Genomic DNA, 230,686 nt, shown 5'->3' with positions numbered 1-230,686 from the left:
CCGAACTGCTGACGCAGCGCCTGCGTCAGGCTCTCCGCCAGCTCCTTCGAGCTCACCCGCTTCGCGGCGAGCCCCTTGGCGGCCCACTGCTCCGGCATCGCCGCGCCGCCGTGGTCCGCGGACAGCGCGATGACCAGGTTGCCGCGTCCACCCGCCGCGCGCTCGGCCGCGGCGATGAGGTTGCCCATCGCCTTGTCCAGCCGCAGCAGCGTGTCCTGCATCTCCCACGAGTAGGGCCCGTACTCATGGAACACCAGGTCCGTGCCGCTGAAGCTCACGGCCAGCAGATCGGGCACGTCGTCCTGGCCCAGTCTCTCGCCGGCGATGGCCGCCTTGGCCGCCTCCACCAGCAGGTCATGCGAGTCTGGTGAGAGGGCGAACGCCTGGTAGAAGGTAGGGCCCGGCGACGGCAGCCCGCCGTCCAGCGGGTGGGGGAAGGTGCGGCCCAGGCCGTAGACGTCCGCCTCGGCGAGGCCTTCGTCCTCGCCCACGTACTCAGCGGCAGGCCGCATCAGCTCCCACTTCTTGCCGAAGGACGCCTCCGGCAGCTTCCGCGCGTTCAGCGCCTTCAGCCACGCCGGGAACTCCTTCGTGTACCAGGTGCCGGTGACGAACTTCCCCTCGCCCTTGTCGAACCACCACGCCTGTCCCGCACGCCCGGCCAGGGCGATGGACGCGTGGGGTTTGATGGACAACGCCACCGCCTTGCCGCGCTCCTGCGTCGTCACGCGCAGCCGGTCCGCCAGCGTCTCCACCATGAGGTGGGCGGGGCCGGAGTCCTGGCCCGGCTTCAGCGGCACCTCCAGCACCGGGTGGGCCGCGTCCGCGAAGGCCATCACGCGCTTCATCGTCGAGCGGTCCACCCACCGGTTGTCCACGATGCCGTGCCGCCAGGGGTTGGCGCCCGTGGAGAGGGTGGCGTGGCCGGGCGCGGTGCGGCATTCGGCGTAGCCGTAGCGCGCATAAGGAAAGTACGCGCCCTGGTTGATCAGCTGGTGCAAGCCGCCCTTCAGGCGCGGACGGTTGCGTAGCAACACGTCGCTGCCGAGCGCGTCCACGCTGATGACGAGCGTCAGCCTGGGAGGTCGGGCAAAAGCGGGCAGGGTGGCCAGCGCCACGGCAAGGGAAAGTGCACGAATCATTGGGAGGAGAACCATCTCCGCCGGGATGGTGAGAAGCAACCAACAACGCGTGTCACTGCTTGGACGCCGCACATCGCGCTGTTAGGGTCGCTCGATTCATGGTCGAGGCCCGCCTTCGCGTCATCTACGGCGACACGGATCAGATGGGTGTCGTCTACTACGCGAATTACTTCCGCTATTTCGAGTTCGCGCGCAGTGAGTACTTCCGCGCCCGGGGTGGCAGCTACGCCGAGCTGGAGCGCTCTGGTGCCCTGCTACCGGTGGCCGAGGCGAGCTGTCAGTACAAGGCATCCGCGCGCTACGACGATCTGTTGGTCATCCAAACCACCGTGAGTGAGTTGCGCCGCGCGTCCATCGTGTTCACCTACGCGCTGTTTCGTGACGGTGCGCCACGCACGCTGCTCTGCACCGGCATGACCCGTCACGCCTGCGTGGGGCGGGACGGCAAGCCGACGCGGCTGCCGGACTCCCTCATCCGGCTGCTCGAAACGACCGAGCCTTCCCCGGGCTCTTCCCCTTCCACCTGAACCCTTCCGGGATACGCAAGGAGCACACACATGGATCGCAACCTGGCAATGGAGGTCGTGCGCGTCACCGAGATGGCGGCCATCGCCTCCGCACGACTGATGGGCCGCGGCAACAAGGACGAGTCGGATCAGGCGGCCGTCGACGCCATGCGCCGCGCCTTCGACGCGCTGCAGATTGATGGCACCGTCGTCATCGGCGAGGGCGAGCGCGACGAGGCGCCCATGCTCTACATCGGCGAGAAGGTGGGCAAGCGTGGCGAGGGGGCGCCCGAGGTGGACATCGCCCTGGACCCGCTGGAGGGCACCAACCTGTGCGCCTATGGCCGTCCGGGCTCCATCGCCGTGGTGGCCATGGCGGGCAAGGGCGGGCTGCTCAACGCCCCCGACACGTACATGGAGAAGATGGCCGTGGGCCCGCGCGCCCGGGGCGCCATCGACCTGCGCAAGACGCCCACGGAGAACCTCCGCTCCATCGCGGAGAAGATGAAGGTCTATGTGGAAGACCTCACGGTGGTGGTGCTGGACCGCGAGCGTCACACCGACCTCATCAAGGAAATTCGCGCGGCGGGCGCCCGCATCCGGCTCATCGAGGACGGTGACGTGGCCGGCGCCATCGCCACGTGTTTCGAGGACACGGGCGTGGAGGTGCTGATGGGCATCGGCGGCGCGCCCGAGGGCGTCATCGCCGCGGCGGCCATCCGCGCCACCGGCGGTGACATGCAGGGCCGGCTCGTTCCCCGCAACCAGGGCGAAATCGAACGCGCGAAGTCGATGGGCATCACCGACATCTCGAAGATCTACACCGCCGAGGAGCTGGCCAAGGGCGAGGTCATGTTCGCCGCCTCCGGCGTCACCACCGGCGACTTCCTCAAGGGCGTGCGCTTCTTCGGCGGCGGATGCGAGACGCACTCCGTCGTCATGCGCAGCAAGACGGGCACCGTCCGCTTCATCCAGTCGGTGCACAAGTTCGACAAGAAGCCGGGGTACGCTTTCTAGGCCGCAGCTCCCACCCTGACTCACGTCCCCTGGAGACACCCATGCCTGGCGCCTCGCGAACCATCATCGTCAACGCCCCCATCGAGAAGGTCTTCGACGTCATCACCCAGTACGAGCGGTACCCGGAGTTCCTTTCCGAAGTGAAGGGCATCCGGACCGAGAACCGCAAGGGCAACACGGTGGACGTCCACTACAAGGTGGATGTGGTGAAGACCATCAACTACTCCATCCACGTCACGGAGGAGCGGCCCACCCGCATGTCCTGGTCCTACATCAAGGGCGAGTTCATGAAGGACAACCAGGGCAGCTGGGTCCTGGAGCCCGAGGGCGAGGGCAGGACGAAGGCCACCTACACCGTGGAGATGGCCCTGGGCGCGCTGGTGCCCAAGAGCGTCGTCTCCGCGCTGGTGGAGACCTCGTTGCCGAAGATGCTGGACGCCTTCAAGCGCCGCTTCGAGGCGCCCTGAATCACACCTCCGGGCGGCTTCTTGGCGGGCGACTCCACCATCGCCCGCCGGCCGCCAGGAGTCTTCGGAGACCCGGATGATCCGCGCGCCGCAGCAGGCGGGCGGACGAGGCCGAATCGAAGGGGCTTGCGACGCCGGCTACGAGGAGTATGCCCATGGGACGGTCTGCTTGCGGGCCGCTTCGAGGGCATTAAAATGAACACCATCCCGACGGATTTTCGGCCTCCGCGACATTTCTGCCCTGGGTGCCCTGGCCCGGGTGTCGGGTGGCAGACGAGCAACCGTGCGAGATGGCTGCAACGTACCCAGCGCGGAACCGGGGTTCTTAATTTGCATCTGATATGGGTGGAAATGGTATTGGGGCGGGATGGGCGTACATCGGGGTACGTAGGCTGAGGGAGACGGAAGACCCATGCTCGACGCCTTCATCATCGAAGAAATCAAGCGCCGTGAGCGCCGCCGTGAGGAGCATGACAGGCCGGTGGTGGAGCTTCCGCTCCCCGTGCCGGATGACCGCCCGCGTCGCCGCACGGAGACCGAAGACGACAAGCCCCAGCGGGGCGTGGTGGTCATCGACCTGCTGTCCTGACCCTGGCGAGCGGCCTGACGGCCGCGCCAGTGTGTCCCCGAGCCCGCGGTGGCGGTCCTTCCCAGGACGGCCCCGCGGGCTTCGCGCATCCAGGAGCCCTCAGGCGTTGCTCAGGGCCAGCAGGTGCCGGGGGTGATAGACATCCCACAGCGGCCCCTTGACGGTGCTCAGGGCCTCCAGGACCTGCTTTCGCCACTCCTCGGGCAGGGCCTGCTCGCCATGGAAGGCGCCCACGAGCGCGCCGGTGATGGTGGCGTGGGCCTCCGTGTCGCCGCCCCGGTGGACGACGTCCAGGAGCGCGGCCTCGGCGCTGGGGGCGTGGAGCAGCTCCCAGAAGGCCAGCCGGAAGGCGACGCGCACCGCGTGCAGGGGGCGGTGGAGGTGCAGCTCCGGCCCGTACAGCATCGGGTCCTCTTGCTGGGCGATGGCCGGTCCTCGCGCAGGAGCGACGCGGCGAAGGACACCTCCTGCACGTAGTCACTGGCGGAACGCCCGAGCGCCGCGCCGGCCAGCAGCAGGCCCGACTCCGCGGCGGGGATGAGGTCGGCGGCCTTCAGGCCCGCGCCATGGGTGACGGCATGGCCAATGGCCGCGTTGAAGGCCGCGCAGGCGAGCTGGCAGCGCGGGTCGAAGTGGGTGAGGGCGGAGTCCTCCAGCGAGGCCTGGGTGAGCGCGTGGGCGTCACCCGCCGGTACACCCCCAGCGGCGCCGCGCGGGCCGGCTCCCCGGGTCCGCGGGCTTCCGGTACGCACGCAGCCACACGCGCCTGCCCGCGCCCAGGGGCGGGAATCCCGACGTCTGGCAGTCCTCGAAGACCTCCGTCATGGGCTCGCTGACGTCGAAGGCGTGCGGCTGCCAGGCGCGGTAACGACGCAGTGCGTCCGCGGCATCGTAACGCTTCATGGCCCGGAGGCTGTGGCTCAGGCAGGCCGCGAGCTGGACCTCTTCTGTCACCTGGCCGCGGCGCAGCTCATGCGGACCGCCGCCCATCAGCTTGATGTAGGGCCCCTCCGCCTGTTTGGGAAAGGGAACGGCCATGAAGGGCCGGTGCGCGGTGGGGACGGACAGGGCATTGCCCACGGCCATGCCGAGCAGCGCGCCGCGGCGCCGTTGAGCGAGCAATGGGTCAGGCCCCTTCAAGGCGGGGCGGCGTTGGGGCGGAGGCATTCGACGGGTGGACACTGTAGCAGCGCGGGCCGTGAGCACGCTTGCCCGACCCGGAGGGCTCTTCTAGAAACGGCAGCCTATGACCGAGATTTCTCAGATTCTGGCGCGCGAAGTGCTCGACTCCCGTGGCAATCCCACCGTGGAGGCGGAGGTCCAGCTTGCCGGAGGCGCTCGTGGCCGCGCCGCGGTGCCGTCCGGTGCGTCCACCGGTGAGCATGAGGCCATCGAGCTGCGCGACGGCGACAAGCATCGCTACCTGGGCAAGGGTGTGCAGAAGGCCGTGAAGAACGTGGTGGACGTGCTCGCGCCGGCGCTGGTGGGCATGGACGCGGCGGATCAGTTCGCGGTGGACCAGCGGATGCTGGAGCTGGACGGCACCGCCACCAAGGGCAAGCTGGGCGCCAACGCCATCCTCGCGGTGTCCATGGCGGCCGCTCGCGCCGCGGCGGACGCGCACGGGCTGCCGCTGTACCGCTACGTGGGCGGCGTGCAGGCGCGCACCCTGCCGGTGCCGCTGATGAACATCCTCAACGGCGGCGCGCACGCGGACACCCGCGTGGACGTGCAGGAGTTCATGGTGGTGCCCGCCGGTGCGTCCTCCTTCGCGGAGGGCCTGCGCTGGGGCGCCGAGGTGTTCCACGCGCTGAAGAAGATTCTCAAGGGCCGCAAGCTGGCCACGGGCGTGGGCGACGAGGGCGGCTACGCACCGGACCTGCCGGCGAACGAAGAGGCGCTGAAGCTCATCATGGAGGCCATCGACCAGGCGGGCTTCAAGGCCGGTGAGCAGCTCTTCCTGGCCCTGGACGTGGCGGCCAGCGAGTTCTTCGACAAGGGCAGCAAGAAGTACAAGCTGAAGGGCGAGGGCAAGGAGTACGACTCGACCGGCCTGCTCGAGTACTACCGGGGCCTCTCCGAGCGCTACCCCATCATCTCCATCGAAGACGGCATGGCGGAGGATGACTGGGAGGGCTGGAAGAAGCTCACCGACGCGCTGGGGTCGCGCATGCAGTTGGTGGGTGACGACCTCTTCGTCACCAACGTGGAGCGCCTGGGCCGCGGCATCGAGACGGGCACGGCCAACTCCATCCTGGTGAAGGTGAACCAGATTGGCACCCTGACGGAGACGTTCGACGCCGTGCGCATGGCGCACCGCGCCGGCTACACGTCCGTCATGAGCCACCGCTCCGGCGAGACGGAGGACACCACCATCGCCGACCTGGCCGTGGCGCTGGACTGCGGGCAGATCAAGACGGGCTCCGCGTCCCGCTCCGACCGCGTGGCCAAGTACAACCAGTTGCTGCGCATCGAAGGCGAGCTGGGGGCCGCGGCCCGCTACGCTGGCAAGTCGGTGTTCCGCACCTTGAACCAGAAGAAGTGAGCCCGTGAGCAACAAGCCCAAGCGCATCCTGGTTTCCAACGACGACGGCTATTTCTCAGAGGGGCTTCAGGCGCTGGTCGAGGCCGTGAGCCCCCTGGGGGAGGTGTGGGTGGTGGCTCCCGACCGGGAGCAGAGCGCCGCCTCCCACGCCATCTCCCTGCACCGGCCGCTGCGCATCAAGGAGGTGCGGGAGCGGTGGTTCGCCGTCGACGGAACCCCCGCGGACTGCGCTTATCTGGCGATCAACCATCTCCTGAAGGATGATCGCCCGGTACTCATGGTTTCCGGCATCAACCACGGCGCGAATCTGGCCGAAGACATCATGTACTCCGGCACGGTGGCCGCGGCGATGGAGGGTGCGCTCCTGGGCGTGCCCGCCATTGCCTTCAGCCTGGTGGCCCGGCGGAACTTCGACTTCGCGCCGGGGGCCCGGTTCGCCCGTTCGCTGGTGTCCAGCGCCCTGTCGCGTCCTCTCCCGCCGCGGATGCTCCTCAACGTGAACATCCCTGGGGGCGTGGAACCGGAGGGCTTCGTCGTCACCCGCCAGGGCCGTCACTCGTACGGCTTCGAGGTGGTGGAGAACGAAGACCCTCGTGGCCGGAAGTACTACTGGATTGGTGGCAACGACTACCAGCACGAGGACATCCCGGGCAGCGACTGCAATGCCGTGTTCCGGGACAAGCGCGTCTCCGTCACTCCGCTGCACTTCGAGCTGACGGACCATGGCCGGCTTCCGGACCTCTCCGGGTGGCAGGTCGATGGCTTCAACCGGCATGAACCGGACGGTGCCTAGCGTTGGCGCCGTGCGTGTCCAGCCGAGCGCGTGGGGCGCTCCGGGTGTTCCTCCTGGCCGTGCTGCTGAGCGGCTGCGTGGGCACCCGGGCATCCTCCGTTGCCGGGCCGGACACCGGGTTGGACGCCGTTTCGCGTGAGGACGCGACGGCGGAAGTCACCGACGCGGCGGAGCGGACCACGCCGCTGCCGTTCAATTTGCGGGGCGTCCACGCCGAACCGGAGTTGGTGGCCGTGCTCCACCGCGTGGCACCGGGCGAGACGATGTACCGCATCTCCCGCACCTACGGCCTCACGGTGGAGGAGCTGGGTGCGGCCAACGGCATCAAGGCGCCGTGGGCGTTGGCGGTGGGGCAGGAGCTCACCATCCCCGGCGTCGAGCGCAGCGTGCCCGTGCGGGCCCTGGCGGAGGCGGACCCGGAGCCGGTACGGACCTCTACGTCGGCTGGGGGCGGCGCAGCGTGCCGACCCTGGGGCGCCGTGAGGAGCCCCCGTCGCGCAGCCGGTCCCTGTCGCGTCCGGCGAGCGCCACGGGCCGGCCTCGTGTGGCCACGCAGGGGCAGCTCGACTGGCCTCTGAGGGGCGTCCTGTACGGCCGCTTCGGGAAGAAGGGGAAGGAGCCGCACGACGGCATCGACCTGGCTGCGCCCTCGGGGACGCCCGTGAAGACGGCGCAGGAAGGCACGGTGCTCTACGCGGGCGAGCAGCGTGGCTACGGCAACATCGTCATCGTCGAGCACACGAACAAGCTGATCACCCTGTACGCGCACAACCGCGACCTGCGCGTGCGCACCGGGCAGAAGGTGCGCCGCGAGCAGGTGATTGCCACCGTCGGCGAGTCGGGCCGGACGTCCGGGCCCCATCTGCACTTCGAGGTGCGCCTGGACGGCAAGCCGGTGGACCCGCTCGACTTTCTGGGGCCGATGCCCTCCTCGTAGGCGAGGCGGCGCGGGCCCGGCTGCCTTCCTGCTCCAGGCGGCGGGGCAGGGCGCTCCGTCGTGTGACGTCTGGGCCTCGGTGCCGGGCCCGGGTGAAGGTAGAGTGCCGGCCCGTGTCGCGCTTCGTGTCCTGGTGGCTCTCCTGTTTCGTCTTGCTGGCTTCGGCGGCGCATGCCCAGGCGCCAGCCCCTGTGTCACAGGCCGCCGCGGTCCAGGCGAGCACGACCGATGCGGCCGGGCCCGTCGTCGTGGCGGTGCTGATGCTGGAGGCCAACGAGGCGGGCCGCGACGCGGCGCCGGGCGTCACCTCGCTCATCACCTCGCGGCTGGCGGAGTCGCCGCGGCTGCGAGTCCTCTCGCAGTGGGACGTCGAGGCCGCCCTGGATGACGAGCGCCAGCTGCGACTCCAGGGCCTCAAGACGTGTGACCGGGGAGACTGCCTCCAGGAGCTCGTGGCCCTCACTGGCGCCCGTTACGTCGTGGCCGGCCGCCTGGACCGCTTCGGCGACCAGTACCTGCTCACCGCCAACCTGTTGGACGCCGCGGGCGGGCGGATCCTGGCCCGGCCTCGCGCGGAGGCTCCCGAAGCGGAGGACCTGCTGCGCACCGCGAAGGCCGTCTCCGACCAGCTCTTCGCCGCGCTCGCCCCGCCGGAGGAGTCCGTGGCGGCCCGTCCGCTGCTGGGGGCTCTTCGCGCACGGGGGGCGGCAGCCTGCTGCTGGGCTTGCGCGTCAACAACAACTTCATCGAGAAGCTCTCCAACGTGAACCCCGGTGGCGACATCGAGGTGGGCTACTGGTTCCACCCCGAATGGGTTGGCTTCCTCCAGGTGGGCTTCAGCTACGTGCGCTCCACGCAGGACGGCGTGCGCAGTGGCCTCAACGTGCTGCCCAGCGTCGTGGGCGCGCGCCACTACCACAACGTGGAGAAGTCCCTGCGGCCCTACTGGGGTTTCGGCCTGGGCGTGCAGCTGTCCTTCGGTGACTTCGGTATCTTCCAGTCCACCGGCCCGCTGCCCACCGTCGTGGGCTTCGCGGGCCTGGAGTACCTCATCGCCGGCTCGGTGGGCTTCCAGGTCGAGTTGGGCACCAACGTCGCGCAGGCGGTGCTGGGGCTGTCGGAATCGAAGCTGGGAGACGGCCTCAACCTGGACCTCAACGCAGGCATCGCGTACCACTTCTGAGCCTCGGAGCCCCTCATGTTCCCGCGACCGCGCGCCCTCTCCCTGATTGCCCTGCTCGCCCTGACGGGCTGTGACGACGAGACGCCTCGCGTCAAACCGAAGGACCACGCGGAGGGCCTCTACGTCAAAGGCACCGCCGAGTACCTCCAGGGCCACTTCGACGCCGCCCTGGCCTCCTTCGAGGCCATGAAGCAGATTGCCCCGGACGACCCGCGCCTGCCCGCCGCGCGCGGCGAGGTGTACCTCTCCATGGGCCGGCTGACGGACGCCGCCGCCGAGTTCGAGGCCGCCCTCAAGCTGGAGCCCAAGCGCTCCACCAACTGGAGCCGCCTGGGCTTCATCCAGACGCAGCTGGGCCAGGTGGTCGAAGCCCAGAGCTCGCTGCGCAAGGCCCTGGCCCTCTTCCCTCAGGACTTCAACGCCCTGGAGTCGCTGGGGGACCTGGACCTCAAGAAGGGCGACCACGACGCGGCCGTGCGGCACTTCACGCTCGCGTCCAACGCGGCGCCCTCCCCGGAGCAGAAGTCCGCGCTCATCATGCGCGCGCTGGACGTCCTGTCCTCGAAGCAGCGCTACCCGGAGCTGCTGGCCGCCGCCCAGAAGGCCGTGGATGACGGCATCCACACCGCGGACGTGCTCGCCACCCTGGGAGACGCACTGGTGCGCGCCGGCAACCTCACCGAGGCCGCCAACGCCTATCGCGACGCCGCCAGCCGCTCGCCTCGGGATCCCACGCTCTGGGAGCTCGTCGGCGAAATCCAGATGAAGCTGGACAAGCCCGGGGACGCCATCAGCGCGTACAAGGAGTCCCTGCGCGTGAAGGACCGCGCCATCGTCCATGTGGCGCTGGCCCGTATCCACCTGGGGAGGAAGGACGACGCGGCCGCGAAGGAGGAGCTGGCCGCGGCGCTGGAGTCCGTGTCCGGTCAGGACATCCGCGAGCTGCGGGAGCTGGCCAGCCTGCTGGCCACCATGGACCGCAAGCCGGACGCGCTGCGCATCCTCGCCAACCTCAGCGCAGAGCAGGACCACGCGAAGGACGCCGAGCTGCACGTCGCCACCGCCCAACTGGCGCGGGAACTCAAGGACACCGGCGTCCTGCAGGCCGCCTGCGCGCGGGCGACGGCGGCTGACGCCACCCTCAAGAAGTGTCCGTGAGCCACGCCCGGGCCAGGAGACGGCCCGGGACGGGTGGGGTGGACTACGGGGTGCGGCCGCCCTGGAGCTTGCGGTACACGCCCACCACCTGACCCAGAATCATCGTGGACCGGAACTCCGCGCGGCTCACGTAGATGGGCTGCATGGTGGCGTTGGCCGGCTGGAAGCGGATGCGGTCCCCTTCCGGGTAGTAGCGCTTCACCGTGGCCTCGTCCTCGATGAGGGCCACCACGATTTCACCCGGCTGGGCGGACGGCGTCTTCTTCACGAAGAGGTAGTCCCCGTCGTGGATGCCGTCGTCAATCATCGACTGCCCCTTCACGCGCAGGGCGAAGACCTCGCGGCCATTCACGCCTCCGAGCAGGAAGCTGTCGATCTTGACGGAGTCCTCCATGTTCTCCTGCGCCAGCAGCGGCGCGCCGGCGGCGACCTTGCCCAGCAGGGGAATCTCCACCATGCCCGAGTCCTTGCGAGCCCCCAGGCCGAGCAGCAGCCGCGCGCGCTTGGTGGGCACCAGGGAGCGGCTCTGCTGCTCGCCCCGGTTCAGGTAGCCCTTGCGCTCCAGCGCCTTCAGGTGGTCGTTGACGCCGTTCGTCGAGCGGATGTCCATGTGCTCCCCGATTTCGCGAATCGTCGGCGGGAAGCCCCGGGTCTCCGTCTCCTTGACGATGAAGCTGAGAATCTCGCGCTGGCGTTCCGTGAGCTCTTCCATGCGCTCCCTCACTCGTCTGCCGTCCTGCCGGGGAGTCGTTCCCCCCAGGCAACAGGCTTTCAGTGTCACTCTCCCTGAACAGACGTGTAGAGTCAACTCGTCCGGTGTCACCCTGCACACTCGCGGTGTGCCCCGTTCCGTCCTGTTTCTCACTTCTTGAGGTGGGGGGACGAACTCGACGTACACTTCGGCCGCTTTGTCCGAGCTCCGCCACACGCTGCTCTTCGTCGACGACGAGGCCGACGTCCTGGACATCCTCACGCGGATGTTCCAGCGCCGGTACCGCGTCCTCACGGCCCGAAGCGGTTCCGCCGCGCTGGAAGTCCTGAGAAAGGAGCCGGTGGACGTCCTCATCACCGACCAGCGGATGCCTGAGATGACGGGCATCGAACTGGTGGCCACCGCGCGCGCGGAGGGCTTCGACGTCACCGCGCTGCTGCTCACGGGGTACACCCACCCGGACGACATCATCGCGGCCATCAACCAGGGGCAGGTGTACCGGTACATCACCAAACCCTGGGATGTGAATGACCTGCTCATCACCGTGAAGAACGCGGTGGAGTACACGCAGCTGCGCAAGGACAAGGAGCGGCTGATCCGCCAGCTCCACCAGCGCGTGGAGGCGCTCTTCGTCCTGTACGAGGTCAGCCGCGCCAGCGCGAATGATCCGGCCAGCTACGACAACATCATCGACCGCGTGCTCATCGCCGTGGCGCGCGTGCTGCCGTACGACTGCGGCGCGGCGCTCATCGCGCCGGACGAGGCGCGCAGCGCGACGCTGCGGCTGCGCTGTCAGGGCATGGTGGGGGAGAAGGCGCTGCTGGGCGTGAAGGAGTCCATGCTCGGTGCGTACCGCAAGAGCAGCGGCCTCCTGCTGCCCGAGGACCGCGTCATCACCCGCGTGGCGGGCACCACCACCCAGGACGCGGCGGCGCCGTCGGTGTACCCCAGCCAGCTCACGGTGAACCTGGTCGCGGGCGGGCGCCCGGTGGGCATGCTGTCGCTGTTCAGCCAGAGGCCGGACGCCTTCTCCGAGGACGACGGCGTGTTGCTGGACGTGCTCGCCAACCAGACGGCGGACGCCATCCAGTCCCTGCGCTCGGCGGAGGAGGAAGCCCGCCACCGCATGGAGCGGATGGTGGAGTCCATGGCCGACGGCGTGGTCCTCACCGACGAGAAGAACGACATCGTGGTGATGAACCCGGCGGCGCGGCGGCTGCTGCACGCGGGGGAGAACCCCGAGGAGCAGACGACGCGGCTGATGGAGGAGCGCCTGGGCTTCCAGCCCTTCCACCTGGTGCGCGGCTGGGAGTACGGCGGCGGGCAGGTGCTGCGCGAGGAGGTGAAGCTCTTCGACCGGCACGTCCAGACGACGGTGACGCCGGTGACGGACGCGCGGAACACGCTGCGGGGCGTGTGCGTGGTGCTGCGCGACATCACCGAGCAGAAGCGGCTGGAGGAGCGCAAGGACGAGTTCGTCTCCATGGTGAGCCACGAGCTGCGCACGCCGCTGACGTCCATCTCCGGCGCGCTGGACCTGGTGCTCAACTTCATGGCCGGCGACATCAACGAGCGGCAGCGCCGCTACCTGTCGCTGGCGCGGGACTCCACGGAGAAGCTCAACGCCATCGTGGACGACCTGCTGGACCTGTCGAAGTTCGCCAAGGGCCGGCTGCGGATGAACTTCGAGGTGTCGTACCTCGACGAGCTCGTCCAGCGCGTGGTGGAGAAGTACGGCCCGGCCTTCGGCGAGAAGCGCGTGCTGGTGAAGCCCGTGCTGCCGCGCCATCCGCTGCGCGTCCTGGCGGATCCGAACCGCTTGGACCAGGTGCTCAACAACCTGCTCAACAACGCGGTGAAGTTCACCCCGGAGGGAGGGGAGGTGCGGGTGGAGATTCACGCCACCTCCAGCCTGCCGGGCTACGTGGTGGTGTCCTGCTGGAACAGCGGAGACCCCATCGCGGAGGAGAGCCTGGAGCGCATCTTCGACCGCTTCGAGCAGGCGCGCACCAAGGCCAACCGCACCGTGCGAGGCACCGGCCTGGGGCTGGCCATCTGCCGCAACATCGTGGAGGCCCACGGAGGCCGCATCTGGTGCGAGCCGTGTACGGACGGCGTGCGCTTCATGGTGGTGCTGCCCACCGAGCCGCCGCCGGAGCTGCGCCGCGGCGACGACGTGGCGGACGCCATCCAGCTCCCGCGCCGGCAGGAGAGCCGCGGCCGGGTGCTCATCATCGACGGCGAGCCCGAGGTGGCCTTCATCGCGAAGGCGCTGATGGCCGGGCGTGGCTACGACGTGCGGCTGGCCTTCGACGCGGAAGACGGCCTGGCCGCCGCGCGCCGGTATGCCCCCGACACGGTGATGGTGTCCGTGCGCCTGCCGGACGTGGACGGGCTGCGGCTGGCGGAAATCCTCCGGCACGACCCGGAGACGCGCCGCGCGCCGCTGCTGGTGTCCTCCGCCTTCGACGAGCGTCAGCGCGCCTTCCGCGCGGGCGCGGATGCCTTCCTGGTGCGCCCGTTGGCGCCGGACAAGCTGCTGGCCACGGTGGACTCGCTGGTGCGCGGCCGCCAGGGCCCGGCGCACGGCCGCGTGCTGGTGGTGGACGACGATGCGAAGATCGCCGCCATCTGCCGCGAGGTGCTGGAGAACATCGGCTTCGACGTGGCGCTGGCGGGCTCCATCGAGGAGGGACGCCGCTCCCTGCGCGAGCGCCGGCCGGACGTCGTGCTGCTGGACGTGACGCTGCCGGACGGCGATGGCTTCGTCTTCCTGGAGGAGATCAAGGCGGAGAGCGCCGGTGGCCACATCTCCGTCATCTTCATCTCCGCCCGCGCGGAGACGTCCTCCAAGGTGCGCGCGCTCAAGCTGGGCGGTGACGACTACCTCACCAAGCCCTTCGACGCGCTGGAGTTGGGGGCTCGCGTGGAGAGCGTGATGCGGCGCAAGGAGCAGGAGCTGTCGGCCTCTCCCACCACGCAACTGCCGGGCTCCACCGCCATCGAGCGTGAGGTGCAGCGGCGCCTCTCCGCGCGCCGCCCCTTCGCCTTCTGCTACCTGGACCTGGACAACCTCAAGGCCTACAACGACTACTACGGCTTCGCGAAGGCGGATGGCGTGGTGCGCCAGACGGGCGACCTGATGCGCGAGGTGTTCGCGCAGGACGGCGCGCCCGGTGACTTCCTGGGCCACGTGGCCGGTGACGACTTCGTCTTCATCACCTCGCCGGAGTCGGTGGACCGCATCTGCCAGAAGGCCATTGAGACGTTCGACCGCATCATCCCGCTCTATTACGACCGGCAGGACCGGGAGCGCGGCCACATCGAGGCGGAGGACCGCTACGGGGAGAAGCGGCAGTTCCCCATCATGAGCGTGTCCGTGGTGGCGGTGATGACGGACGGAACGCAGGACCATGCGGAGTTGGCGCGGCGCGCCGCGGACATGAAGAAGCGCGCCAAGGCGATTGCGGGCTCCGTCTTCCTGCGCAGTGACCAGGAGCGGGTGGTACGCTCCGTGGCCGGATGAGGCTCTACCAGCAACTCGTCCTGTTCATGCTCGCCGCGACGGTGCTTCCCCTGGCCGCGGTCGGCTTCCTGTTGCTTTCGCGCGCCGAGGCCGAACTGGCCGCCCGAATCGACGCGGAGCAGCGCGCGCAGGCCGTCGCCACCGCCGAGTCCGTGGGCGCCACCATGATGGAGGTGGTGGACGCGCTGGCCCGCTCGGCGGAGCTCATCGACTGGCAGGCCGCGAGCGACGCGGAGACGCAGGGCGCGCTGCGGCTGCTCTACGGCCAGTCGCCCGCGGTGAGCGCGGTGCTGAAGCTGGACGCGGAGGGCCGTCCCCTGGGCGCGCCCGTCTTCCGTGCGCAGGCCATCGACGGGCACCCGGCCTTCGCTCCGGAGTCCCTGGACCGGCTGGTGCGCTCCATCCCCGTGCAGACGCTGCGAGGCGGCGGCAAGGGCCAGGCGGCGCTGGGCAGCGCGTACGTGCACTCGGACGAGGGGCGCTCGGCGGTCGCCGTGGCGGTGAAGCTGGCGGAAGGCGAGGGCGCGCCCTTCGCCGTCGCCGAGGTCGTGCTCCATCCGCTGGAGGCGGTGCTGCGCAGGCGCCAGGGCGAAGGGCTGGGACGCATCCACCTGGTGGACGAGGAGCGGCGCGTGCTCGCCAGCACCGCGCCGGAGCGCCGGGGGCAGGCACTGGCGCCGGAGCTGAGCGCGCACCTGTTGGCCCCGGCGCTGCCGCTGACAGCGCTGGTGCGCAGCTTCCGCGTGGAGTCACCGGCCCGGCGGGTCAGCGTGGCGCGCGTGCCCCATGGCATGCGCTTCGACGTGCTGGTGGAAGTGGATGAGTCCACCGCGCTGGCGCCCGTGCACGGCATGCGGCGCACGGTGCTGCTGTCCATTGGCGCCACCTTCCTGGTGCTGCTCGGGCTGGGAGCCCTCTTCACGCGCCGCCTCAACGTGCGGCTGGCGGAGGTGGTGCGCGGCGCGGAGGCCTACGGGCGTGGCGAGCTGGACACGCGCTTGAAGGTCTCCGGCCAGGATGAACTGAGCGAGCTGGCCACCACCTTCAACCGCATGGGCGAGGAGCTGGAGGCGGCGCGTGCCCGGATGCTGCGCTGGAACGACGACTTGCGCGTCCGCGTGGAGGAGGCCACCGCGGACCTGAAGGCGGCCCAGGCGCAGTTGGTGGAGGCGCAGAAGCTGGCCGCGGTGGGGCAGCTCGGCGCGGGCGTGGCGCACGAAATCAACAACCCGCTGGCGGGCATCCTCGGCAACGTGCAGTTGCTGATGCTCGACCGAGGCGCCGCCGACCCGGATTTGGAGTCGCTGCGGAAAATCGAGCAGAGCGCCAAGCGCTGCAAGGAAATCACCCAGAACCTGCTGCGCTTCTCCCAGCAGCGCGAGCGCGCGGAGCTGCGGCCGGTGGACCTCAACGCGGTGGTGCGTGACGCGCTCAGCCTCACGGAGCACCAGCTTCGCGGCGACGGCGTGGTGCTCACCAGCGTGCTGGGAGACGGGCTCGCGCGAGTGCGCGCCGACCCGGGGCACTTGTCGCAGGTGGTGCTGGCGCTGGTGTCCAACGCGCGCACCGCGATGCTGAATTCACCCCAGAAGCGGCTCACCCTGCGCACGGGCGAAGTCGGCGGCTTCGGCTTCCTGGAGGTGGAGGACACGGGGAAGGGGATTGCCCCCAACGTCCGCTCCCGCATCTTCGAGCCCTTCTTCACGACGAAGGACGTGTGGTCCAACGTCGGGTTGGGGCTCAGCGTGGCTTGGCGGGTGGTGACGGAAGCGGGCGGGAGCATCGAGGTCCGCTCGGAAGTCGAGCAGGGCAGTTGCTTCACCGTGAAGCTGCCGAAGGCGTGAGGCCCCTTGGGGGGCCTGTGATAGCTAACGAGGCTGCCCATGGCTGATTCCCGCCCATCGCGCCGTCAGGCGCCTTTCTTCATTGGCCTCGTGCTGATTCTCGCGGCGTTGCCAGTGGGGTGGCTCGTCTTCCTGCGCCGGCCACCTCCGCCGCCACTTCCTCCCGCCGCGCCGCCCATCGTCGAGGTGCCCGTGGCGCAGAAGCCGCTGGTGCTGGAGCTCACGCAGGTGTCCGGCACGGTGGAGGTGCAGAACACGGACGGCTCATGGCGCGAGGCCACGGTGGGCATGGCGCTGCGCCGGGATGAGCGCGTGCGCACCGATGACGGTTCGTACGCCATGCTGATTGGCGGCGAGGCGGTGGAAGTGCACATGGACCCGGGCACGGAGATTTCCGTGGACGAGCTGACCGAGTCGCTGTCCCGCATCCTTCTCTCGCGCGGTATGGCCACTGCCGTCGTGCGGCCGGGGCAGCGCCACACCTTCGAGGTGAAGGCGGCGAACGCGGACGCCAAGGCCACGTTGCAGCAGGCCGGTGCCTTCACCATGAGCAACAACGGCGACGGCACGGTGGCGGTGGGGACGCGTGAAGGCGAGGTGACGCTGCTCGGTCAGGGCAAGGTCGTCATCGTCCGCGCGGGCCAGCAGGCCGTCGTCCGCCCGGGGCAGGCGCCGTCGGAGCCGTCACCCATCCCCACCAGTCTCCTGCTCAAGGTGGACTGGCCCACCGAGCGCACCCGCCGCGAGCGTGAGCTGGTCGTGCGTGGGCAGACGTCACCGGGCAGCCGCGTGGAGGTGGATGGCGTCACCGTCAAATCCGATGCGGAGGGAAACTTCCAGCGAAAGGTGGTTCTTCGCGAAGGCCGCAACACCGTCGATGTCCAGGCCTATGGCGTGGGGCGGACGCAACAGAAGGACAGCAAGGACGTCGTCGTCGACACCACGCCGCCGCCGCTCAAGACGGATACCGAGAACATCTGGAATCAGCCGCGCGACGACTGACCCAGCAGCCGTGGGTGCGAGCGGGTGTTCGCCTTGACCCACGGCAAGGGGCCTCCCTACACTTCGGGGAGGAGTCATTCCTGTTCAAGGGCAATCCCGGGCGAAAGCCCAGGTGCGCAAAGCCGCGGGGCCTGAAGTCCGGCCGGCCGTGACCGCCGTGGGAAGTCAGCACCGGACAGGTTCCGGGCCCACTGCGCCTTGGGCGGGGCATGGGTCTTCATTTCGGAACCCCCGGGAGGTCCTATCCGATGCTGCGGACACTGGCCCTGAGTTGCTGCCTGTCTTCCCCGCTCGCCTTCGCCTCCACACCGGAGCTCCGCACCCTGACGGGCACCCTGCACGTGGTGGCCGGCGGCCCGGGTGACCAGACGGACCCGCACGTCAGCGGACCGCTGGTGGCCTATACGAACGAGTCCCGCGGCACGAGCGAGATTCGCTACCACGACCTGCGGACCTCCGCGGATGCGGCCATCCCCAATGGGGGCGCGTTCGACTTCGTGTCGGACATCTCGGACGGCACCATCGTCTTCACGCGCGTGAGTACTTCGAGCGCCATCTACACGTTCGACGTGGCCGTGGACGCGGCGCCGCGGGAGCTGGCACCGGAGGCGGGCAGCAGCCGGCGCTCCGCGGTGATTGGCGGCCGCACGGTGGCGTGGCAGGACTTCGGCTACACCGGCGTGACATCGCAGCCGGAGATTGCCGTGTATGACCTGGACCAGGGCACGCTCACCCGGCTCACGGATGACACGTTCCAGGACCGCGCGCCCGCGGTGTCGCCGGATGGCTCGACGGTGGTCTGGGCCAAGTGCGACGAGCAGGGCCTGCGTTGCGACATCTGGCAGGCGCGGCGAAGCGCCTATGGATTCAGCTCACAGGCGCTGACGGGCAGTGAGGGCGAGGAGTCGCAGCCGGACACCAACGGGGACATCGCCGTCTACGCCAGCACGCGGACACTCGATGGCGTGACGGACCGGGACATCTACTGGAAGCCCCTGAACGGCGGCACGGAGCAGCGGCTGGCGCTGCCGGGCATGGACGCGAATCCTAGCATCAGCGGTTCGCTGATCGCCTTCGAACGCAGGGACCCGGTGAAGAACGACTTCGACATCGTGCTCTACGACTTGAGCACCGAGACGCTCTACGCCATCACCGAGACGCCGGAGAACGAGAGCCTCACCGACTTGAGCGTGGACGCGGACGGCACGGTGCGCGTGGTGTGGACCGTCTCGGAGAACGGCGACTTCAACGTCCATGCCTTCACCTTCAAGTTGGATGATGAGCCCGGGTGCAAGCTCGCGGCGGTGGACACGCCGTCCCCCGAGGCGGTCTGCGCGCGGCCCGGTACCTGGCCGTTGCTCGCGGCGCTGGAAGTGGCACGGACCAGTGGTCAGCCCAACGGCGTGGCGCTCGGGTTCGCGGGGACGGGTGAGGGCGTGTTGTGCGTGGACAACGGCTACAACGGCGAGGACTCCACCGCGGGCTGGGTGTGGATCAACGGCCGCGAGCTGGTGGACCCGTCTCGCTTCAAGCAGGGCGTTCCGCTGGTGGCCACGCGCGCGCCGCTGGATGGGCACAACTCGCTGGCGGCGCTCATCTCCGGCAAGCCCGGCAGCGCCTTCCGGCTGCGCGTCTATGCTCCCCCGCCGTGTGTCAGCCCGTGGCGGACGCCTCCACGGGCGCCCGCGTCATTCCGGGGCGTGCGCTGAAGGCGGTGTCATCTTCGTCCTCGGCGGTGTCGCCGGCGACCTTCGTGCCCGAAGGGCCGGTGCGTGACACCGCGCTTCGGGGCTGTAGCACGGGCGGCGGGCCGCTGACGCTTTCCGGGGTGATCCTGTTGCTGGCGTGCTGGCTGCGTCCGAGCGCGCGGATGCGGAAGGCGCTTCGGCACAGCCACCGCGCCCTGTAGACTGACGCGGCCCTGAACCGGTTTCTCCTCTTCGGATTGTTGCTGCTGTGTGCCCCGGCCTGGGCGGACACGCTCGAGATACTCGGGCCGTCGTCCGCCGTGGCGCCGGATGGATTCCCCGTGGCGCTCGTCCGCAAGGATTTGGCGGGCCGTCCGGTTCCGATGGGGAAGCCTTCGGTGCAGGCAGACGGCGCGGAGCTGCGAGAGGACACCGAGGAGCCGCCGCTGCGCACGTTCGTGGTGACGCCGCGTCCGGGCGCGCGTGACGTCGTGGTCCGCGCGAGCGTGGATGGACTGGCGGCCCAGGCGCGCTACGTGCTGGGGCCACCGGCCGCCGAGGTGCGGCTGGCGCTGGAGCCACCCGCACCCGTGAAGGGCAAGGACACGGAAGCGCGGCTCACCGTCCAGTTGGTCCGGCCGGATGGCACCGCGGATGACAGCGGCGCGCCTCCCGTGGTGCGGGTGAGCGTGGGCCGCGTGGAAGGGCTGGAGCGGACGGGGCCCGGCACGTATCGCGCGCGCTACGTCCTGCCGGACACGCGTTACCCCGAAGTGGCCATCCTGGTGGCCTTCTCCGCGTGGCCCAGTCCGCAGTCGGTGCATGGGGCCTACGGGCGCGTGCTCGTTCCGCTGGCCGCTTCCGTGAATCTGCCGGGAACGACGGAGCCCGACGCCGAAATTGCCATCGACATCGCGGGCCAGACGTTCGGTCCGGCGGTGGCGGGGCATGACGGCCGCTTCCGGGTGCCCATCATCGTCCCGCCCGGACATCGCATCGGGCAGGGGCGGGTGGTGGACAAGGTGGGCAACGTGCGGCGGATGCCCATTGACCTGAGGCTGCCGCCCACCGATGGCCTGGCCTGCGTGCTTCAGCCGCAGCGGCTCCCCTCGGACGGCGTGTCCCAGGCCCGGCTGGTCTGCGCGACCAGTGATGCCATGGGCCGGCCCGTGGGCGATGCGCGCGTCACGACGCAGGTCCGCCACGGCACCTTGCGCGGCCCCACGCGCGCGCCGGGAGGATTGCTGGAGTGGCGCTACACCGCGCCGCGGAAGTTGGTGAACGACGAGCGCATCGAGGTTGCGTGGCCTCAGCGAGGGCCCGGCTCGCGCGAGTCTCCGGCGCTGGAGTTGGTGCAGGGGCCCGTCGCGACGACCCGCCTCGAAGTGGGTGAGGCGCTGGTGCACCACGGGGCTCGCACGCGTGTGGAAGTGACGGCGCGGGATGCCTTCGACCGTCCCCGGCCGGGGGCGACGGTGGAGCTGAGCGCGCCAGTGGGGACCTTCGGTCCGGTGGAGGAGCGACAGCCGGGGAACTTCATCAGCGCCTGGGCTCCGCCGGCCACGGGGGCCGCGACGGACGTGGACCTGCGCGCCCGCGCGTGGGGTCCTTCGGGCCATGAACCGGCGCGCATCACCGTGTGGCGGGCCGCGGGCGAGCTGTACGCGGGCGTGTCCGACCTGGCGGGTCTGCCGGTGCCGGGACAGCCGCTGCGTGTGGATGGCCGCGAGGTGACGACGGGCACGGACGGCACGGTGCGCCTGGGGCCCGCGCGCCCGGGAACGCTGGAGATTTCGCACGGCGTGTGGACGGGCCTGACGCGGACGGTTCACGTGTTGGGCCCGGATGGGCCTGTGTTTCCGTTGGAGCGCCCGCTGGTGTCGTCCGCCGCGTCCCAACGCGTGCGACTGGCACCTGAGATTCCGGTGAACGTGCGGCTCACGGTGAGCGGGACGCGGGTGACGTACTGGGTGGAAGATGCAAACGGGCAGGTGCTGACGGGGCGCGAGGTGTTCGTCTCGCTGACGGGTGGTCAGCGAGCCGAAGAGCGGGTGGAGGAGGGGCGCACCTCCTTCACCGTGCGAGCGCCGGGACCGGTGAGTGTCTCTGTCGCGGATGTCGCCACGGGCGTCACGGCGTTGGCCGAGGTGCGCCCATGATGCGCATGCTGGCCTGCCTGTTCTCCGCCGCGATGTTGGTGCCGCTGAGCACCTGGGCGCAGGCGCTGTCGCAGGACACTCCGTCGCAGGCCTCCACCATCGCGGGCCGGGTGTGCCAGGACGTGGACGGTGATGGGCTGTGCGGCGCGGATGAGCCGGGCCTGCCCGACGTGCGGTTGGTGCTCACCACCGGCCGCGATGTCCGCACGGACGCGCGGGGCCGCTTCCACATCACCGGCGTCGATGCCCGCGTGCCGGATTCGGTGGGTGGGCTGCACCTGCGGCCAGGGCGTCAGCGGTTGAAGGTGGACACGCGCTCGTTGCCGGTCTCCAGCCGGGTCAGCCCGGAGGCGGCGACGGTCGAAGTCCCCTGGGGCGCCGTCGTCCTCCAGGACTTCGCCGTGCGCAGCGTCACGGTGGAAGCCGCGCCCGTGCGGCTCTCCTTCAGCAAGGCACCGCCCATGGCGGAAGTCGCGCCAGGGCAGGGCGTCGTGCACTTCCGTGTCGCAGGACAGGCCTCCGCGGGCGACGCCGTCACCGTGTCGGGGGTGGCAGCCCAGGTGGACGAGAAGGGCGCATGGCAGGCGCAGGTGCCGCTCGTCGAGGGAGAGAACCCGCTGTCCATCACCGCCACGGGGGCCCAGGGCATGGTGCGCCTGTACCGCCAGCGCGTGGACGTGGTGCCGCGTGACGGCGGCTGGTTGGTGGCCCCCAGGCCGATGCTGCCCCTCGCCACGCTCCAGTTGCCCGCGGGCAGTGACGCGCCCGCGGCCAGTGGCGCCTCCCGCGTGCAGGTCGAGGCGCCCGTGGGGACGCGCGTCCGCACGCCCGAGGGCGAAGTCGTGGTGGGGCCCGAAGGCCGTGTGGATGTCCCGGTGGTGTTGTCCCCGGGGCGCAACCAGTGCCCGTGCGGCTGTCGCCGCCGGATGCTCCGCCTCGTGACGAGACGCTGGAGATTGCCGCCGCGGTACGTCCCTTCGCCGTGGGCCTGCTGGACCTGGAGGCCACCTATGCGCCGCGAAATGGCGACGTGCAGCTGCGGGGACGCGGCTCTGCTCACGCGGAGCTCCGGCTGGGCGCGGTGGACCTGGTGGGCGAGCTGGACCTGCGCGACACGGATGGCCGCACGCTGAACGGTGCCAGCCTGCCGGACTGGCTCCGCCCGCGCATGCCGGAGCGCTTCGACCGCGCCGCCGACCCGGACCTCGCGCCCGCGGAGTGGGGTGACGACTCGGTGTCACTGACGCCCAATGCCTCGGAGGCACGTCTTCGGTTTGAGGCGCGCCATGCGGAGCACGGCCGCGCGGGCCTGGGCACCTACCGCGCGCAGCTTCACGACCGAGAAGTGGGCCGTTATCACCGTCCGCTTTTCGGCCCCTACGCGGAGGTTCATGCCGGCGAGGATGCGGCGCGCGTGGGCGTGAAGGCGTTTGGCGGGAGCCTGACGGACCCGGTGCGGCAGGTGTCCGCGGTGCCCGCGCACGAGGAGCTGCGCGCCACGGGCGGAAGCCTTTACTACCTGGGCGCGGCCTCGGTGGCGGAGGGCTCCGAGCTGGTGCGCGTGGAGCTGCGGGATGGCGTCACCGGCCTGCCGCTGGGCGAGCGGCACCTCATTCGCGGCATCGACTACGACATCGACTACTTCGCCGGCCGCATCCTCCTGGCGCGTCCGCTCTCCTTCCTCGCGGGCGAAGCCTGGCTGCGGACCAGCGCGCCCACGGAGTCACCTGAGCCGGTGCTGGTGGTGGACTACGCCGCGCTGCGCATCGCGGACGCGGGCGACACGGCGGGCGGTGAGGTGTGGGGCGAGTGGCGCGGCTCTCGGCTGGGACTGGGCGCGGTACGCGAGGGCCGGGAGGGACGGCCGTACACGCTCTACACGGGACGCGCGAGCACGGCGCTCGGTGGTTACCGCATGGCAGCGGAAGTCGCGTCCAGCCGTGGCACCGCCGTGGATGCTTCGTTCTTCGGCGTCTCGGATGACGGTGGCCTCAGCTTCATCCGTCCCCGGCGGGACGTGGGCACCGGCGCGGAGGCCGTGAGTCTCCAGCTGTCAGGTCCCGGGCTTCATGGCGAGGGCTCGGTGGACGCGGCGTTCCGCCTGCGCGGGCGCGGCTTCTCCGATGGCGCACACACCGACGCGGCGCGCTTCCGGCAGTCGTCCATCCGTGTGAGCCAGCCGCTGGGCAGGCTCCGGTTGACGTTGCTGGCGGACGAGCGGAGCTCGGCCGATCCGCGTGAGCCGTTCGTGGACAGCCCGTTCTCCGCTCGCGTCCTGGCCGCGGGTGTTGGTTGGGAAGAGGCACGGTGGGGCGTGCGTGCGGAGGTTCGTGACTCGCGGTTGAACGCGGCGCGAGCGGCGGGCGTGGGGCCCACGCTCTTCGGTGGTCGCACCTCCGCGGGCGTGGCGGGCTCACTGCGGGTGTTCGAGCGGCTTCAGCTTCGCGCAGCGCACCGTCAGGCCCTGGCCCTGCATGGCGAAGGGCCCGGACGCTTCGATGACACCTTCACGTCCGCGGGCGTGGATGTCGAGGTGGACCGGACCACGCGCGCTGGGGTGTTCGGAGGCTGGGGACCGGAGCTGGGCCCCCGGGCGTGGGCCAACGTCGAGTCGCGGCGGGGGCAGGACGTGTTCTACGGCGGTTACTCCGTCGACGTGGACGGCCCTGACTTCGGCGCGGGACGGACGCTGACGGGTGCCCGCACGGAGCTGCCGGAGAGTGGCACCGCGCTCTTCGTGGAGGATGTGGGCTCGCACGACGCGACGGCCGTGCGGCTGGCTCGCGCCGTGGGCTTCCAGCAGCAGGTGACGGGCGGTTTCAGCGTGGGCGCGCGCTACGAGCGCGGCGTGCGCAGCCTGTTGGACGTGGACAGCCCGCTGCGGCGCGAGGCGGGCGGTGTCTTCGGGCAGCTCGTCCTGGCGCGCTTTCGGCTGGATGGGCGTGTGGAGCTTCGCCGGGAGGAGGGCACACCGGAGCGAGGCGCGGCCACCGCGGTGGACCGTCTGCAAGCGGTGGTGGCCCTGGCCGCGCAGGCGCAGTTGCTGGAGGACGTGACGGCCTCCGGGCGGGTGGACTTCGCGCGCACCGTCAACGCGGACGTGCTGGAGACGCGGCTGGTGGAAGGCTACGCCGCGGTGGCGTGGCGTCCGGGGCCCTGGCTGGTGGTGGCGCGTTACGGCATCACCCGCGAGCTGTTGCCCGGCGTCCGGTCCGCCTTCGGAGACCGGGCCTTGCAGACGCTCTCCCTCTTGCCGGCGGTGCGCCTGGGCGACCGGCTCTCCGTGGCGGCGGGTCTGCATGCAGGGCACACCCGGGCGGAGGACTCGGGGCGTTGGGTGTGGACGGGCACCATCCGTCCCGCGGTGCGAATCGTGGGCGGTCTGGAGCTGGGCGCAGAGCTGGCACGGCGAACGGCGTCTCCCGAGGGCGAGCGGCTGACCGCGCTCCGTGCGGAAGTCGCCTATCGGGTCGATGAGCGGCTGCGCTTGGCCACCGGGTACACACTCCTGGGCTTCAGCGGCTTGGGTTTGTCCCCCGACTCGTCGGACAATCAGGACCGGCTCTACCTGCGAGCCGAAGTGGCCTACTAGGAGCAATCCGTGCGTCCCCTCGTCATCATCAGCCTCTGCCTGGGTGTTGCCACCGCGGCACGCGCCGACTGGGACGTGAATGAGGTGCCGGGCATCGCCCGCAGTGTGGACGTCTTCGCTCCGGGCAGCTACTCGGTGAGCACCTCGACGCAGACGGAGCTGTTCGAGAACGGCATCCAGTCCGCCGTCTTCCTGCACAGCGACGTCTTCGGCACGTTCCTGTCTCCGATGGGCTGCTTCGCCGTCGTCGTGCGCCCAGGTGATGTCATCAGTCACCAGAACTGCCGTGCGGCTGGAAACATCATCCCCCCGGACCCGGTGAACACCGTGGTGGGCATCCGGCGGGTGAAGCACACCCCGTCAGGTACGGGCTATGCCTCGGTGGCCCTCTCTGACGGTGGACTCTCACTGCTGACGGCATCAGCGGGGCTCGCAGGCCCCACGCCCTGGACGTTGCTGAGCGCCGGCGCGGGCCTCTTGTCCTCCACGGACGTGCTGGGCGTGGTGGAGACTTCGGATGGCGCGCCCCATGCGCTCTTCAGTGTCACCGGTGTCACCCGGACGGAGTTCCTCTGGTACACGCGGGACAGGCGTCAGGCGCAGATGGTCGTGCCGTCGCACCTGACCAGCAAATCCCCGCGCACGGTGGACCTCTTCGCTGGAAGCGGACCGCATCCCATCGCGTTGTTCGGCAATTCGGACGGCCTGTTCCGCGGACAGTTGGACCCGGCCGGGACGACCTTCTCCACCGTGATGTTGCCCGACGGCATGCGCGACGTCAGCATCACCTCGGTGGACGTGAACACGGGCAACGGCAGCGTCCATGGCGAAGGCTTCGGCCTCGCGGTGGGCGTGGATCCCAGCGGGGAGCCCGTGGTGCTGGGGGCCGTGCCCGCGAGCAGCGCGGACAACGCGGGGACTCAGTGGCGGGTCCACCCGGCCTTCGAGGGCTCGGCGCTTCCGGGCGCTTCGCAGGCGACGCCGCTCGAGGTGTCGTGCATCGGCTCCTCGTTCTGCCTGTTCATCCTGGACCAGCCGAGCTTCAACGTCGTGACGTACGTCAACGCCAATGCCCCCGTGCTGGACGTGGGGCCCTCGCCCATCGTGGTGAACGAAACGGGGACGGCGACGGCCCGGTTCGTCGCCACCGACATTGACTTAGATGCGGTGCGCGTGTCGGTGGATGCATCGTCAACGCCGGGCGCCGACCTGGTTGGCGTCAACATCGTGGAGCACCCCGACCAGCTCGACGTGACGCTCGTTCCGCAGCGGCCCGTCTGCAAGGACGAAGAGGGGCTCCTGCGGGTCTACGCCTCGGACGGGCTCGCGTCCCACGACGTGCAGGCCACGGTGGCCTACCGGGTGGTGAACACCCAAGGGCCTGCGCGGCCCACGGTGTTGCCCTCACGGGAGTCGACCACCGCGTCGGGCGCGTCGCGGGTGTTCACCGCGCAGCCGGCGAGCGAGGCCTGTCCGGCGGTGCGCTACGTCTGGTCTCCCGTCTCAGGACAGTCGGGCGCACCGCTGCTCTCCACCGATGGCGGCGCCCAGGCGACCTTCACGCCGCCGGAGGTGCTGTGCCAGGCGTCGGGTACCAGCTACGCGTACGAGGTCCGTGGCGTGGATGAAGGCGGCCTGACGTCCAGCGCCGCCGCCATCTTCACCGTGGACGTCGCGCCCTGGGGCCGGCCGCTGGTGCCCTTCGCCTCGGGCTGGGAGCGGACGCTCACGTCGGGCCCAGGGTCCAGCGTGGACGTGGTCCCCGATGCGCTGCACACCTGCGAGGGGACGCCCGAATTGCCGACCGTGGACACGGAGTGGCGGCTGAGCGCTTCCGGTTCGGGCATTCCCGACGGTGTCACCGTGAGGACCGCGGACGGAACGGCTGTCACGTTGCACTCGCCGGTGTCGAGCGAGCGCCTGCGCGTCGAGGCCGCGGAGTGCGCGTACGGGACGCTGGCCCTCACCGCCAGGAATCGCATTCCCGTCACCGGCGGTGGCACGCAGGACAGCGCTGACGCCGAGCTTCGCGTTCGGGTGGAGCCGTCCCTGGAGGACGTGGCCACGGGCAGCCTGGAGCTGGGCGTGGTGCCGTCGGGCGAAGGGGACGTGGACATCGCCCTGGACACGTCGCTGAACTGCGTGGACGCGCGCTCGCTGAAGGCGCGGATGTTCCTGGAGACCCTGGGCGGCGAGGCGCTGGACTCGGCGGTGGTGCCGGTACCCGGGACGTGGCGCCCCGCGCTCCCGCGCTCCTGCACCGTCGAGTCCTACCGCGTGCGCGGCGAGCTCTTCGATGACAGTGAGGGGCCGGTGCGAGAGGGCGGCCGTGCCCAGGCGGAGATTTCCAACCAGCCCCTGCCGGCGCGGCTGGGAGCGCTCGAAGCCGGGGGCTGGTGGCACGTTGTGGCGAAGGCGCGAGCGCCATGCTGACGCAGACGATTCCGGCCGATGCCTGCGGCGACGTGGCCATCTCCTGGTCCCAGGTGGCGGGGCCCGCGCTGTCAGAGGTCTCCCTGGCGGGCCCGCGCGTCACGGTGAGCACGCAAGAGACGGGGCTGGAGGCCCTGGTGGGCCAGTCCATCACCCTGCGCGTCCTCGCCGACGCGGGCGGCAGCAACACCGCGACCACGGATTACGTGCTGCCGATTACCTCCGAGCGCTTCGTGGACGTGCGTCACACGATGGAGTCGCCCACGGCGTCGGAGAAGGGGCTGGTGGGCGTGGTGGTGGAGCTGCGGAACACCTCCACGTGCGAGGTCGGCGGCCTCCACTACCTGGAGAACGTGGACGGGCTGGAGTGGGTGCCCGGCAGCGTGAAGCTGGACGGCGTCGCGGTGGAGGCGCGGGCGGTGGACGGTGGCTTCCGGGTGGAGGACATCCGGCTGCCTGCGCAGGGGACGCAGACGCTGACGTACGTGGGCCGCTCGCCGCTGCTGTCCACGCCGCGGCTGGGCGGGGAGATGACCCTCAACGGCGTGCCCGTTTCGGGGGATGCCGCGGTGCCGCCTCCGACGTCGGGATGCGGCTGCTCGGGAGGGGTTCGGGCGCGGCCGTCTTCGGGCTGGCGGCGCTGGCGCGGGTGCTGCGCCGCCGGAAGTAGGGCGGCGCTTACAGCCCGAAGCTGATGCGGTGACGGCGGCTCGGCGTGTCGGGCCGCTCCTCCAGTACCCCGAGGAGCTCCAGTCCCCGCAGCGTGGCCAGCGTCTGCCGCTCCGGCAGGTCGGTGAGGGCGAGCAGATCCTCCACCGTCTTGCTGCCGTCCGCATACGCCAGCACCAGGGCCTGAGCCCCTTCGAGCTTCAGCTCGTGCAGGCCATAGGGCGCATCGGCGGTGGGGAACAGCCGGCGCGAACGCGGCATGTGCCGACGCAGCGTCACCAGCGTCTCCGTCTTCGCCACGCCCTCCAGCACCAGGTCACCGGGGAAGACGGACAGCTTCACCAGGTCCGTGCGGCGGGGGCGCATGGCACTGAAGCCGTAGCCGCCTTCCTTCCACGTGAAGGTGGACCAGATGATCTCCTTCACCTGCTCCACCAGCAGCTGCTCTCGTTGGGCCGCGTCCATCAGGCCCATGCGCAGCATGGCCTCGCCGGTGCGCAGACCGTGCTCCTTCGCGAAGGCGGCGACCTCAGCGAGCCGGGCCTCGGGCAGCACGCCCTGGCGGATGCAGAAGCGGCCGAAGCGCTCGGCGGCGAGGTTGGACGCGGCGTACACGACGCGGCCGGACTCGAAGTAGACGACCTTGAGCACCTGGCCCTGCTGAAGCTTCAGCTCGCCGTGGTGGCGGGCCTCGTAATAGGCGTTGAGCAGCCGCGCGACGGTGGCGTCCTCCAGGACGCCTCCCAGGGACCAGTCGGGCAGCGCGCGCTTGGGCGGCGGCGGAGTCGAAGGCGCGGTGCTTTCGCTCCAGACCTGCTCGCGCCTGCCGAAGGGCAGGGGGAGGGCGTGCTCCGTGTCCGCGGGCTCTGGCAACGGGTCGGTACTGGGGACGACCTGCAGGGGCTCGGCGGCGTCGCTGGGCTCAGGGGGGAACTCTTCCAGCACGATGAGGTCCTCGGTATCGAGCAGCTCGTCCAGCAGCACGCTCTCCGCGATGGGCGGGGGAGCGCGGGGTTGAGGTGCAACGCCACCGGCCTGCTCCAGGGCCTCCATGACGGTGATGAGCTCGAACGGCTTCTCGAAGAAGGTCCGGGCGCCGTGGACCTGCACGGCCTCCTGCGCGAAACGGTCCCCTTTGTACACACCGCTGACGGCGATGGCGGGGATGCCATGGGCACGCAGCGCGGCCAGCACCTCGCTGCCCCGGATGTCCGGGAGCAGCAGGTCCACCAGGGCCGCGTCCCAGTGTTGTCCGGGGCCGAGCGCCTCCAGCGCGGCCTCGCCGGTGGCCGCGGCTTTCGCGTCGTGTCCCCGGCTTTGCGCCAGGGCGACGATGAGGGAGGCCAGCTCGTGGTTGTCTTCGACGATGAGCAGTCGCGCCATGGGCGCGCAGACCATAGCATCCGCGTCATGGACGTTCAGGGCTTCCACCACGTGGCCATCCAGGCGCGGGACATCGAGTGTGTCACCGGCTTCTACAGAGACCTGCTGGGCTTTCCGGAGTTGACCCGTCATCTCCGACAGGACGGCTCCCTGCGGAGCATCTGGGTGGGCGTGCCTGGGGGCGGCTTCCTGGCCATCGAGGCGGCGGGCGGCGAGCCCGTCTCCACGCCGTTCCGCCACGAGGCGCCGGGCCTCCTGATGCTGGCGTTCCGGATTCCGAAGGCCGCTCGGGCGGGCGTGGTCGACACCTTCACCCGCGCGGGGGTGCCGCTGGAGCATGAGACGCGGTGGTCGGTGTACGTCCGGGACCCCGAAGGCAACCGCGTGGCGCTCAGTCATCACCCGGAGGACTAGACGCACCGTCCCACGGGTGCGGGTGTGCTTGCGGAGCGGGACGGGGCACGGCTACAAGCGGCCCCATGCGCCTGGGTGAGCAGCTCCTGAAGGATGGTCTCGTCACCGCCGAGGGACTCGAAGAAGCGCTCGAGGCCCAGGTGGTGCATGGCGGGCGGCTGGGAACGAACCTGGTGGAGTTGGGCCTGCTGTCGGAGGTGGACCTGGCGAAGTCGCTGGGCAAGGTCCACAACAGCGCGTTCGCGTCCGGGGAGATGGTCCCGGACCCCAAGGCGATGGAGCTGGTCTCCTCGAACCATGCGGACGACAAGGAGTACCTGCCCATGCGGGTGGACGCGACGCGGCTGAGCATCGCCGTCGTGAACCCGCACGACTTCGCGACGCTGGACGCGATTGCCTTCAAGACGGGCAAGCGCGTGGTGCCGGTGGTCATCCCCGAGTTCCGGATGAACCAACTGCTGCGCCGCTACTGCAAGGCGTTCCGGCCGCTGCGCGCCATCGACATGAACGCGGTGCGGCCGCGTCCCTCGGCGGGCTCGCAGGCAGAGCTGGCCAAGGCCGCGGAGACGCCGCCAGATTTGATGAGCGAGGAGGAGTTCCAGTCCGTCTACGCCTCCGCCCTGCGCGGTGGCGCCGACTACGACGGGGACATGGGCGAGGAGGAGATCATCACCGGCGTGGAGGTGCTGGAGGCCGCGCCCGAGCCTCCGCCCGCGACTGTCCGGCCGCAGGTGCCCGTGGCTCCGCCGCCGCCACCTCAGGCCATCGTCGTCCCACCGCAGAGGGTTCAGCCGCCCGTGCCACCCCCGACGCCCGTGCTGGGCGGTACGCCACCGCCTGTGCAGGTGCCGCGCGCACCGGAGCCGCCGCCGACGCCGCTGACCTTCGCGGAAGCGCAGGCGGAGCTGGCGCGCAGCTCGGACCGCGAGGACGTGGCGCACACGGTGCTGCGCTTCGCGCTGGGCAAGTGGAAGCGGAACCTGCTGCTGTCGGTGCAGGGCAGCCTCGTGACGGGCTGGCACGGCATGGGGGTGGGGGTTCGCGACGCGGTGGTACGCCGCATCGGCGTACCGCTGCGGGAGCAGAGCACCTTCCGGCTCGTGCGGGACACGCGCTCGCACTACATCGGGCCCGTCCGCCGTGATGCGGCCATGGGCGTGTTCTACAAGCTGCTGGGGGACGGGTTCCCGAAGACGGCCGTCATCCTCCCGCTGCTGGTGCGCGGCAAGGTCGTGCACCTGCTCTATGTGGACAACGGCCCGGACGAGCTCACTCCGCCCGACGTAGGCGAGCTGCTCATCCTCTCGCAGAGCGTGGGCCGCTCGTACGAGGCGATGATGCGGCGCCGCAAGAGCGCGTAGGACGTCGCGCGCTCGCGGCGGAATGGCTCAGGTGGACAGCTCCTCCACCTGGAACGTCATGCCCGCGCGGCGCAGCCGCTCCACCAGTCGCATGCCCATGGCGGAGGCCGGCGTGAGCACGCCGCCCGTGGTCGGATTGTCGTCGAAGGCGAGGCACAGCGCGGACTCGGCGAGCATCCGCGACGTGGCCGCGTAGCCCGGGTCCCCCTGCGCCGCCACCTTGCCCTTTAGCCGCACCTGCTTGCCCGTGCGGGGGAGGTGCCTTCGCCGCGAAGCTGCGCGACGAAGAAGCCCTTCTCCCGGGCCTCCGGAGACGGGCCTTCACCCGGCGCGGGCAGGACCTTCTTCTCCAGCAGCGTGCGCAGGGGCTTCACCTGCATCGCGGCGACGACGCCTCCCAGGCCCACGGTGACGCCCGTGGCGCGAAGCAGGCCCTTGGGCCCGGCGCCGTAGCTGGCGACCTCCGCGTACCGGAAGTTCTCTCCCCACGGGTGACCGAGCAGCGCGTTGCTGCGCCGGACGACGCGCGTGTTCACGGCCGCCATGAAGAACGGGCCGGTCCACTGGCCCAGCTCCTGGCTGTAGTGGACGCCCAACTCGTCCTTGGATTCGGGCCGCCAGCGGCCTGGGGTGGGGTCCAGCGCATGCGGGTGGGCCATGAGCTTCCGAACCGAGCGGTCCGTTGAGGCTTCTTCCATCGCCTGCACCATGCTCGCGGCCGTGCCACCGCTGGCGCCTCCGCGCATGGGACCCATGTAGAGGCGGACGGCGTCCAGGTGGCCGCCGTGTTGCTCCCGCATGTGCTCCTGCATCATCAACACGCCCAGGTCCGACGGAATCGAGTCGAAGCCACAGGTGTGGACGATGCGTGCGCCGCTCTGCCGCGCCTGCTCGTGGTGGGCGTCAATCATCCGCCGCATCCACTGCACTTCACCCGTCAGGTCGCAGTAGCTGACGCCGGCCCGAACACACGCCGCGACGAGCTCGCTGCCGTAACGTGCGTAGGGGCCCACCGTGGTGCAGACCACGCGGGTGCGAGGGACCAGGGCATCCAGCGACGCGGCGTCGCGTGCATCCGCGACGAGCAGCGGTAGCTCCGCGAAGGAGGGCGCAATCGCCGCCAGCCCCTGCCGGACCTTCTCCAGCTTGCCGAGGTCGCGTCCCGCCAGGGCCCACCGTGCGCGGTGGCTGTCCTGGGTCCTGGCGAGGTATTCGGCGACCAGTCGCCCGGTGAAGCCAGTGGCGCCCCAGGCGATGATGTCGAACTCCGTGGCGGAGGTGTTCATGGGCGCGGGAGTCTGGTCGCGCCCCGAAGGCACCGCAACCGCGGCGTGAAACGAGTGTTCACGCCGCGGAGATTGCTACCCCGGTTACTCCTCTTCGGGCTTCTCGAAGTTGACGTCGAAGGTGACGCGCTGGCCCGGCTCCACCTTGAACGTCTTCTGCCACCGGGAGTTGTTCACGATGACCAGGAGCTGGTGCGTGCCTTCGTACAGGTCCAGTTCCTCGATGGGGGCGGCACCGACGAGCCGGCCATCCACCGTGACAATGGCGCCCTCCGGGGCGCGTACGTTCGCGAATCCCTTGTTGAGGAAGATCTGCTGCGACGAACGGCCACCCGCCGGCACGGTGATGACCCGCGTCGTCTGGATGCCGAGCACCGGGTTGCTGAGCGTCAGCACGTGACGGCCCGCGGGCACGGCCGCGGAGACCGGCGTGCGGCCCAGGTACTGGCCAGGAATCGAGACCTCCACGCGCGGGTCCACGGTGACGTCCAGCGTGCCCATGGGAATGCCGGCATCCACGGGGCCCGCATCCAACGTCACGCCGGCGTCGACGGGCAGGGCGTCGGTGACGCCCGCGTCCTCGATCTCGGACTCGATGTTGGACGGCAGCCGGCTGAGCACGACGGCCCCCGCGCCCACCGTGAGTGCCAGACCGACGCTCACGAAGGCCATCCAACTGCGCGACGGTTTCTGCGCGGCGGGAGGCGCCGTGGGGGCCGCGTGTGCGCCCGTGCTCGTCGGGCTGGTGGGCACAGCGGTTCCTGCTGATGCCCCCGTCCCCGTGGCGCCGGGATGCGCCTGAGTGCCTGCGCCCGGCTGATGCTGTGCGCCCGCGCCGGACTGCGCCTGTGCGCCTGCACCAGACTGCGCAGGAGCGCCCGCGCCGGACTGCGCAGGAGCGCCCGCGCCGGACTGCGCCTGTGCGCCCGCGCCGGACTGCGCCTGGGCGCTAGAGCCTGAATGGGCCTGAGTGCTTGCGCCGGACGGATGCTGTGCTCCCGCGCCGGAGTGGGCCTGTGCGCTTGCGCCCGCTTGTGACTGGCCACCTGCACTGGACTGAGTCTGTGCGCCCGCGCCGGACTGAGCCTGTGCACCGGCCTGCGCCTGGCCACCCGCACCGGACTGCGTCTGGGCCCCCGCCGAACCAGCGCCGGACTGCCCAGCGCTGCCCGCAGCCGATGCCGCCTGCGCGTTGCCACTGGCCGCCGAGCCACTCCCAGCCTGCGCACCCGAACCATCGGCCGAGCCCGAGGCATGCAACTGTCCCGGCAACTCCGGCCACTTCGCGGGCATCAAGCCCGGGGGCAGGGCGCCGCGCGCGAGGAACTCAGCCACGGCGGGCGGAGAGATGCCAGCCTTCTGCATCACCTCGGCGATGCCCGTTTCAATCACCCGCCGCCGCGTCGCGCGAGCCTCGCTCTCGGGCGGGAAGTACTTCGACAGGAACTCCGAGAACTCCGCATGCGTGGGCAGCGAGCCGACGGCCTCCACCACGGCCTCGCGGAACGCGAGCGCCGTCGGATACCGCTCCTTGGCCCGCTTCGCCGTTGCCCGGCGCAGCACCGCGTCCAACTTCAGCGGCACGTCCTGCGCCATGGGCGGCAGCGAGCGCGTGAGCACGGCCTTGTCCGGGTCCGCCGCATCCTTGAAGGGAATCTTCCCGGAGAGGCACTCGTGCAGCACGAGTCCCAGGAGGAACACGTCGGACTGGACGTTGACCGCCTCGCGTCCACCGAGGAGCTGCTCGGGCGCGCTGTACAATCGCCGGTTCTTCACGCGCTTGCCACCGCGCTCACGCGGAGCCACGCCGAGCGCGCCATAGCCCGTCACCTTCGTCAGACCGCCGAAGGAGATCATCAGCGTCTCGGGCCGGACGTCACCGTGCACGAAGGGCGTGCCGTCGTCATTGCCCGCGACGTGCGCGTAGTGCAGACCCACGGCGGCATCCGCCACGACGAGCGCCGCGAAGTGCGGCGGCAGGCGGGGTGGGCCTCCAGCAGGCGACGCAGGGGCTCGCCGTCAGCGAACTCGGTGACACGGGCCAGTCCGCCATCTTGCTCGGCCAGGGCGTGGACACGGAGGATGTGCGGATGCTCGAAGACGAGCGCGCGAGCCGTCTCGCGACGCAGGGTCGCCTTCAGCTCGGGGTTCTGCACGACATCTTGCGGTGCCCAGATGAGCACCACGGGACGGGGAGACGCGCCGTCCTCCAGGGCGAGTCCGAGGAAGGCACGTGAGCCTTCCCCGGCCAGCAGGGGACCAAGGGATTGGTAACGGACGGAACTCATGACACCGCATGTTAGTGCGAGTCACGCGGGTCCTGAAATACGGGGAGCCCGTTGCCCTTTCCCGGCAGCTACAGCCGGTAGCCTGCTTCCCGCTCGAAGGGCAGCGTCACGTGGTAGCCGTAGCGCCCCCGCCGCACGAGCAACAGCACGCTACGTCCCCGTCGCGCGGTGAGCAGGGCCTCCCGGAAGGCGTCGTTCGTCGTCACGGGCTGGTTGTTCACACGGAGGATGATGTCTCCGGGCTCCAGCCCGATGTCCGCCGCCGCCGAGCCCTGGCGCACGCCGGACACGGCCAGACCGCCGCGAATCTCCTTCACGCGGAGTCCCAGCCGCTCCCACGCCAGCCCCTCGACCATGCGAGCGGGGAACTCCACGGGCGTCACCTGGACGGTGCGCAGGCCGCCGTCGCGGAAGAGCACCACCGGGAAGGCGGAGCGGGCGGGGTAGCCGCGAACGCGGGTGTCGAAGTCCTCGGCGTCCTGGATGCGCGAGCCACCCAGCTCCGCCACCACGTCCCCGCGCTTCACGCCAGCCTCCGCGGCTGGACTCCCCGCCTCCACCGCCGTCACCAGCGCGCCATAGGCCCGGTCCCACCCGAGCTGCCGGGCGACGCGGACCGGCAGGTCGGCCGTATCGATGCCCACCCACGCCGGGCGCACCTTCCCGAAGCGGGTCAGCTCGTCGACGATGCGGCGCACCTTGTCGGCCGGAATCGCGAAGCCGATGCCCTGCGCGCCGCCGCCGAAGATGGCGGTGTTGATTCCGATGATTTCCCCATCCACGTTGAGCAGCGGGCCGCCCGAGTTGCCCGGGTTGATGGCGGCGTCCGTCTGCACGAAGTCGTTGTAGACGCGGTTGTCGGCGCGGAAGGTGCGGCCCACCGCGGAGACGACGCCCGCCGTCACCGTCTTGCTCAGGCCGAACGGGCTGCCGATGGCGACCACCGTCTCGCCAATCATCAGGTCGGAGCTGGTGCCCAGCTTGGCGATGGGCAGGGGCTCCTTCGCGTTGACCTTGAGCACCGCCAGGTCGTTCGCCGCGTCGCTGCCGATGACCTCCGCTTCGTACGAGCGGCCATCCGCCAGGATGACGTGGATGGCGGACGCGCCCCGGATGACGTGGTCATTGGTGACGATGATGCCGCTGGGGTCGATGATGGCGCCGCTGCCCAGGCCGGAGATTCTCTGACGCTCCGGCTCCGCGCCCATGCCACCGAAGAACTCCTCCAGGGGAGAACGGCGACCCCGGAAGCGCGACTCCACCTCCTGCTCGGTGCCGATGTAGACGACGGCGGGGGAGACCTTTTGCACGACCTCGACGATGGCGTCACGCCGCCGCGCGATGTCCGCGTTCGCCGTGCCCGAGGTCAGCAGGGCCACCACCAGCAGGCTCCACCTCATGACTGCGTGCTTCATTCCAACCCTCCGTGCACCGCCAGGGATTGTCGAGCGAAGGACATTCTGACTGTTGGGAAGGCCGCAGCCTCCCCGGGCTCCCTGGATGCGGTGTCTCGCTCTTCATAAACCACTCCGGTCATCCATGAACGAATGCATCTCTGGGATGCACGTCCTCTCGGGGTGTCGGTACACCGTGGGAGTGGATTGTTATCCTGGCGGCGCGCAAGCAGTCGCGGCGTGCCGAGGCGAGGGAGTGGAAGCATGAGTCTCGTCCTGGTCGCGGACGATGAGCCAGCGGTGTTGGAGGTCCTCAGTCAAGTCGTGGAGGACCTGGGCCACGACGTCTTGAGAGCGCGGGATGGCGAGGAGGCGCTCGGCCTGGCGCGTGCTCGGCACCCTCAACTGGTGGTGACGGACCACATGATGCCGCGGCTGAGCGGCGTGGAACTCTGCCGCCGGATGAAGCAGGAGGCACAGCTCAAGGACGTGCCCGTCATCCTCCTCAGCGCGGTGCTGCCCCAGGGCGCGCCGGAGGCGTTCGCCTTCCTCCACAAGCCCTTTGAAATCACCGACTTCGAATCGGTCATCCACAAATCGCTGGCCGCCTCGCCGGAGCCCCGGATGGAGGCGCACGCGGCGTCCCCCTTGGGCGCGCTGGGACAGTGGGTGGCGCAGACGCTCCAGGGCCCGCTCGAAACGGCCCGCGAGCAGCTTCGCCGGCTGGAATGCACGCCCTCCGTGGACCGCGCGGCGCTGGACACGCTGGCGGCGCAGCTCCAGTCCATCGAAACCGTGGGCCGTCACCTGCGCGAGCTGGCGTGGCTGTCCTCGGGCGAGGCGACGCTGAAGCGAATCGACACGGACGTGGGCCAGCACCTGCGCGACGCGGTGGCGGCACATGGCGCGCACGTCACGCTGGATGTACCCGAGGCGCCAGTCCACGCGCAGGTGGACCCGCCGCGCATCCGGCAGGTGTTCGACGTGCTGCTGGCGAACGCGGTCCGGCAGGGGGACGCGGAGGTGGCGCTCGAAGTCTCCCAGACGCAGCTCACGGTGCGCGTGAAGGACGCGGGGCCGGGGCTGGCCGCGGAGGCGCTGGCCCACCTCTTCACGCCCTTCCGGATGGATGCGAAGGGCGTCTGCGGACCGGAGCTGTATGTGGCCTCGGAGCTGGTGCGCCTGCAAGGGGGCGCGCTGTCCGTCCAGTCACGACCCGGCGAGGGCTCCACGTTCAGCCTGATGCTGCCCAGGAGCACCTGACGCGCGCGTCCCAGGCAGGTGCTGTTCGATGGCGTCCACCAGGGCCTGCTCATCCTCCGCCGCCTGGAAGCGCGCCTTCATGCACTCCAGCTCGCGCCGGTACGACGGTTGTTCGACGACCGCGTCGAGCAGCGGAACCAGGGTGTCGGGCGTCAGCGTGCGAAGGTCCGCGCGCTGCCCCAGCCCGTGGTGGACGACGCGAGCCGCGATGCCGGGCTGGTCGTATTGGACTGGCAGGACGACCATGGGCACGCCGAAGTAGATGCACTCCTTGACGCTGTTGAAGCCGCCATGGGTCACCATGGCGGACGCGCGGCGCAGCATCTGGAGTTGGGGGACGCGCGTCGCGGACACGAGATTGTTCGGGACGGGGTCAGGGCGCGTCTCCCGCCACGCATTGGTGGCCACCACGAACTGCCACGCGGGCCGCCGCCGGGCGGCCTCGGTGACGGCTTCGTGGAAACGCCGGGCCTGCCCGGGGGGCATGGCCATGGTGCCCAGCGAGCACAGGACCAGGGGGCGCTCCGGGCTCAGCCGCTCCCAAGGGAAGTCGGGCTCCTTGCGCTCCAGGTCGATGCAGGGCCCCGTGTAGTGGACGTCGATGGAGAGCCGCACGCCACTGAACTCCACGAACTCTCGGGGGCAGAGGACGAGCATGGGGTCGTGCTCGCCACTGAGGCGCCCCGCGAAGTCCAGATGCTCGGGCGGATAGCCGTACTTGCGCGCCAACGCGTGCCGGTAGCGGAGGTCCGCTGGCTCCAGTCCGACCCAGCTTCGCCAATCCTCCATCTTCGAAGCGAACAGGATGCGCCCCCAGTCGAGCGCGCCTCGGATGATGCCGGAGAGCTGGCCATCCGGGATGACGTCGGAGGTCGGCGGCGGCGTCATGAGCTCCCACCGCATGGGGATGCTCGTGTTCAACACCAGGGTGGGAACCTGGTGGCCGCGGAGGACGAGGAACGGCTCCGGGAGGAGGACATCCGTGAGACCCAGGTCCGGCCGCGTCCGGGTGATGATGGCGTCGAGCTCCCCTTGGAGTATCGACTCATACATCTGGTTCTGCTTGCGCAGCACCTGCAGCAGGTAGCGCACCCGCTTCAGGCCCTTCCACTGGCTCACCCGTTCCTTGACCTCATCCTGGAAGCCCAGGGGGAACAGGTGCTCGAAGAGGCACTCGAAGTCGAACCCCTCCGCGCGGATGAGCGCCTCGGTGTCCCGGATGCCGCAGAAGACAATCCGGTGGCCCCGCTTCTGGAGGGCCCGGGCGAGCTTGAGCGAGGGATTGATGTGCCCACGCTCGGGCAGTGGGCAAACGAGGAGGGTCGACATGGAGGCTCCTGGCGGTGTGGCCCGAAGCCTCCAGGGGCGCTTCGCGTGACGAGACGTCAGGCCTGCTGCGACTTCAGCATCCAGCCAATCATTTTGTACAGAAGCCGGGCGCCGACGTTGCCGTCCCACTCTCCGCCATCGGGGTCGGGGGCCACCTCGGTGAGGTCGAAGCCCACGATGGTGCGCCCGGAGCGGACCACGCCGGCGATGAGGGCCACGGCCTCGGCGAAGGACAGTCCGCCGGGCACCGGGGTGCCCGTGTGGGGGCAGAGCACGGGGTCCAGCCCGTCGATGTCGAAGGACAGGTAGATCTGCTTCGGGAGCAGGGCGACCATTTCATCCACCTGCCGGTTCCAGGGCACGCCGTCGAAGCGCTTGTTCTGGAGGGTGGCGTCGAAGAAGCCGTGCACGCGGCCGTTGGAGTCCGCGATGTACTGGTACTCCTCCGCGCTCATGTCGCGCAGGCCCACCTGGACCAGCGTCTTCACGCCGGGGATGCGCTCCGCGACGTTGTACATGATGGACGCGTGGGACCAGGTGAAGCCCTCGTAGGCCACGCGCAGGTCGGCGTGCGCGTCCAGGTGCAGCACGCCCATGCCGGGGTACTTCTCCGCGTGCGCGCGGATGATGCCGTAGGAGATGGAGTGGTCACCGCCCACCGCGGCCACGCGCTTGCCCTGGTCCAACCAGTGCTTGGTGGTGCGGTAGACGTGCTCGTTCATCTGGTCGCAGAGGACATTCACGTCCTGCGCAGCCTGAATCAGCGCGGCCTCGCCGGAGTGGATGCCACCGGCCTCGATGACGACCTGGGCGCGCTCCTTGGCGCGGGTGTTCCAGTCGCGCAGCTCCTGGGGCTCGGGGAGCATGGCGATGCCACGCTCGTAGGGACGACCCGTCTCCACGTCGAAGAGGTCGACCTGCCGGCTGGCTTCCAGGACGGCGGTCGGCCCCTCGGACGTGCCACCGCCGTAACTGGTGGTGGCCTCGAAGGGAACGGGGATGAGGACGACGTGCGCCTCTTCCGGGGAGTGGGGGAGGCCGAACACGCCGGAGTCCGGCTGGGCGGCGGCGCTGGGGTCGAAGTGGGTAGCCATGGCGGCGCAGGATAAAGGCCCGGTGTCGGGGCGCAATGGTCTGTTACTTCTCGATGCGTTCCTTGACGTCGAAACGTCCGGCCAGCACCTGATGTTTCTCAATCACCAGCCGGTCCGCCGTCAGCACGCCCCGGACGTCCAGGCTGTAGTCGTTGTAGAAGCAGCTGCTGCTCCGTCATCGAATCCGTTCCTTCAGTGCGCGATGCGGATCACGCCCACCGCACCACCAGCTTGCCCACCGAGTCATTGCCGGCCATGCGTTCCAGCGCCTGCCGGATGTCCGCGCGCGGCACCACCGCGTCTATCACGGGCCGCAGCGCCCCTGTGCGGAACAGCGGCAACAGATGCCGCTCCGCGCTCTGCGCCAGCGCGATCTTCTCTTCCAGCGGACGGCTGCGCAGCACGGTGCCGGTGATACGCAGCCGCTTCGTCAGCACCGTGCCCAGGTTCACCTCGGTGGCCGCGCCCGCCACCAGCCCCACCAGCATCAGCCGCCCCCGGGGCGCCAGGGCGTTCAGCGTCTCCGGCACGTAGCTGCCGCCCACCAGGTCCAGGCACAGGTCCGCGCCCCGGCCGCCTGTCTCCTCGCGCACCGCGTCCGCGAAGCGCGGCGGCTTGGCGTCACACAGCACCGTGCGAGCCACGCCCCAGTCGGCCGCGCGGGTCAGCTTCGCCGCGTTGCGGCCGGTGCCCACCACGCGCGCGCCCATGGCACGGCAGATGAGCGCCGCCGCCGAGCCCACGCCACTGGCCACCGCGTGGACGAGCACCGTCTCGCCGGGCTTGAGCTCGCCCTGGAGCACCAGCGCGTCGAACGCGGTGAGGTACGCCTCCGGAATGGCCGCCGCGTCGGTGAAGTCCATGCCGTCGGGAATGGGCATCGCCTCTCGCTCGTGGGTGACGAGCAGGTCCGACCACGCGCCTCCGCCCACCAGTCCCATGACGCGGTCGCCGGGCTGGAAGCGCCGTGCGCGCGGGCCCACGGCCACCACCTCGCCCGCGTACTCCAGGCCTGGAATGTCCGGTGCCACGTCCGGCGGGGCGGGGTAGTGACCACGAAGCTGCAGAAGGTCCGCCCGGTTGAGCGCGGACGCCCGCACCCGGACCAGAATCTCCCCTGGACCTGGGACGGGCTCGGGACGTTCTTCCTCGGCGAGGACCTCGGGGCCTCCAGGACGGGTGATGCGAAGGACCTTCATGGCAGGCGCCTCCCATGGAATGGCGGGCACGAAACATCCTGGCTCGCGAGAGCGTCAACGCTTATCTAGAACACCGTCCATCATGAGCACCCTGACGTGTCCCATCTGCCAGAAGCCCGTTCCCCCGCGCGGGGAGAACGCTGCCTTTCCCTTCTGTTCCAAGCGCTGTCGCGCCGTGGACCTCGGCCGGTGGCTCGGCGAGGAGTACCGCGTCCCCGACCGGCAGGCGGATGAGCAGGAAGACGAGCTGCCTGCCGACAGCCACCCGGCACGCCAGCACGGCGACGCATGAGCGGCTTCGTCGACCTGCACTGCCATTTGCTGCCCGGTGTGGATGATGGGGCACGCACGCTGGACGACGCGCTGGAGATGGCGCGCGCGCTGGTCGACCTTGGCTTCTCCACCGTCGCCCCCAGTCCACACGCGCGCCCCGAATACGCCCCCGTGGAGGTGGTGGACGTGCGCCGTGCGGAGCTGGCGGAGGCCCTGGAGCGCGAGCGCATCCCGCTGGCGTTGGGACGCAACGCGGAGAACGTGCTCGACGATGCCTTCCTGCGAGGCCTCAGCACGCCCCAGGCCCGAAAGTTGGGCCCGGGCCGCTACGTGCTCGTGGAGCTGCCCTACACCGCGCCCGTCCCCGCGCTGCCGGACATCCTCTTCCGCATCCGCACCAAGGGCGTGGTGCCGCTGCTGGCGCATCCCGAGCGCTGCCTGGAGTTCGAGCGGAAGGGTCGCGCCGCGGAGGCCGTGCGAGCTGGGGCATTGTTGCAACTGGACATCGGTGCGCTCATCGGCCGCTATGGCGGCACGGCTAAGAAGCTGTCGCGCGCCTTCCTGGACGACGGGCTCTATGCGGTGGGCGCCACGGACCTGCATGGGCCCGTGGGGGCCCGGGACTGGGTGGGCCGCTCGCTGGCGGAGCTGCGGAGCAGGGTAGGGGAGGCGAGCTTCGCCCGTCTCATGAGGGACAATCCCGCGATTTTGTTGGCCGGAGAGTCACTGGAGTCCGACCCGGACTGACGGTATACCCGGCCGCTGTGAAACGTGCCGTCAAACTCCTGGCCAGCCTCCTGGTCACCTTCCTCTTCATGTGGTGGGCCTTCCGGGACACGGACTGGGCGACGCAGCTGGCCAGCCTGAAGTCGGCCAACTACGCGTGGCTGGTGCCGTACTTCGGCTGCCTGTTGGCCATCCACGTCTTCCGCACCTTGCGCTGGGGCTGCCTTCTGTCGGGCCTGGAGGAGGTCCCGTTCCGAAAGCTGAATGAGGCGTCCGGCATCGGTTTCATGATGCTGCTGGTGCTGCCCTTCCGCTTGGGCGAGTTCGCGCGGCCCTTCCTCATCGCGCAGCGCAGTGGCATCCGCCGCAGCGCGGCCATGACGTCCGTGGTGCTGGAGCGCATCGTGGACGGCCTCTTCGTGGCGGCGATGTTGCGGGCGCTGCTCTTCTTCGTGCCCACGGAGACGCCGGAGATTCGCTACGTCAAGCTGGGCTCGTGGCTGATGTTCGCGGTGTTCGGCGGCGGTCTGGCGTTCCTCCTCTTCGGCCTCTGGCAGCAGCAGCGCACGGTGAATCTGGTGCGCGCCACGGTGGGTCGGCTGGCGCCGCAGGTGGCGGACAAGGTGGCGGACATCGTTGACACCTTCGTGGGCGCCATGCGGCAGTTGCCGAAGGGGCGGCAGGTCGCGCTCTTCTTCCTCTACACGGCGCTGTACTGGGGCGTGAATGGCGCGGGGATGTCCATGCTGGCCAACGCCTTCGACTGCTCGGGCGCGGCGCCCGGCACCGTCTGCGAGCCCATGGACCTGACGCTGTTCCAGGCCTACGTCGTGCTGGGCGTGCTGGTGGTGGGGCTGATGATTCCGGCGGCGCCGGGGATGATGGGCACCTTCCAGGCGGCCACGAAGGTGGGCCTGAGCCTCTTCCTTCCGGCCGCCGCGGTGAATGCCAGCGGGCTGGCCTACGCCAACGTCATGTGGCTGAGCCAGACGGTGCAGCAGGTGGGCCTGGGCCTCATCCTGCTGTCCATGGGGCACCTGTCGTTCAAGGACATTGCCGGCAAGCTGGACGACAAGGACGGCGAGGCGGCGGCACCTTCCGCCTGACGCGGGGGCCGCCTCCCGGCCCCGGGGGCCGTGTCGATGCGGCTTCCTACGGGGTGGGCGACGACGCCTGCCCCGTCTCCGCGGGAGCGGCTTCCGTCTTCGCGGGGGTGGTGTCACCGCTCTTGCCCGTCACCACGCCCTTCACCTTCTCCATGGCGGCCTTCGGGTCGATGTTGCCCTTGAGGGTGCCGAACGGCGTGTCGATGACCTGCTCCCGCTTCTCCGAGGAGGCGTAGCCCTCTGGCGCGCACAGGGCCTTCGCGCTGTCGCGCACGGAGACGACCGGGGTGGTGATGGTGGTGGAGTCCTCGGTCGTGGCCTTGGCGACGAGCTTGTCGTCGCGCATCAGCACGCAGCGGTCCTCGCCGTAGTACCAGGCGGTGGAGCTGTCCGGGAACTCCTGCGCGCGCGTGGGCCCTGAGCCCATGGCATCGACGACCTGATGGGACGACATGCCCGGGTAGAGCTTGTCGAAGCCGGAGGTGGCACAGCCGGCGGCGGCGAGCGCGAGTGCGGCGCTGACAATCGGGAGACGCATGGGGTGTGGGGCTCCTTCCGAAAAGGAATCGCGGAGCCTACCTCGGCGTCACGTCCGGCCTCCAGGTGGGGGCCGGACGCATCGTGTCAGAGTTCCTGATCCAACCAGCGGACGATGGCCTCGCGAATCGAGGCCGGCCGCTCGGAGTCCAGTCGGGTGCGAAGCAGTCGGGCCGCGTCGGCGTCGCGCAGCATTGAAGCGGGCATCAGCTCACGCGTGCGAGGAAGGGATGCGCGGGGCGCGACGGCGGCAGACCTCATGACTGGCCTTCCTCCTTGGGCGCGCCGCGGCCGTACTTGCCGAGCAGGTCTTCCACGGCCTCGCGCAGGTACTCGCTCTGGTGGATGCGGGTCCGCCGCGCCAGCTCGCGCAGCTTCTGGACCTGCTCCTCGGGGACCAGGACGTGGGTGGAGACGATGTCGGCATCCGGGCCTCGGACGTCGACAGACACTTCCGTGGCCGCCGGGGACGACGGAGCCTCGGGGCTCAGGGGACTGGCGCTTCCATCCTGCATCGGACTTCCTCCGGGCGTGGCTGCTACAGGCCGCTACCTGCCTGTCCGCGGCATTAGGCGGGCGGACGGGCACGCCGTCAAAAAATGCGCCGGGGGCCAGGGGCTCGAGCCGTGCCGCAGCTCGCGTTGACAGGGCGGTATCGCGCTGCTACTTCGCCGCTTGCCTTAGGGGAGTAGTTCACGCCAGCGGCGCTGGCGGCGGGAAGCTCGACACACTGGCTGGAAACGGCCCGGGCCCCCACCTCGTGATGTTCGCGAGACGAACGAGACCTTCGGACAGGGATTGTCGTTTCTTCCTGGCCGAGGTCCGTCGTGCGCGCGTGCTGCCCTGGCGTCTCCCACGAATCTGAACCCCGGCCCTGTGGTTGCGAGGGAGTCGTCATGTTGGAAGCGCTCGTGGGTTCGTTCGTGTTGGTGGCCGCCAGTGAGATGGGGGACAAGACGCAGTTGCTCGCGTTCTCCCTGGCCACGCGGTTTCGCAAGCCGTGGCATGTGCTGGCGGGCATCTTCGTCGCTACCGTCGCCAATCACGCGCTGGCGTCCAGCGTGGGCAGCTGGGTGTCCACGCACGTGCCGGCGAAGTGGATGGCGCTGCTCCTGGCGGTGCTCTTCATCGGCTTCGGTTTGTGGACGCTCAAGCCGGACACGCTGGATGAAGATGGCGGCAAGCCGCCGCGCTTCGGCGCCTTCCTCACCACGGTGGTGCTCTTCTTCCTCGCGGAGATGGGGGACAAGACGCAGCTGGCCACCATGGCCGTGGCCGCGCGTTATCAGGCGCCCATCACGGTGACGCTGGGCACCACGGCCGGGATGATGCTGTCGGACGGCCTGGCTGTGTTCCTGGGGGACCGGCTCGCCGGGCGGGTGCAGATGAACTGGGTGCGGTGGGCCGCCGCCAGCCTCTTCTTCATCTTCGGCGCCCTGTCGCTGTGGACGGCGCTCCGGATGTCCTGACGGCTGGGACGCGCAGTGCGAATGGGGCGATGTGACGGAGAAGTGTATTGCGCTTCATCACGGGAAAAGCTCCCATGTGAGAGGTCTGGGATGACCCGGACCTTTCTTCAGGAGCTGGAATGCGTTCCCCCATTCGTTTCTCCGCGATGATTCTGATGAGCGCCCTCATGGGCGCGGGTTGCAACGGTGCCCAGCCGCAGGACCCGCCGCCCGAGGCCGAGGTGGTTGCCGAGACGGCGGAAGTGAAGCAGGGCGCCGTGGGCGACGTGGTACTGCGCTGTGACGAGTTCCAGGGCGGCACGCACCTGGAGGTCGTCCAGACGGCGACCGGCTTCGAGGCCGCGTACGTCTCCGAGGAGTATGACCCCTGGGATTGTCGCTGCACGTACACGAAGCGCGAGATTCTGGGGCAGTACAACCAGTGCCGCCGGTCGACGGTGGACCCGCGCATCATGAACTGCTACCGCATCGAGCCGAGCGGCACCATTGGCAAGGTGGTGCTGTCCACCACGCGCGTGCAGAAGACGCAGATGGTCATCGGCAGCAGCACGACGGTGAACTACAGCGAGCTGAGCGTCGCGGCCATCAACCAGGACCCCGGCCAGACGCCGCGCCGTGACTACGTCTTCCCGCTGAGCGACTGCCAGTAAGTTGTTCCAGGGCCGGGGAGCCGTCGAGCCCCGGCCTTTTTTCGTGGGGGGAGGCGATGATTCCGGGGGCGGTGGGGCGTCTCACTCGCAGGAACCCATCCCTGGAGGTCATCGTGGCATCGCAAGCTTCTCCGAAGGATCCGGCACCGCGCGGTCCCCATGTCGTCGTGAGTCTGCCGACGCGGGACCTGAAGCGGGCCTTTCGTTTCTACCGAGAGGGACTCGGCTTCCGCCTCGTCGTCGAGACGGCGGAGGGCACGATGCCCGAGCCCGTCCACTTCACGCTCAACGCGGGCGTCAGCCTGATGCTCATCCCCACCGGCGGCTTCGGCTGGGTGGCGGGGGGCAACAAGGTCGCGGAGCAGGGCGTTTCGGAGTGCATCCTGAGCCTGTCTCTGGAGACGGAGGCCGAGGTCGAGGCGCTCATCGCCCGGGCGAGGGGGGCCGGGGCGGAGATCGCCGCCGAGCCGAGCCAGAAGCCCTGGGGCTACTCCGGGACGTTCAAGGACCCGGACGGCCACGTGTGGATGCTGCAGAAGGGGCCCTGAAAAGAAAAACCCCGGTGTCACCGTGAAGGTGACGCCGGGGTAGTGGCCAGGGTCAGACTTGAACTGACTACCTGCGGATTATGAGACCGCCGCTCTAGTCCCTGAAGAACGCCGCTCCAACATGGGTTCTAGAGGCATTCTGCTGTGGGTTGACCGCTTGTACCCACGTCATCCAGAATTCGTACCCACTTTGTACCCACTAGGCTGATGGGCAAGGGGGAGTGCGTGCCACGGTGGTCCGAGAAGAAGTGGAAGGGCGGTAGGACGTACCTGACCAAGGACGGCGAGACCGTCTACGTGCTCATCCGGCAGATGAAGGCACTCCGGGAGGCGGGGCTGCCGCCGAGGCCCGTCATCACACTCGGCGCGGTCAGCGAGCGCCAGGCCGAGGCTGAGCTGGCCCTGTACCTCCGTGACCCGGTGGCCTACGTCCGTGCTCGGGCGAAGCCCGGTGAGACGTCCCAGCCTGCCCAGGAGGACTCCGCCGTCTACCTGGACGAGGCCGCCGTCGCGAAGTTCCTCGCGTACCTCCGGAAAGAGGGCCGCACAGAGCGCTACATCCGGAACGTGGGCTTCTACCTTGCCGCATGGGCTGAGGACCTGGCTGGCAAGGACCTTCGCGACGTCCAACTCCAGGGGCTGCTCAAGATCCTCTCCAGCTATCCCCGGAAGTCCAAGGACCCCGATACTGGCAAGGAGGTCATTCAGAAGGCCGCCCGCAAGCACCGCATCACGGCCCTGAAGTCGTTCACGGCGTGGCTGCGGGAGGTGGAGGCGGTCCTTCCACAGTCTCAGGACCCGACGCTGGCCTTGAAGGTGCCTGCTGCACGACCGGAGAAGGCGCGTCGGGCTGCCATCGGGGGCAAGAAGGGCTACGAGATCCGCGACATCGAGCGGCTCTATGCGGCCATCAGCCCTTGGCGGTCGAAGAAGTTCGGCTGGACCGCGAAGGACGTTCCGGATGTGCAGTCAGTCCGGGATGTGCTCCTCATCCACTGCAAGACGGGGATGCATGCCACGGAGATCGAACGTCTCGCCAGGGGAGAGGGCAAGGTCAGGGTCGTCAAGGACCAAGGTGAAATCGCCGCAACCATCACCTTCATCCACAAGAGTGGCAGGGTTCACGTCCAGAGCATTGACATGCAGACCCTGGCGGCGGTTCGGCGGCTCGTCGTCAGGAAGGCCGCCCCGGTGGATAGCTACATCCGCAAGGTCGTGAAGAAGGCCGCCGACAGTCTCGACATGGACCCGATCCGCTTCGGGGAGCTGCGGCATTCCTTTGTGACCTGGGCGCGGGAGTGTGGAGAGGAGGTTCGACCCAAGAGCGGCGGTCTCTCCCTGGAGGCAGTCGCGGCTGCCATCGGGCACCAGTCCATCAGGACCACGGTCCGGCACTACGACAACACTCAGGTCCCTCCGATGGTGAAGATCCCCATCAAGTTGATGCACCCGCAGGATCCGGTTCCCCTCGGGGCTGCTGCGCCGGCTTCCGAATCAGCTTGAGAATGGCGGCTCGGGTAGCAGCCCCGGAGGGCCGCGGACTCCTGGCCTGACGGCGCGCGGGTTCACGCTCGGGGCCGCTGGCCAACAGGGCCTCGATGCTCTCGACGGTCACCATGGTTGCGCGACCCAACTTGGGGCCACGGCGGAGCTTCTTGGCGTTGAGCAGCTCGTAGACCCGGGAGCGACCGCAGCCAAGCCATGTGGCGGCCGTGTCAATGGGCACCGCTGGAGCCGGAGCTGCGTCTGCTCTGGAACGGATTGTCTGGAGGTCGGCGCGGAGCGCCTTGCTCTCGTTGCTCAGCGCCAGTACCGCCTGGCTCTGGACTTGAAGCTCGGCACGGAGCGCGCGCACCTCCGCCAGGACGAGATCCTGGAACGTGGTGTTGTCGTTCGCCGGGGCGACCAGCAAGGGGATGACCTTCACGTCGTTGCTCACGACGACCTGTAACGAATCTCCAGGTGGCGACCCGGGGGCCCCAAAGCCTGAGCCGCTCGCGGCCTCGCCCGAACAGCAGCCATCGTCGAGATGCGAGCGTCTCATTCACGTCGTCAGCGCGAGCCGACCTCTCGCTGAACGGAAGCAGAGCAGGGGCTCGTGCAGCCGATCCGCATGTCGGAGCCTGATAGGGCCGGGATCTACGCCCAACGGAGAGGGGCCGAGCAGTCGGGTAGCTCGGCTCCTCGTCTCTCACCTACGGCTGGCGCTGGAGTGGCGTTAGCAGGCCTGCTCGGTCGAGCAGACCGCGCACCGTCTCCGCGAGATCTACATGCTCCGCGTTGGTTACAGTGAATCGCTCGGGGGTCAGGACGATGAGGGTCCCCCTGTCCTCAACCGGCTCAATGCAAACGGGAGCGGGGAGGGGCGGCACTTCACCTCGATGATTCGCCAGGTACATCACCCATCCGACGCGAGGAGCCCCCCTGACGCTTCGTGTGTCGATCAAGTTGCCGTGCGCGTGAGATGCGGCAACGCCCCAGTCCGGCTCCCACGCGATAGCTGAAGCACGCAATAGCCCGGTAAGCACTGGGGCGGTCAGTACTCTCTCCGCAGAGGCCCCACGACTCGGTAGCGCGAACGCACACGCGTTGTTCACCCTTGCGGCATAGCTGCCGCATGTGATGCGGAAGCTGCTTGTCTCATGGTCGTCGTTCGCCCCATTCCAACCCTCGATGCGAAAACCTATCTCTTCTACGACGCGGTCCTTGCCTCGGAGGACGAGCTTCTCAAGCTCGGTGCGGACAGGAACGATGGGGCGCATTCGAGCGTCGCGGCGAGACTTGCCGGTCTGGAACCAGCGAGCGAATGAGGAATCAACTGCTCCCAAGGTGGTGAGAAGAACCTCCGTCCGCCGAGCACAGTCCTCAGGCAGCTCTCTTCTTGGCCCCCAATAGGTCCCTGCATAGTACGTCTCGGTCATGTTCCACCTTGCTCACATGAGTGGAGGAGTGAAGATAACTTCGATCCCCTCGACGCCGTTTGCCCTGAATAGCTCCCTGATCGCCTCGGCTGTCTTCTGCTCAGCGATATGCCACCGGAGTGACACGTCAGGCGGGGCCTTGGCCAGTTGGCGCTGCGCCTGTTCAACAAGTGCCCTTGCCCCCGAACTCTCAAACCAGACCTTCGGCTTGAGATTGTCGAGGAACTTGTTTGCATAGCCCGGCCCCTTCGCCTCCAGCAGTACGCCGTCCTCGAACCCATCGAACTTCACGCCTCCGCTGTTCTTCCCGACTCCACCGACCCAGTATGCCTCGTCGGCGGAGTGACCCGTGATTTGTTCCTGGTAGCGCCGCGCACGGGCGGACATGGACTCATTGGCAGGTCCCCACTGTCCAGGTCCCTTCGATGGTGCTCCACTCTTTTCCGCCGCGCTCGCCCGCTGAAGGATGATGGCTGCCCCAGGACCTCCACTCAGCACGGCTGCGGATTTGCCCACCGGCACCATGACGCGCTCAATCGCCAGCGCTCCCTGCGCGGACAGTGACAGCACCGGGACTTCAGCCGTGACCAACGCCGCCCCCTGTAATGTGCGTGTCGTCGCGGATGCGGCCCCCCAGGTTGCGATGAGGTTCGTCACCATCTTGGAGACGACCTGAATCTGCTCGCCCCGCGTCATGTACTTGAAGCGATCCAGGTACTCGGGCGACGACTCCAGCAGCGCGGCTACGGCAGTCGGCATCTGTCGGAGCGCTTCGAGGTTCTCCGCGGGAGTCGACGAGAAGAACCTCCCCACGGCGAGGGCCAGCCCAACGAATGCCTCTTCAGCCCCATCCAGTGAGCGACTGACGACATCAGCATCGTCATGGACATCCGCAATTGGGAACCTGTTGGCCTCCCGCAGCTCCGCGTCCAGAAGTCGGAAGACTCCGGTGCGCCCGTTATAGAAGCGGCCCATCTCGAAGCCATGCGAGCGGAAGGCCCCATCCCTCCACTCGACGGGCGCCACCCGTTGCTGTGTCTTCCCGGTCCGTACCCACGCGAGATACCCGTCGGGCCGGAGCACCGCGACACCGGAGAAGCGCTCGACGCGCCGCACCAACTCGGCCCGCGACACCTCTCCCGTGTCCAGCACTTCACGCAGGATGAAGCCCACCGCGACACGGGCCGGGAACTGCCCCAACGTTACGTCCTTGCCCAACAGCACGTTCAGTAGTCGGGCCGCGTGGATGGGCGTGAGCGAGCTGCCCGCCACGGGTCGCGCGTCGTGCTCTTCCAACCCTGCGGACGTCAGCAGCGCTTCCCAGGTGTCTTTTTCCGAGAGGGAACGCGTGGCGGCAAACTCCGTCGAGGTGCTCGCTTTGGTTGAGATGCTCGCCTCGTGGGACTTCTCTTGTCGGAATCCTCGGTGATGTCTCAGCCGCGCGTGGTCACCAGACGAAGTGGCACCCTCGCGGGGGGTGGCATTGCGCCGGACTTCTTTGGGTCGCTCCCCACGGGACACGCGTGACGTGACGCTCAGCGTCCCACCATTCCCGGGAGTACCTGACACCGAGGCGCATCCCGTGGTGAGCAGGGCCAGGGTCAGCAACAGAGGGTTAGCGCGCATTGTCTACCCCCAGTCCCACCGAGGCGAAGGCGCCAGGTCGCAATGTCCCTTCAGCCGTGGGGAACAGCAGCGTGCCACCCGTCCCCATCGCGTAGAGACCGCCCCCCAGGAACCTCCACCGGATTGCCGCCGCCCCCAGGTAGCGAGCCCCAGGTTTGCCCGCGCCCACGGCCAGCCCCTTCAACGTCAGCTCCAGGCTACGCTCGAAGAGCTGCACCGCTACGCGTCCGTCGACGTCGACACGCCCCCAGGAGAACACTTCGGCTCCCACTGAGAGAGACAGGTGCTGCCTCGGCCCGCCATGGCTGACTGCATCCCAACCCACTTCCGCGTCACCGAAGATCGAGTAGCCGTCCGGGAAAGGCGCATCCGCAATCGGCATGGCGCTGGGCCCCGCCGCCTCGAAGCGCGCCAACTCGTAGTCCGCCCCGAAGAAGCCTTGCCGGAAGCCCCCATTCTGTCGCCGCCCCTCCAGCCGCAACGCCATGGTGAGCGTCCGGCTCCTGGCATCAGCTCCTGCTCCCGCCACCGCGCCCCATGCCCCTCCCTTCCCGGGCCGCCCACCCCAGCCCGCGAACACGTGCGCCTCGAACCCGGGCCGGATGACCAGCACGGCAACCGCATCCAGGTGCGCGAGAGTCACCGGCGCCGCATGCCCACCAGCTCGCCCCCAGTCATGCACCGCCGACAGCCCCAGCGTGTAGCGCGACTTCTTCTCGGGCTTGCCGAGGAGGGTGTGCTCCAAGTCCAACTCTACTTCCGCCCCCATGAGTCGCGCCCCGAGCACATCAGAGGTGAACGCCTCGACGTACATGGGCCCCAACCTGCCGGTCAGAACGCCCGCTGCCGGGTGGTAGTTGGGATTCGCACGGTGATCGTAGCGCCGGACGAGATGCCCGGAGAGCAGGCTGTAGCTGTCGAGCTTCCCGAACCACACGCCCAGCGGCGAATTGTCGGACCCCAGCTTGAGCCCCCGGACCAATTGGCCCCAGTCTGAAAGCTCGTCCCAGTCCTCACGCCGGACAACTCCGCCATCCTTCGGCCCCCACATGCGAAGGCGCAGCGGAGTCCCGAGGTCGACGCCAAACTCTTCTCCACGCTCAAAGACAATCGTGGGTTCGATCTGAAAGTAGCCCTCATCTGCCCCAACACCAGCACGGGGCAAGATCGCCCACGTTGTTGCCTCGACGCGAAGCAGGTTCGCCCACAGGTCCTCTGGCTCGTTAGCGGGAACGGGTAGTGCTTCCTCTCCCTCATCAATCGCGGTGTCCTCGTGCGACTCGTCACTCGACGATCCTTCCTCCAACTCCTCGGGCAAGGGGGCGCCATCGGATTCTTGGGCCCATGCCACTCCAGGCAGCAATAGCAGCAACGCAACAACCCAACTCAGCCTCTTTTGCATACACGCCCCCAACGCGTGCCCCGAAATGTGGCACGAAGAACACACGTCTCCCGGTCGGCTCAGTGACTTGAGTCGTGTCGGTGGTGAATCAGCTTTGGTGAAAGTGATTGAGTGCCGACATCAGGCGGTCGGCGGGGCCACATTCTTCTTCGCTACGCGCTATCGCCTTCGGTCAGTGCCAACCGCGCACCCCTGGCAAGCCGAGCTGCCGTTGTTGCCTCGTTGCCCTTCGCGCGCTCTTCAGTCGGGGCCTCGACTTCCATGCCCTCTCGCTTGCTTCCCGGAACAGACTTTGCCACCAGCGCCGTCAGCTCGGCCACGGCATCGGCCTTCGTGAAGACGCCGCCCATCCACGCGTTGATATCTCCTGCCAGTTCCCGCGCTGACTGATAGCGCTCAGCGGGCGCAGGAGCGAGCAGCCTTCCGAGGATCACTCGCAGGCTTTGCGGCAACCCTCGCGTCGACTCGTCTACGTCAGCCTGAGTAAACGTGGCGGCCTGCCAAATGGCGGTCTCCACCGCCGGTTGCAAGCCCGCGAGTGTCGCACGTCGAATCGCACGTTTGACTCGGCGCTGGCGTCGATCCGAGAGTGCCGCGACCCTCTCAGGGTCAACAGTTGCATCCGGATAGAGCAGGCATCGACCGGTCGCCAGCTCCAACATCACGAGCCCCAGACTGAAGAGGTCCGAGCGCGCATCAACCTTCCCACCGAGCAGGGATTCAGGGGACGCATAGAAGAAATCCCCTTGAGGACGACGAACCGACGATGTGAGGCGCCCCGGGAGCGTCGATGTCGCGGCCCCGAAATCGGAGATCTGGACCGCACCGTCCCAGTCAAAGAAGATGCGCTCTGGGTCGACAGCTCGATGGACGATGTTGAGAGGATTCCCGTGTGCATCTTTCGCGGTGTGCGCATGGTCCAGCGCGTTCGCCAGTTGCACGCCGATGTAGAGCGTCATCTCAGGCGTGAACCAAATGCCCAGCTCGGCCACCATCGAGAGCAGGTCTGTAAGGCTCGTTCCTGTTGGGTGCTCCAGAACGGCGTACCAGTAGCCATGCACCTTGTGCAGCCCCAACACCTTCAAGATGCTGGGGTGGTCCAGGTGTTCGGCAATGCGAACTTCCTCCAACAGCTTCGCTCGGGCGCGACGGACACGACTCCCGGACGGGCCGGACTGATCGGGAATCGCCTTGAGCAAGACCTTTCCTCGAGGATGACCTTCGGAGGTCCGCCGTCGCGCCAGGAAGAGGCTTTGCCCATGGTGGGCTGCGCCCAGGTTCTCCCGGAACTCATAGGAGTACCCATCCGCCGAGAACAGGATGGCCCCCTTGGGAAGTCCAAACTCAATAGCCTTTGATGCCATGCACTACCCCCCTGCCGAGTGGGTGACCTCGCCATAAGCGAAGGACGCACAAGCTATCGTCGGTTGCCCATGGGGGGGAACGCCGTCACAGGTCCGGTGCTCAAAATCGCGGCAAACGCAAAAAGTGAGCACCCTACCCAATAGGTACTCTCGGGGCACTCAGGGCCAGCGGTCCACGACGTAGCCGCCCCCAGCGTTGCTTGCCTGAACCCGGCCATCCTCGTACCCGTAAGCGGTCATCTCGACCACGAAGCACACGGGCCGCTCGTCCTGCCCGGGCAGCTTCACGCGGTCATAGCGAATGACCAGTGCGGGCCCTTCCGAACGGCCCATCTTGTCGGACAAGTAGTACGCCTTCCCGTAGAACCGGGTTCCTGACGGAGCGACCTGCCGTTGCCTGGAGTCGATTCCCTTGGGAACCACTCCTTCAACCTCCGCCCCCGCCGTGAACCAGACGCGTTCACCGCGCTTGTAGCGGCTATCCAGCGTAACGGCGAACGACTCGTTTACCTCCCAGTGAAGATCCTCCCGCATCGCCTCTTCGGCCCCCGCTGGGCAGGTGAAGGACTCCGGCCGGAGCTGCGCTCCCGGGCAGCCCGCCGCGAGGGCTGCGACGAGCGTCATCGTTGCACATTCAGCGGCAACGGCGGTCCGCGCCTTCCCGCGTGGCTGGCGACCTTGGAGGGGAGCGGCGGGGGTCGGAGAATTCTTCACGGTGGAACCTTCCTTCTGAACCTGGGCGACAGCGTCCGGGCCCTGCTGCGCAACGGCTGCGGAACTGGAAAGGGACATAGCAGGAGGGACCGAGGGCGGAACCGGAATCAGAGCGGCGGGAGCCGAGCGCCGCCCCTCGTCCTGGAGGCTCGGGGCAGGGGAGGGCACGCTGCGGTTGAACCAGAGAGCCCCAACCGTCGCAAGGACGCCAAAGGTGGCGAGTACGGCAAGCCCCCACGCCTTCGTGCCACTACGTGGACTCCCAGCCGTACGCCCAGCCGTCACCGTCACAACGCCCCCCTCCACACTCGCCTCAATTGGGAGCTGTTCCGATGGAGGATGAACAGGGCGCTGGTACTCTTCGCTGGAGTCTGCCAGCAGCTCCCTCAGCTCCCGGCGTAGCGCCTCCGTGTCGACCGGACGTCGCCCTGGTTCGCGCGACAGCAGGCTTTCGACGAGGTCGCTCAGAAGTTCAGGGACACGGCGATTCACGGTGCGCACGACGGGCGGCTTGACGCTTGGGCTGTTGAGCGAGACGCGTACATCGGTAGCCGTCGGTCGGGGATCCGTCAGGAGGTCATAGAGCATCGCTCCCAACGCGAAGACTTCATCAGCGACCTGATAGGCGTACCGTGCTCGATGCTGGTCCTGGTGCGCCATGAGCCAGCGGAACTGCTCCGGTGCGCGAAAGCGGTCTGTCCCTGGGGGCAGGCCGCTATCCGTCAGCTCCTCGGCGGCAGCAAACGTCGCACAGCTAAAGTCGATGAGGACCGGCTCTCCGTCGCTCTTGCGAATTAGCACGTTCGATAACTTCAAGTCGCGATGCAGAACACCACGACTGTGCATGTACGACAGCGCGCTTGCGAGCTTGTCGAAGACCGTCAGCAGCTCGCGAAACGTTGGATGCTTTCGTTCCGCCCACTCGGCCAGCGTCCAGCCTTCGACGTAGTCGAGCGCGAGATACGCATTCCCATGTTCAGAGTAGCCGTACCCTTGATGTCTGACGATGTTCGGATGGTCGAGCAGCAGCAGGGCCGTCAGTTCCCGCATTGTTCTGGCATGGGTTTGTTTGTCGTCTCCGCTTGATTCGCGATGGCGCGCAAGCTTGAGAGCACATGAACGCGTGTGCTTCTCGATCAGATAGACGACGGCAAACCCGCCATTACCCAGTTCCTTCACCACGCGCCATCCATCAATGGCCAGGCCCGAAGTTGCTTGGGAGTGGGGAGCTGTCATTGACTACTCCCTGCGCTCGACTTGGGGAAGCGTACGTTGGGAATCACAAGCGTGCGGTCATCCCCCAGGATTTCCAATGTGAAGACGGGGTTGGCGCTCAACTGCGCTACATCCGCAACAACGAGCAGTCGCCTGCTGTGTTCTGGCTGAATCGCGTCGTTTCCGCTATTCACGACACGGGCGCGCAATGGCAGTCCGGTACGTCCTGTCAACACTGCTTCGCGAGGGAGCCAAGGACGCTGTCCAGAGGAGTTGTCGACATGCATATCGACGAGCACCCACCCTTTTCCTCGATACGCCGATGCGGCAGTGACGGCAAAGCCTCGTGCTGGAACCTCGTGGCTCTTGATGGGGGTCACCGAGACCCCCTCCTTGTCCACGAGCCCCAGCAACACGAGATCTTCGGGCTTGGGCTCGCGCCTGGCATCGGTGGGGCAATCCACACCACTCTCGAGACGCGTGACATCAATGCGTAAGTCCACTTCGGCCGGGTCTGTCATGAGTGCGAATGCGGCTCGCGCGGGTGCTCGGCCATCCGCGAAGTACGTCCCAATCTCGTAGTGCTCGCCTTCCGGCAGATCGGCCACGGGTTGGACAATGACCGACCGCTCCCCCGCGTCCAGCACCCGAATCCGGGTCTCATCGAAGGTGAGGCTCTTCCGGTTGATGGGGGACGGGAACAGGAACACTGTTGGCGTGTCGTGCGCGACGCGGACGACAGGAAGCGGCTCTGATGGGCTGCTCGCGACGGCTACGGACCGCTCCCGCTTCACACGCTCAACCTGAGTTGCCCTTGCTGGCGCCGCAGTTCCCAAGAAGAGCACGACCGAGAGGGCCAATCTTACCGGCGGGTTCAATGGCGCATGACCTCCACGATTCAATGCTAGCACCGGAAGAATTGCATAACGGAGCTATGCAGGAGGCAGACCCTTTACCTCCACAGGCGCCCTCCTCCGAGACCGCCTTCAATCTCCGGGCTCGACGGTCGCCCCCTGTCCTTACGAGACGCGGAGCATCACCTGCGTGGAGTGTCAGTTGTGCTGGCGAGGGACGAGCCACTTGCGAACTACACGGCCATCAGCTTCGAGCGCCACGGCCCGAATCAGTTCTGCTCTGCCTCGGACCTGGTCGCCTGCGCTCGCCGGGCCTGCTCCAGGAGTACCTTGAGATCGCGCTCAGGTAGGTTCCGGGTGGCTTCGTATATCTCGTCGCGAAGGCTGTCCCCGAGCACAAGATCAGGAACTGTCACACCCTCGAAGGCGGCGGCGAGCCTCGCGAGTGTGTGGATGGTCGGCACTACAAGCCCGCGCTCCAACTCGCTGATGTAGCCACGCCCGAGGCCCGTCTCCTCCACGAAGGCATCGAAGCTGAAGTCCTGCTCCTTGCGAAGTTGGCGCACCCGGGCCCCGACGGCCTTCGCCTGCGGGTCCGGCTTGGTGCGGTGCCTCGATGCTGGGGTGCGCCCCCTGGACATGGAGGCGCTGTAGCGAACACCGTCCTTTCAGTGGTTCGGGTTCCCGAACTAGACTCTAAGGGGAGGGAAGTGCATGCACAAGGACGCAGTGGTGTCTTGGGGGGCCCGCGCAGTCAGGGGGATGGCCATCGGCGTGCTCCTGGGGGCCGCCAGTCCGGCCCTGGGGCAGGAACTCATTGGCGAGCTTCAGGCCGAGGTGGTCAACTTCGAGTGGACAATGCAGGCCATCGCGAACGATGCGGAACTCTGCGATGGCCTGGTCTCGGAGCTCTTGGAGAAGATCGACCGCAGCGCCTCCGTGGGGGAGAGGAAGCTCTACAAGGACTACTTGAAGACCGCCCGGAGGTGTGCCGCTACGACGAATCAGGTCATCCGAGATGGCGTGGCGCTGAACCGTCGCTGCTCCAGCGTCCTCAATGACCTGCGAGACGTGAACGACGCCCCTGCTGGCTCCAATGCCGCCCGGAGGCGCGGGGCCGTGCGCAAGGCCGCCAGCGGCTGCGTGACCGGCTTCGGCAAGTGGAAGGCTCAGGTTGAGGACCTCAAGGAGGTTCTGAACGTCGCCATGGACATCATGCGTTCCACCTGATGTCCCCGGCATCGCAGCAGCCCCCCTGACGGTGGAGTTCGGTTGGTCCCTACTGGCCGAGTGCCATCACCATTGGCTCCAGAACCCAGGGGATGACCCTCGATGAGCCGAGGGCCGTCTCGACCGCGCAGGAGGTCCTCCTCGACCGATGCCTGGACGCGCTCACCGCGATGATGGGCATCGCCGAAGTTCAGATCCTGGTGCCTGGACGCGATGGCCGGGTAGGTACGTGGCCACAGGCACGCCGTGGGGTGTGATGTGACGTGCGGTCGCTCTCCGCACCTCGGATACGGAGGGATTTCAAGGGGTTCCGGAACCTGTCAACGCGAGTGAGACAGTGAGTTCGAGAGATTACTGCGTAGCTTTCAGTGAGGCGGAGAGCCGCGCGGGGTCGTTTATCCAGACGGAGGTAGGCGGTGCCTTCGGCATGGGAGCACCGCGAGGGAAGCGCTCAGGGTGAGCGGCGTAGGCAGCGGCGAGCACCGCAGCGCGGGCCGCGAGGCGCTCGGCCGCCAGGCCAAGGTGCACGTCGTAGGGTGTCAACAGGCCGAGGCCGCCGTGGTGGTGCTCGTTGTTGTACCAACCGAAGAAGTCACTGAAGTGGCCGCGAGCGTCCTGGATGCAGCCGAAGGCCTCGGGAAAGTCAGGCCGGTACTTCATCGTTTTGAAGTGGGCCTCGCTGAAGGGGTTGTCGTTGGAAACGTAAGGCCGCGAGTGCGTCTTCGTCACGCCCAGGTCGGCCATCAGCAAGGCCACCGGCTTGGACGTCATGGAGGAGCCTCGGTCGGCATGAATCGTCAACTGGCCGGGTACTACGCCCTGGCGCTCGCACGTCAGCGCCAGCAGCTTCTTCGCCAGGGTGGCCGACTCGCGGTGGGCCACCATCCACCCGACGACGTAGCGGCTGAAGACGTCCAGGACGACGTAGAGGTAGAAGTACGTCCACTTCGACGGGCCGTGCAGCTTCGTAATGTCCCAGCTCCAGAGTTCATTGGGCTTCGTCGCGTGCAATTGGGGCACCGGGTGGTTCGGGTGGCGCAGCTGGTTGCGGCGCTCACGCACCTGGTGATTCTCAGCGAGCACCCGGTACATGGTGCGCTCGGAGCACAGGTAGCGCCCCTCATCGAGCAACTGCGCGTAGACTTCCGCTGGCGCCGCATCCTGGAATCTCGGCTCATGCAGCGCCGCGAGCACCTCGGCCCGCTGCTCGGGGGCCAGCGCCCGCGGTGAGCGGCTTCGGCGCGCCGGCCCGTGCTTGGGCCGTGCTCGTCGGTAGTAGGTGGCACGCGGCAGTCCCAGTGCCGGCACACCGGCGCCACGCCCAGTTCGCTCACCGCTTCCAGGGCCACGCCCATCAAAGCTCCTCGTCGGGCTTCGGCAGCTCCACTCCCAGGATTTCCGATACTTTTTTGGAGGTCCAGCAGGGCCTCGGCGCGCTTGAGGCGCACCTGGGCACGGGCCAGTTGCTTCTCCAGTTCGGCGACGCGTCGGGCGCTCGCATCGGGAACCTTCGCCGGTGGGCCTCGCTTCTTCGGGCTGCGGGCTGACAGCTCTCCCGCTTCGCGCTGGCGTCGCCACGCGCTCAGCAGCGACGAGTACAGCCCTTCGCGGCGCAGCAGCGCCCCAACCTCACCGGGCTGCGTGCAACGGTCTGCCTCCGCCAGCACCCGCAGCTTGTACTCCGCCGTGAAGCCTCGTCGCCTCGCCTTCTCCTCCACCTCGGTCTCCCGGACCCGAGCCTCTTCCACCACTGCGCTCATCGTTCCTGCCTGGGTCGCCCTGCACACTAAACTGCTGGGTACGAACTGTCTCACTCACGTTGGCAGAGAGGGTTCGCCGCTGAGTTGATGCCTGTGCAGTGTGCAGACCGCACAAGAGAAGACGGAGGAAGGATGAGCAGTTCCCAAAGCCGCCGCGCTGCCCATGGGGTCGTGGCGCCGAACTGAAAGTGCGGCCGCACAACCGCACAGATGCCGAAGCCGTTGAACTTCCAGGGGAGCCTCGAACTCAATCGAACGCACGCCCTCCGCACACCCGACTTCACAGCCCCATCCGCTCGTCCCCGGTCTTGAGCCGGGCCCCCTTCCATCCGTACACGGTGTCCTTGCCGATCCGGTGGTTCCTGAGCTTCCCCAGGCGACGGGTGAGGTACTCGCGGAACCGCTGCTTCTGGGTTTTCTCCCAGCTCCGGGGAGCCTCGTACTGCATGAGGTCCGTAACGTCCGTTCCCTTGAGCACCGCCTCGGGCTGGAAGACCAGGTGGCGGCTTGCGAACGCCTCCAGCTCTGCCTCGCCGGCTGCCACCATTTGATCGCGGACCCGGACCAGCCCCGGCGTCAGAGGCACGTCTCCCCCTTTCGGGCACACCCGCTTGTACGCCTCCTGGCAGGCCCACATGAAATGGGGCAGTTCGGCCATGACTCCATTCTCGAAGCCGGAATCGGTGATGGACCCCTTGTCCTCACGGTCCCCGAACTGGAGCGGGAAGACCCGCGAGAGGTCAGCGCGCTGGCTCGTGATCTCCATCATGTGGTTCGTGTTGCTCCACCACCGGGTCGTGTTCGGGGCGTTGTACTGCTCCCCGCCCTTCTCATCGACGGGAAGAGCATCGCCGCCGGTGAGGCCGCGCAGTCGCTCGTCTTCGAGGAGTCGGGACCTCTTCGACTCCAGGATGGCGCAGAAGTACTTGCCGACGAGCGGCACGGCCCAGTGCTTGTTGGCGCTGTTGAACGTCCCATCGCCGACCGCGTAGGCCACACTGTAACCGCCGGACATGCCGCCGAATGCGGATGCCACGAGCTTCGCCAGCGTGCCCTTGCCGTTGCCACCCTCGCCGCAGCAGACGGCAACCTGGCGGCTGGCCTGGAGCTGGAAGATGCCACCGATGAGCGCCAGGGCGGCATCCCGGCTCTCCTGGGTCAGCGGAACTTCCATCCCCTCCGCGTCGATTTCTCGGAGCCGCGCGAGGATGCGCTCGGTGTGGGGGAGGGGGCCCTGCGCCGCGTCCGGCATGATCCACCTGGTGAGCCCGTCTTCGTCTGAGCGACTGATCGGACTGACCACCTGGGCGGCATTCCTGAGCTTGAAGCGCTTCACGTCGTAGCTGAAGCTGACGACTTCGGGTTCATCGCCCAACTCTTCGGTCCACCACCGGAAGCACGTGCGCTCCATGGCTTGGTCAGGGTTGTCGTTGGGCACAGGCTTGACCAGCCGCGCGCCCTCGCGGGTCATCACCTTGGACGCTTCGGGGCCGAGGCTGACGAGCACGTACTTGGTGGTGAGATGCGCCTGGAGTCGATCTCGCCGGTTCCGCGCGAGAGATTTTGGGTCGTAGGGGAGCAACAGCTCCCGGGCACGCTCGGCGTCCACGCACTTCACCACCCAGGCGCGGAGCGCTGCCTCCGCGTCCTCGGCGCACTCCTTACGAGCCCTCAGCTCCCGGAAGTACTCCCAGGCGACGGTCACCACGTCCGGCCCACGTAGACTGCGCAGCCACTGGCCACAGGAATCCAGAGAGTTCAGCGACACGACCAGCGGGCGGAGCACGTCCCATGGATCCTCCCCCTTGTTGGCGAGCAGGAACGAATCCAGCGCCCCCTTGGTCTTGTCGCCCTGCGGGAAGAGGATGAACTCCGGCTCGACACCAACGCACAGCTTCGCCGAGACCATCGAACCAGCCAACGACCGCCGGACGGACTCCTTGGTGACGATGTCCGCGTCGAACGCCCACAGCCCCCGCGCGCCGTCGAGCATGTCCAGGATCCGGATGTCCAGCTCGTACCGGCCGTGACCGCCAGCCAGCAGGTCTGAGACGCGCTCCGTCTTCCCACTGCCGCCCTGCGTGACAGAGGCGAGGACCACCACGGGCATTCCCAGAGCCCAGGCCACGGCGCCCTTCTTGAACCCCTCCGTGACGAGAACCGGGCGGCCCTGGACATCTCCTCGGAAGTCGATGAATGCGCAGGCGCCGACCGCGCTTCGGTGCCAGACGTACCCGCGCTTCGGGGGAGTCGGGTTCTCCACCCAGCGGTAGTGCCGGCCGGCGCCGCTGTCATCAGGCAGGCCAGGCTGCCTCTCGTACCGCCCCCAGGTACCGCAGAGGAGCTTGAGTTGAGGGACGCGCTTGATGACGGTCTCTTGGAGCTTCTCGTGGTCGCACTTGTCCTCGCCGCAGTCTTCCGCGCAGAAGCCCTCGGGCACCAGCGTCGTCCACCAGCAGACCATGGCGATGGCGTCCTCGCTGACCTGCCAGCGCAGCTTGCGGATGTGGTCCGCGCCGATGATCTCCACGCAGGGCTGCCCCTTGGCATCGCGGAGGGCGAGGAGCTTGCGGGCCACGTCGAGGTCTTCGGGGCAGACGCCAGCGTCCGGCGCGGCCAAGCTGGGGCAGCGATCAGGGCCATCCGACCAGTAGTCGTGGCCGACCTCCCGGAGTTCGTGGTCCAGCACGACCGCAGGGTCGAGGACGAACTCGTGCTCGCTGCTGCTGGTCCAGCGCCCCTTCTTGCTCCTCCACCAGCGGAGCTGCATGGAGCGCTCATCCGTCTCCCTGGGCAGGCACAGCAGCGAGTCGCTCCCAGGCTCGCAGTGGGCGCCTTCGGATTGGGAGCCTTCCTCGCCGTCGGCGTCGCTGCTGGCATCTCCCGTCTGCGCCGGGGCATCCCACCCGATGGTGGTGGCCGGGTTGTCGTAGGTATCGAAGTCTTCCTTGGCCATGTCGCTGCTCCTGTGTTCCTCGGTACGTCCAGGCACGGACCAGGGCGGCTGGCGCCGCCGTGATCCGCTCCTACGGGTTGCTCTCGCTTCGGGCGATGAGCTTCCAGAGGGACTGCTCGACCAGCTCGCGCTTGGTCACGTGCCTTCGCTGCTGCTTCTGCTTCTCGTGGCGGTAGTCCTCGAACGCCTCGGCCAGTTCCGTGCTGAGGCGCACCAGGGTGGGCCGGACGTTTGGGGTGGGGCTGCTCTTCGGGGTCTGCGTGTCGTCCATGGGGTTCTCCTCGCGATTGCTCGGAACTGCGGAGCCTCACTGTCGATGTAACGAATCGCCCCGAGCCTCCTCGCCGAGGGAGGTCGTCTTGCCGATCAGCTCGACCTGGACGTGATCAGGACCGCGTGGTCCCGGTCAGGACGATCGGCCCGGCGTGGTGAACAGTTGCTCTCGCGACCTGCCGCCCAGCGCCGCCGACCTGCCGCAGCGGCGGTAGCAATCTTGAGGGGGATGCCGAAGATCACCGACCAGCTTCGGGCCGAGGCGGTGGCCGAGTACCTGCGTGGGACCACGACACAGGAGGAGTTCTGCACTGCCTTTCAGTCGCGGACCGGCCATCCTCTGTCTCCGAGAACCCTGCGATCGTGGACCGCCCGCTTCGACTCTGGCGGTCGTGTCGATGCGCGCGTGCAGGCTCTACTGGCTGAAGCGCTCGACCAGGTGCGGGCCCTGGAAGCGCGTCTCCAGGCAGTGCTGGACCAGTTCGACGGCGTAGTCGCCGCACCCGTGCCGGACCGGCACGTGGGCGCCAGCCACGCGGGCCTGCCGCCCGCTGTCGCATTGGCAGGTCCGTTGGAGGCGTCTGCCCTCGTGGTCACGCCCTCACGGGCTGCGGCTGCTGAGCTGTCGCTCGGCAGCAAGGGTGGCGCCACCACCGAAGAACCGGCCGCGAAGTTCACTTGGGACTGGGATTGACTGCACAGGCCGTCGCTCACCACCAGGGACCTAGCTTCGCGCTTGGCCCCGCAGGTCGAGATGTGCCCGCAATGTGGTGCGCCTTGAGCTGGGCGATCTACAGCCGTTCCTTGGCGGCACCATCACGAGTCGAGGCTCGGAGAACTACAAGTGGTCTCAGAATTGGGCGAGCAGGCAAGGGGGCGATGCTCAGGCCGCTGATCGACATGGAGGGGATGGCCATGTTCGAAGCTGACCGGTGGACCTGACTGATGAACAGTGGAGCCTGATTGAGCCGCTACTCCCCGCGAGGAAGCTGAAGCGGGAGGACCGGCCTGGGCGAACGCCCACGCCCTCACGGGCGCTGTGGGGCGGCATCCTGTGGATTCTGCGCACCGGGGCCCAATGGAGCGAGCTGCCGCGGGAGAAGTATCCGCCCTACAAAACGGTCCACCGCTGGTTTCAGGGCTGGGTAAGGGACGGTACCTTCCGCGCCGTCCTGCGAGCCTTGGCCCTGGACCTCAAAGAGCGCGGAGGATTCAACCTGGAGGAAGGCTTCGTCGACGCGTTCTTCGCCTCGGCGAAAAAAGGGGGCCCTGCGTCGGGAAAACGAAGCGGGGCAAAGGGACGAAGGTCATGGCAGCTGCAGACGGCGCTGGTCTTCCTCTCGCCATTGGCGCGGCAAGCGCTTCTCCCCACGAAACCAAGCTCCTCGAAGCTACGCTCGACGAGAGCCTCATCGACGAGCTTCCCGAGCGGCTCATCGGCGACAAGGCCTATGACGCTGACAAACTCGACGAGCGGCTGTGGCACCAGCGGGGAGTGAAGCTGATTGCCCCGCACCGTCGAGGGCGCAAGACGAAGACTCAGGATGAACGTGAGCTGCGTCGATACCGCCGCCGCTGGAAGGTAGAGCGGCTTTTCGCCTGGCTTCAGAACTTCCGTCGTCTCGTCACCCGCTACGAGGTGAAGGTGGAGAACTTCCTCGGCTTCCTCCACCTCGGCTGCATCCTCATCCTCTTGAGGCAATTCTGAGATCACCTCTAGTCCTCTGACCGGGAGGAGATTAACGCGCGGCCCGCCGCGTGTTGCCCAGGTATGAGGGCGCACGCACGAAGTCAGGGACTGAAGCTGAAGCAGACGGACAGGGGAGCGCTGGAGGCGCTGACACGGCGTGGGCGCGAGTCCGTGCGGGTGTTGAAGCGCGCACGGGTGCTTCAGCTTCTTTCCGAAGGCTGGACGGTGGTGGGAACGGCCGAGGCCGTGGGCGTTACGCAGACTACGGTGCGTACGCTGCGACGACGCTATCGAGATGAAGGATTGAATGCGGCACTCCATGAGAGACCGCGCCCTGGTGCGGCACGACTTCTGACGGAGAGGCAGGCCAGCGAGGTAGTGGCCATGGTATGCGCGTCGCCGCCGGAGGGCCGCGCCCGCTGGACGGTGCGCCTCATTGCCCAGGAGGCGGTGCGCAGGGGGTTGGTTGCGAAGGTGGGGCGGGAGACTGTGCGCGAGTTGCTCCTGCGTCATGATTTGAAGCCTTGGCGGGAAAAAAATGTGGTGCGTGCCCGAGCTGAACGCCCAGTACATCGAGCGCATGGAGGACGTGCTGGAGTTGTACGCGCGGCCGCTGTGCCCGGATGAGCCCGTCGTCTGCTTCGATGAGAGGCCCGTGCAATTGCTGGAGTGGGTACGTCCTGCTTCTTCGGCCTGTCCTGGACGTGAGGCACGCCAGGACTACGCCTACTTTCGCTGTGGCACCGCCAATCTCTTCTGCGCCGTGGAACCCAAGGCAGGCTGGCACTTCGTGAAGGCCACAGCCAACCGAAAGAGCGAGGCATTCGCCGAGGCGTTGCACGACATCGCCAGTCACTACCCGGACGCGAAGACCATACACCTGGTGCTCGACAACCTCAGCACCCACTCCTGCCGTGCTCTTGAGGTACGATACGGGATGCGAGCAGGTCGTCGACTCTGGCGCCGCTTCACTGTGCATTTCACGCCTGTGCACGGCAGTTGGCTCAATCAGGCGGAGGTAGAAATTTCGCTACTCTCCCGTCAATGCCTGGGCAAGCGGCGCATCCCCACCCTCGACAAGCTCGACCAGGAAACGGACGCTTGGGAGCGGTGGGCTAACCGCCAGCGGCTCCGAATCCGCTGGCGGTTCACCATCCCCAAAGCCCGGGTGAGGTTCGGCTACGCCCCACCAAACTTCTCCCGGTCAGAGGACTAGCTACTACGACCGTTGCGCCAACGGGAGGCATAAGCCGCCTGTGCTCCTGCCAGAGCGATGATGAGGTAGTGGAACAGCGTGAACTTCGCCGTGACCTCACGTACCGGACAGAGCAGTTCGGGAGCAGGGTGAGCACGTGAAGAGCGACCATCCGGATGGAGCCCTGGATTGCACCTGCGAACGACCTCCCTGTACTTCGAGAAGCGGAAGGTCGCGGCATGCAAATGCCGGGGCAGGAAGCACGTGGGCCCGAAGTTCGGGACCCGTACCTGTCATGGGCAATACCGGCGCCCGGCGGTGGACCTGCGCATTGCCCGGTGGCAGAAGCGGCACCGTTGGGGCCGATTCCGCATGGGCGGGGATGACCTCGTGGCCTCCCACGTGGGGGATGGTTCTTGATGAGCGCCTCAATGTTGGGACTTCGGGGCTTCCTCATGGCTGTCGCGCAGCGGCGCCCCCTGCGATCGGCATTAATAGGGGTAGGCGAGGCTCATCAGGTTGATACGCCAAGTCGGGAGGTACAGATGTCCCCGGTGGTCCGGAATTCCGGCCTCATTAGAAGATCATGAGCGGGTGGGGACGGCGTAAGAGTGTCCGGCTACGCTCGGATGGGGTACAAGCCAGCTCCGATGGGGTCACCTTTGAACGAGCAGCGCGAAGCTGAGGTTGCACCCACCATCGCGCGTTCATCATCGCCAGCTCTGGCCTACGGCCCGGCTCGGTTGGAGGATCTCCGGGAGCAGGCGCGGGCCCTCGCGGAGTCTGTGCCGCCCAGCCTGCGTCTTGGCTATGCTCGAATGTTCTGTGGCGCCATCATGTCCAGGTACTGGTCTGTACTGCGTCCACGGCCCCGACAGGCCCTCCGCCCTTGGGCGGGCGACCAGAAGCCACTAAAGGGCTACGCGCTCGATGTTGCTGCGGCCATCGCGGAGGCAGCGGCCGAACGAGATGCGGATGACGCCAGCTACCTAGTGGGCCGGGTCTACGCCACGATGCTGCCTGAAGACTTCCGGGCACAGAACGGCGTCTACTACACGCCGCCGGAGGTCGTTCGGCGGCTCCTGGATACCGTTGAGGCAGCCGGAATCAACTGGGGCACTGCGTCCGTTCTCGACCCAGCTTGCGGCGGCGGAGCCTTTCTGGGGCCAGTGCTGCGTCGAATGGCACCGAGTCTGCGAGGCAGTGACCGGCGCATCGTCATGAGGCAACTTCAGCGCCGGCTGCGCGGATTCGAACTCGACCCATTCTCTGCGTGGATGTCGGCGGTCTTCGTAGATGTGACCCTCTGTGAAGAGCTAGGGATCGCCGCCGACGAGGACCTCCGTCTCATCGAGGTAACGGATAGTCTGAATCGCCTAGCCGCGTCCGAGTTCGACCTGATCATCGGCAACCCGCCGTATGGTCGGGTGAAGTTGGCTCCGAGTATCCGGAAGCGGTTCGCTCGAAGCCTCTACGGCCATGCGAACCTCTACGGGCTCTTCTTGGACCTTGCCGTGGACCTTGCGAAGCCGGAGGCACTGATTGCCTACGTGACACCCACCGGGTTTCTCTGCGGCGAGTACTTCAAGAACCTCCGGTCGCTACTTGCAGCAAGCGCTCCGCCCGTAGCGCTGGAGTTCATTTCGGAGCGCGAGGGCGTCTTCGATGATGTGCTTCAGGAGACGCTGCTAGTCGTGTTCCGGAAGGGGGGCGCAGTAGTAGGTTCGCCAGAGGTTCGTTTTGTAGAGGTGGCGGACGAGAAGATCAAGGTCACCAGCGCGGGGGCGGTGGGGCTTCCGCCGTCAGCAGAGCTGCCGTGGATCGTGCCCCGTGCTCCAGCAACGGTCGGACTTGCTGAACAAATGCGCTCCATGAGCACCCGGCTCGCGGACTGGGGGTATGCCGTTAGGACGGGACCACTGGTCTGGAATCGGTACAAGGACCAGCTCCGCCAGCGACAAGTGCCAAGTGCAGTGCCCTTGATCTGGGCAGAGGCTGTTGGACCAGATGGAACCTTCGCCTTCAGGGCCGCTAGGCGGAACCATGCTCCGTTCTTCTTGCTCAAGGAAGGCGACGATGCGCTGGTGGTCCGCAGCCCCTGCGTTCTTCTCCAGCGGACGACCTCGAAGGAACAGGCACGCAGACTTGTGGCCGCTCAGCTCCCCGCCGCGTTCTTAGCCGAGCATGGCGCCATTACGGTTGAGAACCACCTGAACATGATCGTGCCCATCGTCGAGTCGCCCCCTGTGGACACGAAGACGCTCGCGGCCTTTCTGAACAGCGAAATCGCGGACCGCGCCTTCAGGTGCATCAGTGGAACGGTAGCGGTCTCCGCTTACGAACTCGAAGCGATGCCACTGCCGTCAGCCTGGGCCATGAAGGTGCTGACCCAACTTTTGGACGGGCCTCATCGGCGCGATGAGATCAACAAGGTTTGCGCCCGGCTCTATGGTGAGAAATGACGACCAAGCTCCCGCCTTACATCTCCCGCGAACTCGTCCTCGCACGGCTCCAGAGGATCTTTCCTGAGGGCCTTCCGAACCGAAACTACCTAGTACGGGATCTGGCAGGCGCTACGGTTTTCGCGATGCTCTACGTCGGCGCCGTGGAAGGATCCGGGCGATACGTGGCCCCGAAGCACGTCTACCGGATGGGCGACGAGCAGGCAGCGATGGCGAGTGATGCCGCCCGGGTCGAATACGGCAGTGAGGTACAGGCTCCTGGCTTTGTTCCTCGAGGGCAGTCCTGGTACGCGGACAACACACGGGAGCCGATCCGCGATGAAACCCTCCGCCAAGGGTTGGTTGCCGTTGGCGCGGCCGTTGTACGCCAGGACGTACCCACCACATCGCCGGTGCCACGTCACGCCTTGGCCGCGCACTTTGTGGCGCTCTTCAACCCTGCGCTCCAAGGCGAGGAACTGGAGAGGACCATCCAGGACTGGCGGTCGAAGCACTTGTCGAAGGCTGCCTTGACGAAGATCGCACTGACTCAAGCCGGGGTGGGAGGGAGCACCACGGACGTGCCGGTGCAGTTTCCGAACAACGCCGTTCGACACTTGTCTCCAGGGCCGAGTTCAGTCATCGCCAAAGCGGTGGTCGAAGAGTTCGCGCCTCGATTCCTGAATAAGCCATCGGTCTTGTGGATGAGCGAGAGCGCTAAGAAGGTCGTCGCGCAGGATGACCTGTTGGCGAGGAAGATCGGCATCAACATCAATCAGCAGAAGAACCTGCCGGACATCATCCTGGTGGACCTCGGGGACCCCACTCTGCTGGTGTTCGCCGAGGTCGTCGCCACAGATGGGCCAGTAACGGAGACGCGGCGGGCGGAACTCCTGGCTCTAGCGACGAGCGCCGGTTTCATTGAGGCAGACGTTGCCTTCGTGACCGCATTCCTGAGCCGGAGCGTACCGGCGTTCCGGAAGGCGCTCGAATCGGTCGCGTGGAACTCGTTCGTCTGGGTTGCCACTGAGCCAGGCTCGCTCATCGCAATGGTGGGTGCCGCTGAGCCGCCGATGAAGCTCAACGCGCTCCTGTCGCTCGGCAGTTACAAAAGCTGACCGTGTAATCGAGCGACCGGGGAGCCGAAGGAGACGGCATCGTTGATGCCGAGGTCGCCAGGGAGAGTGCTCCAAAACGCCCGGAGATCCTCTTCCTTTTCTTTCGTAAACTGGCTGCCCACTTGGGCCCAGCCATGGGATGCCCAGATGGCACGGCGGATCTTCTCGGCCCGTTCAAGGGTCAGGGTGAAGCATCGTTGCGGGATTGGCTGCTTGGGCATCGCACTCCTCCAGGACCAACAAGACCTGGGCGATTGCAGCCCTGGGCACGGTACCGACAGCGGATGGAACACGTGAATCCGGCGGTGCCGCTCACCGCCGGGGGGCTCTGCGCTGGGATTCAGCCCCAGCACGGTCAACGCTGTCTCCACTTGCACCGCCACGGCCCGCAGTTCGGCTTGAGCCTGAAGCAGATCCAGCCGCGCCTGAGCGCGGCGGTCCCGGATAGCGGCGGTCCGACACTAGGCCGAGCATTACTGGGTGCTCCGCTTCTTCTTCCCGACCTGGGGCAGCGGAACCCGGGCTGCTGCATTCCGGCGCCGGAGGACTGGGGGCGTTGGGCTGGCTTGGGGTCGCTGGGGGCTGCACGCCTGCTGAACGGCTCGGCGAGGCTTCTCATTAGGGGGCATCTCCCCTGAGGTGGGAGAGGGGGGCTTAGCGCGGTGGCGCTCTATCGACCCTCGGCTAAGCACGTCCCGCTGGTACCCACCTTGTACCCACTCTTGCGGCCACCCGTGGACGCCCCTGGACACAAAAAACCCCCGGAACCTTAACGATTCCGAGGGCTTCCATGTGGCCAGGGTCAGACTTGAACTGACTACCTGCGGATTATGAGACCGCCGCTCTAACCAGGTGAGCTACCTGGCCGTAAGTGGGATGCAACCTACGGCTTTTACTGCGGAACTTCTACTGCCTTCCTACCTGCTCGCCCGGTGTCCGTGCAACAGCTTTGGCGACGGGGCGGGTACTTCGCGCTTCGGGGCGGCTCTATACCACATGGCGGGCGGAGGGCAACGGGAACGAAGCGCAGGGGGACCGGACGCTGTCCAATGGCGAAGCTGACGAAGTCCGATTGGGCCGACGTAGGTCAGGAAGCCGCCCGCCCACAACGGACTGGACGTCAGCGGAAGCTCCCGCCAGGGCGCTGATGCCGCAGCATGAAGCACTCTTTCTTCGTGCTCCTGAAGCAAGGCCTGACTTCTCTGGAGTTCAATGGATTCCTCTCCTCGAGATGGGGAGCGATGACGCGGAGAAGAGCATGACGCTGCGCTGGGGAGCGGTTGTGCTGCTGATGGTGGGCACAGGTTGTGCCACCTCGCGGGTGGTGCGCCTGGACACAGGCGAGGGCCGGCGCGTCCTCTACACGCCGCGCGCGGACGCGGCGCCCGTCGAGTTGGACGAGGACGAGTTCGCGGAGGCGGTCCAGAAGATGGCGCGCACCGCGCCTCTGTCCTCTCGGCCAAGGGAGGCGGCGTTGCGGCTCTTCGGCCTGGACGTGCCCCGCGCGTACTCCCCTGTGCGAGGGCGCCTGGGACTGGTCTCCGTCGAAGATCCGCAGCGGGGCCGGCTTCTCATCACCGAGGAACCGGACGCGGAAATGGAGTTGGCGAGCGCCTACGGACGTTGGTGCCAGCGCCTGAAGAAGCCCCGGGACTGCCTGCATCTGTTGGACGAGGACGTCATCCTGGACGAGGAGGGCAAGCGCACCCTGGCCTTCCGTCTGGCCCTGGATTCGGTCTGGGACGAAACGGCCGAGGCGCTGGGAGAGCTGACGGACAAGGAATCGATGGTGACGATGCTCGCCACGACGGGAGCCGTCTATTTCGCCTTGTGGCTGGTACCCGAGCCGCTGCTTTCGAAGGGCATCGCCGCGACGCTGACGGTGGCGCTCATCGCCTACCTGGGGTGGGACACGGTGTGGAGCCTCGTCCAGGGCTGGAGGGTTCTTGCGAAGGAGGTGGAGGCGGCAACCACGTTCGATGAGATACAGGCCGCGGGAGAGAAGTACGGGAGGGTCATGGGACAGAACGTCGCGCGGGCGTTCGTCATGCTCGCGATGGCGGCCCTGGGTAGCACGGCGCAGACGCTGGCGGCGCGTATCCCCACGCTCCCCGGCTCCGCGCAAGCCTCGCTGGTGGGGGCGGGGCAGGGCGGCTTCCGGCTGGCGGCAGCAGGGCAGGTCACCTCCGTGGCGGTGGCACCGGGAGGTGTCATCACCATCGCACTGGACCCGGAGGCTGTCGCGGAGACGGCACGAGGCACGCGCGTCGTGGCGTCCGAGCCGTTGGCGACCGCTGCCCACGAGCACCACATCGCCACGAACAAGTGGTGGGACGCCACAAATCTGGGCGGCCCGTGGTCACCCAGGTTCCAGAAACTCTTCGACCGGGCCGGCATGTCACTCAATGCTGCGGCCAACAAGGTCCGCGTGCCGGGCCATAAAGGGCCCCACCCGCAGAAGTATCATGAAGAAATCTACGAGCGGCTGGAGGATGCAATGGAGGGCTGCCGAAGCATCCAGCGATGCAGAGAGGCGCTCGTTGGAGAGCTTCAGGTCCTGGCCAAGGAGATCACCAAGCAAGGCTCCCGGCTCAATGCTCTGGTCACTCGGAACTGACGCACAGGAAGACCCATGACGATGCGATACTTCAAGCTCTCCGATGACATGAGTCTCCAGGGGCGCTGGCTGCTGGGAGACCCTACAGATTCGCAGGGCCAGGAGGTTGATGACCCATGGCAGTTCAAGGCTGGATGCCCCGTCCACGTTGAAGCGCGACTCAAGATCCCCACCTACCACCCAGGGAGCCCTCTCGATTATTCCCTGGCAGGTGTTGGGAACACTCCCATCGTTCACAAGCGGGTTGCGAGCATCTTCGCGGAGCTGGCGCCTGACGACGTGCAGCTCCTTCCGATTGACGTCGACGGACAGTCCGAGCCGTACTGCATCCTCGTCGCTACTCAGCTCATCCGGTGCATCGACGACAACACCTCGGAGGAGGTGCGGTACTGGAAGCCGGAGGATGGGCGGCCTGAGAAGGTCGGGAAATACCGCGGTGTGTCGGGCATGCGAATCGACCCGACGAAGGTGGGGGGCGCGAAGGTGTTCCGGACCTGGGGATGGACCATCGCGCTCATCGTGTCCGAGGACATCAAGAATGCGCTGGAGCGTGCGCGCGTCACAGGGGCGAAGTTCGAGGAGGTCACCGGACCGAGCGCCATCAGCCAGGAGGAGCGCGAACACAACCGGAAGCTCCTGGCGCTTCGGGACCAGACGGACGCGGCCCGCGAAGCCTTCTGGCGTACCCTGGGGAAGCTGGACGAGGAGGCCATCATCCCCATCGTCGTCGGTGGTGGCTGGCCCGCTCGGCGCCAGGTCTGGCGCGTCATCCACCGCGCTGAGGCTCGCACCCTGCTGGTGACGGACGGGTTGTCGGACTTCTTCGCGGACCGCGCGGAGCCGTCCGTGGGCTTCGGCCTGGAACTGGCCCTGGAGACGGACGAGCCCCTCGGAGATGTCGAGACGAGCTGGCCCCTGCTGCTCCTGGAGCGGGTGGGGAACGAGCTCGCGGAACACGAGAGCGTGCGCGAGAAGGTGATGGCGGGCTTCCTTTCCATGGAGGTCGCTGGCCAGGGCATGCCCGAGCCTCTTTTGACAAGGGAGGGCAGGGCGGGGGTGTTGTTGGGCATGGCGTCGAGCACGCTGCCTGGCCATTTCGCCATGCCGGCCGGAGAGGTGCGACTGGTCACAGTCAAAGTGCTGATGCCCGTGGAGCTGGCGTACCTGCTGGATAACGGGAAGCAGGGTCGTGACGAGCTGCTGCGGCGCTTCGTCGAGGAAGGCCAAGAGCATTTGTCTCGCGCGTGGCGCAAGCCCGTCGTGTGACAACCTCATCCAGGGATGACGTGAGTCATGGCGCCTTTCCCCCGTGCAGCTCTGGGCCGTCACGCCACAGCGCTCAGGACCGTCGGCGAAGGTGCGCCACGCCATCGACGCCATCGGAACCTGTCAACGCGAGTGAGACAGTGAGTTCGAGAGATTACTGCGTAGCTTTCAGTGAGGCGGAGAGCCGCGCGGGGTCGTTTATCCAGACGGAGGTAGGCGGTGCCTTCGGCATGGGAGCACCGCGAGGGAAGCGCTCAGGGTGAGCGGCGTAGGCAGCGGCGAGCACCGCAGCGCGGGCCGCGAGGCGCTCGGCCGCCGTGCCAAGGTGCACGTCGTAGGGTGTCAACAGGCCGAGGCCGCCGTGGTGGTGCTCGTTGTTGTACCAACCGAAGAAGTCACTGAAGTGGCCGCGAGCGTCCTGGATGCAGCCGAAGGCCTCGGGAAAGTCAGGCCGGTACTTCATCGTTTTGAAGTGGGCCTCGCTGAAGGGGTTGTCGTTGGAAACGTAAGGCCGCGAGTGCGTCTTCGTCACGCCCAGGTCGGCCATCAGCAAGGCCACCGGCTTGGACGTCATGGAGGAGCCTCGGTCGGCATGAATCGTCAACTGGCCGGGTACTACGCCCTGGCGCTCGCACGTCAGCGCCAGCAGCTTCTTCGCCAGGGTGGCCGACTCGCGGTGGGCCACCATCCACCCGACGACGTAGCGGCTGAAGACGTCCAGGACGACGTAGAGGTAGAAGTACGTCCACTTCGACGGGCCGTGCAGCTTCGTAATGTCCCAGCTCCAGAGTTCATTGGGCTTCGTCGCGTGCAATTGGGGCACCGGGTGGTTCGGGTGGCGCAGCTGGTTGCGGCGCTCACGCACCTGGTGATTCTCAGCGAGCACCCGGTACATGGTGCGCTCGGAGCACAGGTAGCGCCCCTCATCGAGCAACTGCGCGTAGACTTCCGCTGGCGCCGCATCCTGGAATCTCGGCTCATGCAGCGCCGCGAGCACCTCGGCCCGCTGCTCGGGGGCCAGCGCCCGCGGTGAGCGGCTTCGGCGCGCCGGCCCGTGCTTGGGCCGTGCTCGTCGGTAGTAGGTGGCACGCGGCAGTCCCAGTGCCTGGCACACCGGCGCCACGCCCAGTTCGCTCACCGCTTCCAGGGCCACGCCCATCAAAGCTCCTCGTCGGGCTTCGGCAGCTCCACTCCCAGGATTTCCGATACTTTTTTGGAGGTCCAGCAGGGCCTCGGCGCGCTTGAGGCGCACCTGGGCACGGGCCAGTTGCTTCTCCAGTTCGGCGACGCGTCGGGCGCTCGCATCGGGAACCTTCGCCGGTGGGCCTCGCTTCTTCGGGCTGCGGGCTGACAGCTCTCCCGCTTCGCGCTGGCGTCGCCACGCGCTCAGCAGCGACGAGTACAGCCCTTCGCGGCGCAGCAGCGCCCCAACCTCACCGGGCTGCGTGCAACGGTCTGCCTCCGCCAGCACCCGCAGCTTGTACTCCGCCGTGAAGCCTCGTCGCCTCGCCTTCTCCTCCACCTCGGTCTCCCGGACCCGAGCCTCTTCCACCACTGCGCTCATCGTTCCTGCCTGGGTCGCCCTGCACACTAAACTGCTGGGTACGAACTGTCTCACTCACGTTGGCAGAGAGGGCATCCGCACGTACCTGTGGCCGCAGCCCAGCATCTTCGCCTGATTCGTGCCGCGACCCGGTGGTGCCTACCGGAACGGCGGTTCGGGCTGCTTCGCGAACCACTGCTTCGCGTTCATCAAATGCAGGTCCTGTCCGCCGGGTTTGAATTCGATTCCGCCGGTGAGGGCGCCCAGGGTCGCCAGGAGCGCGCCCTGCAGCTCTCCGCCTGCGAGGTCCAGGTGTCCTCTCAGGGAGAAGCCCTCTCCGTTCGCCTGGAGTTCGCGCAGCTGGAGCCCGCCCTCGTCAATCTGCACCCGACCCGTCACCGTGACGTCCCGGATGTTGAGCAGGGACGTCAGGAAGCGCGGCAGATTCTTCGCGGACGTGAGCAGCGCGGCGACAGGCTGTGTGTCCGTGAGCTTGCTGGCGAAGCGCGCCGACAGCACTGTCGGAGACAGGGACAGTCGGGCCTGGGGTAGGGTGAAGACGCCGCTCCAAGCGCGGATGGGCACGGGGCCATTCGTGGACACGTTCGTCAGCCGGAGCGTCGTCCCTGTCAGTGTCAGGGACTTCGTGTCCCACGACATGTTCCGGGCGTCCACGTCCGCCTCGGCACGCAACAGAACCTTGACGCTTCCCATGCGTCCGGAGACGAGGTCGGAGTCCACGCTCAGCCGCAGCGAGTCCTGAGCCTTCGCGGACTTCGACCGCTCCCGGCTCTGCACCGTCATGAACCCGGAGTCGATTTCCATCGTCCTCGCCAGCCAGGGATTGAGCATCCTCAAGTCCAGCGGCCGGCTCCTGGCTACGCGGAGGTCCGGCTCCAGCTCCCAGTCCGACTGCTCCGCGCTGCGACGCGCGAGGACGGTGAGGGTGATTTCAGGGACCTCTGCACCCGTGTCTTCGGGCCCGGACACCCGCACGGGCGCGAAGGTGAGCGTTGCCGTCCCTTTCCGCGTGTCCGGGCTCTCCGAAGCCAGCGAGGCCTTGAGTGCCCAGGGCGCACGCGCTCGGATGGGACCGGCCCGCACGTTCAACTCCTGGCCCCGGACGTCAATGCGGCTGTCATCGGCCAGCCCGCCGTCTTTGAGGTGGAGGTCCAGGTCCACCTTTCCTTCGCCCCCTTTCACGGAGACGGCGTTGTTCGACCCCAGGTGCTCGTTCAGCCAGTCCAGTGGGAGCAGCTCCATCTGGCTCGTCACCTGTGCGCTGAGCGCCCGTGAGAGGTCCCAGCCCTGGTCTTCCGTGAAGGGGACCTCGAGCTGTGCCTTCGCCTCCAGGCGCTCCAGCCGGGTGACAGGTTTCCGGTCGAACTCCATGGCACCGGAGACCACGCGAATCGAAGGCGTCTCGGCGTGGATGCGCTCCCGGCCCTTGATGTCCAGCGAGCCTTGCACGTCCAGGTTCCCCACGAAGCGGACCCGGCCGAAGTCCAACTCGCGAACCTCGTGGACCGTTACGTCGGCCAGTTGGATGACCCACGGGCGGTAGTCCGGGCCCGGTGGCGGTTCCTTCTCGATGCCGAATGACGGTTCAATCCGGAAGCGCGCGCCATGCCCGTCGATGCGCTGCACGTCCACGCGTTTGCGCAGCAGGGCGGTCAGCGACACGTTGGCCTCCAACGCGTCCATGTTCACCTGCCACCACTGGTTTTGATTCTGCTGGGTCAGCGTGAAGTCGCGGAGGTGGAGCTGTCCGAAAGGCCAGAGCCACCACGCGCGCTTCCAGGCGAGCTCAGTCCGGCTGGTGGACTGGCGCATGATGGCTTGAACGGCGCCCAGGTTGAGCGCCACGTTGATGGAGACTTCCAGCACCACGAGTGCGCCCAGGGTCCACGCGACGGCGCGCGGCCACCGTTTCTTGCGAGGGGCTGTGTCCTGGGCCGTTGGCGGCGGGATGAGCGTCATGTCGCGGGTACCCGGTGGGATGTCCAGCGGAGCGGCGTGAGCCGTTCCCGGAAGGCGCGGGTGCTGTCTCCCGCCTCCCTCCGGATGCCTCAGCCGCCGCGCGCATACAAGGTGCGAGCAGGCCCGCGAGTCCGATTCGCTGCTGGAGTGTCCGCGGGTGAGCCGATACCAGAGATCCAGGTTCGGGACTGGGAAGTACGGAGGATTGATGGAAGGCTCGGAGCATGGGCTTGGCGCCGCGGCAGCACCTCGACCGCGCTTCACGAAAGGTTCCTCGCCGTGCATCTGCTGTACGCCTTCGGGCTTTTCGTTCTCACCGCGGTGGCCGAGGTGGTGGGCTGCTATCTGCCCTACCTCTGGCTCCGTCAGGGGAAGTCGCCCCTGCTCCTCGTGCCCGCGGCGGGGAGCCTCGCGGCCTTCGCGTGGCTTTTGACGCTGCACCCGACAGGCGCGGCCCGCACCTATGCGGCTTACGGCGGGGTGTACATCGCCGTGGCGCTCGTCTGGCTGTGGCTCGTGGAAGGGGAGCGGCCCACGACGTGGGACCTCGTGGGCGCGCTCGTCGCCATCCTGGGAATGGCCATCATCGTGCTCGGCCCTCGCAGGTAGCGAGGGTCTGCTTCATCACGCCGCACGGGACGGACTACGCGGCCCAGCGCTGGAGGCTGCCCTCCACGTACTTCGCCCGGCAGGCGCGCCGCTGGACCTTGCCACTGGACGTCTTGAGGACCTCGCCCTGCTGGAGCAGGACAACCTCGTGGACGTCCACCGAGTGCGCGGCGGCCACGGCCTGCCGGATGGTCTTCTGGAGCGCGCTCGCGTCCAGGGCCTGGGCACCGTCGCCCTGTTCAAAGGGCACGAAGCGGGCGCTGACCTCCACCAGCACCACCAGCCGCTCGCCCTCCGGATGGTCGACGGAGAACGCCACCGAGCAGCCAGGACGGAGCGCCGGGTGCTGGCTCTCGGCCGTCAGCTCGAGATCCTGTGGGTAGTGGTTCCGGCCGTCGACGATGATGAGGTCCTTGATGCGGCCGGTGACATACAGCTCGCCGTCAATCATGAAGCCCAAATCGCCGGTACGCAGGAAGGGACCTTCCTCGCTGCCCTGGATGCGCGCCTGGAAGGTCTCCGCGTTCGTCTCCTCGCGTCCCCAATAGCCGTGAGTGACGTGGGGACCGGCCGTCCAGATTTCGCCTACCTCGCCCGGTGCGCACGCCACCAGCGTCTCTGGATTCACGATGCGGATGAGGCTGTCACCCCAGCTCCGCCCGGAGCTGACGAGCGTCCGCGCGGACGGGCCCGGCGGTGCGGACACGGCGCGGTTCTGCTCGAGCGCCGCCGAGTCCACGGTGAGGTGGCGCGGCAGCTCGGAGGTGATGCCTCCCGACACGAAGAGCGTCGCCTCCGCGAGCCCATAGCAGGGATAGAAGGCCTCCCGGCGGAAGCCGGCGGGCGCGAAGGTGTCCGCGAACTCCGCCAGCGTCTCCGCCCGCACGGGCTCCGCGCCATTGAAGGCGACGCGCCACGAACTCAGGTCCAACGAAGCGAGCTGCTCCGGCTTCACCTTTCGCGTGCAGAGCGCGTAGGCGAAGTTGGGCCCGCCGCTCGTCGTCGCACGGTACTTCGTGATGGTGTTCAGCCAGCGGATGGGGCGCTGCAGGAAGGACCACGGGGACATCACGATGGAGTGCGCGCCCAGGTACATCGGCTGGAGCACCGCGCCGATGAGCCCCATGTCGTGGTACAGCGGCAGCCAGCCGCATATCGTCGGCGGGTCGTCGTGGCTGAAGCCCTGCCGGATCATCTCCTCGTTCGACATCAGGTTCCGGTGCAGCACCATCACGCCCTTGGGTGTCGACGTGGAGCCTGACGTGTACTGGAGGAAGGCCAGCGTGTCGCCGGTGATGGCGGGGCGCTTCCAGCCATCCTCCAGCCCTTCCTCCAGCGCGTCCGTGGCAATCCAGAGGATGTCCTTCAGGACGGGGTACGCCTCGGCCAGCGCGTTCACGCTCTCCAGGATTTCGCGCGTGGTGAGCGCGAAGCGCGGCTTCGCATCCTGGAGGATGGAGAGGATGCGCGTGACGGCCTGGAGCTGTGCGGGAGGATAGGCTGGCACCGCGGCCACGCCGGCGTACAGGCTGCCGAAGAACGCCGCGATGTAGTCGAGCCCCGGTGGATACAGCAGCAGCGCTCGCTCGCCAGCGCCCTTGTGCTCTTGCAGCGCCGCGGCAATGGCGCGGGCCTGGCGATCCAACTCGCCATAGGTCCAGGTGGTCTCCTGGCCTTCACCATCCTGGAGGAACGTATATGCGCGGGCCTCGGTCTGGTTCGAGGCGCGCCAGCGCAGCAGGTCGGTCAGGGTCTGCACGGAACGGCTGGGACTCGGCATGGCGGGTCTCCTTGGGAAGTCGTGGGAAGAGGGGAGGGTTCAGGGGCTCGCCGCGGGTTCGGCGGAAGGCGCGTCCTGTAGGGGCGCCTCCAGCTCACGCAGCGGGCGGTAGAGCGTGGACAGCAGCGTCATGAGGACCGCCAGCACGCCCGCGATGAGGAACATCAAGGCGATGCCTCGGCCCGGGCCCTCGCCGACGAACGCACCCAGCAGGGGGACGAGCTTTCCTCCCGAGGCCATGGCGGGTTCGAAAACGTGGTCCGCCAGCGGCCCGGCGATCGTGTACGCCAGCGGCAACATGGCCCCGGTGATGGTGCTGGTGAAAGCGAAGACACGGCCGCGCAGCGCGAGGGGAACGATGCGCTGGAGGAGCGTCTGGCTGGAGCCGTTGATGATGGGGAGGCCGAAGAAGAACGCGAAGGCGACACCGGCCAGCACGGGAACGGAGGTGGCCAGCCCGACGCAGATGAGCGCGAGTCCACAGGTGAGCTGGAACCCGAGCAAGCCATTCACCAGTCGCTTGGGGCCGCCCCAGGCGCTGATGACCAGGCTGCCCGCCAACATGCCCACGCCACCCGCGGTGGTGAGCGCGCCCAGGGTGCGCACGTCCGCGAAGGACAGGACCAGCGGGGTGACGAGGACCTCGACCGTGCCGGTCAGGAAGTTGCTGGCCGCGAGGAAGCCAATGAGCGCCAGGAGTCCTGGGGTGGCGCGCAGGTAGGCACCGCCAGCCCGAATCGCCTCGAGCAGCGGCACCCGCTCCTCACCGGACGACGACACGAGGTGCTCCCGGGGGATTCGCGCCAGGAGCAGGGGCAGCGCGCCGAGCACGAGCGTCGTCGCATCGATGAGCAGGATGCCCTTGAGTTCGATGAGCTCCATCAGGGTGGCACTCAACATGGGTGCCACCAGTTGAGAGAACGCGAGCCCGACCTGCACCAATCCGTTGGCCCGACCCAGATGCTGCGGTGGCACCACCGTGGAGACGAGCACGGAGAAGGCCGGCTGTTGGAACGCGCTGGCCGTCGACACCACGGCGGTCGTGACGTAGGCGTGCCAGGGTTGGAGCAAGCCATTGAACAGCAACAGTGCCAGCACGAGGCTCGACAGGCCGGCGGCCGCGTCGCTGAGCACCAGCACCCAGCGGCGGTTCCAGCGGTCCACGAGCGCTCCGGCCACCGGCCCGAGAAGGATGGCGGGCAGCGTCGCGGAGAGCATGACCAGCGCGTACTGCGTCACGTCGCCCGTCGTCTTGTACGTCCAGACGCCGAGCGCGAAGCTCGTCAGCCCCGAGCCCAGCAGTGACAGGACCTGTCCCAGCCAGATGACGACGGCGGACTTCATGGGGAAGGACGGCGCCGCCGTCATCGAATGGCTCCGGCCCGGACGAGGCCCTGGCGCACGTGCTCCGCCAGCACCTGGACGTGCGGCGCGGCCAGCATCGTCATGTGGTCTCCTGGCACCGTCACGGGCGTGACGGCCGTGGAGGCGTGGCGGCCCCAGCCCCAGCTCGGGTCGTCCGCGAAGGACTCGGGGACGATGCCGTCTTCCTCGTGCCGCTCCTGGGCCCGGAAGAGGGCGACGGGAATGGGGAGCGTGTCCCGAGGGACGTAGTCAATCTCGTACGCGGCCTTGTAGACGTCGATGAACCCTTGGACCTGCTGGCTGTCCGCGCCGTCGGGGAGGAGTCCCGCCTGGACCAGCGTGCGGGTCAGGTACTCTCGGCGTGCTTCGGCAGACAACGGCCGGAGTGCCTCGGCGGAGATACCCAGGTCCACGCCGTAGAGACGGCCCGCCGTGCTCGCGACGGAGGCCATCCAGTCCGCGTCGTCGAACGGGGGCGCCTCGCTCGGCGAGGCTTCGTTCACCGGGACGGTGGTGTTGAGGATGCCCAGGAAGGCAATCGACTCGCCCTGCTTCCGGAGCTGTTGCGCCATCTCGAAGGCGACCCAGCTACCGAAGGAGTGGCCCAGCAGGTGGTATGGCCCCTGCGGTTGCACCTGCTTGAGCGCTTCGATGTAGCACGCGGCCATCTCCTCGACGGAGCGGTGCGGCTCCGCGCGTCCATCCAGCCCGCGTGCCTGGAAGGCATGCACCGGCAGGGTGGGGCCCAGTGCCTGGGCCAGCTCGCGAAGGTAGACGGCGTTTCCACCGGCGCCCGGGACGCAGAACAGGGCGGGGCGATTGGCTCCCGGCTGGAGCGTTACCAGCGGCGACCATGGCGCGGGCGACGCCTCTTCGTGAAGCGCCTTGGCGAGCTGCTCCAGCGCGGGGTTCTGGAAGAGGACCGACAGCGGAAGGGCGCGGCTGAACTGCTCACGGATTCGCACCATCAGCCGGACGGCCAACAGTGAATGGCCGCCCTGGTCGAAGAAGTTGTCGTGCACGCCAATGGGGCGCACTGCCAGCAGCTCCTCCCAGATGGCCGCGAGCCGGGTCTCCACCTCGTCGCGCGGAGCGACGAAGCCGTCCTGCGCGTCGCGGCGGACGCTCTCTGGTGCGGGCAGGGCCTTGCGGTCCACCTTGCCGTTGGGGGTGAGCGGGAAGGCGGCAAGGATGACGAAGGCCGCGGGCACCATGTACGGCGGCAGGTGCTTCTTGAGGTGCTGCCGTAAGTCATCGGCCGTGGCCACGTCTGGCGCAGTGAGCGTGAGATAGGCGACGAGCTGCTTATTGCCAGCGTCCTCGTGCACGAGCAGCTCCACGGCCTGGACCGCGGAGTGCTCCAGCAGCTTCGCCTTGATTTCATCCAGTTCGATGCGGTGGCCGCGAATCTTCACCTGCGTGTCGTTGCGGCCGATGAAGGCGAGGGTGCCGTCCTCCGTGTAACGGGCCAGGTCGCCTGTGCGGTACAGGCGGGCGCCCGGTGTGGCGCTGAAGGGATTGGGCACGAAGCGCTCGGCGGTCAGGTTCGACTGGCCCCAGTAGCCACGCGCGAGCCCGTCACCGCCCACGAAGAGTTCGCCCGAGATGCCGATGGGCACCGGCTGCATCGCGCTGTCCAGCAGGTACATCTGCGTGTTGGCGAAGGGCCGGCCGATGGGGACGATCTGCTCGCTGGGCGTGGGCTCGGGCTGTTCGAAGTACGTGCTGTCGATGGTGGCTTCGCTCAGGCCGTAGGAGCTCACCAGCCGTGTGTCCGGTCCGCACAGGCCGCGGAGCTGGTGGTACTCGCGCATGTCCCAGGTGTCCGAGCCGACGATGAGCAGGCGCATGAAGTCCAGCCGCAGGTCGTGCTCCTGGAGGTACCCCATCAGCAGCCGGACCACGGCGGGGACGAACTCGCCGCTGTCCACCTGCTCGCGCTGCATCAAGCCGTAGAGCTTCTCGGGCTCGAGCAGCCATTCGCGCGGGCAAAGCACCAGCGTCTTCCCTGAGCCGAGCGCCCGGGCGAGGTCGCCGGAGAACACGTCGAAGGAGAAGCTCGCCATCTGGAGGTGGGCGCGCAGCTCGGGCAGCCGGTAGTCCCGCTCCCAGGCGAGGTAGGCGTTGGCGAAGCTCCGGTGCGAAATCATCACGCCCTTGGGGCGGCCCGTAGAGCCTGACGTGTAGACCACGTAGGCGAGGTGCTCCGGGCTCGCGCCGCCCTCGGGCGTCGTCGTGGGCATCGCGGCGATGGCGTCCGCTTCCGTGTCGATGGCCATCACGGGGGGCAGTGGCGCGGACAGGAGGGACGCGAGTCCCTCTCGGGTGACGAGCACCGCGGGTCGGCTGTCCGCGAGCATCAGCGCCGTGCGCTCAGGCGGATACGACGGATCCAGCGGCACGTAGGCGCCGCCCGCCTTGAGGACGGCGAGCACCGCGACCACCATGTCCACGGAGCGGTCCAGGAAGACGCCGGTGATTCGCTCGGGCCCCACGCCCACGGAGCGCAGGTGGTGCGCCAGTTGGTTGGCCTTCGCGTTCAGCTGTGCATAGGTGAGCCGGCGTTCGGGGTCGGTGACGGCGATGGCGTCGGGTGTGCGCGCTGCGTGCGCCTCGATGAGGTGATGGATGCACGTGCCCGGCGGCACGTCCAGCCGGGCCTGGTTCCAGTCACGCAGGATGCGCTGACGCTCATTCGCCGGAAGCACCGGCAGCTCGATGAGCCGCTGTGCCGGGTTCGCGGCGATGCCCGCGAGCAGCGTCTGGAAGTGGGCGACCATCCGCTCGACGGTGGAGGCGTCGAAGAGGTCCCGGTTGTATTCCCAGATGCCTTGCAGGCCACCGGCCTCCTCGGAGAACCACAGCGTCAGGTCGAACTGCGCGAAGGCTTCACCCGAGACGCTGAAGGACTCCATGCGCAGCCCGCCCAGCTCGGCTGGGGGCGTGGGCGTGTTCTGGAGCACCAGCATCACCTGGAAGAAGGGGGAGTGGCTGGTGTCGCGCGACGGCGCCAGCTCCTCCAGCAGCTTCTCGAAGGGGATGTCCTGGTGCCCGTAAGCCCCCAGCGTCACGTCCACCACGCGCCGCAGCAGCTCCCGGAAGGTGGGATTGCCTTCGAGCCCCGTGCGCATGACGAGCGTGTTGAGGAAGAAGCCGATGAGCGGCTCCACCTCCGTCCGGTTCCGGTTCGCGATGTACGTGCCGACGCTGATGCGCGGCTCGCGCGTGTAGCGGTGGAGCAGCGTCTGGAGCGCTGCCAGCAGCACCATGTAGAGCGACGCCTTCTCCTGCGTCCCCAGCGTCTTCAGTTGCTGGGCCACTGCAGGGGCGACCTGGAAGCTCCGTTTGCCACCCGCGTAGGTGCGCACGCGCGGGCGTGGCCTGTCGGTGGGCAGCTTGAGTGCGCTGTCGCTTCCTTCGAGCTGCTGGCGCCAGTAGTCGAGCTGTGACGCCAGTACGTCGCCCTGCATCCATTGCTGCTGCCACGCCGCGAAGTCCGCGTACTGGAGCGGGAGCTCCGGCAGTGGTGACGGAATGTCCTGGGAGAAGGCGGCATAAAGCGCCGTCAGCTCCTGGACGAAGATGCCGGTGGACCAGCCGTCCGACACGATGTGGTGCACGACGAGCAGGAGGACGTGGTCCTCGTCGCCCATGCGCACCAGCCTCGCGTGGAGCAGCGGCCCCACCGCGAGGTCGAAGGACGTCCCCGCGAGCTGAAGCGCCAGCTCCTCGCACAGGGGCTCGCGCTGGGTGTCTGGCAGGTAGCTCAGGTCCAGCACGCCCAGCGACAGCGTCAGCTCCGGGAGGATGCGCTGGTGGGGTTCGCCGTCCTTCGCGACGAAGGTCGTGCGCAGCACCTCGTGGCGCCGGATGACCTCGTTCAGCGCACGCTCCAGGGCGGGGACGTGGAGCGGCCCGGTGAGGCGCACGAACTCCGGGATGTTGTAGGCGGGCGTCCCGGGCTCGAACTGGTCCAGGAACCAGAGCCGGCGCTGCGGGAAGGAGAGCGGCAGCGGCTGCTCCCGTGAGACGCGCGGGATGCCCGGCGTGCGTGCCTCTTCCTTCGGCGCGGCGACCACGTTCTGCTGTCGCAGCTTCTTGAGCACCGCCTCGCGCTTCTCCGGGGAGAGGCCCGCGAGCTTCTTGAGCAGGTCACTCATTCGTCCCCTCCAGGAGCTTCTCCAGGTCCGCGTCCGAAAGGTCGCCGACTTCCTCCATGGCGGAGGCCAGCGCGGCTTCATCCACGCCTTCCAACTGCGCGAGCACCACCTGCTCCGCCATCCCCGCGATGGTGGGGTGCTCGAAGAGGGCGCGCAGCGGCAGCGTCACCTGGAACATCGCGTTGGTGCGCGAGATGATCTGCGTGGCCAGCAGCGAGTGCCCGCCCACGTCGAAGAAGTCGTCCGTGACGCCCAGCGACGTCTGGCCCAGCACGTCCTTCCAGAGCGCGAGCAGGCTCGCCTCCGTCTCCGAGCGCGGTTCGACGAGCTGCTGCTCGCCCGTGCGCTGCGTTGCGTCCGGCGCAGGGAAGGCCTTGCGGTCCACCTTGCCGTTCGGACTCAGGGGAATGGACTCCAGGCGCACGAAGACGGCCGGCACCATGTAGTCGGGCAGTCTCTCCCTCAGGTGGTCGCGGAGCACCGCCGTGTCGCGAAGGTCCGAGCCCACCACGTAGGCGACGAGCCGACGGGGTGTCCCCGGGTCCTCGCGCAGCAGCACCACCGCGCCCTGGACGGCAGGGTGCTTGCCGAGCGCGGACTCGATTTCGCCCAGCTCGACGCGGAAGCCGCGCAGCTTCACCTGCGTGTCCGCCCGGCCGAGGAACTCCAGGTCGCCTCCCAGCAGGTACCGAGCCCGGTCTCCCGTTCGGTAGAGCCGCGCACCAGGCTCGGTGGCGAACGGGTCGGGGACGAAGCGCTCCGCGGTCAGGTCGGGGCGGTGGCAGTATCCGCGCGCCACGCCCTCGCCGCCGATGAAGAGCTCGCCCGCGATGCCGGCGGGCACCGGCTGCTGGTGCGCGTCCAACACGTAGAGGCGGTTGTTGGCGAAGGGCCGGCCAATGGGGACCAGCTGCGTGTCGCCGGGGCCCAGGTCGCCGCTTTCGAACCACGTGCTGTCGATGGTCGCCTCGCTGACGCCATACGAGTTGATGAGCCGCGTGTCGTCGCCGATGACGGCTTGGAGCCGGTGGTACTCGTTCACGTACCAGGCGTCGGAGCCGGCCACGAGCACGCGCATGAAGTCCAGCGTCTGACCCGTCTCCTCCAGGTGCTGGAGCAGCCCGCGCAGCACGGCGGGGACGAACTCGGCGCAGTCCACGGCCTGCTCCTTCATCAGCGCGAGCAGGCGGGGCGGTTCGAGCAGCCACTCCCGCGGGCAGAGCACCAGCTTGCCGCCCGAGCACAGCGCTCGGGACAGGTCTCCCGCGAACACGTCGAAGGAGAAGCTGGCCATCTGCAGGTGGCTGCGGCAGTGCTCCCTCAGCCCGTAGCTCCGCTCCCAGCCGAGGTACGCGTTGGTCCAGCTCCGGTGGGAGATCATCACGCCCTTGGGCGTGCCCGTGGAGCCGGAGGTGAAGACGACGTACGCCAGGCCGTCCAGCGTGTTGAGCCGCGTGGGGGCCTGGGTGGACTGCGCGGCGCGGGCTGGTGCCTCCGTGTCCAGCAGGTAGAGCGACACCTCCGGGTTGGCGAAGGTCTCCACCAGGGACTGCTGGGTGAGCAACAGGGAGAGCCGGGCCTCGGAGGCCATGCGCGCCAGTCGCTCGGCCGGGTAGGTGGGATCGAGCGGGACGTAGGCGCCGCCCGCCTTGAGGATGCCCAGCAGCGCCACCAGCAGCTCCGGCGTCCGCTCCAGGCACACGCCCACCAGCACTTCGGGGCCAATGCCCCGGGCGCGCAGGTGGTGCGCGAGCTGGTTCGCCTTCGCGTCGAGCTGCCCGTACGTGAGCGAGCCGCCTCCGGCGCGACCACGGCGACCGCGTCCGGCGTCCGCTGGGCCTGTGCCTCGAAGAGCTCGTGGAGGCACGCGCCCAGTCCAGGCACCTGCGTGTCGTTCCAGTCGAACAGCACCTCGCGACGGGCCTCCTGCGTGAGCAGCGACAGCTCCCACAGGTGCTTGTCCTCCGCGTCGAGGATGCCCACCAGGACCGTCTGGAGCTGCTCCAGCAGCCGCTCCATGGCCTCCACGCCGAGGCGCGGAGACTCGAAGTCCAGGTTCAGCATCAGCTGCTTGTCCGCATGCGCGGAGAGCGTCAGCGGATAGTTGGTGCGCTCCTGGGCGGTGACGTCGCGCACCTCCAGCGCGCCCGCGCCCTGCCGCACCGAGTCCTCCACGGGGTAGTTCTCGAAGACGACGAGGCTCTCGAAGAGCGGGGTGCCACGCGGCACGGGGCTCCAGCCCTGGACCTTCACCAGCGGCGCGTACTCGAACGGAGCTCGCTCCACCTGCCACGCCTGGAGCGCCTTCAGCCAGTCCACCACCTTGCTCTGGGCCGGCAGCGACACGCGGGCCGGCAGCGTGTTGATGAACAGGCCCACCATCTGCTCCACGCCGGGCAGCTCCGGCGGACGGCCCGCGACGGTGACGCCGAAGACAACGTCGTCCTGGCCCGCGTGACGTCCGAGCACCAGGGCCCAGGCTGCCTGGACCAGCGTGCTGAGCGTCACCTGGTGTCGCCGCGAGAAGGCGCGGAGCTGCTCCGTCACCTCGGCGGACACGTGGACCTTGCGCTCGCCCATGACCTGCGCAGCGGTGCGCGCCTGGCCTCCCGTTTCACCGGGGAGGGGCGTGGGCTCGCCGAAGCCTCGCAGTGCCTGCTTCCACCAGGTCTCCGCCTGCGAAATCTCCCGGCTCTGGAGCCAGGCGATGTAGTCGCGGAACATGGGCGGCTGTTCCAGACGCATTGGCTGCTGACGGAGCTGCGCGTCGTAGATGGCCAGCATCTCGTTGAGGACGCGGCCCACGCTCCAACCATCGAGCAGCAAGTGGTGGAAGCTCCACACCACGCGCCACGTCCGAACGCCCAGGCGCAGGACGCCCACGCGCATCAGCGGCGCCTGTTTCAAGTTGAAGCCGCGTGCCCGGTCCGCGTCCATCCAGGCCGACAGCCGGGTCTGCTGCTCCGGCCCGGACAGGTGGCTCCAGTCCTGCTCCTCCCACGGCAGCACGGACTTGCGGTTCACGAGCTGGAGCGGCGCTTCCAGTTCCTCACCCACGAAGCTGGTGCGGAGGATGGGGTAGCGCGCCATCACCTGCTGCCAGGCCTCGCGCAGCGCCTCGCGGTTGAGGTCCGCGTCCAGCGTCCACGCCGCGCGCTCGAAGTACATCCCCGAGCCCGGGTCGAGCATGGCGTGGAAGAGCATGCCCTGCTGCATGGGAGACAGCGGGTAGAGGTCCTCCATCTCCGGGTGTGACTGCATCAGGCCGTTCAGCGTGGCCTGCGTCACCTTCGCCAGCGGGAAGTCCACGGGGGAGAACCGCGTCGCGTCCTCGCCGCGCCGCTGATCCACCAAGGCCCGGAGCGCGTGGACGTAGCCCTGTGCCAGTGCGCCCACCGTGGTGCGCTGATGCAGCGCCTCGCTGTAGGTGAAGGACACCTCCAGCTTGCCGCCCAGGACGTGTGCATTCACCTCCAGCACCTGCCGCCGCTGGCCGAGCGCCCCCTGCTGCGCGCCGAAGGGCTCGTCCGCGGGCGCCAGCAGCGACGAGGTGGGCAGGGCTGAGTCGAGCTGGCCCAGGTAGTTGAAGGCAACCGGCGCTTCCGGCTGCGCACGGAGCCGGGTGCCTCGCTCGTCCTGGCGCAGGTAACGCACCAGCCCGTAGCCCAGGCCCTTGCGCGGCACCTGCCGCAAGGAATCACGCACGGCGCGGAGTTCGTCACCCACGCTGCCATCCCGGGGCAGCTCCAGCGTCACCGGGTAGGCGCTGGTGAACCAGCCCACGGTGCGGCTCAGGTCCACGCCGTCGAACAGGTCCTCGCGGCCGTGGCCTTCCAGTTGGACACGCAGCCGGCGCTGTCCCGTCCAGGTGGAGAGTGTCTGCGCGAGCGCCGTCAGCAGCACCTCGTCGATGCGGGCACGCCAGGCCGTCGGCACCTCCTGAAGCAGGAGCCGGGTCTCCTCGGCCTCCAACGCCACCGTCAACGTGCGCGCGGACGCCAAGGTGTTATCGCCGTCCGTGGTGTCCACGGGGAGCGGTGCCGTGTCTTCACCCTGGCTCAGCCAGTAGTCGGCCTCGTGCTCCAGCTCCGTGCTGGCCGCGAAGGACTCCAAGCGGCGAGCCCAGGCCTGGAAGGACGTCGTCTTCGGAGGCAGCGCCACCGGCTGCCCCTGGCTGAGCTGCTGGCACGCCGTCTCCAGGTCCATGAGCAGCACGCGCCAGGACACGGCATCCACCGCGAGGTGGTGGATGCCGAGCAGCAACCGGTCACCCCGCTGCGGACCCAGGTGGAAGCGCACGGCCGCCACCAGCGGAGCCTCCTCCAGCCGGAAGCCCGCCTGGGCACGCAGGCCTTCTTCCTCCAATGCGGCGCGCTGCGCGGCCTCGTCCAGTCCAGACAGGTCCACCTCGCGCAGCGTCACGGTGCTGTCGAGCCCCAGGCTCTCCTGACGCCAGCCGTCGGTGGTCCGTTCGAAGCGCAGGCGGAGCGCGTCATGGTGCGCGACCAGGGCCCGCAGTGCGTCCTGGAGAACGGACGCGGCGACGGGCTGACGCAGTCCCAGCAGCAGCGACTGGTTGTAGTGATGGAGGTGCGGGAGTTGCCACTCGAAGAACCAGTGCTGGATGGGCGTGAGCGGGACGGGGCCCGTCACCGGTCCCTGCTCGCTCTCCACCACCTGGGCCTGACCCACGTGCGGGGCCAAGGCGGCGATGGTCTGGTACTGGAAGAACTGACGGGGGCTGATGTGAAGCCCGGCCTCCAGCGCCCGCGCGATGACCTGGATGCTGATGATGGAGTCGCCACCCAGCTCGAAGAAGTTGTCGTGGATGCTGACGCGCTCGCGGGACAGCACCGTCGCCCAGATGTCCGCCAGCGTCTGCTCCACCGGGTTGCGAGGCGCGACGTGGACGTGCTCGCGCTTCACCTGCTCCTGCGCCAGCGAGGGCAGGGCCTTGCGGTCCACCTTGCCGCTGGGCGTCAGCGGCATGGCCTTCAGCATGATGAAGGCAGACGGCACCATGTACTCGGGAAGGCGTGACTCCAGGGCCCGGCGCAGGGCGTCCTGTTCGGGCGGTTGCTCCACATCGTCAGCGACGACGTAGGCCACCAGTTGCTTGCGGCCCGGTGCCTCCTTCCGTACCAGCACCGCGGCGTCCTGAACCTCCGGGTGCTCGGCCAGCGCCGCTTCGATTTCGCCCAGCTCGATGCGGAAGCCACGCAGCTTCACCTGGTGGTCCAGGCGGCCCAGGAACTCCAGCCGCCCTTCGGCCAGCCAGCGCACCCGGTCTCCCGTTCGGTACAGCCGTCCTCCGGGCTCCACCGTGAACGGGTCCGGCACGAAGCGCTCGGCGCTCAGGTCCGGCCGGCCCAGGTATCCGCGAGCGACGCCCGCGCCGCCGATGAACAGCTCACCCGGTACGCCCACGGGCACCGGCTGCATCTGGCCATCCAGCACGTAGAGCCGGACGTTGGCCCACGCACGGCCGATGCCCAGCCGGTCGGGGTCCACGGCCTCGTCCACCGAGGCGCAGATGGTCGCCTCGGTGGGGCCGTACGCGTTGATGAAGCGGCAGGACTTCAGCCACCGGCGCGCCAGCTCCGGCGAGCAGGCCTCGCCCGCGGAGACGACGGACTCCAGCTTCGGCAACGTCTCCGGCTCCAGCTGCACCAGCACTGACGGCGTCAGCGTGACGCCTGTTATCTCTTGCGTGGTCAACAGGCCCTGGAGCGGCGCGCCGGGCATGATGGCGTCCCGGGGAGCGAGGCAGAGCTGCGCGCCCGCGAGCAGCGTGGAGAACACCTCGCACACCGACGCGTCGAAGCCGAAGGCGGCGAACTGAAGCACGCGGCTCTTCTCGTGGACGCGGTGGGCCTGGATGGCGGCCAGCGCCGTGTTGCACAATCCCCGGTGCGTCAGCAGCGTGCCCTTGGGGCGACCCGTCGAGCCCGACGTGAAGATGATGTACGCGAGGTTGTCCTGGGACATCTCCACCGCGAGCGGCGTCTGCGGTTGGCTGGCGATGAGCGGCCAGTCCGTATCCAGGCAGACCAGCAGCCCAAGCGCGGGAAGCTCATCCGCCAGGTGCTCCTGCGTGACGAGCACTGGGATGGCCGCGTCGCGCATCATCAGCGTCAGCCGCTCCACCGGATACGACGGGTCCAGTGGCAGCCACGCGCCGCCGGCCTTGAGGATGCCCAGGATGCCCACCACCAGCTCCAGCGAGCGGTCCACGCACAGGCCCACGCGGACCTCGGGGCCCACGCCGGACGCCTTCAGGTGCCAGGCGAGCTGGTTCGCCCGCGCGTCCAGCTCGCGGTAGGTGAGCTGCCGTCCCTCGAAGGACACAGCCACCGCGTCTGGCGTCCGCGCCGCCTGTTGCTCGAAGACGTGATGCGCGCAGAGGCCCGGGCTTCGGGGCGTGGCGGTGGCGTTCCACGCCAGCAGCGACTGCTGCCGCTCCGCCTGGGACAGCAGCGGGAGGCGGGAGACGCGCTCGTCTGGAACGGCCAGGGCGCCCAGGAGCAGCTCACGCAGGTTGCCCATCATCCGGTCGATGGTGGCAGCGTCGAACAGGTCGGTGCTGTACTCGCACAGACACTCCAGGCCCTGCGCGGTCTCCGTGGCCACCCACGTCATGTCGAACTTGGCGGCGCCGGTGGTGCTGGTCTCCTCGCGCAGCGTCAGCCCGTCCAGGTGGAGGTCGGAGGAGGGGGCGTTCTGGAGGATGAGCTTCACCTGGAACAGCGGCGAGTAGCTGAGGTCGCGCTCCGGGTTGAGCGCCTTCACGAGTTCCTCGAAGGGGAGGTCCTGGTGCGCGTAGGCATCGAGCGCCACCCGCCGCGTCTGCGCCAGCAGGGCCCGGTAGCTGGGGTCCCCGCTCAGGTCGCCGCGCATGACGAGCTGGTTGACGAAGAAGCCGATGAGCCCTTCAGTGCCGGAGCGGTTGCGGTTGGCGATGTCCGTGCCGACGACGATGTCCGTCTCGCCGGTGTACCGGTGTATCAGCGCCTGGAAGGCCGCCATCACCGCCATGAACGGGGTGACGCTCTCCTTCCGGCAGAGCGCCTGCAACGCCTTGGCCGCGTCCACGGGCAGCAGCACGCCCTGGTGCGTGGCGCCGCGGAAGCTCTGCACGGGTGGCCGTGGACGGTCGGTGGGGAGGTCCAGGTTGGGCGGAGCCCCGGCGAGCCGCTGCTTCCAGTAGTCGAGCTGCCGTTCCAGCACGGGGCCCGACAGCCACTCCCGCTGCCACCGCGCGTAGTCCGCATACTGGACTGGCAGGGCGGCCAGCGGCGGCGGCTGGCCCGCGGACAGGGCGCCGTAGAGCTCGGCGACCTCGCGGACGAGCACTGACAGCGACCACCCGTCGGCGATGATGTGGTGCAGGGTCAGCAGCAGCAGGTGCTCCTGGTCATCCAGTTGGATGAGCCCCATCCGGCAGAGCGGGCCACGAGTCAGGTCGAAGGGACGGCGGGCCTCTTCGTCCGAAAGGCGGCGTGCTTCGACTTCACGGCGCTCCAGTGGAAGGCCGCGCAGGTCGGCGGTCTCCACCTTCGGTGCCGCGGGCGGGTGGATGACCTGGACGGGCGTCTGGCCATTCATCCGGAACGTCGTGCGCAGCGACTCGTGGCGGCGGATGAGCGCCTCCAGGCAGCGCTGCACGGTGTCTGGGTCCAACGCGCCCGTCAGCCGGATGACGGCGGGCATGTTGTAGAAGGGGCTGTCCGGCTCCATCTGGTACAGGAACCAGAGCCGCTGCTGTGCGAAGGACAGGGGCAGCTCGCCGTCGCGGGAGGAGGGCTGGAGCGGCGGGGGCGGTGCGTCACCGGCCTGCAGGGCCTGGAGCACCTGGACGCGCTCCGACAGCGTGGCGATGGTGGGCGCCTCGAAGAGCGCGGCGATGGGCAACTCCACGCCGAAGGCCTCGCGAATCCGCGACACCACGCGCGTGGCCAGCAGCGAGTGGCCGCCCAGGTCGAAGAAGTGGTCGTGGATGCCCGCCTGGTTCGTGCGCAGCACGTCCGACCAGATGCTGGCCATCAACTCCTCGGTGCCGTTTCGCGGCGTCGCGCGGGACTCGGAGGCGAGCAGGCCGTCGGGGACGGGCAGGGCCTTGCGGTCCACCTTGCCATTGGCCGTGAGCGGCAGGGCCTCCAGCGTGACCAGGGCGGCGGGCACCATGTGCTCGGGGAGCCGCTGCTGAAGGAAGGTGCGCACGCCGGCCGTATCCGCTGCCGTGTCCGTGTGCGGGATGACGTAGGCGGCCAGCCGCTGGTCCCCAGGGACGTCTTCGCGCACGATGACGACCGCGTCCCGCACGGACGCGTGCTGACGGAGGGTGGCTTCGATTTCGCCCAGCTCGATGCGATAGCCGCGCAGCTTCACCTGTCCATCACGGCGTCCGAGGAACTCCAGCGTGCCGTCCGGCAGGAAGCGGGCCTGGTCCCCCGTGCGGTAGAGGCGCTGTCCCGGACTCTGACCGAACGGGTCCGGCACGAAGCGCTCGGCCGTGAGGGCGGGGCGGCCCAGGTAGCCGCGCGCCACGCCGGTGCCTCCGATGTAAAGCTCGCCCGAGACACCCACGGGCACTGGCTGCATGCGCGCGTCCAGCACGTAGAGCGCCGTGTTGGCGATGGGGCGGCCGATGGGGACGACGCCGTCGGGCAACTCACCCGTGCTGACGTCATGGGTGGAGCAGCCGACCACCGTCTCCGTGGGGCCGTACTCGTTGATGATTCGGACCTGGGGCGCGTGCTTCCGCCAGAAGGCGACGGTGGAGGGCGGCAAGGCCTCGCCACCCACGACGAAGGTGCCAGTCAGCTCCGACAGCGCCTCCGGCGTCATGAGCCCGGACAGCACCTGGAGGTGAGCTGGCGTGAGCTTGACCAGGTCATGCCCTCGCGGCTGCTGGAGCGCGAGCGCGAGCGCTTCCACCTCTCGCCCCGACGGCACCAGGTGAACGGTTCCCCCCGCGAGCAGCGGCGTGAGGAGGCTGGTGATGGTGGCGTCGAACGCGATGGACGTGTGGACCAGCGAGCCCTGGCCCGGCTTCATCGCGTAGGCGTCCTGGGCCCACGTCAGGTAGTTGAGCAGCCCTCGCTGTGTGAGCAGCGTGCCCTTGGGCAGACCCGTGGAGCCCGAGGTGTAGATGACGTACGCCAGGGAGTCCCCAGAGGCGGTCGAAGCCGGTGCCTCCGTCGGCAACGTCGCCAGCCGGACTGCTTCCTGCTCCACCAGGAGCCGAGGTACGCTGGCGCCCGTGAACGTGGCCTCTTGCGTCTTCGTGGTGAGCAGCACCACGGCGCGCGAATCGGACAGCATGTAGGCCAGGCGCTCGGCGGGGTAGCTCGGGTCCAGCGGCAGGTAGGCCGCGCCGGCCTTGAGCGTTGCCAGCAGGCTGGTGACCAACTCGACGGAGCGGTCCAGGCCGAGCGCCACCACGCGCTCCGGGCTCGCGCCCAGCGACAGCAGATGATGCGCGAGCTGGTTGGCGCGCGTGTCCAGCTCCCGGTACGTCAGCGTCCGTTCGCCATCGACCACGGCGAGCGCATCCGGCGCGGCGGCGGCGCGAGCCTCGAAGTGGGAGAGGAACGTGGGCTCCATGGGCAGCGCGGTGGCGGTGTCGTTCCACTCCACCAGCATCCGGCGCTGCACGTCGGCGGGCAGCGGGCTGGAGGTGTGGTGCGGAGCCTCGGCCTCGAAGGCCAGCGCGTGGAGGACGCGCGCGAAGCACGCGCCAATCTGTTCCACCTGGGCGTGGTCCAGCTCGACGGCGTTGTAGTCCAGCTCCAGCGTGAGCTCCTGCGTGTGGGGCTCGGTCTGGAAGTGGACGGCGAGGGTGACGTTGGTGCCCTCTGAGCGGAGGGTGCTCAGCGCCTCCAGCTCCGCGAGCGTGCCCGCGATGTCGTGGAGGACGTGGAAGTGCATGTAGTTGAACATGACTTCGTAGAGCGTCTCGCGGCCCCACTGCCGCTGAATCTCCGCCATGGGGTAACGGCGGTACGGGTAGAGCGCGCGCTCCGCGTCGAAGGCTGCGCGGACCAGCGACAGCCAACTGCCCGGGACCAGCTTCAGGCGGAAGGGAACCGTGTTGAGGAAGATGCCGCGCAGCTTCGAGCCATCGCCTTCCTCGGGGCGGCTGTTGACGCCCGTGCCGGTGATGACGTCCTCCTGGCCACTCAGCACGCTCATCACCTTGAGGTGCGACGCGAGCAGGATGCTCTTGAAGGGCACGCCCGCGGTCCGCGTCAGGGCATTCAGGCCCTCACTCACTTCGGGGGAGATGGGCACCTTCACCGTGGCGATGCGCGGCTCACCCTCCGCCAGTGGACGGCGCCAGCGCGGCACGCGCATGACCTGTCCGCCCTCCAGCAGCTCGCGCCAGTAGCGTTGGTGGTCCTCGGACGCGAGGGCCTGCCGCTCCATGGCCACGAAGTCGCGGTAGGTGATGCTCAGCGGCTCGAAGCGCGGCGGCTCCTGGTGATTCACCAGCGCGTAGTAGTGGTTGAACATCTCCACCAGCGTGGAGTGGAGGCTCCAGCCGTCGATGATGGCGTGGCACTCCGTGAGCGTGAACTGGAAGTCCCGGTCACCACGGAGGTGGATGAAGAAGCGCAGCAGCGGCGGGCGCGCGAGGTCGAAGTGTTGCTGCTTCTCGTCCTCCAACAGCTTGCGGACCTCGGCGTCCTGCGCCTCGGTGGACAGGTGGCGGACGTCGGTGACCTCGACGGAGAGCTGGGCCTCGCGGTGCACCAGCTGCAACGGCTCGCTGTACGACGTCATGTCGAACGCCGTCCGCAGCACGGGCTGTCGTGCCGTCACCACCTGCACGGCTTCCACGAAGCGCGCGGCATCGAACGGTGCCTTCAGGCGCAGATGGAAGCTGTCCGTGTTGTGGTAGATGTTCGAGGTGGGCGCCAGCTCCATGTGGAAGAGCATTCCGGCCTGGATGCGGGCCAGTGGGTAGGCGTCCTCCACGCTTTCGGGCACCTTCGCCCGGTCCTCGGCGGAGATGAGGCTGAAGGGCTCGGTGCGCGGGAAGACCTCACGCGCGGGCTCCGCCTTCCCGGCGGCCTCCGCCAGCTCCGCCACCGTCTGGTGCTGGAAGAGCTGCTGCAACGAGAAGCGGATGTCCTGCTTCTGCGCCAGCGTGAGCACCTGGATGCTCAGGATGGAGTCGCCTCCCAGCGCGAAGAAGTTGTCATGGATGCCCACGCGCGGGACCTCCAGCACCTGCGCCCAGATGGCGCAGAGGGCTTCCTCCGCCTTTGTCCGGGGCGCGACGTACGGGTCGGCCAGGTCCGCGCGGGCGCCCTCGGGCTCTGGCAGGGCCTTGCGGTCCACCTTGCCGTTCGCCGTGAGCGGGAAGCGCTCCAGCATCACGAAGGCGCTGGGGACCATGTAGTCCGGCAGCTTGCCGAGCAGATGCTGGCGCAGCTCGTTGACGCTGGGCGGCGGCTGTTCGGACGACGCGACGTAGGCCACCAGGGACTTGTTCCCGGGCGAGCTCTCACGCACGAGCACCAGCGCCTCACGCACCGCCGGGTGCAGGCTGAGCACCGTCTGGATTTCGCCCAGCTCGATGCGGAAGCCGCGAATCTTCACCTGGTGGTCGATGCGGCCCAGGTACTCGAGCTGACCGTCCGCGGTGAAGCGCGCCAGGTCGCCCGTGCGGTAGAGCCGGGCACCGGGCTCGCGGCTGAACGGGTGGGGGACGAAGCGCTCCGCCGTGAGCTGCGGCCGGCCCAGGTAGCCACGTGCGAGGCCCGCGCCACCGACGAAGATTTCACCCGCCACGCCAATGGGCGCTGGCTCCAGCCGCGCGTCCAGCACGTAGAGCTGGAGGTCGGGAATCGCGACGCCAATGGGGCTCTGCTGCGTGCGCTCCGCCTCGGCGGCATCCATGGGACGGTAGGTGACGTGCACCGTCGTCTCGGTGATGCCGTACATGTTGATGAGCCGCGGCTGGGTGTCCCCGTGCTTGCGGAACCAGGGCACCAGCGTGGCTGGCTCCAGGGCCTCGCCGCCGAAGACGGCGTAGCGCAGCGACAGGGGCGGCGCCTCCGCGCCCAGGCGCTCCTCGGCCTGGATGAGCTGACGGAAGGCCGCGGGCGTCTGGTTCAGCACCGTGACGCGCTCATCGCTCAGCAAGCGGAAGAAGGCATCCGGCGAGCGCGAGACGAGGTAGGGCACCACCACCACCCGGCCGCCGTAGAGCAGGGCGCCCCAGAGCTCCCAGACGGAGAAGTCGAACGCGTATGAGTGGAACAGTGTCCACGCGTCGTTCTCGTTGAAGTGGAACCAGTGCTCCGTCGCCTCGAACAGGCGCATCACGTTGCCGTGCGGAAGCAGGGAACCCTTGGGCAGGCCGGTGGAGCCCGAGGTGTAGATGACGTACGCAAGCTGCTCCCGCGTCGTCGCGAGTCCGGGCGAGTGGGGGGGCTGCCGCGCCAGTTCCTCGGCGGCTTCATCCAGGATGAGCAGCGCCGCGCCCTCGGTGGGCAGGCGGTCGATGAGGGGCCGCTGCGTCACCACCAGTGACATCTGGCTGTCCGCCACCATGAAGGCCAGACGGTCCGCGGGATAGGTCGGGTCGAGCGGCACGTAGGCGGCTCCCGCCTTCAGGATGCCGAGGATGCCCACCACCGTGGCCAGGGAGCGCTCCACGCAGAGGCCCACCAATCCATCGGGCTGGACGCCACGCGCGATCAGCGCATGGGCCAGTTGGTTGGCCCGTCGGTCCAGCTCCGCGTAGGTGAGTCGCTCTCCATCGGCGACCACGGCGATGGCGTCGGGGCGCTGGCGCACCTGGGCCTCGAAGCGGCCGTGCAGGGTGTCCGTGCCCGGGAAGGACTTCAGCGTGGGCCAGACATCGAGGAGCTGGTGCCGCTCGGGCGACGTGAGCAACGGCAGCGCGTCCAGGCGCAGCGCCGCGTTGGCCGCGACGCCCGCGAGCAGCGTCTGGAAGTGCCCCGCGAAGCGCTCCATGGTCGCGCGGTCGAAGAGGTCACTGTTGTACTCGACGAAGCCGCGCAGGCCGTCCGGGGTCTCCTGGAGGTCCAGCGTCACGTCGAACTTCGACGTCCCCGGTTGCAGGTCCAACTGCTGGATGGTGACGCCGGGCAGGGCCAGCGCCTGGCCCGCCGTGCCCTGGAAATTGAACGCGGCCTGGAACAGCGGCGTGTAGGCCAGGTTGCGGGCGGGTTGCACCGCCTCCACCAGCTTCTCGAACGGGATGTCCTGGTGCGCATAGGCGCCCAGCGTCGCCTCCCGCACGCGCTGGAGCAGCTCGCGGAAGGACGGGTTGCCGGACAGGTCCGCGCGCAGCACCAGCGTATTGACGAAAAAGCCGATGAGGCTCTCCGTCTGGACCCGGTTGCGGCTGTTTTGCGGCGCGCCGACCAGGATGTCCGTCTGGTGCGTGTAGCGCGACAGCAGGGCCTGGAACGCGGCCAGCACCGTCATGAAGAGGGTGGCGTTCTCACGCTGGCCCACCTGCTGGAGCGCCTGCACCAGCGCGGTCGGCAGGTGCAGGGGCAGGGCGTCCCCGCGCTGCGTCTGGACGGCGGGGCGCGGACGGTCCGTGGGGAGCTGCAACACGGGCGCGCCCGCGAGCTGCTGCTTCCAGTACGCCACGTGCGCGTCGAGCGCGCCTTCTGTCGCCATCCACTCGCGCTGCCACTCCGCGTAGTCCGCGTACTGGATGGGCAGCTCGGGCAGCTCCGGCTCTCGCTGGGTGATGAACGCGCCGTAGAGCTGCGTCATCTCGTGGATGAGGATGCCCAGCGACGCCCCGTCCGAGATGATGTGGTGCATCGTCAGCACCAGGACGTGGTCGGTGTCCGCCAGCCGCAGCAACCGCGTGCGCAGCAGCGGGCCCTTCATCAGGTCGAAGGGTTGGCGAATCTCCTCGGTGGCGAGCCGCCGTGCTTCCGCCTCGCGCCCGTCCCGCGGCAGTGACGACAGGTCGGTGACGGCGAAGGACGCGGTGCCTTCGGGCGCGACGACCTGAACCGGCTGGCCCTCTTCCTGCGCGAAGGTGGTGCGGAGCGATTCGTGCCGTTCCACCAGGACGTCGAAGGCGCGCTGGAGCGCGGCCGTGTCGAGCGTGCCGCCGAGCCGGACCGCGCCAGCGATGTGGTAGCTCGGGTTCTCCGGCTGCATCAGATGGAGGAACCACAGCCGCTGCTGCGCGAAGGAGACGGGGAAGACGAAGGATTCAGCGGTCATGTCTGGGTGAGAACCGGCTGGCGAAGAATTGAGGGCGAGGAACGGGGCAGCGGTAGAACGGCCCACGCCAGTCGTGGCGTGGACCCGGGGCGCTACTCCTTCTTCGTAGAAGTCGAGTCAGGGAGGTTCAGCTCGGCACGCGTCGCGGCCTGGACACGGCGGGCCTGCCGGGGCCGGGCCACCAGCGGCGGAGGCGCGGCGGGTGCACCGGGCTGCTGGAGTGTCTCCAGGTGCTTCGCCAAGGCGCCGAGCGTGGGGTGCTCGAAGAGGACGCGGAGTGACACGTCCACCTTGCAGGATTCCTGGATGCGCGCCACCACCTGGACGGCTTTCATCGACTGGCCTCCCAGGTCGAAGAAGTTGTCACGCGCGCCGACCTGCTCCACCGCGAGGACGTCGCGCCAGATGGCCGCGAGCTGGACTTCCATGGGCGTTCGCGGCGCCTCGTAGGCCGCCGAGGCGCGCTGGTTCGCTGACGGCGCGGGGAGCGCTTTGCGGTCCAGCTTGCCGTTGGCCGTCCGGGGGAAGGACTCCAGCGTCACGAAGTGGCTCGGCAGCATGTACGCCGGCAGGTGAGAGGCCAGGTGCTGGCGGATCGTCAGCGCATCGGGAGCGGGCTCGGTGCCGGGGCGCACGTAGGCGACCAGCTCCGCGTGGCCCGACACGTCCCACAGCTTCACAGCGGCTTCCAGGACGCCAGGCACCTGCGCCAGTCGGGCTTCAATCTCTCCCAGCTCGATGCGATAGCCGCGCAGCTTCACCTGTCCATCGCCGCGGCCCAAGTACTCCAGCGTGCCGTCTGGCAGCGCGCGCACCAGGTCACCTGTGGCATAGAGCCGCCCGCCCGGTACCTGTCCGAAGGGATCCGGTACGAAGCGCTCCGCTGTCAGGTCCGGACGGTGAAGGTAGCCCTGCGCCACGCCGTGCCCGCCGATGTACAGCGCGCCCGTCACGCCCATGGGCACCGGTTGCATGGCCGCGTCCAGCACGTACACCTGCGTGTTGCCAATGGGACGGCCCAGGGTGATGCGGCGTCCCGGCTCCAGGCGTGTGGTGGTGGACCAGATGGTCGTCTCCGTGGGGCCGTACATGTTCCACAGGGACGCGCCGCGCGAGCACAGCGGCTCGACGAGTTCGGAGGGAATCGCCTCTCCACCGCAGAGGAGCTTCAGCGTGGGGCTGCCTTTCCACCCCAGCGTCAGCAGCATCCGCCACGTGGAAGGCGTTGCCTGCAGCACCGTGGCGCCACTCTCCGCCAGCGCCCGCAGCAGCCGGGTGCCATCCACGGCCGTCTCGCTGCTGGCGATGACGACGTTGCCGCCCACGCTCAGGGGCAGGAAGAGCTCCAGCACGGAGATGTCGAAGGCCACCGTCGTCACGGCGAACAGCGTGTCCTGGTCGGTCATCCCAGGCGCCCGCTGCATGGACGCCATGAAGTTGACGACCGCGGCGTGCGGCACGGCCACGCCCTTCGGGCGGCCCGTGGAGCCGGACGTGTAGAGCACATAGGCCAGGTTCGTGCCCGCGAGCGTCACCTGGGGCGGCGTCGTGGGGGCGCCGGAGGACTCGGCCAGCACCATGCACTTGCCGCGATAGGCGGGGACCTGTGCGGCCAGCTCCGTCTCCGTCAGCAGCAGTGAGACGCCGCTGTCATCCAGGATGTGCGCCAGCCGGTCCGGCGGATACAGCGGGTCCAGTGGCACATACGCCGCGCCCGCCTTCAGGATTCCGAGCAAACCCACGAGCAGCTCCACCGAGCGCTCCAGGAAGATGCCCACGCGGTGCCCCGGCTCTACGCCGAGCTGGCGCAGGTGGTTCGCCAGCCGGTTCGCCTGTTCATCCAGCTCCCGGTAGGTCAGGGCGCGCGACTCGAAGCGCACGGCGGTGGCGTTCGGACGGCGCGCGGCCTGCCGTTCAAAGAGGCCGTGGAGGCTGCCGGGCAGGGGCAGGTCGAGCGCGGTGTCGTTCCACTCCCGCAGCAGTCGCAGGCGCTCCGGCCCGGTCAGCAGGGGCAGGTCGTTCACGGACCGGGTGGGGTTCTCCGCGATGGCCGCGAGCAGGGTGAGGAGGTGGCCGGACATCCGCTCGACGGTGGTCGTATCGAACAGGTCGGTGTTGTAGTTCAGCTCGCTGACCAGCCCCTGCGCCGTCTCCGCCATCGATAGGGAGAGGTCGAACTGCGTGGTGCCGCTCTCGAACTCCAACTGCTCCAGCGTGAGGCCGGACAGCGAGAGGACCTCGGACGGCGTGTTCTGGAGCGTGAACAGCACCTGGAACAGCGGGGAGTAGCTCGGGTCGCGCGCGGGCTGGAGTGCTTCGACCAGTTGCTCGAAGGGCAGCGTCTGATGCGCGTAGGCGCTCAGCGTGTCCTGGCGCACGCGGGCCAGCAGCTCGGAGAACGGACGCGCGCCGTCCACCTGGAGCCGCAGCGGCAGTGAGTTGACGAAGAGGCCGATGAGGGGCTCCGTCTGGGGCACCCGGTTGGCGATGGGCGTGCCGATGACGAGGTCCTCCTGCCGGCTGCTTCGGGACAGGAGCACGCCGAACGCGGACAGCAGCGTCATGAACAGCGTGGCCTCTGACTCGCGGCTCCGCTGCTTGAGCCGGGCGGTCAGCTCCGCCGGCACGGTGAAGCGATGGGTCGCACCGTGGAAGCGCTGGTTCGCGGGGCGCGGCCGGTCGGTGGGTAGCTCCAGCAGCGCAGGGGCGCCGGCCGGTGGTCGCGCCACCAGGAGAGGTGCGGCTGGAGGTCGCCACGGGTGGCGCGCTCCTGCTGCCAGCGCGCGAAGTCACCGTACTGAAGGGTGGGTTCGGGAAGGGGAGAAGGCTCGCCCGTGCTGAACGCGCGGTAGAGCGCCGCCAGTTCGCGGATGAGGACGCCCAGGGACCAGCCGTCGCAGGCGACGTGATGGATCGTGAGCAGCAGTACGTGCTCGCGTGGGTCCAACCGCAGCAGGGATAGCCGCAGGGGCAGGTCTCGCGACAGGTCGAAGGGGCGCCCCGCCTCTTCCGTCGCACGCCGCCGGACCTCGGCCTGTCGCGCGTCGGCGGGGAGGTGCTGGAGGTCCACCTCGGGCATCGTCACGGACGCGGGCGGCAAGACGCGCTGGAAGGGCTGGCCCTGGTGCTGTCCATAGCTCGTGCGCAGCACCTCGTGCCGGCGGACGATTTCGTCCAGGCTCCGCTGAAGCGCCGCGATGTCCAGGGCGCCTTCGAGCCGCAGCGCCGCGGGCATGTTGTACGCGCCGCTGGGGCCCTGGAACTGCTCCAGGAACCACATGCGCTGCTGGCCGGACGACAGCGGCAGCGCTCCATCGCGAGGGCCGGCGGGGATGAGGTCCGCGGCGCCCTGGAGTGACTGGCCCACCTGCTGGAGGAAGGAGACCAGCTCCTCCTTGCGGGACTTCATCTCTCCGAGCAGGTCGGGCGTCATCACGCCCGGAGGGGCGTTGAAGCGCAGGCGCTCGCCTTCCATCCACAGCCGTACGTCTTGCTGGCGCAGCCGGGTCAACAGTCCGTCGATTGTGTTCACAGCTCCCCCTCTTCACGGCTCGCGCCGCTGACGCTGGTGTCCTCGGCTGCACGTGATGCCCACAGGATGGTGTCCACGTGCTCCGCGAGCCCGGCGATGGTCGTCTGCTTGAAGAGCCGCTCCAGCGGCAGCTCCACCTTGAGCGCGTCCCGCAGTCGCGAGGCCACCTGCGTGGCCAGCAGCGAGTCACCGCCCAGTTCGAAGAAATCGTCGTGGATGCCCACGCGAGGCAGGCGCAGGGCCTTCATCCACACCTCCGCCAGCGTCTGCTCGGTGGGCGTGCGCGGTGCGACGAAGGGCCGCGTGGGCGCGCTGGCCTCCGGGTCGGGCGCGGGCAACGCCTTGCGGTCCAGCTTCCCGCTGGCCGTCAGAGGCATGGCCTCCATGACGACGAAGAAGGCGGGGACCATGTAGTCCGGCAGCTTCTCCAGCAGGAACTGGCGGAGCGTGACAGGGGTCACGCTGCCCCGCGCGGAGGGCACCACGTAGGCCACCAGCCGCTTGTCATGTCCGGCCAGCGCGCCCGGCTCCTCGCGGACCGTGACGACCACTTCCTGGACGTGCTCGTGCGCGCTCAGCGCGGACTCGATTTCTCCCAGCTCGATTCGGAAGCCGCGCACCTTCACCTGGTGGTCACTGCGTCCCAGGAACTCGAGCGTGCCGTCAGGCCGGTAGCGGACCAGGTCTCCGGTTCGGTAGAGGCGCGCCGCCGGGTCGTCGCTGAATGGGTCCGGGACGAAGCGCTGCGCGGTGAGCTCCGGGCGGTGGAGGTAACCCGCCGCGACCAGCGGTCCGCCGATGTGCAGCTCGCCCGCCACACCGATGGGCACGGGCGCGCCATGCCGGTCCAGCACATAGCAGGGGCGGTTCGACAGCGGCCGGCCGATGGGGACGCGCGTGGCGCTCCAGCCCTTGGGAATGTCAAAGGTGGTCGCGGTGATGAGCGTCTCAGTGGGGCCGTAGGCATTGAGCGTGCGCACGTTGCCCAGCGGGCCGTGCTGCCACAGCTCCAGCACCTTGGGCAGCACGGTGTCGCCGCCGATGATGACCAGACGCAAGTCATGGGCACCGATGGTTGGCGGCGATTCGGCCCAGCTCTGCGTGAGCTGCTGCCAGTACGCCGTGGGGAAGTTCATCACCGACAGCCGCTGTTCGACGACGCGGCGGGCCAGCTCCTCGGGCGTCCAGACCTGGTTGCCGCGCAGGACCAACGTGGCGCCCGTCATGAACGTCGGGAGAATCTGCTCCAGGGACGCGTCGAAGTTGAACGAGGCGAACTGCAACACGCGGTCGCGCTCGGTCAACTCGAAGTGGAGCTGCATGTCCTGGAAGTGCACCGCCATCTGGCCGTGGCTGATGACGACGCCCTTGGGCTCACCCGTGGAACCGGAGGTGTAGATGACGTAGGCGGGGGACGTGGCCGTTGCGGAGTTGGGCGGGTTCTCCGTGGGGCGAGACGCCAGCGTGACGGCGTCGGTGTCCAGGTGGACGACCTTCGCGGTGTGCGCAGGCAGCCGCTCCGCGAGGGACTGCTTCGTCACCAGCACGGCCGCGCGCGCGTCTTCCAGCAGGAAGCGCAGCCGCTCCACCGGGTGCGCGGGGTCCAGCGGCACGTAGGCGCCACCGGCCTTGAGGATGGCCAGCAACGTCACCAGCATCTCCGGCGAGCGGTCGATGAAGGCGCCCACCAGCACGCCCGGTCCGACACCCAGGCCGCGCAGGTGGTGCGCGAGCTGGTTCGCGCGCCGGTTGAAGTCGGCGTAGGTGATGCACTGGCCGTCCAGCTCCACCGCGTGCACGCCGGCCTCGCGGCGGCCTGCTGTTCGATGAACTGGTGAGTGAGCAGATCCTCTCGGTAGCCCACCTGGTTCTGGTTCCACGCCACCACGACCTTGCGGCGCTCGGCCGGGGTGAGCATCGGCAGGTCGGCGATGCGCGCTTCCGGCTGCTCGAGCGCGCCTGACAGCAGCGTGCGGAAGCCCTGAGCCCAGCGGGACAGCGTCGCCGCTTCGAACAGGTCGGTGTTGTAGTCGAAGTCGAGGACGAGTCCGTCCTCGGCGTCGATGACGTTCAGGCTCAGGTCGAAGGCGGCGTAGCGCACGGGCTGCGGGACGAAGTGCGTCCGAAGGCCGTCCATCTGGAGGTTCCCCAGGGGGCGCTCCAGGTTGAACGTGACGCTGACGAGCGGGGTGTGGCTCGTGCTGCGCGGCAGTCCCAGGCGCTTGATGAGCAGGGCGAAGGGGTAGTCCTGGTGCTCATACGCCTCCCAGAGCACTTGCTTGAGGCCCTGGACGTAGTCGGAGAACGTCTGCTCGCCCTGAACGTGGCTGGCGATGGGCAGCAGGTGCGAGCAGTAGCCCACCAGCCCCTCGCTGCCCTCCATTCCCCGGCCCGCGGTGGGGATGCCCACCAGGACGTCGTCCTGGCCCGTCAGGCGGTGGAGGAACGTGGTGTAGACGGAGAGCAGCAGCATGAAGAGCGTGGACTGCTGCTGCGCCGCCGCCTCCCGCAGGGACTGGGTGGTGGCGCGGTCCAGTCGCAGCGTCTGCCGGGCACCCTGATAGCTGCGGTGCGCGGGGCGGCCATGGTCGATGGGCAGCTCCAGCGCGGGCAGCGTCTCCACGCGCCGGCTCAGCCAGAAGCGCTCGTGGGCCGTCTGCTCCTTGGTTCCGGCCTGCTGCTGGAGCCACTGCACGTACTCGCCCCACTGCATCGCGGGTGGAGGCGGGGTGCTCTTGCCTCCCCGGAGCTCGGTGTAGCGCGCGGCAATCTCGCGGACGATGACACCCAGCGACCAGCCGTCCACCGCGACGTGGTGCGCGGTGAGGACGAGGACGTGCTCCTGGGCACCCAGCTTCAGCAGGTTGGCGCGGAAGGGCGCACCGCGGTGCAGGTCGAACGGCGTGTTGCTCTCCTGCTCGTACCAGGCAGAGAGGCGCTCGGCCTGCTCCAGCTCGGGCAGGGGGGAGAGGTCGTGCAGCGCCAGGGATAGCGCCAGCGAAGCGGCCGCGGTCTGCTGCTCGCCGGACTCGTGGACGTGGATGCGCAGGGCTTCATGCCGGTCGACGACGTGCTGGATGGCGCGTTGGAGCACCTCGGGCTGGAGCACGCCTTCGAGCCGCAGGCTCATCGACAGGTTGTAGGAGATGGAGCCGCCGGCGTTCATCTGGGCGAGCACCCACAGTTGTCGCTGCGCCTCCGTCATCGGCAGCGTGCGCGCCTCCACGCGCGTGGGCTCGGGCGGTGTGGTGCGTGGCCAGAAGCCGCCCGCGCGCATGTCCGCCACCGTCTCGGTGACGGCGCGGACGATGGTGTCGAGGTCCTCGTCCGAGTGCGCGGTGGAGAGCATGCACGTGCGCCCCTCCCAGATGTAGATGCCGCGCTGGATGAGGTGGCAGAAGAACAGGTCCATCTCCAGCGACTGGTACAGGTAGCTGGTGTTGCCCGCGGCGGAGAAGCGCAGCACCGAGCCGCCGTGGACCGCCTCGATGGGCGCCTGCTCGCGCTGGAAGATGTCGTTGAGACGAGCGACCAACCCCGCGGCACGGCGGCTCAGATTCTCCTGGAGCGCTGGCCCCTGGGCCTTGAGGTGGCTCAGCGTGGCCACCGTGGTCGCCATGGTCAGCGGGTGCTTGCAGAACGTGCCCGCGGAGAAGGTCGTCTCGACAGCGGGGTAGGACGCGTCACCGTAGTTCCAGTCGCCTCCGTCGATGCGGTCCACGAATCCGCCGCGGTCCGCGACGGCGCCAATGGCCATGCCACCACCGAGCACCTTGCCGTAGGTGACCAGGTCCGCCTCGATGCCGTACCACGCCTGGGCGCCACCCGGATGGAGCCGGAAGCCGGTGATGACCTCGTCGAAGATGAGGGGCACGCCTGCTTCACGCGTCATCGTCCGTAACGCCTGGAGGAAGGCCCGTGGCTGGAGATTGGGACGGCGGCTCTGCACGGGTTCGACGAGGACGCCCGCCAGCTCGTGAAGGTGCTCGCGGATGAGCTCCAGCGTGCGGTCCTCGCCGTAGGGCAGCACGAGGACGTCCTCGACGACCTTGGGAGACACGCCCGCCGCCATGGGCAGCGACTGGGGCTCGCCGTTGACCATGCGGCCCACCACCAGCGTGCCGTCGGAGTGGCCGTGGTAGGAGCCGGTGAACATCACGATTTTCGTGCGACCCGTCGCGGCGCGCGCCAGCCGGAGCGCCGTCATCACCGCCTCCGTGCCGGAGTTGCAGAAGGTGACGCGCTTCATCCCGGACAGCTCGCAGAGCAGCTCCGCGGCTTGCCCGCCCAGGTCCGACTGGGGGCCCAACTCCATGCCCTCCGCCAGACGTCGTTGCAGCGCCTCCACGATGAAGGGCGGGTTGTGACCGAACAGGTGCACCCCGAAGCCCATGGAGAAGTCGATGTACTCGTTGCCATCCGCGTCCCAGAGCCGCGAGCCCTTCGAACGCACGCTGACGATGGGGTAGCAGACCTCCTTCAGCTCGGCGCGGAAGTTCATCAGCCACCGCACGTCACTCCACTTCGACCGGTAGCGGACGGCTGCTTCCTTCGAGCGCTTCGTGCGCGCGGTGTACTTCGCGATGAGCGCGTCGAGGTGACGCTGCTGTACCGCGGGGAGCTCGCGCTCGGGCGTGCCGGACTTGGGCCCCGCGCCAAAGGGTGACGCGCCTCCAGCCTTCGCGGTGTTCGTGGGCACTGCCTTGGGGGTGGGGGCTTCCTGCGCCGCGACGGGAAGCTGCAGCGGCGCTGAGGGACGTCCGCCCAGGAGCGCGAGCTGCTGCGCCATGAGCTGCAACTGCTGCTGGATGAGCTGCTCGACGGCGCTTCCCGGAGGCGCGGAGGGCGTGTTCGCGGCGGCGGGAGGCGCGCTCATGGGGAGCGGCGCGGGAACGCTCGTCGCGGCTGGCGCGGAGCTCAGGGCGAAGCTCGCGGGCAGCGTCTGGTCGAGGTGGCTCGCCAGTGCGTCCAGCGTCGTCAGTTCCTCGAAGAGCTGACGGATGGCCAGCTTCACGCCGAAGCGCTTCTCCACGTTGCGGATGGCGTCCAGCAACACGAGGGAGTCGGCGCCCATCTCCAGGAAGGACATGCGCGGGTCGAGCTTCTCGGGAGGTGCCTGGAGCAGCAAGGCGACGACCGCGCGGAGCTCCGTGAGGATGCGCTCCTGGCGTGACACGACGGGCGCTGCGGCAGAGGTCTGGGTCATCATCGTCGGGCTGTGGGCAGGGGAGGGGAGCGCGGAGTCCAGCAAGTACCTCTGGCGCTCGAAGGGATAGGTGGGCAGCGGGACACGCCGTCGCGGACGGTCCGCGTCCACTGCGCTCCATGGGACGGCGACGCCGCGCGTGTACAGCGCACCGAGGCTGTCGAGCAGCGTCTCCCAGGCATCCTGCTGACGCCGCAGGCTGGGGAGCCACAGGCTCGCGCTCTCGGGAACGCAACGCTTCGCCATGCCGAGCAGCGTGTCGTGCGGGCCCATCTCGATGAACAGCGCGGGGCCCGCCTGCGTCAGCGTCTGGAGGCTCTTGAAGAACTGGACAGGAACGCGCGCGTGCCGTCGCCAGTAGGCGGCGTCGGGGGCCTGAGACATCCGCTCGCCCGTGACGTTCGAGATGAGCGGGAGCCGCGGCGCATGGGCGGGCAGGACGCGGGCTACCTGCGCGAAGCCATCGAGCATCGGCTCCAGCAGCGGCGAGTGGAACGCGTGGGAGACGGTGAGCGGTCGCGACTCGACACCTTGCGCCTGTAGCGCCACGGTGATGCGCTGGACCGCTTCGCGCTCACCGGAGATGACGACGTGCCTTGGCCCGTTGATGGCGGCGACGTCCACCAGGGCCTCGCTCTCCAACGCCATGCGCACCGTGGCTTCATCCGTCAGGACAGCCGCCATGGCGCCGTTCTGGGGCAGTGCCTGGATGAGCCGGCTGCGCGTGGCCAGCAGGGCCATCGCCTCCTCCAGCCCAAGCGCGCCCGCCGCGTGCGCGGCCGTGAATTCGCCCACGCTGTGGCCCATGACGGCGTCGGGCACCACGCCCCACGAACGCCACAGCTCCGTCAGGGCATGGCCCAGCGCGAACAACGCCGGCTGGGTATAGCGCGTCTGGTGGATGAGCTGCGCGGTGGCGTCCGTCGTCGGAAACAGCACCGAGAGTAGCGGGACATCCAGGTGTGGACGGAGAAGCGCATCGCAGCGCTCCAGGGCTTCACGGAAGACGGGCGCGCTGTCGAACAGCTGCCGTCCCATGCCGGGGTACTGGGTGCCCTGGCCGGGATACAGGAAGACGATTCGCGGCGCGGCGCCACGCTGCACCTCGCCCTGATGCAGCCTGGGCACGGCGTGGCCTTGGGCGAAGGACTCGAGCCGTGACGCCAGCTCCGCATGGGAGTTCGCGGTGAGCGCGAGCCGATGCGGCCACGCATTGCGGCCGGTGTTCGCGGTGAAGCAGACATCCGCCAGCGCGGGGGCGTTCGGCCGTAGCAGGTGCTCCTGGTACTGCCGGGCCATGTTCCGCAGGGCCGCATCGCTCCGGGCCGACAGCGTCAGGACGTGGCTGTCGCGTTCAGGGACGCGAGGTGCATCCGCGGGACGCGGCGGAGGCTCGCTCAGGATGACGTGGGCGTTGGTTCCACCGAAGCCGAAGGCGCTGACTCCCGCGACACGCGCGCTGGGCGCTTGGGGCCAAGGCTCCCGGCGGGTTGGAATCGGGAATCGGGATGCATCCAAGGCGATGTGCGGGTTGAGCGCGCGCAGGTGGACCTGCGGCGGAATCTCGCCGTGATTCAGGGCCAGCACCGCCTTCATCAACCCCGCGATGCCGGCCGCCGCTTCCAGGTGGCCGATGTTGCTCTTCGCTGAGCCGATGAAGCAGCGCTGCTCCGCCGTCCTCCCCGGAGACAGCACGGCGCTCAGGGCCGCCAGTTCAATCGGATCGCCCAGCGGCGTCCCCGTGCCGTGGGCTTCGATGTAGCCAATCTGTACTGGCGACAGGCGGGCCTGACGGAGGGCTTGCTGGATGACGTCCTGCTGCGCGGCGCCGCTGGGCGCGGTGAGCCCGTTGCTGAGCCCGTCATGATTCACGGCCGAGCCGCGGATGACGGCCAGGATGGGCGCGCCCGAGGCCAGCGCGTCCGACAGGCGCTGAAGGACGACGATGCCGCAGCCCTCCGAGCGCACGTAACCATCGGCCGACGCGTCGAACGTCTTGCAACGTCCATCCGCCGCCATCATCCCCGCCTGCGAGAAGGCGATGGTGAGCTCGGGCGACAGGATGAGGTTGACGCCGCCCGCCATCGCCAGGTCGCACTCGTGGCCGCGAAGGCTCTGACAGGCCAGGTGCACCGCGACGAGCGAGGATGAGCACGCGGTGTCCACGGCCATGCTCGGACCGCGCAAGCCCAACACGTACGACAGCCGGTTGGCCGCGATGCTGTGCGCGTTGCCAGTGCCCGCGTACGCATCCAACAAGGCGCGGTCGCCGAACTGCCGCTGCGCGTAGTCGCTGGTGCTGATGCCGACGAAGACGCCCGTGCGACTGCCCTGGAGTCCCTGCGGTGCCTGTCCCGCGCGCTCCAGTGCCTCCCACGCGACTTCCAGGAGCAGGCGCTGCTGCGGATCCATCCGCACGGCTTCGCGAGGCGAGATGCCGAAGAAGAGCGGGTCGAACGCGCCGACATCTTCGAGGAAGCCGCCCCATCGCGTGTTCATCGTCGCGGGCGTGGACGCGTCCGGCGCGTAGAGGCTCGCCGCGTCCCAACGGTCCGCGGGGACTTCGGTGATGGCATCCCCGCCGCGCTGGAGCAGCGCCCAGAATGCCTCTGGCGTCGGGGCTCCCGGGAAGCGACACCCCAGCGACACCACCGCGATGGCGTCGTCCTGCGCGGCCTCGGTGACGGGCGTCGCGGGCGCTTGCGTCACGGGCCCGGTGCCACGGGCGAGCGCCTGGCTGAGCGCGTCGATGGTGGGGTGCTCCCACAGGATGGTGGGCGACACGTCGCGGCCCAACCAGTCCGCCAACTCACCCGACAAGAACACCGCGTCCTTCGACGTCAGCCCGTAACGAACGAAGGGTTCCTGGGGGGCGACCTCTTCGGGCGTGAGCTCGGCGGACTCGGCGACGTAGGCCCGAAGCCACGCCGCGATTTCATCGCGCGTGCGGTCTCCGGACACACCGGAGACCAGAGGGGAATCCACAGGGGCCTGTGAGACACCGAAGGATGACTTCATGGAAAAGCACGGACCTAGAGTGTAATCCTGCAGATCTGGATTATTATGAAATCGTTTTGAATCCGACTAGTCTTGACGGAGTTCCGAGGTAAATTTCTGGTGCCAGCGCTCAGGCAGGGGTTGGCGCTTTCCAGGTGGGGTCTCGGCGCCAGGAGTCAGGGCTGACTCACCGCTGTGACGACAGGTGCTTGCAGATGGCGTTCAGCGAGTTCGAGTGCTGGTCCGAATCAGGCCAGTTGGATTGCGTGGCGGTGTTCCGGCCCGCGGCGCTGGACGTCACCAGCGCGGAGGAGGTGGCGGCGGTCGGCTTCATGCGGCCTGTCACGCGCAGTGAGGCGGAGGACGCCTTTGGCCGCCTGCGGGACACGCTGACGCGTCTCGGCTGCCAGACGATTGACCTGTGGGAGCTGCTACCGGAGCGCGAGCGCGCGGTGAGCGACACCACGGTGAACCGGGTGTTTGTCCGCGATACCGCGGCGGTGCTCGGGCGTCAGTTGGTGACGGGCACTGCGGCCTTTCCCGTGCGGCTGGCGGAGTTCGACGTGGCGCACCGCGCGCTGTCCCAACTCCAGCCGGAGCTGTCGAGCGACGAGGTCGCGACGTCCGCGCGCATCGAGTTCGGGGACGTCTTCGTGCTCGACGCGGAGCGGTTGCTGGTCAACGTGGGGCTGCGCAGCGACGCGCGGGCGCTTCAACCCTTCCTGGAGCTGGCGTGGCGTTCAGGCTTCCGCGAGGCCGCCGTCGTCCGCATCCCGGAGAACCTGGGCATCATCCACCTGGATCTGGCCTTCAACGTGCTTGGGCCGCGGGCGGTGGTGGCGCGGGCCTTTCTTCGCCACACGCCCATCCAGGTGTTCGCACAGGGCGTGGCGCCGCACTGGGAGCCCTTTGACGGCTACTTCGCCCAGCGGGGCCGCCGCGTCATCCCCTTCGAGCCGAAAGGGGAGAGCGGCTTCATGTCGAACTTCATCTACGTGGGGCCCAACCTGATTCTCGCCTCGGAGAGCGCCTCGGTGGGCCTTCGTCCTCTGGCGAAGGAGGCCGGCATCGAGGTGGCGAGCGTCGACATCGAGGCGCTGGAGCGAGGCAACGGCAGCGTCCGGTGTCTTACGATGCCCCTGCGCCGGCGCGCGGTGTAGCGAAGGACCGCCGGCGATTCGCGCTCAGGAAGGGCGGTTCACCGTGGGCGGGTGGGGCATGTCGCCTTCGCGCTCATAGTAGAGGCTCGCGCAGCCCTGCTCGTAGACCACGAGCACCCTGTCACTTTCCTCCAGCAGGTCGGAGACCTTCTCCGTGGTCTTACGGACGAGTACGTCGAACCTACCCGGGCGCTGTTTGTTTCCGGCCCGGACTGTCACGACTGGCATGCGGGGTTCAGCTCCTTGTGCCCCGCGGTGAGCGGTTCCGGGAGGACATCCCCGGCCTGGGCCCATCCGAAGGTAACAAAGGCGCGTCATAACCAAACGAACAGTCCGTTGACAAGCGGGCCGCGCCATGGCGGGAAGAGGCTCCCATGCTCCGCAAGCTCCCCGTTCTGCTGGTTGGTGTTCTTGGTCTGGCCTCTTCCGCGGGCGCGCAGGAGGCGCGGCGGCCTCCGGAGCACCGCTCTCCGACGCCCGCCTGGGCGCCTCGCGGCGTGCTTCTGGGGGTCAGCGCCCAGGATGGCCTGGTGGCCTCCCAGACGAAGGTGCAGTGGCAGTTCACCTTCTACCAGGACCGCAAGGACGCCTTCGCCTTGCTGCTGGAGGGCAGTCTGTCGTGGGGGCTCGCGTTCCCCGATGCCGAGGAGGGCAAGCCGCAGAACGCGGTGCGCTCATTCTACCAGCACAGCCCGCAGGTGGGTGTGGGCTACCGGAACCACCTGCCCGGCCAGGTGCACTGGGGCTTCCAGGTCACCGGCGGTCCCGTCTTCTACGGCGCGGACTTCGACGGCGGGCTGGAGAAGGACCGGCGCGTGGCGGGCCTCATCGAGGGCCGCGTCCACCTGGGCTACCAGTTCGGGGACATCGCCGGTGGGCTCGCTGTGGGGTATGCCGAGGTATTTGGCTACAAGCGCCGCAGCCTTGCCCGCTTCTTCGTAGGTGGCCCGATGGTCGGGTTGTTCGTGGATTGGCGCTAGGCTTTGCGTAGAGTGCGGCTTGCGAGCACCCTGTTCGCACGCCGCGTATGCCCGAGCCGCTCAGTGCCCATGTGTCGCGATACCTCCGCAACCGAGAAGTCTTCGAGCGGAACCTGCCAGCCGCGCTGCTCGTCTTCACTCCAGCGACGGAGGAAGACCGCGGCGGGGACGGGGAGGAGTACCGTCTGAAGACGGTGACGAACGCGGGGAACCCCACGCTGGGGGCCAGCGGGCCCTTGGTGTTTCCCGTCGTGAAATCGCGGACGAACGCCTTCGGGCGGGGCATCACCGTGGGGCGGACGGGCAACAACGACGTGGTCCTGGACGACGGGAGCGTGTCCCGGTTCCACGCCTGGTTCAGCCGGGAGGAAGGCCAGGCGGGCTTCCTGCTGACGGATGCCGGGTCCAAGAATGGCTCCTGGGCGGGGGGCGTCCGCCTCGTGCCCCGGAAGGCCGTTCCGGTGGCGGATGGAGCTCGGTTGCGCTTCGGCCAGGTGGAGGTCGGTTTCTACACGACCAGCGGTTTTGTGCGGATGCTGGCCGTGAGGATGGCTCCCTGAGCCTTGCCACGTCTTCGTGGGCCTGCGTAACGTGCGGAGTCGCCCTCTGTCACACACGGGAGTGTTCGCGGTGGCCTTGACCACAGAAGCTTTTGGACTGACCGACGTCGGCCGCAAGCGGCAGCACAACGAAGACGCGATGCTGGTGGATGCGGCGCTCGGTCTCTACGTGGTGGCTGACGGCATGGGCGGTCACGCGGCCGGCGAGGTCGCGAGCAACCGGGCCACGGAGGTCGTCAAGCAGCACATCTCCGCCAACCGCCATCTGTTGAAGGACCTGGGCATCAACCCGACGCCGGACAGCCGCTCCGCGGCGGCGGCGCTCGTCGAGGTGGCCGTCCAGCGCGCGTGCGCGGACATCTACCGGACGGCGATGTCGGACGCGACCAAGCGCGGCATGGGCACGACGTTCGTGTGCCTCGCGGTGGGCGGCAACAAGGGCGTCATCGGCCACGTGGGTGACAGCCGTGTCTACCTGGTGCGGCATGGCCAGTGTCACCGGCTGACGGAGGACCACACGCTGGTCGCCGCGCAGCTCAAGGCCGGCACGATTACCAAGGACCAGGCCGCCAACTCGCAGTACCGCAACGTGATTACCCGCGCGGTGGGCATCCAGGAGTCCGTCCAGGTCGACACGCTCATCGTGGACCTGGTGCCCGGGGACATGTTCATCCTCTGCTCGGACGGCCTGCACGGCTATGTCGAGGACGAGGAGGTCCTTCCGCTCATCGCCGGCATCGCGCCCGCGGACCTGCCCAAGCGCTTCATCGACGTCGCCAACGAGCGCGGAGGCAAGGACAACATCACCGCGGTGGTGGTGAAGGTCGCGGGCGAAGGCTCCAGCGTCAGCGAGGAGTCGAGCGAAGCGCAGTCGCGCATGGAGGCGCTGCGCAAGATTCCGCTCTTCCGTCACCTCACCTACAAGGAGCAGACGGCGGTGCTGTCCATCGCGACCACGCGCACGTATCCCGCGGGGCGTGAAATCGTGGTGGAGGGGCAGCCGGGCGAGGAGCTCTTCGTCGTCATCCGGGGCCGGGTGGCCATCGAGAAGAACGGCGTGGAGATCGCCGAGCTGCGCGCGGGGGGCCACTTCGGAGAGATGGGGCTCATCGACAACGCGCCGCGTTCAGCGACGGTGCGGGCGACGGAGCCCACGCGCACCATGGTCATCTCGCGGCCGGACCTGATGGGCCTGATGAAGCGCGAGTCCATCCTCGCGGTGAAGATGCTCTGGAGCTTCGTCCAGGTGCTCAGCGACCGGCTTCGCGCCACCAACTCGGAGCTCAGCGAGGCACGGCAGGAACTGGCCGTGGCCCAGGCGATTGCTCCGTTCGCCGAGGAGTAGGAGGACGCGTCATGGCCCCTCGTCGACCGAAGTCGCTTCGTCCCGAATCCCAATCACGTCAGACGTCCCAGGTACGTTCGCGCCGTTCCGTTGTCGGAGGGCGACGCATGGCGAGGGCGGTGGGCGGCGACGTGGTGGTGAAGTTCCTGGGCGAGGTGGTTGAGCTGCGCCATGAGCTGAGGGCGACGCAGGGGGACGTCGAAGGCATGGCGATGGGCATGGGGTCCATGCGAGCCGGTATGGCGACCATGCGGTCCAACATGGCGACCATGCAGACGAACATGGTGGCCATGCAGACGAACATGGCGGTCATGCAGTCGAACATGGCGGTCATGCAGTCGAACATGGTGGCCATGCAGACGAACATGGACTCCATGATGGGCAACATGGAGACGATGATGTCAACCGTGGAGTCCATGATCGTGGGGCTGCGTTCCGTGTCGGGACGCATGAGCCGGATGGAGGCCCACGCGGGCCGCATGGCCCGGCTGCTGACTTCCATGGCGGATTCGACCCAGGAGCGTTTCGAGCGGGTCGAGAAGCGCCTGGATGACCTCGAAGACAAGCTGTAGGCGCCGCTCGCCCATGCGTTCGGGAAAGGACGCGTCCGGAATTTTCAGGGGGAATCGGCCGTTCCGCGCCCGGCCCCGGGCTAACGTCCGCGCCGTCTGCGCATGCGCAACTGGATTGTCATAGGCGTGATGGCGACCCTGCTCGCGGCAGGGCTGGTGTGGCTGTGGCCCGGCACGGAGACGGGGCCCGCCGCTCGCGACTCACACGCCTCCACTGGCAAGGCCCTGCCGGAGTTCGCCGCCGTGGACGTGGCCTCCGCGGGCGAGGGGCTGACGCTCACGGGGCGTGTGCTGGACGCCTCGGGTCGTCCCGTCGCGGGCGCGGAGGTGTTCCTGGCCGCCAGCGCGGAGCGGACGCTCCTGGGCGTTCATTGTGATGCATGTGGCCGGCGCTCCTGTCCTGCCAGGCGCGTGAGACGGCGCTGCACACGCTGGCGTTCTTCGAGCAGCAACAGGGCTTCCTGACGCCGCGGGCCACGGTCAGCACGGACGCGGAAGGGCGCTTCCGCTTCGAGCAACTGGCTGGCGTGTCCTTCTCCGTGTGGGCCCGCGCGCCAGGGCTGGGCGTCGCGCTCCGCGAGCGGGCCGCGCCTGGGGACCCGGTGGAGCTGTACCTGCCGCCGCTGCGCACCCTGGTGGGGCAGGTGGTGGACGACGCTGGCCGGCCCTTGGCGGGGGCTCACGTGCACGGAATGTCGCGGCGGGCGCCGCTGCACTTCGAGTCCACGAGCGGAGCGGATGGCCGCTTCACCCTGACGGGCCTGGGCGAAGGGCCTTTCTATGTGCTGGCCACGGCGGAGGGGTACCTGCCCGCGGTGGGGGCCCAGGTGGAGGCGGGGCCACAGCCCGTGCGCCTGAAGCTGACGCCCGCGCGCACCCTGGAGGTCCGCGTCACCCGAAATGGTTCCCCCGCGGCCGCGCTGGTGCGGCTGCGCGCGGACCACCTGTCGCGGGAGCTGCGCACGGACGGCACTCCGGTGCGCTTCACCGGCTTGTATCCGGACCAATTGGTGGTGACCGCGGAGGCCAAGGGCCTGGCGTCCGCGCCCCGCGTCTTGACGCTGGACGAGCGCGTCACCCAGGTGACGCTGGCGCTGGAGGAAGCGGGGAGCCTGCTCGTCACGGTGGTGGATGAAGACGGGCAGCCCGTGCCGCAACCGGAGCTGCTGTTGCGCATGCCGACGGGGGAGGTTGTCCGGCAGGTGCGCGGTGGCAATGGCGCGTTGGTGACTCTGGGCCCTCTGGCCGTGGGCAGCTACGTGCTGACCGGTCAGGCCGAGGGCTTCCGTGATGCGCAGCTGCCCGCGAAGGTGACGCCAGGGGAGACGGCGCTCGAACTGGAGATGGAGCGCGCCACCGTCATCAGCGGGCAGGTGCTGGATGTCTATGGCCGGCCCGCGCCGGGCGTGTCCGTGTTGGTGCAGCCCACGGGCGCGTCGACGCTGGCGGACGCGGAAGGGCACTTCATCGCGCAGGTGCCCACGCCGGGGCTCTACGAGCTCCATGCGCACCACTCGGAGTGGGGCGGTGGCCAGCTGAAGGTGACTGCGCCGGCCACCGACGTGCAACTGGCGCTGGAGCCTCGCGCGTCGTTGGAAGTGACAGTCTCCGCCGAGGGCCGCCGCGTGGAAGGCGCGGACGTGGTGCTGTGGGTTGATCAGCAAGGCATCTTCCGGAGTGACCGGCCGTCCGGCTCGGATGGCATGGTCCCGATGCGCGGGATGCCCGCGGGCACGTATTCGATGATGGCGTCCCATCCCGACTATCAGCCGTCGGAGCGTCGGGAGGTGACGCTGACGGAGGGGCAGACGCTGAAGCTGGAAGCGGAGCTGAGGCCCGGAGCGCCGCTCAGTGGCGAGGTGGTGGACGGGCAGAACGCGCCGGTAGCGGGCGCCACGCTGGTGGTGGTGCCCCGTGGCGCGGAGCCCGTGCAGTCCGACGCGAGCGGCCGTTTCGAGTTCCGTGCGCTGCGGCCGGACCGGGGCTACCGCTTGGAGGTGAGGCACCCGGGCTACGACCAGATCGAGCGCGCCGAGGGCAAGGCGGGTGGCCCTCCGGTGCGAGTGGTGCTCAGGAAGCGCGACGTCTATCGCGGGCGTGTCGTGGGTGATGACGGTGAGCCGGTGCGCCGCTTTCGCGTGGACGAGCACGATGTGAATGCACCGGATGGCCGCTTCGAGCTGCCGTTGCCCACGGCGGGCGACCGCGTCATCGCATCGGTGGACGCGGCGGGCTACGAGCCGATGATGGTGGATCGCCCGGTTTCGCCCGACCTGGGAGACCTGGTGCTGGAGAAGCTGCCGGGTGTCTCGGGCCGCGTGGTCGACGAGGGCGGTGGGCCGGTGCCAGATGCCGTGGTGTCGTGCGACGTCTGTGACGACTCCGTGCTCTCCGGGCCGGACGGCACCTTCACGGTGGCCAGCCCGCCCTATGTGACGCGTTACTCGCTCACGGCGCGCAAGGGGCGGTTGAGCGCCACCCAGTCGTTGGAGCGGGGCGCGCGGGGGCCGGTGGAGCTCAAGCTGCGGCAGGCCACGCGTTTGAGCGGCCGGGTGTACCGCCCGGACGGGAGCCCCGCGGCGGGCTTCGAGGTCGAGGCCGTCAACGCGGACCGCAGCGAACCGCTCACCATCGTCACCGGGCCGGATGGCGGCTACAGCGTGGAGGTCTCCCGGGCAACTACCGCTTCGCGCTGGGCGCGAACCGGGAGTTCTCTGGCGAGCCGGCGCTGGTGGTGCAGGTTGGCGGCTCGGAGATGTCGCTGGACCTGGGCCCGGCGCCGGGCACCGCGTCGCTGGCCGTCCAGCTGAAGCCGGAGCGGGGCCGGGCGCTGTGGGTCGTCGCGGGAGAGCTGGGGGCGGTGGGCAATCCTCCGGCGGTGGCGTTGATGCGCTCGCGCTGGGCGCAGCTCGTGTACCAGCCCCGGTCGGAGCAGGTCCGCCTGAGCGGGCTGCGGCCCGGGCGGTACACGCTGGTATGGGGCAACTTCCACGTGGAGACCCCCGGCGGACCGGAGGTCCGCGTCGTGGATGTGCCTTCGGCCAGTGACGTCGTGATGATGGCCCACTGAGGCCCTGCCGGGACGGTTGCGAGCCCGCCTCCCCGCGCATTAGGAAGCCGCATGGACGTGACGACTCTGAAAGGCCGCCGGGTGGTCGTTGGCGTGGGTGGCGGAATCGCGGCGTACAAGGCCTGCGAGCTGGTGCGGGAGCTGTCGCGTGCAGGCGCTGAGGTGCGGGTGGCCATGACGGAGTCCTCGCGCCAGTTCGTCACCCCGCTCACCTTCCAGGCGCTCAGCGGGCACCCTGTGCTCACGGACTATTTCGACCCTGCCCAGGAGGGGAACTTCGGCCACCTGGACCTTGCTCGCTGGGCCGAGGCGTTCGTCGTGGCGCCGGCCACCGCGGACCTGCTGGCGCGCATCCGCGCGGGCATGGGGAACGACGCCGTGACGACGTCGCTGCTCGCCTTCCGGGGGCCGGTGGTGCTGGCGCCGGCGATGAACGTGGCCATGTGGGACAACCCCCTGACGCAGGAGAACCTGGCGGCCCTGCTGGCCTATCCGCGCTTCTCGCGCGTGGGCCCAGGCGCGGGGATGCTGGCCTGTGGTGACGTGGGGGAGGGGCGACTGGCGGACGTTCCAGCCATCGTCCAGGCGGTCGCGGCGCGTTTCGGCGCTGGCCCACTGGCGGGGAAGCGGGTGCTGCTGACGGCGGGCCCCACGCGCGAGTTCCTGGACCCGGTGCGGTTCATCTCCAATCCCTCCACGGGGAAGATGGGCATGGCGCTCGCGCACGCGGCCCGGACCCTGGGCGCCGAGGTGACGGTGGTGCTCGGTCCCGTAGGCACCGTGGAGCGCGGCGGCTTGGACGTCGTGGACGTGGTGAGCGCGGACGACATGGCGCGCGAGGTGCTCTCACGGGTGGGCACCGTGGATGCGTTCATCGCCACGGCGGCGGTCAGCGACTGGCGTCCGGAGACGCGCGCGCCGCAGAAGGTGAAGAAGGGCGCTTCGACTTCGCCCGAGGCGCTGACGCTCGTGCGCACGCCCGACGTGCTCGCGGAGGCCTCCCGCAAGGTGGCGGGACAGCCAAAGCGGCCGGTGCTGGTGGGCTTCGCGGCGGAAACGGAACGCGTGGTGGCGCACGCGCGCGAAAAACTGGAGCGCAAGGGGCTGGACGCGATTGTCGCCAACGACGTGACGGCCCCTGGCGCGGGCTTTGGAACGGACACCAACCGGGTGACGGTGCTCACGCGTTCGGGCGCGCAGCATGAACTCCAGGGCAGCAAGTACGAGGTGGCGAAGGCCCTCATCGAACTGCTGCTCGTGTCACCGTCCTAGCGGGGCTCCATCACCGCGAGGGTGACGGTGGTCTTCGACACGAGCCGGGGCGTGCCGCCGGAGACGGCGTGGACCTCGGATTCCGTGACGATGAGCCGGCGGCCGGCGCGCAGCACCCGGGCCTTGCACCGCAATTCCTCACCGGACGCCGTCTGGAGCAGGTGGACGGTGAAGCTGGTGGACAACACTCGCTGGCCCTTTCGCACGACGGAGAAGGCCGCCGCGCCCGCCGTATGGTCCGCCAGCGTGGCCTGGACGCCCGCGTGGATGACGCCGTCCTGCTGCAGGTGCCGGGGCTGCACCACCAGCCGGGCTTCCACCTCGCCGGGGCGGATGTCCACGGGCTGGATGCCCAGGTCCATGACGAAGGCGGCCGATGTGAACAGGTCCTCCGTGTCCTGGCGGTAATCCGGGTTCGGGTGCTCCATGGCGGCTCCTCGCTGCGTGACACCGGGGTGGGGGAGGAAGATAGCGTGGGCCCGGGGTGCCCCCAGGGCGGATGACTGGGGGCAGGGCGGGGTAGGACTCCAGGCGTGAGCCTGGAACTGCTCTGGCGGGAGGCGAACAGCCGGCTTGGGCGTCCGCTTCCTTGCGCACGGGCGCTACGTCCGATACCGATCCAGGACCGTGATTGATGACACGCCCGAGGCCCCGCAGGACCTGAGCGCCCTGCTGGACGATGTGCGCCGCCACCTCCTCTGGCAGGAGGAGGCCGCTGGCCGGGTGCTGATGATTGACGCCAAGGCGGCGCTCGAGCTCCAGCGCTCGGCTCCCTCCTTGCGCGCGCGCTTCGCCCGGACACAGGGGGCGTGGACGCCGCGCCTCCTGCTCGCCCCGAGGCCCCGCTGACCCGGCCGCCGCTGGCGAGCCCGGCACCGGAGCACCGTTCCATCGGCACGGAGCGGCCGGGCCCGGCGACTCCTGCGGGTGCAGCAGGGCCGCTGGGAGTCGGTGCCGCAGCGCCAGCGCGGGTGCCGCCCCCGTCCACGCCTCCCATGCGTCCGGGGGCATGGCTCTCGGCGCCGTTGAGGGCCAGCCTCCGGCGCCGCGGTCGCCGGTCGCGGGAACGCGTGTGGATGCGCCGCCGCCCACGCCGCGGCCCGCTGGGGCGCTGCATGGCGCGGCGAACGGCGAGCGGCCGACGTTGGACGAGATTCGCCGGGAGCTGGGCGACTGCCAGCGCTGCAAGCTGTGCTCGACGCGCAAGAACCTCGTGTTCGGCTCGGGCAACCCCCGCGCGGAGCTGGTGTTCGTGGGCGAGGGCCCCGGGGAGAACGAGGACCTGCAGGGCGTGCCCTTCGTCGGCGCGGCCGGCGACCTGCTGACGAAGATGATTGGCGCGATGGGCTACCGCCGCGACGACGTCTACATCTGCAACGTCGTGAAGTGCCGGCCACCGGGGAACCGCAATCCCGAGCCGGAGGAGGTTGCCGCCTGCGAGCCTTTCCTGCGCGCGCAGTTGGCCGCCATCCAGCCCAAGGTGGTGGTGGCGCTGGGCAAGTTCGCGGCGCAGACGCTGCTGCGGGACAGCACGCCCATCACCCGCCTGCGTGGCAACTGGCGCACCTACGAGGGCATCCAGCTGATGCCCACCTTCCACCCGGCGTACCTCCTTCGCAGCCCGGCGGAGAAGCGCAAGGCATGGGAGGACCTCCAGGCGGTGATGAAGGTGCTGGGGAAGCAACCCGGTTCGCGCGCGTAGCCGCGGGCCCGATGAAGGGAATGCACGGATGAATGGATTGCTGGAGTCGAGTGAGCTGCTGTCGCCCGCGCTGGAGTCGAACCCGCTGGGGGACCCGGCTCGCCGCAAGCTCACCGTGTACCTTCCGCCAGGCTACGGCGCGGATGAGAGACGCTACCCCGTCGTCTACTTCCTGCATGCCTTCGGCAACAGCGGCGGTTCGTGGACGAACGCGTCGGGCTTCGCGCCCACCGTCCCCCAGCGCCTGGACGCGCTCGTGGAGTCGGGCGCGATTCCGCCCGTCATCGGCGTCTTCCCGGATGCCTGGACGTCGCTGGGTGGCAGCCAGTGGGTGAACAGCGACGCCATTGGCCGGTATCGCGACTACCTGACCAAGGATGTGGTGGGCTTCGTGGACCGTACCTACCGCACCCTGCCGAAGGCAGCCTCGCGCGCCGTGGTGGGGCACAGCTCCGGTGGCTACGGCGCGCTGGTGATGGGCCGCTACCACCCGGAACTGTTCTCCCACGTGGGCGCGCACGCGGCGGATTCCTACTTTGAATACTGCTACCTGCCGGACCTCCCGAAGGCCGCGGCGGCGCTGCTGAAGGCCGGCGGCGTGGAGGCGTGGCATGCCGAGTTCCGGGCGCGCGTGAGTGAGACGAAGATGCGCGGGGACGACTTCCCAGTGGTGAACGTCCTGGCGATGGCCGCCGCGTATTCTCCGAAGAAGGGCGAGCCGCTCAACGTGGAGCTGCCCTTCGACGCGAACACGGGCCGGCTGCGGCTCGACGTGTGGAACCGGTGGCTGGTGCACGACCCGGTGCGTTTCGTGCCCAAGTTCATGGACGCGTTCCGGAAGCTGAAGACGGTGTACCTGGACTGTGGAACGCGTGACGAGTTCAACATCCGCTGGGGCACGCGGATGCTCGCGGAGGACTTCAAGAACGCGGGCGTGGAGCGCGTCCACGAGGAGTTCGAGGACGGCCACTCCGGTGTGTCGTACCGCTTCGCGCGCTCGCTGTCCGTCCTGGTGCCGAACCTGGCGCAGGACTGACGCACGGGGCCAGGGCCTGTCGCGCGGTGGTCGGGATGCCCGCTGGGGGACGCCTCGGCCCACCGCGCGTGACGTGGCGCTGGCCTTTTCCCCGCCCGAGCGGGTAGACGCCTCCTGGGTGCGCCCCGCCGTGGCGGGGCCGGGCGCCCGACAACCTTCAGGGAGACGGGAACATGAGCATCGACCTCTACGGGCTGTCTCGCGTCGTTGGCGAGAAGGGCGTGCTGCCCCAGCGCGCGAAGCAGTTGGATCCTTCGCTGCCGTGCCGCGAGTCCGAGCTGCTCATCGACGTGGAGAGCCTCAACATCGACGCCGCGTCCTTCAAGCAGATCAAGGGCGAGGTGGGCGGCGACGCGAAGCGCATTGGCGAGCGCATCCAGGCAATCGTCCGTGAGCGGGGGAAGATGCAGAACCCCGTGACGGGCTCGGGCGGCATGTTGATTGGCCGCGTGAAGGAGCTGGGCGCCAGGCACCCCGCGCGCGAGCTGCTCAAGGTGGGCGACCGCATCGCCACGCTGGTGAGCCTGACGCTGACGCCGCTGGTCATCGAAGAGGTGAAGGCGGTGCATGCGGACATCGACCGCGTGGACATCCGCGGACACGCGATCCTGTTCGCCAGCGGCATCTACGCGAAGCTGCCCACGGACATGCCGGACACGTTGGCGCTCGCGGCGCTGGATGTGTGTGGCGCGCCCGCGCTGGTGGCCCGGCACGTGCGGCCGGGCATGACGGTGGCGGTGCTGGGCGCGGGCAAGAGCGGGGCGCTGTGTCTGGCGCAGGCGCGGCGCAACCTGGAGAGCCGGGGCAAGCTGCTCGCGCTCGACGTGTCGCAGGGCGCGCTGGACCTGCTGTCCGGCATTGGCCTGTGTGACGTGGCCCTGAAGGTGGACGCGACGCAGGGCGTGGACGTCATGGAGGCGGTGAGCAAGGCGACGGACGGTCAGCTCTGCGACCTGGTGGTCAACTGCGCCAGCGTGGGCAACACGGAGATGGCCACCATCCTGTCGGTGAAGGACGGCGGCACGGCCATCTTCTTCTCCATGGCCACCAGCTTCACCGCGGCGGCCCTGGGCGCCGAGGGCGTGGGCAAGGACGTCACCATGGTGGTGGGCAACGGGTACGTGCCCGGCCACGCCGCGCTGACGCTGGACCTGCTGCGCACCGAGCCGCAGCTGCTCCAGCTCTTCGGCACGCGATACATCTAGCAGCCGAGCCGTCTGCCCCGATGCCCAGCGGCGTCATCACCGGGATGGGGCCACCTTGCCTCATCCCGGGCGGGGCAGTGCCTCCGTTTCATCGCGCCGAGGCGGATGTCTCCGGCGCGGTGGGCGCCTGGGGCACGGGCGCGCTGGGCTCCTGCGTGCGTGCCCAGTCCTGGGCGCTGCGGCCGCTGCCATCGCGCACGTCAGGGGAGGCCCCCTGCTGGCGGAGTTGGTCCACCACCTCCTTGCGGCCGAACAGGGACGCGAACATCAGCGCCGTCTGGCCGAAGCGGTTGCTCTGGTCCACCGCGCAGGGCTGCTGATTGAGCAGTCCGACGATGTCCGCGTAGCCCTTGAAGGCCGCGCCCATGAGCGCGGTGTTGCCGTTGTTGTCGCCCGCGCACGCATCCGCGCCGGCGGAGAGCAGGGCGCGCACCGTGTCCGCATGCCCGTGGTACGCGGCGAGGATGAGCGGCGAGAAGCCGCGAGCATCCCGCGCCTCCACAGGCGTACCCGCCTGGACGAGCCCGGCGACGATGTCCGTCTCTCCGGCACGGGCGGCGGCCAGCAGGTAGCGCTCCGCCTCGCTCGTGGCCAGCAGACGCCCTTGCGGCGCGGGCGTGGCGCGCAGGGACATCCACGCGGCCGTCAACACGCCGGCACCCAGCATCAACAGGCCCAGCGTTCCCAGTAGCAGCTTGCGAATCATGACGGACTCCAGAAGAGAGGGCCTGCTCCCGCTGAGGGAAGACCGGGATGCGACGGGCGGCGAGAGGGGGAGTCGCCGGGCGCCACCACATCCCGGCCTTCTCCCAGGGGGAGTGGCGGGAAGTGCCGGGCCCTGGCGGAGCCAGCCATGCCAGGGCCCGGAGATGAACGAATCAGCGGGCGGCGAGCGTGGCCACGGCGGCCTTGGCGTCGTCCAGCTTCACGTTGACCGCCTTGGCAAGGCGGGTGCCGTAGTCGGAGTTGGCCATGAAGAAGTGACCCACCATGCGCGCCTTCACCCTGGCATCACGCACCTTGTTCAGGTCCGCGGCCAGGTTCTTGATGAGGCGGTCCTTCCCGCCCGCGTCGAGCGCCAGATAGAAGGCGCCGGCCTGCGCGAAGTGGTCCGACTTCTCAATGCCGCGCTGCTGCGTGTTGCCGCTGAGCGGCGCGTTGGAGAAGAGGTACGGCGGCGCGTCCTGCGTCTCACGGCTGACGCTGGGCTCGTAGTTCACGTCCGACTTCGTGTTGGCGAAGTTCATGCTGCCCGCCTCGTTGTTGTTGCTCACCGTCGCGCGGGCCCGGTTGATGGGCAGCGACTGGTAGTTGGCGCCAATCCGGTAGCGCTGGGTGTCGGCGTAGGAGAACAGGCGGCCCTGCAGGAGGCGGTCCTCGGAGGGCTCGATGCCCGGCGGCTGCACGCCAGGGGAGAAGGCCGCCTGCTCGGTCTCCTCGAAGAAGTTGTCCGGCATCTTGTTGAGCGTGAACTTGCCCAGCTTGATGGACGGCACCTGCGCCTCGGGCCAGATTTTCGTCGCGTCGAGCGGGTCGAAGCTGAACGTGTCCAGCTCCTTGGGGTCCAGCACCTGCACGCTCAGCTCCCACGAGGGGAACTTTCCCGCGCCAATGGTGGCGTAGAGGTCCGTGGTGGCGTGCTGGTGGTCCTCGGAGATGACGCGGGCGGCGTCCTCGGCGGTGAGGCTCTTCACGCCCTGCTGCGAGCTCCAGTTGAACTTCACGTACTTGTATTCGCCCTTCGCGTTGACGAACTTGAAGGCGTGGACGCCGTGCCCGTTCATCTGGCGGTAGTTCGCCGGGATGCCGATGTCCGAGTACACCTGCGTGAGCATGTGTGTCGACTCGGGCAGGTGAGAGAAGAAGTCGAAGGAGCGGTTCGGGTCCTGCTTGTTCGTGATGGGCGACGGCTTCAGCGAGTGCACCATGTCCGGGAACTTGATGGCGTCGCGGATGAAGAAGACGGGCAGGTTGTTGCCCACCAGGTCCCAGTTGCCTTCGTCCGTGTAGAACTTGAGCGCGAAGCCGCGAGGATCGCGCAGCGTCTCCGGCGAGCCCGTCGGATGGATGACCGTGGAGAAGCGCACGAACATCGGCGTCTTCTTGCCCTTGGCGGAGAAGAGGGACGCGCGCGTCAGCTTGGAGAAGTCGCCGTAGCTCTCGAAGGTGCCGTAGGCGCCGGTGCCGCGGGCGTGGACCACGCGCTCGGGGATTCGCTCACGGTCAAAGCGCGCCAGCTTTTCGATGAGGTGGAAGTCCTCCAGGAGGACGCCGCCACGCGGGCCGGCCGTCTTGGAGTTCTGGTTGGTCCCCACGGGGGAGCCGGTGTCCGTCGTCAGGGGAGGGGGCGTCGCGGCGACGGCGGCCGATCCGCCAAAGAGAATGGCGGTCAGAAGCAGGGAGCGGGTTTGCAAGGGACTCTCCTTGTCTCAGGGGGTAAGGCAGTCCCGTCCTGAGCAGGGGGCATGCCACCGCTCGATTCCGAATGATTCCAGTGGGTTACCTGTTGAGTCCAAGAACGCCCACCGAAAGGGCGGTGGCGTCACCGTCCTGTCGGTGGAGGTGAACACCGGCCCTTCGGTGATTTGAGCTCGGAACCGATAATGCGGTGCAGCAACGTTATACAGGTGCGCATCGGCGCTACCCGCTGGCGTTCGGGCGGGTAAGGTGCGTCCATGCCAGGCCCGTTCATTGAAGACGCGCGGATTGAAAATGCGCGCAAGCTGGCGGACGAAATCGTCAACCCGATCTTCGACCTCATCCGCCGTAACACCACTGTTTCGACCGAGCGCACTGTGTTGCGCTTCTTCGGCCTCTCTGGAGCTGGCGCGCGGGGCGTGCCGCTCGCCAACCTGATGGTGGACAAGCTGAAGGCCGCCGGGGTGCTCAACAAGGGCGCCGCCTACTGGTACGGCCGCGCGCTGCAGTTGGGCGCGAAGAGCCCGCTGGAGGCCGTGGAGCGGCTGACGGCGCTCCCCACGGAGAAGCTGGCCCCCTTGTCGCCCGAGCAGGAGCACAACCTCCGCGAGGAGGTGCGCGCGGAAGCCCGCGCCGCGCTCGATGACCTGAAGGCCCGCATCGCCCAGCGCGAAGAGCTCCGCAAGCAGTTCCCCATGCCCCCGGCGCCGCACAAGTACGTCATCGTGGCCACGGGCAACATCTATGACGACGTGGACCAGGCGCGCGCGGCGGCCCAGGCGGGCGCGGACGTCATCGCCGTCATCCGGTCCACGGCGCAGTCGCTGCTGGACTACGTGCCCCACGGCGCGACGACGGAGGGCTACGGAGGCACCTACGCCACCCAGGAGAACTTCCGCATCATGCGCGAAGCCCTGGACGACGAGAGCCGCAAGCTCAAGCGCTACATCCAGTTGACCAACTACTCGTCCGGCCTCTGCATGTCGGAGATCGCCTTCTGCGCGGCCTACGAGAAGCTGGACATGCTGCTCAACGACGCGATGTACGGAATCCTCTTCCGTGACATCAACATGCGGCGCACGTTCATCGACCAGTACTTCAGCCGCCGCATCTGCGCCCTGGCCGGCATCATCATCAACACCGGCGAGGACAACTACATCACCACCGCGGACGCGTACGACGCGGCCCACACCGTCATCGCCAGCCAGTTCATCAACGAGTGCTTCGCCAAGCGCGCGGGCCTCAAGGACTGGCAGTTGGGCATCGGCCACGCGTACGAAATCGACCCGTACCGCGAGGACACGCTGCTGCTCGAGCTGTCCCAGGCCATGCTGGTGCGCCGCTGCTTCCCGGACGCGCCGTTGAAGTACATGCCGCCCACCAAGCACAAGGAGACGGACATCTTCTTCAGCCACACGTACGACGTGATGGCGAACCTGGTGGCCATGTGGACTCGGCAGGGCATCCAGCTGCTGGGCATGATGACGGAGGCCATGCACACGCCGCTCCTGGCGGACCGCTACGTGGCGCTCAAGTCCGCGGCCTACATCCACCGCGCGGCGCGAGGCATCGACGAGGAGTTCACCGTCCGCGAGGACGGCAAGATCGCCAACCGCGCGCGCGAGGTGTTCGCCCGGGCGGAGCAGTTGCTCCAGGAGTGCCGCGACGAGGGCATGGTGACCGCCATCGGCCGGGGCCACTTCGGTGACGTGAAGCGCGAAGAGACCGGCGGCAAGGGCCTCGACGGCGTGCTGGAGAAGGCGCCGGACTATTTCAACCCGTTCCTGGAACTCCTGGAGGCGCAGTGATGCTCGGTTCAATCCTTGCCATGGTCCTCTCCGCGGGCGGCTCCGCGGATGCGCTGGCGCAGGTCCAGGTGAAGAACGTGTCCATCCAGGTTCCCGCCTCGTGGAACCGCACCGAGGCGGATGGGACGAGCAAGTTCCAGGCGCCCAGCGGGGACGCCTACTTCCTGGTGGACGTGGGCGCCGTGCAGACGGCGGGCATGAAGGCCCAGACGTGCGTGGACAAGATTGTCGCGTCCATTGGCGGCAAGGGCTGGGAGCGTCTGAAGGTGGGCGCCCAGCCAGCGGCGAAGCGTCAGGAGACGGACGTGGCGCCGGATGGCAGTGGCGCGGTGGATTCCGTGACGTATGTGGGCTGCGACGGAAAGACGACGTGGTCGGTCGTCTTCTACCTGGAGCAGACGAAGAAGGAGCGGTTCGCTCCGCTGGCCCAGAAGGTGGGCTCCAGCGTCAAGATTCAGCGGGCCGGAGGGAAGTGAGCCGATGGTGAAGCCGAGCAAGCAGATCATCCGTCCCTACGGCGACCGGCGGGACGACGGCGTGGTGCAACTGTCGTTCACCCTGCCGGTGCCGTTGTCCGAGAAGGCCAAGGAGGCCGCCGCCGTCTTCACGAAGAAGATGGGCTTCACTGACGTGAAGGTGGCCGCCGCCGAGCGCGCCGCGGACACGTACACCTTCTTCATCGTCTACGCCCGCTCGTCCGTCGCGCTGGACTACGCCGAAATCGACGTGCCCGAAGTCGTCGTGAAGAAGATGTCCTTCGACGACCTCAACGCCTTCATCAAGGAGAAGGTGAAGCGGCGCATCGTGGTGTTCGGCGCCTGCACGGGCACGGACACGCACACGGTGGGCATCGACGCCATCCTCAACATGAAGGGCTACGCGGGCGACTACGGCCTGGAGCGCTACCCCTGGTTCGAGGCCTTCAACCTGGGTAGCCAGGTGCCGAACGAGGACCTCATCAAGAAGGCCCTGGCGCGCAACGCGGACGCCATCCTGGTCAGCCAGGTCGTCACCCAGCGCGACGTGCACAAGGACAACTCGCGGCACTTCATCGAAGCGGCGAAGGCTGCTGGCATCCACGGCAAGGTCCAACTGCTGCTGGGCGGGCCCCGAGTGGACCACAAGCTGGCGCTGGAGCTGGGCTTCGACGCCGGCTTCGGGCCCGGCACCAAGCCGTCCGACGTGGCCAACTACATCGTCCACGCGCTCCTCAAGAAGGAAGGCAAGGAGCCGAAGGACGCGCACTATCAGGGGGAGCCCCAGTGAGCACGGGAACGAAGGCGGTCATCCGGCTGCGCATGAGCAGCCACGACGCACATTACGGCGGCAACCTGGTGGACGGCGCGCGGATGCTGGGCCTCTTTGGCGACGTGGCCACGGAGCTGTGCATCCGCAGCGACGGGGACGAGGGCCTGTTCCGCGCCTATGACTCGGTGGAGTTCCTGGCCCCGGTGTATGCGGGCGACTTCATCGAGGCGGAGGGCGAAATCATCAGCGCGGGCAACACGTCGCGGAAGATGCGCTTCGAGGCGCGCAAGGTCATCAAGCCGCGGCCGGACGTGAATGACTCGGCGGCGGATGTCCTGTCGGAGCCGGTGGTGGTGTGCCGGGCCACGGGGACGTGTGTGGTGCCCAAGGACAAGCAGCGGGGGCAGACATGAGCACGCCCATGGTCATCACCGCGGCCATGGTGGGCGCGGAGACGACGCGCGAGCAGACGCCGCACCTGCCCATCACCGCGGAGGAGATTGCCGAGGACGCCGCGCGTTGCCGCGAGGCTGGCGCGGCGATGGTGCACCTGCACGTGCGCACGCCGGACGGCAAGCCGTCGCAGGACGCGGAGTTGTTCCGCGCGGCCATCCGCGCCATCCGCAAGCGCACGGACGTGCTCATCCAGACGTCCACGGGCGGCGCGGTGGGCATGACGGTGGACCAGCGCTGCGGGCCGCTGACGCTCACTGGCGACGACCGGCCGGACATGGCCACCTTGACGACGGGCACGGTGAACTTCGGCGAGGAGGTCTTCTGGAATCCCCGGCCGCTCGTGCGTGACATCGCCCGGCGCATCCGGGCGATTGGCCTGCGGCCGGAGCTGGAGTGCTTCGACGTGGGCATGATTGACGAAGCCCGCTACCTGGCGAAGGAAGGGCTGGTGGACCTGCCAGCGCACTTCGACTTCGTGCTCGGCGTGCCGGGCACGTTGCAGCCGCGTCCGGAGGTGCTGGACTTCATGATTGCCTCGCTGCCGGAAGGCTCCACCTGGACGGTGGCCGGCGTGGGGCGTCACCAGCTGGCCTACGTGGACGAGGCGGCGAAGCGGGGCGGCAACGCGCGCGTGGGCCTGGAGGACAACATCTACGTGTCCAAGGGCGTGCTCGCGAAGGGCAACTGGGAGCTCGTCGCAGAGGCGGCCAAGCGCGCGCGTGCCCATGGCCGCGAGCCGGCCACGCCGGAGCAGGCGCGCAAGTTGTTGCGGTTGTCGTAAGCACCGCCGGATGCATCGTGACGGCCGCCGCCCGAGTCCTGTCGGGCGGCGGCCGTCTCTGGCGTGTGGGGGCTGGTTCTTGCTGCCATGCGTCCGGGTAGAGTCGGCGCTCCATGAAAAAGCAGAAGGCTGGACCTGGCCTGTTGTGCCTCTTGGTCGTTGCGTCGTTGGGCTGCGCCAGCAGTGCGACCGGTACGGTCAACCGCCGCGATGCCTATGCCCTGGCGTCCTGCACTGACACTGTGTCGTGTTGCATCCAGCGCAACCCCGGCGTGCCCGAAGCGTGCGGCCTCACAGCGGGCGACGCCGCCTCTCACATGGCAGGCGTCAAGATGGCCATGGAGGCGACGGAAGACGCGCCCGCTGTGTGGGACGACGCTCACAACGCGGAACTTCCCGAATGGAAGCGCCGCTGCATTCGGAACTACGGCGACTGCAAGGAGGGGCTGTTCGCCGGGCCTTGCTACGACTGCCTTCGCATGTGTGAAGGGCAGCAGGATTGGCCCCTTGATATGTGCGGCCCGAAGCGGAAGAAAAGGCCCTGACCCATGGTCAACCGCCCTAACTGGGACTTGTTCCGCGCACTCTCCCGCCGCGTGTTGCGGGACGGCGTGCCTCTCGTGCTCACGGAGGACGTGCGCGCGTTGTTGCTACACACTGCACGTGAGGTTGCCATCCGCGACGCGGAGCTCGCATTGAGCACCGAGGAGGGGGCCTTGGCACTGATGCGTGAGACTGGACGCCGCATCACGGACGGCTCAAACAGGCTCACCGATGCGCTGCACGTGATGTGGCAGCACCAGCGGGCTGGGGACTACAACAGCGCGCGGCAACTGATGCGCGACGTGTTGGCCGTCGAAGTCGTGCCGTACTACCGGGAGCTTGCTCAAGGCCAGCTCGACGACATGTCCGACGAGCCTTGAACGGCTTCGCGCGAAGCAGCTCCGCCCGCGCAGATGTCCGTGGTCAAGAAGAACATCAAGCCCCGATGGATTGGAGACTGCTACGCCTGCTTTCGCTATTGCGAGGGGCAACGAGAGTGGCCCTTCCGAGATTGTCACCCTCGCTAGGAGAACCACATGCCCACCCAACGGGATTGGGACGCGGTCAAAGACCTGAGCCGCCGCATCACGGACCCGGTTCAGCCCTTCCTCACCACCGAAACGCGCGCCCTTGTCCAGTCCACGGCGCACGACGTGGGGATTTCGCCAGACGAAACAACGCGTGCGCTCCAGGATGACGAAAGCGCCGCAGTTCTCGTGAGGGAGATTGCATCCCGCATCTCCACCGGGTCGAGGCGCCTGTCTCGCACCTTGGCTGAAGTCGATAGACGCCGGGATGCGGGGGACTTGGAGGGGGCTCGCCAACTGCTCCAGGACGTCTTGGCCGTGGAGGTCGTGTCTCATTACGTGGACATCCTGAACACGTACCTTCAGGCAGTGGACGACGATTCGTAGAACGACAGCGAGGCGTGACTGACGCCACGCCTCCTCAGGGATGTCGACCGTTGACGGATTGTCCAGGCTGCAAGGGCTCGGCTAGTTTGCGGCGGCAATGGAGCCATTGCCTACGCCGCCCGCGCAGATATCCGTGGTCAAGAAGAACATCATCGGTTTCTCCGTTGTGACGTTGGGCATCGCGCTGACCGGGGCGGTGACGTTGGGCATCCAGCCCATGGGCTGGATGCGGACCACGAATGTGGGCCAGCTTCCGGAGTTGGCCGCCGTTCAAGCGCAGTTGTCGTCCCTGGACGCGTGCGACATCGAATACGGAAGTCGAAAGAGTGCGAACGGGACGCGCTGGACGGGCTCCCAGTCGACGGCTCGGGTCACTCCTTGTGGGACTTCTTCCTCCTTTTGGATCTCCGTCCCGGTGCCGCCAGAGCGGCAGGTGGACAATGTCGCCTTCGACATGAAGCGGGGCTCAGTGAAATCGCCCTGGAAGATCCTGGTCGAGAAGAAGCAGACCGCGTTCCCCGCGCTCAAGCAGTCGCTCGAATTGCTCGCCCCCCATCTCCTCACGCAGTACCCCATTGAGCGTCAGCGTGACGCCGACCGGAAGGCGCAGTGGGCGCGCGAGAGACAGGCGCGGAAGGACGCTGAACGCGCTCTCAAAGAGGACGCGCAGAATTCTTATCCGGAGTGAATGACTCACCTTTTGGTGTGCCGCCTGTTGACGGATTTTCGGTGTGCGCGCGCTCCGCTTAGGCTCGTGCCTCAATGAATCCATCGTCTACGCAGTCGGCGCGGAAGTCCGGCAACTCCGCCATCATCATCATCGTCGCGGTGGTGGTGATGGTGGGCCTCATGGGCGGGGGGGCCATTCTGGTCGCGGGGGGAGGGTTTGGCCGGGGCGGCTTGAAGACCGACGTCAGCGGTCTTCAGGAACTCGCAGCGGTCCAGGCGCAGTTGCTGCCCCTGGATGCATGCCACATCGAGTACGGAGTGCGGGCAGGCGCGCTACCGCACCGCTCGACGGGCTCCCGGAAGTCCGCCTCCGTCACGCCGTGCAGTGGGGCGTCGGTCTCCTATGTCTCCATCAGCGTTCCGGAGGAGCTTCAGTCGTCTCAAGTCGCCTTTGATATGACGCGAAGCTCCGTCTCTGCGCCCTGGAAGATCCTGGTCGACAAGGATCAGACCGCGTTCCCCGACCTCAAGCAGTCGCTCGAACGGCTTGCGCCCCTCATCGTAGAGAAGTATCCCGAGGCGCTTGCCACGGAGATCCAGCGCCGTGTGGACAGTGAGCGCGCGTGGCAGGAGCACAAGGCTGCCGAGCGTGCTCGCAAGGAAGCGGCGAAGACCTCGTATCCCGAGTGAGCGACTTGCCATGAGCACAGTGCCCACGCAGCCGGCGCAGAAGTCCGGCAAGAACACGATCCTCATCATCGCCGCGGTCGCGGTAGTGGTCGGCGGCATCGGCGCAGCGACCCTTCTGTTGGGCCGGCAGCCGAGCGACGTTGGGAGCCTCGGGAAGACCGACGTCGGTGGCCTTCAGGAGTTGGCCGCCATTCAGGCGCAACTGCGTCCCTTGCGGGCATGTGGCATCGAGTACGGGGAGCGGGGACGCCGGATGAAGTCGGGCTCTCACACGTCCGTATGGGTCAGCGCGTGTGAGAATGACCGTTTCGCGGGAGTCCGCATCGAGGTTCCCACCTCGCGACAGGTAGAGGGAGTCGCCTTCGATCTGGAGCGAAGCTCCGTCTCCGAACCCTGGAAGATCCTGGTCGACAAGAATCAGGTGCCATTTCCAGAGCTCAAGCGGACACTCGAGCAGCTCACGCCCTACCTCGTCGAGGAGATTCCCTCAAGGCTTGCTCAAGCCATCGAGGCGAAGGTCGCGGCTGATCGCGAGAGGCAGAGGCGCCAGGCCGCGGAGCCTGCTCGCCGGGAAGCATCGAAGAACTCGTATCCGGAGTGAGGCGTCTGGCCGCCCCGTCCGCTCACGGGAACTCGATGTTGCCGAGGATGATGGGGCGCTTTCCGTCCGTGGAGCCGGCGCCCCGTTGTCTTTCAGGGCTCATCTTCGAGGTCTTCGAGCTGGCCTTCCGCTACCTCTCGGTAGTGCGGCACCACTTCGACGGAGAGCACATCCCGCATTTCCCGGCGGGCGCTGTCGAAGTCGCCAGCCTTCTGGTGGCGATACATCCTGTGGAGCGCGTCCATCAGCCTGTTGGACCCGTCGGTGATGCGCCGCGAACTCTCGCGGAGGAGTTCTAGCGCCCCCACCTCCGTAGAAAGTGCCTGCTCCGCGTTCGCATCGCTGATGCCTACTTCTCGCGCTGTGCGCCGGAGGAGCGCGCGCACATCATCGTCGAGGACGAGCGGCGCACCTTCGCGGATGACCCTGCGTGCCAATGCGCGGATGGGGTCCCAATCGATCTTCTCGGACATGTGTCACCTCTTCTTCTTCCTGCGCGGAGAACACTTGTCCTCTGGCCATTCCTGCTGGCCCTCGCAGGAACGAAGGCAGTCGTGGCATGAGCCAGTCCAGTCAAATTCTTGGCAGTCGCCATAGGCGCGGATGCAACGCCGCTTCCACTCCGGGAGGTTCGCGTTGTGCGTGTCATCCCATTCGGCGGGCGCTTCTTCCGCCGCCTCCATGACCATCTTGACGCCTGCCATGTGCGACGCGGCTTCGCCCGCGGTGAGGCCGCACGCTTCGGGCATGCTGGGGTTGCGTTGGATGCAGCACGTCACGGTGTCGGTGCAAGTTGCCAGCGCATAAGCATCGCGGCGGCTGGCGGTGCCGCTGGCACTGCTGGAGCAACCTAACGCCAGGGCGACCAAGACGCATGATAGGCCAAGTAAATAGTTCTTCTTTTTCATGAATGTCAGGCTAATCACGGCCTGGCATCATGCGTCTATCACCCTGGATGGGTAGTTCATAGGGTGGCCAGGCCTCTCGGTTGGGCCTGCGGAACCTGTCAACGCGAGTGAGACAGTGAGTTCGAGAGATTACTGCGTAGCTTTCAGTGAGGCGGAGAGCCGCGCGGGGTCGTTTATCCAGACGGAGGTAGGCGGTGCCTTCGGCATGGGAGCACCGCGAGGGAAGCGCTCAGGGTGAGCGGCGTAGGCAGCGGCGAGCACCGCAGCGCGGGCCGCGAGGCGCTCGGCCGCCAGGCCAAGGTGCACGTCGTAGGGTGTCAACAGGCCGAGGCCGCCGTGGTGGTGCTCGTTGTTGTACCAACCGAAGAAGTCACTGAAGTGGCCGCGAGCGTCCTGGATGCAGCCGAAGGCCTCGGGAAAGTCAGGCCGGTACTTCATCGTTTTGAAGTGGGCCTCGCTGAAGGGGTTGTCGTTGGAAACGTAAGGCCGCGAGTGCGTCTTCGTCACGCCCAGGTCGGCCATCAGCAAGGCCACCGGCTTGGACGTCATGGAGGAGCCTCGGTCGGCATGAATCGTCAACTGGCCGGGTACTACGCCCTGGCGCTCGCACGTCAGCGCCAGCAGCTTCTTCGCCAGGGTGGCCGACTCGCGGTGGGCCACCATCCACCCGACGACGTAGCGGCTGAAGACGTCCAGGACGACGTAGAGGTAGAAGTACGTCCACTTCGACGGGCCGTGCAGCTTCGTAATGTCCCAGCTCCAGAGTTCATTGGGCTTCGTCGCGTGCAATTGGGGCACCGGGTGGTTCGGGTGGCGCAGCTGGTTGCGGCGCTCACGCACCTGGTGATTCTCAGCGAGCACCCGGTACATGGTGCGCTCGGAGCACAGGTAGCGCCCCTCATCGAGCAACTGCGCGTAGACTTCCGCTGGCGCCGCATCCTGGAATCTCGGCTCATGCAGCGCCGCGAGCACCTCGGCCCGCTGCTCGGGGGCCAGCGCCCGCGGTGAGCGGCTTCGGCGCGCCGGCCCGTGCTTGGGCCGTGCTCGTCGGTAGTAGGTGGCACGCGGCAGTCCCAGTGCCGGCACACCGGCGCCACGCCCAGTTCGCTCACCGCTTCCAGGGCCACGCCCATCAAAGCTCCTCGTCGGGCTTCGGCAGCTCCACTCCCAGGATTTCCGATACTTTTTTGGAGGTCCAGCAGGGCCTCGGCGCGCTTGAGGCGCACCTGGGCACGGGCCAGTTGCTTCTCCAGTTCGGCGACGCGTCGGGCGCTCGCATCGGGAACCTTCGCCGGTGGGCCTCGCTTCTTCGGGCTGCGGGCTGACAGCTCTCCCGCTTCGCGCTGGCGTCGCCACGCGCTCAGCAGCGACGAGTACAGCCCTTCGCGGCGCAGCAGCGCCCCAACCTCACCGGGCTGCGTGCAACGGTCTGCCTCCGCCAGCACCCGCAGCTTGTACTCCGCCGTGAAGCCTCGTCGCCTCGCCTTCTCCTCCACCTCGGTCTCCCGGACCCGAGCCTCTTCCACCACTGCGCTCATCGTTCCTGCCTGGGTCGCCCTGCACACTAAACTGCTGGGTACGAACTGTCTCACTCACGTTGGCAGAGAGGGCTGCTCCGGATCCGTGGACACCCGAGATGTGATGGAAAGGGCGTCCGCAGTCGGCACCGGAGTGAGGCACCTGGCCGCTCCATCCGTTCACGGGAACTCGATGTTGCCGAGGATGATGGGGCGCTTGCCGTCCTCCGCCCACAGCGTCAGGGTGAAGGGGCCTCGGGGCGCGCCTTCCACGGGGTCGGTCTCCACCAGGACGTCCATTTCGTCGCCGGGGTTGAGGATGGCGGGTGCCCACACTCGCGCGACTTTCAACTCCGCGCCATCCGGCCCCACCAGTGCCGCGCCGGTGGCCTGCCAGGGCTTCGCGCCCAGCGGGTTCTTCAGGCCCACCACCACCAGAATGCTCCTGGCCCGGAAGGTCAGGCCGGAACGGAGCACCAGGCTGTTCTTCGCGTGCTTCCGGACGTCCAGGAACTCTCTTGCGGCGACGCCGGTGCCGCCCATGTCTCCACTCACCCACAGCCCCATCAAGCCGCCGGGGCGTGCCTGTGCTGCTCGCAGCCGTGCATTCTCCTCGCGCACTTCCTGAAGTACCCGCCGTGTCTCCAGCAGCTCCCGCTGGAACGACGCTGCCGTGCGCGCTCGACGGAAAATCTCCACCTGCCGTTCGGCCCGTGCAGGCGTCTCCATGACGAGTTGAAGCGTGGCCTGGGTGGGGACCGCTCCATCCGCGAAGTGGACGGTCAGCGTGGCGCGGGACTCGTCGGCCACTGGCTCCTCGGGCACCATGATGAGGAGTTCCCGGTCCACCACCTGACGGAAGCGTCCCAGGCCGGACACCTCCGCACGCATCAGGGGGGTGTCGAAGCGGAGCACTGTGGCGACACCTTCTCCGACCCGGATTTCGGGTGGCCGGCCGCACCGCTCCGCGCCCAGCTCAACGGGGCGTTCCGTCGGCTCTCGGCAGGAGGCGGGCTGGGCGCGCGCGGGCGCCGCCGCCAGCAGGAATGCGAAAGCAAGAGGGATGGGCAGTGGCGTGGGCACGGACAATCACTTCCCTGGCGGGCGGAACAAGCCGGTGGCGGAGGTCACTATTCGAAGCGATTCACGGCATAGAGCACGGCGGTGTTGCTGACCGTGGCAGTGCCCGGGCCTGGGTCGTCGCCCTTCCGCCGGATGCCGCGTACTCCGTACTGTTCGACCATCTCCAGGCACACGGGGATGAAGTCACCTCCACGGGTGTAGGCCTGGGTGAAGCGGCCATAGACGCGGTCCGCGAAGATGAGTTCGCCCACGGCTTTTCCCGAGGTCAGGGGGCCAAAGTTCGTTCCGAGTTCGACCTGAACGCGGCCTTCCCGGACGAGGACAGGCTCTCCGAAGTCCTTGTCGTCGACGAAGGCGAGGCTGGTCCTGTCGCCGATGCGAATACCGGCCCGCTTCATGGCATCCACCGCGCCGGGGGGACAAGGTTCGCCGGGAGGCGCCGGACGCACCTGCGGGCCGCTGGGGCAGCCCAGGCCCGAGCAGGCGGCGACGGCCACCATCGTCCGGGCCGCTGCCTTGAGGGCCCGCGCGCTGGAGGCGGGCTGCTGGGAAGTCGTCACGCTGTCGGGCATCTGCTTCACGGGGAGCACTTCCTTCTTCGGGTGCGCCACCTCGGCGGTGACGGCCGCGAGGGTGGCCCCGGGACTGGGCAGGGGCGCGGCCTGCTCACTTTCCGGCGGGCCACCGGGCAAAGCCACTTCCCGGATGGGATTGCTCCCGCCACCCAGCGTGGGTGTCGCCACCCAGAGCCACGCCCCCAGCGCACACGCCAGCCCGGCGAGCACCACCGCCCAGCGAGCCGTACGTCCGCGCGCAGGCGTTCGTGGCGCCAAGGCTTCGGGAGCACGTATTTCCAGCGGCGGCTTGTGGGGCAGGGGTCCACGCCTGGGCGAGGCCCAGCGGGCGTTACCTGCCTCGGCCCACATCACCAGCGCGGCGTCATTGTCGTCCTCGGACCGGGAGTCGGGGCCGGGTGTTTCCGCGTCCTGCCGCCACTCGCACAGAGGCGCGTCCCACGCCGCGTCGGTGGCTGCGAGTGTCCGCTCTATGTCCGCGCTCAGTGCCTCCGCGCTCCCTCGGGCTTCGGGGGCCTTGGCCAGCAGCCGCAGACACAGTTCGCTCAGCGCCGGTGGCACGCGCGGATTCACCGTGTGGGGAGCGCGAGGCGCCTCGGAAATGACGGCCTCGATTTCCGAGGGGGTCACTATCTCCAGGAAGGGAGGGCGGCCCGTCAGCATCCAATAGAAGATGACGCCGAGCGCATAGACGTCATCCGCTGGCCCGCACCGGTATCGTCTGGCCGTGGCCGCGCTGCTGGCCCTGCGAAACGCCAGCGCCTCCGGGCTGCGATAGCGCATGGTGCCCGGCGGCAGGACACCCTGGGTGAGGCGGGGGCTCCGGCGAAGTCGCCCACGCCGAAGTCCACCAGGACGGGTTCACCGTCCGGCTCCCGCACCATGACGTTGGATTCCTTGAGGTCGCGGTGCACGACGCCCGCCGCGTGCGTGGCCCCCAACCCCAGGGCCATGCCGCGCAGCAGCCGTGCCACCTGTCGAGCGCTGGGGTTCTCCTCTTCCACCCACTGGTGCAGGGTCCGTCCTCGCACGCACTCCATCGCAAGGTAGAACAACCGGGGCGCCACGCCCGGGAACTTGCCGCAGGCGCGAAAGGCCACCACGTTGGGGTGACGCAGGCGCAGGAGGATGGCGACCTCGCGCTCCGGCCACCCCGCGATCCGGTGGAGGTACTGGACCTTGAGCGCGACCTCCTCGCCGTCGCGCATCGCGAGGTACACGTCGCCGCACGCGCCGCTGCCCAGCCGCTTGCCCAGGGTGAAGCCCGCGATGCGTGTCCCCGGCGAATGTTCTCGCCTCTGCGCTTCCGCCATGCCGTCTCCCAGGGGCTTCCCACCCGGCGGGCCCCACCTGAAGTGTCACCAGACGCCAGCAGGACCCCGCCGGGAGGATGCCGTTCTCGCTACTGCCAGGGAAGATGAAAGTGCTTGGTCTGACATGGCCCTGAGGGGTTTAGGTCCGCGCCATCCGATCGGCGGCCCCTGGGGTTTGGGTTAGGCTTCCGGACGAGCCATGGACGAAGAACTGGGAGCGACTTTTGGAAAGGCCGTGCGCGAGGCGCGAGCGCGGCTGGGGTTGACGCAGGTGGAAGTCGCGGCGCTGTTGGACATGCACCCCATGGTCTACAGCCGGATGGAGCGGGGGAAGATGTTGCCGCGTGTGGCCACGCTGCGGAAGGTGGCCATGGTGCTGCGGACCTCCACGGATGAGCTGCTGGGCCTCGCCCGGGAGGGCCGCGCGGGCGCGAAGAAGCAGTCCTCGCTGCAACGGCGGCTGATGACGCTTTCGGAGACGCTGGACGAAGAGAAGCTCAAGGCACTCGTCGTGATGGCGAGCGCCCTGTCCCGCTAGCACCAGGGCTCGGCTTCAGGCGTCCTTGGGGCCTCGTCCCGACAGTTCATGGGACTCGAGGCCCGATGGGAAGAGGCTCTCGTCGAGCAGCTCGACCTCGTCGCGTACCGCGCTGGCGTCGCTGATGAGCCGCGTCAGCTCCGCGGCCATGTCGGCCCGTCCGAAGGGGCGGCCGGTGCGGCGGACTTCCTGGACGAGGCATTCCCGGAGTGCCTCGCACAACGCCCCCGCCGAGCCGAAGCGCTTCGTCGCTTCCTTGTGCAGCATCCCTTGAAGGAGGGCGCGCACCTCGGGCGGCAGGCTCGCGGCGGCTCGCTCCACGTCCTGGGGACCATGGTCCTCCAGCAGCATCAGCATCTGTGTGAGCGGCAGGGAAGGGGCTCCTCCAGGCGCAGTTCACGCGACTTCGCACGTGGTGGCTCCAGCGCCTCCGCCGCGGCCGCGAACAGGTGCCGCCCCGTGGCCAGCTCCAACAGCACCAGCCCCAGCGAGAAGAGGTCCGAGGCGGCGGTCAGCGTCTGGCCCGCGAGGTACTCCGGCGACGCATAGGCCACGTCGCCCTTGAGCAGCGCCTCCGCCGTCTCCTCCCGGCCGACCAGGTGCGAATAGGCCACGCCAAAGTGCGTCAGCTTCACCTCGCCCGTGCGCGCCACCCGCACGTTGCGGGGACTGACGTCGCGATGAATCAGTCCCAGGGACCGGCCCTGCGCGTCCTTGAGCGAGTGGGCATGGTGCAGGGCGTCCGCCAGCTCCGCGGAGACGTGGAGCGCGAAGGCCAGGGATACGGGCTTCCCTCGCATGGCCATGAGGTCCAGCACGGTCTCCAGCGACGGCCCGTCCACGTGCTCCATGATGATGTACGGCTTGCCTCGGTGAATCTTGAAGTAGTGCACCTGGGCGATGGTGGGGTGGTGGAGGCGGTAGGCCAGTTGCACTTCCTCCACCAGCCGGTGCCGGCGCGCGGAGCTCGCGGGGCTGCGCACGGCCTTGATGACGACGGTGCCGGCGAGCCCGTGCCGCTGGTAGCGCTCGGCCAGGAGCAACTCCTCGCCGTTGGCCCGGCGCTCCAACATGCGGACGAACTCGAACCGCGTGTGCTCCACCGAGAAGAGAACGTGTCGCCGTTCGAACGTGAAGATGGAAGGTTCGTCCTTCTGGGTGGTCGTGAGGCGGTGCGAGGCCAATGGCGACTCCTGGGTATAGACCTTAAAGGGTTATGATTAGATAAACATGAAGAGGGCTGAGGGAGGAAGCCGCTCCCGGCGCAGGGGGGGCAGGGTGGATTTTTCCGCTGGCCTTCATGTTCATGGACGGCTCTTGTCAGGCGCCGGGGCCTCTTCTCGTCGTGAGCCGCCGGACGCCACCAGTGTGCCCGGGACTCCGCCGCGAAGCGGCCCCGTGAAAGCACGACCCGAGGAGAACACCCGGATGGACACGGAGCTGAAAGGCAGAGGCGTCCTGGTCACGGGCGGCGCCGGAGGAATCGGCACCGCCCTGGTCCATACCTTCGCGGAAGAAGGCGCGAAGGTGGCGGTGCACTACCACTCCAGTACCGAGAAGGCCCAGGCGCTGGCACGCGACGTCGGCGGCGCAGCGCTGCGCGCGGACCTGACGGTGGAAGCCGACGTGGACGCGCTGGTTCCCGCGGCGGTGGCCGCGCTGGGGCGGCTGGACGTGCTGGTCTGCAACGCGGGCGTCTGGCCCGCCCCGGATGAACCCGTCTGGGAGATGTCCCTGACGCGCTGGCGCCGCACGCTGGCGGAGAACCTGGACAGCGTCTTCCTGTGCTGCCGTGCCTTCCTGCGGCACGTGGCCACCACGAAGACGGGCAACATCGTCATCATCAGCTCCACGGCGGGGCTGTTCGGTGAAGCAGGACACGCTGACTACGCCGCCGCCAAGGGCGCGCTGGCGAGTGGCTTCCTCAAGAGCCTCAAGAATGAATTGGGCCGCATCGCGCCCCTGGGCCGCGTCAACGTCGTGTGCCCGGGATGGACGGCGGTGGACCGCAGCCGCGACAAACTGGCCCAGCCGGGCTTCGTTGAGCGCGTCACGCGGACGATGCCGCTGCGCAAGGTGGCGCAGCCGGTGGACGTGGCGCGGGCGGTGGTGTCGATCGCGTCGGACCGAATCTCCGGACATGTGACGGGTGAAGTCGTCACTGTCGCCGGAGGCATGGAAGGAAGGGTGCTGCATGACGACTGAATTGGATGTGCGGACGTACAATCGCGAGGCGTGGAACCGCCAGGTGGCCACGGGCAACAAGTGGACGCTTCCCGTCAGCCCTGAAGTCATCGCCGCGGCACGCAAGGGCGAGTGGAGCATCGTCCTCACCCCCACGAAGCCGGTGCCGCGCGAGTGGTTCGGCGACGTGAGGGGCAAGGACATCCTGTGCCTCGCGGGCTCGGGTGGACAGCAGGCTCCGGTGCTGGCAGCGGCGGGCGCCCGGGTGTCGGTGCTGGACAACTCGCCCGCACAGCTCGGCCAGGACCGCATGGTGGCGGAGCGCGAGGGCTTGGAGCTGCGGCTGGTGGAGGGCGACATGCGCGACCTCTCCGCCTTCGAGGACGCGAGCTTCGACCTCATCTTCCACCCGTGCTCCAACTGCTTCGTGGACGCGGTGCGCCCCGTGTGGCGTGAGGCGGCGCGGGTGCTGCGCCCCGGCGGCGTGCTGCTGACCGGCTTCACCAATCCCGTGAACTACCTGTTCGACCTGGCCTTGGAGAAGCAGGGCATCTTCACGCTGAAGTACCGGATGCCCTACTCGGACTTCACCAGCCTGTCCGACGAGGAGCGTCGCCGCTTCACGGACGTGGGCGAGCCGCTCTGCGTGGGGCACTCCCTGGAGGACCAGCTTGGCGGTCAGGCGGATGCGGGGCTCGCCATCGTCGGCCTCTTCGAGGACTCGTTCGGTCCGGAAGATGCCCTGTCGCAGTACTACAACGGCTTCATCGCCACCCGCGCGATGAAGCTCCCGGCGCGGTAGGGCCCGGGGCGGGGAGGCAGGCACGAAAAGGCGTCCGCTCGGGCGGATTTAACCTTCCGCGCCGCGCGGGGTTTTTCAGGGCAAGAGGCGACGGGAAGGCCGGCTCCCGAAGCCTCAGTCACCCTGAGGAGCAAACCACGATGAAGCTCATGACCGCCCTGCGTTCCGTTGCTGTCGCCTCGTTGTTCATCGCCGCGCCCGTGCTGGCCCAGACGGCCGCGCCCGAGTCCGCCAACCCGCCTGCCGCGGACGGCAAGGGGCACGGTGGGCACCACTGGCACAAGGGCAAGCGGCATGGAAACAAGATGGCCCGCATGGAGCACCGGATGGACAAGGCCGTGGCCGAAGGAAGGCTCTCCCAGGCCCAGGCCGACCAGTTCAAGGCCGAGGGCCGCCAACTGCGGGAGGAGATGAAGGCTCAGCGCGAAGCCTCGGGCGGCAAGCTCTCCGATGCGCAGCGGGAGGAGATGCGGTCGAAGATGCGCGCCTTACGCGAGAAGGTGAAGTCGGCCATGCAGGCGAACGCGCCGCAGAAGACGTAGTCCCATGCCGCACGCCAGGGGAGGGCGGCGGAAGTGCCGCCAGCCCTCCGGCGGTGGCGGGCACCGTGCTGGCGCACGCGGCGTGACGCCTCGTGGGCGACTGGCGCAGAATGCGTGGACCTGCCTTCTCGGACGAGGTCCTCATGCGCGTGTTCCCCTTGCTGGCCGTCGCCGTTCTCTTCCTCGGTTGCGGCGCGCGCTCGGGCCGCGTGAAGCCGGAGGGCCCGGAGTCCACGGTGGCTGTTCCGGATGACGCGGAGCTGCGCCGGGTGCAGACGCGGGCGAAGTACCTCTTCGATGCGGAGCGCGCCGCCATCTTCGCGACGGACCGGCTCCTCATCCAGGACGCGCTGGACCGCTCGCGCATGGAGTGGTTCTTCACGGTGCCTCGCGGAGAGGGGTGGTACTCCCTCTTCGGCACCTTGGACGACGCGGGGACCTTCACCCCGGCCTATGCCTTCAAGGCTCCGCGTGACGATGCGGAGCAGATGGCTCCGCTGCCACTCAACGAGCTGCCCGGAGACTTCAGCCCCGTCGCCCGAGCGGTGAAGACGTCGATGCTGGCCACGGTGGAGGCCTTCGAGCGGGGAGCCATCAACCCGGTGGTCTTCGTGGAGGAGGATGGGGACCTCACCGTCTATGTCCTGCAGGGGACTCGTGACCCCATGCGCTTCTATCTCGGTGGGGACATCCGCTTCCGCTACAGCCCCGACGGGCGCACGCAGCGAGAGGCGGTGCGGCTCCACCAGAGCGTCTTCGCCATCAGTCTGGAGCCGGGGCCGGAGGGCGAGCTGTACCAGGGCTCGGCGCACTCCCACGTCCTCTTCGGGGGACCGTTGGAGACGGAGCTGGCGACGCTGATGCTCTACCCGGAGCTGGGCGCGCTCACGGTCATCCACGCCGCGTCCCGCATTGCCTACTTCTTGACCCCGGACGGAGCCATCCGGGTGCTGAGCGAAGCGCCGGAGCGGCAGCGGATGTTGAAACCGGATGGGACGTTCGGCCCGCTCGACATGGAGGAGGAAGCCGCGCCTCCGCCTCCCTCGGGACAGGTTGACTTGTAGCCGGGCTCAGATGCCCAGGCGTTCGGCCCAGGCGAAGTAGGCCGCGCGCGGGTCCACGAAGGGGTCGCGGAACAGGGCCTGCACCTCCGCCTTGGCCACCTGACCACTGTCGAAGGCCTGGTACAGCCGGTCTCCGAGCAGATAGCCCAGGGCGTGACTGACGCCGTGGAACAGGCGGTCCTTGCGCAGGGGGAGGAGCTTCACGGCTTCTTCCGGCGCTTCCGCCTCCGTGGCCTTGTGGGCCAGCACGAAGGCGGCGATCTGCCGCTCCACGCCGCGGCTCTCGCCGAAGCGCTTGGCCCACTCGGCCACGCCCAGGCAGGTGCGCCGGGGGTTCACCAGCTTCGAGCCGAAGAAGCCCAGCGCCTCTTCCAGGCAGCGCGCGTAGAAGGCCTCCGAGGCGCCGCGCGGCGCGTCCATGGCGTCACCCACGGCGCAGTGCCGCACGAAGTGCGCCGCTTCCTCCGCCGCGTGGTTCAGCGACAGCGACGCCGGTAGGCCACCCTCGCGCGGGGGATGTAGCTGCTCTCACGGGAGAGGATGTGGCGGCGAAGCTGGGTCAGCTCGGCCTGGGTGAAGCGTCCGCGCCGCTGGATTCGCGCCAGGACGTCGCCGTCCGCGGCGGTGGCCACGTCCACCGTGTCCAGGGAACGGCCCACGGGCACGCCGGCGAGCCGGCCGATCAGCGCGGACATTTCGCGGAAGCGCTCGGCGGCGCCGCGATCCAACAGCGGCGCGTCTCCGGCCTCCGCCTCCAGGTAGTCCAGGAAGCTCTGCTGGCACACCACGGGGGAGGCGTTCATCAGGCACAAGGTGCCGTCGGCCAGCTCCACGGCCTCCGCGGCGCCAACGCGGCCTTCGCGCGCCAGCCGCCACCAGACGCCTTCCGCGTTCTGGTACACGACCAGCCCCTTGCGCGTCTCCGTGCCGAGCGCACGCTCCACCTGCGCGGGCAGGTGGCACGGCGCCACGTGGTACTGGCCCACCAGGACCATGACCAGCGGCCGGTCCGGCGCGCGGGCGGCGCGGGCGATGCGTTCGGCGGCGTAGGCGTCGCGAAGCTCCAGCGAGCGCTCACCCTGCGCCCGGCGGTCGATGCCCACCACTTCCAGCTTCTGCTTGCGCGCGAAGGAGAGCAGGACGCGCGTATTGGACCAAACCCCCGAGCCGTGTCCCAGCTTCGCCAGCAGGGAGCGCTCGGTGATGCGGCCGGCGCGCCAGGCGTCCACGGTGGCCTGGTGACGGCCCTCCACGCACTCCAGCGCCATGATGACGCGGCGGCCCGAGGCCTGCGCCCGCTCCACCAGTGAAAGGTAGGTTTCCTGCGCGAGCGGGAGCGTGTGGTAGTCGCCGACGTAGACGACGTCCGCCGCCTGTACCTGCTGGTACACGGCGGACAGCGTCGTGACGCTCCGGTAACCCGAGGTGCGCCGCCGGAAGCGGGTCTCGTAGGTTCGGAAGGATGCCGTCTGTCCGTCAACCACTCGGGCAATCTGCGCGCGCTGGCGTCGGAACAGGGCGAGGTGCAAGGCGAGCGAAGCGCGCATGGAGTGCCGCAATCCCTCGCACGCCACCGCAGGCCCGGCAAAAAAACGGCGCGTCCGTGTGGCGGGAGCGTTCCTTGACTGGGGCGGAAGGCCAATGGACCATGGCTCTCAGCCTTGAAGACCGCACACGCTCGCGCGACCCTCCTCAGCCTGGTCCTCGTCATGGCGGTGCCCGGCCGTGCCGAGGAGCCGGGGCTCTTGCATTCCCCACCAGAACGCGCCGAGCCGCGCGTCGCGCTGCAACTCGACGGTACGCTGGTGGAAGGCCGCCGCGTCCTCGAGCTGTACGTGCGCTACCGCGGCCCGGGCGAGCCTATGCCCGCCGCCCCATGGAGCGGGAGTACGGCGACCTGTACCGGGCCGTGATTCCCGCGGAGCACGTCATCCCGCCCGGCATCGAGTACTACGTCGAGGGCCTCACCGCGGATGGCCAGCGCGTGCCGCTCTTCCAGTCCGCCTCGCGCCCCGCACGCGTGCTCGTGGGCGGCGAGACGCCGGCCAGTGCGTCCATCGTCCGGTCCACGCCACCGCCCGAGCGCCGGCCCCCGCCGAGCCGGACGCCACCGCGCGCCGCTCCGCCCGAGCCTGCGCCGCCTCCCGAGCGCACGCCTCCGCCCGAGCGCTCCCGCGCACAGGCATCCGCGCCGCGAAAGGATGCGCCCCCGGCGACGCCGCAGGACGACTCCATGGCCGCGCTCACGGCGGACCTGCCCCCGGATGCGCCCACGGAGGCTTCGTCGTCGGCACGGCCGTCCCGGACCTCCGCGGCGGCAGGCAGCGCGCCCGCATCGCGTGAGCCGGCGGCCCCGCGGTCCGAACTGGAGGAGGACCGCCCTCTACAGCGCCGAGGACACGCTGGCCCTGGCCACGCGCCACGAGGCGGCGGTGCGGACGGTGCCCGCCATTGGCGCCTCGTTCAGTCAGCAGCAGTTGCGTTCCCTGGGCGCGCGCACCGTGGCGGACGTCCTGGACGTGGTGCCCGGCCTGTCGGTCAGCAGGGATGTGCAGGGCTTCCACCGCACCGCCATTCGGGGCCTGCGCAATGACGCGGAGGTCCTTTTCCTCCTCAACGGTCACCGCCTCAACAGCTTCTTCGACGGCAAGGCGCTGATGAACCTGCCGGTGGAGAACCTGGAGCGGGTGGAGGTCATCCGCGGCCCTGGCTCCGCTCTCTATGGCGCCGGTGCCTTCCTGGGTGTGGTCAATATCGTCACGGACACGTCGGACGGCGTTCGCACGGCCGTGTCCGTCGGCGGTTACCCGGGACAAGACGACCGGCTCGCCGTCACGGGGAACGGACACCTCTCCGCGGGGCACACCGCTGGGAATCTGCGCGTCTTCGCGGACATCGACGTGTGGAGCCAGGCCGGCGACTCCACCGTCATCGAGAACGATGGCCTGGACGACGAGTCGCGCTCGCAGGGGCTCCGCGACGTGACGGACCCGGCGGGGCGCACCCGCGACGAGCGCTTCCTCTTCAACGCGGGCGCGGGCGCCACCTACGCCATGGGCGACGCGGGCCGCCTGGGAGCCTCCGCGCGCTTCCTCACCGAGCGCCGCAGCGCCCTGGTGGGCCTCTTCGACACGGTGGGCGAGGACTCCAAGCTGGGCTGGAACGTCTTCCTCGCGGACCTGACCTGGGAGCGCTCCTTCGGCCCCGACGTGACGCTCCGCGCGCGGGCCGGGTATGACCAGCAGTCCACCGACCGCTTCTTCCAGATCACCCCTCACGACTTCAGCGCCGGCACGGGCACGAACCGCCTGTTCGAAGAGGGGATGCAGGAGCAGACGCGCGTCTCCGTGCGCTCGCTCACCGGCTCCGTGGACGCGGACGTGGCCCTGGGCGCCTACAACCGCCTCTCCCTGGGCGCGGTGGTGGAGCAGCAGTCGCTGGGTGAATACGACTACGTGACGAACTACACCCTGGACGCCCAGGTGCGTCCGGACGGCCTGACGCGGCCGGAGGGCCTGGTGGACCTGACGAGCGGCGCCGCATCCCGCCGCCTCAACGTGGGCCTGTTCGCGCAGGACCAGTGGACCGTCGTCAACGCGCTCACGCTCACGTTCGGCGTGCGCATGGACGCCACCCAGCTGCCCACGGTGGACGCGTCCGGCGCCATCAACGGCACCCGCTTCGTGCCCACCCTCAATCCGCGCGTGGGACTGGTGTTCGCGGCCACCGACGCGCTGGTGCTCAAGGCCCTCTACGGGCGTGCCTTCCGCGCGCCCACGCTGCAGGAGTTGGTCGAGCGCATTCCGGACACGGAGTACAACCAGGGCCGCTTCGAGGGGAACCCGCGCCTCCAGCCCGCCACGGTGGACACCTTCGAGCTGGGCGCGGACCTCATCCAGTCGGCGGGGGACGCGCGCGTGCGGCTGCGCGCCAACGCGTACGTGGCCCTCTTCGGCTCGCCCATCGTCCCCGTGGACACGTCGGGCAACATCGTCCCGCTGCGCAACCGCGAGCTGGGCGTGCGCGTGTACGGCGTGGAGGGCGAGGCCCGGCTGGAGGCCTCCAAGCGCGCGTATGCGTGGCTCAACGCCAGCATCTCCCGCGCGGAGGACCTGGAGCTGCCCGCCCAGTCCCGCCTGCTCACCGACACGCCGCAGGCGCGCTTCAACGCCGGCGTGACGATGCCCATTGGCGCCTATGTGAATTTCGACGTGGTGGTGCGCACGGGCGCGGAGCGGCGCAACAACAGCCGCTCCGTGCTGGAGCTCATTCGCCGCTACAAGATTCCGTCCTACAGCCTCATCACCGCGCAGCTGCGCACCGAGCCCATCCTGGAGCACTTCGAGGTGGCCCTGGTGGCGCACAACCTGTTCGACAATGACCTTCGCGACGACGTGCCCCGTCCGGACCGTGTCCCCGGGCTGCTCCCGCGCGAGGGCATGTCCGGATTCCTCACCGTGAGGGCCCACTACTGATGCCGCGCTCCCGCTCCCTGTTCGCCGCGCTCACCCTCGGGCTGGGCGCCTTCCACGGCGGCTGCATCGCCTACAACGATTCGTGCCAGCCCCTGGTGGAGGACCCTGACGCCGTCGTGGGCTACCTGGCCGACGATGTGCTCCTGGACAAGGTCTACACGCGGCACGACAACAATGCGCTGGGCCAGCTCGTCGCGGATGCCCTCCTGCACGCGGAGGATGACTCCACCCGCCCCGCGGTGCTGGGCGTCGTCAACGGCGGCTCGCTGCGCCAGGAAGGTCTGTGCGTTACGCGGACCGAGCTGCGCCAGGGCCCGCTCACGGATGGCGTGCTCCACGAGCTCATCCTCTTCGAGAACCTCGTCGTGACGGTGGACCTCACGGAGAAGGAGCTCGTGGACATGCTGGAGCTGTCCGTGGGCGCGCTGTACCTGGAAGGGCAGAGCATCGCGTCGCCTTCCGGCGCCTTCCTTCACGTGTCCGAGGGCAGCTCGCTGCGCGTGGACTGCGCCCAGCCGAAAGGCTCGCGCGTGCGCGAACTGACGGTGGGTGGGGTGCCCGTGGCGCTGCCAGCGCGCGAAGACGCGTCCATCCGCTACCGCGTGGCCATGAACGCGTACATCCTGGAGGGAGGAGACGGCTACGGCGCGGCGCTGGGCAACGCTGGGCAGAACCCGGACCGCAACCCGGTACAGGCTCGCAAGCTGGGCGGTACGGAAGCCAACCTCGCTTCGGCGTACATGAAGGCAAAGCACCCAACGCCCGTGCAGGCGCTGCGCGAGGAGTCGCGAGTCATCTTCCAGAACTGCGCCCTGCCCGCGAGGCCCGCGGGCAGGTGAGGGTGGGGGACCGGGCGTGAAGCCGGCCCTCCGGAACTACTTGGGCTCTTCGGAGGGCGCCACTGCCACGGCCGTCACCGGCTGGGCGGGGGCGGGCGCGGGGGCCGCGGGACGAGGAGGCGGGCTGAGCACGTCGTTGACCGACGGCATCTTCCGGATGTCCCCGCGCGCCACCTTCCACGCCTGCTGGACAATCCAGGACAGCGAGCGGTCCTGCCTCGTCGCCTCACGCTGGATCTCCTCCAGCATGTCCTCGGGGAAATAGAGACTCTGTTTACGATGGTCCGTCGTAGCCATCCGTCGTTACTCCTCCCGAGGGTCCTGGCGCTCGTCGCCAGTCACGTCATTCACGGCGGGGAACGACTTGATGCGCTCGCGGGCGATCTTCCACGCCTGCTGCACGACCCAGGAAAGGGAGCGGTCCTGGCGGGTCGCCTCTTCCTGGATCTCCTTCAGCATCTCCTCGGGGAAGTACAGCGACTGCTTGCGCTTGTCGGTGCCTGCCATACTTGGGTCTCCGGGGCGGATTCGGGGTGACGACCTGAACACACCTGGGCCGTTATCCGACAGACTCCCAAGAGGGTCAACGGTTTCCAAGGACTCATTCCGAGGTCGCACGGTCTGTCCCCGTGCTCGTCCAGTTGCACGTAAGCTGTGCAACCATGCGCGAAAAAGGAAACGCCCCGGACTCCACGAGGGAGTCCGGGGCGCTTCGGAAAGAGGGACCGCCCGGGGAAATCTCCAGGCGGGCCCGTGGACCCAGAGGGGGAGGGGGGGGACCCCTAGGTCCAACAGCTCAAAATTCGACCGTCTCAAGAACAGCGTTCGCGGCCGCGTGTATTTCCGCTACCGCCTCAACGCCGATTCGATGTTGTGGCGATCATAAGAATCAGCCCCCCTGCCTTCAACCGCACGTGCCTCTGTAACCCGCTCACCCGACACTCCATTCCACCGCGGTCCGATGCCCCGTCACGATTCCGCCACGCAGCTGCTGACGACGACGCTTCAAGAGGCGTACACCCGGCTGGGACTCGAGGGAGGTTCGGTGCTGCTCGCCGTTTCCGGCGGCGCGGACTCCACGGCCCTCCTGGTGGGAACCGCGCTCGTTGCCGAGCGACTCCGGCTTCGCGTGGAGGTGGCCTCGCTGGACCATGGCCTGCGTCCCGAAGCGGCGGAGGAGGCCCGTCAGGTGTCCGTCCTGGCGGCCGTGCGGGGGCTGCCCTGCCACGTCCAGGCGCTAAGGCTGCATCCAGGGGCCGGCATCGAGGCGCGCGCGAGGAGGCTCGCTACGCGGCGCTGGACGCGCTCCGCCTCGAGCGGGGCCTGGACGTGGTGGCCACCGCGCACACCGCCACGGACCAGGCGGAGACGCTGCTCATGCGACTGGCCCGAGGCACCGCCCTGCGCGGCGCGGTGGGCATCCACGAAGCGCGCCCCGGACTGGTGCGCCCCCTGCTGTCGTGCACGCGGGAGGATGTGGTGGCCTTCCTGGCGGAACAGGGTGTCGCCTATGCGACAGACCCGATGAACGCTGACCCTGTCCACTTCCGGACGCGCGTTCGCCTTGGAGTGCTACCCGCCCTGTCTCGCGCCGCCGGCTTCGCGGTGGAGGGGCACCGGCCGCCTTCGCGCGCGTGGTCGCGGAGGACGAGTCGCTGCTGGCGTCCATGGCGGACGCGGCCTTCGACCGGCTGCGCCTGGAGGATGGCGCGCTGGATGCGGTGGGCGTGCGCGCGCTGGAGCCCGCGCTGCGCCGGCGGGTGCTCGCCCGGCTGGTGGCCGGCACGGAGGCCGCGGTGGATGAGGCCACGCTGGCCCGGGTGCAGCGCGCGGTGGCCCAGGGCGGTACGGCCACGTTGGGGCGGGGCTACGTGCTGCGCGCGACCAGCGGACGGGTGCGCTGCGTGCGGCAGGTGCCGTCCACTCCACCGGCTGAACTTCGGCTGGAGCACGCGGGTTCGCGGGGCGCGCTCGTGGGGACGGGCTGGAATTTTTCCGTCGAGTTCGCACCTCCACCTGCGGGCGTGCTCGGGCTGGCGCTCGGGGACGGGACGCGCTGGCCGCTGACCGTGCGGACACGCCGCCCCGGCGACCGGGTGTGCACTGCCAGGGGACAACGCAAGCTCCAAGATGTGTTGGTTGATCTTCGAGTGCCCGCGGAAGCACGGGCCACGCGGCCGGTGGTGGCGGATGCCGAGGGGCAGGTGTTGTGGCTCCCCGGCCTCTGGTCTCCAGTGGCTCCGCGTGCGGCCGCCAGGGAGTACCTCTGGGCGGTCCCTCCCGGTTCGAGCATTCAGCGGACCGCGGCGTTATAGAGTGGCAGAGGCGCAGTTCGGGGGATGGGCGCGGCCCCCTAAATAGTTGAGGGCTTTTTGCTGTTGCTGATACGGTCCGTCGCTGGGTAGCTCGCCTGGTGTCGGCCAAGTGATGGATAAAGCTGAGGTTCTTCCCAGCGCGGCCCTCATCCCGCCGAGTTCCGAAAGGGCAGCTGACACGTGCGTTCGACTTACAAGACCATCGGGCTCTGGGTCATCCTGATCGTCCTCTTCTTCGCCTTCTACAATTTCTTCTCCCAGGGCAACGACCAGGTCCAGGAGCCGTCCTTCACCCAGTTGCTGACGAAGGTGGAGGAGAAGAAGGTCCAGGAGGTTGCCGTCAAGGGCAACACCTACTCCGGCAAGTACACCGACACGTCGGAGAAGTTCCGTACGACGGGGCCGGCGCCGGATGCGGCCATGCTGAACCAGCTCCGCAGCAATGGCGTGGACGTGAAGTACGAGCGGGAGGAGCAGAACAGCCTCTGGCTGACCATCCTCGGTCAGTGGATGCCGGTCGTCTTCCTGTTCCTGTTCTTCATCTTCTTCATGCGCCAGCTGCAGGGTGGCAGCGGCAAGGCCATGACGTTCGGCAAGTCGAAGGCCAAGCTCCTCAGCGAGAGCCACAACAAGGTCACCTTCGCGGACGTGGCCGGCGCGGACGAGTGCAAGGAAGAGCTCGAGGAGATTGTCGCCTTCCTCAAGGACCCGAAGAAGTTCACCAAGCTGGGCGGCCGGATTCCCAAGGGCGTGCTGATGATGGGCTCGCCGGGAACGGGCAAGACGCTGCTCGCCCGTGCGGTGGCCGGCGAGGCCGGCGTGCCGTTCTTCTCCATCTCCGGCTCGGACTTCGTGGAGATGTTCGTGGGCGTGGGCGCCAGCCGCGTCCGTGACCTCTTCGAGCAGGGCAAGAAGAACGCCCCCTGCATCATCTTCATCGACGAAATCGACGCCGTGGGCCGTCACCGTGGCGCGGGCCTGGGCGGTGGACACGACGAGCGCGAGCAGACGCTCAACCAGCTCCTCGTGGAGATGGACGGCTTCGAGTCCAATGACGGCGTCATCCTGATTGCCGCCACCAACCGTCCGGACGTGTTGGATCCGGCGCTCCAGCGTCCCGGCCGCTTCGACCGGCGCATCGTGGTGCCGCGTCCCGACGTGAAGGGCCGCCTGGGCGTGCTGAAGGTGCACACCCGCCGCGTGCCGCTGGCGCCGGAGGTGGACCTGGAGGTCATCGCTCGCGGTACGCCGGGCATGACGGGCGCGGACCTGGAGAACCTCGTCAACGAGTCGGCGCTGATGGCCGCGCGGCAGAACAAGGAGCGCGTGGACCTGAGCGACTTCGAGGCCGCCAAGGACAAGGTCTTCATGGGCCCCGAGCGGCGCTCCATGATCATGACCGAGAAGGAGAAGAAGAACACCGCCGTCCACGAGGCGGGCCACGCGCTGCTGGCCAAGCTCCTCCCGGGCTGCGACCCTCTCCACAAGGTCACCATCATCCCGCGCGGCCAGGCCCTGGGCGTCACCTGGAGCCTGCCCACCGAGGACAAGGTCAACGGCTACAAGAAGCAGATGCTGGACCAGATCTCCATGGCCATGGGCGGCCGCATCGCCGAAGAGCTCATGTTCAACGAGATGAGCAGCGGCGCCGCCAACGACATCGAGCGTGCCACCGAGACGGCCCGCGCCATGGTGTGCCGCTGGGGCATGAGCGAGAAGATGGGCCCCCTGGCGTTCGGCAAGAGCGACGGTGAGGTGTTCCTGGGCCGCGACTTCAACTCGTCCAAGGACTACTCCGAGGACACCGCCCGGCAGATTGACGCCGAGGTCCGCAGCATCGTCGTGGGCTGCTACGAGCGCGGCAAGAACCTGCTGACGGAGAACATCGAGGCCCTGCGCCGCGTGTCCGACGCGCTGGTGGAGTACGAGACGCTGGACGCCGAGGACGTCAACATCCTCCTCCAGGGTGGGCAGCTGACCCGTGAGCGTCCGCCCCCGCGCGTGAATGCGCCCCCGAAGGCGACGGAGAAGAAGGACAAGCGGAAGATTCTCGACGCGCTCGAGGGCCTGCCGACGATGGAGCCGAAGAAGGCCTGAGCGTCACGCCCTTCCAGCGGTTGAGCTGAAATGAAGAAGGCCCTTCCCAGCAGCGTGGGAAGGGCCTTCTGCTTTGCGGGCTCCCGGGAGTCCACGCGCCTACGGGTAGCGCACGGGGAGGGGGGCCTCGGGCAGGGGGATGAACTCCGTCTCATCCGGGACGGCGGCGAAGCGGCCGGCCTTCCAGTCCTCCTTCGCCTGCTCCAGCCGCTCCTTCGAGCTGGAGACGAAGTTCCAGAAGATGTAGCGCGGCCCGTCCATGGGCTCCCCGCCGAGCACCAGCAGCCGCGCCGCCGCGGTGGCGCGGAGGGTGACGGCGCCGCCGGGCCGGAAGACGAGCAGCTCTCCTGGCTCGAAGGCCATTCCGTCCACCTCCACGGTGCCCTGGACGAGGTACATCGCCCGCTCCTCGTGCTCGGCCGGAACCACGAAGCGCGCGCCGGCCTCCAGCGCCACGTCCGCGTAGAACATGTCCGACAGCGTCTGCACCGGCGAGCGCTGACCGTGCACGGTGCCGGTGATGACGCGCATCCGCGCGCCCTCGCCCTCGTGGCAGGGCATCTGGTCCTCGGGGTGGTGAACGAACGCTGGGGCCGTCTCCTCGTGGCGCTTGGGCAGCGCCACCCACGCCTGCATGCCAAAGAGCTTGCTGCCCGCGGCGCGTGGGCCGGGGCCGGTGCGCTCCGAGTGGACGATGCCGTTGCCCGCCGTCATCCAGTTCACCGCGCCGGGGCGGATGGGCTGCACCGTGCCCAGGCTGTCCCGGTGCATGACTTCGCCGTCGAAGAGGTAGGTGACGGTCGCCAGCCCGATGTGCGGATGCGGCCGCACATCCAGGCCGTGGCCGGGTTGGAAGCCGGCGGGGCCCATCTGGTCCAGAAAGACGAAGGGCCCCACCATCCGGCGGCGGGCCGAGGGCAGCGCGCGCCGCACCTCGAACCCGTCGCCCAGGTCGCGTGAGGGCGCGACGATGAGTGTCTCCATCGAAGGAGGAAGCTGCTCCGCGTTCAAGTCGTCCCGGCTCATGTCGTGCTCTCTTTCGTTCAGCGATGTGGCCTCAGGCCAGGTCGAACAGCAGCGCTTCCACCGGCTCCGTGGCGGAGAGGACGAGCTGCGACTCGTCCGCCACCGCGGCGCCGTCCCCGGCCTTCAGCTCCACGCCGTTGAGCGTGGCCTTGCCGCGCGCCAGCTGCAGCCGGCGTGGCGGCCCGGAGCGAGCGTGTACGTCGCCTGTTCGCCCGTGCCCAGCAGCGTCGCGTGAAGCACCACGTCCTGGTGCACCGTGAGGCTGCCGTCGCGGGCGTCCGGGCTGGCCACCACCCGCCAGCGGCCCTGGCGCTCTGCCTCCGGGAAGGCCTTCTGCTCGTAGCCAGGCGTCAGGCCCTTGCGGTCCGGGATGATCCAGATCTGCAGGAAGTGGAGGCTCTCATCCGCGCCGTTCATCTCGCTGTGCAGCACACCGGTGCCGGCCGTCATCCGCTGGATTTCGCCGGCGCGCAGCAGTCCCTCGCCGCCCGTGCTGTCGCGGTGGGCAATGGCGCCGTTCAGCGGGTAGGTGATGATTTCCATGTCCCGGTGAGGGTGCGTACCGAAGCCCTCGTGGGGCGCGACGCGGTCCTCGTTGATGACGCGCAGGGCTCGGAAGCCCATGAAGTCCGGGTCGTAGTAACTGGCGAAGGAGAAGGTGTGGTGGGAGTCCAGCCAGCCGTGGTTGGCGTGACCGCGGGCTTCCGAGGGGCGAATGGCAATCATGGCGTTCCTTTCCACAGCAGAACCTGGATGGCGGCCGCTGTTTCGAGAGTCATGATGTGCGCGAGGGCCTTTCGGGACTAGGCGTGGACAATGGGAAGCATCGTTCCACGGATGGAACGATGTCCCGTTCAGCCGGGGATGGGCCAGTGCTCGCGCAGGCACTCCACGAAGGCCATCACCTTGGGGGAGTGGTGCCGCGTGCTCGGGTAGACGGCGTGGACGGGCGCGCCCGTGGAGCTCCAGTCCGGCAGGATGCGCTGCAAGCGCCCGGCGGCCAGCTCCGAGGTGAAGGGGAGGTTGGGGAGCAGGGCGATGCCGGAGCCCGCCCGCGCCACCGCGTAGAGCATGTCCGGCTCATTCACGACGATTCGGGCGGGCACCTTGATGTCCACCGAGCGGTTGCCGGAGTGGAGCGTCCAGACGTTGTTCTCCAGGCCCGCGCCGAAGAGGAGGCAGTCGTGCTTCTCCAAGTCCTTCGGAGCCTTGGGTGTCCCACGCGCCTTGAGATAGCTGGGCGCCGCGATGACGACGCGCTCCACGATGCCCAGCCGCCGCGCCATGAGTGACGAGTCCGCCAGCCGCCCGGCGCGAATCGCCACGTCGAAGCCTTCCGCCATCAGGTCCACGGTGCGGTCGGTACACACCATCTCGAGCTGGACCTCGGGGTACTGCTTGATGAAGGTGGACACCAGGGGGCCGATGAAGCTGAACGTCAGTGGCGTCGTCACGCGCAGCAGGCCGTGGGGGGCGGCCTGCATCCGCGTCACGGCCAGCTCGGCCTGCTCCGCCTCCGCGACGATGCGCGCGCAATGTTCGTAGTACGTCCGGCCCACGTCGGTGAGGCGCAGCTTGCGCGTGGTGCGCTGGAGCAGCTGCGCGCCGACCCGCGTCTCCAGCTCCGACACCTTCCGGCTCACCGTGGACTTGGGCATCCGCAGCCCACGTGCCGCCGCGGTGAAGCTGCCTGCCTGTACCACGCGTGCGAAGACGAGCAGCTCGTTGAGGTCCATCTCCCGTCCTTCCCGGAGCGTTGTTCCATGGGTGGAACAGTTCTTCCAGTCTGGCCCATCTAATCAAGCCCGGGGGCCACCGCTACCTTCCTCCTCGTCGAACACACCGCTTCACACAAAAAGGAAGGCACCTCATGGCCACCACGACCTGGAACATCGACACCACCCACTCCGGCATCCACTTCTCCGTCCGCCACATGGTCATCGCGAAGGTTCGCGGCAGCTTCCGCAAGTACAGCGGCGCCATTTCGCTGGACGAGCAGGACATCACGAAGTCCTCCGTCGCGGTCACCATCGAGTCGGCCAGCATCGACTCCGGCGTCGAGCAGCGTGACAACCACCTGCGCTCGCCGGACTTCTTCGACGTGGAGAAGTTCCCCAGCATCACGTTCAAGAGCACGAAGGTGGAGAAGGCGTCCGGGAACGGGCTGAAGGTGACGGGCAACCTGACCATCCGCGACATCACCCGCGAGGTGGTGCTGGACGCCGAGCAGCTCGGCGCGGGCAAGGACCCTTGGGGCAACGTCAAGGCCGCGTTCGAGGCGAAGACGTCGGTGGACCGCCGCGACTTCGGCCTGACGTGGAACCAGGCGCTGGAGGCGGGCGGCGTGCTCGTCGGTGAGAAGATTGAAATCGCCATCGAGGTCCAGGCGGTGAAGGCGCAGGCCGAGCAGGCGGCCTGAGCCACCCACGCGGACCGCTCCGGAGGCGCCTTCACCGGGCCTCCGGTCCACCTTCTTCTCCCGGAGCCCCGATGACGACCCACAGCCAGACCGAGAAGCCCGGAGTGTTTCGCCAGGTCCTGCGGACCGGCACGCATACCCTGCATGCGGACGTGGCCCCCGCGCTGGGCGGAGAGGACTCCGCGCCCGGCCCGCACGACTACTTCGACGCCGCGCTGGCGGCATGCAAGGCCCTGACGGCCACGTGGTACGCGAAGCGTCATGGCCTGGCCCTGGAGCGTGTGGAGACGCACGTCGAACGGGATGATTCGCGGGAGCGGCAGGGCACCTACACGCTGAAGGTGAAGCTGGCGTTCCACGGGGCGCTGCCGCCGGCGGACAAGCAGCGGCTGTACAACGCCGTCGCGCAGTGCCCCATCCACAAGCTGATGACGACGTCCACGGTGGACATCGTGACTGAGCCGCTCGAAGCCTGAGCCCCCGGGCGCGCTCGGGAGCGGTAGGGTAGGGAAGCGCGTCCCGTCCTGGTGGCGGTACGCGGTCCCCTCCCTGGAGCCTCCCGATGATTCGCGCCCGCCCCCTGACTTCGGAGCACCCGGAGGACCTCATCCTGGCCTTCCGGCGGATGGGGCTGCCGGAGCCCACGCAACGGACCCTGCTGGAGACGCTGCCATTCACTCGGCTCCTCCTCACCGGGTTGACTCCCCAGGACGAGGCCTTCCTCCTGACGCTGTCGGAGGCGTTTCCCGAATGGCTTCCCGGGGACGTCCACTCCCGTTCGGGGACGGGGCTCCTGACGGGGCGCGCCGAGCAGTTCCGGCGGCTGGTCACGGCTGCTCGCACCGACGCCCGGGGTCTGTCCGCGTTGGCATCGGCGGTGGCGTCCGCGCTGGCCGCGGGCGTGGCGCCTGCGGTGCTGACGTTGGGCGAAAGGCGCTTCGAGTGGGGCGCCCGCACCTACGTCATGGGCGTGGTGAACGCGACGCCGGACAGCTTCTCGGATGGCGGGCGCCATGCCGGGACGGACGCCGCCATCGCCCACGGGTTGGCCCTGGCCGAGGCGGGGGCGGACCTGCTCGACGTGGGCGGCGAGTCCACCCGGCCCGGCTCCCTGCCGGTCAGCGCCGACGAGGAGCTGGCGCGGGTGATTCCCGTCATCGAGGGCCTGCGGGCCCGGACCGATGTGCCGCTTTCCGTGGACACCACCAAGGCCGCGGTGGCGCGCGAGGCGTTGAAGGCCGGTGCGCAGCTCATCAATGACATCACCGGCTTCAGCTCCGATGCCGGCCTGCCCCGCGTGGTGGCCGAGGCCGGCGCCGCCTGCTGCCTGATGCACATCCAGGGCACTCCGGCCACGATGCAGCAGGCGCCGCGCTACGACGACGTCGTCGAGGACGTGCTGGCCTTCCTGGAGGCAGCCATCCTCCGGGCCGGGTCGGCGGGCATCCCCGGGGGCGCATCCTCCTGGACCCCGGCATCGGCTTCGGGAAGACCTTCGAGCACAACCTCTTCCTGCTGCGCCGCCTCCCGGAGTTGCGCGTGCTGGGGCTGCCGCTGCTGGTGGGCACGAGCCGCAAGGGCTTCCTCGGCCGGTTGGCGGGCGGCAAGCCAGCCTCCGAACGGCTGGCGGCGACGTTGGGCTCGGTGGCCGCCATGGCGGCGCTGGGGGGCCGACGTGGTCCGCGTCCATGACGTGGCCGAGGTCCGGGACGCGCTGGCCGTCGCGGACGCCATCCGGCGGTGCGAAGACGGAGGAACGTTCTACGCCCGGTAACAAGGTGTGGCTTACAGCCCTCAAGCTGTGGCCGGAACCTTCACCTTCCGCTGGCCGCCCCCCGAGCCGCCGTGTATGGACGGCGGCGATTCGGTTGGTACTGATTTCGCAACCTCTTTTAGTCTGCGTCGGCCCGCATGCCTGGGTGGTTGCCCAGGGAGCAGTGGGTTCCTAACTTCGAGCCCGCGTGGTGGGCGGGGTATAAGCCCCGACGTCGAGAGGCCGGCGCAGGCCCGGCGTGGGAAAGGCGGAGCGGCACACATGGCGTACAGGATGAACATGCCTCCGAAGGAGGCGCAGGCTTCCCAGAAGCTGTTCGGCACGGATGGTGTTCGCGGGAAGGCGAACGTCTATCCCATGACTGCCGAGGTCGCGATGCAGCTCGGGCGGGCGCTCGCGTTCCTCATCCGCAACGGCCCCCACCGCCACCGCGTCATCGTGGGCAAGGACACGCGGCTGTCCGGCTACATGCTGGAGCAGGCGCTGGCCTCCGGCCTCACCTCCATGGGCGTGGACGTGGAGCTCGTCGGGCCGCTGCCGACCCCGGGCATCTCCAACATCACCACCTCCATGCGGGCGGACGCGGGCGCCGTCATCTCCGCGTCCCACAACCCCTACGAGGACAACGGCATCAAGTTCTTCTGGCGCGACGGCTTCAAGCTGCCGGACGAGACGGAAGGCAAGATTGAGGAGCTGGTGTCCAGCGGCTCCATCGACTCCATCCGTCCCACGGCCACGAAGATTGGCCGGGCCTTCCGCATGGAGGACGCGCGGGGCCGCTACATCGTCTTCCTGAAGGCCACCTTCCCGCGCGAGCTGACGCTGGAGGGGATGACCATCGTCGTCGACTGCGCCAACGGCGCGGCCTACAAGACGGCGCCCGCCGTGCTGGAGGAGCTGGGCGCCAAGGTGATTGCGCTCGGCGTTTCGCCGGACGGCAAGAACATCAACCACAAGTGCGGCGCCCTCTATCCGGAGAACCTGGCCAAGACGGTGGTGAAGCACGGCGCGCACCTGGGCATCGCCCTGGACGGTGACGCCGACCGCCTCATCGTCGTGGACGAGAAGGGCAAGGTCGTCGACGGCGACGCCATCATGGCCATCTGCACGGGCGAGCTGGTGGCCCGCAAGCAGCTGAAGAAGAAGATGTTGGTCTCCACGGTGATGAGCAACATCGGCCTGGAGCGCGCGGTGGCGCGCTGGGGCGTGAAGGTGGCTCGCACGCGCGTGGGTGACCGCTACGTCGTCGATGAGATGCGCCGCAATGGCTACAACCTGGGCGGCGAGCAGAGCGGCCACCTCATCTTCCTGGACCACACCACCACGGGTGACGGAACCCTGGCGGCGCTCCAGTTGCTGGCGGTGATGTGCCGGGCGGGCAAGCCCCTGAGCGAGCTGGCCTCCATCTTCGAGCCCGTGCCCCAGACGCTGGTCAACGTCGTCGTGAAGCAGAAGAAGGAGCTGGGCGAGCTCCCGACGGTGATGAAGGTCATCAAGAGCGTGGAGCAGCGGCTGGGCAACACCGGCCGGGTGCTGGTGCGCTTCTCCGGCACCGAGCCCAAGGCCCGCGTCCTCATCGAGGGCGAGGACGCTGCCCGCAACCAGGCCTACGCGAAGGAAATCGCGGACGCGCTGTCCAAGGCCCTTAGCGTCTGAGGGCCGCTGCGAACGGTGGTTGACTTCCGGACGCAGCCAGCGTGAAGAAGGACCGGCGCGCACCGGGGCCTTTCGACAATCCCATGGCCGCGCATGAGCGAGGTGCGGTCGATGGGACAGCGACTGGGTGTCAACGTGGACCATGTGGCGACGCTGCGTCAGGCGAGGCGCACCACGTATCCGGATCCGGTGACGGCCGCGGCGCTGGCGGAGCTTGCCGGCGCGCAACAAATCACCATCCACCTGCGCGAGGACCGGCGTCACATCCAGGACCGGGATTTGCGCATCCTCCGTGAGACGGTGCAGACGCTCCTGAACCTGGAGATGGCCGCCACCGCGGAGATGGTGAAGCTCGCCTACGAGCACAAGCCGGACGTGGTGACGCTGGTGCCCGAGCGCCGCGAGGAGCTCACCACGGAGGGCGGCCTGGAGGTCGCCAACCAGCGCGAGCACATCGCGAAGATCATCAAGAACCTGAAGGACGGCGAGATTGCCGTCTCGCTCTTCATCGACCCGGACCTGGACCAGGTGCGGGCGGCGCACAAGGTGAACGCGGACCGCATCGAGCTGCACACGGGCCGCTACTGCGAGGCGCGCAACGAGAAGGAGCGGGCCCGGGAGCTGGCGCGCATCATCGACGCGGCCAAGGCGGGCACCAAGCTGGGCCTGGGCGTGGCCGCGGGCCATGGGCTCAACTACGACAACGTGCACCCGATTGCCCGCATCTCCGAAATCGACGAGCTGAACATCGGGCACGCCATCGTCGGTCGCGCGGTGCTGGTGGGCTTCGAGCGGGCGGTGCGCGAGATGCTCGAAATCATGCGCAACCCGGGGTAGGGCGCCATGGGAATCCGCGGCCTGGGCCTGGACATCTGCTCCATCTCCCGCATCCAGCGCATCCTGGACGGGCCTCGCGCGGAGCCCTTCCTGAACCGCGTCTACACCGAGGCGGAGCGGGCCTTGTGCGGCCGGCGGAGTGACGCGGCCAGTGCCTATGCCGCGCGCTTCGCCGCCAAGGAGGCCCTGGTGAAGGCGCTGGGCGCCCCGCCGGGCATCCGCTGGAAGGACATGGAGGTCCGGCGGCAGGGCGGAGCGCCTTATTTCGCACTGTCCGGCGTGGCCCTGGAGGTCATGGAGGCACGAGGGCTGGAGGCCTTCCTCGCGCTGACCCACGATGCGGACGTCGCCGCCGCCACGGTGGTGCTCCAGTCGAAGGGGGATTGAAGCCATGTTGCGCGTCCTCACCGCCGCCCAGATGCGTCAGGCCGAGCAGGCCGCCGAAGCCCGCCACGGCATGCCCTCCGCGTTGCTGATGGAGAATGCCGGGCGGGGGCTCGCGGAGGTGGCTCGGGGGCTCATCGGCTCGGGTGGGCGCTTCGTGGTGGTGTGTGGACCGGGCAACAATGGAGGGGACGGGTTGGTGGCCGCGCGCTTCCTCCGGGAGGGCGGCGCCTGCGTGTCGGTGGTGATGGTGGGCGACGCCGCGAAGCTGACGCCCGAGGCGCGCCGGAACGTGGAGGCAGTGAAGGGCTTCGGTGTGACGCCGCGCACGCTGGAGGCCGTGGAGCCGGCCAGGCGCGGTGACGTGGTGGTGGACGCGCTCTTTGGCACGGGCTTGAGTCGTGCGCCCGCGGGGGCCTTCGCGGACGCCGTGTCGGCGATTCGCGGCTGGCGAGCAGCAGGGGCCAAGGTCGTGGCGGCGGATGTGCCGTCCGGGCTTCAGAGCGACACCGGAGCGGCTTTCTCGCCGTGTGTGGAGGCGGATGCCACCGTGGCGTTTGGCTTCCTCAAGCCGGGGCAGGTGCTGGAGCCAGGGGCCTCGCTGTGTGGCCGCGTGCACCGGGTGGACATCGGCATGGGGGCGAGTCCTCGAACGAGGTCTCCGGTCCCGAGCTCTTCGTGGTGGAGGAGCCGGACGCACGCCGCACATTGCCGGCGCGGAAGGCGGACTCCCACAAGGGGACCTTTGGCCACGTGCTGGTGGTGGCGGGCAGCCGGGGAAAGACGGGGGCCGCGGCGCTGGTGGCGAAGGCGGCGCTGCGCTCCGGGGCGGGGCTCGTGACAGTGGCCGCTCGCGCGGATGCGCTGGACACCATCCAGGCGCATTCAGCGGAAATCATGGGCATCCCGCTGGAGGCTTCTGGGCCGCTGGGCATGGGTGACCTGGACGCGCTGGTGGCAGCGGCGGAGGGGAAGGATGCGCTCGTCATCGGGCCGGGGATTCCTCGGGGCCCGGAGACGGGGGCGCTGATTGGCGAGCTGTTGTCGCGCGTGGAGGTGCCCGCGGTGTTGGACGCGGACGCGCTCAATGCGGTGGCCACGGACCTGTCGGTGTTGCGCCGGGCGAAGGGGCCGGTGGTGATGACGCCGCACCCGGGAGAGATGGCCCGGCTGACGGGCACGTCCACGAAGGAAGTCCAAGCACACCGGCTGGACGTGGCGCGGCAGTTCTCCGTGGGCTTGAAGGTGACGCTCGTGCTGAAGGGAGACCGGACGCTGACGAGCGACGCGGACGGGCGCGTGTACCTCAACACCACGGGCAACCCAGGAATGGCGACGGGGGGCTCGGGGGATGTCCTGTCCGGGATTTGTGGCGCGTTCCTGGCTCAGTCGTTTCCAGTGCCCTCGGCCATCTGGACGGCGGTGTACGCGCACGGGCTCGCTGGGAATTTGGCGGCGGCGAAGCGCGGGCAACTGGGATTGGTTGCAGGGGACATCGTGGAGCAGGGGCTGTGCGAGGTGTGGCTGCGGTGGGAACGATGAGCACGGAAGCGTCGGCTGCGCGTGTGCGGACGGTACGGCTGGAGTCTCCCGAGGAGACGCACCGGTTGGGTGTGCGCCTGGGTGAGTTGCTGGAGCCCGGCGACTTCGTGGGGCTGATTGGCGACCTGGGCGCGGGAAAGACGCACCTGGTGCGCGGAGTGGCGGACGGGGCGAACGTTCCTCGCTCCGAGGTGGCGAGCCCCACGTTCGCGATTGTGTATCCGTATTCGGGACGCATCCCGCTGTACCACGCGGACCTGTACCGGCTGACGGACTACGACGACTTGTACGCCACGGGCTTCCTGGACCTGGAAGGCACCGAGAGCGCGATGCTGGTGGAGTGGCTGGACAAGATTCCGCAGGCCGCGCCGCGTGACTACCTGCGCGTCACGCTGAAGCACGCGGGCGGCGAGGCACGCGAGCTGACGGCGGAGGCGTTTGGCGTACGGCCCGCGGCGTTGCTTGACGCGTGGATGGGCTGACGCCCTCAGGCCACGATGGGGGACGCGGCCGGCTTCACGGCGGGGAAGAGGTCCGGGCCCGCGAGCTCCGGCACGCGCCAGTGGTGGAACACGAGGTTCGCGTCCACGCCGATGACGTCCTCCTCGGCCACCGGTGCCCAGTACGGCCCGCCACACAGCGACTCACTGGCCACGACGAGCTGCTCCAGCTTCGTCCCTGGCGCCGGCAGCGTCGACACGTCGTCGCGCGACGGGCCCGTGGACACGAACAGCGTTCGGTTGCGCCGCGAGGCCACCATCAACTCGCCGTCGGACACGAGGAAGTTCATCGCCGAGCGGCCATCCTGTCCCGCGGCATCCGTGATGGCGGCCACCAACGACATCGTCTCCGCCAGCGCGCGCGCCACGGCCTCCACGGGGACCTTCCGGTCAATCGGATGGCGGGCACCCAAGCGGGTGAGGAACAGGTAGAAGCACCGCTCGCTGTCCGTGGTGCCCCGGATGTTCGTTCGCAGGCTCGGGCAGATGAGCGCTTCCACGGCAGCCCGGTGCTGCGCGAACTCCCGCAGCGTGCCGTTATGCACGAACGACCAGCGGCCATGCAGGAAGGGGTGCGAGTTGCGCAGCTCCACCGCGCCCACCGAGGCCAGGCGGATGTGCGCCACCACCGTGTGGGAGGACACCCGGCTGCTCACCCGCTCGAAGTCCGGGTCGCTGTGCGCGGGCCCCACACCGTGCGCCACCACCGGCGCCTGCTCGGCGCCGTAGGCCGCGATGCCCCATCCATCCTTGTGCTCGCGCGACTGGATGAGGAGCGAGTTCTTCTCCGTCACCAACGAAGGGTGCACCGCGGCGGGAATCGCTGAACGGAATCCAAAGAGTCGGCACATGGCTAGCAACGAATATTCTTAACGTCCGGCCCAGACGGATGTCGTTCCGTCTTTATCCACTCGGAGCCGCTGTGTCTCTGCGACGCCGGTTCACGCGCAACCTTCCATCTGCTGCCGGACAGCGATGCGTCCGGCCTTCACGACCACTCGCGCGTGCGCTACCCCTAGATGGTAGGGCAGGTGGCGGTACGAAGCACAGCTGAAGACCACCAGGTCGCCCGCGTCACCTACGGTCAGCCTTCCATGCTGTTGCAGCCCCAAGGACACGGCCGCGCCACGGGTGGCTCCCCAATACGCCTCTGCCGCAGTAAGCCCGTTTTCCAGACACGCAAGTCCCAGCGCCAGTGCTGTGTTTTCACTCATGGCGGAACCGGGGTTGACGTTGGTGCCCAAAGCGACGTTGAGCCCCGCATCGCGGATGCGGCGTCCAGGCGCGTAGGGCCGCATGCGCAGGAACAGCGTGGAGGTGGGAACGAGCACCGCCGTGACGTTGGCGTCCGCCAGCGCCTTGAGTCCCTCGTCCGTCACCTGCTCCAGGTGGTCCGCCGTGGCGGCCCCCAGCTCCGCGGCGAGCTCGGAGGCTCCACACGCGGTGAGTTGGTCCGCATGCAGCCGCGGCACCATCCCGAGTGCCCGGCCCGCGCTCAAGATGCGGCGCGCCTCGTCCACGGTGAAGGCGCTGTCTTCCACGAAAACGTCACAGAAGCGCGCCAGCCCCTCGCGCGCGACGGCGGGAAGAATCTCCTCGATGCACAGCCGCACGTAGTCCTCGCGCTTGCCGCGGTACTCCTCCGGCACGGCGTGCGCGCACAGCAGCGTGGGGACCAGCTCCAGCGGCGTCAGCTCCCCGAGGCGCCGCACCGCGCGCAGCATCTTCAGCTCCGTCGCCAGGTCGAGCCCGTAGCCGCTCTTCACCTCCGCCGTCGTGACGCCCTGCTCCAACAGGCGCTTCGTGCGGGGAGGGCGAGCCGCACCAGCTCCTCCTCGCTCGCGGCCCGCGTGGCCCGCACCGTGCCGGCGATGCCACCGCCCGCCTTGGCAATCTCCAGGTAGGTGGCGCCCTGGTTGCGCAGGTCGAACTCCGCCGAGCGCTCACCGGCGAAGACGAGGTGCGTGTGGGGGTCCACGAAGCCGGGGCCCACGAAGCCACCCTGGGCGTCCACCACCTCGGTGCCAGGGCCCACCGCGCCCGTCGGGAGGCCGGCCTCGGGGCCCACGTAGGCGATGCGTCCTTCACGCACGCCCACCACCGCACCCGGGCGTGGGGTGAGGGCGTCCTCCGCGCGCTCGCGGTGCGAGCCTGCCACCGTCAGCACTTCGGAGGTGTTGCGCACCAGCAGGTCCAGCACGTCCATGGCTCAACGTCCTCCGCGTGCGCCCATGATGGGCACGTTCCAGCTCACACCCTTGCCAACCTTCGCGCGGCCGAATCCGCCCGACAGCTCGAAGTCGTTCTTTCCGCCCCAGGAGACGCGCGCCGCCACCACGCCGCCGTAATACAACGCTTGCTCGTTGCGCCCGTGCGACGCCACCGTGTGCCACGACGCGAAGGGCACCAGGCCAATGGACACGTTCTTCTCCGGCTGCATCGTGAGCGCGCACGACACCTCCGCGCCGAAGATGGTGCCCGGCCCGCCGCGCGGGGTGCCCAGCCCGAAATCGCTGGCGCCTCGCAGCGACAACGCCGGGGCCAGGCCCAGCCGCTCCGAGCCCACGTAGTACGAGGCCCCGGCGTACAGCCCGTACCCGGGCAGCGGGATGGGCAGGAGGAACTCGCCCTGAAGCCCGGTGTGCAGATGCAGCCGCTCGGACACGGGCACCGTCAGGGCCGCGTCGAACGCCACGCCCCACTGCTGCGTGGAGAAGCTCGACTCGTTTCCCCGAAAGCTGTTTCCCGTTCCGACGCCGGCCTGCGTCCCCGCGATGGGCGCGCTCAGCCGGGGGCCGGAGCGCATGCCGACCTGCATGACGTTGCGGTCCGGCGCCCCAGGCCCCATCCGCATCACCATGGGGCCCATCGCCGTGGGGGCGCACCCCGCCAATCCCACGACGGCGGCGCCCCACAGTCCGACCCCTGCCGCGCATAAGCGCTTCACTGCGGCCTCCTGCTTCATCTTCAGGTGGTGATGCCGGGAATCTTCACGCCGCGCTCTTTCGCCACCTCGATGGCCTCCGGGTAGCCCGCGTCCGCGTGGCGCAGCACGCCCATGCCGGGGTCGCTGGTGAGCACGCGCTCGATGCGGCGCGCGGCCTCCGGCGTTCCGTCCGCGACGATGACCTGACCGGCATGCAGCGAGTAGCCCATGCCCACGCCGCCGCCGTGGTGGAAGGACACCCACGAGGCGCCGTTCACCGCGTTCACCAGCGCGTTGAGGATGGGCCAGTCCGCCACCGCGTCCGTGCCGTCCTTCATCGCCTCCGTCTCGCGGTTGGGCGACGCCACCGAGCCGCAGTCCAGGTGGTCCCGGCCGATGACGATGGGCGCCTTCACCTCGCCCTTGCGCACCAGTTCGTTGAACGCGAGGCCCGCCTTGGCGCGCTCGCCATACCCCAGCCAGCAGATGCGCGAGGGCAGGCCCTGGAACGCCACGCGCTCCTCGGCCATGTTCAGCCAGCGCTGGAGCGAGGCCTTCTGGGGGAACAGCTCGCGCACCACGCGGTCGGTGATGCGGATGTCCTCCGGGTCACCGGAGAGCGCCACCCAGCGGAAGGGCCCCATGCCTTCGCAGAAGAGGGGACGGATGTAGGCGGGGACGAAGCCGGGGAACTCGAAGGCGTTCTCCATGCCGCCCAGCTCCGCCTGGCCGCGCAGGTTGTTGCCGTAGTCGAAGACGTGGCTGCCGGCCTTCTGGAAGTCGTTCATCGCCTGCACGTGCATCATCATCGACTCGCGCGCGCGGCGGACGTACGTCTCCGGATCCCGCTGGCGCAGCTCGGCGGCGGCCTCCAGCGACAGGTCCGTGGGGATGTAGCCGTTGAGCGGGTCATGGGCGCTCGTCTGGTCCGTGACGAGGTCCGGCTTGATGCCGCGGCGGTACAGCTCGCGGAACACCGACGCCGCGTTGCCGATGACGGCGATGGAGCGGCCCACGCGCTTCTCCTGGGCGTCCTTCACCAGGGCCAGCGCTTCATCCAGGTCCTTGGCGACGACGTCCAGGTAGCGCGTCTCCACGCGGCGGCGAGCGCGCGTGGGGTCGATCTCCACGCCGAGGAAAACCGCGTTGTTCATGGTGGCGGCCAGCGGCTGCGCGCCACCCATGCCACCCAGACCGCCGGAGAGGATGAGGCGGCCCACCAGGTCGTCGGTGCCGAAGTGGAAGCGGCCGGCGGCGGCGAAGGTCTCGTAGGTGCCCTGGAGGATGCCCTGCGTGCCGATGTAGATCCACGAGCCTGCGGTCATCTGGCCGTACATCATCAGGCCCTTCTTCTCCAGCTCGTGGAAGTGCTCCCAGTTGGCCCAGCGGCCCACGAGGTTGGAGTTGGCGATGAGCACGCGCGGCGCGTCCGGGTGCGTGCGGAAGATGCCCACGGGCTTGCCGGACTGGACGAGCAGGGTCTCATCGTCGCCCAGGTTCTGGAGGCTCGACACGATGCGGTCGAAGGAGGGCCAGTCGCGGGCGGCCTTGCCGGTGCCGCCGTAGACGACGAGGTCCTCGGGGCGCTCGGCGACGTCCGGGTCGAGGTTGTTCATCAACATCCGGAGCGCGGCCTCCTGGACCCAGCCCTTGCAGGACAGGGTGGAACCGTGGGGGGCGCGGATGACGCGGGACATGAACGGACTCCTAGCGTGTGGCGGACGGAAAGGCCCGGCACACTACCTGAACCGGGGTGCTTCCGGGCCACCGCGATGTCCGCGTCGCGCCGCGTCGCGTCCGCCGCCTCACGAATGCAGCGTGTCGTCGTCGGAGGCGTCCATGCCCGGAGTCTGGACGGGGCTGCGTGACGCGGGCCGGTCCACGACGCCGCCCTCGCGGTCGATGCGAATGTCGTTGATGACCTCCTTCACTCCCAGCACGTCCCGGGCGAGCGCTTCCGTCGCGTGCCGTTCATCCTGGCTGCGCACCACGCCGGCCAGCAGCACCACGCCGTCCCGCACGCGGATGTCCACGTCCTCGGCGTCCACCCAGCTCTGCATCAGCCGGTCGCAGAGGTCCGCAAGGATTCGCTCGCTGGAGCGCCGGTAGCCTCGCGGCGCGCGTCCCCGGGGAGGAGCCCTCACAGGGCCTTCGGGCCGGTAGCGCCCACCCGAGAAGCCACCTTGGCCCAGGTCGTGGTCGTCCGGCCGTGACGGACTGGTGGAGTACCCATCCCACGGTGGCGCCATGTTCTCCACACCGGGGCCATGGCCCGCGGGCTGTGTGCCCCCATAGCGGACATCCGTTTCAGCCATGTGGCCGGCGGCGCGCCAGGGCCGGCCCCGGTCCATGCCGCCCGCTTCCCGTCGGCGGCGCTCGTGGGCGTCGTCGGCGCCTCGGTGGCCATGACGCCTCCCGCCGTGCCCCCGGCGCTCTGGCATCTCATGCCCGCCCCGGCGTCCTCCCTCCGTCCCCACGTCCTCCAGGACGCCGAGATAGGGAGGCTCCAGGCGCCAGTCCTCCGCGACTTCGCGGAACGTGCCGCTGGGGCTGTAGCCGGGCCGTCTGGCGATGCGCTCCGGGTCGAAGTGCCGGGCGCGGCGGTCCAGCTCCCGGTCCAGGTCGAAGTCGCGGCCATACTCCCGGCCCTGGTCCAGGGCGCGCGCGGCGCGTCCGAAGTCCACGTCTTGTTGGTAATCGCGTGTGTCCCGGTCCCTCGCCGCGTCCCGGAAGTGTCGCTCGCTGTCGAAGGAGCGTGGAAACGCCTCATCCTCGGAGGCCCAACCGCCTCGGCGATGGTGGCCCCGGTGCGGACCGCCCCGTCGTCGCTCGGCGCCGGCGTCGTCCTGCTCGAAGTCGCTCCTGCGTTCGGAGCCGCGTTCGTAAACGCGCTCATCATCCCTGGCGGGGGCGCGGGCCCAGGTGTCCCTCGGATGGGTGTGTTCGTCCTCCCAGCCCCTCGAGGACCGCTGCTCCCGCTCCCTGTCTCCCCATCGCCGGTCGTCATCGCGCCTGCCGTTCATCTGGATGGCCTCCTCTCGTTGAGCGTTCGCCCAGGGCCTGTCTCCTGACGTTCTGGACCGAGAGCGCTGCTGGCAACGCAGGCAGGCCCCGCCAGAGGCTCGGCCGGGCATGGGGGCCCCGGAGTGGCCGCTGTATGCCGGGGGAGGCGCCCGTCGTTCCATGAGCATTCCCGCGCGGCCAGAGCGCGGTAGAGTCCACAGCCGCGACCGGCCAGCCAGCCAGCCGCGCGATGCCTGGAGGGAGTGCCATGGACGACGGGAGCCGGAACGCACAGGGGCACGGCGCGCGAGCGTCGTCCGCGCTCACGAAGGCAACGCCCTGCGCCCAGCCTCCCGAGGAGGCCCGCGGCCCCTCCGTGGGGCCCGTCGCGACGGTGGCGGGCGGCATCCCCGCCGTCATCTCCGCCCTTCGGCACGTCTACGGTGAAATGGACGTGGTGCGCGGGACGAAGCTGCTGCTCAAGGTGAACCAGAAGGAGGGCTTCGACTGCCCCGGCTGCGCGTGGCCCGACCCGGGACACCGCTCCATGGCGGAGTTCTGTGAGAACGGCGCCAAGGCGGTGGCGGAAGAGGCCATGTCCGCGCGGGCGACGCCGGAGTTCTTCCGTCGATGGAGCGTGGTGGACCTCGCCCTCCAGACGGACCATTGGCTGGGCAAGCAGGGCCGGCTGACGCACCCGATGGTGCTCCGCGAAGGCGCCACGCACTACGAGCCCCTGTCCTGGGACGAAGCCTTCGCGCTGGTGGCCGAGGAGCTGAACGCGCTCGACACGCCAGACGCCGCGAGTTTCTACACCTCCGGGCGTACCAGCAACGAGGCGGCGTTCCTCTACCAGCTTTTCGTGCGGCAGTTCGGCACCAACAACCTGCCGGACTGCTCGAACATGTGCCACGAGTCGAGCGGCTCCGCGCTCAACGAGACGGTGGGCATTGGCAAGGGCACTGTCACGCTGGAGGACTTCGACAAAGCGGATGCCATCTTCGTCATCGGGCAGAACCCGGGGACGAACCATCCGCGCATGTTGTCGTCGCTCGAGGCCGCCGCGCGACGGGGCTGCCAGATTGTCAGCATCAACCCGCTGCCGGAAACGGGGCTCAACCGCTTCAAGCACCCGCAGGACGTGCTGCACCTCATCGGGCCCGGAACGGCCCTCAACTCCCTGTTCGTTCAGGTCCGCATCAACGGCGACGCCGCGCTGTTGCAGGGCATCGCCAAGGCGCTGTTCGAGATGGAGGACGCGAACCCCGGCTCGGTGGTGGCCAAGGGCTTCATCGACGACAAGACGCTCGGCTTCGAGGCCTACGCGGCCCACATGCGCGCGGTGAAGTGGGAGGACGTGGAGGAGGGGAGTGGGGTGCCGCGCGCGCAGGTGCTCGCGGCGGCGGACATCCTCGCGCGCTCCGAGCGCACCATCTTCTGCTGGGCCATGGGGCTGACGCAGCACCGCAACGGCGTGGCGTGCATTCAGGAAATCGTCAACCTGACGCTGCTGCGCGGCGGTATCGGCAAGCCGGGCGCGGGCCTGTGCCCGGTGCGCGGTCACAGCAACGTGCAGGGCGACCGCACCATGGGCATCTGGGAGAAGCCGCCCGAGGCCCTGTTGACGGCGCTGTCCCGGGAGTTCGGGTTCGAGCCGCCGCGGCACCACGGCATGGATGTGGTGGACACGCTGCACGCCATGCACGACGGCCGGGTGAAGGTGTTCTTCGCGCTCGGTGGCAACTTCCTCTCCGCCACGCCGGACACGGAGTTCACCGCCGAGGCCCTGCGCCGCACGCGCCTCACCGTCCACGTGTCCACCAAGCTCAACCGCTCGCACCTGGTCCACGGACGGCGGGCGCTCATCCTGCCGTGCCTGGGCCGCACCGAGCGCGACGTGCAGGCCGGCGGGGCCCAGTTCGTCACCGTGGAGAACTCCATGGGCGTGGTGTCGTCTTCGCGGGGCTCGGTGGCGCCCGCGTCGGAGCACCTGCTCAGCGAACCCGTCATCGTCGCCCGGCTGGCGACGGCGGTGTTGGGGGCGCGCACTCGCGTGCCCTGGCTGTCGCTGGTGGAGGACTACGACCGCATCCGGGAGCAGATTTCGCGCGTCATCCCCGGCTTCGACGACTTCAATCGCCGCGTGCGGGAGCCGGGCGGCTTCGCGCTGCCGAACGGTCCGCGCGAGGGACGCTTCACCACGAAGAGTGGCAAGGCGCACTTCACGGTGCATGCGCTACAGCCCATTGCCCTGGAGCCAGGACAGCTCCTGATGATGACGATTCGCACGCATGACCAGTTCAACACCACGGTGTACGGGCTGGATGACCGCTACCGCGGCATCCGCAATGGCCGCCGGGTGGTGTTGCTGCATCCCGCCGACATGAAGGCGCAGGGGCTGGCGGCGGACCAGCTTGTCGACCTGCGGAGCCACTTCGAAGGCGAGACGCGGCTGGCGCGTGGCTTCCGCGTGGTGCCGTACAACATTCCGCGCAGGTGCGCGGCCACCTACTTCCCCGAGGCCAACGTCCTCGTTCCCGTGAACAGCTTCGCGGAGAAGAGCCGCACGCCCACGTCGAAGTCGGTGGTCATCAGCATCACTCCGGCCGGAGAATCGCGGGCCCTGCCCGCTGGCGCGGTGGCATGAGGCGCGTGAGAGAGCATGCACCCCGCCGGTGAAACCGGGTGGCCCGAGTCGCTCCGGCCCCTCTATGAGACGGTGACGGGGACGCCCGCGGCGGAGGCCGTGGCCGCGTCCACCCAGTGGCGCGAGTCCTTCGCGAGCTGGGTGAAAGGCGCCACACTGGACGAGCGCACCCTGGCGCAGGCGGCGGCGTGGAGCCGGCTGGACGCGGGTGAGCGGACTCCGGCCGAGCTGCTGTTCCTGCTCTCCTCGTGTAGCGAGCTGCTGTGGCCCTACGCCGCGCCGCCCCGGGACCTGCTGCCGCGCTTGATGGCGCGGCAGGAGTCGATGCTGACGGCGTTGCTCGAAGCAGGGGACGCGGACACGGCCGCGCGGGTGCGGCGTGAGACGGAGGCCACCGTCACCACGGTGCTGACGCGCATCCTGAAGCGGCACCCGGACGCGCTCCAGTCTCTCGTCGGCGACGCGCCGTGTACCTTCGACGGCCGGGCCCTGCGCTTCCATGGCGCGGTGGAGGTGGACCTGCGGCAGGTGCTGGGCACCGGCGCGAAGTCCGTCGCGCTGTTGGAGCAACTGCGCGCGCTGATGCCCGCGACGGCGGCGGACGGGCGCGACCGGTTGGCGGAGTTCATCCGGACACGGGCCTCGCGGCTGCCGTGGCGGGAGGCCTCGGAAGTCCTCGCCGAGCGGCTCTTCTCGCTGGCGACGTCGCCGGAGGGCCGCAGCGGCATGAGCGGCTTCCTGGCGTGCTACCCCGGTGGACGCAAGGAGCCGGACTGGTGCGCTCGGGCAGGGCTGTTGCTCTCGCGCACGCTGGAGGTCGGCGGTCCTCCCGAAGTGGTGGAGAACCTGTGCGAGCTGCTGGCGCGCTTCGATGCGCCACCGGTGGACGGCCTGCGCGGGGCGCTGGGCGCGCTGGTGAACGGCGACTTCGATGCCTCGGCGGACCTGGGCCCCGTGCGCTTCGTGCTCGACCACTGCCAGGCCACGCTGCGCAAGGGCGAGCCGGGCTTGGTGCTCACGCTGCTGTGGCTGGAGGAGCGGCTGTTCCGCGCCTCTGTGCGCAAGGGCGCGCCAGATGCTTTCGACCGCCGCAAGCGCGCGCTGTCGAAGCTCAAGCCGGGGGCGCCGGGATTCGAACAGCTCCACTGGCTGGCGGAAGAATGCGCCGAGCTGTGGCCTCGCTTCATGCCCGGGGCTGTGCGGCCCGGTCTGGACGAGCTGGCGGCGTGGCGTCAGGAAGTCGCCGACCGCGTGGGGCGCAAGCCCGTGCTGCGCAAGGCGGCCATCGAGTTCTTCCTCTGGTGCGCGCCGGATGCCGCGTCATCCGAGGCGGAGCTCACGGTGCTGGCGCTGGTCCGCACCGCGACCGACCGGCGCCAGGTGAAGCGGCTGAAGGAGCACCCGTCGTCGCGCGTCCGCCTGCGCGTCCGGACGCTCCAGTCCTGGTTCCAGGGGCCGCCAGGGAAGGGCAAGCCAGGGACTCCCGTGGAGCCCACGCAGGCCTCGGGACCCGCGACGTTGACGGAGGCGCTGCGGCACCTGCATGTGACGCGCGCGGTGCCGCTCGGCGGCCGGACGTGGCTGCGGGACCGGGACCTGGAGGAGCTGCTGCTGGGCGCCTTCGGCCGTGTGGAGGCGGAGTTCTCCTCGCGCTACCCGGAGCGCTTCCGCGAGGACACCGAGACGCTGGCGGCGGACCTGCTCGAGGCGCTGCGCGCCGAGCTGGAGCGGGTGAAGGCGGACGTGGCCGCGCTGATGTCGCAGGGACAGCCCGCGCCGCTGGAGATGACGGTCCGGCGTCGTGAGCCAGTGCCAGTGCCAATGCCTGGTCCGGAGGACGGCGAGGGCGCTCCTGCCGCCGCCGCTCCGCCTGTGGAGCCCGTGGGGGCGGTGCCTTCCGACGTGGAGGTGGCCTTCGTCGCACCGCCTCCGGGGACGGCACGTCCGGGCGTAGAGGTGGCCTTCGTCCTCGACGTGGCGGTGGGCGACTTCCTGCGCACGCGGCGCGTGGTGTCCGTGCAGGTGGTGAAGCTCGAACAGCGCGGAGAAGGCCAATGGCTGCCCGCCTTCCGGCTGGGCCGGGAGCACCTGGACGCGCAGTTGCTGCGGACCGATGCCGCGTTCTGCCTGTTCCTGGCGCCGCCATTTCCCCGGGCCGAGTGCTGGGTGGTCCCGTCGCGCACGGTGCGCGCGTTGATGGAGTCCCAGCGCTCGCTGTCCGGCGTTACGCGCGACGGGGTGCAACGCGTGGCGCGCTCGCTGTCCCACTGGCTGTTGGGCGACGTCGTCGGTCTGTGGACGGGGGACGAGCGGCCGGAGTCGCTTGCCCGCCTGTCCAGCGCGAAGGACGGCCCGGACTTCGTCGTCGAATGGGGGCTCCGGTAGGTCAAGTGGCCACGGCCACGCTGGCGCGGTGTCCTCGGTGATAGCGTCACGCGCTTATGAGTCACACCGAGCGACCCCAGGGGGCGGGCCGTCCAACCGAAGGGCCTGATTCCGTCCAGCAGACGCGGCCCACGGGCACGGGAAGGCCGGGGAGCACAGGCGCTGTCCGCCGCTTCCGCTTCACCGTCGTGGAGGGGCCGCAGCCGGGGCAGTCCAAGGACTCCAACGCGGACACGTTCTCCATCGGCTCGCACGGGCTCAATGACTTCGTCATCGAGGAGCCCACTGTCTCGCGCTTCCACTGCGAGGTGAAGGTCGACCACGACGGTGCTCGCCTGAGGGACTTGGACAGCCGCAACGGCACCGTGCTCGACGGCGTCCATGTGCGCGACGCGTACCTTCGTAGCGGCAGCATCCTGCGCCTGGGCCGGGTGAGCGTCCGGTTCGACTTCAGTCCGGAGACGAACCGACTGCTCATCTCCGACCGCCCGACGTTCGGAGAGCTGGTGGGTTCGTCCCCCGTGACGCGCGCCAGCTTCGCCCTCATGGAGCGTGCCGCCGCGAGCGACGCGACGGTGTTGCTGGAGGGCGAGACGGGCACGGGCAAGAGCCGCGCGGCCTTCGCCATCCATCAGGCCAGCGCCCGGGCCTCGGGGCCCTTCCTCACCGTGGACTGCGGCGCCATTCCCGGCAACCTGCTGGAGAGCGAGCTGTTCGGTCACGAGAAGGGCGCCTTCACCGGCGCCATCCAGCGCCGCGTCGGTGCCTTCGAGGAGGCGGATGGCGGCACCATCTTCCTGGACGAGATTGGCGAGCTCCCCGCGGAGCTGCAGCCGAAGCTGCTGCGGGTCCTGGAGAACAAGGAGATTCGCCGGCTGGGCGCCAACGGATACCAGCCCGTCAACGTGCGCGTCATCGCCGCCACGCATCGCGACTTGCGCGCCGAGGTGAACGCGGCCCGCTTCCGCTCCGACCTGTTCTTCCGCCTCGCGGTCGTGCGCATCATCATCCCCGCGCTGCGTGAGCGTCCGGAGGACATTCCTCTCATCGCGGAGCGAATCCTCACGGCCTTCGGCGCCGGGCCCGAGCAGCTCGCGGCGCTGAGCACGCCGGAGTTCATCGCGCAGCTCCAGCACGCCGCGTGGCCGGGGAACGTGCGCGAGCTGCGCAACCACCTGGAGCGCTGCCTCGTCTTCCAGGACGCCATGCCACCGGATGCGGATGAGGTGAGCTCGCAGGCGGTGCTTCGCAGCCTGGTGGACCCGAAGCAGCCCTACGCGGAGGCCCGGCGCCGAGCGCTGGAGGTCTTCGAGCGCGAATACCTGGACGCGCTCCTCAAGCTGCATGGGGGCAAGGTGTCCCAGGCCGCCACCGCCGCTGACATGGACCGCGTGTACCTGTATCGGCTGCTGCGCCGGCACCGGCTGCGGACGTAGTCAGCGGCGTGCGAATGCGTCCGTGAGGTGGGCCGCGCCCGCTTCGCCGCCCGTGGCCCAGGACTCCAGGCGCAGCAGCGGGCCGCCCGACAACCTCGGCTGGCCCTGGGCGTCCGGCTCCAACTCGCACGGGGCCGCGTGGACGTAGACGCGGACCTCCACGCCCGTGCCTGCGGCGGCCTCGCACGCGTGCCGCAGCAGCGAATCCGCCAGGAGGCGCGCGTCCTCCAAGGGGCCCTCCGGGCCTCGGAGGTGGGGGCAGTCGCCGCCACGCGAGCACGGCGTTGCCACCTCCCATGGCGAGCGCCCAACCTTGGGACTTCAGTTCGGTGAGGGCTGCGTCCATCGCGGCGTCCCTGGCATCCAGCGCCGCATCGGATGGTTCGTCCAGGGAGTCCGGGAAGCGGAGGTCCACGTAGACGGCCGCGGCCCACGCTCCTTCCGGGACGGGCACCCATGTCGCGCGCAGAGCGTTGAGGAAGGAGGGCACATCCGGCCAGCGGTCCTCGGGCGCCTTCGCGAGGCACCGCTGCACCACGGCGTCCAGCGCGGGCGGCGCCTGCATCCGCTCACCCAGGTGGGGCGGCGGCGCGTGCAGGTGTTGCTCTTCGACCTCCACCGCGCTCGAGCCTTGGAAGGGCAGGGCGCCCGTGAGCAACTGGTAGAGGAGCACCCCCAGCGCATAGAGGTCGGTGCGCGCGTCCACGGCCTGTCCGCGAATCTGCTCGGGGGCCATCGACACGGGCGTGCCCAGCACCGCGCCGCCGGTCGTCAATCCGGTGAGACCCTCCGGGGGCTCCACCCGGGCAATGCCGAAGTCCACCAACTTCACCGTGAAGCCGTCCCCTCGGGGGAGGACCATCACGTTCTGGGCCTTGAGGTCCCGGTGCAGGATGCCGTGGCCATGCGCGAAGTGCAGCGCGGCGCCCAGCTCCTGCATCACCGTGAGGGCCTCCTCAAGGGAGAAAGGCCCCCGGCGCGCCAGCCACTGGTCCACGCTTTCGCCCTCCAGCCACTCCATGGCCAGCCAGGGGCGCCCGTCGCGAAGGCCGCCCTGGTCGAGCACCTCCACGATGTGGGGATGGCGCAGGGCTCGAAGCGTGTCCGCTTCCTGCTGGAACCGGCGAAGCACGCTGGTGACGTGGTTGAACTCGGTTCGCACCACCTTGAGCGCCGCGGGGGCGCGCGTGGACAGGTGTGACGCGCGATAGAGCCAGGCCGTCACGCCCGCATGGACGCGCGACTCGATGACCCAGTCGCCCACCAGCGCTCCGGCTTCCAACGCGTCTTCGTACAGGGATACGACGTCATTGTCTGGGGGCCCACCGGCCATGGGATGTCCCTTCGTGTCCGCGACATGCGGCTCCTGCTGGGCACACACGTCCTTCATGTTCCGCCCGGTCCGAGGCGCTCCCGCCTCACCTCGAACGCAGCGACCACCGCTTCGATGAGGGCACGCACCCGGGGCACGTCCCTCAGGTCTCGGTGCACCACGAGCCACGCCTCGCGCACGGGGAGCGCGGCGGGAGCGGGCAGGACGATGAGGCCGCCCTCCTCCTCGGCGTACCAGCGCGGCAGTAGCACCTTGCCCAGGCCCGCCCGCGCCGCTGCGACCTGCGCCGGAATCGTGTTGGCACGCAGCACCACCCGTTCGCCGGCCGCGTGCCGGGCGAGCCACTGTGCTTCGGGCAGGTGCGCGTAGGAATCGACGAAGCCGACCCAGGCGGACGTGTCCCCGCCGGCGCCCCGTAGACGCCGTAACCGAGGGACGCGAGGCGCCGGGTGACCAGTTCCCCGCCTTCGGCCGCGCGAGACGGACGGCCACGTCGGCTTCACGCTTGGCGAGGCTGAGCGAACGCGAGTCGATCAGCACCTCCAGGTCGATGCCAGGATGGCGGAGATGAAACTCCGCCAGGCACGGGACGATGATGCGCTCGGCCAGGGCCTCTGTAGCGGTCAGCCGCACCGTGCCTGTGAGCCCGACCTCCTGGCCCGCGCGGCGCAGGATGGCGAGCGCGCGCTCATCCATCCCCGCGGCCAGGTCCAGCACGGCCTCTCCTCGGCGGTGAGCACGTAGCCGTCGGCGCGCCGATCGAACAGCGAGCGGCCGAGCGTCTCCTCCAGCGCGGCCATCCGGCGGCCGACCGTGGCATGGCTGACTTTCAACATCCGCGCCGCCGCCGACAGGCTGCCCGCCCGCGCCAGCGCCACGAAGACACGCAGATCTTCCCAGTCCAGGATGCTTGACCGTTTTTGCACAGCCATTGCGCGACGATAACGAATGTCTGAGCGAACGTGCACGGGATAATCAGCGGGGACATCAACCCTTCAGGAGACGCTCATGACTGCCCCTCGCACCCTTCTCTCCATGGCCGGCGCGCCGACCCATCCTTCTCCGTTCGACCGCGCGGCGCTCGTCATCGTCGACGCTCAGCAGGAATACACGTCCCGCGGCAACCTGCCGCTGGCCGGCATCGACGCCGCGGTAGTGGAGACCGCCCGCTTGCTCGCGCTGGCCCGCAGTCGCGGCGTGCCGGTCTTTCACATCGTGCATCACGGCGCCGTTGGCGGCCCGATTTTCGACCCACAGGGCCGGCAGCGCCATCATCCCCGCTGTGGCCCCCATGCAGGGCGAGGCAGTGGTGACCAAGGGCCTGCCGAACTCCTTCGCCGGCACCGACCTGCACGCGCGCATCGCGGCGACCGGCCGCGAGGAGCTCATCATCGCCGGCTTCATGACGCACATGTGTATCTCGGCCACGGCGCGCGCGGCCCTCGACCTCGGTTACCGCAACACGGTGGTCGCCGCGGCGACGGCGACGCGCGACCTGCCTGTCCCCATGGGCGGCGTGGTGTCAGCGTCCGAGCTACAGCGCAACGCGCTCGCGGCTCTGGCCGACATGTTCGCCGTGGTGGTGAACGACAGCACGGCCTGGACGTAAGCGGTTGGAGCGCCGGCCAGATGAAGGGCGGACGCGCTCATCGTCACGCACACGCACCTGGATGATTGGGACGACGCCGCCAGGCAATGCCTGCCCAGGGACATGCCGATCTTCGGGCAGGACAAAGACGATGCTGAGGGCATTCGCCAGGACGGCTTCACCGACGTGCGTGTACTGACCGAGGACACGGGCTTTAATGGCACGCGCCTGCTCGGCCGCGCCGGGAGCCACGGTGATGGGTACCCACATGGAAGCGGTCAACCACGGTACGCAGTCGCGCAAGGAACTGCGTGACGATATCGCGGTTGATTGAGCTGGGCCCCAGGGAGCGCCGCGAAGGTTGAGCACGATTGGGAACGGGCGCGGTGGCGGCCGAGCCGAGCACAGCGCGTATTGACGCCCGGTCATCTGGCCGAAACGCCCGGGATTTGTCTCGGACTTCTGGCGCCCCTTACGGGGCCACCAGCGCGCGCACACGGTTCATCCACAGCGGAGCATCGTGGGCGGTCTCCTCGACTTCCGTCACCCGTGCCCGCAGTGTCGCCGTGTCTCCGGCCGCGCGGGCCGCCCGGGCCGCCCAGACGAGAATCTCCAGCCGCTCGTCGGGCGTGGCCACCCGCCGCGACTCGTCCACCAGGTGGGCCCAGGCGTCCGCGGCGTAGGGGAGGGCGTCCCGGGCCTCGTTCACGACGCGCCGGACCACGGCCAGCATCAGCGCGTCTGGGGGAGACAGCCTCGCCCGCGTGTCCGGTTCCTCGAGCCAATCGAGCTGCCGAGCCACTTCTGGCAGGTCGCCCAACTCGCAGCACAGGCGCGCCACCAGCAGCGCGTCCTGGGCCATGGAGCGGGGGAAGAAGCGTTGGCTGAGCACGCCGGCCCGCCGCGCCAGGGGAGCGCCTCCACGGCGCGGCCTTGATAGCCGAGCAGCAACGCGAGGTTGAACGCGGACGTCCGTTCAATCTGCACGTTGCCCAGCTCGCGCCCCAGGGACACCGCGCGCTCCAGGTCCGCGCGAGCGCCCGCCACGTCCCGGCGCTGGACGTGCAACACCATCCGGTTGTTGAGGGCCACGCCCAGGTGCAGGGTGTCGCCAGTGGCCTCGCACAGGGCGATGGCTTCGTCGAAGCGGCTGGAGGCTTCGTTCAGCCGGTCGGTCCACGCCAGCATCGCGCCCAGCATGGCCAGGGCAATGGCTTCGGTCTCCGAGTCCTCTCCGGACCGGCGGCCGCCACGGCGCGCTCCAGCGCGGGCACGGCGCCGGTGAGGTCCTCCCGCCGCACGTAGACGCGGGCCTGGGCCAGGGCATGGCGCGCGGCCAGCTCGGCGGGGACCGCGTCCTTCAAGCAGTGCAGGGCTTGCTCCAGCAGCGCGGTGGAGCCCGCTGTGTCGTCCTGCCAGTCCAGCGCGGTGGCTTCCTCCAGCAACAGGTCCGCTTCGTGCACCACGTCCCGGTGGGACGCCGCGAGCATCCGGGCGGCGCGCAGGTCCTCCACGGCGTCGTCGATGCGCTGGAGGCGGTAGCGCACGCGGCCTCGGCCCGACAGGAGCTCCAGCCGGACGGCTTCGTCCTCGCGGGATACCAGGGACAAGGCGGCCGAATAGTGCCGCTCCGCCTCCAGGAGCCGGTGCGCGCGGCGCGCGGACTCGGCCAGGCTCCAATGGAGGGCGGTGGCCTGGAGGAAGTCCCCGGCGGATTCGGCCAGCCGCGCCCGGCGCGCGGTGGGCGTGTCGGGCAGGGCTCGCAGGGCCGCCGCGCAGATTCTCCGCTTCAAGGGTGGAGACAGCAGGGCGCTGAACGCTTCGCGCAGGGTGGTGTGTTCGAAGCGCCAACGCCGGGGCCCTCGGGGTTCCAGCATGCCCACGCGTGCCAGCCGCTCCAGCGCCACGCCCGGGTCCAGCGACAGGTCCAGGGCCGCGTCCGAGTCCAGGTGCGCGAGGGTGGCGGAGAGTTCCTCCAGGCGCACATCGTCCCCCAGGAGCGCCGCGACCTGGAGCAGGTCGCGCAGCCCTGGCGGCAGGGCCGCGAGGCTCCGCTCCGCGAGCCGTTCATCCGCGCCCGGCCGGTCGGGCGCCAGTCCGTTCAGCGCGTCCGCCGCGAGGTAGCCGCCGCCGTCCGGGCGGGTGCGGATGGCGCCCGCGCCGCGGAGGCTCGCACCGTCTCCTGCATGCGCAAGGGCGAGCCACCACACCGCTCCACCAGCTCCCGCAGCACCCCTTCGGCAATCAGGTCCACCGGACGCAGGAGCTGCCGGAGCAGCTCGCGCGCGTCCTGCTCCTCCAGGGGCGCGAGCTCTCGCTGGTCGAAGTCCCGCGCGCGCTCTCCCAGGTAGGGCCGCAGGCCCAGCAGGCGATGCCGGCCCGCGAGCACCACGCACAACGGGGCGCCGTCTCCGGAGAGGGTTGCCAGCTCAAGGGCGTCGAGGGCCGTGGGGTCCAGCGTGTGCGCGTCATCGACGAGCAGGACCAGGGGCTGTGAGGCCGCCATCCGCCACAGGTGCGAAGCGATGGCACGGGCCACGAGTTGCCGGCGCGCCGCCGGATGCACGGTGGTCACGTCCACCGATGGGCATGCGTCCGTGAGCAGCCGCCGCAGCGCCTCGTCCGAGGGCGTGTGCGCGGGCAGTTCGAGCAGGGTGTTGATGAGGCCTCGGAGGCCGCTCTCGCTCGCGCTGCCCTCGTCCGGAAGCGCTTCGACGAAGCGCACGGCGATGCCGGGCGTGGCCGCCAGCTCGCTACGCCACGCCGTGAGCAGGCACGTCTTGCCCAGGCCTTCCTCCGCCAGGAGGCCGCGAAGGACGGGCGACCGCTGTGTCTGGGCGCGCGTCAGGGCCTCGTACAACCAGGACCGCTCGGTGTCCCGGCCCAGGAGGAGGTCGGGAGGCGTCGGCGCGGAAGCGGGCGCGGTGCTCGCGGGGGCATCCCCCAGGTGCGCCCGGGCGCTGGCTGTCAGGGCGAGGAACTCGGCGGTGTTGGCGGAGGCAGAGGCGGGCCACCAGCGCTCGGGGCGCTCCACCGCGTTGCCGCCCAGAGTCAGCCGTCCCGCGCGCTCTCGGATGCGCACCGGTGCGCAGTGGAGCGCCATCGCTGCATCCGAGGGCAGGACGTCTTTCAACAGTTCCGCGGCGCGATGCGCGGTGCGCAGACCTGCCTCCACGGACGGAGCATGGGGGAACGCGAACAGGGCCAGCCCCGGCTCCACGCGTGTGAGCATGGCGCCGCAGCCCGCGAGGTGGGCCTGCAAGGACGGCGCAGCCCGTGAAGACTTCACGCCGAGCAAGGCCACCTCTTGTGTGGCGCGGTTCGCGCCGGGCGGGGGCGCGGTCGATGGGGCGCGGTCCGGCCGAGCTGCCGGGACTGTCGAGCGGCGCGCGTCGTCGGCGGCGGAGACAGGACGTGGCGGCGCGTCCGTATCCAGGCTCGCGTCTTGAATCCCTCTCAGCTCATCCACCAACGCCTGCGCACTGCGGACCCGGTCCTCGGGCGCCTTGGCCAACAGCCGCTGGATCAGCACCTCCACCACTTCGGGCACCGGCCACGGCGCGAGCGTCCTCAGCGCTGGAGGCCTCCGCGAGACATGCGCTTGGAGCACCGCGGATGCCTCGCCCAAGAAGGGCGGCCGTGCACAGAGCAGCTCGAAGAACATGACCCCAAGCCCATACAGGTCCGCCCGCGCGTCGATGGACCGCGCGTCCCGGCACTGCTCGGGGGCCATGTACTCGTGGGTCCCCAGCCGCTGGCCCGTGCGCGTGACGCCCGGCGCGGGCGCTTCCCGGTCAGCTCGCGCCGTCAGCCGCGCGAGCCCGAAGTCCAGCAGCACGAGCCGCCCCTCGGCCAGGACGACGTTCTCCGGCTTGAGGTCCCGGTGCACGACGCCCGCGGCATGGACCCGGGCCAGCGCCTCCGCCAGCGCGCGCATCAGCGGGACGCCCTCGGTCCACGGCAGGGCGCCGGCCCCGGGCAGGCCCGCGAGCCTCCGGGCCAGGGTGGGCCCGTCGATGCGCTCCATGATGATCACCCGCTCACCGGCGCGGGTCGATGCCTCGCCCAGCAACTGGGGCACCGCAGGGGGACCGATGCGGCGCAGGGCCTCCAACTCCCGCCCCAGCCGTTCGCCCGCGAGCGGTTCCAGCACCTTCAGCGCGACGTCCAGCCCATCCACCTCACGCCGCGCGGCGAACACCCGTCCAAACCCACCGCGCCCCAAGGGCGCTCCCAGGACATAGCCCGCCACATCCGGAGGCTCCGGCAAGGAGCCTGGGGCACGCGCTTCGACCGGGCCGTGGCGAGGACAGCGCTCGGCCACGCGGCGATGGCAGGTGGGGCAGCGCATGGGCGTGGGAGCTCGGGGCCGTGAGCTTGGACGGCCACGCCCGGACGTCAGTCACTCATCTCCGGCAGCTCGGGCAGCACATCCGGGTCCAGCTTCAGAATCACACACAGGCGCGTCAGGGTAGGAATGGTCGGCACCATCACCCCTCGTTCCACCCGAGCGAGCACTTCCACGGGGATTTCCAGTTGCTCGGCGACCTCCTCCATGCCGAGCCCCGCCTGCTGGCGGGCGGCCTTCAGTGCCGCTCCGAGCACCTCGGCCCTTTCCCTACGACTCGTCGTCATGGGCCGAGCATGACGCCTTCTCGCGTTCCCGTCATCCAATTCACCACATGCCGGTGCGCTGGCGCACGGACCCGAACATTGCCCGGGGGCGGGCGGCCGGGGCAAGCCTCCCGGGCGTCCGCGGCGACTGTGTGGCCCAGGGGGAGGGTGGCCAGGTTGTCCGGACGTGCGCAGGCTGGGCGACTGGGGTTGCGGCATTGGCGCCGGGCGGGGGGTGTGTTAGTTCGCCCCTCCCCCCGGTGTCCCCGCCAGAAAGAGGAGAAGCGAATGGCCCGCCGTCAGGTCCGTGTCGTCGGTGCGATGCTCCAGAATGAGCAGGGGCGCTACCTCATCACCCAGCGCCCCCCCACCGCGTCACTGCCCCTGCTGTGGGAGTTCCCCGGCGGGCGCGTGGAGGAGGGTGAAGAGGACGCCGAGGCCCTTGCCCGGGAAATCCAGGAAGAGACGGGCGTGGAGGTGGACGTGCTGGGTCAGGCCATGCACACCCACCACGAGTACCCCAACTACGACATCGACTTCCGCGTCTTCCACTGCCGGCTCTCGCGGCCGACGGAGGAAATCCAACACCTGCGCGTGCATGACCACCGCTGGGTGACGCTGGAGGAGATGTCCGCGTACCGCTTCCCGGACGCGGATGCCAAGACGTTGGCGAAGCTGCTCGACCTGGACAGCTGACGTGCCGCGCCGTCTCCTCCTGGCGTTGCTGGCCGGAGTGCTGGGCGCGTGCTCCCGCTCCAAGCCGCCGCCCGCGCCGCCTCCACCCGAGGCGACGAACCAGGTCCCTGCCCAGGGCGTGCCGGGGTGCACGCTCTACGGCGAGCCTCAGCGGTCCGGCACCGTGCCCGACGAGCTGTCCGAGCTCTCCGGTCTGGCCGCCAGCCAGCGCCACCCGGGGGCCTTCTGGGCGCACAACGACTCCGGCAACGGCTTCGAGCTGTTCGCGATGGACGCGAAGGGCGCCATCCTCGCCCGGCTGACGCTCACCGGGGCCACCCCTCGCGACATCGAGGACGTCACGGTGGGGCCCTGCGCCCCGGGGCGTCGCGCGGCTGCGTCTATCTTGCGGACATCGGTGACAACTTCGCGCGCCGGGAGCAGGTGCGGCTCTACCGGCTGCCAGAGCCGGAGGCGCTCGAGGACGCCACGGTGCCGGTGGAGGTGCTGTCCTTCATGTACCCGGACGGGCCCCGCGACGCGGAGTCGGTCATCATCGACGCCCGCTCTGGCCGGTTGGCCGTCATCACCAAGACGCTGGACTCCCTGGGGGATGTCTTCGCGCTGGATGGGCTGAGCGCGGAGACCCCCATCCAGGCCCGGAAGCTGGGGACGCTGACGGCGCCGCTCGGGATGGACCGGGCCACCACCGCGGCCTCCCTGCATGCCTCCGGTGAGCGGCTGCTGCTGCGCACCTACTCGCGCGCGTACGAACTGCGCCGCCCCGACGCCGCGCGGCTGGAGGACCTGCTGCAAGGACAGCTCGTCGAGGTTCCGAGCGGGAGCCAGGCCCAGGCAGAAGCCATCACCTTCGTGCAAGACGGCAACGGCTATTTGTTGGGCACGGAGTTCACTGGCCAACCTTTGTGGTTGATCGGGTGTCGCTGATCCGCCGCAAGGGCCCGCACATGCCGTGAAGCCCGCCTGGCGGGTTGACGGTATGGCAACGGTGAACATCTTTGGCCCGCCAGGGAAGACGCCTCGCGGTCACTGTGTCCGCGTGGGCGGGGGAGGGGGAGGGTCGAGCGTGCCGACGATGAAGCCACAGGATTTGCCGCCTGGGATGGGCCCACGCGGAAAGAAGACAGACAAGCCAACGCCAACGGGGAAGGGGTTCAAGTTCGGCTCACCGTTGGGCTACATCCTGTTGCTCGTCCTGGGCTTCCTGCTGTTCCGCAACGTCTTCCAGGACGCGGGCGTGCGGCGCGTGAGCTACAGCCAGTTCCGCGACGGGGTGGAAGCCGGGAACTTCAGCCGGGTCCAGATTTCGAACGAGTGGGTGAAGGGCTTCCTCAAGGACACGGCACAGCCGCCTCCTCCTCCGGCAGACGGGGAGCGCACGCTGCGCGGCGAGCCGAGCGCCCTGCCGTGGATGGCCTACCGCGTCGCCGGTGACGAGGGGCTGGTGCCGTTGCTGGAGCAGAAGGGCATCCAGTTCGAGGCCGTGCCGCAGTCAGGGCTGGGCGAGGCGCTGTGGATATGGCTGTTGCCCCTGGGCCTCTTCTTCCTCTTCTGGAGCTTCATGATGCGCCGGGTGGCCGGTGGCATGGGCCAGGGCCCACAGAGCGTCATGAGCTTCGGGAAGACGCGCGCCAAGGTGCAGGCCGAGGCCGATACCGGCGTGGGCTTCAAAGATGTGGCCGGCGTGGACGAGGCGGTCGACGAGCTGCGTGAAATCGTCGAGTTCCTCAAGACGCCCGAGAAGTTCCGCCGCCTGGGCGGGCGCATCCCCAAAGGGGTGCTGCTGGTGGGCCCTCCGGGTACGGGCAAGACGCTGCTGGCGCGAGCCGTGGCGGGTGAAGCGGGCGTCCCCTTCTTCAGCCTGTCGGGCTCCGAGTTCGTGGAGATGTTCGTCGGCGTGGGCGCCGCGCGAGTCCGCGACTTGTTCGCCCAGGCCACGTCGAAGGCGCCGTGCATCATCTTCATCGACGAGCTGGACGCCATTGGCAAGAGCCGCAACTCGGGCGTGGCCGGTGGACATGACGAGCGTGAGCAGACGCTCAACCAGCTGCTCGCGGAGATGGACGGCTTCGACAGCCGCGCGGGGCTCATCATCCTGGCGGCCACCAACCGTCCGGAGATCCTGGACAGCGCGTTGATGCGTCCGGGCCGCTTCGACCGGCAGGTGCTGGTGGACCGGCCGGACAAGCGGGGCCGCGAGCGCGTGCTGGAGATTCACGCGAAGGGCGTGAAGTTGGGACCGGACGTGGACCTCAAGGCCATTGCCTCGCGCACCCCGGGCTTCGCGGGCGCGGACCTGGCCAACGTGGTGAACGAGGCCGCGCTCCTGGCCGCGCGCCGCAACCGCGACGCGGTGATGCGGGCGGACTTCGAGGAAGCCATCGAGCGTGTCGTCGCCGGTCTGGAGAAGAAGAACCGCCGGATGAACGAGCGTGAAAAGGAGATTGTCGCGCACCACGAGGCGGGCCACGCGGTGGTGGGGTGGATGCTGCCTCACGCGGAGCGGGTGACGAAGGTGTCCATCATCCCGCGCGGCCTGGCGGCGCTGGGCTACACCATGTCGCTGCCGCTGGAGGACCGCTATCTCATGTCGCTGGACGAACTGCGCGACAAGATGGCGGGGATGATGGGCGGCCGGGCCGCGGAGGAGATCTTCATCGGGGAAATCTCCACCGGCGCGTCCAACGACATCCGCCAGGCCACGGAGATGGCCCGGATGATGGTGCGGGACTACGGCATGAGCACGCTGGGGCCGGTGGCCCTGAGCGCGGATCATGGCCCGGGCTTCCTCCGCTCGGCGGGCGTGCCGGAGACGCGCAGCTACTCCGAGCAGACGGCGCGGATGATTGACGAGGAGGTGCGCAAGCTCGTCAGTGAAGCGCTCGACAGGGCCCGTCAGGTGCTGACCACCCACAAGGACAGGGCCCAGGCGTTGGCGGCCCGGCTCCTGGCCGTGGAGGTGGTGGAGGAGGACACCATGGTGACGATTCTGGGTCCCAAGGTGTTGGCGCAGCGCGGCCTGCTGCACCCGGAGGCGCGTCAGGTCATCTCCGCGCACCCGGTGGACGTCGGGGGCAATGACGACCAGACGCCGCCCACTCAACACTCGGACGCGCTCGACTCCTGAGGCTTCGGCTGGCTGGGTGCCTGCCCTCCTGCCGTCCCGAAGCCCACCGCCACCGCGACGTCCTGCGGTGGCCGGTGAGCGAAATTATCTTTAGCGGAAAGGAGGCGTCGCCGTGGAGAACAGGATCGGTAAGAGCTACATCGCCCGCAAGGCCCTCTTCGCGAAGGGGCTCAAGGAGGGCCGGCTCACGGTTCAGGAGATTGAGGAGGCCCTGCCGGCGGGAACCCTGACGGCGGCGGAGCGGTGGCTCCTCTATTACTCGCTGCGGGCCGCCCAGGTGGAAATCATCGACGAGGTGACAGGGCAGGTGGACCACGGCTTCATGGCCGAGTCTCCCGCCGCGCCGCAGGAGCACTAGCTCGCTCCCGCGTTGACAGGGGCCGCCTCGCGGTTAGGTTCCGGGCAGCAGTGACTCCCTACCTCTCGCGCGCGACTGCGCACCCACCATCGCCTCAGGTTAGACATGGCCGGTAACACCCGCACCGACGCAGCCCCCGAAGCCACCCAGCAGCCCCCCTCCGCCAACGGCGAGGGACCTGTTTCCGCCGCCGAGGAGACTTCCTCCCAGCAGCAGGCTCCGGAGGAGCACGCGGCTGCCGGTCAGGACGCGGAGCGGGAGCGGATGGCCGCGGAGCTGGAGACGCTTCGCAAGAAGTTCGACATTGCCGTCCGCGCGGTGCAGGCCGCGGAGAAGGACCGCGAGGAGTTCAAGCAGCGCGTGACGCGGGAGCGTGAGCGCATGCTGGACGTGGAGCGCGGCAACGTGGCCATCACGCTGCTGGAGGCCATTGACGAGTTGGACCGGTGCCTGTCCGTCAGTGCCCAGGACACCTCGCCGCTGGCCGAGGGCGTCCGGATGATCCGTGCCGAGCTCTTGCGCAAGGTGCAGTCCACGGGCATCGAGCGCCTTGAGGTCGTCGGGCAGCCCTTCGACCCGAACACGGCCGATGCGGTCGACATGGAAGTGACCGCCACGCCGGACGAGGACCACCGCATCGTCGCTGAGCTGCGTGCGGGCTACCGGCTGAAGGACCGCATCATCCGTCCGGCCCGGGTGAAGGTGGCGAAGTACGTCGCCCCCGTCCAGGCCTGACGCCGCCGTTCAGGGCGCCCCCGTCACTCACGGGAAGGGGGCGCCGGGCCAGGCTGTTGAGTCCGCTCGACCCTGGTCCGCCGTGTAGACTGCCGCTCCGTGCTCTCCCGATTCTTCTCCCTGTGTTTGGTGCTGGCGCTCGTCCCGGTCGCGGCGGCCGCCGAGGGTCCTCTCGACGCGTGGCTTCCCGCGCGGGCCCGGGAGCATGCCGCGTGGTTCGCCGCGCAGGCCGCGGGTGTCGAGGGGCAGACGGGCAGCCTGGGCCTGTGGCGCGAGCGCGCCGAGGGAGACCCGGGCATCCCCCACTTCGTGCCCCCGTCCTCGCTGGCGCCGCTGATCCGCGCGGTGGAGGCGAGCGTCGTCAACATCACCACCGTGGGGCCCCGGGCCGGTGGCTTGGAGGGGATGAAGAAGTCCACCGGCTCCGGCTTCGTGCTGACGCCAGACGGGCTCGTCGTCACCAACAACCACGTGGTGGCCAGCGCGCAGCAGATTGCCGTGCGTCTGGCGGATGGCCGCGAGTTCGCCGCGTCCGTGGTGGGCCGTGACGCCTCCACGGACGTGGCGCTGCTGCGGCTCAGCGGCGTGGACCTGGGCAAGCTGCCCGCCGTGTACCTGGGGGACTCGGACCGGATGGCGGTGGGCGACTGGGTGGTGGCCATTGGCAACCCCTTTGGCCTGGACCACTCCGTGTCCCACGGGATGATCTCCGCCAAGGAGCGCGTGCTGGGCGTGGGCCAGTTCGACGACTTCATCCAGACGGACGCGCTCATCAACCCCGGCAACTCCGGTGGGCCGCTCTTCAACATGAAGGGGGAGGTGGTGGGGGTGAACACCGCCATCATCAGTCAGGGGCAGGGCATTGGTTTCGCGGTCCCCAGCAACCTGGTGAAGGAGCTGCTGCCCAACCTCCGGGAGAACGGCAAGCTGGAGCGTGGGTGGCTGGGCGTCGTCATCAACGACGACGGGAGCCATGGGGGCGGTGAGCGCCAGGCCCCGCTGGTGAAGGACGTCTACAAGGGCAGCCCCGCCGCAGCCGTGGGCATCCGCCCCGGAGACCGGCTGGTTGCGGTGAACGGGCGGCCCATCGGCTCCTACCTGCAGCTGTTGCGCAAGGTGGCGCTGCTGGCGCCGGGCACCGAGGCGCGCTTGTCGCTGACGCGGGGCACCGAGACGCAGGACGTGACGGTGCGGCTGGTGGCGCGCCCCGCCCAGGAGGCCACCGAGGGGCTCATCCAGCGGACGGCCAGCGAGGAGGAGATGGGGCTTGTGATCCGCGACCTCACGCCGGAGGTGGCCGCGCCCCTGGGGGAGACGGCCTGGTCCGGCGTGCTGGTGTCGGGTGTCACGCCGCGCAGCCCGGCGGACTCGGCCGGCCTGCGGGCGGGAGACGTCGTGACGGAAGTGAACCGCCGCCGGGTGAAGGACGTGGCCGGGGTGCGCGCGGCGCTGGGGAAGGGGAGCGCCGGGGTCAGCATCCTCCTGCGGGTGAAGCGGGGCGAGGCGCTCCAGTACATCGCCATCGCCCGGTGAGATGACGCCCGCCTAGCGCTTCTTGGCGTCCTTGCCGTGGAGCCACAGGCCCATGGCCTGGCCGCTGCGACCCTCGGTGATGAAGATGGCTTCGATGCGCGCCGTCACGCCGTGGCTCTTCCCGCCGCCCTTCTTGGGCAGGGTCCACACGCTCTGCGGGGTGAAGACAATCTGTGCCCGCACCGAGCGCGTGGAGAAGAGGCGGTTGAACATCTGCAGGTTCCACCCCGCCGGCATGTCACCGGTGACGGTGAGGTAGGGGAGGATGGGGTTTCCGTTGCCGTCCGTCTTCTTGGGCGCCCCGTGGGTGAGCGCCGAGCTGCCGCCGGGGAAGAACGGGGTGATGTTGATGCTGTACTCGCCCGTGCCCAGCGAATAGGGCCCCGGGGTGAGCATGGTGGCGTCGTCCTCGGTGACGATCATGTACAGCCGCTTGCCCTGGTACTTCTTCCGGAACGCCTCCGCGTTGGCCTTGCACTGCGAGTCCACGAAGGGGCCGTCGCACGCGCCCACGAACTTTTCCAGGAAGGTCCCCAGCCCGCCTAGCGGCTCGGCTTCGTCACGCAGCTTGGCGAAGCGAGGGTCCGCGTCCGCCAGGGCGAGCGCGGGCGCGAGGAAGAGGGCGGCGGCGAGGAGGATGCGATTCACGGGCGAGGTCTCCGGGGAACAGGGGGTCAGCCCGGAATCGTGCCATTTCGGAAAGTGTCCGGCACTCGTTACATGGGTGTGTGGGGGTGGATGTAGGTGAAGAACTTGCCTACATGTGGCTACCGTGTAGGTTGCGCCTGTCACCACCTGTTCCGGGAGCTACCCCCATGTTTGAGCGTCCTCACGAGCGCCGTTCCCACCTCCGTTTCGACAAGGTCTTCACCGTCTACCTCACCACCCAGGATGGGATGCTTCGGGGGGTGGGCCGCAACATCAGCGCGCGGGGCATGTTCGTGGAGGTCCGGGACCAGGTGGGCCTGGGCGAGAAGCTGAAGGTGACGTTCGCCGGCGAGGACGGGACGGAGATGACGTGCCTGTGCGAGGTCCGCTACCAGGTGGCCCTGGCCTTCGGGCGCAAGGACGGGCGCGAGGGCAGCAGCCGCGGCGTGGGGCTGCGCATCGTGGCCTATGAGACGCAGGACGACGCGCCCCTCCTGCTGGTGGACCGCGAGCGGGTGATGCACTGACATCCGTCCGGGGCCCGTGAGGGGCTTCGCGGCCTGGCGCTTCCCGGAACAGCAGCGGGGGCCGCCCAAGCCAACCTCCGGACCCGGTGAAAACGAAAGGGCACGGCCTTCCAGATGGAGGACCGTGCCCTTCGTGTTTCCAGTGGTGGGCGGGTGCCCGCGGCTTCGACTACTGCGAGAAGCCCTCGAGGAGGTAGTGGGCCTCGATGCGCTTGAGCGCCAGAATCATGGCGGCGCAGCGGGTGTCCACCGTCTCACCGATGCAGTACTGGCGGCTGTCGTGCATCTCCGTCTTGCGCGGCTGGTTGCGCGAGATGTCGCGGATGATGCGGTAGTTGCGCTTCATGGCGCGCTCGAGCCGCTGGTCGACCTCGGCCTCGCTCCAGCGCTCCATGCGCTTGTTCTGGATCCACTCGTAGTAGCTCACCGTCACACCACCGGCGTTGGCGATGATGTCCGGGATGAGCTCGATGCCGCGCTTCTCCAGGATGCGGTCGGCCTCCGGGGTGGTGGGGCCGTTGGCGCCCTCGGCCACCAGCTTGACGCGCAGGCGCTCGGCCACCTCGGCGGTGATTTCGCCGCCCAGGGCGGCGGGGACCAGGATGTCCGCCTGGACGTCCCAGAGGTCCTTCTTCTCGATGCGCTGGGCGCCCGGGAAGCCGAGCACGCTGCGCTTGAGGTTCTTGGGGTCCTGCACGTAGGCGGAGAGCGCGGTCACGTCGATGCCGTCACCATTGAAGATGGTGCCGTCGGCGTCGTTCACCGCGAGCAGGCGGGCGCCCATCTGCGACAGGATGTTGGCGGCGTGGCTGCCCACGTTGCCGAAGCCCTGGATGATGAACGTCTTGCCCTTCACGGACTCGCCGCGGTCGGCGTAGTAGTCCTCGATGCAGAAGGCGACGCCCTGGCCGGTGGCCTTGTGGCGGCCCTCGGAGCCGCCGATGCGCACGTCCTTGCCGGTGACGATGCCACGCAGGTTGTGGCGCTCGCGCTCACCGTCCGAGTACTGGCGGTAGAGCAGGGCCATGATGCCGGGGTTGGTGCCCACGTCCGGCGCCGGGATGTCGATGTCCGGGCCAATCATGCTCTTGAGCCGGTACATGAAGCGCAGGGTGATGGCCTCGATCTCCTCGCGGCCATACTCGCGCGGGTCTATCTGGATGCCGCCCTTGCCGCCGCCGAACGGAACCTCGGCGATGGCCGTCTTCCAGGTCATCTCCGCGGCCAGGGCCTTGAAGAGGTCCAGGGACACCTCGCGGTGGTAGCGCAGGCCGCCCTTGTAGGGGCCGCGCGCCTGGTTGTGCTGCACGCGGTAGGCCTTGAAGCGCTGCGACTCACCGGGGACCAGCTGGTACACCTTGCCGTCCGGCAGGCGCAGGTGGCCCTGGCGGATGTCCACGTCCGAGCCCAGCAGGGCGCGGCCATTGAGGATGATGTTGCCGTTGGCCAGCAGCTCCAGGCCTTCCTTGTTGCGGACTTGCGTCTCGGGGAGGTTGGAGAAGGTGCGCGCCTTCTCCTCGGAGAGCGGGACGAGGCGGTCCTTCAGCTTCGCCGTGACGTAGAAGATGTGCTCGTAGTCCGGCTCCTCCAACTCGAGGCGGACGCGCTTGTCCAGCGCGATGAGGTCCGCGGCACGATGGAAGATCTCCATCGCCTCGGTGTAGACGGTGCGCTTGGGCGTAGGGGCCGGGGCACGCATGAAATTCTCTTCGCTGGCCATGACGGGAGATGCTCCTTGTCGCGTCGCCGCTCGTGGGCGAGGCACGTGGGGGTAGCGGGGCCCTTATGTACATAGGCGCTCCGAGACTTCAACCGCGCCAAGCACCCGTCCTCCCCCAAGAATCTGGAGCGATAACGGGCACTTATGTCAACGCGATGTGTCACCTACGACAGACGCGGTGTGTCATCCGTGTCAGGGTGGTCAATCGTGGTGATGGTTGGAAAAGCAACGATGCGGGCGCGCGGAAAATGGGCGGAGTGGCGGGGAGGGTGAGTACTCGCCTTCATTTCTGCTTGCCGGACATGAGCCGCCATGGTACTCCCCGCGCACCTGTCGCGCCGACATAGCTCAGCGGCAGAGCAACTGATTCGTAATCAGTAGGTCCCCAGTTCAATCCTGGGTGTCGGCTCCAAGAAGAGAAAAGGGCTGGTTGCTTCAGGCAACCAGCCCTTTTCCTTTTCTGCCGCGATCAACGCTCGGGCGTTGCTTCAGTCAGGCTGGAGGACGTTCGACTTCGACGTGTTCGCCTGCGTGAGGTGTGGCGGCGGGCGGCGAGTGCTGGCGTACGTGAACGACGCGGGAGGGGCCGGCGTTGTACCCCATGGGGCTGCGCGGCTTCTCCGCCCGCTTGGCACACTGCTCCGGCGGCCCCCGTCAGCGGTACTGTTCGGATCCTCCATTCCAGCCCTCGTTACTTGTAGTCGGCCCACTGCCTGTCATTCGGCGACGAGTTGGTCGAGCGCGTGAACGTCGCGCTCTTCCCCACTGCGTCCGCATAGCCAATGGTCCGGTCCAACGTGCAGCGAAGCGCGTCGTTGCCGTCCACCATCAGGCCTTGGCAGGTCATCAGGTCGCCGAGCTTCAACGAGCCTCCACTGACACTCCAGGTGCCGGTGCGCTTGAACATGCGGGAGAGAGGAATCTCGGCGGTGTAGCCATTGGAGCGCACGGTCCCCGCGCCCTCGGCGTAGTAGAGGATGAAGCTCTTGTCTTGCTTCAGAAAGGCGGTCGCGGCGAACAGGTTGATGCCATCCCGCTGGGCGGGGAACTCAACCGCGCCACCCGGGGCGCCAGCGTATTTCTCATAGGCGAACTGTGCGAAGTACTCGCTCGCGGGTCTGCCATTCACAGTCGTTTCCGTGTCAGTCCCCTCTCCTCCATTTCCGTTTCCATTTCCGTTTCCGTTTGGATTGGACGGCTCCGAGTCACCTCCACAAGCAATGAGCAGGGCCCCGAGGGAGAGTCCAACGAGCGCGCACGGCCAACGAATGAACGACGTATTCACAGGATGAGTCCTTTGATGCGAGGGTTTGCTCTCGCGAGCTGCGGCCCTGAACTCGCGACCACAGCAGCGCGAAACTGCCGACGAGCACTCGCGAGCGCTATCGGCCCCCCTGGGACCGCGCATACGGCGAGTTAATTCACGCGAAACATATTACTCGGATGGTTTCATACTTTGAGAATCTGGGGGGAGGAGGCGACTACCGCACGCGCTCGATGCGGTGCTTGCGCCCCTTGATGTGTCCCTCCCTCAATCGCGGAAGGGTCATCTTCGCGACGCGCTTGGAGACCGCGAAGAAGCCGTGGCGGTCGTGGATCTCGATCTTGTCCGCGTCCGACGCGGCCAGCCCACCCGCCTCGCCCGTGAGCGCCCCAAGGATGGTCCGAGCGCGTCACCAGCGAGAGCGCCAGCCCACTCCGCCCCACGTGTCGCGTCCGGCCGATGCGGAACGTACGCCTCGGGGGGGGGCGAAGCGCACCGGCAGACTCATCGTGCGCGTGCTCGACAACGGGGTGCCCTTCAATTCCCGCCTCGCCAAGACTGCCCTTGAGGCGGCGCTCCCTTGCGTCCGCGCCTTCCGGCTGCCGAAGTACTCTTCCGAGACGCTCAACTGGATTGAGAACTTCTGGGACTGCCTCAAGAAGACATACTTCAGCCAGATGCTTGCCGCGCAGAGGGCGGCATTCCATCCAAGCGCCATCCGCCTCCTGCGGAGGCTGCGTCGCTCAGGACGGCTGGGGCGGCTGGCGCTTCGGATACCCCCTAAACGGATTCAAGCTCTCTGGCTTAGTGCTGCGAAAGTCAGGACGGACCTTGTGAATTGGGTAGGTCTCATAGAACAAACAACCTACCAGGGGCGTGGTGGGGCAATTCGCTGTTTGCTCGGTGGCGTCTGAAGGGCAGTGCAATCTGAAAGGTGTGGAAGTTTAATTGGGATTCCAGTGGTAGGAGGCTGCCGCACGAACTCCACTGAAGTTGTCAGACCCCAAAGTCAGGCTGCAGCGCCTCCTGATTCCCAGGGGCGTCCTCAGGGGATGCAATGAGATTGGTTTCCGTGGTGTCTTTGCTGCTTCTTTCAGCGGGGTGTGCGACCACTCGCATTGTCAATATCGATGCTGGAAATGGTCAGCGAGTCGTCCACGAGTCGGTAGATGTTGACCCGGTCGAAGTGAGCGAGGACGAATTCAAGTCTGCCCTGACGCGGCTCATCCTTGACATGCGCATGGACGTTGCGTTCCGATCGGCTGAATCGGCGGATGCGCGAGGTTGGGTGCGCTCCAGGACCCTGCTCGCGTCCTCGAAGGGCCTCGCGGATTCGAGGTCGGGGAGTTCACCTGAGTCTTTGTACGCGCGCATCTGCCCCGACGCGGACGACTGCTTGACCCTGGTGGGGGGGACGGGGCTGACGTTCTCGCGAAAGGACCGGACGCTCATGGCGCTGTCCTTCGCGCTCGACACCGTTTGGGAGAGCGTCGAGGCCGAGGTCGGAAAGGTGCTGAACCCAGTGGCGCTCAAGGCCCTGGTGACGTCGGCTGCGCTGACGCTGCTCCTCACGCTGGCGCTGCCCGAGCCGATCACCAAAGTCATCGCGGTGGCGCTGACTGCGGCGATGGTGGCCTATCTGGGCGTAGTGCCTGTATGGGAGATCGGGCGCGGATTCGTCCGGTTGTGGGATGATGCTGGGACGGCGATGAGCGTCATCGAGCTACAAGACATCGGGCATCGGTTCGGGCGGGTGCTCGGCACGAACGGCACGCACGTCCTGGTGCTCGTCGTCATGGCGGCGCTCGGTGGAAAGAACGCGATGGCAGCCCAGGGGCCGAAGCTCCCGGGCTTCCCCCAGGCCGCGATTCGAGCGCAGGCTGAGGCGGGATTTCAGCTCGGAGCGGCCATGAATGGCGGCGTCACGTCCATCGCACTTCCCGCAGCTGGTGTGCTGAACGTTGCCCTGGCGCCCGGAGCCGCTGCGGCCCTGGCGATGTACTCGGACGGGCGCTTCCCGGGTGACACTGAAGGGCCCGTTCACCACATCTGCACGAGCAGGAATTCGATTTCCGCAGCGACTGGTGGGCCATGGACACCCGCGTGTGAAGAAATCTTCGAGAAGGCCGGTATGTCGCTTGAGGATGCTGCAAATAAGGTGCGGCTCAAGGGGCATGAGGGGCCTCACCCCGAATTTTATCACAATCAAGTGGTGACTCGCCTGCAAACGGCCGTGCGTACTTGCAGAACCGAGGATGCATGTCGCGCTAAATTGCTGACTGAACTTGCGAAGATTGCAGATGAGTTGCTTACGCCGGGAACAGAATTGCGCAGCTTCATTGTGAGGTAGGAGGGCGTTGTGGAACGTAGATACTATTGGGTGAATATTGCTGATGTGCCTCAGTGGTACATCACGACGCCTGTGCCAGCGTCTGGCGGAACGTTCGATGAGCCCTGGATGTTCGGAGAGGGGCACTCACTTCCGGATCCTGGGCCCTCTAAGGCTCGGGTCAGAAGGCCGGGCCAGAAGCGCACCATTGTATTTGCAGGGGTTGAACGCACGCCTATCGTCGGCGAAGCGCTCGCGAGTGTTCTAAAGACGATCGCTCCTGATGACGTCCAACTGTTTCCAGTGGAGGTGGAGGGAGAGCGCGAGCTGTACTTCATTGTCAATGTAATCAAGGCTCTTGACTGCATTGACGAAGCGAAGTGTCGAGAAATACAGCACTATGCCGAGGACGAACCCTTTCCTGAGTATGCAGGACAGTTTCGCTGGATTAATGGACTGCGAATCGACCCCTTGAAGACTGAGGGCGCGCACGTCTTTCGGCTGAAGAAGTTCAAGATCGCCTTCATTGTCTCGGAGGACATCAAGAACGCGCTCGAACGGGTCGGGAACCTGGGCGTGTCGTTCGAGCGCGTGACCGAGGCTCCCGACCTTCATTGACGGTCGGTGCTGAGTGCCGAGCTGGCGACGGTTCTGATCTTCAAAATCCAGGGCTTGCCTCCGGTGTTGCGTGTGGCCCCGACTCGGAGGGCCACACGACGGCGCTCACGAAGCCATCACCTCGCTGTTGCGAGAGAAGACGAGACCGGCCTTCTGGACTGAGCCGATGCACAGAAAATCGCCGGAATCGAAGCCGACGAGGAGGACTCGCTGAGCGGCATCCCCGAGGAGGCTCGGCCCCATGCGCTGTGCGAGACGCCGGACTGCGAGCGCGGCGTATGCCAGCGCCAGGGGGTATTCGGCATCGTTCCCGAGGCCGTCCTCGCGCCCGTAGGCGAGCTGGTAGATGGAATCGAGGACGGTGGAGCCCGAGACGGGCGTGCCCTTGCCCCACCGCTGCCGAAACAGCCAATCGGGGTCGGTCGCGTCATAGGGGGCCCCGATGAGATGGATGTCCGCTGTCACGCGCCCCTGCACGGTCGGGTTGAAGAGACCAAACCATAGGCCGGTGATGGCCGCTGGCGGCGGCGCTGTCCGCATGATGGTTTCTAGCCATTGCTGGAGTTGCCGGAGGTCGCTCTCCACATCGAGCGCCCGTAGGGCGGACCAGTCTGGATGAGGGCGTGCTGCCTCGCAGAACTGGATGATGTGCAGGAGTGCTTCCGCTACGGAGAGGTCCGACTTCACGACGCGCTCAATCTCTCCGAATAGCTTTCTGTAGTCGTAGGCGGGCATCGAGCGATTCTACGTGTTCCTCCGGCGCGCGTGCGGACACGGCGCCGGAGCAGGTGTCCTCCGCCCGTGCAGGCCCAGACTCACGTCGCCTTGCGACCGACGAGCTGCACCACGGCGGCCCTTCCGGTGTGCAGGGTCCCCTCGCGGACCTCGCGCGTCAGCTCACGGAGCACGGGCAGCTCCAGCCCCGCGAAGTCCTCGCGCAGGGCCTCCGCCGTGTAGAGGAGCTCCTCGACAGGCGGACCGCCCGTGCGGAAGCCCAGCTGAGCGGGCGTGTATGCTTCGAGGAGGACCAGGCCACCGGGGCGGAGGCTCTTCACCAGCGCGCCATGCACCCGCCGCCGCAGGGCGGGGGCAGGTGACAGAAGATGACGATGGCCGCGTCCCACGCCTCCGGCGCGAAGGTGAAGTGCGCCGGTCGCTGACGTGCGTCTCGATGTTGACGCCGCGCTCGTCTGCCAGCTGCTTCGCCTTCTGGAGCCCCACGCTCGACGCGTCCACGGCGGTGACGGCGTGGCCCAGGGAGGCGAGGTAGACGGCGTTGCGGCCCTCGCCCTCACCGAGGCTCAGCACGCGCCCGCCGGGAGGGAGGCGTGAGGCCATCTCCACGAGGAAGTCGTTGGGCTGGGTGCCATAGACATACGCCGGGTGACTGAAGCGTGCGTCCCATTGAGTGGCTGCGTCGGGGGGCTGCTCGGCCATGGTGCTCCTCCTGGAGTTCTGCATGACGTCAGTGGGCATTCTGCGTCGTGACGGCGCCGGCCCCCAGCCCCAACGCTTCCCGGTTCTTGAAGAAGATGAAGACGCCCATCACGACGAGGAAGCCGGAGAAGGCTGCCTTGAGCGTCGCCTGGGAGACGAAGTGGGACGCCCAGGTGCCCAGCAGGATGCCCACCACGGCGATGGCCGTGAAGATGCCAAGGGAGACCCAGGGCACCTCGACGTGGCCGAGGTAGCCGGCGAAGCCCACGAGGGAGTTGAGGGCGATGACGAGCAGGCTGGTGCCCACCGCCTGCTTCATGGGCAGGCCCACCAGCAGCACCAGCGCCGGGACGATGAGGAAGCCGCCGCCCACGCCGACCAGACCGGTGAGGCCTCCCACGCCGAGGGCGGCCAGGGCCATGAGGGGGAAGGACGCCTTCCGGGGCTCGGGCGTCTGCGCGGAGTCCTTCCGGCCATTGCGGAACATGAAGACGGCGGAGACGAGCATCACCGTGGCGAAGAGCAGCAGTTGCGTCGTCCCGGAGATGAGCGCGGACAGGCGCGCCCCGGCGTAGGTGCCCACCATGGCCACCGTCCCGAAGACGAGGGCCGCCTTCCACTGGACGTTGCCCCTGCGCCAGTGGCTCGCCGCACCGAAGAGGCTGGTGACGCCCACCACAGCCAGTCCCATGGCGATGGACTCCTTGGCCCCGAAGCCCAGGACGTACACGAGGATGGGGACGGTGATGATGGAGCCACCACCGCCGAGCAGGCCGAGCGACAGGCCCATGAGCGCCGCGAGGGAGAAGCCGAGAAGGGGCATGGTGTCCGTCCTGTCGCGACGCGCGCTCAGCCTTGGGGCCGCGGCGCGAGCGGCTCGCGCACGGCGAGCATCCCGCCTGCCAGGTTGAAGAGGTGTTTGAAGCCGCCGTGGGCGAGCAACCGCGCCGCCTGCGCGGAGCGCCCGCCCGAGCGGCAGATGAGCAGCAGCGGCGCCTCGCGCGGCCACGCGCTGGCGGCGGCCTCGAGCGTGGCCAGGGGGACGAGCTCGGCTCCAGGCAGGTGGCCCAGGGGGCCGGTGTACTCGTCCGGCTCGCGCACGTCGATGCGCCGCACCTCGGGGCCGAGCGTGTCGAGCTGCGAGGGCGTGATGTCCTGATAGGGGCGGGGTGTCATGGTCGGGACTCCTGCGAAGTGGCCAGGGGACTCAGGCCCCTTGGGGTGAGGGCGCCGTGTGTCCACAGGCGCGGTTGGCCGGGACGGCGGCGTCAATCAGCCTGGGCTTGGGCAGGTTGAGGTTCTCCATGATGTGGATGAATTCCTCCCGGCTCTTGCCGGCCACGCGGGGGTTGTGTCGCTTCTCCTCGGCGATGCTCGTCACCGTGCGACCCTTGTAGTCGTGGCCGGGGTAGACGAGCGTCTCATCGGGGAGGGTGAAGAGGACGCGCGTGAGGCTGTCGTAGAGCTGGCTCGCGTTCCCGTTCTGGAAGTCAGTGCGTCCGTTGCCACGCACGAGCAGCGCATCCCCGGTGAAGACGCGGTCGCCGAGCAGGTAGCTGATGCTGTCGTCCGTGTGCCCCGGGGTGGCGAGCACCTGGAAGACGAGCTGACCGACGCGCACCTCGTCCCCGTGGCGGACCTGGACGTTGGCGCAACTGGCGCCGTTCACGCTCCCCACCACTGTGGCCTGCGTGCGCTCCCGCAGTGCGCCCGCCGCGGTGATGTGGTCGGCGTGGACGTGGGTGTCGAAGACGTGGGTGAGGGTGAGGTTCAGCTCGGCCACCAGTTGCAGGTCGCGGTCGACCTGCTCCAGCACGGGGTCGATGAGGACGGCCTGGCGCGTGGCCTCGTCGCCGATGAGGTACGTGTACGTCGAGGACTCGGAATCGAAAAGCTGCCGGAAAATCATGTCGAAGCCTCCTGTCCATGAGAGCCCGGGGCGTGGAAGAAGGATTCTGCCGGCGTCGGTGAATCCTCTTCACCGAAGCCTGGCTCTTACTGAGACATGACTTCCTCCATCCTCCTTCCTCTCCTGGGCGGGGCCCTCATCGGGCTGAGCGCCTCCCTGTTGCTCCTGGCCAACGGCCGGGTCGCCGGCATCAGCGGCGTGGTGGGCTCGCTGCTGGCCCCCGTGCGCGGTGACGTGGCCGGCGCGTGCTCTTCTTCGCGGGGCTCCTCGCCGGGGGCCTGCTGCTCGCATGGTTGCGCCCCGGCTCCTTCCCGGCGCCCTCGACTCCGAGCGCGGGCGGCCTCTGGCTGCTGGTGGGGGCCGGACTGCTGGTGGGGTTCGGCTCGCGGCTGGGCAACGGCTGCACCAGCGGACACGGCGTCTGCGGCATCAGCCGGGGCTCGGTCCGCTCCATCTCCGCGACGCTCACCTTCATGGCCACCGGTGTCCTCACCGTCTTCCTGGTCCGCCACGTCCTCTAGAGAAAGCCCCATGCGTTCCTCCCTCAGTGCGTTCCTCAGCGGCCTCATCTTCGCCCTCGGCCTGGGCCTCGCCGGTATGACGGACCCGGCCAACGTCCTCGGCTTCCTCGACATCGCAGGCGACTGGGACTACCGGCTCGCGTTCGTGATGGGAGGCGCCATCGCCGTTCACGCGGCGCTGCGGCCCCTCATCCACCGGCGCGCGCAGCCCTGTTCGCCGCCGGGTTCCCCGCGTTCGCCGCCAGCAAGCCGGACGCGAAGCTCCTCGTGGGCTCGGCCCTCTTCGGCGTGGGCTGGGGGCTGGGCGGCTACTGCCCTGGTCCCGCGCTCACCTCGCTGGCGACCGGGGCCTTCCCGTTGCTCGTCTTCGTGCCCGCCATGTTCGCGGGCTTCTACCTCGCGCAGGTACTGCAGGCGCGGAGCGGCGTGGGTGCACCGCGTCCAGAGGCTCCGCACGTGGGCGCCACGCCCGCTCAGTAGCCCCACGTCCGCCACACGGTAGGCGAGGGCGCTCCTCCTTCTCGAGCGCCCTCGTCCTTTTCCGGGAACCTCTCACCCGTCCCACTGAGTCCTCATGCCCGTGAGCGCCCGCGCCTTCATTGAACGTGCCCTGGAGCACCTGCCCGTCTTGAGACGGGTGGGGCGTCGCCTGACGGGCAGCGCCGCGGAGGCGGATGACCTGGTCCAGGAGACGCTGGCGCGCGCCCTGGAGCAGCGCGGGGCGCTGAGAGAGACCGCGCGCCTCAAGGCCTGGCTGCTCGCCGTACAGCGCACCGTGTATCTCAACTCCCGCCGGGGGCTGCGGCCTCACCTGGAGGTGCTGGAGGGCGGGCTGGGCCGGGCGCTTCCTCCGGAGCCATCCGCGGACCTGGAGGCGGAGCTGCACGCCCGCACCTTGAGTGCGGGGATGCAGGCGGCGCTCGACTCCCTGGCGCCGGAGTGGCGCGACACGTTGTGGCTGCGGGAAGTCGAGGAGCTGAGCTACGAGGAGATTGCCCAGGTGCAGGGCTGCCCGGTGGGCACCGTGCGCTCGCGGCTGGCGAGGGCGCGGCTGGCGATGCTCGACTTCCTCGAGAAGGAGAAGGTCCATGGAAGCCTGTAGCCCCCAGTGGCAGGAGCGTCTCTCCGCGTGGTTCGACGGCGAGGTCCAGGCGCATGAGCAGCAGGCGGTGGCGCACCACCTGTCCCGATGCGCGGGCTGTGCCCGGGAGGCTGCCCGCTATGCGTCGTTGCGGCAGGCGCTGAGAGCGGAGGGCGCCGCGGAGCAGCGAGTGCCGCCCGAACTGGCGGAGCGTGTCACGCGGCTGGCGCCGCGCTCCCGGCCGTCCTTCCCCATGCGGCGGAGGCTGGCGGCGGGCATGGCCGCGATGCTCGCGTCGGTGGGAGTCCTCTGGACGTCATGGCCCAGTGGCATGAACGAGGCGCTGGCGATGGACCTCGAGCGGCACCACCTCAAGGCCTTCTCCCGGATCGCCCCCTGTGAGTTCGAGTCCTCGGACCCGGCCGAGGTGAAGGCGTGGGTGGAGCGGGAGGTGGGCTATCCGGTGGATGTGCCGGTGGTGCCAGGCGCGACGCTGCTGGGTGCCCGTCGCTGCCGGTTGCATGGAAAGCTCTCCGCCTCGTTGCTGTACCGGCACGAGGAGGGCAAGGCGATGACGCTCTTCCTTCCCCTGCCGGGCTCGGCGGCGGCGCAGGAGGCGGCCCGCTTCGCTGGTGACGGGCCTCGGTGCACGCAAGGGCCCGTGGGCGAGCGCATCTGCGTGCTGCCCGGTGGGGGCGAGCGGGCCGCGCTGGCCGTCTCCGAACTGGAGCCCGCGGTGCTCCTTGCCGCGCTGGCCCGCCTCGCTCCCTGAGGCGGCTGGGGCGGGGCCCTGCCGGAAGCGGCGGCCGAACCATCCCCGCCGGCCGCTGGGGAGGCGGAAGTGCGCGCGTCTGCGTGCCCTTGTCGCGGCCGGGCTGCCGGGCGGGAAGGGCGCTGAATCCTTCGGTCGTCGCCCTGGCTCTCACCAGGCTGTACGCACTTCCCGGGGGCCGGTGGCCACCGGTGTCGCTTGGAGCCGCGCCATGAAGGTCGTTTTCGTCGTCGCAGCCGTGTTCATGGGTCTCTTCTTCTTCACCGCCTGTACGCGCCCGCGTCCAGGTGACGCCGCGGTGGGGTCCGAGGCCCGCCGCAGGGTGGAGGCAGGCGCCACGCTGGTGGATGTCCGCACGCCCGAGGAGTTCGCGTCCGGTCACCTGCCCGGCGCGGTGAACATCCCGGTGGATGAACTGGCACGGCGGTTCGGAGAGCTTGGCTCGCCGCAGACGCCCCTGGTTGTCTACTGCCGCAGTGGCGCGCGCAGCGGCCGTGCCGAGCGCCTGTTGAAGGAGCAGGGGTTCCAGGACGTCTTCAATCTCGGCCCCATGTCGACGTGGCCGTGATGCGCGAGGCGTTCGAGGTGAGCCGCCGTCCGGGAACTTCGCGCGGCACACCTCGTGTCACTTCCGCTGTCTCCTTTCACTCCTCGCAAGGTGCTCCACGATGTCCCGTCTCCTGTCCGCGCTCGGCGCGCTGCTCGTCCTGGCCGCCGGCTGTGCTTCATCCCGGCCCCCGGTCAGCGCGAGCGCTCCCACGTCCCAGCGCCAGCAGCTCACCGTCCTCTACGTGGCGGACCTGCATGCGCAACTGCGCGCCCACCCGGAGCTCTTCTGGCGCGATGGGAAGGAGCGCATCGAGATGGCGGGCGGCTTCGCTCGCGTCGCCGCCGCCATCCAACAGATTCGGGCCGAGCGCGGTGGTGACGTGCTGGTGCTCGACGCCGGCGACACGATTCAAGGTTCGGGCGCGGCTGCGCTCACCGAGGGCGGCGTCCTCATCGAACCGCTCAATGCGCTCGGGCTGGACGGCGCGGTGCCCGGTAACTGGGAGGTGGTGTACGGCCCCGCGGTGCTGCGCCAGCGCGCGCGTGAGCTGAAGCATCCGCTCTTCGCTGCCAACCTGCGTGATGCGGCCAGCGGTGAACGGCTCTTTCCGCCGTACCTGGTGAAGGAGGTGGGCGGGGTGAAGGTGGCCGTGGTGGGCTTCACGGACCCGGACGTCCCGCGCCGTCAGCCCCCGGGGTACAGCAAGGGGCTGCGCTACGACGGCCCGGAGGCGCTGCCGGAGCTGGTGCGCGAGGTGCGCGAGCGCGAGGGCGCCCAGGTGGTGCTCTTGATGTCGCACGTGGGGCTCGCCAAGGCCGTGGGGATCGCCGCCCGGGTGTCTGGCGTGGACGCCCACCTGTCCAGCGACACGCATGAGCGCACCTATGTCCCCATCGAGCAGGCCGGAAGCTGGGTGGTGGAGCCCGGCGCCTTCGGCTCCTTCCTCGGCCGGATGGACTTGTGGCTGGAGGACGGGAAGGTGGTGGACCGCCGCTGGGAGCTCATCGAGCTGACCGCGTCGCGCTTCCCTGAAGACCCGGAGATGGTGCGGCTCGTGGACGCCGCGCTCGCGCCTTATGACGAACAGCTGTCCTCGCCGGTGGGACACACCGACGTGACGCTCGCGCGCTACGCGGTGGTGGAGAACCCGCTGGACAATGTGCTGGCTGACGCCATCCGCGCCGCTGGCGGGACGGAGATTGGCCTCTCCAACGGCTTCCGCTTCGGTACGCCGCTGCTGCCCGGGCCCGTGCGCGAGGCGGACCTGTGGAACTTCTTTCCTATCACCAACAAGCTGAAGACGGGCAAGGTGAGTGGCCGCCAGCTTCGCGCCTTCTGGGAGCAGGAGCTGGAGAACGTCTTCGCGAAGGATCCGGAGAAGCGCTTCGGCGGGTGGCTGCCGCGCCCCTCGGGGATGACGGTGCGCTTCCGCTCGGAGGCCCCCAAGGGGCAGCGCCTCCTCGCCCTGGAGGTCGCTGGCGAGCCGGTGGTGGACGAGCGCCTCTACACCGTGACGGCCTGCGAGCGGGAAGGGGACTCGCCGGACATGCTCTGCCGCATCCCTGGTGTCCAGGAGCCGCAGGTGCTCGACATGGACGCGCACGAGGCGGTGCGCCGCTTCCTTGCCGGCAAGCCGCGACTGAGTGAGTCGCTGGAGGGCCGCGCGGTGGGCGAGGACCTGCCGGCCGTGCTCCGCACCCAGCAGGTCCAACCGTGAGCGCGACTTCCCCCACCGTCCCCCTGAAATGACCGCACCTCTCACCGCTTCCGACTCGATTTCCGCCACGCCTCCGCCTGGAGGCCCTGGCGCCGGCGGCTTCCGGGGATCGGGCTCGCCGCTGGACTGGCGGTGGTCAGCTACGGGCTGGCCACGCTCCCCGGCCTCAAGGTGGTGGGGCCCCTCACGGTGGCCCTGCTGATTGGCATCTCACTGCGCACGGCCCTGGGGCTGGCCCCCGGCCTGATGGAGGGCACGCGCTACTCGGCGCGCACGGTGCTGCGGTTGGGCATCGTGCTGATGGGCGCGCGGCTCGACTTCGGGCTGGTGGCGAAGGTGGGCCCACGGGTGCTGCTGCTGGCCCTGGCCGTCATCGTCGGCGGCATTCTGGGCATCCGCTGGGTGACGAAGCGCTTCGGCGTGCCGGAGAAGCTGGGCACGCTGCTGGCGGTGGGGACTTCCATTTGTGGCGCCAGCGCGGTGGTGGCCGCCAGCTCCGTCACCCGCGCGGAGGAGGAGGACACCACGCTGGCGGTGGGGCTGTGCGGAATCCTGGGCACGGTGGGCGTCCTCTTCTACGTCTTCGTGGGGCCGCTGCTGGGGCTGAGCACCGCGCAGCTCGCCATCCTGTCGGGCGCCACGTTGCATGAGGTGGCGCAGGTCATGGCCGCGGCCTTCACCTGGGGCACCTCCGCCGGAGACCTGGGCACGTTGGTCAAGCTCACCCGCGTGGTGCTGCTGGCCCCCGCGCTCGTGGTGCTGGGGCTGGTCTCCGGCGCGGGCGGGCAGGTGCGCTACTCGCTGAAGGAGCCACCCATCCCGTGGTTCGTCATCGGCTTCCTCGCGGTGGGCGTGCTGGGCACGGTGGGTGTGGTGCCCGCCGCCGCCAAGGCGTGGCTCTCCACCGCCAGCGTCTTCCTCATGGTGATGGCCATGGCGGCCATGGGGCTTGGCACCCACCTGAGCATGGTCCGCCGCGCGGGCATGCGGGTCGTCTACGCGGGCCTCGTTGGCTTCGCCGCCCTGGCGCTGTCCGCCTGGGGGCTCATCCATGTGCTGTCCATCCAGTAGTCCTCGAACCCGTCGTCCTAGAACCACTTCGGAGTCTGTCCAGATGAATCGCTTCCTGCCGTTGCTCGTCATCGCGCTCGTCACCGCGCCCCTGGCCTCGCTCGCCGCGCCGCCGTCCCCGCCCGCGAAGAAGGAGGTGCCCGCTCGCCAGGGCAAGCTCGTCTTCGTGGCCACCACGGGCCTGGAGGACCTGGGCACCCTCTCCAGCTCCCTCCGGCACGTGAAGAACGCCAAGGAGTCGGGCTACCTCTCGGACGTGGTGTGGCTCACCTACGGCCGCGCGGTGGTGGCGCTGGACCCGACGGTGAAGGCCGTGCCGGCGGAGGTCCGCGAGGCGGCCCAGGCGGCGAAGGCCGCCGGCGTGCGGCTGGTGGCGTGCGGCACCGCGCTGAAGAAGTATGGCATCGACCCGAAGACGCTCCAGCCCCAGGCCGACGTGGTGGACGACGGCGTGGCAGAGCTGTCGCGCCTGGTGGCCGAGGGCTACCAGGTCATCCGCTACTAGCGAGTCGTGGCCCCCATGGAGCGCGCGACGCGCAGGACGCGGACCGTGCTGTCCCTCGGCCTGCTGGCCCTGGCCGGCATGGCGCGGCCGGGCTGGGCCGAGGAGGTGGTGGAGGAGGGGCCGCGGCTGGAAATCAGGGAGGCGCTCCAGGTCCGAATCGATCAGGGGCTGAGCGCCCCGGGCGCCGCCGCCGTGAGCCTGCGACGTGGGCGGGTGGGGCTCCACCTGACCGGGTCACCGTGGGTGCGGGGCGGACTGGAGGTGTCGTTCGACCGGCTCGTCCTCCTGCCCGGTCCGCTCCAGGGGCCGCCGCTGGCCCTCCACGAGGCCAGCGTCACCTTCACCGTGCTGCCCCAGCGCGCCTGGTTGAGCGTGGGGCTGTTCCGTCCGCAGGTGGGCCGGGAGAGCCTCACCAGCGGCTTCGAGGTGGACTCGCTGGACAAGGCCATCACGCAAGGCCCCCTGCGCGAGCACCTCACCGGGACGGAGTCGGGGCGCGCGCCGGGGGTGGACGTGGGGGGCCTGCTCCGGGGGAGGGCTGGAGCGTGCGCTATGATTCGGGCGTGGTGGTGTACCGCCCCGGGCCGGAGGGGCGTGGCGACCGCCGCTGCTCGTGGCCCGCGCCGCGCTCACCCTGGGCACGCCCGAGGTGGAGGCGTATTCCCTCAGCCTGCCCATGAATGACTTCGGCCTTCGTCCGGGCCTCACCCTGGCCCTGCAAGGGAGCACGGAGCCCGGGGGCGACGCACGCTCCTGGGGCGTGGACGCGCTCCTGCGCCTGCGCCCGCTGGTGCTCTCGGCCGAGCTCCACCAGGTGACCTCCCCCAGGGACACGCGCTGCTCGCCCACGTCCGCGCGGGCCTCAACCTGCCGGGGCCGGGGGCCACGGTGCTCGAGCCGTGGGCGCTGGTGGCGCGAGTCACGGGCGGCGCCCTGGCGGACGCCCCGAGCGGGGCGCGGCTGGATGCCGGGCTCAGCTGGTATCTCCGCCGGCAGGCGCTTCGCGCCACGCTGGGCGGGAGCTGGCGGCCTCCCGGGCATGGCGCGTCCGGCGGTCAACTCGGCCTGTCGCTTCAGCACCGGCGCTAGGTTTTGCGCGATGTAACCTCCTGGCGCCATCCAGGAAGGCATCCTGGTGACTGGGCGTTCTTCCGATGAGGAGGCGAAGGGCGGATGTCGACGCGAACCGATGAGCAGTTGATGGAGGCCGCGCGCGCTGGCGACGACAAGGCCCTGGACGAGGTCCTCGCCCGCCATGAGAAGCAGGTGTACCGCTTTGGCCTGCGCATGTGCGGTTCCGAGGAGGACGCCATGGAGGTCCTCCAGGAGACGCTGTTCTCCGCGTTCCGGGGCATCCACGCGTTCCGGGGGGACGCGGCGCTGTCCACCTGGTTGTACCAGGTGGCCCGCACGCACTGCTTCCGCCTGCGCCGCCGTCGCGTCGGCTCGCCCGAGGACTTCCAGCCGCTCGACTCGCCCGCGGCCACGAACGTCGCGGCGGAGGAGGCGACGCCGGACATGGTCTCCCACGCGCGGCAGATGGGCGAAGTGTTGCAGGCGGCCATCCTCGCGCTGCCGGAGGCGCATCGAGAGGTGCTCATCCTCCGGGACGTGGAGGGGCTCACGGCCGAGGAGGCGGCCAGCGTGGTGGGCATCGAGGTGCGGGCGCTCAAGAGCCGGCTGCACCGCGCGCGGCTCCAGATGCGCGAGCACCTCTCCACCCTCCTGGGGGAGGGCGCCCACGGACAGGGCGCGGGGTGTCCGGAGCTGGCGCAGGAGCTGTCGGAGTTCGCCGCGGAGGAGGTGGACCAGGCCGCCTGTGTGCGCCTGGAGGACCATCTGTCCCGCTGCCCCCGCTGCAGCGACGCGTGTGACGCGCTCAAGCGCACGGTGTCCCTGTGCCGGCGCATCCCCGGGGATGCGGTCCCCGCGCCCGTGCGCGCGGCGGTACGGCAGGCGCTGTCACGCGCGCTGCCCGCCTGAGCCCGCTCGCCTTGGAGCACCCGGGGCGCGGCCTATGGGGCTGAACGGGCCTCCTCGGCGGCGGGCGCCGCGAGCGCCGAGTAGATGTCGAACCACGCCAGGTACGAACGCCAGGCCGGGTCACGCAGCTCGACCAGGGTACGGCGCGCCTTGCCCAGTCGCTGAGGCACGTCGAAGGGCAAGCCTCCGTCGCCCTTCACGTTCAACTGTGCCGCGAACCAGAGCACGTCCAGTTGCCCCGGATCGACGTTCGCGTGCGTCCGCGCGACCAGCGAGTCGGAGTGCTTCAACGCCTCACCCAGCCAGCGCGCCGCCCGTGCCGGGTCCTGCTGGTCCACCGCGTTCTCCGCCAGCCGCAGCTCCGCCAGCGTCACGGCGCGGATGTCCTCATCGCGGTCCAACTGGTCGAACTGATCCAGGTACAGCTTGCGCCGCGTTTCGAGCGCCCGCGCCGCGGCGTCCAGGCGTCCCAGCCGGGTCTCCGCGTTCGCGCGCAGGCCCGAGGCGATGAGGCGGTAGGAGCGCAGGACATGCTCCGGCGTGGAGTGGGCCCACTTCAACGCGCTCCGAACACCGGGCGTCGCCGGTCTCGCTCGACCTGCTCCAGGTCCTCCAAGGTCCGCTGCGGCTGACCCGCACCCAGCGCCGCGGCGCCGCGCGCCAGCCGCACCACCATCCGGTTGCGCAGGCCCTCTTCGTCCTGGGGGCTCGCTTCCACGAGGGGCAGCTCCCGGTCATAGAGCGTCAGCGCCCGTTCGAAGCGGCCAGCGGCGAGGTTGTAGAGCGCGGCGCGGTCCAGGGCCAGCGGGAGGAACCTGGACAGCCGCTGCGTGGTCTCCACCATGGCCAGGGCCTTGTCCGCCGCCTGGGCCGCGTCGGCTTCACGGTCGACGTGGAGCAGCGCGTGGGCCCGCGCCATGGACACCGCGAGCCCCGCCCAATTGTCCACGTACGGCAGCTTGTCTCGCTGTTCGAGGTAACCCAGGGCGATGTGGAAGTTGCCCACCTGCGTGTGCAGCAGCCCCAGCGCGCCGAGAATCATGGCCCGGTAGCGGACGTTGTTCCGCATCAGGTCCAGGGCCACCATGTAGTAGCGGTTGGCGCGCTCGGCGGCGGCGGGGGCGCGGTTGCGCAGGAAGTCCTCGTGATGGATGGCGCCCAGGAGCGCCTGCACCACGCGTTGGTTCTTCAGTTCCGGCCACGCGGCACGCAGCTCCCTCACCGCCGAGGTCACGGCCTGCGCATGGGCATCCCCCTCCAACTTGGAGAGCTGGCGCGCGGTGACGTAGGCCTTCACGAAGTGCGCGAGCGGCTTCGCCATGTTCGGAGCGGTGGTGGTGACTTCCTTCTCCACCACCTCCGGACTGACGCCGGCTCGCAAGCGCAGGTTCATGGCTTCGACGGCGCTCTCCAGTGAACCCGTCCGCTGCGTCACCAGGTCGAAGTCCGCACGCGCCATGTCCTGGCGTTGCCGCGCCAGCCGCCGGTAGGCGCGGCCCATCAGCGCGCGGCGAAAGAGCCGCTCGGCGCGGCGTCGCTCCTCGCTACCCGGTGGCGTGTCGTCGACGTAGACCATCGCCAGCGATTCCATGATGCCATCGGCGCCGAGCCCCGCCGCCCGCTCCACGGCGTCCTGAACCAGGACCCGTCGGCGCAGCGGGTCCTTCTGCTGCCGGTAGAATCCGAGCAGCGCCTCCCGCACGGCACGAGGAGGCCGCTCGCTTCGGAGCGCATTGATGTGGCGGCCCAGCTCCAGCGCGTACGCGTAGGCCGAACCGGCGGGCGCTGTCGTGAGTGCCTGCGCCATCGCCGCGTCCGCCTCGTCGTAGGGGCGTCCCCGGTACAGGGCGCGGACCGCGGCGCGAGCGAAGTCGAGCTGGTCGTCCGCCGGGAAGATGCGGTGCTCGGAGAGCCGCCGGCCCGCTTCAATCAAGGGCTCGCGCTCACCGAGCTTCCGGTACAGCGCGTCTGCTCGCGCGTGGTACGCCTCCAGCACCGCGCGCGGCGTGGTGTCGGCGATTTCGGCCGCCTCCAGCTCCTTCCGGGCCCGCGTGAAGTCACCCGCGTCATCCGCCAGCTCGCTGCGCACCACGCGCTGGAAGACTGCGGCCGCGGGGCTGGGCGCGTTCGCGGGCTCCAGCGCGGCCATGCGCTTCTGCTCCGCGACACTCAGCTCCTCCACCATGCGGCCCCGTTCGCGCTCCTTCATGGTGCGCCGGTGGTCGATGAGGACGCGGAGCGGTTCCTCCAGGCCCGCGGTGGCGGGGTCGCTCACCGAGCCCAGGTAGCGGGCGTAGAACTCCGCCGCGCTGAAGTCCTCGTAGGCCAGGTGCAGCATGCTCATGCGCATCATCAGCAGGCGGCGAAGCCTGGGCCGCGTCTCGAGCAGCAGCCGGTGGCGATAGAGCAGCAGCTCGTCGGCGCGCCGGCCCACCATCCTCAGCTCTTCGCTGAGCCGGCGCGCATCCCAGGCACTGGGGACCGGCCATCCAGCGGCATCTGGTACACGTCCAGGGACTGCGCGCGTGAACAGGTCGCGGCCAGGGACGTGGCCGCGGGCGCCGGGTACTGGCAGTTCCAGGACGCACTGGTGAGCTGGTCCGGATTGGCGGCGGCGGCTTGCTCGGCGGCGTCGTCACGCTCCGTCGCGAACGGCACCCGGAACAGCACGCCGCTGTCGCTGGCGTCGATGACGCCATCCGCATTCGAGTCCGTGAAGAACTGCACCACGTACAGGTAGCGCCCATCCCGGGAGAACGTCGGCTGTCCCGTCTGCCCCGGGATGTCGAGCGACAGCGGGATGGGCTTCGCGCCGGGGAATCCAGGCGCAGCGCCTCCAGATGGGGCGCGGCGCGCGCGGCGAAGCCGGGGCCCACCTGCCGCACGGAGCGCTCGATGGGGACGTACACCAGCCAGCGCCCATCGGGGGACAGGGTCGGGCTGGTCAGGTTCCGCTCGAGCAGGGGTGTTACGCGCCACTCGCCGCCCAGCTCGACGCGCGACAGGTGGAGGTCGCCCTGGATGGTGGTCCGGCTCACCAGCGCGATGTGCGAGGCATCCATCCACTCCGCCTGGAGGGCGTTGGCGTCTCCTTCGAGGCACCGGCGTTCTTTCGCGGTGGGCAGCTCGCGCACGCACAGCTGGCCACCGGCCTGGTTGCGGAACGAGATGTAGAGCAGGTGCTTGCCGTCGGGACTGATGCGCGGCCAGGTGACATCCGCGCCTTCGTCGAACAGCCGGCGCTCGCGTCCGCGCTCCAGGTCCTGCGTGAAGATTTCGGTCGCGATGCTGCGGTTGGACGCGAAGATCAACGTGTTCCCGTCAGGCGCCAGCTGCCCCAGGAACTGGTCGCCCACGCCGACGGTGAGCCGGGTGGGCGTGCGCAGTCCTCCATCGTTCTCATCGTCCTGCGCCCAGACGCTCCCCGCGATCAGCGTCACCAGGGCCACGACGCCCCGTCTCCGCCGCGTCAGCACTGCTTCTCTCCCCAGGTCCCATCCTCGGCCTCGACCCAACCGCCGCAGACGACGCCCTCCGCGTGCACCTTGTGCCAGTTCCGGCGCAGCGTCTCTTCCGGGACGTCGGGGCGGGCCGACCGCATCCACTTCCAGAGCAGCTGACGGGAGCGATTCACCCGCTCGACCAGGGCCACGTCGTCGGCGGTCATGCGCCCGGCCTTGCAGCGGCGGCGCGTATTCACCAGCAGCCCGTCCCGCCCTTCGCCCACGCAGTGGCGACGGAGCAGGTCGTCGACGCGGTCCGCGGGCGTCCTGCCGATGTTCTCCACCAACGGCGTGGGCTGGATGCCCAGCTCTTCCAACTGATTGGGTGTGAATGGCACCGGCGTGGGATTCATGCCCGCGCGAGCCAGCCGCTGCTCCACGTCCTTGAACGAGCCCGAGGCCTGTTCCTCGAGCGCCGTCGCGCGGTCCACCATGACAATCTCCGGCGCGCTGATGCACCCGGACGTGGCGAGGGCGGCCCACAGCAGCAACCCACGGTGTTTCATGGCGTGGTCTCCGGAGGAGTCATGGATTTGATGAGCTGGTCGACGATGGGGCCCATGGGGATGCCCCGGATTTCGTCGATGCTGAGCAGCTTCGCCAGGCCGCCCATGGTGATGCGCAGGCTGCCGAAGCCGTGGTTGAAGCTCACCCGCACGTGCTCCGGGTAGCCCAGCCGCAAGGCATAGCGGACCCGGTTGGTGGCGGGGTTGACATGGCGGGGGTCTTCGATGTCGAGCAGGTCCAGCAGGTGGCGGTTGCCAATGCGCAGAATCTCCGCGCGGCCATTGATGCTGCGGTCCTTCGCGGAGATGACCACGGCGGCATTGCCATCGAAGGGCTCGCCTCGGGATGACTGGACCCCGGTGGCTCGCACGCGGGCCTCCAGGGTGGAGTGCTTGCCTTGCCAGTCCAGGAGCCACTGTCCGGTGATGCGCCCACCGCGAACCCCCATCTCCAGCTGCGTCATGGAGACGACGTGCTGGTTGATGGACAGGTTCCCCGCCAGGGGCGCGACGGCGACGAGCGGCGTGCTGATGCGTTTGGCGGACACATACCCGCTGCGGGAGAGCAGGGGATGCTGGTCGGCGAAACGAAGCATTGGGTACGGGTTCACGTCGATGTCGCTCAGCAGCCGCAGCTGTCCCTCGCTGAACTCGAGGTTCTCGGTGAGCGGGACGTTGCCGTCCATCCCTTCAACCTCGAACCCCTGCTCGGGCAGGCGCAGGTTCAAGTCCTGGAGGAGCAGGTTGGAGACGGTCCGGAAGACGGCGAGGTCGGGTGAGCCCACGCGGAAGTCGACGGTGACCTTGCCGCTTCCCTCCAGAATCCCGGGGCGCGCGAGCCTGGCCATGTCCTGCGACAGCTCGCCCCGGAGCCCCAGGCGGCGCCGGTCCTCGCTGAGGTCCAGCCGCCCCCGGACCTTCAAATGGGTGCTGGTTCCCGCGTTGGTCAGGTGGAGCTGGGGAACGTGGATGACGCCCGTGGGCTTGCGCCGCGCGGAGAACGTCGCTTCCACGTCCTGGACCGGATAGGGCAGCACCGGGTTCTGTTCCAGTGCGCGAAGCTTCAAGTGCTGCTTCAGCTCGATGTCGTCCGCTTCCAGCGCCTCGGTGAAGCTGGCGGTGGTGTCGCTGGTCAGCTCCGAGAAGGACAGCCGCCGATCGCTCATTCCGACCGTGAGCTTCTCCACGTGCAGGTCACTGTGAACGGTTCGCTTGGGACCTTCGACGCGAGACGCCAACTGCCAACGCAGCGCGGGAACGTTGAGCGACAGGGTGTCCTGCCTCCAGCGCAGGCCCCTCGCGCTCACCACCGCCGTTCCATCGAAGCTGGCGGTACGCGCGGGGTCCGGAGCGAGTCGCGGCGTGCCATCGGCCGTGACACCCGTGAGCACGCCGCGAAGCGTACCGTGCAACTCGATGCCCACCGCGAGCCGCCCGGCATCCAGCTCCGGGGGCACCTGCGCCATGGCCAGCAAGGGCGCCAGAGGTCCCAGTGGGAGAAGGTCGCCCTTCACGTCGATGCGAAGGGCGCGGGCCTTCCGGTCGAACGCCGCCGCGGCGTCCAGCATGACCTTCGGCCCTTCATGACTGGTGAGGCCCAACCGGAACGCGGGCTTCCGGCGGTTGAGGTCCAGGGTCAGCGTCTGATGCTGGAGCCCCATGTCCTTCTCACCAGCCCGGAGCCCTTCGATTCGCAGGTCCACGTCGCCCTGGTGGCGCCAGGCGTCACCCCGCGAGCGCATCACGACGGCGACGTCGCTGGCCGTCACGTTGTCCCACGCGGGCCGTTGCAGCTTCAGCTCCGTGCGGTGCTCCAGACGTGGCGCGGATGAGAAGAGCGCCTTCACGCTGCCCTTGGAGTCCAGGCTCACGCCCAGGTGCCGCCACGGAATGCGCGCCGCGACCGAGTCGGGAATGAAGGGGCGGGCGGCGGCGAGGTCCGGTGTCCGCGCGGTCAGGGTGTAAGACACCGCGTCGGTGTCCTTGGTGGCATCCAGGGACGCCTGCATGTCGCCGACGTCGAGCACGAGCCGCGCGCGGCCTCGGCTGCGCTGGGGCGCGTCGAGCTGCGGGAACGCGTTCGACGCATCGAGCTTCACGTGCACGGGGCCCTTCAGCAGCGTGCGCCCATCCGGCGACGACACATGGAGCGCCCCCACGGGCACGTTCGCGCTCAGTGCGAGGGGAGGCGCAGCCGCAAGCGGAGCGCTGAGCTGGAATCCCATCCGTTCGGCCTTCGCTCGGAGGTCGGGAGTCCGGAGGTCCAGGGACTCCACCATGCCCGACAGGCTCGCGTCTCCGGCGACCTGGAGCGGGGAGGAGGGCTCTGGGCGGAGCTGATGTCCCTTTACTTCACCGTGGGCCTTTGGAATCCGCAGGGCCGTGGGGCCTCGCACGTCGAGCTCATCGATTCCGAACGTCAGCTGCGCGGAGAGCCCCTGCCGCGGATCAGGTGTCGCCTCCAGGGCGACGCGTCCTCCGCCGAGCGCCAACTGGACTGGCTCACCCGTCATCCGGAGCGACGCGACGTCCACGTCCAGGCCCAGTCTGCCGCGAGGCCCCAGTTGAGGCATCGCGCTCAGGGTGACGTCTCGTGCGTCCAGCTTCACCTTGCCTCGCTCGAGCGTGAACGGACGCCATTCGGAAGGGATTGCCGCCAGCAGCCTTCCCAACTCGATGTCCGCCAGGGCGCGTGTCACGACCGGGGGCGCGTCCGCGGCATCCGGGAGCACGGCCTGGGCCTCGAGCTCCGCGCTGTCCGTCAGCCGGGTGCGCTCCAGCTCCACGGCGATGTGGCGCTTCTCGACATCGAACCGCGCGGCCACGGCGCCGTGAAGCAGCGACCGGACCGAGAAGCGTGGGTCGAAGGTCTGCCGGGTGACATCGAGGTCCACCTGCGCCCGAGCGGTCGAAGCGCCAGCCTCCATCGAGAGGGCGAACGCCAGCTCCGCGAGGGCCGGGGGCGTGGCGGAGCCTTCGTGGCGCAGCGCCAGCGGCAGCGGCGCACCCGCCTGGCCCAGGTTCGCGAAGACCTTCCATTCCCCGTCGTGTTGCTTCGCTTCGACCCGCGCCGCGAGCCCGCCTAGGGACCAGCGCTCGGCGACTTCGCCACGCTGGACGCGGACGTAGCTCAGCGACACGCCCGACACATCGACGTGCCCGACAGGAAGCGGTGCTCCCAGGAGGTCGGCGACCTGCTGGGAGGCACTCACCGGCGCTTCAACGGGCGGCGGCTCTGGGGCTTCAGTGCTCCTCAGTCCCGAGAGGGAGGTGGCGCCTGAATCGTCAGCGACCAGGGCGAGCGCCACGTCCCGCACGACCACCCGCTCAATCCGGATGGGACCGGTCATCAGCGCGCGGGGCGACCAGTGCGCCTCCAACGTGCCGACGCGCAGCAGCTCGGGCGCGGCGGTATGCAACGGAGCGGGGGTCCGCACCACCAGCCCACCCAGCTTCAACCCCGAGAGGAGCTCGACCTGGGCGACCTGGTAGTCCACCTGGAGCCCGGTGGCCGCCTCCACCTCGGAGACAATGGGCTGCTTCAGCCAGGGACTGTCGAGGTTGCGCAACACCACCACGGCAGCGACCAGTGCCAGCGCGGGGAGCACGACCAGGATTGTAAAGACCACGCCCGCGATGATTCGAGCCCACCGCCGGCGAGGACGTTCAGCTGTGGTGGAATCCATGTGGCCCGGTTGACGCGCGCGGCCATCATGGTCGGGGGCCTGTACGAAGTCGAGGAGACGTTGTGAGCAGGCGGGCAGGCGCGGGGCGGCTGCACGGACGGTGTGGGGAGGGCCGCCGGCTCCTGGCGGCCCGTCACCGGCTCAAGGCGCCTGCGTCAGTTCCCTCAATGCGCGCCGGTTGAGCTTGCCGTTGGGAGTCCGGGGCAGCTCGGGCAGCACGCGGACCTCGTCGACAATCATGTAGCGAGGCAACCGCTCCGCGCAGTGCTTTTTCACCTTGAGCAGGGAGGGGGCTTGCTGGTGCCGCTGACCACGAAGGCCACCAGCCGCGCTTCCAGGCCGGAGCCGGTGGCAATCACGCCTGCTTCGCGGATGTCCGGGTGCGTGAGCAGCGCCGCTTCGATTTCCCCGCTTCGATGCGGCGCCCGCGCACCTTCAGCATGTTGTCGCGGCGTCCCAGGTATTCGAACGTGCCGTCCGGCAGCTCGCGGCAGCGGTCCCCGTGGCATACGGCCCGCTGCCGTGGCGAGGCTGGCCCCAGTAGCCCAGCATCACCGTGGGGCCTTCCACCATCAGCTCGCCCACGCCGTCGCCTTCCTCCCGGGCTTCCTCTGAGTCCGGCGGCGGCCGAGCCAGCCACACGCGGTTGCCACAGCTTGCTCGGCCAATGGGCACCGGCTCGGTGCGGTGGGGCGAAATGTCCGTCACCTCATGGAAGGTGCAGACGTTGGTCTCCGTGGGTCCATAGAGGTTGAAGAACCGCGCCTGCCGCAGGTGCTCACGAAGCGGGCGCAGGTGCCGGATGGGGAACGGCTCGCCCGCGAAGAGCACGGCGCGGAAGGGCAGCGCCCCATGCTTCAGCAGACCGCCTTCCTGCATCATCAGCATCAGCGCCGACGGCACCGAGTACCAACAGGTGAACCGCTCGCGGAGGACCAGTTCCACCAGCTTCTCGGGCGCGAAGGCCAGCGCCTCCGGGATGAGCGTGACGGACGCGCCACCCATGAAGGCCGCGTAAAGGTCCAGCACGGAGAGGTCGAAGAAGAACGGCGCGTGGTTGCTGAAGCGGTCCTCCGGCGTGGTGCCCAGGAGCGCATGGCACCACTCGATGAAGGCCATCGCGTTCCGCTGGCTGATGCACACGCCCTTGGGCGTTCCCGTGGAGCCTGACGTGTAGAGGATGTACGCCAGATCGTGGTCGCCCGCGCCGTGCGGCGGCAGCGGCTCAGATGAAAAACCGGACAGCCGGTTCCAGCAGATCTCGGGCCCCTTGTCGTCCACCAGCAGGTAGCGCAGCCGGCTCACGCCAGCGTTGTGGAGCTCGGACGCGCGCGTGGTGGTGGTCACCATCACGTCAATGCCGCAGTCGTCGAGGATGAGCCGCGTCCGCGTCGCGGGGTTCAGCGGGTCCAGGGGGACGTAGGCGGCGCCCAGCCGGGCAATGCCCTGCATCGCGGCGACGGCGCGCACGGACTTCTCCGTCCACAGCCCCACGCGGTCTCCCTGCTTCACGCCCAGCTCCTGGAGCGCGCGGGCGATGCGGTTGGCGAGCGCGTCCAGTTGGCCGTAGGTGAGGGTCCCGTCGGGACCCTTGATGGCGATGGACTCGGGAGCCTTCGCCGCTGCACGGATGACGATTTGGTCGAGTGTCATAGGCCGAGCTGGTTGGCGATGATGTCGCGTTGGATTTCGGAGGTGCCGGAGAAGATGGCGCTGGGAATGGCGTCACGCAGCACGCGCTCGATGCCTGTTTCGGCCACGTAGCCCATGCCGCCGTGAATCTGGATGGCGTCCAGGCCGCTCTGGATGGCGGCCTCGCTGATGGCCAGCTTGGCCAGGGACACCTCCATGACGGCGTCCTGGCCCCGGTCCATCTTCCAGCAGGCCTGGTACAGCAGGAGCCGGGACGCCTCCAGCCGCTGCTTCATGTCCGCCAGCTTGTGGGAGATGGCCTGGTTCTTCCCCAGGGCCTTCTTGAACTGCTTGCGGGTCCGGGCGAAGTCCGCCGTCTGTTCGAGCACCCGCTCCATGACGCCCACGTAGGCGGCGAAGAGGCACGCGCGCTCCCACTGCATGGAGCGCTTGAACATCGCCGCGCCCTGGCCCTCCGCACCCAGCCGCGCGGACTCCGGGACACGGCACCCCTCCAGATAGATGGGGGCGATGGGCGACGTGGACAGCCCCATCTTCTCGAAGGCGCGCCCGACGGACAGTCCCGGCGTGTCCTTCTCGACCAGGAAGGCGCTCAGGCCCATGTACCCATGGGCCGGTTGCGTGGCGGCGTAGACGAGGAAGACGTCCGCGGAAGGGCCATTGGTGACGTAGCTCTTGCCACCATCGAGCACGTAGCTGTCTCCGTCCCGCACCGCGCGCGTCTTCAGGGCAAACACATCCGAGCCCGCTTCCGGTTCGGAGATGGCGTTGGCGCCCACCCATTCCCCCGAGCACAGGCGGGGCAGGTACCGGGACTTCTGCGCGTCATCCCCGCTCTCCAGGATGGGCATTACGCAGGCGAAGAGGTGAGCTCCCACGGAGAACACCAGTCCGGTGTCCACGCAGCCACGCCCCAGCGCCTCCATCACCCGCGCGGTGGTCAGTGTGTCCAGCCCCAGTCCGCCATGCGCCGTGGGCACGGGCAGTCCCAGGAAGCCGAACTCACCGCAGCGTTGCCACAAATCGCGTGGCAGGGCTTCCTTGCTGGGCTTGGCGGCCTCGGGCAACTGCGCTCGCGCGAAGGCGAGGGCACGGTCATAGAGCTCCACCTGCTCGTGAGTCCAACTGAAGTCCATGTTTTCCTGATGTTCCAACGGGTGACAGCAACGAGGGGGCGCGCTTCGAACGCCTTGCGCTCGCGCTGCATGGCCCTCGGAGATGGATGGTGAGACGTGACAGGAGTCAGGCGAAGTCTCGCGTGCGCGGGAACGCGTCGTCAAGAACCTCGGGGATGGTGGTCAAAAAGTGTGTCTTTTGAGGTGATGCTGGATGGGATTGAAGTGCGGGGTTGGGTAATTCCTATCTGCTGGGTCTGGTCCGAGGTGGACTCAATGAGTTACAAATGGGCGGGGACGCGATTTTCCGGTGCCGCGGAGGACCTGGTCTCGAGGGCCGGCCGCGCACCGTCGAACAGCAGGGAAACGGGCTGAAATGAGGCCCATGACCCGCCCCTCCAGACCATGTATTCCGTTTCGTTTCACTACCCATTGCACTGGGTGCGGTGTCACTCATTCCCGCTGCGAGCGCTCGCGTGAGTGCTTTCCAGCCTATGGCCGCGGTAAAATTCTACACGCGGCTGACCTGGTTGAAGTGGCCGAGCACGCATCTCAGACCAGGGTATGGGACAACCTGGTCGGTGATTGACTGGTTTGCTCGTGAGCAGTTTGCTTCGGACATGGAACGTTGCGTCGTTTTGGATTTGCCTGGATTGAGCGCGAGGTATGTCGGCCCCTCGACGCCAAACATGCAGGCATTCGTGGAGCGGGGGCGCATGGTGCCGCTCCAGCCCATCCTGCCGGCGCTGAACTGCACCATGCAGGCGACGTTCCTGACCGGAAGATACCCCAGCGAGCACGGAATCGTCGGCGATGGATGGCTCCACCGGGAGCTGGGAGAGGTCCGCTTCTGGCCCCAATCCGATGGGCTCGTGCAGACGCCGCAGCTCTGGGACGCCGCCCGCAAGCTCGACCCCAGCTTCACCTGCGCCCGCGTGTGCTGGTTCATGAACATGTATTCGAAGGCGGACTACGCCATCACGCCGCAGCCGTCCTTCACCGCGGACGGGCGGGTCGTGCCCGACGTGTTCACGGAGCCGCTCCACCTGCGCAAGCCGCTCGTCGAGGCGCTGGGGAACTTCCCCGCGTATGACTACTGGGGGCCCCGCTACAGCATCCGCTCCTCGGAGTGGATCGCCGACGTCGCCATGTGGCTGGAGCAGCGGCACGGCCCCACGCTCTCACTCGTCTTCCTTCCGCACCTGGACTACACGCCGCACACGTTTGGACCGGGCGCGAAGGAGATCCACAAGAGCCTCCGGGAGATCGACGACGTCGTCGGGAAGCTGATTGGCTTCTACGAGTCGCGCGGCGTGCGCGTCATCATCCTCTCGGAGTTCGGCGCGGTCCCCGTGTCCCGGGCCGTCCACCTGAACCGCCTCTTCCGCCGCCGAGGGTGGCTGGCGATCCGGGACGAGGGCGGCCGTGACGTCGTCTATCCCAGCGGCAGTGAGGCGTTCGCCGTCGCGGACATGCAGGTCGCGCACATCTATGTCCGGAACCCGGCGCTCCTGGACGAGGTCAAGGCGCTGGTCGAGGCGGAGCCCGGGGTGGCCCAGGTGCTCGATGCCGAGGGGAAGCGCGCCCACCATCTGGACCACCCTCGCTCAGGCGAGCTGGTGGCCCTGGCGGAACCGGATGCCTGGTTCACGTACTTCTACTGGCTCGATGACGCGCGTGCGCCGGACTACGCGCGCACCGTCGATATCTACCGCAAGCCGGGCTACGACCCGCTGGAGATGTTCGTGGACCCGAAGCTGGGTCTGCGCATGTTGGAACTGGGGGGCAGTGTCGTGAAGGAGAAGCTGGGCGTACGCTCCCGACTGGAGGTCGTCTCGATGGACGGCTCCCTCCTCAAAGGGGCGCATGGCCTGCCCACCGGCCCGGAGGATGGGCCGGTGCTGATGACACGACATGGTGAACTGATCGAGGCAGAGACACTCCACGCCACGCAAGTCCACGACCTCATCCTGGCGCACCTGACCAGACAGCAGGCGGCGGCCTGAACGGCTTCCGCGAGCAACCTGAGCGTTGTCGCTGCAAGAGGCGGGACACGGCATGAACAAACTTCCAGGGAGCGCCATTGTCATTGGCGCCAGCATCGGTGGGCTCAGCGCCGCGCGCGTGCTGGCGGACCATTTCGAGCGTGTCACCGTCATTGAACGGGACGTGCTCCAGGATGGCCCGCGCCAGGGCGCGCCCCAGGCCAATCACATCCACGTCCTGCTGCGAAAGGGTGTGGACCTGTTGGAGCAGTACTTCCCCGGCCTCGTCGAGCAGATGAAGGCGGACGGCATCGAGCCCTTCGACTTCACCCAGGACCTCCGGTGGCTGCAGTTTGGTGACTGGATGCCGCGCCACCGCAGCGGCATCGTCCTGTATCCGCAGACGCGCTGCTCCCTGGAGCGCTACCTGAGAGCGCGGCTTCGCGCCTATTCCAACGTGGAGATCCTGGAGTCGACCTCCGTGCGGGCGCTGCTGGCCACACCGGATGGACGGCGGATTCTCGGTGTCCAGACGCATGATCGCCACGAGGACGGCGGCGCGGTGACGAACCGGCTCGCCAACATCGTGGTCGACGCGAGCGGGCGTGGATCGCAGCTGGGCAAGTGGCTGTCAGAGTTGGGGTTCAGCCCGCCGGAGGAGAGCCGGCTGCCCATCAACCTTTGCTACGTGTCACGCCTCTTCGAGCAGCCGGAGACCGCCAGGGACTGGCGCGGGCTGTGGATCACCCCGCTGCCGCCCGATAAACCGCGCGGCGGGGCAATGCTGGGCGTGGAAGGCAATCGCTGGATTGTGTCCTTGTTCGGCTACGAAGGACACCACCCGCCCCGCGACGCGGACGGATTCGTGGAGTTCGCCCGCAGCCTCCGCGAGCCGGACATCTACGAAGCCATCAAGGACGCGAAGCCCGTCTCGGACGTCGCGATGTACCGGGTGCCGGACGTGAAGTGGCGCCACTTCGAGCGCATCCGGGGCTTCCCCGCGGGGCTGCTCGTCCTGGGGGATGCGTGGTGCTACTTCGACCCCGTCTTCGGCCAGGGCATGTCGGTGGCGATGCTGGAGGCGAACCTCCTCAACGAGGCGCTGCACCAGCTCGACAGCCTGGAGGCGGTGACCCAGGCCTGGACGGCATCCTACCTGCGCATGGGCGCGCAGTGGCTCCAGGGACTCTGGTTCTTCGTGACGGCGGAGGCCATGCGGCATCCCCACGTCCCCGGCGAGCGGACGCGGCTCATCAAGCTGGCCCAGTGGTACGTGGAGGAGCTCTACGCGCTGAACCACGAGCATCCGGAGATCTATCAGGAGTTCCTCAAGCTGATGCACGTCCAGGCGGGGCCGGAGTTCCTCCTGCGCCCGGACATCGCCTTGCGGCTCGCGAAGCGCGCCTGGCAGCAGAAGTCTGTGAAGGGCTTGGGCACCGAGGCACTGTGGCCCGCCAGCCGGGTGGCGCTGGGAGCGCGCTACGCGGGACGGATGCTGGCCAACCTGGTGGTTCCTCAACGGGTCGGCCCGCGTGATCGCATCTGCCACTTCGACACGGAAGTGATGTGGCAGCCGGACAAGACGTTGGGGTGGTTCGTCCGGGATGCCCTGCGCGCCCGAGGTCTGTTGAGCGAGGCCGCCGAGGTGCGGCGGTTCCTGGACTATTGGCTCCCGGTGCAGGGCCTGGGCATCGCGAAGAAGGCGTTGATTGAGTTCTCCTACAACGCGGACGAGCCCGGCTTGGGCTTCATGCTCTACAGCGACAATGGGACGGTCACGCAGGCCTTCCGGGAGTACACGCGTCAGCTCGGCATCTCCAACGAGGGCGTCGAGCGGTCCGTGGCCATCTGCGAGACGTTCCGGCCTTCGGACCTGGGCCTGGTGCGCGCGGAGTTCAAGCCCGGAGGCCCTACCCGGTATTCCATTGCCGCCAGCTGGCATTTCGATTCCATGCGTGGGCACTCCGGCTTCGATGAGGCGATGAGCCGCTTGCCGGAGCGCTTCCGGGCAGGGCCCTTCGCGGAGCGGGTGAAGACCTATGCTTCCGCGCTGCGGACCGAGTACTACCCGCTGTTCCTGGGACTGAGCTTCCTGGAGGACGGAACGCTCGAATCCAAGATGTACCTGGTGCGCTTCGACGAGCAGCGGCCTCCATTCCAGCCTGGCTCGGAGCTGTGGCGCTTCCTCCAGGAAATGGGCGTGTCCGCCCCGGAGCTGGAGCGGGTTCGCCAGTTGAACGCGCTGCTCTGGGATCACTCCGCGGACAAGATGACCCAGGTCGCCATCGAGACCTCCGAGTCCCAATCCCAGCCCAAGCGCATCAACCTCATCTACAGCGGGATCCAGACCTCTGCGGTTCTGGAAGCCATCTCCCGTTTCGGGTATCCCAACTCCTCGAAGCAAGCCGTTCGGGACTTCGAGCGGATGATGCAGACCGATCGCGCGAAGTTCGTCGCGGTGCGGGTGGGGCCCGAAGGATTGAGTCCGCGCCTCAAGCTGTACAAGCACGCCCTTTTTGATTTCGGCGATCTGTCCGTGGTGGAGGACGGAGGTCTTGGGCCGCGTGATGCCACGCCGGCCGCAGTGAAAGACGTTCCGGACGTATGTCTTTATTGATTCTTGTTGGTCGAGAATGAAGTTCAAACAGGTGATAAGTCTGAGCGGCTTTCGAGTCGCCAGCGGAGCCGTGCTCTGATGTGGTGTGAACCCATTGCTGTGATTGGACTGGGGCTGCGTTTCCCCATGTCGGACTGCCCGCGTACGCTCTGGCAAATGCTGTGTGATGGGATTGATGCAACGGGGGACATTCCGTCCGGGCGCTGGCCTTCGGCCGCGCTCTTCGACGCGGCACCTGACCGCCCCGGGACGATTCGCAACCGCAAGGCCGGACTGATTGAAGGCGTGGAGCTGGCCGACCCCGCGGCGTTCCGGCTGTCGAAGCGGGAGCTGCGGCAGATGGACCCGCAGCACCGCCTCCTCTTCGAGTGTGCATGGCATGCGCTGGAGGACGCGGGCCTGCCCTTCGACGCCGTGCGAGGGAGCCGCACGGGCGTCTTCATGGGCGTCAACTTCAGCGACTTCCAGCGGATGCTGGCGCGGGACTGGTCCGCGCTGGATGGCTATTCCGTCCTGGGAACGACGGCGTCCTTCGCGGCCAACCGGCTCTCCTACGCGTTTGATTTCCGGGGGCCCAGCACCGTGTCGAGCGTGGGGTGTGCCTCCTCGACGGTGGCCCTCCATGAGGCGTGCCGCAGCTTGACGCTGGGCGAGGTGGAGATGGCCCTCGCCGGGGGCGTCGAGCTGATGCTGTCGCCGGACAGCAGCATCATGCTGTCCCAGGCCGGCGTGTTCTCCGACCGGGGGCAGTGCCGAACCCTGGATGCCCAGGCGGACGGCTACGTGCGCGGGGAGGGCGCTGGCGTCGTCGTCCTCAAGCGCCTGTCCAAGGTGGAGCCCGGTGACCGCGTGTACGCGGTGATTCGGGGCAGCGCCGTCAATCACAACGGACGGAACGAGTGGATCATGGCGCCCAGCGCCTCGGCGCAGGCGGACGTCATCCGGCAGGCGTGCTCGCAGGGCGGGGTGGCGCCGGCGAGCATCGACTACATCGAGCTGCATGGTTCGTCGTTCCTCAAGGGCGACGCGGCCGAGGCGGAGGCCATCGGGGAGGCGCTCGGGACGCAGCGGCCGTTGCCCTGCAGGCTCGGCGCCATCAGCAACAACGTGGGTTACCTGGGCGCCGCGGCGGGCATCGCCCAGTTCATCAAGGTGTGCCTGTCGCTGCACCACCGCACGCTGGCGCCGACGATTCACGTGGACGCGCCCAACCCGCTGGTTTCGTTCGACGCGCTCGGGCTGAGCATCCAGACGGAGCTGGAGCCCTGGGCCGCGCGGGAGCCGGGCGTGCCTCTGCGAGCGGGCATCGTGTCCACGTCCCTGGGGGGGCCAACGGCTTCGTGGTCCTGGAGGCGGCTCCGGCCGCGGCGCTGGAGCGGACGCCAGCGCCGGTCCATTTCCTGGCGCTCTCGGCGCTCTCTCAGGACGCGCTCCGTCAGCGGGCGCTCCAGCTTCGGGACTTCCTCGCCGCGACGCCGGACTCGGTGGCGACGCTGGAGGATGTCTGCTTCACGGCGGCGCTCAAGCGTCAGCACCACCGGCACCGTGCTGTGGTGATTGCTGGCGACCGGGCGGGGCTCGTGGCGCTCCTCGATTCGCTTGCGACGCCGAGTGAGACGACGCTCCTGGTTCAGGAGGGCATGCCGCTGGAGCAGGTGGAGGCCGGGCGTGTCTTCGTCGCGGATGGGGTGGTGCCGCCCGAGGTGTTCCCGGTGCGTGCAGGGCGCTGCGTGAGCCTGCCGGTCTACCCCTTCCAGCGTCAGCGCTTGTGGCCCGAGTGGCTTTCACCCGATGAAGTCTGCCGCTCACCCAAGGACGCGCGGCCGGATGCCGCCACCCTGCTTCAGGCCGCCGCGTTGGCCGCTGGGGATGCTTCCCGCGTTCCCGATGTGCATGGCGAGGCCCAGATGCGGGCGTTCCTGCGTGGGCACCTCGCGGACGTGCTGGAGGTCGAGCCCGCGACGCTCGATGTGCAGGGGCGGACCTTCTTCGAACTGGGCCTGAACTCCATTGGGGCCACGTTTTTGAAGGAGCGCATCTCGCGGGCGCTCGAGCTCCCGCTGTCGACGACGCTCTTCTTCGAGCTGCCCCGGCTGGAGTCGCTGGCGAAGCGGCTGCTGTCCCTGCTGGAGGCGCGGCGTGGCCGCCTGCCGTCGAACCCGGGCGACGTGAGCACGCCCGAGCAGGAGGAGCAGGGCCTGATGGAGCGCATTGCCGGGCTGTCCGAGGACGAAGCGCGCGAGCAGATCGCCCGGACGCTGGCGGAACTCAGCCTCGAGGTCGCGTGATGAACCGCAAGGACGGATTCATGGCGGAGTTGTCGCCACTCCAGCAGGCGTTGCTGACCATCGAGAAGCTGCAGAAGAAGCTGGCCACGGCCTCGAATGGTGAGCGGGAGCCGATTGCCATCATCGGCATGGCCTGCCGCTTTCCAGGGGGCGCCACCAGCCCCGCGAAGTTCCGTGACCTGCTGTGGGGGGCACAAGAGGCGCTGACGGAGATTCCCAGCGACCGACAGGCGCTCCAGGGGCTCTATGACCCGGACCCCTCCAGGCCCGGGAAGTTGTCCATGCGCCGCGCCGGCTTCGTCGACGAGGTGGACCGGTTCGACGCGGAGTTCTTCCACATCTCCCGGCGTGAAGCCGAGGGCATGGACCCGCAGCAGCGCTTCTTCCTGGAGGTGAGCTGGGAGGCCCTGGAGGACGCTGGCATTCCCCCGCACCTGCTCAAGGGGACGCGGACCGGTGTCTTCGCGGGCGTCCACGCGAAGGACTACGCGTTCGTCACGGGGGGCGGGCTGGAGAAGGTGAGCGCCCACTACTCCACGGGTGTGGACGCCAGCTATGTCCCGGGCCGGCTGTCGTACCTCCTCGGGCTCGAAGGGCCGAGCATGGCGGTGGACACCGCGTGCTCGTCCTCTTTGTCCGCCGTGCACCTGGCGTGTCAGAGCCTGCGGACGGAGGAGTCGACGCTCGCCATCGCCGGAGGCGTGAAGCTCATCCTGGCGCCGCAACTCAGCGTGTTCCTGTCCAAGGCGGGAGCCCTCTCCCCCAGCGGCCATTGCCGCACGTTCGACCGGGACGCGGACGGCATGGTGCAGGGGGAAGGCTGTGGCGTGGTCGTCCTGAAGCGGCTGCGGGACGCCGTCCGGGATGGCGACCGTATCCTCGCGACCTTGCGTGGCACAGGCATGAACCACGACGGCGCGAGCGGTGGTCTCACGGTGCCGAACGTCGGGGCGCAGGAAGCGCTGTACCGGCGCGTGTTGCAGCGCGCGGGCATCGAGCCCGGCCAGGTGGACTACCTGGAAGCGCACGGGACGGGAACGCGGCTGGGAGATCCCATCGAGCTGGACGGCGTGTCGCGCGTCTATGGCGCATCGCGGACGCCGGAGCGCCCGCTGTGGATTGGCTCCGTCAAGCCGAACATCGGTCACACGGAAGCCGCGGCCGGCATCGCGGGACTCATCAAGGCCGTCCTGGTGCTCCAGGCGGGCGAGGTGCCTCCCTCCATCAACTTCGAGCACCCGACCCCGGAGTTCACGTGGGAGGGCTCAGGGCTCGCGGTGCCTCGAGCGCGCACGGCCCTGGCGGAGAAGGACGGCCCTCATCGCGTCGCCGTGAGCTCGTTTGGGATGAGCGGTGTGAACGCGCACGCGCTCGTCGAGGCGTACGCGGAGGCCGCCCATGCCGCCGCGGACGCCGGGCCGTATGTGTTGCCCCTCTCCGCGCGCTCGGAGCCCGCGTTGCGCACCCTGGCGGCGTCATGGCTCCGGTACGTGTCGGAGGCCGGTCCTGGAGCGCGGCTCCAGGATGCGTGCTTCATGGCGGGCGCTGGACGCTCACACCATGCGCACCGTGCGGCGCTCGTGGCGACGACGCCCGAGGCGCTTCGAGCGGCCCTTCACGCTGTCACGGAGGGACGCGATGCGCCGGGTGTCACTCGAGGTTCAGGCGAGGGTGAGCCCGTCTTCCTCTTCGGTGGCACCGAGCCCGAGGCCAACCGGTTGTTGCGTGAGCTGCTGGGCCGGGATGTCTTCCGAGCCCACGCGGAGAAGGTGGATGCGGTTCTCCGGCAGGTGGCAGGTGGGTCCGTCATCGAACAGGTGGCGGGAGCGCAGGCGGGCGAAGGACACCCGGCGGGCGCGCTCCTCGTGCTCCAGCTCGCGTTGGCGGAGCTCTGGCGCGCGTGCGGTCTGACCCCCGCCGCTGTTTCCGGCTTCGGCGTGGGAGCGCTCTCCGCGGGAGTGGTCGCGGGCGCACTCAGCGTGGAAGACGCCGTGCGGCTCGCCTTGCAGTTGGCCCCAGCGCAGCCCGTGCGTCCTCAACCCGTGAAGTGCCCGTTCTTCTCCACCGTCGATGACGCCTGGATCGAAGCGGGCGCCACGGTGCCGGGCGCGTACTGGGAGCGGCAGCGCGCTGCGGTGAGCGACGTGACGTCGTCCGTGGCGCACCTGGGTGCGCGGAACGCCTCGGCTTTCATCCAGGTCTCTTGTGAGGCTTCCGTTGGGGAGGCGTTGGAGGCCGCTGCACGAAGCCGGGGAAGCAAGGCCATCATCCTGCGTGCCAGCAGGCCCGGTGATGATGCCTGGGCGGGTGTCCTGGGCGTCATCGCGGGTGGGTACTCCTCGGGAGGTTCCATTCGTTTCGAGGGGCTCTTCACGGGGGCGCGCAAGACGGTGGTTCCGACGTACCCGTGGCAGGGTGAGCGCTACTGGTGGGACGGAACCGTCGCTCCAGCGCCGAGGAGCGTGCAGCCCGTCCGGGATGCATCCCCCCGGGGCCTCTTCTGCGAACTCACGTGGCATGCGCGCGCGGTGGGGCAGGGGCCCGTGGACGCGGAGGGACGCTGGCTCATCGTGAGCACGCAGCCGGCTGCCTCGGAGTCGCTTCGGCACGCGCTTTCCACCGCCGGAGGCACGGTGCGCGTGGCCATCGTGGGCTCCGAGCTGGCGTCGGTGCTGCGGGAGTGGCTGTCCGAGAGCCCGGCGCCCCGAGGCGTCATCTACCTGTCGGGCTCGGAGCACCCCGAATCACTGGAAGGGCTGCACACATCGGTTCAGCGAGAGGTCCACGCGGCGGCGTCGCTCGTGCAGACCCTGGCGCGGCAGTCGGTGCCTACGCTGCCTCGGTTGTTCCTCGTCACCCAGGGCTCGCAAGCCGCTGGCGGAGCGGCTGGTCCCACGGCGATTGCTGGCGCGCCGCTGTGGGGCCTGGGACGGGTTGTCGCCTACGAGCACCCGGAGCTTGCCTGCAAGCGCATCGACATCGAACCCGCGGCCTTCGGGGCGCTGGTGACGGAGCTGGCGCGCAAGGTCCCTGCTGCCGCTGACGACGACGAGGTCGTGCTGCGCGGCGAGCAGCGGCTGGTGCCCTCGCTCACGCAGACCCAGACGATTCCGGAAGGCGCGGGAGCGTTTCGTCCCCGGCAAGACCGCACGTATCTGATTACGGGCGGGCTCGGTGGAATCGGACTGCGGCTCGCCTCTTGGCTGGTGGAGCGCGGCGCGCGGCACCTTGCCCTCTGTGGAAGAAAAGGAGAGACCGACGAGGCCCGGCAGGCCCTGGCGCCGCTGCGTGCGGCGGGCGCGCGGGTGGAGACCTTCCGCGTCGATGTGAGCCGCCCGGAGTCGGTGGCGGAGATGCTGGCCGCCGTCCGCCGAGGCGGAGCGCCGCTGGGGGGCATCTTCCACAGCGCGGGTGTGCTGGCGGACAGCTCGTTGTTGCAGTGGGAGCCCCAGGACTTCGAGACGGTCATGGGCCCCAAGGTCGACGGTGCCTGGAACCTCCATGCGCTGGCCACCGACACCACCCTCGAGCACTTCGTCCTGTTCTCCTCGACGGCGTCGCTGATGGGCTCGCCGGGGCAGGCCAGCTACGCCGCGGCCAACGCGTTCCTCGATGCGCTGGCGCACTTCCGTTGCGCACGGGGCCTGCCGGCCATCAGCCTCAACTGGGGGAGCTGGGGCGAGGTCGGCATGGCCGTCGCGGATGCCCGGCGTGGCGACCGGCTGGCGGAGCGGGGCATGTCGCCCATGTCCGTGGATGAAGCCCTGGCGGCCATGGCGCTGGTGCTCGCGGAGAACCGCGTCACCCGGGGCATCGCGCGCTTCGATGTGGCGCGATGGACTGCCAGCCATCCCTCCATCGTGGCTTCGTCGCTGTTCCGGCCCACGTCCGTCACCGATGACGTACCTGACGTCGTGGTGGCGCCGCGCAAGCTGCGCGAGGTGTTGCTCGCGCTGGAAGGCTCCGCGCGCCGCAGCGTCCTGGAGGCGCGTCTCAAGGAGATGATCAGCGAGGTCGGGAAGATTCCGACGGCGAAGCTCTCGTCCACGGACTCGTTCGACGCGCTGGGGTTCGACTCCATCATGGCGCTCGAGTTGCGGGACATGGTGCTGGGCGAACTCGACGTGAGCATGCCTCTCAAGAGTTTCGTCGATGAAAGTTCCATTGAGCAGGTGACGGCTGAGCTTCTCGAAAAGCTCGCTGTGGCCAGTGTGCTCGGCGCTGCCTCCTCGGAGCGCAATGATTCGAAGCGGGTCCTGCTATGACATTGAATGAGCTTCTTCAGGCCCTCGCTGGGCACGGCATCAAGCTGTCGGTGGAGGGGGACCGCCTCGCGGTCGATTCGCCCACGGGCGAGATTCCGGGAGCGCTGCGCGAGCAGCTCGTGGCGAACAAGGCAGCGCTGCTGACCCTGCTGTCGGAGCAGCGCATGCCTCAGGCGGAGGCGCTGCCGCAAATCACGCCCCGGCCAGAGGAGCGGCACGCGCCGTTCCCGATGACGGAGATCCAGCAGGCCTACAGCGTGGGCCGGCAGGCCGAACTCGAGATGAAC

The 230,686-nt window shown here is 68.8% G+C and carries 170 protein-coding genes, 3 tRNA genes and 25 pseudogenes (2 of these 198 running past the window's edge); 110 read left to right on the top strand and 88 right to left on the bottom strand.

The annotated features are described in order from the left end of the window. Nucleotides 1-1,142 (bottom strand): annotated as a pseudogene (locus QEG98_RS23690) (alkaline phosphatase family protein); it reaches 471 nt to the left of the window's first position. A 98-nt stretch (nt 1,143-1,240) separates the two neighbouring features. On the opposite strand from QEG98_RS23690, the gene QEG98_RS23685 reads away from it, so the two are divergent. From QEG98_RS23685 to QEG98_RS23670, 4 genes are all read left to right on the top strand, one after another. Further along, complete coding sequence (locus QEG98_RS23685) at nt 1,241-1,669, top strand: acyl-CoA thioesterase (protein ID WP_090490854.1); 429 nt, start codon at nt 1,241-1,243, stop codon at nt 1,667-1,669. Nucleotides 1,670-1,699: 30 nt separating this feature from the next. After that, on the top strand, nt 1,700-2,665 hold the full coding sequence (gene glpX / locus QEG98_RS23680; protein ID WP_090490853.1) for a class II fructose-bisphosphatase: 966 nt from the start codon (nt 1,700-1,702) through the stop codon (nt 2,663-2,665). 41 nt (nt 2,666-2,706) lie between these two features. Then, nucleotides 2,707-3,132 carry an SRPBCC family protein gene (locus tag QEG98_RS23675; RefSeq protein WP_316562920.1) on the top strand — a complete coding sequence of 142 codons (426 nt, stop codon included), beginning with the start codon at nt 2,707-2,709 and terminating at the stop codon, nt 3,130-3,132. Between the two features lie 412 nt (nt 3,133-3,544). Beyond that, the gene (locus QEG98_RS23670; RefSeq protein ID WP_002639449.1) at nt 3,545-3,721 is read left to right on the top strand and encodes a hypothetical protein; all 177 of its coding nucleotides are present in this window, start codon (nt 3,545-3,547) and stop codon (nt 3,719-3,721) included. 99 nt (nt 3,722-3,820) lie between these two features. Here QEG98_RS23670 and QEG98_RS23665 read toward each other — a convergent pair whose 3' ends face one another. The 3 genes and pseudogenes from QEG98_RS23665 to QEG98_RS23660 all read right to left on the bottom strand — a co-directional run bounded on the left by QEG98_RS23665 (nt 3,821) and on the right by QEG98_RS23660 (nt 4,888). Further along, entirely contained in the window at nt 3,821-4,126 is a 306-nt protein-coding gene (locus QEG98_RS23665) for an ADP-ribosylglycohydrolase family protein (RefSeq protein WP_316562919.1), read from the bottom strand. Between the two features lie 44 nt (nt 4,127-4,170). After that, nucleotides 4,171-4,473 (bottom strand): annotated as a pseudogene (locus QEG98_RS42110) (ADP-ribosylglycohydrolase family protein); the annotation flags it as partial. Then, the gene (locus QEG98_RS23660) at nt 4,403-4,888 is read right to left on the bottom strand and encodes an ADP-ribosylglycohydrolase family protein (RefSeq protein ID WP_316562918.1); all 486 of its coding nucleotides are present in this window, start codon (nt 4,886-4,888) and stop codon (nt 4,403-4,405) included. The gene QEG98_RS23660 and the pseudogene QEG98_RS42110, both read right to left, overlap by 71 nt. A gap of 79 nt (nt 4,889-4,967) precedes the next feature. Here QEG98_RS23660 and eno point away from each other — a divergent pair, with 79 nt between their 5' ends. From eno to QEG98_RS23625, 6 genes and pseudogenes are all read left to right on the top strand, one after another. After that, entirely contained in the window at nt 4,968-6,266 is a 1,299-nt protein-coding gene (gene eno / locus QEG98_RS23655; RefSeq protein WP_316562917.1) for a phosphopyruvate hydratase, read from the top strand. A 4-nt stretch (nt 6,267-6,270) separates the two neighbouring features. Continuing rightward, nucleotides 6,271-7,059, top strand: a complete 789-nt coding sequence (gene surE / locus QEG98_RS23650) for a 5'/3'-nucleotidase SurE (RefSeq protein ID WP_316562916.1) — start codon at nt 6,271-6,273, stop codon at nt 7,057-7,059. A gap of 2 nt (nt 7,060-7,061) precedes the next feature. Beyond that, nucleotides 7,062-7,996, top strand: a pseudogene (locus QEG98_RS42105) (LysM peptidoglycan-binding domain-containing M23 family metallopeptidase). A 113-nt stretch (nt 7,997-8,109) separates the two neighbouring features. Next, on the top strand, nt 8,110-8,763 hold the full coding sequence (locus tag QEG98_RS23635) for a hypothetical protein (protein ID WP_316562913.1): 654 nt from the start codon (nt 8,110-8,112) through the stop codon (nt 8,761-8,763). After that, nucleotides 8,721-9,179 (top strand): hypothetical protein, encoded by a 459-nt coding sequence (locus QEG98_RS23630; RefSeq protein WP_316562912.1) that lies wholly within the window; start codon nt 8,721-8,723, stop codon nt 9,177-9,179. Before QEG98_RS23635 ends, QEG98_RS23630 begins: the two co-directional genes overlap by 43 nt. Nucleotides 9,180-9,194: 15 nt before the next feature. Further along, on the top strand, nt 9,195-10,337 hold the full coding sequence (locus QEG98_RS23625; protein ID WP_171439854.1) for a tetratricopeptide repeat protein: 1,143 nt from the start codon (nt 9,195-9,197) through the stop codon (nt 10,335-10,337). Between the two features lie 43 nt (nt 10,338-10,380). On the opposite strand, the gene lexA is transcribed toward QEG98_RS23625, so the two are convergent. Beyond that, nucleotides 10,381-11,049: a transcriptional repressor LexA gene (gene lexA, locus QEG98_RS23620; protein ID WP_090490846.1), complete on the bottom strand. Its 669-nt coding sequence runs from the start codon at nt 11,047-11,049 to the stop codon at nt 10,381-10,383. Between the two features lie 196 nt (nt 11,050-11,245). Between lexA and QEG98_RS23615 the strand changes: the two genes are divergently transcribed. The 9 genes and pseudogenes from QEG98_RS23615 to QEG98_RS23575 all read left to right on the top strand — a co-directional run bounded on the left by QEG98_RS23615 (nt 11,246) and on the right by QEG98_RS23575 (nt 27,988). After that, nucleotides 11,246-14,575 (top strand): response regulator, encoded by a 3,330-nt coding sequence (locus QEG98_RS23615; protein WP_090490845.1) that lies wholly within the window; start codon nt 11,246-11,248, stop codon nt 14,573-14,575. Beyond that, on the top strand, nt 14,572-16,419 hold the full coding sequence (locus tag QEG98_RS23610) for an ATP-binding protein (protein ID WP_316562911.1): 1,848 nt from the start codon (nt 14,572-14,574) through the stop codon (nt 16,417-16,419). Before QEG98_RS23615 ends, QEG98_RS23610 begins: the two co-directional genes overlap by 4 nt. A gap of 39 nt (nt 16,420-16,458) precedes the next feature. Continuing rightward, a complete protein-coding gene (locus QEG98_RS23605; RefSeq protein WP_316562910.1) occupies nt 16,459-17,421 on the top strand; it encodes a FecR domain-containing protein in 963 nt (320 codons plus the stop codon). Nucleotides 17,422-17,669: 248 nt separating this feature from the next. Further along, nucleotides 17,670-19,130: a hypothetical protein gene (locus QEG98_RS23600; RefSeq protein WP_316562909.1), complete on the top strand. Its 1,461-nt coding sequence runs from the start codon at nt 17,670-17,672 to the stop codon at nt 19,128-19,130. Further along, nucleotides 19,082-19,330: a hypothetical protein gene (locus QEG98_RS23595; protein WP_316562908.1), complete on the top strand. Its 249-nt coding sequence runs from the start codon at nt 19,082-19,084 to the stop codon at nt 19,328-19,330. Before QEG98_RS23600 ends, QEG98_RS23595 begins: the two co-directional genes overlap by 49 nt. A 36-nt stretch (nt 19,331-19,366) precedes the next feature. Next, on the top strand, nt 19,367-21,268 hold the full coding sequence (locus QEG98_RS23590) for a hypothetical protein (protein WP_316562907.1): 1,902 nt from the start codon (nt 19,367-19,369) through the stop codon (nt 21,266-21,268). Then, a pseudogene (locus QEG98_RS23585) lies at nt 21,265-24,860 on the top strand (flagellar motor protein). The gene QEG98_RS23590 and the pseudogene QEG98_RS23585 overlap by 4 nt, the downstream one beginning before the upstream one ends. 9 nt (nt 24,861-24,869) lie before the next feature. Then, a complete protein-coding gene (locus QEG98_RS23580; RefSeq protein ID WP_316562906.1) occupies nt 24,870-27,293 on the top strand; it encodes a hypothetical protein in 2,424 nt (807 codons plus the stop codon). Continuing rightward, a complete protein-coding gene (locus QEG98_RS23575; RefSeq protein ID WP_316562905.1) occupies nt 27,287-27,988 on the top strand; it encodes a hypothetical protein in 702 nt (233 codons plus the stop codon). Before QEG98_RS23580 ends, QEG98_RS23575 begins: the two co-directional genes overlap by 7 nt. Here QEG98_RS23575 and QEG98_RS23570 read toward each other — a convergent pair. Then, nucleotides 27,972-29,360 carry a response regulator gene (locus tag QEG98_RS23570; protein WP_316567950.1) on the bottom strand — a complete coding sequence of 463 codons (1,389 nt, stop codon included), beginning with the start codon at nt 29,358-29,360 and terminating at the stop codon, nt 27,972-27,974. The genes QEG98_RS23575 and QEG98_RS23570 overlap by 17 nt on opposite strands. Before the next feature lie 12 nt (nt 29,361-29,372). Here QEG98_RS23570 and QEG98_RS23565 point away from each other — a divergent pair, with 12 nt between their 5' ends. Both QEG98_RS23565 and QEG98_RS23560 read left to right on the top strand, forming a co-directional pair. Further along, nucleotides 29,373-29,759, top strand: a complete 387-nt coding sequence (locus QEG98_RS23565; protein ID WP_316562904.1) for a VOC family protein — start codon at nt 29,373-29,375, stop codon at nt 29,757-29,759. A 65-nt stretch (nt 29,760-29,824) separates the two neighbouring features. Then, nucleotides 29,825-31,120: a hypothetical protein gene (locus tag QEG98_RS23560; RefSeq protein ID WP_316562903.1), complete on the top strand. Its 1,296-nt coding sequence runs from the start codon at nt 29,825-29,827 to the stop codon at nt 31,118-31,120. Nucleotides 31,121-31,147: 27 nt separating this feature from the next. Here QEG98_RS23560 and QEG98_RS23555 read toward each other — a convergent pair. The 4 genes and pseudogenes from QEG98_RS23555 to QEG98_RS23540 all read right to left on the bottom strand — a co-directional run bounded on the left by QEG98_RS23555 (nt 31,148) and on the right by QEG98_RS23540 (nt 36,109). Then, nucleotides 31,148-32,406: pseudogene (locus tag QEG98_RS23555) on the bottom strand (saccharopine dehydrogenase family protein). Nucleotides 32,407-32,490: 84 nt separating this feature from the next. Further along, complete coding sequence (locus QEG98_RS23550) at nt 32,491-34,359, bottom strand: PEGA domain-containing protein (protein WP_316562902.1); 1,869 nt, start codon at nt 34,357-34,359, stop codon at nt 32,491-32,493. Beyond that, nucleotides 34,263-34,694: a hypothetical protein gene (locus tag QEG98_RS23545; RefSeq protein WP_316562901.1), complete on the bottom strand. Its 432-nt coding sequence runs from the start codon at nt 34,692-34,694 to the stop codon at nt 34,263-34,265. The genes QEG98_RS23550 and QEG98_RS23545 overlap by 97 nt, the downstream gene beginning before the upstream one ends. A 68-nt stretch (nt 34,695-34,762) precedes the next feature. Then, a complete protein-coding gene (locus QEG98_RS23540; protein WP_090490834.1) occupies nt 34,763-36,109 on the bottom strand; it encodes a trypsin-like peptidase domain-containing protein in 1,347 nt (448 codons plus the stop codon). A gap of 243 nt (nt 36,110-36,352) precedes the next feature. Between QEG98_RS23540 and QEG98_RS23535 the strand changes: the two genes are divergently transcribed. Beyond that, nucleotides 36,353-37,351 carry a response regulator gene (locus QEG98_RS23535; RefSeq protein WP_316562900.1) on the top strand — a complete coding sequence of 333 codons (999 nt, stop codon included), beginning with the start codon at nt 36,353-36,355 and terminating at the stop codon, nt 37,349-37,351. On the opposite strand, the gene QEG98_RS23530 is transcribed toward QEG98_RS23535, so the two are convergent. The 3 genes from QEG98_RS23530 to QEG98_RS23520 all read right to left on the bottom strand — a co-directional run bounded on the left by QEG98_RS23530 (nt 37,298) and on the right by QEG98_RS23520 (nt 40,973). Further along, on the bottom strand, nt 37,298-38,680 hold the full coding sequence (locus QEG98_RS23530; RefSeq protein ID WP_316562899.1) for a glycosyltransferase: 1,383 nt from the start codon (nt 38,678-38,680) through the stop codon (nt 37,298-37,300). The two genes, QEG98_RS23535 and QEG98_RS23530, sit on opposite strands and share 54 nt — an antisense overlap. A 56-nt stretch (nt 38,681-38,736) precedes the next feature. Further along, nucleotides 38,737-39,774, bottom strand: coding sequence for an agmatinase family protein (locus QEG98_RS23525; protein WP_316562898.1), 1,038 nt, complete (start codon nt 39,772-39,774; stop codon nt 38,737-38,739). Nucleotides 39,775-39,983: 209 nt separating this feature from the next. After that, nucleotides 39,984-40,973: an NAD(P)H-quinone oxidoreductase gene (locus QEG98_RS23520; RefSeq protein WP_316562897.1), complete on the bottom strand. Its 990-nt coding sequence runs from the start codon at nt 40,971-40,973 to the stop codon at nt 39,984-39,986. Between the two features lie 82 nt (nt 40,974-41,055). On the opposite strand from QEG98_RS23520, the gene QEG98_RS23515 reads away from it, so the two are divergent. The 3 genes from QEG98_RS23515 to QEG98_RS23505 are packed head-to-tail and all read left to right on the top strand — an operon-like array spanning nt 41,056 to nt 43,078. Continuing rightward, nucleotides 41,056-41,265, top strand: coding sequence for a DNA gyrase inhibitor YacG (locus QEG98_RS23515; RefSeq protein WP_020478355.1), 210 nt, complete (start codon nt 41,056-41,058; stop codon nt 41,263-41,265). Beyond that, nucleotides 41,262-41,993, top strand: a complete 732-nt coding sequence (locus QEG98_RS23510) for a tyrosine-protein phosphatase (RefSeq protein ID WP_316562896.1) — start codon at nt 41,262-41,264, stop codon at nt 41,991-41,993. Before QEG98_RS23515 ends, QEG98_RS23510 begins: the two co-directional genes overlap by 4 nt. A 17-nt stretch (nt 41,994-42,010) precedes the next feature. Next, nucleotides 42,011-43,078: a lysylphosphatidylglycerol synthase transmembrane domain-containing protein gene (locus tag QEG98_RS23505; protein WP_316562895.1), complete on the top strand. Its 1,068-nt coding sequence runs from the start codon at nt 42,011-42,013 to the stop codon at nt 43,076-43,078. 46 nt (nt 43,079-43,124) lie between these two features. Here the strand turns inward: QEG98_RS23505 and QEG98_RS23500 are convergent, their stop codons facing one another. The 3 genes from QEG98_RS23500 to QEG98_RS23490 all read right to left on the bottom strand — a co-directional run bounded on the left by QEG98_RS23500 (nt 43,125) and on the right by QEG98_RS23490 (nt 44,130). Then, nucleotides 43,125-43,616: a hypothetical protein gene (locus tag QEG98_RS23500; protein ID WP_316562894.1), complete on the bottom strand. Its 492-nt coding sequence runs from the start codon at nt 43,614-43,616 to the stop codon at nt 43,125-43,127. A gap of 86 nt (nt 43,617-43,702) precedes the next feature. Continuing rightward, on the bottom strand, nt 43,703-43,876 hold the full coding sequence (locus QEG98_RS23495) for a hypothetical protein (protein WP_167371110.1): 174 nt from the start codon (nt 43,874-43,876) through the stop codon (nt 43,703-43,705). Beyond that, a complete protein-coding gene (locus tag QEG98_RS23490) occupies nt 43,873-44,130 on the bottom strand; it encodes a ribbon-helix-helix domain-containing protein (RefSeq protein WP_316562893.1) in 258 nt (85 codons plus the stop codon). Before QEG98_RS23490 ends, QEG98_RS23495 begins: the two co-directional genes overlap by 4 nt. 381 nt (nt 44,131-44,511) lie before the next feature. Between QEG98_RS23490 and QEG98_RS23485 the strand changes: the two genes are divergently transcribed. The 3 genes from QEG98_RS23485 to QEG98_RS23475 all read left to right on the top strand — a co-directional run bounded on the left by QEG98_RS23485 (nt 44,512) and on the right by QEG98_RS23475 (nt 46,282). Next, nucleotides 44,512-45,084, top strand: a complete 573-nt coding sequence (locus QEG98_RS23485; RefSeq protein WP_316562892.1) for a TMEM165/GDT1 family protein — start codon at nt 44,512-44,514, stop codon at nt 45,082-45,084. Between the two features lie 119 nt (nt 45,085-45,203). Beyond that, the gene (locus QEG98_RS23480) at nt 45,204-45,734 is read left to right on the top strand and encodes a hypothetical protein (protein WP_090490823.1); all 531 of its coding nucleotides are present in this window, start codon (nt 45,204-45,206) and stop codon (nt 45,732-45,734) included. Between the two features lie 167 nt (nt 45,735-45,901). Next, a complete protein-coding gene (locus QEG98_RS23475; protein WP_316562891.1) occupies nt 45,902-46,282 on the top strand; it encodes a VOC family protein in 381 nt (126 codons plus the stop codon). A gap of 43 nt (nt 46,283-46,325) precedes the next feature. On the opposite strand, the gene QEG98_RS23470 is transcribed toward QEG98_RS23475, so the two are convergent. Further along, nucleotides 46,326-46,395, bottom strand: a tRNA-Met gene (locus tag QEG98_RS23470). A 94-nt stretch (nt 46,396-46,489) separates the two neighbouring features. Between QEG98_RS23470 and QEG98_RS23465 the strand changes: the two genes are divergently transcribed. Further along, the gene (locus QEG98_RS23465) at nt 46,490-47,785 is read left to right on the top strand and encodes a hypothetical protein (protein WP_316562890.1); all 1,296 of its coding nucleotides are present in this window, start codon (nt 46,490-46,492) and stop codon (nt 47,783-47,785) included. Here the strand turns inward: QEG98_RS23465 and QEG98_RS23460 are convergent. From QEG98_RS23460 to QEG98_RS23440, 4 genes are all read right to left on the bottom strand, one after another. Continuing rightward, complete coding sequence (locus QEG98_RS23460; protein ID WP_316562889.1) at nt 47,718-48,221, bottom strand: helix-turn-helix domain-containing protein; 504 nt, start codon at nt 48,219-48,221, stop codon at nt 47,718-47,720. The genes QEG98_RS23465 and QEG98_RS23460 overlap by 68 nt on opposite strands. Nucleotides 48,222-48,477: 256 nt before the next feature. Beyond that, the gene (locus QEG98_RS42100; protein WP_410477828.1) at nt 48,478-49,203 is read right to left on the bottom strand and encodes an immunity 52 family protein; all 726 of its coding nucleotides are present in this window, start codon (nt 49,201-49,203) and stop codon (nt 48,478-48,480) included. Between the two features lie 12 nt (nt 49,204-49,215). Then, nucleotides 49,216-50,427 carry a Tox-REase-5 domain-containing protein gene (locus QEG98_RS23445; RefSeq protein WP_316562888.1) on the bottom strand — a complete coding sequence of 404 codons (1,212 nt, stop codon included), beginning with the start codon at nt 50,425-50,427 and terminating at the stop codon, nt 49,216-49,218. A 391-nt stretch (nt 50,428-50,818) separates the two neighbouring features. Beyond that, nucleotides 50,819-51,994, bottom strand: coding sequence for a hypothetical protein (locus QEG98_RS23440; protein ID WP_410477827.1), 1,176 nt, complete (start codon nt 51,992-51,994; stop codon nt 50,819-50,821). A 108-nt stretch (nt 51,995-52,102) separates the two neighbouring features. Between QEG98_RS23440 and QEG98_RS42095 the strand changes: the two genes are divergently transcribed. Further along, entirely contained in the window at nt 52,103-52,195 is a 93-nt protein-coding gene (locus QEG98_RS42095; RefSeq protein WP_410477826.1) for a twin-arginine translocation signal domain-containing protein, read from the top strand. Nucleotides 52,196-52,383: 188 nt separating this feature from the next. On the opposite strand, the gene QEG98_RS23435 is transcribed toward QEG98_RS42095, so the two are convergent. The 4 genes from QEG98_RS23435 to QEG98_RS23420 all read right to left on the bottom strand — a co-directional run bounded on the left by QEG98_RS23435 (nt 52,384) and on the right by QEG98_RS23420 (nt 57,019). Next, nucleotides 52,384-53,595: a serine/threonine-protein kinase gene (locus tag QEG98_RS23435; RefSeq protein ID WP_316562886.1), complete on the bottom strand. Its 1,212-nt coding sequence runs from the start codon at nt 53,593-53,595 to the stop codon at nt 52,384-52,386. A gap of 159 nt (nt 53,596-53,754) precedes the next feature. Further along, nucleotides 53,755-55,545, bottom strand: coding sequence for a serine/threonine protein kinase (locus tag QEG98_RS23430; RefSeq protein WP_316562885.1), 1,791 nt, complete (start codon nt 55,543-55,545; stop codon nt 53,755-53,757). Further along, nucleotides 55,542-56,402 (bottom strand): DUF2381 family protein, encoded by an 861-nt coding sequence (locus QEG98_RS23425; protein ID WP_316562884.1) that lies wholly within the window; start codon nt 56,400-56,402, stop codon nt 55,542-55,544. Before QEG98_RS23425 ends, QEG98_RS23430 begins: the two co-directional genes overlap by 4 nt. 245 nt (nt 56,403-56,647) lie before the next feature. Next, a complete protein-coding gene (locus QEG98_RS23420; protein ID WP_316562883.1) occupies nt 56,648-57,019 on the bottom strand; it encodes a helix-turn-helix transcriptional regulator in 372 nt (123 codons plus the stop codon). A 73-nt stretch (nt 57,020-57,092) separates the two neighbouring features. Here QEG98_RS23420 and QEG98_RS23415 point away from each other — a divergent pair, with 73 nt between their 5' ends. Beyond that, nucleotides 57,093-57,608 (top strand): hypothetical protein, encoded by a 516-nt coding sequence (locus QEG98_RS23415; RefSeq protein ID WP_316562882.1) that lies wholly within the window; start codon nt 57,093-57,095, stop codon nt 57,606-57,608. A gap of 351 nt (nt 57,609-57,959) precedes the next feature. On the opposite strand, the gene QEG98_RS23410 is transcribed toward QEG98_RS23415, so the two are convergent. The 3 genes from QEG98_RS23410 to QEG98_RS23400 all read right to left on the bottom strand — a co-directional run bounded on the left by QEG98_RS23410 (nt 57,960) and on the right by QEG98_RS23400 (nt 62,595). After that, nucleotides 57,960-59,368, bottom strand: a protein-coding gene (locus QEG98_RS23410) for an IS3 family transposase (protein ID WP_316562847.1) whose coding sequence is annotated in 2 segments (ribosomal slippage) — nt 57,960-58,912 and nt 58,912-59,368 — 1,410 coding nt in all. Because the reading frame shifts where the segments join, the coding sequence is not laid out codon by codon here. Between the two features lie 280 nt (nt 59,369-59,648). After that, a complete protein-coding gene (locus QEG98_RS23405; protein ID WP_316562881.1) occupies nt 59,649-62,324 on the bottom strand; it encodes a DUF5906 domain-containing protein in 2,676 nt (891 codons plus the stop codon). A gap of 70 nt (nt 62,325-62,394) precedes the next feature. Continuing rightward, nucleotides 62,395-62,595, bottom strand: coding sequence for a hypothetical protein (locus QEG98_RS23400; RefSeq protein WP_316562880.1), 201 nt, complete (start codon nt 62,593-62,595; stop codon nt 62,395-62,397). A 231-nt stretch (nt 62,596-62,826) separates the two neighbouring features. Between QEG98_RS23400 and QEG98_RS23395 the strand changes: the two genes are divergently transcribed. The 6 genes from QEG98_RS23395 (at nt 62,827) to QEG98_RS23375 (ending at nt 69,041) form a co-directional block, all read left to right on the top strand. Then, complete coding sequence (locus QEG98_RS23395) at nt 62,827-63,291, top strand: helix-turn-helix domain-containing protein (RefSeq protein ID WP_316562879.1); 465 nt, start codon at nt 62,827-62,829, stop codon at nt 63,289-63,291. A 238-nt stretch (nt 63,292-63,529) separates the two neighbouring features. Then, nucleotides 63,530-64,305, top strand: a protein-coding gene (locus QEG98_RS23390; RefSeq protein ID WP_316562878.1) for an IS5 family transposase whose coding sequence is annotated in 2 segments (ribosomal slippage) — nt 63,530-63,881 and nt 63,881-64,305 — 777 coding nt in all. Because the reading frame shifts where the segments join, the coding sequence is not laid out codon by codon here. Nucleotides 64,306-64,368: 63 nt separating this feature from the next. Beyond that, entirely contained in the window at nt 64,369-64,914 is a 546-nt protein-coding gene (locus tag QEG98_RS42090) for a helix-turn-helix domain-containing protein (RefSeq protein WP_410477825.1), read from the top strand. Next, a complete protein-coding gene (locus QEG98_RS23385) occupies nt 64,835-65,503 on the top strand; it encodes an IS630 family transposase (RefSeq protein WP_316562877.1) in 669 nt (222 codons plus the stop codon). Before QEG98_RS42090 ends, QEG98_RS23385 begins: the two co-directional genes overlap by 80 nt. 815 nt (nt 65,504-66,318) lie before the next feature. Beyond that, entirely contained in the window at nt 66,319-67,944 is a 1,626-nt protein-coding gene (locus QEG98_RS23380) for a class I SAM-dependent DNA methyltransferase (RefSeq protein WP_316562876.1), read from the top strand. Further along, nucleotides 67,941-69,041, top strand: coding sequence for a BsuBI/PstI family type II restriction endonuclease (locus QEG98_RS23375; RefSeq protein WP_316562875.1), 1,101 nt, complete (start codon nt 67,941-67,943; stop codon nt 69,039-69,041). Before QEG98_RS23380 ends, QEG98_RS23375 begins: the two co-directional genes overlap by 4 nt. Here QEG98_RS23375 and QEG98_RS23370 read toward each other — a convergent pair. Both QEG98_RS23370 and QEG98_RS23365 read right to left on the bottom strand, forming a co-directional pair. Continuing rightward, entirely contained in the window at nt 69,029-69,262 is a 234-nt protein-coding gene (locus QEG98_RS23370) for a hypothetical protein (RefSeq protein WP_316562874.1), read from the bottom strand. The two genes, QEG98_RS23375 and QEG98_RS23370, sit on opposite strands and share 13 nt — an antisense overlap. A 572-nt stretch (nt 69,263-69,834) precedes the next feature. After that, nucleotides 69,835-69,908, bottom strand: a tRNA-Ile gene (locus tag QEG98_RS23365). 364 nt (nt 69,909-70,272) lie between these two features. On the opposite strand from QEG98_RS23365, the gene QEG98_RS23360 reads away from it, so the two are divergent. Together QEG98_RS23360 and QEG98_RS23355 are read left to right on the top strand one after the other, a co-directional pair. Next, entirely contained in the window at nt 70,273-71,658 is a 1,386-nt protein-coding gene (locus QEG98_RS23360) for an AHH domain-containing protein (protein WP_316562873.1), read from the top strand. 15 nt (nt 71,659-71,673) lie between these two features. Continuing rightward, the gene (locus QEG98_RS23355; protein ID WP_316562872.1) at nt 71,674-72,924 is read left to right on the top strand and encodes an imm11 family protein; all 1,251 of its coding nucleotides are present in this window, start codon (nt 71,674-71,676) and stop codon (nt 72,922-72,924) included. A 154-nt stretch (nt 72,925-73,078) separates the two neighbouring features. Here the strand turns inward: QEG98_RS23355 and QEG98_RS23350 are convergent, their stop codons facing one another. Then, complete coding sequence (locus tag QEG98_RS23350; protein ID WP_316562871.1) at nt 73,079-74,488, bottom strand: IS3 family transposase; 1,410 nt, start codon at nt 74,486-74,488, stop codon at nt 73,079-73,081. 138 nt (nt 74,489-74,626) lie between these two features. Next, the gene (locus QEG98_RS23345; protein ID WP_316562870.1) at nt 74,627-76,447 is read right to left on the bottom strand and encodes a hypothetical protein; all 1,821 of its coding nucleotides are present in this window, start codon (nt 76,445-76,447) and stop codon (nt 74,627-74,629) included. Between the two features lie 279 nt (nt 76,448-76,726). Here QEG98_RS23345 and QEG98_RS23340 point away from each other — a divergent pair, with 279 nt between their 5' ends. Then, on the top strand, nt 76,727-77,056 hold the full coding sequence (locus tag QEG98_RS23340; protein ID WP_090490820.1) for a YnfA family protein: 330 nt from the start codon (nt 76,727-76,729) through the stop codon (nt 77,054-77,056). A 34-nt stretch (nt 77,057-77,090) separates the two neighbouring features. Here QEG98_RS23340 and QEG98_RS23335 read toward each other — a convergent pair whose 3' ends face one another. From QEG98_RS23335 to QEG98_RS23295, 8 genes and pseudogenes are all read right to left on the bottom strand, one after another. Continuing rightward, nucleotides 77,091-78,836, bottom strand: coding sequence for a fatty acyl-AMP ligase (locus QEG98_RS23335; protein ID WP_316562869.1), 1,746 nt, complete (start codon nt 78,834-78,836; stop codon nt 77,091-77,093). Nucleotides 78,837-78,875: 39 nt separating this feature from the next. After that, complete coding sequence (locus QEG98_RS23330; protein ID WP_316562868.1) at nt 78,876-80,180, bottom strand: MFS transporter; 1,305 nt, start codon at nt 80,178-80,180, stop codon at nt 78,876-78,878. A 20-nt stretch (nt 80,181-80,200) separates the two neighbouring features. Continuing rightward, nucleotides 80,201-84,361 carry an amino acid adenylation domain-containing protein gene (locus tag QEG98_RS23325; protein WP_316562867.1) on the bottom strand — a complete coding sequence of 1,387 codons (4,161 nt, stop codon included), beginning with the start codon at nt 84,359-84,361 and terminating at the stop codon, nt 80,201-80,203. After that, nucleotides 84,354-86,228: a non-ribosomal peptide synthetase gene (locus QEG98_RS23320; protein WP_316562866.1), complete on the bottom strand. Its 1,875-nt coding sequence runs from the start codon at nt 86,226-86,228 to the stop codon at nt 84,354-84,356. The genes QEG98_RS23325 and QEG98_RS23320 overlap by 8 nt, the downstream gene beginning before the upstream one ends. 104 nt (nt 86,229-86,332) lie before the next feature. Beyond that, nucleotides 86,333-98,527: pseudogene (locus QEG98_RS23315) on the bottom strand (amino acid adenylation domain-containing protein); the annotation flags it as partial. 158 nt (nt 98,528-98,685) lie between these two features. Further along, nucleotides 98,686-102,072, bottom strand: a pseudogene (locus QEG98_RS23305) (amino acid adenylation domain-containing protein); the annotation flags it as partial. Nucleotides 102,073-102,121: 49 nt separating this feature from the next. After that, the gene (locus QEG98_RS23300; protein WP_316562865.1) at nt 102,122-103,924 is read right to left on the bottom strand and encodes an amino acid adenylation domain-containing protein; all 1,803 of its coding nucleotides are present in this window, start codon (nt 103,922-103,924) and stop codon (nt 102,122-102,124) included. 149 nt (nt 103,925-104,073) lie between these two features. After that, nucleotides 104,074-110,349: pseudogene (locus tag QEG98_RS23295) on the bottom strand (aminotransferase class III-fold pyridoxal phosphate-dependent enzyme); the annotation flags it as partial. 194 nt (nt 110,350-110,543) lie between these two features. Here QEG98_RS23295 and QEG98_RS23290 point away from each other — a divergent pair. Further along, complete coding sequence (locus tag QEG98_RS23290) at nt 110,544-111,488, top strand: arginine deiminase family protein (protein WP_316562864.1); 945 nt, start codon at nt 110,544-110,546, stop codon at nt 111,486-111,488. Nucleotides 111,489-111,512: 24 nt separating this feature from the next. Here the strand turns inward: QEG98_RS23290 and QEG98_RS23285 are convergent, their stop codons facing one another. Next, nucleotides 111,513-111,716 carry a hypothetical protein gene (locus QEG98_RS23285; protein WP_140792976.1) on the bottom strand — a complete coding sequence of 68 codons (204 nt, stop codon included), beginning with the start codon at nt 111,714-111,716 and terminating at the stop codon, nt 111,513-111,515. Between the two features lie 146 nt (nt 111,717-111,862). On the opposite strand from QEG98_RS23285, the gene QEG98_RS23280 reads away from it, so the two are divergent. The 6 genes and pseudogenes from QEG98_RS23280 to coaBC all read left to right on the top strand — a co-directional run bounded on the left by QEG98_RS23280 (nt 111,863) and on the right by coaBC (nt 119,287). Next, nucleotides 111,863-112,468 carry a hypothetical protein gene (locus tag QEG98_RS23280; protein WP_316562863.1) on the top strand — a complete coding sequence of 202 codons (606 nt, stop codon included), beginning with the start codon at nt 111,863-111,865 and terminating at the stop codon, nt 112,466-112,468. A 47-nt stretch (nt 112,469-112,515) separates the two neighbouring features. After that, nucleotides 112,516-113,028 (top strand): FHA domain-containing protein, encoded by a 513-nt coding sequence (locus QEG98_RS23275; RefSeq protein WP_316562862.1) that lies wholly within the window; start codon nt 112,516-112,518, stop codon nt 113,026-113,028. 61 nt (nt 113,029-113,089) lie between these two features. Next, complete coding sequence (locus QEG98_RS23270; protein WP_090490810.1) at nt 113,090-114,373, top strand: Stp1/IreP family PP2C-type Ser/Thr phosphatase; 1,284 nt, start codon at nt 113,090-113,092, stop codon at nt 114,371-114,373. Between the two features lie 107 nt (nt 114,374-114,480). Continuing rightward, the gene (locus QEG98_RS23265) at nt 114,481-114,945 is read left to right on the top strand and encodes a hypothetical protein (protein WP_316562861.1); all 465 of its coding nucleotides are present in this window, start codon (nt 114,481-114,483) and stop codon (nt 114,943-114,945) included. Between the two features lie 102 nt (nt 114,946-115,047). Further along, nucleotides 115,048-118,015 (top strand): annotated as a pseudogene (locus QEG98_RS23260) (carboxypeptidase regulatory-like domain-containing protein). A gap of 51 nt (nt 118,016-118,066) precedes the next feature. Next, a complete protein-coding gene (gene coaBC / locus QEG98_RS23255; RefSeq protein WP_316562860.1) occupies nt 118,067-119,287 on the top strand; it encodes a bifunctional phosphopantothenoylcysteine decarboxylase/phosphopantothenate--cysteine ligase CoaBC in 1,221 nt (406 codons plus the stop codon). On the opposite strand, the gene QEG98_RS23250 is transcribed toward coaBC, so the two are convergent. After that, on the bottom strand, nt 119,284-119,715 hold the full coding sequence (locus QEG98_RS23250; protein ID WP_090490806.1) for a PaaI family thioesterase: 432 nt from the start codon (nt 119,713-119,715) through the stop codon (nt 119,284-119,286). The two genes, coaBC and QEG98_RS23250, sit on opposite strands and share 4 nt — an antisense overlap. Before the next feature lie 199 nt (nt 119,716-119,914). Here QEG98_RS23250 and QEG98_RS23245 point away from each other — a divergent pair, with 199 nt between their 5' ends. From QEG98_RS23245 to QEG98_RS23230, 4 genes are all read left to right on the top strand, one after another. Continuing rightward, a complete protein-coding gene (locus QEG98_RS23245; protein WP_316562859.1) occupies nt 119,915-120,136 on the top strand; it encodes a hypothetical protein in 222 nt (73 codons plus the stop codon). Nucleotides 120,137-120,359: 223 nt separating this feature from the next. Then, nucleotides 120,360-120,989, top strand: a complete 630-nt coding sequence (locus QEG98_RS23240; RefSeq protein WP_316562858.1) for a uracil-DNA glycosylase — start codon at nt 120,360-120,362, stop codon at nt 120,987-120,989. A gap of 28 nt (nt 120,990-121,017) precedes the next feature. Further along, entirely contained in the window at nt 121,018-122,025 is a 1,008-nt protein-coding gene (locus tag QEG98_RS23235; RefSeq protein ID WP_011554393.1) for an alpha/beta hydrolase, read from the top strand. A 173-nt stretch (nt 122,026-122,198) separates the two neighbouring features. After that, complete coding sequence (locus QEG98_RS23230; protein WP_316562857.1) at nt 122,199-123,230, top strand: L-erythro-3,5-diaminohexanoate dehydrogenase; 1,032 nt, start codon at nt 122,199-122,201, stop codon at nt 123,228-123,230. A gap of 88 nt (nt 123,231-123,318) precedes the next feature. On the opposite strand, the gene QEG98_RS23225 is transcribed toward QEG98_RS23230, so the two are convergent. After that, nucleotides 123,319-123,936, bottom strand: coding sequence for an ankyrin repeat domain-containing protein (locus QEG98_RS23225; protein WP_141258919.1), 618 nt, complete (start codon nt 123,934-123,936; stop codon nt 123,319-123,321). 172 nt (nt 123,937-124,108) lie between these two features. Beyond that, nucleotides 124,109-125,644 carry a catalase gene (locus QEG98_RS23220; RefSeq protein WP_316562856.1) on the bottom strand — a complete coding sequence of 512 codons (1,536 nt, stop codon included), beginning with the start codon at nt 125,642-125,644 and terminating at the stop codon, nt 124,109-124,111. Nucleotides 125,645-125,905: 261 nt separating this feature from the next. Between QEG98_RS23220 and QEG98_RS23215 the strand changes: the two genes are divergently transcribed. The 11 genes from QEG98_RS23215 (at nt 125,906) to QEG98_RS23165 (ending at nt 133,358) form a co-directional block, all read left to right on the top strand. Further along, the gene (locus tag QEG98_RS23215; RefSeq protein WP_140863887.1) at nt 125,906-127,456 is read left to right on the top strand and encodes a lysine 5,6-aminomutase subunit alpha; all 1,551 of its coding nucleotides are present in this window, start codon (nt 125,906-125,908) and stop codon (nt 127,454-127,456) included. Next, a complete protein-coding gene (locus tag QEG98_RS23210; protein ID WP_141593921.1) occupies nt 127,453-127,932 on the top strand; it encodes a hypothetical protein in 480 nt (159 codons plus the stop codon). The genes QEG98_RS23215 and QEG98_RS23210 overlap by 4 nt, the downstream gene beginning before the upstream one ends. Before the next feature lie 4 nt (nt 127,933-127,936). Continuing rightward, entirely contained in the window at nt 127,937-128,722 is a 786-nt protein-coding gene (locus QEG98_RS23205) for an OAM dimerization domain-containing protein (RefSeq protein ID WP_141593920.1), read from the top strand. Nucleotides 128,723-128,754: 32 nt separating this feature from the next. Then, entirely contained in the window at nt 128,755-129,117 is a 363-nt protein-coding gene (locus QEG98_RS23200; RefSeq protein WP_090490888.1) for a hotdog domain-containing protein, read from the top strand. Then, the gene (locus QEG98_RS23195; RefSeq protein WP_316562855.1) at nt 129,114-129,941 is read left to right on the top strand and encodes a 3-keto-5-aminohexanoate cleavage protein; all 828 of its coding nucleotides are present in this window, start codon (nt 129,114-129,116) and stop codon (nt 129,939-129,941) included. The genes QEG98_RS23200 and QEG98_RS23195 overlap by 4 nt, the downstream gene beginning before the upstream one ends. Nucleotides 129,942-130,054: 113 nt before the next feature. Then, nucleotides 130,055-130,486 carry a hypothetical protein gene (locus QEG98_RS23190; protein ID WP_316562854.1) on the top strand — a complete coding sequence of 144 codons (432 nt, stop codon included), beginning with the start codon at nt 130,055-130,057 and terminating at the stop codon, nt 130,484-130,486. A gap of 3 nt (nt 130,487-130,489) precedes the next feature. After that, the gene (locus QEG98_RS23185) at nt 130,490-130,864 is read left to right on the top strand and encodes a DUSAM domain-containing protein (protein WP_316562853.1); all 375 of its coding nucleotides are present in this window, start codon (nt 130,490-130,492) and stop codon (nt 130,862-130,864) included. Nucleotides 130,865-131,020: 156 nt separating this feature from the next. Then, complete coding sequence (locus QEG98_RS23180; protein WP_316562852.1) at nt 131,021-131,398, top strand: DUSAM domain-containing protein; 378 nt, start codon at nt 131,021-131,023, stop codon at nt 131,396-131,398. Between the two features lie 133 nt (nt 131,399-131,531). Next, nucleotides 131,532-132,086, top strand: coding sequence for a hypothetical protein (locus QEG98_RS23175; RefSeq protein WP_316562851.1), 555 nt, complete (start codon nt 131,532-131,534; stop codon nt 132,084-132,086). A gap of 74 nt (nt 132,087-132,160) precedes the next feature. Beyond that, nucleotides 132,161-132,757, top strand: a complete 597-nt coding sequence (locus QEG98_RS23170; RefSeq protein ID WP_316562850.1) for a hypothetical protein — start codon at nt 132,161-132,163, stop codon at nt 132,755-132,757. 10 nt (nt 132,758-132,767) lie between these two features. Further along, nucleotides 132,768-133,358, top strand: a complete 591-nt coding sequence (locus tag QEG98_RS23165) for a hypothetical protein (protein ID WP_316567947.1) — start codon at nt 132,768-132,770, stop codon at nt 133,356-133,358. Nucleotides 133,359-133,450: 92 nt separating this feature from the next. On the opposite strand, the gene QEG98_RS23160 is transcribed toward QEG98_RS23165, so the two are convergent. The 6 genes from QEG98_RS23160 to QEG98_RS23135 form a co-directional block, all read right to left on the bottom strand. After that, nucleotides 133,451-133,831, bottom strand: coding sequence for a DUSAM domain-containing protein (locus QEG98_RS23160; protein ID WP_316562849.1), 381 nt, complete (start codon nt 133,829-133,831; stop codon nt 133,451-133,453). 3 nt (nt 133,832-133,834) lie between these two features. After that, nucleotides 133,835-134,266: a hypothetical protein gene (locus tag QEG98_RS23155; RefSeq protein WP_316562848.1), complete on the bottom strand. Its 432-nt coding sequence runs from the start codon at nt 134,264-134,266 to the stop codon at nt 133,835-133,837. 129 nt (nt 134,267-134,395) lie between these two features. Beyond that, nucleotides 134,396-135,804 (bottom strand): IS3 family transposase gene (locus QEG98_RS23150; RefSeq protein WP_316562847.1). Its coding sequence is split into 2 segments (ribosomal slippage): nt 134,396-135,348 and nt 135,348-135,804, totalling 1,410 coding nucleotides; the frame shifts between segments, so codons are not numbered across the junction. A 159-nt stretch (nt 135,805-135,963) separates the two neighbouring features. Continuing rightward, nucleotides 135,964-136,866: a DUF2381 family protein gene (locus QEG98_RS23145; protein WP_316562846.1), complete on the bottom strand. Its 903-nt coding sequence runs from the start codon at nt 136,864-136,866 to the stop codon at nt 135,964-135,966. Between the two features lie 47 nt (nt 136,867-136,913). Further along, complete coding sequence (locus QEG98_RS23140; protein WP_316567946.1) at nt 136,914-138,200, bottom strand: hypothetical protein; 1,287 nt, start codon at nt 138,198-138,200, stop codon at nt 136,914-136,916. Next, complete coding sequence (locus tag QEG98_RS23135; RefSeq protein WP_316562845.1) at nt 138,098-138,754, bottom strand: protein kinase domain-containing protein; 657 nt, start codon at nt 138,752-138,754, stop codon at nt 138,098-138,100. Before QEG98_RS23135 ends, QEG98_RS23140 begins: the two co-directional genes overlap by 103 nt. 199 nt (nt 138,755-138,953) lie before the next feature. Here QEG98_RS23135 and QEG98_RS23130 point away from each other — a divergent pair, with 199 nt between their 5' ends. Further along, the gene (locus QEG98_RS23130; protein ID WP_316562844.1) at nt 138,954-139,292 is read left to right on the top strand and encodes a helix-turn-helix transcriptional regulator; all 339 of its coding nucleotides are present in this window, start codon (nt 138,954-138,956) and stop codon (nt 139,290-139,292) included. A 15-nt stretch (nt 139,293-139,307) separates the two neighbouring features. Here the strand turns inward: QEG98_RS23130 and QEG98_RS23125 are convergent, their stop codons facing one another. After that, nucleotides 139,308-139,649 (bottom strand): hypothetical protein, encoded by a 342-nt coding sequence (locus QEG98_RS23125; protein ID WP_316562843.1) that lies wholly within the window; start codon nt 139,647-139,649, stop codon nt 139,308-139,310. Continuing rightward, nucleotides 139,643-140,476 (bottom strand): serine/threonine-protein kinase, encoded by an 834-nt coding sequence (locus QEG98_RS23120; protein ID WP_316562842.1) that lies wholly within the window; start codon nt 140,474-140,476, stop codon nt 139,643-139,645. The genes QEG98_RS23125 and QEG98_RS23120 overlap by 7 nt, the downstream gene beginning before the upstream one ends. Nucleotides 140,477-140,720: 244 nt before the next feature. Between QEG98_RS23120 and QEG98_RS23115 the strand changes: the two genes are divergently transcribed. The 4 genes from QEG98_RS23115 to QEG98_RS23100 all read left to right on the top strand — a co-directional run bounded on the left by QEG98_RS23115 (nt 140,721) and on the right by QEG98_RS23100 (nt 143,884). Further along, nucleotides 140,721-141,497 (top strand): SDR family NAD(P)-dependent oxidoreductase, encoded by a 777-nt coding sequence (locus tag QEG98_RS23115; RefSeq protein ID WP_316567945.1) that lies wholly within the window; start codon nt 140,721-140,723, stop codon nt 141,495-141,497. After that, complete coding sequence (locus QEG98_RS23110) at nt 141,487-142,278, top strand: class I SAM-dependent methyltransferase (RefSeq protein ID WP_316562841.1); 792 nt, start codon at nt 141,487-141,489, stop codon at nt 142,276-142,278. Before QEG98_RS23115 ends, QEG98_RS23110 begins: the two co-directional genes overlap by 11 nt. Before the next feature lie 140 nt (nt 142,279-142,418). Next, complete coding sequence (locus QEG98_RS23105) at nt 142,419-142,820, top strand: hypothetical protein (RefSeq protein WP_316562840.1); 402 nt, start codon at nt 142,419-142,421, stop codon at nt 142,818-142,820. Nucleotides 142,821-142,963: 143 nt separating this feature from the next. Then, nucleotides 142,964-143,884 carry a hypothetical protein gene (locus tag QEG98_RS23100; protein ID WP_316562839.1) on the top strand — a complete coding sequence of 307 codons (921 nt, stop codon included), beginning with the start codon at nt 142,964-142,966 and terminating at the stop codon, nt 143,882-143,884. Nucleotides 143,885-143,890: 6 nt separating this feature from the next. Here QEG98_RS23100 and QEG98_RS23095 read toward each other — a convergent pair. Then, a pseudogene (locus QEG98_RS23095) lies at nt 143,891-145,431 on the bottom strand (ChaN family lipoprotein). Nucleotides 145,432-145,545: 114 nt separating this feature from the next. Between QEG98_RS23095 and QEG98_RS23090 the strand changes: the two are divergent. Continuing rightward, entirely contained in the window at nt 145,546-145,797 is a 252-nt protein-coding gene (locus QEG98_RS23090) for a hypothetical protein (protein WP_316562838.1), read from the top strand. Between the two features lie 37 nt (nt 145,798-145,834). Here the strand turns inward: QEG98_RS23090 and QEG98_RS23085 are convergent, their stop codons facing one another. Beyond that, entirely contained in the window at nt 145,835-146,131 is a 297-nt protein-coding gene (locus QEG98_RS23085) for a hypothetical protein (RefSeq protein WP_316562837.1), read from the bottom strand. A gap of 92 nt (nt 146,132-146,223) precedes the next feature. On the opposite strand from QEG98_RS23085, the gene QEG98_RS23080 reads away from it, so the two are divergent. Together QEG98_RS23080 and QEG98_RS23075 are read left to right on the top strand one after the other, a co-directional pair. Continuing rightward, entirely contained in the window at nt 146,224-148,359 is a 2,136-nt protein-coding gene (locus QEG98_RS23080) for a TonB-dependent receptor plug domain-containing protein (RefSeq protein ID WP_316562836.1), read from the top strand. Further along, a complete protein-coding gene (locus QEG98_RS23075) occupies nt 148,359-149,198 on the top strand; it encodes a 5'-nucleotidase (protein WP_316562835.1) in 840 nt (279 codons plus the stop codon). Before QEG98_RS23080 ends, QEG98_RS23075 begins: the two co-directional genes overlap by 1 nt. Nucleotides 149,199-149,234: 36 nt before the next feature. On the opposite strand, the gene QEG98_RS23070 is transcribed toward QEG98_RS23075, so the two are convergent. Together QEG98_RS23070 and QEG98_RS23065 are read right to left on the bottom strand one after the other, a co-directional pair. Beyond that, nucleotides 149,235-149,495 (bottom strand): TIGR04563 family protein, encoded by a 261-nt coding sequence (locus tag QEG98_RS23070; RefSeq protein ID WP_011554363.1) that lies wholly within the window; start codon nt 149,493-149,495, stop codon nt 149,235-149,237. 6 nt (nt 149,496-149,501) lie between these two features. Beyond that, a complete protein-coding gene (locus QEG98_RS23065) occupies nt 149,502-149,705 on the bottom strand; it encodes a TIGR04563 family protein (protein ID WP_002638649.1) in 204 nt (67 codons plus the stop codon). A 454-nt stretch (nt 149,706-150,159) separates the two neighbouring features. On the opposite strand from QEG98_RS23065, the pseudogene tilS reads away from it, so the two are divergent. Beyond that, nucleotides 150,160-151,513, top strand: a pseudogene (gene tilS / locus QEG98_RS42085) (tRNA lysidine(34) synthetase TilS). Between the two features lie 180 nt (nt 151,514-151,693). Continuing rightward, on the top strand, nt 151,694-153,610 hold the full coding sequence (ftsH, locus tag QEG98_RS23045) for an ATP-dependent zinc metalloprotease FtsH (protein WP_316562833.1): 1,917 nt from the start codon (nt 151,694-151,696) through the stop codon (nt 153,608-153,610). Between the two features lie 99 nt (nt 153,611-153,709). Here the strand turns inward: ftsH (QEG98_RS23045) and QEG98_RS23040 are convergent, their stop codons facing one another. From QEG98_RS23040 to QEG98_RS23030, 3 genes and pseudogenes are all read right to left on the bottom strand, one after another. Next, nucleotides 153,710-154,636 (bottom strand): pirin family protein, encoded by a 927-nt coding sequence (locus QEG98_RS23040; RefSeq protein WP_316562832.1) that lies wholly within the window; start codon nt 154,634-154,636, stop codon nt 153,710-153,712. A gap of 31 nt (nt 154,637-154,667) precedes the next feature. Then, nucleotides 154,668-155,362 (bottom strand): annotated as a pseudogene (locus QEG98_RS23035) (pirin family protein). A gap of 128 nt (nt 155,363-155,490) precedes the next feature. Then, nucleotides 155,491-156,372, bottom strand: coding sequence for a LysR family transcriptional regulator (locus QEG98_RS23030; RefSeq protein ID WP_316562831.1), 882 nt, complete (start codon nt 156,370-156,372; stop codon nt 155,491-155,493). Nucleotides 156,373-156,506: 134 nt separating this feature from the next. Between QEG98_RS23030 and QEG98_RS23025 the strand changes: the two genes are divergently transcribed. The 8 genes and pseudogenes from QEG98_RS23025 (at nt 156,507) to tsaE (ending at nt 163,730) form a co-directional block, all read left to right on the top strand. Then, on the top strand, nt 156,507-157,055 hold the full coding sequence (locus QEG98_RS23025) for a YceI family protein (RefSeq protein ID WP_316562830.1): 549 nt from the start codon (nt 156,507-156,509) through the stop codon (nt 157,053-157,055). A 71-nt stretch (nt 157,056-157,126) separates the two neighbouring features. Then, nucleotides 157,127-157,531: an OsmC family protein gene (locus tag QEG98_RS23020; RefSeq protein ID WP_316562829.1), complete on the top strand. Its 405-nt coding sequence runs from the start codon at nt 157,127-157,129 to the stop codon at nt 157,529-157,531. Nucleotides 157,532-157,617: 86 nt separating this feature from the next. Beyond that, nucleotides 157,618-158,747 (top strand): annotated as a pseudogene (folP, locus tag QEG98_RS23015) (dihydropteroate synthase). A 343-nt stretch (nt 158,748-159,090) separates the two neighbouring features. After that, on the top strand, nt 159,091-160,485 hold the full coding sequence (gene glmM, locus QEG98_RS23005) for a phosphoglucosamine mutase (RefSeq protein WP_043611988.1): 1,395 nt from the start codon (nt 159,091-159,093) through the stop codon (nt 160,483-160,485). 111 nt (nt 160,486-160,596) lie between these two features. Further along, nucleotides 160,597-161,322 (top strand): pyridoxine 5'-phosphate synthase, encoded by a 726-nt coding sequence (locus QEG98_RS23000; protein WP_026113891.1) that lies wholly within the window; start codon nt 160,597-160,599, stop codon nt 161,320-161,322. Nucleotides 161,323-161,328: 6 nt separating this feature from the next. Continuing rightward, the gene (gene acpS / locus QEG98_RS22995; RefSeq protein ID WP_011554351.1) at nt 161,329-161,709 is read left to right on the top strand and encodes a holo-ACP synthase; all 381 of its coding nucleotides are present in this window, start codon (nt 161,329-161,331) and stop codon (nt 161,707-161,709) included. A gap of 4 nt (nt 161,710-161,713) precedes the next feature. Then, nucleotides 161,714-163,248: pseudogene (locus QEG98_RS22990) on the top strand (NAD(P)H-hydrate dehydratase). Beyond that, nucleotides 163,245-163,730, top strand: coding sequence for a tRNA (adenosine(37)-N6)-threonylcarbamoyltransferase complex ATPase subunit type 1 TsaE (tsaE, locus tag QEG98_RS22985; RefSeq protein WP_141592567.1), 486 nt, complete (start codon nt 163,245-163,247; stop codon nt 163,728-163,730). Before QEG98_RS22990 ends, tsaE begins: the two are co-directional and overlap by 4 nt. 5 nt (nt 163,731-163,735) lie before the next feature. Here tsaE and QEG98_RS22980 read toward each other — a convergent pair whose 3' ends face one another. The 5 genes and pseudogenes from QEG98_RS22980 to QEG98_RS22960 all read right to left on the bottom strand — a co-directional run bounded on the left by QEG98_RS22980 (nt 163,736) and on the right by QEG98_RS22960 (nt 169,697). Then, the gene (locus QEG98_RS22980) at nt 163,736-164,599 is read right to left on the bottom strand and encodes a class II glutamine amidotransferase (RefSeq protein ID WP_316562828.1); all 864 of its coding nucleotides are present in this window, start codon (nt 164,597-164,599) and stop codon (nt 163,736-163,738) included. A gap of 90 nt (nt 164,600-164,689) precedes the next feature. Further along, a pseudogene (gene hutI / locus QEG98_RS22975) lies at nt 164,690-165,954 on the bottom strand (imidazolonepropionase). Nucleotides 165,955-165,957: 3 nt separating this feature from the next. Then, a complete protein-coding gene (locus QEG98_RS22970) occupies nt 165,958-166,713 on the bottom strand; it encodes a hypothetical protein (RefSeq protein WP_316562827.1) in 756 nt (251 codons plus the stop codon). A gap of 2 nt (nt 166,714-166,715) precedes the next feature. Beyond that, nucleotides 166,716-168,371 (bottom strand): urocanate hydratase, encoded by a 1,656-nt coding sequence (gene hutU, locus QEG98_RS22965; protein ID WP_316562826.1) that lies wholly within the window; start codon nt 168,369-168,371, stop codon nt 166,716-166,718. Between the two features lie 108 nt (nt 168,372-168,479). Next, on the bottom strand, nt 168,480-169,697 hold the full coding sequence (locus tag QEG98_RS22960) for a BON domain-containing protein (RefSeq protein WP_316562825.1): 1,218 nt from the start codon (nt 169,695-169,697) through the stop codon (nt 168,480-168,482). A 248-nt stretch (nt 169,698-169,945) separates the two neighbouring features. On the opposite strand from QEG98_RS22960, the gene QEG98_RS22955 reads away from it, so the two are divergent. The 3 genes from QEG98_RS22955 to QEG98_RS22945 are packed head-to-tail and all read left to right on the top strand — an operon-like array spanning nt 169,946 to nt 176,145. Then, nucleotides 169,946-172,324 carry an FdhF/YdeP family oxidoreductase gene (locus tag QEG98_RS22955; protein WP_316562824.1) on the top strand — a complete coding sequence of 793 codons (2,379 nt, stop codon included), beginning with the start codon at nt 169,946-169,948 and terminating at the stop codon, nt 172,322-172,324. 15 nt (nt 172,325-172,339) lie between these two features. Then, on the top strand, nt 172,340-174,709 hold the full coding sequence (locus QEG98_RS22950) for a hypothetical protein (RefSeq protein ID WP_316562823.1): 2,370 nt from the start codon (nt 172,340-172,342) through the stop codon (nt 174,707-174,709). Nucleotides 174,710-174,765: 56 nt separating this feature from the next. Beyond that, entirely contained in the window at nt 174,766-176,145 is a 1,380-nt protein-coding gene (locus tag QEG98_RS22945; RefSeq protein WP_316562822.1) for a sigma 54-interacting transcriptional regulator, read from the top strand. Here the strand turns inward: QEG98_RS22945 and QEG98_RS22940 are convergent. The 4 genes and pseudogenes from QEG98_RS22940 to QEG98_RS22930 form a co-directional block, all read right to left on the bottom strand. Continuing rightward, nucleotides 176,045-177,535, bottom strand: coding sequence for a serine/threonine-protein kinase (locus QEG98_RS22940; RefSeq protein WP_316562821.1), 1,491 nt, complete (start codon nt 177,533-177,535; stop codon nt 176,045-176,047). The two genes, QEG98_RS22945 and QEG98_RS22940, sit on opposite strands and share 101 nt — an antisense overlap. Continuing rightward, nucleotides 177,532-177,792: a LysR substrate-binding domain-containing protein gene (locus QEG98_RS22935; protein ID WP_316562820.1), complete on the bottom strand. Its 261-nt coding sequence runs from the start codon at nt 177,790-177,792 to the stop codon at nt 177,532-177,534. The genes QEG98_RS22940 and QEG98_RS22935 overlap by 4 nt, the downstream gene beginning before the upstream one ends. 214 nt (nt 177,793-178,006) lie before the next feature. Further along, nucleotides 178,007-178,174: pseudogene (locus QEG98_RS42080) on the bottom strand (LysR substrate-binding domain-containing protein); the annotation flags it as partial. Then, nucleotides 178,102-178,410 (bottom strand): LysR family transcriptional regulator, encoded by a 309-nt coding sequence (locus QEG98_RS22930; protein WP_316562819.1) that lies wholly within the window; start codon nt 178,408-178,410, stop codon nt 178,102-178,104. The pseudogene QEG98_RS42080 and the gene QEG98_RS22930, both read right to left, overlap by 73 nt. 76 nt (nt 178,411-178,486) lie before the next feature. On the opposite strand from QEG98_RS22930, the pseudogene QEG98_RS42075 reads away from it, so the two are divergent. Beyond that, nucleotides 178,487-179,087, top strand: a pseudogene (locus QEG98_RS42075) (isochorismatase family protein). A 451-nt stretch (nt 179,088-179,538) separates the two neighbouring features. Here the strand turns inward: QEG98_RS42075 and QEG98_RS22915 are convergent. The 5 genes from QEG98_RS22915 to QEG98_RS22895 form a co-directional block, all read right to left on the bottom strand. Beyond that, nucleotides 179,539-179,790, bottom strand: a complete 252-nt coding sequence (locus QEG98_RS22915; RefSeq protein WP_316562816.1) for a hypothetical protein — start codon at nt 179,788-179,790, stop codon at nt 179,539-179,541. 8 nt (nt 179,791-179,798) lie between these two features. Continuing rightward, nucleotides 179,799-180,266, bottom strand: coding sequence for a tetratricopeptide repeat protein (locus tag QEG98_RS22910; protein ID WP_316562815.1), 468 nt, complete (start codon nt 180,264-180,266; stop codon nt 179,799-179,801). After that, a complete protein-coding gene (locus QEG98_RS22905; RefSeq protein WP_316562814.1) occupies nt 180,230-181,276 on the bottom strand; it encodes a hypothetical protein in 1,047 nt (348 codons plus the stop codon). The genes QEG98_RS22910 and QEG98_RS22905 overlap by 37 nt, the downstream gene beginning before the upstream one ends. Next, nucleotides 181,168-183,318 (bottom strand): serine/threonine-protein kinase, encoded by a 2,151-nt coding sequence (locus tag QEG98_RS22900; RefSeq protein WP_316562813.1) that lies wholly within the window; start codon nt 183,316-183,318, stop codon nt 181,168-181,170. The genes QEG98_RS22905 and QEG98_RS22900 overlap by 109 nt, the downstream gene beginning before the upstream one ends. Nucleotides 183,319-183,464: 146 nt before the next feature. Further along, a complete protein-coding gene (locus QEG98_RS22895; protein WP_013940940.1) occupies nt 183,465-183,701 on the bottom strand; it encodes a helix-turn-helix domain-containing protein in 237 nt (78 codons plus the stop codon). 267 nt (nt 183,702-183,968) lie between these two features. Here QEG98_RS22895 and QEG98_RS22890 point away from each other — a divergent pair, with 267 nt between their 5' ends. The 6 genes and pseudogenes from QEG98_RS22890 (at nt 183,969) to QEG98_RS22865 (ending at nt 190,129) form a co-directional block, all read left to right on the top strand. Further along, nucleotides 183,969-184,376: a (deoxy)nucleoside triphosphate pyrophosphohydrolase gene (locus QEG98_RS22890; protein WP_090490760.1), complete on the top strand. Its 408-nt coding sequence runs from the start codon at nt 183,969-183,971 to the stop codon at nt 184,374-184,376. Between the two features lies 1 nt (nt 184,377). Continuing rightward, a pseudogene (locus QEG98_RS22885) lies at nt 184,378-185,303 on the top strand (hypothetical protein). A gap of 175 nt (nt 185,304-185,478) precedes the next feature. Beyond that, nucleotides 185,479-187,503, top strand: coding sequence for an ATP-dependent zinc metalloprotease FtsH (gene ftsH, locus QEG98_RS22880; RefSeq protein ID WP_090490758.1), 2,025 nt, complete (start codon nt 185,479-185,481; stop codon nt 187,501-187,503). Nucleotides 187,504-187,615: 112 nt separating this feature from the next. Next, nucleotides 187,616-187,861 (top strand): RNA polymerase sigma factor region1.1 domain-containing protein, encoded by a 246-nt coding sequence (locus QEG98_RS22875; protein ID WP_090490757.1) that lies wholly within the window; start codon nt 187,616-187,618, stop codon nt 187,859-187,861. A gap of 105 nt (nt 187,862-187,966) precedes the next feature. Further along, nucleotides 187,967-188,596, top strand: coding sequence for a nucleotide exchange factor GrpE (locus tag QEG98_RS22870; protein WP_316562812.1), 630 nt, complete (start codon nt 187,967-187,969; stop codon nt 188,594-188,596). A gap of 99 nt (nt 188,597-188,695) precedes the next feature. Beyond that, nucleotides 188,696-190,129 carry a trypsin-like peptidase domain-containing protein gene (locus tag QEG98_RS22865; protein ID WP_090490755.1) on the top strand — a complete coding sequence of 478 codons (1,434 nt, stop codon included), beginning with the start codon at nt 188,696-188,698 and terminating at the stop codon, nt 190,127-190,129. A gap of 12 nt (nt 190,130-190,141) precedes the next feature. On the opposite strand, the gene QEG98_RS22860 is transcribed toward QEG98_RS22865, so the two are convergent. Further along, entirely contained in the window at nt 190,142-190,777 is a 636-nt protein-coding gene (locus QEG98_RS22860; RefSeq protein WP_090490754.1) for a DUF6066 family protein, read from the bottom strand. A 167-nt stretch (nt 190,778-190,944) separates the two neighbouring features. On the opposite strand from QEG98_RS22860, the gene QEG98_RS22855 reads away from it, so the two are divergent. Continuing rightward, nucleotides 190,945-191,304 carry a PilZ domain-containing protein gene (locus QEG98_RS22855; RefSeq protein WP_013940932.1) on the top strand — a complete coding sequence of 120 codons (360 nt, stop codon included), beginning with the start codon at nt 190,945-190,947 and terminating at the stop codon, nt 191,302-191,304. A gap of 169 nt (nt 191,305-191,473) precedes the next feature. Here QEG98_RS22855 and QEG98_RS22850 read toward each other — a convergent pair whose 3' ends face one another. After that, nucleotides 191,474-193,024, bottom strand: coding sequence for a Glu/Leu/Phe/Val family dehydrogenase (locus QEG98_RS22850; protein WP_090490753.1), 1,551 nt, complete (start codon nt 193,022-193,024; stop codon nt 191,474-191,476). Between the two features lie 337 nt (nt 193,025-193,361). On the opposite strand from QEG98_RS22850, the gene QEG98_RS22845 reads away from it, so the two are divergent. After that, nucleotides 193,362-193,436: transfer RNA gene (locus QEG98_RS22845), tRNA-Thr, on the top strand. Nucleotides 193,437-193,715: 279 nt separating this feature from the next. Here QEG98_RS22845 and QEG98_RS22840 read toward each other — a convergent pair. Beyond that, the gene (locus tag QEG98_RS22840) at nt 193,716-194,153 is read right to left on the bottom strand and encodes a hypothetical protein (RefSeq protein WP_090490751.1); all 438 of its coding nucleotides are present in this window, start codon (nt 194,151-194,153) and stop codon (nt 193,716-193,718) included. 352 nt (nt 194,154-194,505) lie between these two features. Continuing rightward, nucleotides 194,506-194,652, bottom strand: coding sequence for a DbpA RNA binding domain-containing protein (locus QEG98_RS22835; protein ID WP_316567943.1), 147 nt, complete (start codon nt 194,650-194,652; stop codon nt 194,506-194,508). 693 nt (nt 194,653-195,345) lie between these two features. Here QEG98_RS22835 and QEG98_RS22830 point away from each other — a divergent pair. After that, nucleotides 195,346-196,638 carry an AHH domain-containing protein gene (locus QEG98_RS22830; protein ID WP_316562811.1) on the top strand — a complete coding sequence of 431 codons (1,293 nt, stop codon included), beginning with the start codon at nt 195,346-195,348 and terminating at the stop codon, nt 196,636-196,638. Between the two features lie 9 nt (nt 196,639-196,647). Continuing rightward, nucleotides 196,648-197,235, top strand: a complete 588-nt coding sequence (locus QEG98_RS22825) for an imm11 family protein (RefSeq protein ID WP_316562810.1) — start codon at nt 196,648-196,650, stop codon at nt 197,233-197,235. Between the two features lie 105 nt (nt 197,236-197,340). Here the strand turns inward: QEG98_RS22825 and QEG98_RS22820 are convergent, their stop codons facing one another. The 6 genes and pseudogenes from QEG98_RS22820 to QEG98_RS22795 form a co-directional block, all read right to left on the bottom strand. Beyond that, nucleotides 197,341-197,970 (bottom strand): hypothetical protein, encoded by a 630-nt coding sequence (locus tag QEG98_RS22820; RefSeq protein WP_316562809.1) that lies wholly within the window; start codon nt 197,968-197,970, stop codon nt 197,341-197,343. Between the two features lie 80 nt (nt 197,971-198,050). Then, nucleotides 198,051-198,290: a hypothetical protein gene (locus QEG98_RS22815; RefSeq protein WP_316568058.1), complete on the bottom strand. Its 240-nt coding sequence runs from the start codon at nt 198,288-198,290 to the stop codon at nt 198,051-198,053. 142 nt (nt 198,291-198,432) lie between these two features. After that, nucleotides 198,433-198,573 (bottom strand): annotated as a pseudogene (locus QEG98_RS22810) (class I SAM-dependent methyltransferase); the annotation flags it as partial. A 127-nt stretch (nt 198,574-198,700) separates the two neighbouring features. Next, nucleotides 198,701-199,495 (bottom strand): sulfite exporter TauE/SafE family protein, encoded by a 795-nt coding sequence (locus QEG98_RS22805; RefSeq protein WP_316562808.1) that lies wholly within the window; start codon nt 199,493-199,495, stop codon nt 198,701-198,703. A 26-nt stretch (nt 199,496-199,521) separates the two neighbouring features. Further along, nucleotides 199,522-199,848 carry a rhodanese-like domain-containing protein gene (locus QEG98_RS22800; RefSeq protein WP_316562807.1) on the bottom strand — a complete coding sequence of 109 codons (327 nt, stop codon included), beginning with the start codon at nt 199,846-199,848 and terminating at the stop codon, nt 199,522-199,524. 31 nt (nt 199,849-199,879) lie between these two features. Continuing rightward, a complete protein-coding gene (locus QEG98_RS22795) occupies nt 199,880-200,581 on the bottom strand; it encodes an MBL fold metallo-hydrolase (protein ID WP_316562806.1) in 702 nt (233 codons plus the stop codon). A 96-nt stretch (nt 200,582-200,677) separates the two neighbouring features. On the opposite strand from QEG98_RS22795, the pseudogene QEG98_RS42070 reads away from it, so the two are divergent. From QEG98_RS42070 to QEG98_RS22735, 11 genes and pseudogenes are all read left to right on the top strand, one after another. Next, nucleotides 200,678-201,102, top strand: a pseudogene (locus tag QEG98_RS42070) (YeeE/YedE family protein). A 10-nt stretch (nt 201,103-201,112) separates the two neighbouring features. Next, nucleotides 201,113-201,582, top strand: a pseudogene (locus QEG98_RS42065) (DUF6691 family protein). A gap of 94 nt (nt 201,583-201,676) precedes the next feature. Further along, complete coding sequence (locus QEG98_RS22775) at nt 201,677-202,204, top strand: RNA polymerase sigma factor (protein WP_316562803.1); 528 nt, start codon at nt 201,677-201,679, stop codon at nt 202,202-202,204. Further along, nucleotides 202,191-202,955, top strand: a complete 765-nt coding sequence (locus tag QEG98_RS22770) for an anti-sigma factor family protein (RefSeq protein WP_316562802.1) — start codon at nt 202,191-202,193, stop codon at nt 202,953-202,955. The genes QEG98_RS22775 and QEG98_RS22770 overlap by 14 nt, the downstream gene beginning before the upstream one ends. 211 nt (nt 202,956-203,166) lie before the next feature. Then, complete coding sequence (locus tag QEG98_RS22765) at nt 203,167-203,523, top strand: rhodanese-like domain-containing protein (RefSeq protein WP_090490738.1); 357 nt, start codon at nt 203,167-203,169, stop codon at nt 203,521-203,523. 100 nt (nt 203,524-203,623) lie between these two features. Beyond that, nucleotides 203,624-205,222, top strand: coding sequence for a bifunctional metallophosphatase/5'-nucleotidase (locus tag QEG98_RS22760; protein WP_316562801.1), 1,599 nt, complete (start codon nt 203,624-203,626; stop codon nt 205,220-205,222). A 132-nt stretch (nt 205,223-205,354) separates the two neighbouring features. Beyond that, the gene (locus QEG98_RS22755) at nt 205,355-206,293 is read left to right on the top strand and encodes a YeiH family protein (protein WP_316562800.1); all 939 of its coding nucleotides are present in this window, start codon (nt 205,355-205,357) and stop codon (nt 206,291-206,293) included. A gap of 43 nt (nt 206,294-206,336) precedes the next feature. Then, nucleotides 206,337-206,798 (top strand): DsrE family protein, encoded by a 462-nt coding sequence (locus QEG98_RS22750; protein WP_244171816.1) that lies wholly within the window; start codon nt 206,337-206,339, stop codon nt 206,796-206,798. Between the two features lie 15 nt (nt 206,799-206,813). Continuing rightward, entirely contained in the window at nt 206,814-207,482 is a 669-nt protein-coding gene (locus QEG98_RS22745) for a hypothetical protein (RefSeq protein ID WP_316562799.1), read from the top strand. 204 nt (nt 207,483-207,686) lie between these two features. Further along, nucleotides 207,687-207,887 carry a hypothetical protein gene (locus tag QEG98_RS22740; protein ID WP_316562798.1) on the top strand — a complete coding sequence of 67 codons (201 nt, stop codon included), beginning with the start codon at nt 207,687-207,689 and terminating at the stop codon, nt 207,885-207,887. 84 nt (nt 207,888-207,971) lie between these two features. Beyond that, entirely contained in the window at nt 207,972-208,781 is an 810-nt protein-coding gene (locus QEG98_RS22735; protein ID WP_316562797.1) for a sigma-70 family RNA polymerase sigma factor, read from the top strand. A 32-nt stretch (nt 208,782-208,813) separates the two neighbouring features. Here the strand turns inward: QEG98_RS22735 and QEG98_RS22730 are convergent. The 5 genes and pseudogenes from QEG98_RS22730 to QEG98_RS22710 form a co-directional block, all read right to left on the bottom strand. Beyond that, nucleotides 208,814-212,257, bottom strand: a pseudogene (locus tag QEG98_RS22730) (hypothetical protein). After that, on the bottom strand, nt 212,251-212,790 hold the full coding sequence (locus QEG98_RS22725) for a DUF1318 domain-containing protein (protein ID WP_316562796.1): 540 nt from the start codon (nt 212,788-212,790) through the stop codon (nt 212,251-212,253). The pseudogene QEG98_RS22730 and the gene QEG98_RS22725 overlap by 7 nt, the downstream one beginning before the upstream one ends. After that, a complete protein-coding gene (locus QEG98_RS22720; RefSeq protein ID WP_316562795.1) occupies nt 212,787-216,476 on the bottom strand; it encodes a hypothetical protein in 3,690 nt (1,229 codons plus the stop codon). Before QEG98_RS22720 ends, QEG98_RS22725 begins: the two co-directional genes overlap by 4 nt. 141 nt (nt 216,477-216,617) lie before the next feature. After that, a pseudogene (locus tag QEG98_RS22715) lies at nt 216,618-218,129 on the bottom strand (amino acid adenylation domain-containing protein). Further along, entirely contained in the window at nt 218,126-219,265 is a 1,140-nt protein-coding gene (locus QEG98_RS22710) for an acyl-CoA dehydrogenase family protein (protein ID WP_316562794.1), read from the bottom strand. Before QEG98_RS22710 ends, QEG98_RS22715 begins: the two are co-directional and overlap by 4 nt. Before the next feature lie 668 nt (nt 219,266-219,933). Between QEG98_RS22710 and QEG98_RS22705 the strand changes: the two genes are divergently transcribed. From QEG98_RS22705 to QEG98_RS22685, 5 genes and pseudogenes are all read left to right on the top strand, one after another. Next, nucleotides 219,934-221,250 carry an alkaline phosphatase family protein gene (locus QEG98_RS22705; protein WP_316562793.1) on the top strand — a complete coding sequence of 439 codons (1,317 nt, stop codon included), beginning with the start codon at nt 219,934-219,936 and terminating at the stop codon, nt 221,248-221,250. 52 nt (nt 221,251-221,302) lie between these two features. Continuing rightward, nucleotides 221,303-223,846 carry an NAD(P)/FAD-dependent oxidoreductase gene (locus QEG98_RS22700; protein ID WP_316562792.1) on the top strand — a complete coding sequence of 848 codons (2,544 nt, stop codon included), beginning with the start codon at nt 221,303-221,305 and terminating at the stop codon, nt 223,844-223,846. Between the two features lie 78 nt (nt 223,847-223,924). Further along, nucleotides 223,925-226,134 (top strand): annotated as a pseudogene (locus QEG98_RS22695) (beta-ketoacyl synthase N-terminal-like domain-containing protein). Continuing rightward, nucleotides 226,134-230,399: a type I polyketide synthase gene (locus tag QEG98_RS22690; protein ID WP_316567942.1), complete on the top strand. Its 4,266-nt coding sequence runs from the start codon at nt 226,134-226,136 to the stop codon at nt 230,397-230,399. Before QEG98_RS22695 ends, QEG98_RS22690 begins: the two are co-directional and overlap by 1 nt. After that, nucleotides 230,396-230,686, top strand: a pseudogene (locus tag QEG98_RS22685) (amino acid adenylation domain-containing protein); it runs 8,628 nt beyond the window's last position. Before QEG98_RS22690 ends, QEG98_RS22685 begins: the two are co-directional and overlap by 4 nt.

Origin of the sequence: Myxococcus sp. MxC21-1 (assembly GCF_032612255.1) — a bacterium.
Classification (GTDB): domain Bacteria; phylum Myxococcota; class Myxococcia; order Myxococcales; family Myxococcaceae; genus Myxococcus; species Myxococcus virescens.
This window is presented reverse-complemented; position numbering and strand designations above follow the sequence as displayed.

Bases quoted from the DNA above. Each gene is read 5' to 3' on its own strand.
- QEG98_RS23395 (WP_316562879.1), top strand. From the start codon at position 62,827: ATGCCGAAGATCACCGACCAGCTTCGGGCCGAGGCGGTGGCCGAGTAC.
- QEG98_RS22945 (WP_316562822.1), top strand. From the start codon at position 174,766: ATGAGTCACACCGAGCGACCCCAGGGGGCGGGCCGTCCAACCGAAGGG.
- QEG98_RS22745 (WP_316562799.1), top strand. From the start codon at position 206,814: ATGGAGCGCGCGACGCGCAGGACGCGGACCGTGCTGTCCCTCGGCCTG.
- QEG98_RS23375 (WP_316562875.1), top strand. From the start codon at position 67,941: ATGACGACCAAGCTCCCGCCTTACATCTCCCGCGAACTCGTCCTCGCA.
- QEG98_RS22960 (WP_316562825.1), bottom strand. From the start codon at position 169,697: ATGAACGGCAGGCGCGATGACGACCGGCGATGGGGAGACAGGGAGCGG.
- ftsH (WP_090490758.1), top strand. From the start codon at position 185,479: ATGGGCCCACGCGGAAAGAAGACAGACAAGCCAACGCCAACGGGGAAG.
- QEG98_RS23500 (WP_316562894.1), bottom strand. From the start codon at position 43,616: ATGCGTCTCCCGATTGTCAGCGCCGCACTCGCGCTCGCCGCCGCCGGC.
- QEG98_RS23170 (WP_316562850.1), top strand. From the start codon at position 132,161: ATGAATCCATCGTCTACGCAGTCGGCGCGGAAGTCCGGCAACTCCGCC.
- QEG98_RS22710 (WP_316562794.1), bottom strand. From the start codon at position 219,265: ATGGACTTCAGTTGGACTCACGAGCAGGTGGAGCTCTATGACCGTGCC.
- QEG98_RS23575 (WP_316562905.1), top strand. From the start codon at position 27,287: ATGCTGACGCAGACGATTCCGGCCGATGCCTGCGGCGACGTGGCCATC.
- QEG98_RS23530 (WP_316562899.1), bottom strand. From the start codon at position 38,680: ATGTCGACCCTCCTCGTTTGCCCACTGCCCGAGCGTGGGCACATCAAT.
- hutU (WP_316562826.1), bottom strand. From the start codon at position 168,371: ATGTCCCGCGTCATCCGCGCCCCCCACGGTTCCACCCTGTCCTGCAAG.
- QEG98_RS23325 (WP_316562867.1), bottom strand. From the start codon at position 84,361: ATGAGTGACCTGCTCAAGAAGCTCGCGGGCCTCTCCCCGGAGAAGCGC.
- QEG98_RS23215 (WP_140863887.1), top strand. From the start codon at position 125,906: ATGCCAGGCCCGTTCATTGAAGACGCGCGGATTGAAAATGCGCGCAAG.
- QEG98_RS23360 (WP_316562873.1), top strand. From the start codon at position 70,273: ATGGGGAGCGATGACGCGGAGAAGAGCATGACGCTGCGCTGGGGAGCG.
- QEG98_RS22820 (WP_316562809.1), bottom strand. From the start codon at position 197,970: ATGCCCGCCTACGACTACAGAAAGCTATTCGGAGAGATTGAGCGCGTC.
- QEG98_RS23485 (WP_316562892.1), top strand. From the start codon at position 44,512: ATGTTGGAAGCGCTCGTGGGTTCGTTCGTGTTGGTGGCCGCCAGTGAG.
- QEG98_RS23160 (WP_316562849.1), bottom strand. From the start codon at position 133,831: ATGTCCGAGAAGATCGATTGGGACCCCATCCGCGCATTGGCACGCAGG.
- QEG98_RS23065 (WP_002638649.1), bottom strand. From the start codon at position 149,705: ATGGCAGGCACCGACAAGCGCAAGCAGTCGCTGTACTTCCCCGAGGAG.
- QEG98_RS23155 (WP_316562848.1), bottom strand. From the start codon at position 134,266: ATGAAAAAGAAGAACTATTTACTTGGCCTATCATGCGTCTTGGTCGCC.
- QEG98_RS23110 (WP_316562841.1), top strand. From the start codon at position 141,487: ATGACGACTGAATTGGATGTGCGGACGTACAATCGCGAGGCGTGGAAC.
- QEG98_RS23200 (WP_090490888.1), top strand. From the start codon at position 128,755: ATGAGCAGCCACGACGCACATTACGGCGGCAACCTGGTGGACGGCGCG.
- QEG98_RS23030 (WP_316562831.1), bottom strand. From the start codon at position 156,372: ATGGACCTCAACGAGCTGCTCGTCTTCGCACGCGTGGTACAGGCAGGC.
- QEG98_RS23525 (WP_316562898.1), bottom strand. From the start codon at position 39,774: ATGGCTACCCACTTCGACCCCAGCGCCGCCGCCCAGCCGGACTCCGGC.
- QEG98_RS22930 (WP_316562819.1), bottom strand. From the start codon at position 178,410: ATGGCTGTGCAAAAACGGTCAAGCATCCTGGACTGGGAAGATCTGCGT.
- QEG98_RS23480 (WP_090490823.1), top strand. From the start codon at position 45,204: ATGCGTTCCCCCATTCGTTTCTCCGCGATGATTCTGATGAGCGCCCTC.
- glmM (WP_043611988.1), top strand. From the start codon at position 159,091: ATGGCGTACAGGATGAACATGCCTCCGAAGGAGGCGCAGGCTTCCCAG.
- QEG98_RS22770 (WP_316562802.1), top strand. From the start codon at position 202,191: ATGGAAGCCTGTAGCCCCCAGTGGCAGGAGCGTCTCTCCGCGTGGTTC.
- QEG98_RS23660 (WP_316562918.1), bottom strand. From the start codon at position 4,888: ATGCCTCCGCCCCAACGCCGCCCCGCCTTGAAGGGGCCTGACCCATTG.
- QEG98_RS22725 (WP_316562796.1), bottom strand. From the start codon at position 212,790: ATGAAACACCGTGGGTTGCTGCTGTGGGCCGCCCTCGCCACGTCCGGG.
- QEG98_RS23610 (WP_316562911.1), top strand. From the start codon at position 14,572: ATGAGGCTCTACCAGCAACTCGTCCTGTTCATGCTCGCCGCGACGGTG.
- QEG98_RS23570 (WP_316567950.1), bottom strand. From the start codon at position 29,360: ATGGTCTGCGCGCCCATGGCGCGACTGCTCATCGTCGAAGACAACCAC.
- QEG98_RS22760 (WP_316562801.1), top strand. From the start codon at position 203,624: ATGTCCCGTCTCCTGTCCGCGCTCGGCGCGCTGCTCGTCCTGGCCGCC.
- QEG98_RS23345 (WP_316562870.1), bottom strand. From the start codon at position 76,447: ATGACGCTCATCCCGCCGCCAACGGCCCAGGACACAGCCCCTCGCAAG.
- QEG98_RS22690 (WP_316567942.1), top strand. From the start codon at position 226,134: ATGAACCGCAAGGACGGATTCATGGCGGAGTTGTCGCCACTCCAGCAG.
- QEG98_RS23420 (WP_316562883.1), bottom strand. From the start codon at position 57,019: ATGTCCAGGGGGCGCACCCCAGCATCGAGGCACCGCACCAAGCCGGAC.
- QEG98_RS23070 (WP_011554363.1), bottom strand. From the start codon at position 149,495: ATGGCTACGACGGACCATCGTAAACAGAGTCTCTATTTCCCCGAGGAC.
- acpS (WP_011554351.1), top strand. From the start codon at position 161,329: ATGGGAATCCGCGGCCTGGGCCTGGACATCTGCTCCATCTCCCGCATC.
- QEG98_RS23205 (WP_141593920.1), top strand. From the start codon at position 127,937: ATGGTGAAGCCGAGCAAGCAGATCATCCGTCCCTACGGCGACCGGCGG.
- QEG98_RS23510 (WP_316562896.1), top strand. From the start codon at position 41,262: ATGAGCGGCTTCGTCGACCTGCACTGCCATTTGCTGCCCGGTGTGGAT.
- QEG98_RS22940 (WP_316562821.1), bottom strand. From the start codon at position 177,535: ATGAAGGACGTGTGTGCCCAGCAGGAGCCGCATGTCGCGGACACGAAG.
- QEG98_RS22805 (WP_316562808.1), bottom strand. From the start codon at position 199,495: ATGCCCCTTCTCGGCTTCTCCCTCGCGGCGCTCATGGGCCTGTCGCTC.
- QEG98_RS23520 (WP_316562897.1), bottom strand. From the start codon at position 40,973: ATGAAGGTCCTTCGCATCACCCGTCCTGGAGGCCCCGAGGTCCTCGCC.
- QEG98_RS23075 (WP_316562835.1), top strand. From the start codon at position 148,359: ATGCCGCGCTCCCGCTCCCTGTTCGCCGCGCTCACCCTCGGGCTGGGC.
- QEG98_RS23235 (WP_011554393.1), top strand. From the start codon at position 121,018: ATGAATGGATTGCTGGAGTCGAGTGAGCTGCTGTCGCCCGCGCTGGAG.
- QEG98_RS22700 (WP_316562792.1), top strand. From the start codon at position 221,303: ATGAACAAACTTCCAGGGAGCGCCATTGTCATTGGCGCCAGCATCGGT.
- QEG98_RS23565 (WP_316562904.1), top strand. From the start codon at position 29,373: ATGGACGTTCAGGGCTTCCACCACGTGGCCATCCAGGCGCGGGACATC.
- QEG98_RS23350 (WP_316562871.1), bottom strand. From the start codon at position 74,488: ATGAGCGCAGTGGTGGAAGAGGCTCGGGTCCGGGAGACCGAGGTGGAG.
- QEG98_RS23025 (WP_316562830.1), top strand. From the start codon at position 156,507: ATGGCCACCACGACCTGGAACATCGACACCACCCACTCCGGCATCCAC.
- QEG98_RS22800 (WP_316562807.1), bottom strand. From the start codon at position 199,848: ATGACACCCCGCCCCTATCAGGACATCACGCCCTCGCAGCTCGACACG.
- QEG98_RS42090 (WP_410477825.1), top strand. From the start codon at position 64,369: ATGAGGGCGCACGCACGAAGTCAGGGACTGAAGCTGAAGCAGACGGAC.
- QEG98_RS23370 (WP_316562874.1), bottom strand. From the start codon at position 69,262: ATGCCCAAGCAGCCAATCCCGCAACGATGCTTCACCCTGACCCTTGAA.
- lexA (WP_090490846.1), bottom strand. From the start codon at position 11,049: ATGGAAGAGCTCACGGAACGCCAGCGCGAGATTCTCAGCTTCATCGTC.
- QEG98_RS23275 (WP_316562862.1), top strand. From the start codon at position 112,516: ATGCCCGAGCCGCTCAGTGCCCATGTGTCGCGATACCTCCGCAACCGA.
- QEG98_RS23105 (WP_316562840.1), top strand. From the start codon at position 142,419: ATGAAGCTCATGACCGCCCTGCGTTCCGTTGCTGTCGCCTCGTTGTTC.
- QEG98_RS22895 (WP_013940940.1), bottom strand. From the start codon at position 183,701: ATGACGACGAGTCGTAGGGAAAGGGCCGAGGTGCTCGGAGCGGCACTG.
- QEG98_RS23675 (WP_316562920.1), top strand. From the start codon at position 2,707: ATGCCTGGCGCCTCGCGAACCATCATCGTCAACGCCCCCATCGAGAAG.
- QEG98_RS22705 (WP_316562793.1), top strand. From the start codon at position 219,934: ATGCAGGCATTCGTGGAGCGGGGGCGCATGGTGCCGCTCCAGCCCATC.
- eno (WP_316562917.1), top strand. From the start codon at position 4,968: ATGACCGAGATTTCTCAGATTCTGGCGCGCGAAGTGCTCGACTCCCGT.
- QEG98_RS23415 (WP_316562882.1), top strand. From the start codon at position 57,093: ATGCACAAGGACGCAGTGGTGTCTTGGGGGGCCCGCGCAGTCAGGGGG.
- QEG98_RS23020 (WP_316562829.1), top strand. From the start codon at position 157,127: ATGACGACCCACAGCCAGACCGAGAAGCCCGGAGTGTTTCGCCAGGTC.
- QEG98_RS23605 (WP_316562910.1), top strand. From the start codon at position 16,459: ATGGCTGATTCCCGCCCATCGCGCCGTCAGGCGCCTTTCTTCATTGGC.
- glpX (WP_090490853.1), top strand. From the start codon at position 1,700: ATGGATCGCAACCTGGCAATGGAGGTCGTGCGCGTCACCGAGATGGCG.
- QEG98_RS23185 (WP_316562853.1), top strand. From the start codon at position 130,490: ATGGTCAACCGCCCTAACTGGGACTTGTTCCGCGCACTCTCCCGCCGC.
- QEG98_RS23515 (WP_020478355.1), top strand. From the start codon at position 41,056: ATGAGCACCCTGACGTGTCCCATCTGCCAGAAGCCCGTTCCCCCGCGC.
- QEG98_RS23545 (WP_316562901.1), bottom strand. From the start codon at position 34,694: ATGAGTTCCGTCCGTTACCAATCCCTTGGTCCCCTGCTGGCCGGGGAA.
- QEG98_RS22850 (WP_090490753.1), bottom strand. From the start codon at position 193,024: ATGGCCAGCGAAGAGAATTTCATGCGTGCCCCGGCCCCTACGCCCAAG.
- QEG98_RS22910 (WP_316562815.1), bottom strand. From the start codon at position 180,266: ATGCTGGGCGCGATGCTGGCGTGGACCGACCGGCTGAACGAAGCCTCC.
- QEG98_RS23535 (WP_316562900.1), top strand. From the start codon at position 36,353: ATGAGTCTCGTCCTGGTCGCGGACGATGAGCCAGCGGTGTTGGAGGTC.
- QEG98_RS23560 (WP_316562903.1), top strand. From the start codon at position 29,825: ATGCGCCTGGGTGAGCAGCTCCTGAAGGATGGTCTCGTCACCGCCGAG.
- QEG98_RS23600 (WP_316562909.1), top strand. From the start codon at position 17,670: ATGCTGCGGACACTGGCCCTGAGTTGCTGCCTGTCTTCCCCGCTCGCC.
- QEG98_RS23115 (WP_316567945.1), top strand. From the start codon at position 140,721: ATGGACACGGAGCTGAAAGGCAGAGGCGTCCTGGTCACGGGCGGCGCC.
- QEG98_RS23430 (WP_316562885.1), bottom strand. From the start codon at position 55,545: ATGACAGCTCCCCACTCCCAAGCAACTTCGGGCCTGGCCATTGATGGA.
- QEG98_RS22750 (WP_244171816.1), top strand. From the start codon at position 206,337: ATGAATCGCTTCCTGCCGTTGCTCGTCATCGCGCTCGTCACCGCGCCC.
- QEG98_RS23685 (WP_090490854.1), top strand. From the start codon at position 1,241: ATGGTCGAGGCCCGCCTTCGCGTCATCTACGGCGACACGGATCAGATG.
- QEG98_RS22870 (WP_316562812.1), top strand. From the start codon at position 187,967: ATGGCCGGTAACACCCGCACCGACGCAGCCCCCGAAGCCACCCAGCAG.
- QEG98_RS23335 (WP_316562869.1), bottom strand. From the start codon at position 78,836: ATGCCGAGTCCCAGCCGTTCCGTGCAGACCCTGACCGACCTGCTGCGC.
- QEG98_RS23135 (WP_316562845.1), bottom strand. From the start codon at position 138,754: ATGGCGGAAGCGCAGAGGCGAGAACATTCGCCGGGGACACGCATCGCG.
- QEG98_RS23495 (WP_167371110.1), bottom strand. From the start codon at position 43,876: ATGAGGTCTGCCGCCGTCGCGCCCCGCGCATCCCTTCCTCGCACGCGT.
- QEG98_RS22720 (WP_316562795.1), bottom strand. From the start codon at position 216,476: ATGGATTCCACCACAGCTGAACGTCCTCGCCGGCGGTGGGCTCGAATC.
- QEG98_RS22955 (WP_316562824.1), top strand. From the start codon at position 169,946: ATGGACGACGGGAGCCGGAACGCACAGGGGCACGGCGCGCGAGCGTCG.
- QEG98_RS22890 (WP_090490760.1), top strand. From the start codon at position 183,969: ATGGCCCGCCGTCAGGTCCGTGTCGTCGGTGCGATGCTCCAGAATGAG.
- QEG98_RS23130 (WP_316562844.1), top strand. From the start codon at position 138,954: ATGGACGAAGAACTGGGAGCGACTTTTGGAAAGGCCGTGCGCGAGGCG.
- QEG98_RS23100 (WP_316562839.1), top strand. From the start codon at position 142,964: ATGCGCGTGTTCCCCTTGCTGGCCGTCGCCGTTCTCTTCCTCGGTTGC.
- QEG98_RS23225 (WP_141258919.1), bottom strand. From the start codon at position 123,936: ATGATTCGCAAGCTGCTACTGGGAACGCTGGGCCTGTTGATGCTGGGT.
- QEG98_RS22980 (WP_316562828.1), bottom strand. From the start codon at position 164,599: ATGTGCCGACTCTTTGGATTCCGTTCAGCGATTCCCGCCGCGGTGCAC.
- QEG98_RS23280 (WP_316562863.1), top strand. From the start codon at position 111,863: ATGCTCCGCAAGCTCCCCGTTCTGCTGGTTGGTGTTCTTGGTCTGGCC.
- QEG98_RS23665 (WP_316562919.1), bottom strand. From the start codon at position 4,126: ATGCTGTACGGGCCGGAGCTGCACCTCCACCGCCCCCTGCACGCGGTG.
- QEG98_RS23250 (WP_090490806.1), bottom strand. From the start codon at position 119,715: ATGGAGCACCCGAACCCGGATTACCGCCAGGACACGGAGGACCTGTTC.
- QEG98_RS22855 (WP_013940932.1), top strand. From the start codon at position 190,945: ATGTTTGAGCGTCCTCACGAGCGCCGTTCCCACCTCCGTTTCGACAAG.
- QEG98_RS22970 (WP_316562827.1), bottom strand. From the start codon at position 166,713: ATGAAGCAGGAGGCCGCAGTGAAGCGCTTATGCGCGGCAGGGGTCGGA.
- QEG98_RS23285 (WP_140792976.1), bottom strand. From the start codon at position 111,716: ATGCCAGTCGTGACAGTCCGGGCCGGAAACAAACAGCGCCCGGGTAGG.
- QEG98_RS23380 (WP_316562876.1), top strand. From the start codon at position 66,319: ATGTCCAGGTACTGGTCTGTACTGCGTCCACGGCCCCGACAGGCCCTC.
- QEG98_RS42100 (WP_410477828.1), bottom strand. From the start codon at position 49,203: ATGACCGAGACGTACTATGCAGGGACCTATTGGGGGCCAAGAAGAGAG.
- QEG98_RS22775 (WP_316562803.1), top strand. From the start codon at position 201,677: ATGCCCGTGAGCGCCCGCGCCTTCATTGAACGTGCCCTGGAGCACCTG.
- QEG98_RS22795 (WP_316562806.1), bottom strand. From the start codon at position 200,581: ATGATTTTCCGGCAGCTTTTCGATTCCGAGTCCTCGACGTACACGTAC.
- QEG98_RS23000 (WP_026113891.1), top strand. From the start codon at position 160,597: ATGGGACAGCGACTGGGTGTCAACGTGGACCATGTGGCGACGCTGCGT.
- coaBC (WP_316562860.1), top strand. From the start codon at position 118,067: ATGGACGTGACGACTCTGAAAGGCCGCCGGGTGGTCGTTGGCGTGGGT.
- QEG98_RS23330 (WP_316562868.1), bottom strand. From the start codon at position 80,180: ATGAAGTCCGCCGTCGTCATCTGGCTGGGACAGGTCCTGTCACTGCTG.
- QEG98_RS22765 (WP_090490738.1), top strand. From the start codon at position 203,167: ATGAAGGTCGTTTTCGTCGTCGCAGCCGTGTTCATGGGTCTCTTCTTC.
- QEG98_RS23230 (WP_316562857.1), top strand. From the start codon at position 122,199: ATGAGCATCGACCTCTACGGGCTGTCTCGCGTCGTTGGCGAGAAGGGC.
- QEG98_RS23400 (WP_316562880.1), bottom strand. From the start codon at position 62,595: ATGGACGACACGCAGACCCCGAAGAGCAGCCCCACCCCAAACGTCCGG.
- QEG98_RS23405 (WP_316562881.1), bottom strand. From the start codon at position 62,324: ATGGCCAAGGAAGACTTCGATACCTACGACAACCCGGCCACCACCATC.
- tsaE (WP_141592567.1), top strand. From the start codon at position 163,245: ATGAGCACGGAAGCGTCGGCTGCGCGTGTGCGGACGGTACGGCTGGAG.
- QEG98_RS23265 (WP_316562861.1), top strand. From the start codon at position 114,481: ATGGCGAGGGCGGTGGGCGGCGACGTGGTGGTGAAGTTCCTGGGCGAG.
- QEG98_RS23435 (WP_316562886.1), bottom strand. From the start codon at position 53,595: ATGGCATCAAAGGCTATTGAGTTTGGACTTCCCAAGGGGGCCATCCTG.
- QEG98_RS23190 (WP_316562854.1), top strand. From the start codon at position 130,055: ATGAAAAAGCAGAAGGCTGGACCTGGCCTGTTGTGCCTCTTGGTCGTT.
- QEG98_RS22830 (WP_316562811.1), top strand. From the start codon at position 195,346: ATGAGATTGGTTTCCGTGGTGTCTTTGCTGCTTCTTTCAGCGGGGTGT.
- QEG98_RS23195 (WP_316562855.1), top strand. From the start codon at position 129,114: ATGAGCACGCCCATGGTCATCACCGCGGCCATGGTGGGCGCGGAGACG.
- QEG98_RS23465 (WP_316562890.1), top strand. From the start codon at position 46,490: ATGGGCAAGGGGGAGTGCGTGCCACGGTGGTCCGAGAAGAAGTGGAAG.
- QEG98_RS23625 (WP_171439854.1), top strand. From the start codon at position 9,195: ATGTTCCCGCGACCGCGCGCCCTCTCCCTGATTGCCCTGCTCGCCCTG.
- QEG98_RS23670 (WP_002639449.1), top strand. From the start codon at position 3,545: ATGCTCGACGCCTTCATCATCGAAGAAATCAAGCGCCGTGAGCGCCGC.
- QEG98_RS23290 (WP_316562864.1), top strand. From the start codon at position 110,544: ATGGCGTTCAGCGAGTTCGAGTGCTGGTCCGAATCAGGCCAGTTGGAT.
- QEG98_RS23540 (WP_090490834.1), bottom strand. From the start codon at position 36,109: ATGAAGCACGCAGTCATGAGGTGGAGCCTGCTGGTGGTGGCCCTGCTG.
- QEG98_RS23165 (WP_316567947.1), top strand. From the start codon at position 132,768: ATGAGCACAGTGCCCACGCAGCCGGCGCAGAAGTCCGGCAAGAACACG.
- QEG98_RS22950 (WP_316562823.1), top strand. From the start codon at position 172,340: ATGCACCCCGCCGGTGAAACCGGGTGGCCCGAGTCGCTCCGGCCCCTC.
- QEG98_RS23490 (WP_316562893.1), bottom strand. From the start codon at position 44,130: ATGCAGGATGGAAGCGCCAGTCCCCTGAGCCCCGAGGCTCCGTCGTCC.
- QEG98_RS23355 (WP_316562872.1), top strand. From the start codon at position 71,674: ATGACGATGCGATACTTCAAGCTCTCCGATGACATGAGTCTCCAGGGG.
- QEG98_RS23040 (WP_316562832.1), bottom strand. From the start codon at position 154,636: ATGAGCCGGGACGACTTGAACGCGGAGCAGCTTCCTCCTTCGATGGAG.
- QEG98_RS22735 (WP_316562797.1), top strand. From the start codon at position 207,972: ATGTCGACGCGAACCGATGAGCAGTTGATGGAGGCCGCGCGCGCTGGC.
- QEG98_RS23125 (WP_316562843.1), bottom strand. From the start codon at position 139,649: ATGCTGATGCTGCTGGAGGACCATGGTCCCCAGGACGTGGAGCGAGCC.
- QEG98_RS23180 (WP_316562852.1), top strand. From the start codon at position 131,021: ATGCCCACCCAACGGGATTGGGACGCGGTCAAAGACCTGAGCCGCCGC.